Source organism: Mesorhizobium sp. YM1C-6-2 (genome assembly GCF_003666685.1).
Lineage (GTDB): Bacteria > Pseudomonadota > Alphaproteobacteria > Rhizobiales > Rhizobiaceae > Mesorhizobium_K.
Genome location: NZ_RCIZ01000006.1, coordinates 1 through 227,244, shown reverse-complemented (window position 1 = coordinate 227,244; position 227,244 = coordinate 1). Strand labels below are relative to the sequence as shown.

208 protein-coding genes, 1 tRNA gene, 1 pseudogene and 2 riboswitches (1 of these 212 only partly in view) are annotated in these 227,244 nt (G+C 65.7%); of the genes and pseudogenes, 111 read left to right on the top strand and 99 right to left on the bottom strand.

Features of this window, described 5'->3' with window-relative positions; translation table 11 throughout:
• Positions 1-439, bottom strand: the 5' end (the start) of a protein-coding gene (locus tag D8676_RS17030) for a ChuX/HutX family heme-like substrate-binding protein (protein ID WP_121582280.1). Its footprint begins 617 nt before the window's first position; the window shows 439 of its 1,056 coding nt (coding positions 1-439); its start codon is at positions 437-439; the stop codon falls past the left edge of the window.
• A gap of 26 nt (positions 440-465) precedes the next feature.
• The gene (gene hemP / locus D8676_RS17025; RefSeq protein ID WP_121582279.1) at positions 466-675 is read right to left on the bottom strand and encodes a hemin uptake protein HemP; all 210 of its coding nucleotides are present in this window, start codon (positions 673-675) and stop codon (positions 466-468) included.
• 203 nt (positions 676-878) lie between these two features.
• Here hemP and D8676_RS17020 point away from each other — a divergent pair, with 203 nt between their 5' ends.
• From D8676_RS17020 to D8676_RS17005, 4 genes are all read left to right on the top strand, one after another.
• On the top strand, positions 879-2,999 hold the full coding sequence (locus tag D8676_RS17020) for a TonB-dependent hemoglobin/transferrin/lactoferrin family receptor (protein ID WP_245426858.1): 2,121 nt from the start codon (positions 879-881) through the stop codon (positions 2,997-2,999).
• A gap of 7 nt (positions 3,000-3,006) precedes the next feature.
• The gene (locus tag D8676_RS17015) at positions 3,007-3,453 is read left to right on the top strand and encodes a hypothetical protein (protein ID WP_121582278.1); all 447 of its coding nucleotides are present in this window, start codon (positions 3,007-3,009) and stop codon (positions 3,451-3,453) included.
• Positions 3,454-3,456: 3 nt separating this feature from the next.
• Positions 3,457-4,818: a cell envelope integrity protein TolA gene (gene tolA / locus D8676_RS17010; protein ID WP_121582277.1), complete on the top strand. Its 1,362-nt coding sequence runs from the start codon at positions 3,457-3,459 to the stop codon at positions 4,816-4,818.
• Between the two features lie 139 nt (positions 4,819-4,957).
• Positions 4,958-5,272 carry an antibiotic biosynthesis monooxygenase gene (locus D8676_RS17005; RefSeq protein ID WP_121582276.1) on the top strand — a complete coding sequence of 105 codons (315 nt, stop codon included), beginning with the start codon at positions 4,958-4,960 and terminating at the stop codon, positions 5,270-5,272.
• Positions 5,273-5,276: 4 nt separating this feature from the next.
• On the opposite strand, the gene putA is transcribed toward D8676_RS17005, so the two are convergent.
• A complete protein-coding gene (putA, locus tag D8676_RS17000) occupies positions 5,277-8,903 on the bottom strand; it encodes a bifunctional proline dehydrogenase/L-glutamate gamma-semialdehyde dehydrogenase PutA (RefSeq protein WP_121582275.1) in 3,627 nt (1,208 codons plus the stop codon).
• A gap of 136 nt (positions 8,904-9,039) precedes the next feature.
• Between putA and D8676_RS16995 the strand changes: the two genes are divergently transcribed.
• A complete protein-coding gene (locus D8676_RS16995) occupies positions 9,040-9,489 on the top strand; it encodes an Lrp/AsnC ligand binding domain-containing protein (protein WP_121582274.1) in 450 nt (149 codons plus the stop codon).
• Between the two features lie 36 nt (positions 9,490-9,525).
• Here D8676_RS16995 and D8676_RS16990 read toward each other — a convergent pair whose 3' ends face one another.
• The 3 genes from D8676_RS16990 to D8676_RS16980 form a co-directional block, all read right to left on the bottom strand.
• On the bottom strand, positions 9,526-9,843 hold the full coding sequence (locus tag D8676_RS16990; RefSeq protein ID WP_121582273.1) for a GYD domain-containing protein: 318 nt from the start codon (positions 9,841-9,843) through the stop codon (positions 9,526-9,528).
• Positions 9,844-9,924: 81 nt separating this feature from the next.
• Positions 9,925-11,133 (bottom strand): cytochrome c peroxidase, encoded by a 1,209-nt coding sequence (locus D8676_RS16985; protein ID WP_121582272.1) that lies wholly within the window; start codon positions 11,131-11,133, stop codon positions 9,925-9,927.
• A gap of 5 nt (positions 11,134-11,138) precedes the next feature.
• Positions 11,139-11,579, bottom strand: a complete 441-nt coding sequence (locus D8676_RS16980; RefSeq protein ID WP_245426856.1) for a FixH family protein — start codon at positions 11,577-11,579, stop codon at positions 11,139-11,141.
• A gap of 121 nt (positions 11,580-11,700) precedes the next feature.
• On the opposite strand from D8676_RS16980, the gene D8676_RS16975 reads away from it, so the two are divergent.
• Complete coding sequence (locus D8676_RS16975; protein WP_121582270.1) at positions 11,701-12,627, top strand: sugar kinase; 927 nt, start codon at positions 11,701-11,703, stop codon at positions 12,625-12,627.
• On the opposite strand, the gene D8676_RS16970 is transcribed toward D8676_RS16975, so the two are convergent.
• The 3 genes from D8676_RS16970 to D8676_RS16960 all read right to left on the bottom strand — a co-directional run bounded on the left by D8676_RS16970 (position 12,624) and on the right by D8676_RS16960 (position 16,276).
• Entirely contained in the window at positions 12,624-13,643 is a 1,020-nt protein-coding gene (locus D8676_RS16970; protein WP_121582269.1) for an aldose epimerase family protein, read from the bottom strand. The two genes, D8676_RS16975 and D8676_RS16970, sit on opposite strands and share 4 nt — an antisense overlap.
• Before the next feature lie 69 nt (positions 13,644-13,712).
• The gene (locus D8676_RS16965; protein ID WP_121582268.1) at positions 13,713-15,170 is read right to left on the bottom strand and encodes an NAD-dependent succinate-semialdehyde dehydrogenase; all 1,458 of its coding nucleotides are present in this window, start codon (positions 15,168-15,170) and stop codon (positions 13,713-13,715) included.
• A 155-nt stretch (positions 15,171-15,325) separates the two neighbouring features.
• Positions 15,326-16,276, bottom strand: coding sequence for an AEC family transporter (locus D8676_RS16960; RefSeq protein ID WP_121582267.1), 951 nt, complete (start codon positions 16,274-16,276; stop codon positions 15,326-15,328).
• 171 nt (positions 16,277-16,447) lie between these two features.
• Between D8676_RS16960 and D8676_RS16955 the strand changes: the two genes are divergently transcribed.
• From D8676_RS16955 to D8676_RS16930, 6 genes are all read left to right on the top strand, one after another.
• Entirely contained in the window at positions 16,448-16,996 is a 549-nt protein-coding gene (locus D8676_RS16955) for a histidine phosphatase family protein (RefSeq protein ID WP_121582266.1), read from the top strand.
• 161 nt (positions 16,997-17,157) lie between these two features.
• On the top strand, positions 17,158-17,439 hold the full coding sequence (locus tag D8676_RS16950; protein ID WP_121582265.1) for an acyl carrier protein: 282 nt from the start codon (positions 17,158-17,160) through the stop codon (positions 17,437-17,439).
• 30 nt (positions 17,440-17,469) lie between these two features.
• On the top strand, positions 17,470-18,657 hold the full coding sequence (locus D8676_RS16945) for a beta-ketoacyl-ACP synthase (protein WP_121582264.1): 1,188 nt from the start codon (positions 17,470-17,472) through the stop codon (positions 18,655-18,657).
• 30 nt (positions 18,658-18,687) lie between these two features.
• The gene (locus tag D8676_RS16940) at positions 18,688-19,959 is read left to right on the top strand and encodes a beta-ketoacyl-ACP synthase (RefSeq protein ID WP_121582263.1); all 1,272 of its coding nucleotides are present in this window, start codon (positions 18,688-18,690) and stop codon (positions 19,957-19,959) included.
• A 100-nt stretch (positions 19,960-20,059) separates the two neighbouring features.
• Positions 20,060-21,088 (top strand): zinc-binding dehydrogenase, encoded by a 1,029-nt coding sequence (locus D8676_RS16935; protein WP_121582262.1) that lies wholly within the window; start codon positions 20,060-20,062, stop codon positions 21,086-21,088.
• Between the two features lie 13 nt (positions 21,089-21,101).
• Positions 21,102-22,106 carry a lipid A biosynthesis lauroyl acyltransferase gene (locus tag D8676_RS16930; protein ID WP_281034287.1) on the top strand — a complete coding sequence of 335 codons (1,005 nt, stop codon included), beginning with the start codon at positions 21,102-21,104 and terminating at the stop codon, positions 22,104-22,106.
• Between the two features lie 39 nt (positions 22,107-22,145).
• On the opposite strand, the gene D8676_RS16925 is transcribed toward D8676_RS16930, so the two are convergent.
• Positions 22,146-22,592 carry a L,D-transpeptidase gene (locus D8676_RS16925; RefSeq protein ID WP_121582260.1) on the bottom strand — a complete coding sequence of 149 codons (447 nt, stop codon included), beginning with the start codon at positions 22,590-22,592 and terminating at the stop codon, positions 22,146-22,148.
• Positions 22,593-22,774: 182 nt separating this feature from the next.
• Between D8676_RS16925 and D8676_RS16920 the strand changes: the two genes are divergently transcribed.
• From D8676_RS16920 to D8676_RS16900, 5 genes are all read left to right on the top strand, one after another.
• On the top strand, positions 22,775-24,049 hold the full coding sequence (locus D8676_RS16920; protein WP_121582259.1) for an acetylornithine deacetylase/succinyl-diaminopimelate desuccinylase family protein: 1,275 nt from the start codon (positions 22,775-22,777) through the stop codon (positions 24,047-24,049).
• 145 nt (positions 24,050-24,194) lie between these two features.
• Positions 24,195-25,676, top strand: a complete 1,482-nt coding sequence (locus tag D8676_RS16915; protein ID WP_121582258.1) for an ABC transporter substrate-binding protein — start codon at positions 24,195-24,197, stop codon at positions 25,674-25,676.
• A gap of 643 nt (positions 25,677-26,319) precedes the next feature.
• On the top strand, positions 26,320-27,267 hold the full coding sequence (locus tag D8676_RS16910) for an ABC transporter permease (RefSeq protein WP_121582257.1): 948 nt from the start codon (positions 26,320-26,322) through the stop codon (positions 27,265-27,267).
• A complete protein-coding gene (locus D8676_RS16905; RefSeq protein ID WP_121582256.1) occupies positions 27,264-28,127 on the top strand; it encodes an ABC transporter permease in 864 nt (287 codons plus the stop codon). The genes D8676_RS16910 and D8676_RS16905 overlap by 4 nt, the downstream gene beginning before the upstream one ends.
• Entirely contained in the window at positions 28,124-29,842 is a 1,719-nt protein-coding gene (locus D8676_RS16900) for a dipeptide ABC transporter ATP-binding protein (RefSeq protein WP_121582255.1), read from the top strand. The genes D8676_RS16905 and D8676_RS16900 overlap by 4 nt, the downstream gene beginning before the upstream one ends.
• A 136-nt stretch (positions 29,843-29,978) precedes the next feature.
• Here the strand turns inward: D8676_RS16900 and D8676_RS16895 are convergent, their stop codons facing one another.
• The 4 genes from D8676_RS16895 to serS form a co-directional block, all read right to left on the bottom strand.
• Positions 29,979-31,460, bottom strand: a complete 1,482-nt coding sequence (locus tag D8676_RS16895) for a LysM peptidoglycan-binding domain-containing M23 family metallopeptidase (protein WP_121582254.1) — start codon at positions 31,458-31,460, stop codon at positions 29,979-29,981.
• Between the two features lie 118 nt (positions 31,461-31,578).
• On the bottom strand, positions 31,579-32,232 hold the full coding sequence (locus D8676_RS16890; RefSeq protein WP_121582253.1) for a protein-L-isoaspartate(D-aspartate) O-methyltransferase: 654 nt from the start codon (positions 32,230-32,232) through the stop codon (positions 31,579-31,581).
• The gene (gene surE / locus D8676_RS16885; RefSeq protein ID WP_121582252.1) at positions 32,229-32,987 is read right to left on the bottom strand and encodes a 5'/3'-nucleotidase SurE; all 759 of its coding nucleotides are present in this window, start codon (positions 32,985-32,987) and stop codon (positions 32,229-32,231) included. Before surE ends, D8676_RS16890 begins: the two co-directional genes overlap by 4 nt.
• Position 32,988: 1 nt before the next feature.
• Positions 32,989-34,296: a serine--tRNA ligase gene (gene serS, locus D8676_RS16880; RefSeq protein WP_121582403.1), complete on the bottom strand. Its 1,308-nt coding sequence runs from the start codon at positions 34,294-34,296 to the stop codon at positions 32,989-32,991.
• A gap of 1,111 nt (positions 34,297-35,407) precedes the next feature.
• Here serS and D8676_RS16875 point away from each other — a divergent pair.
• Positions 35,408-36,859 (top strand): NCS1 family nucleobase:cation symporter-1, encoded by a 1,452-nt coding sequence (locus D8676_RS16875; protein WP_121582251.1) that lies wholly within the window; start codon positions 35,408-35,410, stop codon positions 36,857-36,859.
• A 113-nt stretch (positions 36,860-36,972) separates the two neighbouring features.
• Complete coding sequence (gene xth / locus D8676_RS16870; protein ID WP_121582250.1) at positions 36,973-37,764, top strand: exodeoxyribonuclease III; 792 nt, start codon at positions 36,973-36,975, stop codon at positions 37,762-37,764.
• Positions 37,765-37,780: 16 nt separating this feature from the next.
• Here the strand turns inward: xth and D8676_RS16865 are convergent, their stop codons facing one another.
• Positions 37,781-38,212, bottom strand: coding sequence for a TerB family tellurite resistance protein (locus tag D8676_RS16865; protein ID WP_121582402.1), 432 nt, complete (start codon positions 38,210-38,212; stop codon positions 37,781-37,783).
• A 139-nt stretch (positions 38,213-38,351) separates the two neighbouring features.
• On the opposite strand from D8676_RS16865, the gene D8676_RS16860 reads away from it, so the two are divergent.
• The 4 genes from D8676_RS16860 to D8676_RS16845 all read left to right on the top strand — a co-directional run bounded on the left by D8676_RS16860 (position 38,352) and on the right by D8676_RS16845 (position 40,978).
• Positions 38,352-39,137, top strand: coding sequence for a TSUP family transporter (locus tag D8676_RS16860; protein WP_121582249.1), 786 nt, complete (start codon positions 38,352-38,354; stop codon positions 39,135-39,137).
• A gap of 153 nt (positions 39,138-39,290) precedes the next feature.
• On the top strand, positions 39,291-40,109 hold the full coding sequence (locus D8676_RS16855) for an AraC family transcriptional regulator (protein WP_121582248.1): 819 nt from the start codon (positions 39,291-39,293) through the stop codon (positions 40,107-40,109).
• Between the two features lie 65 nt (positions 40,110-40,174).
• On the top strand, positions 40,175-40,570 hold the full coding sequence (locus D8676_RS16850; protein ID WP_121582247.1) for a VOC family protein: 396 nt from the start codon (positions 40,175-40,177) through the stop codon (positions 40,568-40,570).
• A 75-nt stretch (positions 40,571-40,645) separates the two neighbouring features.
• Complete coding sequence (locus D8676_RS16845) at positions 40,646-40,978, top strand: cupin domain-containing protein (RefSeq protein ID WP_245426855.1); 333 nt, start codon at positions 40,646-40,648, stop codon at positions 40,976-40,978.
• Here D8676_RS16845 and D8676_RS16840 read toward each other — a convergent pair.
• Genes D8676_RS16840 through D8676_RS16830 form a run of 3 tightly spaced genes read right to left on the bottom strand, consistent with a single transcriptional unit; the run spans position 40,975 to position 43,773 of the window.
• A complete protein-coding gene (locus tag D8676_RS16840; protein ID WP_121582246.1) occupies positions 40,975-41,649 on the bottom strand; it encodes a DUF2161 family putative PD-(D/E)XK-type phosphodiesterase in 675 nt (224 codons plus the stop codon). The genes D8676_RS16845 and D8676_RS16840 overlap by 4 nt on opposite strands.
• 44 nt (positions 41,650-41,693) lie before the next feature.
• On the bottom strand, positions 41,694-43,163 hold the full coding sequence (locus D8676_RS16835; RefSeq protein WP_121582245.1) for a cobyric acid synthase: 1,470 nt from the start codon (positions 43,161-43,163) through the stop codon (positions 41,694-41,696).
• A gap of 1 nt (position 43,164) precedes the next feature.
• Positions 43,165-43,773, bottom strand: coding sequence for a dimethylsulfonioproprionate lyase family protein (locus tag D8676_RS16830; RefSeq protein ID WP_121582244.1), 609 nt, complete (start codon positions 43,771-43,773; stop codon positions 43,165-43,167).
• A 111-nt stretch (positions 43,774-43,884) separates the two neighbouring features.
• On the opposite strand from D8676_RS16830, the gene D8676_RS16825 reads away from it, so the two are divergent.
• The 5 genes from D8676_RS16825 to D8676_RS16805 all read left to right on the top strand — a co-directional run bounded on the left by D8676_RS16825 (position 43,885) and on the right by D8676_RS16805 (position 48,791).
• The gene (locus tag D8676_RS16825; protein WP_121582243.1) at positions 43,885-45,051 is read left to right on the top strand and encodes an isobutyryl-CoA dehydrogenase; all 1,167 of its coding nucleotides are present in this window, start codon (positions 43,885-43,887) and stop codon (positions 45,049-45,051) included.
• A gap of 155 nt (positions 45,052-45,206) precedes the next feature.
• A complete protein-coding gene (gene mmsB / locus D8676_RS16820; protein WP_121582242.1) occupies positions 45,207-46,091 on the top strand; it encodes a 3-hydroxyisobutyrate dehydrogenase in 885 nt (294 codons plus the stop codon).
• Between the two features lie 424 nt (positions 46,092-46,515).
• Entirely contained in the window at positions 46,516-46,944 is a 429-nt protein-coding gene (locus tag D8676_RS16815; protein WP_121582241.1) for a hypothetical protein, read from the top strand.
• 145 nt (positions 46,945-47,089) lie between these two features.
• Positions 47,090-47,788: an outer membrane protein gene (locus tag D8676_RS16810; RefSeq protein WP_245426854.1), complete on the top strand. Its 699-nt coding sequence runs from the start codon at positions 47,090-47,092 to the stop codon at positions 47,786-47,788.
• A 298-nt stretch (positions 47,789-48,086) separates the two neighbouring features.
• Positions 48,087-48,791 (top strand): outer membrane protein, encoded by a 705-nt coding sequence (locus D8676_RS16805; RefSeq protein WP_183097125.1) that lies wholly within the window; start codon positions 48,087-48,089, stop codon positions 48,789-48,791.
• Positions 48,792-48,878: 87 nt separating this feature from the next.
• Here D8676_RS16805 and D8676_RS16800 read toward each other — a convergent pair whose 3' ends face one another.
• Genes D8676_RS16800 through D8676_RS16790 form a run of 3 tightly spaced genes read right to left on the bottom strand, consistent with a single transcriptional unit; the run spans position 48,879 to position 51,657 of the window.
• Positions 48,879-50,258 carry an aspartate aminotransferase family protein gene (locus tag D8676_RS16800; RefSeq protein WP_121582238.1) on the bottom strand — a complete coding sequence of 460 codons (1,380 nt, stop codon included), beginning with the start codon at positions 50,256-50,258 and terminating at the stop codon, positions 48,879-48,881.
• A 49-nt stretch (positions 50,259-50,307) separates the two neighbouring features.
• On the bottom strand, positions 50,308-50,469 hold the full coding sequence (locus D8676_RS16795; RefSeq protein ID WP_245426852.1) for a capsid protein: 162 nt from the start codon (positions 50,467-50,469) through the stop codon (positions 50,308-50,310).
• Between the two features lie 21 nt (positions 50,470-50,490).
• On the bottom strand, positions 50,491-51,657 hold the full coding sequence (locus tag D8676_RS16790) for an MFS transporter (RefSeq protein WP_245426850.1): 1,167 nt from the start codon (positions 51,655-51,657) through the stop codon (positions 50,491-50,493).
• Between the two features lie 273 nt (positions 51,658-51,930).
• On the opposite strand from D8676_RS16790, the gene D8676_RS16785 reads away from it, so the two are divergent.
• The 6 genes from D8676_RS16785 to D8676_RS16760 all read left to right on the top strand — a co-directional run bounded on the left by D8676_RS16785 (position 51,931) and on the right by D8676_RS16760 (position 59,567).
• A complete protein-coding gene (locus tag D8676_RS16785) occupies positions 51,931-52,131 on the top strand; it encodes a hypothetical protein (RefSeq protein WP_121582236.1) in 201 nt (66 codons plus the stop codon).
• Positions 52,132-52,264: 133 nt separating this feature from the next.
• The gene (locus D8676_RS16780) at positions 52,265-53,842 is read left to right on the top strand and encodes a trimethylamine methyltransferase family protein (RefSeq protein ID WP_121582235.1); all 1,578 of its coding nucleotides are present in this window, start codon (positions 52,265-52,267) and stop codon (positions 53,840-53,842) included.
• A gap of 84 nt (positions 53,843-53,926) precedes the next feature.
• Positions 53,927-56,509 (top strand): FAD-dependent oxidoreductase, encoded by a 2,583-nt coding sequence (locus D8676_RS16775; protein WP_121582234.1) that lies wholly within the window; start codon positions 53,927-53,929, stop codon positions 56,507-56,509.
• A 32-nt stretch (positions 56,510-56,541) separates the two neighbouring features.
• Complete coding sequence (locus D8676_RS16770; protein ID WP_121582233.1) at positions 56,542-57,291, top strand: NYN domain-containing protein; 750 nt, start codon at positions 56,542-56,544, stop codon at positions 57,289-57,291.
• 98 nt (positions 57,292-57,389) lie between these two features.
• The gene (locus tag D8676_RS16765; protein ID WP_121582232.1) at positions 57,390-58,169 is read left to right on the top strand and encodes an SDR family oxidoreductase; all 780 of its coding nucleotides are present in this window, start codon (positions 57,390-57,392) and stop codon (positions 58,167-58,169) included.
• A gap of 21 nt (positions 58,170-58,190) precedes the next feature.
• Positions 58,191-59,567: a Xaa-Pro peptidase family protein gene (locus tag D8676_RS16760; protein ID WP_121582231.1), complete on the top strand. Its 1,377-nt coding sequence runs from the start codon at positions 58,191-58,193 to the stop codon at positions 59,565-59,567.
• A gap of 213 nt (positions 59,568-59,780) precedes the next feature.
• On the opposite strand, the gene D8676_RS16755 is transcribed toward D8676_RS16760, so the two are convergent.
• A complete protein-coding gene (locus tag D8676_RS16755; protein WP_210210732.1) occupies positions 59,781-60,566 on the bottom strand; it encodes a PhnD/SsuA/transferrin family substrate-binding protein in 786 nt (261 codons plus the stop codon).
• Between the two features lie 84 nt (positions 60,567-60,650).
• A complete protein-coding gene (locus tag D8676_RS16750) occupies positions 60,651-61,664 on the bottom strand; it encodes a fatty acid desaturase (RefSeq protein WP_121582399.1) in 1,014 nt (337 codons plus the stop codon).
• A gap of 219 nt (positions 61,665-61,883) precedes the next feature.
• Here D8676_RS16750 and D8676_RS16745 point away from each other — a divergent pair, with 219 nt between their 5' ends.
• Together D8676_RS16745 and bmt are read left to right on the top strand one after the other, a co-directional pair.
• Positions 61,884-62,735: a helix-turn-helix transcriptional regulator gene (locus tag D8676_RS16745; protein WP_121582229.1), complete on the top strand. Its 852-nt coding sequence runs from the start codon at positions 61,884-61,886 to the stop codon at positions 62,733-62,735.
• A gap of 79 nt (positions 62,736-62,814) precedes the next feature.
• Positions 62,815-63,834, top strand: coding sequence for a betaine--homocysteine S-methyltransferase (gene bmt, locus D8676_RS16740; RefSeq protein ID WP_121582228.1), 1,020 nt, complete (start codon positions 62,815-62,817; stop codon positions 63,832-63,834).
• 15 nt (positions 63,835-63,849) lie between these two features.
• Here the strand turns inward: bmt and D8676_RS16735 are convergent, their stop codons facing one another.
• The 5 genes from D8676_RS16735 to D8676_RS16715 all read right to left on the bottom strand — a co-directional run bounded on the left by D8676_RS16735 (position 63,850) and on the right by D8676_RS16715 (position 68,079).
• Positions 63,850-64,254, bottom strand: coding sequence for a DoxX family protein (locus tag D8676_RS16735; RefSeq protein WP_121582227.1), 405 nt, complete (start codon positions 64,252-64,254; stop codon positions 63,850-63,852).
• Between the two features lie 76 nt (positions 64,255-64,330).
• Positions 64,331-64,786, bottom strand: coding sequence for a hypothetical protein (locus tag D8676_RS16730; protein WP_121582226.1), 456 nt, complete (start codon positions 64,784-64,786; stop codon positions 64,331-64,333).
• Positions 64,787-64,980: 194 nt separating this feature from the next.
• Positions 64,981-67,047, bottom strand: coding sequence for a VWA domain-containing protein (locus tag D8676_RS16725; protein WP_121582225.1), 2,067 nt, complete (start codon positions 67,045-67,047; stop codon positions 64,981-64,983).
• Between the two features lie 2 nt (positions 67,048-67,049).
• Positions 67,050-67,613 (bottom strand): RNA polymerase sigma factor, encoded by a 564-nt coding sequence (locus D8676_RS16720; RefSeq protein ID WP_121582224.1) that lies wholly within the window; start codon positions 67,611-67,613, stop codon positions 67,050-67,052.
• Positions 67,614-67,734: 121 nt separating this feature from the next.
• On the bottom strand, positions 67,735-68,079 hold the full coding sequence (locus tag D8676_RS16715) for a RidA family protein (protein ID WP_121582223.1): 345 nt from the start codon (positions 68,077-68,079) through the stop codon (positions 67,735-67,737).
• Between the two features lie 202 nt (positions 68,080-68,281).
• Between D8676_RS16715 and aztA the strand changes: the two genes are divergently transcribed.
• From aztA to D8676_RS16685, 6 genes are all read left to right on the top strand, one after another.
• A complete protein-coding gene (gene aztA, locus D8676_RS16710) occupies positions 68,282-69,133 on the top strand; it encodes a zinc ABC transporter ATP-binding protein AztA (protein ID WP_121582222.1) in 852 nt (283 codons plus the stop codon).
• Positions 69,134-69,135: 2 nt separating this feature from the next.
• Positions 69,136-70,002, top strand: coding sequence for a zinc ABC transporter permease AztB (gene aztB / locus D8676_RS16705; RefSeq protein WP_121582221.1), 867 nt, complete (start codon positions 69,136-69,138; stop codon positions 70,000-70,002).
• A 21-nt stretch (positions 70,003-70,023) separates the two neighbouring features.
• The gene (gene aztC, locus D8676_RS16700; RefSeq protein WP_121582220.1) at positions 70,024-71,013 is read left to right on the top strand and encodes a zinc ABC transporter substrate-binding protein AztC; all 990 of its coding nucleotides are present in this window, start codon (positions 70,024-70,026) and stop codon (positions 71,011-71,013) included.
• A 31-nt stretch (positions 71,014-71,044) separates the two neighbouring features.
• The gene (locus D8676_RS16695) at positions 71,045-71,467 is read left to right on the top strand and encodes a YeeE/YedE family protein (protein WP_121582219.1); all 423 of its coding nucleotides are present in this window, start codon (positions 71,045-71,047) and stop codon (positions 71,465-71,467) included.
• A gap of 3 nt (positions 71,468-71,470) precedes the next feature.
• Positions 71,471-71,908 (top strand): DUF6691 family protein, encoded by a 438-nt coding sequence (locus D8676_RS16690; RefSeq protein WP_121582218.1) that lies wholly within the window; start codon positions 71,471-71,473, stop codon positions 71,906-71,908.
• Positions 71,909-71,980: 72 nt separating this feature from the next.
• Positions 71,981-72,319 (top strand): TIGR01244 family sulfur transferase, encoded by a 339-nt coding sequence (locus D8676_RS16685; protein WP_121582217.1) that lies wholly within the window; start codon positions 71,981-71,983, stop codon positions 72,317-72,319.
• Positions 72,320-72,328: 9 nt separating this feature from the next.
• Here the strand turns inward: D8676_RS16685 and D8676_RS16680 are convergent, their stop codons facing one another.
• Positions 72,329-72,997 carry a 4Fe-4S dicluster domain-containing protein gene (locus D8676_RS16680; RefSeq protein ID WP_121582216.1) on the bottom strand — a complete coding sequence of 223 codons (669 nt, stop codon included), beginning with the start codon at positions 72,995-72,997 and terminating at the stop codon, positions 72,329-72,331.
• 39 nt (positions 72,998-73,036) lie between these two features.
• Between D8676_RS16680 and D8676_RS16675 the strand changes: the two genes are divergently transcribed.
• Positions 73,037-73,396 (top strand): ADP-ribosylation/crystallin J1, encoded by a 360-nt coding sequence (locus D8676_RS16675; protein ID WP_121582215.1) that lies wholly within the window; start codon positions 73,037-73,039, stop codon positions 73,394-73,396.
• A 40-nt stretch (positions 73,397-73,436) separates the two neighbouring features.
• Here D8676_RS16675 and D8676_RS16670 read toward each other — a convergent pair whose 3' ends face one another.
• Positions 73,437-73,937 carry a cytochrome b/b6 domain-containing protein gene (locus D8676_RS16670; RefSeq protein ID WP_121582214.1) on the bottom strand — a complete coding sequence of 167 codons (501 nt, stop codon included), beginning with the start codon at positions 73,935-73,937 and terminating at the stop codon, positions 73,437-73,439.
• A gap of 195 nt (positions 73,938-74,132) precedes the next feature.
• On the opposite strand from D8676_RS16670, the gene D8676_RS16665 reads away from it, so the two are divergent.
• Positions 74,133-74,408 (top strand): hypothetical protein, encoded by a 276-nt coding sequence (locus D8676_RS16665; RefSeq protein WP_121582213.1) that lies wholly within the window; start codon positions 74,133-74,135, stop codon positions 74,406-74,408.
• Positions 74,409-74,553: 145 nt separating this feature from the next.
• Here the strand turns inward: D8676_RS16665 and D8676_RS16660 are convergent, their stop codons facing one another.
• Complete coding sequence (locus tag D8676_RS16660; RefSeq protein WP_121582212.1) at positions 74,554-76,131, bottom strand: trimethylamine methyltransferase family protein; 1,578 nt, start codon at positions 76,129-76,131, stop codon at positions 74,554-74,556.
• A 235-nt stretch (positions 76,132-76,366) separates the two neighbouring features.
• Complete coding sequence (locus tag D8676_RS16655) at positions 76,367-76,756, bottom strand: DoxX family protein (protein ID WP_210210731.1); 390 nt, start codon at positions 76,754-76,756, stop codon at positions 76,367-76,369.
• Positions 76,757-77,043: 287 nt separating this feature from the next.
• Here D8676_RS16655 and D8676_RS16650 point away from each other — a divergent pair, with 287 nt between their 5' ends.
• Complete coding sequence (locus D8676_RS16650) at positions 77,044-77,742, top strand: B12-binding domain-containing protein (protein WP_121582211.1); 699 nt, start codon at positions 77,044-77,046, stop codon at positions 77,740-77,742.
• Positions 77,743-77,827: 85 nt separating this feature from the next.
• Here the strand turns inward: D8676_RS16650 and D8676_RS16645 are convergent, their stop codons facing one another.
• Positions 77,828-77,956, bottom strand: coding sequence for an EncA/B family entericidin (locus D8676_RS16645; RefSeq protein ID WP_121582210.1), 129 nt, complete (start codon positions 77,954-77,956; stop codon positions 77,828-77,830).
• A gap of 118 nt (positions 77,957-78,074) precedes the next feature.
• Here D8676_RS16645 and D8676_RS16640 point away from each other — a divergent pair, with 118 nt between their 5' ends.
• The 9 genes from D8676_RS16640 to D8676_RS16600 all read left to right on the top strand — a co-directional run bounded on the left by D8676_RS16640 (position 78,075) and on the right by D8676_RS16600 (position 86,231).
• Complete coding sequence (locus D8676_RS16640) at positions 78,075-78,743, top strand: DUF1638 domain-containing protein (RefSeq protein WP_121582209.1); 669 nt, start codon at positions 78,075-78,077, stop codon at positions 78,741-78,743.
• Between the two features lie 52 nt (positions 78,744-78,795).
• Positions 78,796-79,371 carry a DUF4893 domain-containing protein gene (locus D8676_RS16635; RefSeq protein ID WP_121582208.1) on the top strand — a complete coding sequence of 192 codons (576 nt, stop codon included), beginning with the start codon at positions 78,796-78,798 and terminating at the stop codon, positions 79,369-79,371.
• A gap of 130 nt (positions 79,372-79,501) precedes the next feature.
• Positions 79,502-80,161 (top strand): exopolysaccharide biosynthesis protein, encoded by a 660-nt coding sequence (locus D8676_RS16630; protein WP_121582207.1) that lies wholly within the window; start codon positions 79,502-79,504, stop codon positions 80,159-80,161.
• A gap of 5 nt (positions 80,162-80,166) precedes the next feature.
• Positions 80,167-80,934, top strand: coding sequence for a formyl transferase (locus tag D8676_RS16625; protein WP_121582206.1), 768 nt, complete (start codon positions 80,167-80,169; stop codon positions 80,932-80,934).
• Between the two features lie 132 nt (positions 80,935-81,066).
• Positions 81,067-81,369, top strand: coding sequence for a virulence factor (locus D8676_RS16620; protein ID WP_121582205.1), 303 nt, complete (start codon positions 81,067-81,069; stop codon positions 81,367-81,369).
• A complete protein-coding gene (locus tag D8676_RS16615) occupies positions 81,362-82,015 on the top strand; it encodes a methylenetetrahydrofolate reductase C-terminal domain-containing protein (RefSeq protein WP_245426848.1) in 654 nt (217 codons plus the stop codon). Before D8676_RS16620 ends, D8676_RS16615 begins: the two co-directional genes overlap by 8 nt.
• On the top strand, positions 82,012-83,112 hold the full coding sequence (locus D8676_RS16610; RefSeq protein ID WP_121582204.1) for a methylenetetrahydrofolate reductase: 1,101 nt from the start codon (positions 82,012-82,014) through the stop codon (positions 83,110-83,112). The genes D8676_RS16615 and D8676_RS16610 overlap by 4 nt, the downstream gene beginning before the upstream one ends.
• A gap of 68 nt (positions 83,113-83,180) precedes the next feature.
• Entirely contained in the window at positions 83,181-84,155 is a 975-nt protein-coding gene (locus D8676_RS16605) for a methyltetrahydrofolate cobalamin methyltransferase (protein WP_121582203.1), read from the top strand.
• A 51-nt stretch (positions 84,156-84,206) separates the two neighbouring features.
• Positions 84,207-86,231, top strand: a complete 2,025-nt coding sequence (locus D8676_RS16600; protein WP_121582396.1) for an ASKHA domain-containing protein — start codon at positions 84,207-84,209, stop codon at positions 86,229-86,231.
• A gap of 13 nt (positions 86,232-86,244) precedes the next feature.
• Here the strand turns inward: D8676_RS16600 and D8676_RS16595 are convergent, their stop codons facing one another.
• The gene (locus D8676_RS16595) at positions 86,245-86,703 is read right to left on the bottom strand and encodes a hypothetical protein (RefSeq protein WP_121582202.1); all 459 of its coding nucleotides are present in this window, start codon (positions 86,701-86,703) and stop codon (positions 86,245-86,247) included.
• A 72-nt stretch (positions 86,704-86,775) separates the two neighbouring features.
• Positions 86,776-87,678 carry a LysR substrate-binding domain-containing protein gene (locus D8676_RS16590; protein WP_121582201.1) on the bottom strand — a complete coding sequence of 301 codons (903 nt, stop codon included), beginning with the start codon at positions 87,676-87,678 and terminating at the stop codon, positions 86,776-86,778.
• Positions 87,679-87,904: 226 nt separating this feature from the next.
• On the opposite strand from D8676_RS16590, the gene D8676_RS16585 reads away from it, so the two are divergent.
• The 3 genes from D8676_RS16585 (at position 87,905) to D8676_RS16575 (ending at position 89,833) form a co-directional block, all read left to right on the top strand.
• Entirely contained in the window at positions 87,905-88,090 is a 186-nt protein-coding gene (locus tag D8676_RS16585) for a hypothetical protein (RefSeq protein WP_121582200.1), read from the top strand.
• A 351-nt stretch (positions 88,091-88,441) separates the two neighbouring features.
• Complete coding sequence (locus D8676_RS16580; protein ID WP_121582199.1) at positions 88,442-88,582, top strand: hypothetical protein; 141 nt, start codon at positions 88,442-88,444, stop codon at positions 88,580-88,582.
• Positions 88,583-88,840: 258 nt separating this feature from the next.
• Positions 88,841-89,833 carry a GlxA family transcriptional regulator gene (locus tag D8676_RS16575; RefSeq protein ID WP_348629020.1) on the top strand — a complete coding sequence of 331 codons (993 nt, stop codon included), beginning with the start codon at positions 88,841-88,843 and terminating at the stop codon, positions 89,831-89,833.
• Between the two features lie 50 nt (positions 89,834-89,883).
• Here the strand turns inward: D8676_RS16575 and D8676_RS16570 are convergent, their stop codons facing one another.
• The 5 genes from D8676_RS16570 to D8676_RS16550 all read right to left on the bottom strand — a co-directional run bounded on the left by D8676_RS16570 (position 89,884) and on the right by D8676_RS16550 (position 97,398).
• The gene (locus D8676_RS16570) at positions 89,884-90,732 is read right to left on the bottom strand and encodes a DUF1194 domain-containing protein (protein WP_121582197.1); all 849 of its coding nucleotides are present in this window, start codon (positions 90,730-90,732) and stop codon (positions 89,884-89,886) included.
• Positions 90,733-90,841: 109 nt separating this feature from the next.
• The gene (locus D8676_RS16565; RefSeq protein ID WP_121582196.1) at positions 90,842-91,678 is read right to left on the bottom strand and encodes a DUF1194 domain-containing protein; all 837 of its coding nucleotides are present in this window, start codon (positions 91,676-91,678) and stop codon (positions 90,842-90,844) included.
• Between the two features lie 91 nt (positions 91,679-91,769).
• Complete coding sequence (locus D8676_RS16560) at positions 91,770-94,331, bottom strand: FAD-dependent oxidoreductase (protein ID WP_121582195.1); 2,562 nt, start codon at positions 94,329-94,331, stop codon at positions 91,770-91,772.
• A gap of 205 nt (positions 94,332-94,536) precedes the next feature.
• The gene (locus D8676_RS16555) at positions 94,537-94,800 is read right to left on the bottom strand and encodes a hypothetical protein (protein WP_121582194.1); all 264 of its coding nucleotides are present in this window, start codon (positions 94,798-94,800) and stop codon (positions 94,537-94,539) included.
• A gap of 126 nt (positions 94,801-94,926) precedes the next feature.
• Positions 94,927-97,398, bottom strand: coding sequence for a mechanosensitive ion channel family protein (locus tag D8676_RS16550; protein ID WP_121582193.1), 2,472 nt, complete (start codon positions 97,396-97,398; stop codon positions 94,927-94,929).
• A gap of 187 nt (positions 97,399-97,585) precedes the next feature.
• On the opposite strand from D8676_RS16550, the gene D8676_RS16545 reads away from it, so the two are divergent.
• From D8676_RS16545 to D8676_RS16525, 5 genes are all read left to right on the top strand, one after another.
• Entirely contained in the window at positions 97,586-98,845 is a 1,260-nt protein-coding gene (locus D8676_RS16545) for a sarcosine oxidase subunit beta family protein (protein ID WP_121582395.1), read from the top strand.
• 11 nt (positions 98,846-98,856) lie between these two features.
• Positions 98,857-99,153, top strand: coding sequence for a sarcosine oxidase subunit delta (locus D8676_RS16540; RefSeq protein WP_121582192.1), 297 nt, complete (start codon positions 98,857-98,859; stop codon positions 99,151-99,153).
• Entirely contained in the window at positions 99,150-102,125 is a 2,976-nt protein-coding gene (locus D8676_RS16535; protein WP_121582191.1) for a sarcosine oxidase subunit alpha family protein, read from the top strand. The genes D8676_RS16540 and D8676_RS16535 overlap by 4 nt, the downstream gene beginning before the upstream one ends.
• Positions 102,118-102,705: a sarcosine oxidase subunit gamma gene (locus D8676_RS16530; RefSeq protein ID WP_121582190.1), complete on the top strand. Its 588-nt coding sequence runs from the start codon at positions 102,118-102,120 to the stop codon at positions 102,703-102,705. Before D8676_RS16535 ends, D8676_RS16530 begins: the two co-directional genes overlap by 8 nt.
• A 94-nt stretch (positions 102,706-102,799) precedes the next feature.
• Positions 102,800-103,327 (top strand): DUF3280 domain-containing protein, encoded by a 528-nt coding sequence (locus tag D8676_RS16525; protein ID WP_183097124.1) that lies wholly within the window; start codon positions 102,800-102,802, stop codon positions 103,325-103,327.
• 16 nt (positions 103,328-103,343) lie between these two features.
• On the opposite strand, the gene D8676_RS16520 is transcribed toward D8676_RS16525, so the two are convergent.
• Positions 103,344-104,051: a nitroreductase gene (locus D8676_RS16520; protein ID WP_121582394.1), complete on the bottom strand. Its 708-nt coding sequence runs from the start codon at positions 104,049-104,051 to the stop codon at positions 103,344-103,346.
• Between the two features lie 185 nt (positions 104,052-104,236).
• Here D8676_RS16520 and D8676_RS16515 point away from each other — a divergent pair, with 185 nt between their 5' ends.
• From D8676_RS16515 to D8676_RS16500, 4 genes are read left to right on the top strand one after another with little or no spacing between them, the layout of a single operon-like run.
• The gene (locus D8676_RS16515) at positions 104,237-104,830 is read left to right on the top strand and encodes an XRE family transcriptional regulator (RefSeq protein ID WP_121582188.1); all 594 of its coding nucleotides are present in this window, start codon (positions 104,237-104,239) and stop codon (positions 104,828-104,830) included.
• A 22-nt stretch (positions 104,831-104,852) separates the two neighbouring features.
• Positions 104,853-107,303: an FAD-dependent oxidoreductase gene (locus tag D8676_RS16510; protein ID WP_121582187.1), complete on the top strand. Its 2,451-nt coding sequence runs from the start codon at positions 104,853-104,855 to the stop codon at positions 107,301-107,303.
• Position 107,304: 1 nt separating this feature from the next.
• Positions 107,305-108,486 (top strand): pyridoxal phosphate-dependent aminotransferase, encoded by a 1,182-nt coding sequence (locus tag D8676_RS16505; protein WP_121582186.1) that lies wholly within the window; start codon positions 107,305-107,307, stop codon positions 108,484-108,486.
• A 41-nt stretch (positions 108,487-108,527) separates the two neighbouring features.
• Positions 108,528-110,978, top strand: coding sequence for an FAD-dependent oxidoreductase (locus D8676_RS16500; RefSeq protein ID WP_121582185.1), 2,451 nt, complete (start codon positions 108,528-108,530; stop codon positions 110,976-110,978).
• A 5-nt stretch (positions 110,979-110,983) separates the two neighbouring features.
• Here D8676_RS16500 and D8676_RS16495 read toward each other — a convergent pair whose 3' ends face one another.
• The 7 genes from D8676_RS16495 to D8676_RS16465 are packed head-to-tail and all read right to left on the bottom strand — an operon-like array spanning position 110,984 to position 117,577.
• Positions 110,984-111,568 (bottom strand): NAD(P)H-dependent oxidoreductase, encoded by a 585-nt coding sequence (locus D8676_RS16495; protein ID WP_121582184.1) that lies wholly within the window; start codon positions 111,566-111,568, stop codon positions 110,984-110,986.
• A gap of 13 nt (positions 111,569-111,581) precedes the next feature.
• The gene (locus D8676_RS16490; protein ID WP_121582183.1) at positions 111,582-112,163 is read right to left on the bottom strand and encodes an NAD(P)H-dependent oxidoreductase; all 582 of its coding nucleotides are present in this window, start codon (positions 112,161-112,163) and stop codon (positions 111,582-111,584) included.
• 10 nt (positions 112,164-112,173) lie between these two features.
• Complete coding sequence (locus tag D8676_RS16485) at positions 112,174-113,577, bottom strand: FAD-binding oxidoreductase (RefSeq protein ID WP_121582182.1); 1,404 nt, start codon at positions 113,575-113,577, stop codon at positions 112,174-112,176.
• A complete protein-coding gene (locus D8676_RS16480; RefSeq protein ID WP_121582181.1) occupies positions 113,577-114,884 on the bottom strand; it encodes a cytosine deaminase in 1,308 nt (435 codons plus the stop codon). Before D8676_RS16480 ends, D8676_RS16485 begins: the two co-directional genes overlap by 1 nt.
• A gap of 3 nt (positions 114,885-114,887) precedes the next feature.
• Positions 114,888-115,745 carry an ABC transporter permease gene (locus D8676_RS16475; protein ID WP_121582180.1) on the bottom strand — a complete coding sequence of 286 codons (858 nt, stop codon included), beginning with the start codon at positions 115,743-115,745 and terminating at the stop codon, positions 114,888-114,890.
• Entirely contained in the window at positions 115,732-116,541 is an 810-nt protein-coding gene (locus D8676_RS16470) for an ABC transporter ATP-binding protein (protein ID WP_245426870.1), read from the bottom strand. The genes D8676_RS16475 and D8676_RS16470 overlap by 14 nt, the downstream gene beginning before the upstream one ends.
• A 34-nt stretch (positions 116,542-116,575) precedes the next feature.
• Entirely contained in the window at positions 116,576-117,577 is a 1,002-nt protein-coding gene (locus D8676_RS16465; RefSeq protein ID WP_121582178.1) for an ABC transporter substrate-binding protein, read from the bottom strand.
• A 238-nt stretch (positions 117,578-117,815) separates the two neighbouring features.
• Between D8676_RS16465 and D8676_RS16460 the strand changes: the two genes are divergently transcribed.
• Together D8676_RS16460 and D8676_RS16455 are read left to right on the top strand one after the other, a co-directional pair.
• Positions 117,816-118,199: a RidA family protein gene (locus D8676_RS16460; RefSeq protein ID WP_121582177.1), complete on the top strand. Its 384-nt coding sequence runs from the start codon at positions 117,816-117,818 to the stop codon at positions 118,197-118,199.
• A 54-nt stretch (positions 118,200-118,253) separates the two neighbouring features.
• Positions 118,254-119,051 (top strand): creatininase family protein, encoded by a 798-nt coding sequence (locus D8676_RS16455; protein ID WP_121582176.1) that lies wholly within the window; start codon positions 118,254-118,256, stop codon positions 119,049-119,051.
• A 1-nt stretch (position 119,052) separates the two neighbouring features.
• Here D8676_RS16455 and D8676_RS16450 read toward each other — a convergent pair whose 3' ends face one another.
• Together D8676_RS16450 and cobD are read right to left on the bottom strand one after the other, a co-directional pair.
• Complete coding sequence (locus tag D8676_RS16450; protein ID WP_121582175.1) at positions 119,053-119,562, bottom strand: tyrosine phosphatase family protein; 510 nt, start codon at positions 119,560-119,562, stop codon at positions 119,053-119,055.
• Positions 119,559-120,629 (bottom strand): threonine-phosphate decarboxylase CobD, encoded by a 1,071-nt coding sequence (gene cobD / locus D8676_RS16445; RefSeq protein ID WP_121582393.1) that lies wholly within the window; start codon positions 120,627-120,629, stop codon positions 119,559-119,561. Before cobD ends, D8676_RS16450 begins: the two co-directional genes overlap by 4 nt.
• On the opposite strand from cobD, the gene cbiB reads away from it, so the two are divergent.
• Together cbiB and D8676_RS27355 are read left to right on the top strand one after the other, a co-directional pair.
• On the top strand, positions 120,628-121,593 hold the full coding sequence (gene cbiB / locus D8676_RS16440; RefSeq protein WP_121582174.1) for an adenosylcobinamide-phosphate synthase CbiB: 966 nt from the start codon (positions 120,628-120,630) through the stop codon (positions 121,591-121,593). The genes cobD and cbiB overlap by 2 nt on opposite strands.
• A 246-nt stretch (positions 121,594-121,839) precedes the next feature.
• Positions 121,840-121,983 carry a hypothetical protein gene (locus D8676_RS27355; protein WP_183097123.1) on the top strand — a complete coding sequence of 48 codons (144 nt, stop codon included), beginning with the start codon at positions 121,840-121,842 and terminating at the stop codon, positions 121,981-121,983.
• 3 nt (positions 121,984-121,986) lie between these two features.
• Here the strand turns inward: D8676_RS27355 and cobO are convergent, their stop codons facing one another.
• Genes cobO through D8676_RS16420 form a run of 4 tightly spaced genes read right to left on the bottom strand, consistent with a single transcriptional unit; the run spans position 121,987 to position 124,086 of the window.
• On the bottom strand, positions 121,987-122,604 hold the full coding sequence (gene cobO, locus D8676_RS16435) for a cob(I)yrinic acid a,c-diamide adenosyltransferase (RefSeq protein ID WP_121582173.1): 618 nt from the start codon (positions 122,602-122,604) through the stop codon (positions 121,987-121,989).
• Entirely contained in the window at positions 122,604-123,125 is a 522-nt protein-coding gene (gene cobU / locus D8676_RS16430) for a bifunctional adenosylcobinamide kinase/adenosylcobinamide-phosphate guanylyltransferase (RefSeq protein WP_121582172.1), read from the bottom strand. Before cobU ends, cobO begins: the two co-directional genes overlap by 1 nt.
• Positions 123,118-123,891 carry a CbtA family protein gene (locus tag D8676_RS16425; RefSeq protein WP_121582171.1) on the bottom strand — a complete coding sequence of 258 codons (774 nt, stop codon included), beginning with the start codon at positions 123,889-123,891 and terminating at the stop codon, positions 123,118-123,120. Before D8676_RS16425 ends, cobU begins: the two co-directional genes overlap by 8 nt.
• 15 nt (positions 123,892-123,906) lie before the next feature.
• Positions 123,907-124,086: a CbtB-domain containing protein gene (locus D8676_RS16420; RefSeq protein WP_121582170.1), complete on the bottom strand. Its 180-nt coding sequence runs from the start codon at positions 124,084-124,086 to the stop codon at positions 123,907-123,909.
• 34 nt (positions 124,087-124,120) lie between these two features.
• Positions 124,121-124,310: riboswitch (cobalamin riboswitch) on the bottom strand.
• A 101-nt stretch (positions 124,311-124,411) separates the two neighbouring features.
• Between D8676_RS16420 and D8676_RS16415 the strand changes: the two genes are divergently transcribed.
• The gene (locus D8676_RS16415; protein ID WP_121582169.1) at positions 124,412-125,575 is read left to right on the top strand and encodes an aromatic ring-hydroxylating dioxygenase subunit alpha; all 1,164 of its coding nucleotides are present in this window, start codon (positions 124,412-124,414) and stop codon (positions 125,573-125,575) included.
• Positions 125,576-125,578: 3 nt separating this feature from the next.
• On the opposite strand, the gene D8676_RS16410 is transcribed toward D8676_RS16415, so the two are convergent.
• Positions 125,579-126,778: an MFS transporter gene (locus D8676_RS16410; protein ID WP_121582168.1), complete on the bottom strand. Its 1,200-nt coding sequence runs from the start codon at positions 126,776-126,778 to the stop codon at positions 125,579-125,581.
• 210 nt (positions 126,779-126,988) lie between these two features.
• Between D8676_RS16410 and D8676_RS16405 the strand changes: the two genes are divergently transcribed.
• The 4 genes from D8676_RS16405 to D8676_RS16390 all read left to right on the top strand — a co-directional run bounded on the left by D8676_RS16405 (position 126,989) and on the right by D8676_RS16390 (position 130,931).
• Positions 126,989-127,969, top strand: coding sequence for a DUF1624 domain-containing protein (locus D8676_RS16405; RefSeq protein WP_245426846.1), 981 nt, complete (start codon positions 126,989-126,991; stop codon positions 127,967-127,969).
• On the top strand, positions 127,966-128,502 hold the full coding sequence (locus D8676_RS16400) for an isoprenylcysteine carboxylmethyltransferase family protein (RefSeq protein ID WP_121582167.1): 537 nt from the start codon (positions 127,966-127,968) through the stop codon (positions 128,500-128,502). Before D8676_RS16405 ends, D8676_RS16400 begins: the two co-directional genes overlap by 4 nt.
• 249 nt (positions 128,503-128,751) lie before the next feature.
• Positions 128,752-129,183, top strand: a complete 432-nt coding sequence (locus D8676_RS16395) for a TadE/TadG family type IV pilus assembly protein (RefSeq protein ID WP_121582166.1) — start codon at positions 128,752-128,754, stop codon at positions 129,181-129,183.
• A gap of 2 nt (positions 129,184-129,185) precedes the next feature.
• Positions 129,186-130,931, top strand: a complete 1,746-nt coding sequence (locus D8676_RS16390) for a pilus assembly protein TadG-related protein (protein ID WP_245426844.1) — start codon at positions 129,186-129,188, stop codon at positions 130,929-130,931.
• A gap of 57 nt (positions 130,932-130,988) precedes the next feature.
• On the opposite strand, the gene D8676_RS16385 is transcribed toward D8676_RS16390, so the two are convergent.
• Both D8676_RS16385 and mgtE read right to left on the bottom strand, forming a co-directional pair.
• The gene (locus tag D8676_RS16385) at positions 130,989-131,375 is read right to left on the bottom strand and encodes a MerR family DNA-binding transcriptional regulator (protein WP_121582165.1); all 387 of its coding nucleotides are present in this window, start codon (positions 131,373-131,375) and stop codon (positions 130,989-130,991) included.
• A gap of 84 nt (positions 131,376-131,459) precedes the next feature.
• Positions 131,460-132,875, bottom strand: a complete 1,416-nt coding sequence (gene mgtE, locus D8676_RS16380) for a magnesium transporter (protein WP_121582164.1) — start codon at positions 132,873-132,875, stop codon at positions 131,460-131,462.
• A gap of 319 nt (positions 132,876-133,194) precedes the next feature.
• Between mgtE and D8676_RS16375 the strand changes: the two genes are divergently transcribed.
• The 4 genes from D8676_RS16375 to D8676_RS16360 all read left to right on the top strand — a co-directional run bounded on the left by D8676_RS16375 (position 133,195) and on the right by D8676_RS16360 (position 136,184).
• Positions 133,195-133,279: transfer RNA gene (locus D8676_RS16375), tRNA-Leu, on the top strand.
• A 144-nt stretch (positions 133,280-133,423) separates the two neighbouring features.
• A complete protein-coding gene (locus tag D8676_RS16370) occupies positions 133,424-134,146 on the top strand; it encodes a PepSY domain-containing protein (RefSeq protein ID WP_147448207.1) in 723 nt (240 codons plus the stop codon).
• A gap of 56 nt (positions 134,147-134,202) precedes the next feature.
• Positions 134,203-134,874: a response regulator transcription factor gene (locus D8676_RS16365; protein WP_121582162.1), complete on the top strand. Its 672-nt coding sequence runs from the start codon at positions 134,203-134,205 to the stop codon at positions 134,872-134,874.
• The gene (locus tag D8676_RS16360) at positions 134,871-136,184 is read left to right on the top strand and encodes a HAMP domain-containing sensor histidine kinase (RefSeq protein WP_121582161.1); all 1,314 of its coding nucleotides are present in this window, start codon (positions 134,871-134,873) and stop codon (positions 136,182-136,184) included. The genes D8676_RS16365 and D8676_RS16360 overlap by 4 nt, the downstream gene beginning before the upstream one ends.
• A 60-nt stretch (positions 136,185-136,244) precedes the next feature.
• On the opposite strand, the gene D8676_RS16355 is transcribed toward D8676_RS16360, so the two are convergent.
• Positions 136,245-137,123 (bottom strand): bile acid:sodium symporter family protein, encoded by an 879-nt coding sequence (locus D8676_RS16355; RefSeq protein ID WP_121582160.1) that lies wholly within the window; start codon positions 137,121-137,123, stop codon positions 136,245-136,247.
• A gap of 149 nt (positions 137,124-137,272) precedes the next feature.
• Between D8676_RS16355 and lipB the strand changes: the two genes are divergently transcribed.
• Together lipB and ggt are read left to right on the top strand one after the other, a co-directional pair.
• Positions 137,273-138,013: a lipoyl(octanoyl) transferase LipB gene (lipB, locus tag D8676_RS16350; RefSeq protein ID WP_121582390.1), complete on the top strand. Its 741-nt coding sequence runs from the start codon at positions 137,273-137,275 to the stop codon at positions 138,011-138,013.
• On the top strand, positions 138,013-139,782 hold the full coding sequence (gene ggt, locus D8676_RS16345; RefSeq protein ID WP_121582159.1) for a gamma-glutamyltransferase: 1,770 nt from the start codon (positions 138,013-138,015) through the stop codon (positions 139,780-139,782). The genes lipB and ggt overlap by 1 nt, the downstream gene beginning before the upstream one ends.
• A 611-nt stretch (positions 139,783-140,393) precedes the next feature.
• On the opposite strand, the gene D8676_RS16340 is transcribed toward ggt, so the two are convergent.
• From D8676_RS16340 to D8676_RS16225, 24 genes are all read right to left on the bottom strand, one after another.
• Complete coding sequence (locus D8676_RS16340; RefSeq protein ID WP_121582158.1) at positions 140,394-141,074, bottom strand: ABC transporter ATP-binding protein; 681 nt, start codon at positions 141,072-141,074, stop codon at positions 140,394-140,396.
• Entirely contained in the window at positions 141,071-142,375 is a 1,305-nt protein-coding gene (locus D8676_RS16335; RefSeq protein WP_121582157.1) for a lipoprotein-releasing ABC transporter permease subunit, read from the bottom strand. Before D8676_RS16335 ends, D8676_RS16340 begins: the two co-directional genes overlap by 4 nt.
• Entirely contained in the window at positions 142,372-143,712 is a 1,341-nt protein-coding gene (gene proS, locus D8676_RS16330; RefSeq protein ID WP_121582156.1) for a proline--tRNA ligase, read from the bottom strand. Before proS ends, D8676_RS16335 begins: the two co-directional genes overlap by 4 nt.
• Before the next feature lie 407 nt (positions 143,713-144,119).
• Entirely contained in the window at positions 144,120-144,434 is a 315-nt protein-coding gene (locus tag D8676_RS16325; protein WP_121582155.1) for a DUF1467 family protein, read from the bottom strand.
• Positions 144,431-144,835 carry a methylmalonyl-CoA epimerase gene (mce, locus tag D8676_RS16320; protein ID WP_121582154.1) on the bottom strand — a complete coding sequence of 135 codons (405 nt, stop codon included), beginning with the start codon at positions 144,833-144,835 and terminating at the stop codon, positions 144,431-144,433. The genes D8676_RS16325 and mce overlap by 4 nt, the downstream gene beginning before the upstream one ends.
• Positions 144,836-144,981: 146 nt before the next feature.
• Positions 144,982-146,652 (bottom strand): ribonuclease J, encoded by a 1,671-nt coding sequence (locus D8676_RS16315; RefSeq protein ID WP_121582153.1) that lies wholly within the window; start codon positions 146,650-146,652, stop codon positions 144,982-144,984.
• A gap of 13 nt (positions 146,653-146,665) precedes the next feature.
• Positions 146,666-147,445: a biotin--[acetyl-CoA-carboxylase] ligase gene (locus D8676_RS16310; RefSeq protein WP_121582152.1), complete on the bottom strand. Its 780-nt coding sequence runs from the start codon at positions 147,443-147,445 to the stop codon at positions 146,666-146,668.
• Between the two features lie 3 nt (positions 147,446-147,448).
• A complete protein-coding gene (nuoN, locus tag D8676_RS16305; RefSeq protein ID WP_121582151.1) occupies positions 147,449-148,894 on the bottom strand; it encodes an NADH-quinone oxidoreductase subunit NuoN in 1,446 nt (481 codons plus the stop codon).
• Between the two features lie 12 nt (positions 148,895-148,906).
• The gene (locus D8676_RS16300; RefSeq protein ID WP_121582150.1) at positions 148,907-150,412 is read right to left on the bottom strand and encodes an NADH-quinone oxidoreductase subunit M; all 1,506 of its coding nucleotides are present in this window, start codon (positions 150,410-150,412) and stop codon (positions 148,907-148,909) included.
• Positions 150,412-152,424: an NADH-quinone oxidoreductase subunit L gene (gene nuoL / locus D8676_RS16295; protein WP_121582149.1), complete on the bottom strand. Its 2,013-nt coding sequence runs from the start codon at positions 152,422-152,424 to the stop codon at positions 150,412-150,414. The genes D8676_RS16300 and nuoL overlap by 1 nt, the downstream gene beginning before the upstream one ends.
• Positions 152,425-152,434: 10 nt before the next feature.
• Positions 152,435-152,743, bottom strand: a complete 309-nt coding sequence (gene nuoK / locus D8676_RS16290; protein WP_121582148.1) for an NADH-quinone oxidoreductase subunit NuoK — start codon at positions 152,741-152,743, stop codon at positions 152,435-152,437.
• A gap of 2 nt (positions 152,744-152,745) precedes the next feature.
• The gene (locus tag D8676_RS16285; RefSeq protein ID WP_121582147.1) at positions 152,746-153,366 is read right to left on the bottom strand and encodes an NADH-quinone oxidoreductase subunit J; all 621 of its coding nucleotides are present in this window, start codon (positions 153,364-153,366) and stop codon (positions 152,746-152,748) included.
• 330 nt (positions 153,367-153,696) lie between these two features.
• Positions 153,697-154,188 carry an NADH-quinone oxidoreductase subunit NuoI gene (nuoI, locus tag D8676_RS16280; protein ID WP_121582146.1) on the bottom strand — a complete coding sequence of 164 codons (492 nt, stop codon included), beginning with the start codon at positions 154,186-154,188 and terminating at the stop codon, positions 153,697-153,699.
• A gap of 2 nt (positions 154,189-154,190) precedes the next feature.
• A complete protein-coding gene (locus D8676_RS16275) occupies positions 154,191-154,382 on the bottom strand; it encodes a hypothetical protein (RefSeq protein WP_121582145.1) in 192 nt (63 codons plus the stop codon).
• Positions 154,382-155,425 (bottom strand): NADH-quinone oxidoreductase subunit NuoH, encoded by a 1,044-nt coding sequence (nuoH, locus tag D8676_RS16270; RefSeq protein ID WP_121582144.1) that lies wholly within the window; start codon positions 155,423-155,425, stop codon positions 154,382-154,384. Before nuoH ends, D8676_RS16275 begins: the two co-directional genes overlap by 1 nt.
• A gap of 2 nt (positions 155,426-155,427) precedes the next feature.
• On the bottom strand, positions 155,428-157,509 hold the full coding sequence (gene nuoG, locus D8676_RS16265) for an NADH-quinone oxidoreductase subunit NuoG (protein WP_121582143.1): 2,082 nt from the start codon (positions 157,507-157,509) through the stop codon (positions 155,428-155,430).
• 16 nt (positions 157,510-157,525) lie between these two features.
• Positions 157,526-157,987 (bottom strand): DUF3291 domain-containing protein, encoded by a 462-nt coding sequence (locus D8676_RS16260; protein ID WP_121582142.1) that lies wholly within the window; start codon positions 157,985-157,987, stop codon positions 157,526-157,528.
• A complete protein-coding gene (locus D8676_RS16255) occupies positions 157,984-158,358 on the bottom strand; it encodes a hypothetical protein (protein ID WP_121582141.1) in 375 nt (124 codons plus the stop codon). The genes D8676_RS16260 and D8676_RS16255 overlap by 4 nt, the downstream gene beginning before the upstream one ends.
• Positions 158,359-158,369: 11 nt before the next feature.
• Complete coding sequence (gene nuoF / locus D8676_RS16250) at positions 158,370-159,674, bottom strand: NADH-quinone oxidoreductase subunit NuoF (protein ID WP_121582140.1); 1,305 nt, start codon at positions 159,672-159,674, stop codon at positions 158,370-158,372.
• Positions 159,675-159,684: 10 nt separating this feature from the next.
• Positions 159,685-160,953, bottom strand: coding sequence for an NADH-quinone oxidoreductase subunit E (locus tag D8676_RS16245; RefSeq protein WP_121582139.1), 1,269 nt, complete (start codon positions 160,951-160,953; stop codon positions 159,685-159,687).
• Positions 160,953-162,143 carry an NADH-quinone oxidoreductase subunit D gene (locus tag D8676_RS16240; protein ID WP_121582138.1) on the bottom strand — a complete coding sequence of 397 codons (1,191 nt, stop codon included), beginning with the start codon at positions 162,141-162,143 and terminating at the stop codon, positions 160,953-160,955. The genes D8676_RS16245 and D8676_RS16240 overlap by 1 nt, the downstream gene beginning before the upstream one ends.
• 8 nt (positions 162,144-162,151) lie before the next feature.
• A complete protein-coding gene (locus D8676_RS16235; protein ID WP_121582137.1) occupies positions 162,152-162,757 on the bottom strand; it encodes an NADH-quinone oxidoreductase subunit C in 606 nt (201 codons plus the stop codon).
• A 5-nt stretch (positions 162,758-162,762) separates the two neighbouring features.
• Entirely contained in the window at positions 162,763-163,338 is a 576-nt protein-coding gene (locus tag D8676_RS16230) for an NADH-quinone oxidoreductase subunit B (protein ID WP_121582136.1), read from the bottom strand.
• Complete coding sequence (locus D8676_RS16225) at positions 163,329-163,694, bottom strand: NADH-quinone oxidoreductase subunit A (protein WP_121582135.1); 366 nt, start codon at positions 163,692-163,694, stop codon at positions 163,329-163,331. Before D8676_RS16225 ends, D8676_RS16230 begins: the two co-directional genes overlap by 10 nt.
• 328 nt (positions 163,695-164,022) lie before the next feature.
• On the opposite strand from D8676_RS16225, the gene D8676_RS16220 reads away from it, so the two are divergent.
• The 8 genes from D8676_RS16220 to D8676_RS16185 all read left to right on the top strand — a co-directional run bounded on the left by D8676_RS16220 (position 164,023) and on the right by D8676_RS16185 (position 174,036).
• Entirely contained in the window at positions 164,023-165,246 is a 1,224-nt protein-coding gene (locus D8676_RS16220) for a winged helix-turn-helix domain-containing protein (protein ID WP_121582134.1), read from the top strand.
• 28 nt (positions 165,247-165,274) lie between these two features.
• Positions 165,275-165,474, top strand: a riboswitch (cobalamin riboswitch).
• 35 nt (positions 165,475-165,509) lie between these two features.
• Entirely contained in the window at positions 165,510-165,932 is a 423-nt protein-coding gene (locus D8676_RS16215) for a DUF1636 family protein (RefSeq protein WP_121582133.1), read from the top strand.
• Positions 165,929-166,963, top strand: a complete 1,035-nt coding sequence (gene cobW / locus D8676_RS16210; protein ID WP_121582132.1) for a cobalamin biosynthesis protein CobW — start codon at positions 165,929-165,931, stop codon at positions 166,961-166,963. Before D8676_RS16215 ends, cobW begins: the two co-directional genes overlap by 4 nt.
• Before the next feature lie 15 nt (positions 166,964-166,978).
• On the top strand, positions 166,979-170,437 hold the full coding sequence (cobN, locus tag D8676_RS16205) for a cobaltochelatase subunit CobN (RefSeq protein ID WP_121582131.1): 3,459 nt from the start codon (positions 166,979-166,981) through the stop codon (positions 170,435-170,437).
• The gene (gene cobG, locus D8676_RS16200; RefSeq protein WP_121582130.1) at positions 170,434-171,900 is read left to right on the top strand and encodes a precorrin-3B synthase; all 1,467 of its coding nucleotides are present in this window, start codon (positions 170,434-170,436) and stop codon (positions 171,898-171,900) included. Before cobN ends, cobG begins: the two co-directional genes overlap by 4 nt.
• A complete protein-coding gene (locus D8676_RS16195) occupies positions 171,897-172,529 on the top strand; it encodes a precorrin-8X methylmutase (protein WP_121582129.1) in 633 nt (210 codons plus the stop codon). Before cobG ends, D8676_RS16195 begins: the two co-directional genes overlap by 4 nt.
• On the top strand, positions 172,526-173,266 hold the full coding sequence (locus D8676_RS16190; RefSeq protein ID WP_121582128.1) for a precorrin-2 C(20)-methyltransferase: 741 nt from the start codon (positions 172,526-172,528) through the stop codon (positions 173,264-173,266). The genes D8676_RS16195 and D8676_RS16190 overlap by 4 nt, the downstream gene beginning before the upstream one ends.
• On the top strand, positions 173,263-174,036 hold the full coding sequence (locus tag D8676_RS16185; protein ID WP_121582127.1) for a precorrin-3B C(17)-methyltransferase: 774 nt from the start codon (positions 173,263-173,265) through the stop codon (positions 174,034-174,036). The genes D8676_RS16190 and D8676_RS16185 overlap by 4 nt, the downstream gene beginning before the upstream one ends.
• Here D8676_RS16185 and D8676_RS16180 read toward each other — a convergent pair.
• Complete coding sequence (locus D8676_RS16180) at positions 173,997-174,758, bottom strand: cobalt-precorrin-6A reductase (protein ID WP_121582126.1); 762 nt, start codon at positions 174,756-174,758, stop codon at positions 173,997-173,999. The two genes, D8676_RS16185 and D8676_RS16180, sit on opposite strands and share 40 nt — an antisense overlap.
• 353 nt (positions 174,759-175,111) lie before the next feature.
• Between D8676_RS16180 and cbiE the strand changes: the two genes are divergently transcribed.
• The 3 genes from cbiE to cobM are packed head-to-tail and all read left to right on the top strand — an operon-like array spanning position 175,112 to position 177,482.
• On the top strand, positions 175,112-176,341 hold the full coding sequence (cbiE, locus tag D8676_RS16175; protein WP_121582125.1) for a precorrin-6y C5,15-methyltransferase (decarboxylating) subunit CbiE: 1,230 nt from the start codon (positions 175,112-175,114) through the stop codon (positions 176,339-176,341).
• Entirely contained in the window at positions 176,338-176,721 is a 384-nt protein-coding gene (locus D8676_RS16170) for a cobalamin biosynthesis protein (protein ID WP_121582124.1), read from the top strand. Before cbiE ends, D8676_RS16170 begins: the two co-directional genes overlap by 4 nt.
• Entirely contained in the window at positions 176,718-177,482 is a 765-nt protein-coding gene (gene cobM, locus D8676_RS16165; RefSeq protein ID WP_121582123.1) for a precorrin-4 C(11)-methyltransferase, read from the top strand. Before D8676_RS16170 ends, cobM begins: the two co-directional genes overlap by 4 nt.
• Positions 177,483-177,724: 242 nt before the next feature.
• Here cobM and D8676_RS16160 read toward each other — a convergent pair whose 3' ends face one another.
• Positions 177,725-178,822, bottom strand: a complete 1,098-nt coding sequence (locus D8676_RS16160) for a cobalt-precorrin-5B (C(1))-methyltransferase (protein WP_245426843.1) — start codon at positions 178,820-178,822, stop codon at positions 177,725-177,727.
• A gap of 47 nt (positions 178,823-178,869) precedes the next feature.
• On the opposite strand from D8676_RS16160, the gene cobA reads away from it, so the two are divergent.
• The 4 genes from cobA to cobT are packed head-to-tail and all read left to right on the top strand — an operon-like array spanning position 178,870 to position 182,803.
• Positions 178,870-179,664 carry a uroporphyrinogen-III C-methyltransferase gene (gene cobA / locus D8676_RS16155; protein WP_121582121.1) on the top strand — a complete coding sequence of 265 codons (795 nt, stop codon included), beginning with the start codon at positions 178,870-178,872 and terminating at the stop codon, positions 179,662-179,664.
• Positions 179,661-180,995 carry a cobyrinate a,c-diamide synthase gene (locus D8676_RS16150; protein ID WP_121582120.1) on the top strand — a complete coding sequence of 445 codons (1,335 nt, stop codon included), beginning with the start codon at positions 179,661-179,663 and terminating at the stop codon, positions 180,993-180,995. Before cobA ends, D8676_RS16150 begins: the two co-directional genes overlap by 4 nt.
• A complete protein-coding gene (gene cobS, locus D8676_RS16145; protein ID WP_121582119.1) occupies positions 180,992-181,747 on the top strand; it encodes an adenosylcobinamide-GDP ribazoletransferase in 756 nt (251 codons plus the stop codon). The genes D8676_RS16150 and cobS overlap by 4 nt, the downstream gene beginning before the upstream one ends.
• Before the next feature lie 45 nt (positions 181,748-181,792).
• Positions 181,793-182,803 carry a nicotinate-nucleotide--dimethylbenzimidazole phosphoribosyltransferase gene (gene cobT, locus D8676_RS16140; protein WP_121582118.1) on the top strand — a complete coding sequence of 337 codons (1,011 nt, stop codon included), beginning with the start codon at positions 181,793-181,795 and terminating at the stop codon, positions 182,801-182,803.
• Between the two features lie 44 nt (positions 182,804-182,847).
• On the opposite strand, the gene guaD is transcribed toward cobT, so the two are convergent.
• Positions 182,848-184,212 carry a guanine deaminase gene (gene guaD, locus D8676_RS16135; protein WP_121582117.1) on the bottom strand — a complete coding sequence of 455 codons (1,365 nt, stop codon included), beginning with the start codon at positions 184,210-184,212 and terminating at the stop codon, positions 182,848-182,850.
• A 185-nt stretch (positions 184,213-184,397) separates the two neighbouring features.
• On the opposite strand from guaD, the gene D8676_RS16130 reads away from it, so the two are divergent.
• Positions 184,398-185,750, top strand: coding sequence for a solute carrier family 23 protein (locus D8676_RS16130; RefSeq protein ID WP_121582116.1), 1,353 nt, complete (start codon positions 184,398-184,400; stop codon positions 185,748-185,750).
• Between the two features lie 72 nt (positions 185,751-185,822).
• Here the strand turns inward: D8676_RS16130 and D8676_RS16125 are convergent, their stop codons facing one another.
• Entirely contained in the window at positions 185,823-188,252 is a 2,430-nt protein-coding gene (locus D8676_RS16125; protein ID WP_121582115.1) for an arylsulfatase, read from the bottom strand.
• A gap of 128 nt (positions 188,253-188,380) precedes the next feature.
• On the opposite strand from D8676_RS16125, the gene D8676_RS16120 reads away from it, so the two are divergent.
• From D8676_RS16120 to D8676_RS16100, 5 genes are all read left to right on the top strand, one after another.
• Positions 188,381-189,391: an AraC family transcriptional regulator gene (locus tag D8676_RS16120; protein WP_121582114.1), complete on the top strand. Its 1,011-nt coding sequence runs from the start codon at positions 188,381-188,383 to the stop codon at positions 189,389-189,391.
• A 150-nt stretch (positions 189,392-189,541) separates the two neighbouring features.
• Complete coding sequence (locus D8676_RS16115) at positions 189,542-190,510, top strand: tripartite tricarboxylate transporter substrate-binding protein (RefSeq protein ID WP_121582113.1); 969 nt, start codon at positions 189,542-189,544, stop codon at positions 190,508-190,510.
• Between the two features lie 105 nt (positions 190,511-190,615).
• Positions 190,616-191,152 carry a tripartite tricarboxylate transporter TctB family protein gene (locus D8676_RS16110; RefSeq protein ID WP_121582112.1) on the top strand — a complete coding sequence of 179 codons (537 nt, stop codon included), beginning with the start codon at positions 190,616-190,618 and terminating at the stop codon, positions 191,150-191,152.
• Positions 191,153-191,155: 3 nt separating this feature from the next.
• Complete coding sequence (locus tag D8676_RS16105; RefSeq protein ID WP_121582111.1) at positions 191,156-192,679, top strand: tripartite tricarboxylate transporter permease; 1,524 nt, start codon at positions 191,156-191,158, stop codon at positions 192,677-192,679.
• Complete coding sequence (locus D8676_RS16100) at positions 192,672-193,868, top strand: CoA transferase (protein WP_121582110.1); 1,197 nt, start codon at positions 192,672-192,674, stop codon at positions 193,866-193,868. Before D8676_RS16105 ends, D8676_RS16100 begins: the two co-directional genes overlap by 8 nt.
• Positions 193,869-193,969: 101 nt before the next feature.
• On the opposite strand, the gene D8676_RS16095 is transcribed toward D8676_RS16100, so the two are convergent.
• From D8676_RS16095 to D8676_RS16080, 4 genes and pseudogenes are all read right to left on the bottom strand, one after another.
• Complete coding sequence (locus D8676_RS16095; RefSeq protein ID WP_121582109.1) at positions 193,970-194,776, bottom strand: FecR domain-containing protein; 807 nt, start codon at positions 194,774-194,776, stop codon at positions 193,970-193,972.
• 337 nt (positions 194,777-195,113) lie between these two features.
• Positions 195,114-195,749 (bottom strand): annotated as a pseudogene (locus D8676_RS16090) (FecR domain-containing protein); the annotation flags it as partial.
• A gap of 164 nt (positions 195,750-195,913) precedes the next feature.
• Positions 195,914-196,750, bottom strand: coding sequence for an alpha/beta hydrolase (locus D8676_RS16085; protein WP_121582107.1), 837 nt, complete (start codon positions 196,748-196,750; stop codon positions 195,914-195,916).
• Between the two features lie 98 nt (positions 196,751-196,848).
• The gene (locus tag D8676_RS16080) at positions 196,849-199,125 is read right to left on the bottom strand and encodes a DNA/RNA non-specific endonuclease (RefSeq protein WP_121582106.1); all 2,277 of its coding nucleotides are present in this window, start codon (positions 199,123-199,125) and stop codon (positions 196,849-196,851) included.
• Between the two features lie 308 nt (positions 199,126-199,433).
• On the opposite strand from D8676_RS16080, the gene D8676_RS16075 reads away from it, so the two are divergent.
• Genes D8676_RS16075 through D8676_RS16060 form a run of 4 tightly spaced genes read left to right on the top strand, consistent with a single transcriptional unit; the run spans position 199,434 to position 208,148 of the window.
• Positions 199,434-201,095 (top strand): serine protease, encoded by a 1,662-nt coding sequence (locus D8676_RS16075; RefSeq protein WP_121582105.1) that lies wholly within the window; start codon positions 199,434-199,436, stop codon positions 201,093-201,095.
• Between the two features lie 19 nt (positions 201,096-201,114).
• Positions 201,115-202,191 carry a MoxR family ATPase gene (locus D8676_RS16070; protein ID WP_183097122.1) on the top strand — a complete coding sequence of 359 codons (1,077 nt, stop codon included), beginning with the start codon at positions 201,115-201,117 and terminating at the stop codon, positions 202,189-202,191.
• 3 nt (positions 202,192-202,194) lie between these two features.
• Positions 202,195-204,924 carry a hypothetical protein gene (locus D8676_RS16065; protein WP_121582103.1) on the top strand — a complete coding sequence of 910 codons (2,730 nt, stop codon included), beginning with the start codon at positions 202,195-202,197 and terminating at the stop codon, positions 204,922-204,924.
• The gene (locus tag D8676_RS16060; protein ID WP_121582102.1) at positions 204,921-208,148 is read left to right on the top strand and encodes a WD40 repeat domain-containing protein; all 3,228 of its coding nucleotides are present in this window, start codon (positions 204,921-204,923) and stop codon (positions 208,146-208,148) included. The genes D8676_RS16065 and D8676_RS16060 overlap by 4 nt, the downstream gene beginning before the upstream one ends.
• Before the next feature lie 24 nt (positions 208,149-208,172).
• Here D8676_RS16060 and D8676_RS16055 read toward each other — a convergent pair whose 3' ends face one another.
• Complete coding sequence (locus tag D8676_RS16055; RefSeq protein WP_121582101.1) at positions 208,173-209,717, bottom strand: hypothetical protein; 1,545 nt, start codon at positions 209,715-209,717, stop codon at positions 208,173-208,175.
• A 400-nt stretch (positions 209,718-210,117) separates the two neighbouring features.
• Between D8676_RS16055 and D8676_RS16050 the strand changes: the two genes are divergently transcribed.
• The 3 genes from D8676_RS16050 (at position 210,118) to D8676_RS16040 (ending at position 216,451) form a co-directional block, all read left to right on the top strand.
• Positions 210,118-212,901: a S8 family serine peptidase gene (locus D8676_RS16050; RefSeq protein ID WP_121582100.1), complete on the top strand. Its 2,784-nt coding sequence runs from the start codon at positions 210,118-210,120 to the stop codon at positions 212,899-212,901.
• Positions 212,902-213,132: 231 nt separating this feature from the next.
• Positions 213,133-214,452, top strand: a complete 1,320-nt coding sequence (locus D8676_RS16045; RefSeq protein ID WP_121582099.1) for a hypothetical protein — start codon at positions 213,133-213,135, stop codon at positions 214,450-214,452.
• Positions 214,453-214,471: 19 nt separating this feature from the next.
• Positions 214,472-216,451 carry a cell wall hydrolase gene (locus D8676_RS16040; RefSeq protein WP_121582098.1) on the top strand — a complete coding sequence of 660 codons (1,980 nt, stop codon included), beginning with the start codon at positions 214,472-214,474 and terminating at the stop codon, positions 216,449-216,451.
• A gap of 24 nt (positions 216,452-216,475) precedes the next feature.
• Here the strand turns inward: D8676_RS16040 and D8676_RS16035 are convergent, their stop codons facing one another.
• The 8 genes from D8676_RS16035 to D8676_RS16000 form a co-directional block, all read right to left on the bottom strand.
• A complete protein-coding gene (locus tag D8676_RS16035; protein WP_121582097.1) occupies positions 216,476-217,483 on the bottom strand; it encodes an acyltransferase family protein in 1,008 nt (335 codons plus the stop codon).
• Between the two features lie 292 nt (positions 217,484-217,775).
• On the bottom strand, positions 217,776-218,378 hold the full coding sequence (locus D8676_RS16030) for a HupE/UreJ family protein (RefSeq protein ID WP_121582096.1): 603 nt from the start codon (positions 218,376-218,378) through the stop codon (positions 217,776-217,778).
• On the bottom strand, positions 218,375-218,983 hold the full coding sequence (locus D8676_RS16025) for a HupE/UreJ family protein (RefSeq protein ID WP_121582095.1): 609 nt from the start codon (positions 218,981-218,983) through the stop codon (positions 218,375-218,377). Before D8676_RS16025 ends, D8676_RS16030 begins: the two co-directional genes overlap by 4 nt.
• 17 nt (positions 218,984-219,000) lie before the next feature.
• Positions 219,001-220,044 (bottom strand): HupE/UreJ family protein, encoded by a 1,044-nt coding sequence (locus tag D8676_RS16020; RefSeq protein ID WP_245426841.1) that lies wholly within the window; start codon positions 220,042-220,044, stop codon positions 219,001-219,003.
• Positions 220,028-220,918 (bottom strand): peptidyl-prolyl cis-trans isomerase, encoded by an 891-nt coding sequence (locus D8676_RS16015; protein WP_147448206.1) that lies wholly within the window; start codon positions 220,916-220,918, stop codon positions 220,028-220,030. The genes D8676_RS16020 and D8676_RS16015 overlap by 17 nt, the downstream gene beginning before the upstream one ends.
• 32 nt (positions 220,919-220,950) lie before the next feature.
• Positions 220,951-223,173, bottom strand: a complete 2,223-nt coding sequence (locus D8676_RS16010; RefSeq protein ID WP_121582388.1) for a DUF3604 domain-containing protein — start codon at positions 223,171-223,173, stop codon at positions 220,951-220,953.
• 172 nt (positions 223,174-223,345) lie between these two features.
• A complete protein-coding gene (locus D8676_RS16005) occupies positions 223,346-224,335 on the bottom strand; it encodes an AraC family transcriptional regulator (RefSeq protein WP_121582093.1) in 990 nt (329 codons plus the stop codon).
• Between the two features lie 148 nt (positions 224,336-224,483).
• Positions 224,484-224,732, bottom strand: coding sequence for a hypothetical protein (locus tag D8676_RS16000; protein WP_245426839.1), 249 nt, complete (start codon positions 224,730-224,732; stop codon positions 224,484-224,486).
• A gap of 157 nt (positions 224,733-224,889) precedes the next feature.
• Here D8676_RS16000 and D8676_RS15995 point away from each other — a divergent pair, with 157 nt between their 5' ends.
• Positions 224,890-226,614, top strand: coding sequence for a hypothetical protein (locus D8676_RS15995; protein ID WP_121582091.1), 1,725 nt, complete (start codon positions 224,890-224,892; stop codon positions 226,612-226,614).
• Positions 226,615-226,750: 136 nt separating this feature from the next.
• Positions 226,751-227,244 (top strand): DUF1254 domain-containing protein (locus tag D8676_RS15990; RefSeq protein ID WP_147448205.1); only part of this gene is annotated, 494 nt, incomplete at its 3' end.

Below are 227,244 nucleotides of genomic sequence, written 5' to 3'. Positions count from 1 at the left end.
AAGAAGGGCGCAGATGCACCTTGTGCACCGCGTCTCCGGCGTCGTCGAAGAACTGCAGCGAGCGGCGTATCTCGTCGCCGTCACGCTTCTCGACCGCGAAGCCGTGCGCCCAGGCCTTCGGGAAAACGCGCAGATCGATCTGCTTGCCGAGCACGACGGAGGCGTGCGCACCGGGCTGGACGTTTTCGTAGACGCCGATCTTCTCGTGGACCGCGCTTTCGTTGCGCGTCAGCGCCATCACCTCGCCGACGGCCTCGAGGCCGAGGAGCAGATCGTTGGCGCGCGGCTCGATGCGCTGCACGCCCTCCCCGCAATGGGCCGCGACCAGATCGGCCTCCGACACGCCAAGCTGCGCCGCAAGGTCGCGCTCCCGCATCTTGGGGTTTTCGGCTCGCGCCAACCGGATCTGGTGGGGCGCTGGCTTGACGTGCTGGTCCATGTGAATTGCCTGTCTGCTTGGGTTACTTATTTGTTGAGGATGAGCTTGCCCTGGCGGGTGATCTTCAGCCGGTAGAGCGCCCCGCCGTGATTGATGCCGATCTCGTAGAGGCCGTTGAAAAGCGCCTCGCTGGAAACGGTGCGCGAAGGCACCCTCAGCGGGGTGTATTCCACCTGCTCGTCGCCGGCTTGGCGACGTGGCCGGAACCTGAAGTCGTTCTGATTGTGGGTGTTCATCGTCCGCTCCTTTCCGCTGTCGGCTGGGCCGCTCTCCCGGCCGGGCTGAAAATGCGATTTGTTTTCTTGACTCGAATAATCAGGTTTACTAGTCAGTGCAATACCGGACCAAATGAGTCAACATTAAAGCGTTCGGGGGACATCGAAAATGCAAGCGAGCGAAATGCCAGCCAGCATCGACATTCAGGCATTGGAGTTGGGACATGGGGCTGGTCGGTCGCAATATGGCCGTTCTGCTGGGCGGAGCCGCGATGACGGTTTTGCTGGCGACGCAGGCGGGTTGGGCACAGGACGCGGAACAGACGGATCAGACGGTCGTCGTTGACGGCGAATCGGCCGCGGCGGCCGGTCAGGAGCAGGCAACCCAGCAGGCAGCGCCGCCCATGGCCGGCGCCACGCAGCTCGACAGAATCACCATCGTCAGCCGCACCGGCGAAACCGCGATCGAGCAGATGGCTTCGGTCAGCCACGTCGACCAGGAGCAGCTCGAACGGCGTATGTCTACAACCGTAGGCGACACCTTCTTCGGCGTCCCCGGAGTTTCGGTTCAGACCGGCAGCCAGCGTCTCAAGTCGAGCATCAACATTCGTGGATTGCAGGATGCCGGTCGAGTTACCGTGCTGGTCGATGGCGCAAGGCAGGACTTGCAGATTACGGGCCATCAGGCCCAAAGCATGCTGTTCGTCGACCCTGACCTCATGCAGCAGGTCGATGTCATACGAGGCCCGGTAGCAAATACCTATGGTTCAGGCGCAATCGGTGGCGTCGTGGTCTTCGAAACGAAGGACGCCGGAGATTTTCTGCGGGACGACGAGACGTGGGCGGCCTCGAACACACTCCGCTACGAAACCAACGGGTCAGGTTGGACGAACAGCACGACCGGCGCCTATCGCTTTAGCGAGGCGGCGGACATCATCGCCAACATCGTCTGGCGCGACTACGGCGAGTACAAGGACGGTAACGGCAACAGAGTGCCAGACACCGACTTTGAAGCGCTCGGCGGGCTGGCCAAGGCGACTTTCCGTCCCAACGATAACAGCGAACTGAAGCTTGGCTGGGTCGGCGCGGATGACAGCTGGAGCAGCCAGGGGACAGCGCCGTACTTTATTGGCTATGACTATCAGACCAAGCAGAACACCTTCACCGGCCGTTACAATGTGACGGACGACGACCAGAAGTGGCTCGACCTGCATATCAACACGTCATTCAATCAGATCGACTACAGCAAGACCCGTCACAGCAACGGGCTTGAAACGACGTATGACCTGGAGACCTACGGACTCGACCTCTGGAACACCTCACGGTTCGACACAGGTGCCGCAAGCCATGAAGTCACTTACGGCGGCGACTACCTCCTCGATGATGCGCTTAACACGACGTCTACCGGCGGCGTCGATTTCTACAATCCCTCCGGCAAGCGGCAGGTATGGGGAGCGTACATCCAGGACAAGGTCATCTATGAATGGCTGGAAGTCATCGGAGGCCTTCGCTATGACAGCTACCGCCTGACCGGGCAGGATCTGGAAAATACCGGTGATCGATTGTCGCCGAGAATTACGGTCGGTGTATCCCCGTTCACGAATGAGTCGCTTAGCGGCCTGCAGTTCTACGGAACTTACGCGGAGGGCTACCGGTCGCCGACCATATCCGAGGCCCTGATCAGCGGCATTCACCCGGCTCCCGCTACGTTCGAATTCCTCCCGAACCCGAATCTTAAGCCGGAGACGGCAAAGACATGGGAATTCGGAATCAACTACAAGGCGGACGGCCTCATCAACGGCGATGACTCTTTGAGAGTGAAGGCCGCCTATTTCCACAACGACGTCGACGACTACATCGACTTTACCGAGGTGACCTGTCCGAACCCGTTTGGTTGCCAGCAGACCGTCAACTTCGCGAACGCAAAGCTGGAGGGTTTTGAACTCGAGAGTATCTACGACGCAGGCTGGGGCTTCGTGGGTCTTTCGGCCTCGACCATCACCGGATACCAGGTATCCTACGAAGGTGTTCGATCCGACCTGTCCACCATTCCTTCCGCGCAAGTTACCGCCCAGCTTGGCTTGCGCTTCCTGGAAAACCGACTGCTGGTCGGTTCGGAGGTACAGTACAATGCGGCGCCCAAGGGCAACGTTTACGCAACAGACTACACGCTGGTGAATGCTTTCGCGCAGTACAACGTAAACGACAATCTCAAAGTCGACTTCAGAGCAGACAACATCTTCGACGTGGCTTACGTCAACCCACTGTCCGACACCACGAGCGGTCCTCTGTATGAACCCGGAGTGACGTTGAAGCTCGGTGCCACCATGCGCTTCGGAGGCTAAACAGAGAATGCATCTGGCGAAATACTGCATTCTGGCCGCGGCGTTCATCGCCGCGGCCTCGCCCGTTTCGGCGCAGGAGGCCGAGGCCCCTGCCCCCGGCTCTACCCCGGCCCTCGTGCTGGAGCTCAACGGGGCGCAACCGTCCGACAAGGGCTGCCGGCTGACCTTCGTGGTGACCAACAATCTGGGCGCGGAACTGACCAAGGCGGCATTCGAGATCGCGCTGTTCAATGAGGCAGGCGTCGTCGACCGGCTCACCGTGCTCGACTTCAATGAACTCCCTGAGGGCAAGACGAAAGTAGCCCGCTTCGACCTTGCCGGCACGGATTGCGCCAAGATCAGCCGCGTGCTGGTCAACCATGCCGCCGAATGCACTGGTGCGGGCATCGATCCGAAAGCCTGCCTCGGCCAGCTCAAGCCGCAGACCAGGTCGGCCATAGTCTTCGGTATGTGAGCCATGGCGACCGGTCTCGAACCAGCCTTCGCTTCTGGCCGGCCGCTCTGGCCGATGGCCGGCATGGCGTTGGCCGACCTCGAGCCGGACGATCCCGAACTGGCCATCCCGCATGGCGCGCTGCAAAATGGCGTGCGCGAAGCGCCCGAGCGCCGTTTCGCGGCAAACCACAACGACCTGATCACCCACCGGCCGGCCGAACCGCTCGGCCCGAAGCCGTCGAAGACGCCGGACCTAAAGCGCAAATGGAAGCTGGCGCTGCTGGCGTCCTGCATTTTCCACGTCGCGGCGGCGCTGGTCTTCATCCAGGTCAACGACGACGCGGTGCAGGTGGAAGGCGCCGACTTTGCCGGCATCGCCTCGCTAGGAAACGCGTCAGCGGACCAGAGCGAGGCTGGCGAAAATTCGATCGACGTCACCATGGTGACCATGCTCGACGCGGTGCCGGTCGACACTGTCGAGGCGGAAGCAGTGCCGGTCGACGAGGTTGTCGAAGAAACCGTGACCGCCGAAGCAGTCACCGCGGACGTCGAGACGGTGAAGCCGGTCGAGGAGACGCCTGTCGAACCGGTAAACGAGGCGAAGGCCGAGCAGGCTCGGCCGACGGAACGCGTGGACGCCATGCCGGCCGAATCGCAGACAGCGGCGCAGGCGGAGCGTGTGGAGGCCGAGCCCGTCGAAAACATGCCGGCCCCGGCGGTCGCCGAAACCGTGCCGGAAGTGCTCGCCACCGACCGGGCTGAGCTGGTCGACGACGACAATTTTGTCCAGAAGCCGGCCAAGGCGCAGGCTGCGGAAACGGTCGAGGCTGCCGAAGCCGAGCAGGTCGAAAGCGCGAGGGTCGAGCCCGTCGAAAAGAAGGCCGAACCCGCCAGGGAGGAAAAGAAACCGGCTGCCGAGAAGAAGACGGCCAAGCCGAAAAAAGCGGAAGGGCGCAAGGTCGCCGAGAAGGCCGAGGAAAAGACGAAGAAATCCGGCAATCGCGGAAACAACCAGACCGACGCCCGGCTCGGGCAGGCGGACGGCAGGGAAACCGGCGACAACCAGCAAGCCAGCCGCGGCGGCTCGAAGAACGGCAAGGTCGGCAATGCCGCCGTGTCGAACTATCCGGGCAAGGTCCGCTCGAAGCTGGCGCGAGCCGCGCGATCCGTTCGCGCGAAGGGGCGCGGCGAGGTGATCGTCGCCTTCGCAGTCGGCTCGAACGGCAACGTCCGCTCGGCGCGGGTCGCCCGCAGTTCCGGCGTGGCTTCGGTCGATCAGGCGGCGCTGCAGGCGATCAGCAAGGCGTCCCCATTCCCGCCCATACCGGACAATGCCGGTCGGTCCACATGGGAGTTCTCCATTCCGCTCGCGTTCAAGCGTTGAGCGGCCAACGCCCGGTCATGCCGGCCGGGCCGGGGCGTCTGGTCATGTGCTACCCTTCGGGAAGGAACGGAGCACGGCCACAGATCGGTAGAGCCGGACAAGGCCGGCTTTCGAGCAAGAAAAGAGTGAAAGGAATACCATGTTCATCGCAATGAACCGCTTCAAGGTGAAGAAGGGCTCGGAGGAAGCCTTCGAGAACGTCTGGAAAGGCCGCGATTCGAAACTACACGAAATGGCAGGCTTCAAGGAGTTCCAACTGCTGCGCGGCCCCGAGAACGAGGCCGAGGGCTACACGCTGTTTGCCTCGCACACGGTGTGGGCGACGAAGGACGATTTCACCGCCTGGACCAAGTCGGAGAATTTCCGCGCCGCGCACCGCAATGCCGGCTCCAACGACGTCCACTATCTCGGCCACCCGCAGTTCGAGGGCTTTTCCGTCGTCGAAGGGGCGTAACGCGTCAACCGGCGCCGGCGAGCAGGCTCGCATTGCCGCCGGCGGCGGTCGTGTCCACGCAAACCGAGCGCTCATGCGCGTAGGCCGCCGGGTATATGACCTCGGTGACAACAGGCACGATCGCGCCCTTCCGTTCGGCCAGGGCCTGGCGGATGCTTCTCGCAGCATCGCCTTCGCCTGAGAAAGCGACGACGTCGACATCGAGCGACCGCAGTTCGTCGGGCTCCAGCCTTCCGTCGATCGCCGAGATCGGCAAGCCCTTCCCGGTCAGCGATTGCAGGGCGACGGATGCGCCCTGCGCCACCGCAAGCACCGCGTTGCCGGCCGCCAGCGCCTGGATCGCCTGCGCGAGCAGCGCCTCGCCGTCGGGACCGAGGCAAAGAACCCGGCCGCGCGGCGCAAGCGCCAGCGTATTCGCCTCGCCGGTGGGGCCGGGCAGGTCGACCGGCCCGAAATCGACAGCAGCTGCCGCAGTGATCGCCGCCGCGCCCTTGCCGCGCAGATGCTTGCGCAGGACCGCGATACGGTCGGAGCGCGTCGACCAGCCGCCGAGACCCGGATCGGGCAGATTATCCTTCAGCGCAGCCGCCTCCACCGTCGCCGCCGACGAAGCAGACGCCTGCTCGCCCGTCGACGTCGAAGCCGACTTGCGAAAACGCCTGAGATAATGCGGCCCCCCGGCCTTCGGCCCGGTGCCCGACAGGCCCTCGCCGCCGAAGGGCTGCGAGCCGACCACCGCGCCGATCTGGTTGCGGTTGACGTAGATGTTGCCGACATGGACGCCGTCCACGATGTGCTGGACGCGCGCCTCGATGCGGGTGTGCAGGCCGAAGGTCAGGCCGTAGCCCTTGCGGTTGATCGCGGCGATGACGCCGTCGATGTCGTCGGCCTCGAAGGTCGCGACATGCAGCACCGGCCCGAAAATCTCGCGCTCCATCTCCTCGATGCCGGAGACCCGGAAGATGTGCGGCGCGACGAAGCGCCCGCCATCGGGCGTATCGAGCTTCGCGACCAGCCGGCCCTTGGCCTCCATCCCCACGCAATAATCGCCGATCGCCTTCTGTGCGTCCTCGTCGATCAGCGGCCCGACATCGGTCGCGATCTGCCAGGGATCGCCGACGACGAGCGCCTCGAGCGCACCCTTCAGCATCTCCAGCACCTTCTTCTCCACGTCCTTCTGGACATAGAGGACGCGCAGCGCCGAGCAGCGCTGGCCCGCACTCTGGAAGGCCGATGCGAGGATGTCGCGAATGGCCTGCTCGGGCAGCGCGGTGGAATCGACGATCATCGCGTTGAGGCCGCCGGTCTCGGCGATCAGCATGGCGTCCGGCGCAGCGGTCTTGGCAAGCTGGCGCTCGATCGCCTTGGCGACGTCGGTCGAGCCGGTGAAGCAGACTCCTGCGATGCGGGGATCGGCCGTCAGCGGCGCGCCGACCGACAGGCCGTCGCCGGGCAGGAGCTGGATCACGTCCTCCGGCACGCCGGCCTGGCGCAGCAGCGCGATCGCCTTGGCCGCGATCAGCGGCGTCTGCTCGGCGGGTTTTGCGATCACCGAATTGCCGGTGACGAGCGCGGCTGCGATCTGGCCGGTGAAGATCGCCAGCGGGAAATTCCAGGGCGAGATGCAGACGATCGCGCCGCTCGCCTCGGTGCCGGCCTCGGCATTCGCCGCCTCCGACGCATAGTAACGCAGGAAGTCGACCGCCTCGCGGACTTCCGAGATCCCGTCGGCAAGCGTCTTGCCGGCCTCGCGGGTGGCGAGCGCGAAGAACTCGGCGGCGTTCGCTTCATAGAGGTCGGCGGCGCGGCGCAGGATGTTGGCTCGTTCGGCGACCGGGCGCCTCGCCCAGGTGGGCTGCGCCTCGACCGCGATCCGCACGGCGGTGGAGACCTGCTTGGCGCCGGCCTCGGTGACCGCGCCGACGACGTCCTTCACCTTGGCGGGGTTGAGCACTGCCCGTTTCGAGCCGTAGCCCGCGGCGCGCGTGATCGGCGCGGCCGCCCAGCATTCCTTGCCGGAAAAACCCGACCGCGCCGCATCGATCCCGGCCAGTGTGACGGGATCGGTCGTGTCGAATCCCCTGGAGTTCCTGCGGTCGACTCCGAAGATGGCGACAGGCGCGGCGATCGCCGGATTGGCGGCCGACCCCTGCCCTGCGACCACCTCGAACGGGTCGCGCGCGATGGTCTCCGGCGGCACGTCCTCGTCCGTCAACTGATGCACGAATGACGAGTTCGCGCCGTTTTCGAGCAGGCGGCGCACGAGGTAGGCAAGCAGGTCGGAATGCGCGCCGACCGGCGCGTAGATGCGGCAGCGCGTGCCCTCGACCTTGCGCACCGCCTCATGCAGTTCCTCGCCCATGCCGTGAAGGCGCTGGAACTCGAAGGCGCCCCGGTCGGGCGACATGGCGAGCACGGCCGCGACCGTATGCGCATTGTGGGTCGCGAACTGCGGATAGATGCGGTCGGTCATCGACAGCAGCTTTCGCGCGCAGGCGATGTAGGAAACGTCGGTGTTCACCTTGCGCGTGAACACCGGATATCCGGTAAGCCCGAGCATCTGGGCGCGCTTGATCTCGGTGTCCCAATAGGCGCCCTTGACCAGCCGCACCATGATCCGGCGGTCGAGCTTCTTGGCCAGCGCATGGAGCCAGTCGATGACGAAGGCGCAGCGCGGGCCGTAGGCCTGGACGACGACGCCGAAACCGTTCCAGCCGGCGAGCGCCGGCTCGGCAAGCACCCGCTCGATGACATCGAGCGAAAGGTCCAGGCGGTCGGCCTCCTCGGCGTCGATGTTGAGGCCCATGCGCGCATCGCGGGCGGCGAGCGCCAGCGCAAGCAGCCGCTCGGCCATGACGGGCAGCATCGTCTCGCGCTGCGACTGCTCGTAACGCGGATGCAGCGCCGACAGTTTTACGGAGATGCCCGGATTGAAGCGGATGTCGTCGCTCGCCGAATGTTTCGCAAGCGCGGCGATGGCGTTCTCGTAGGCCCTGAAGTAGCGCAGGGCGTCGACCTCGGTCCGCGCCGCCTCGCCGAGCATGTCATAGGAATAGAGGTAGCCCTTGGCCGTCATCGGCCTGCCGCGCTTCACCGCCTCGGCGATGGTGCGGCCAAGCACGAACTGCTCGCCCATCTCGCGCATCGCCGCCGCGACGGCGGTGCGGATGACCGGCTCGCCGAGCCGGCGCACCATTGCACGCAAGGTTCGTTCGATGCCGCCTTCGCCCTCGTCGAGCACGCGCCCGGTCAGCATCAGCGCCCAGGTCGAGGCGTTGACGAAGATCGAGGCCGAGCTGCCCGAATGCGCGGACCAGTCCTGCGGCGCGATCTTGTCGCGGATGAGCTCGTCCATCGTTTCGGTGTCGGGCACGCGCAGCAGCGCCTCGGCCAGGCACATCAGCGCCACGCCCTCCTTGGTCGAGAGCCCGTAGGCCGAGAGGAACACCTCCATCAGGCGGGGATCGGACGAGCCACGCACCGCGCGCACCAGCCCGGCGGCATGCTTCGAGATGGCCTCCCTTTCGGCGCTATCGAGGTTCGCCGTCGAGACCAGCCGCTCGAGCGCCGCGTCCTCGTCCGGCAGATAGTTGGATCGGATTTCTTTTCTCAGCGCAGCAAGCGTAGGCATGGTTCCCACCGGCAGTTTCCTTAAAGGCAACCTAGCACAGGCGGGTAATCTCAAGCGGACTGAAAAACTCGACCATGCAATCCGTTCGGTCTATGATGTCGGCAAGCTTCACCTCTCTTTGTCGAAAATCTTTCACATGGCAGATCAATTGGACCGGATAGACCGCAACATCCTGGCGGCCCTCGCGCGCGAGGGCCGCTTGTCGATGTCCGAACTCGCGGCGAAGGTCGGCCTGTCGAAGACGCCCGTGCAAGCCAGGGTCAAGCGGCTGGAGACGGATGGTTTCATCCGCGGCTATGCCGCGGTCATCGACCGCGAGCGCATGGGCGAAGGGCATGTCGCCTTCGTGCAGGTGAAGCTCTCCGACACCCGTTCGGCGGCGCTCGACGCGTTCAACCGCGCTGTTCAGGGTGTCGCCGAGATCGAGCAGTGCCACATGATGGCGGCGAGCTTCGACTATCTGCTCAAGGTGCGCACCAGGGACATCGCCGCCTATCGGCGCGTGCTCGGCGAGCGCATCTCCGCCCTGCCACACGTGGCGCAGACATCAACCTTCGTGGCGATGGAGACGGTCAAGGACCGGTAGCTTAGGGCGCGGGCTCATCAGCGCGTCGTCCCAGGCCTAGGACGGTGGGCGGAAGTCGACTTTCCTTTGCACGGCTTGGTCCACATCCTCCGGAGCCATGAGGATTGTGACCCGAGACTTCACCATGCCGCTGGCCTGAGCGACAATGGCGGTCGCAGCCATCTCAATGTTTCCAGGCAGATCGAGAATAATAACGAAGTCATCGCTGCCAAAGGCGTAATAGAACACTTCGAGTTTGCCACCCATCTCCTCGGCAAGTTTTTCGACCATCACTCGCCGTTTCGAACCGCCCTCCTTCAGCAAGCCCTTGAGACCCTGGTCCGTGTAAGAACCCTGGACGAGATATTTCGGCATGGCGTCTCCTCCCTTTCGAAGTTCTTGTCGACAGGAGATAGGCTACAGCTAGCCACTGGATCGCGAAATAGAGTTCGCGCCCTAGTTTGAGAGCGTCTTCACGAACGCGATCAATTGCTGGCGCTCGCGCTCGGAGAGATTAAGCGGGTGAAGTTCGCTTTGGCCCGAAGGCGCCGCCGGCGCGCGCGAATAATGGTCGACCACCTCCTCCAACGTGGCGAACTGGCCGGCATGCATATAGGGCGGACGCGTCGCCGCCCCCCGCAGCGAGGGCGGCTTGTATGCCCGGGTCAGCCTGGGATCGTCCTTCACCATGAAGCGCAGTTCGCCGCAGGCTTCCGGCCCGGCATCGCTGAATTTTCCTAGGCAGTTGAACGGGTCGGCGGCGACCTCTTTCGCGCCCGTCTCCCGCCCGAGGTCCTCAGGCAGTCCCGCCACTACCGGAACGCCGGTGTTGTGGAAGGAATCGTCGGTCAGCCGCGGCCCGGTGTGGCAGGTCGAACAGTTCGCCTTGCCGATGAAGAGCTTGAGCCCGGCGATTTCCTCGTCCGTCAGCGCCGCGTCCTCCGAAGGCTCGGTACCAGCCGCAATCGCCCCGGCAAAACGGTCGAAGCGGGTCTCCTGCGGCGCGATGGAACGCTCGAAAGCCGCGATCCCCTTGCCGAGATTGGAAAAGACGCGGTTCACGTCGTCCTGTTGCTCAGGGGTCATCGTGGCCCAGGCTGCCTTTTCCGCATCCGTCCCGAACGGCCCGGCCTGCTCCGGCACCGACGACAGATCCGGCAACGGGCCGAAGATGCGTTGATAGCGCTCGTTGAAATTTTCGGCGACGAAATGGGCGTAGAAAGCACGCGTGCCGCCGTGCTCCCGCTGCTCCTCCAGCGGCGTCAGCGCCTGCGCCCACAGGCTGTCGCGCCGCCCGTCCCAGAAGAACCACGGCCCCCACGCCACGCCGGCGAGCGGCATGGTGCGGCGGTCGGTCGTGCCGACCCCTTTCCCGCGCGGAAGATCGTCCTGGAACTGTTTGTCGATCAGGTGGCACGTGCCGCAGGCGACGACGCCGTCGATGCTCATGCGCTGGTCGAAGAAGAGCGTCGCTCCGAGCGCGGCGGCGGCCGGGTCGTCGGCGTATTTGTTGGTCGGGTCCGGCGGCAGCGGCGGCAGGGAGGCCAGCGACAGCAAGGCGATCGTCGCCTTCTCCTCGTCCGTAAAAGTCTCGCCGCTGCAGCCGGAGAGAGCCGCCGCCGAAACCAGAACGGCCATCGCAAGCCATACGGTTCGGCCGTCCATCGTCGTCAGAGCACCAGGTTGAACGTCACGCTGTCGGAACCCGGGGCTGCGGAAATGTCGAAGCGCAATTCCCAGCGCCCGCTCATCGAAAACTTCACGCCCTCGATCCGGTAGCGTCCGTTACCGAGATATTCGGTCATTCGAGGGCTGGTGGGCAGGCCGTGATTGTGTTCCGGCATGCCACCATCGATGGCGACACGGGCATCGTCGACAGGCTGGCCGTCGGCCGTCTTGACCGTCAGCACCCAGGAATGCAGCACGCCCTGCTTCACATCGGCGACTTCGGGCTCGATCGCAGCAACGTAGAGGCCGCCGGACGTCGTCTGCGAGCGCGCCAGATCGAGTTCCGGTTTCGCCGAACGTGCATCCAGTGTCGCCACATGGGCGCCGTAGGCGACCAGCACCAGTACTGCGACCGCGAGCGCGTAAAGCCAGCCTGATTTCAATGCGGTCTCCATCCCAGGAACAACGTTCGAGCCTCCGGGCATCATCCCGCTTCATGTTTGACGCAAGCATGGCTTCGCGCCTTTCGAAAAGCTATAGCGTCTGCGAATTCGGAGGGAAGTGATGGCAGGAAACGGAATCGTCTCGATCGGCGAATGCATGCTCGAACTGTCCGGCAGGGGCGGCGAGGACTGGCGCATGGGTTTTGCCGGCGACACGCTGAATACGCTGTGGGCGCTGCGCGCCCTGGCCGGGCCGGAGCGCGCGACGAACTACGTCTCCGCCTTCGGCGACGATCCCTTTTCGCGCGACCAGATCGCTTTCCTTCAGGCGAACGGGATCGGTATCGGCCAGAGCCCGGTCATTTCAGGCGCCCGCCCCGGCCTCTATGCCATCACGCTGACCGGCGCCGAGCGGTCCTTCACCTACTGGCGCAACGATTCGGCAGCGAAACAACTGGCGTCCGACCCGCAAAGATTGGCGAAAAGCCTTAAAAACCAAGCTCTTGCCTATTTTTCCGGAATCACTTTGGCAATTCTCGACCCGGCTTCCCGCCGCGTCCTCCTCGAAGCCGTGGGCAAGGCGCGCCAGGCCGGAAGCCTCATCGCCTTCGACGCCAATTACCGTCCCCGCCTGTGGAAATCCCTGGACGAAGCGCGCGCGGCAATCGACGAGGCGCTGTCGGTGACGGATATCGCGCTGCCGACATTCCCCGACGAGCAGAGCCTTCACGGCGACGCGTCTCCCGAGGCGACGGCTGACCGGCTCGCCGCGGCCGGCGTGCGCGAAATCGTGGTCAAGAACGGCGAGCTTCCGGCCCATGTGTGCCACGAGGACAAGGCCGAGTCGGTGCCTGCCGTGCATGTCCCCTCGCCGGTCGACACCACCGGCGCCGGCGATTCGTTCAACGGCACCTATCTCGCCGCGCGGCTGGCCGGCCTCTCCCCGGTCGAAGCCACCGGGAAGGCCCATGCGGTCGCTGCCGCGGTGGTGCAGGTGCGCGGCGCGCTGGCTCCTTACGAGACGCTTCGCGCGGCGTTCGCTGCCTAGGTTCTGCTGAAGCGGTATTCCGTGACCTGCCGGTAGACTTCGCCCGGCCACAGCACTGCTTGCGGGAAATACGGCCGGTTCGGCGAATCCGGCCAGACCTGCGGCTCCAGGCAGAAGCCCGCATAGGGCTTGTAGGTGCGCCCGCCATGCCCCGGAACGGGCGGCGCGACCTTGGCGCCGGCATAGAACTGCACCCCCGGCTCCGTAGTCCACACTTCCATCTCGACGCCGGACGATGAGCCTTGCGCCCATGCCGCCTGCTTCAGCGGCCCGCGCGCGGCGGCAAGGCAGAAATTATGGTCGTAGGGAACCTGCTCGCCTTCCTGTTCGAGGCGAATCGTACGCGCCCGCTGGAAATCGAACGCAGTCCCGCCGACCGGCTTCACGACGCCCGTCGGGATCAGTTCCTCGTCGACCGGCAGATAGGCCGCCGCGGTCAGCATCAGGCGATGGTCCAGTATGTCGCCGCTGCCGCCATCGTCGAGGTTGAAATAGGAATGATGGGCGAGGTTGCAGAGCGTCGGCTCGTCGGAGGTCGCCGACAGTTCGACCGACAGCGTGCCCGGTATCTTCATCCGGTAGGTGCAGGTCACGTCGAGTGCGCCGGGAAAGCCCATCGCGCCAGCCGGGTCATGCAGCGCCAGCGTCAGGAAATCGTCGCCGTGAAGCAGCACTTCCCACACCTGCTTGCCGAAGCTCTTCGAGCCGCCGTGCAGCGTGTGCTTGCCGAGGAAATTCTGGTCCAGCTGGTGTTGGGTGCCTGCGAGCGTAAAACGCCCGTTGGCGATGCGGTTGGCGTAGCGCCCGGCGATCGCGCCCATATAGGGCGAATGCGCGGGATAGTCCTCGAAGCGGTCGAAGCCCAGCACCAGCGGCGCCTCGTGCCCGTCCAGCCTGAGGTCCTGCAACACCGCGCCCCAGTTGACGACATGCGCCGTTAGCCCGCCGCCGGTTATCGAGAACCGATGGATCGAAGTCCCCTCCTGGGTCTTCCCGAAGACTTCACCGTCAGCCATTAGGCTCCTCCCCGTCAGCGCTGCAGACAGGCAAGCAAGGCCGGGTTTTCACCCGGCCTGCAAGAGAAATCAGAGGCCGAGGCCCCCGAGGCAGACATATTTCGTATCCAAATAGTCCTCGATGCCCTGGTGCCCGCCCTCGCGGCCGAGGCCGGACTCCTTGACGCCGCCGAACGGCGCCTCGACCGTGGTGATGATGCCCTCGTTGACGCCGACCATGCCGTATTTCAGGCCTTCCATGACACGGAAGGCGCGGCCGAGATTGCCGGTGTAGAAATAGGCGGCGAGGCCGAACTCGGTGTCGTTGGCGAGGCGGATGGCCTCCTCCTCGGCCTCGAACCTGAAGACCGGCGCGACAGGGCCGAAGATCTCTTCCTTCATGAACTTCATCTCGGGCTTGGCGTCGGCAATCACCGTCGGCTCGTAGAAGGAGCCGCCGAGCGGATGGCGCTTGCCGCCGGCGACGACCCGGCCGCCCTTGGCTTTGGCGTCGTCGACGAATTCCTCGACCTTCTCGACAGCCTTGACGTCGATCAGCGGCCCCTGCTGCGTGCCGTCCTCGAGGCCGGAGCCGACCTTCAGCTTCTTGCTTGCCGCCGCCAGCTTGTCGACGAACTCCTCATAGACGCCCGCCTGCACGAAGAAGCGGTTGGTGCACACGCAGGTCTGGCCCGAATTGCGGTACTTGGCCGCGATCGCGCCCTCCACCGCGCGGTCGATATCGGCGTCGTCGAAGACCAGGAACGGCGCGTTGCCGCCAAGCTCCATCGACACCTTCTTCACCGTCGCCGCGCATTTCTGGATGAGGATCTTGCCGACTTCGGTGGAGCCGGTGAAGGTCAGCTTCTTCACCAGCGGATTGGCGCAGATCTCGTCGCCGATCTCGGCGGCCGAGCCGGTGACGATGTTGACGACGCCCTTGGGGAAGCCGGCCTCCTCCGCGAGCACGCCCCAGGCCAGCGCCGAATACGGCGTCTGCGAGGCGGGCTTGACCACCGCCGTGCAGCCGGCCGCGAATGCCGGGCCGAGCTTGCGCGCCAGCATCGAGGACGGGAAGTTCCACGGCGTGATCGCGCCGACGACGCCGACCGGCTGCTTGGTGGTGATGATGCGGCGGTCGGCCCAGGGCGACGGCACCACGTCGCCGTAGGTGCGGCGGCCCTCTTCCGCGAACCACAGGATATAGGCGGCCGAAATGGCGATCTCGCCCTTGGCCTCGGTCAGCGACTTGCCCTGCTCGGTCGTCAGGATTTCGGCGAGCGGCTGCTGGTTGTCCATGATCGCGTCATGCATCTTGCGCAGGAGCTTGTGGCGCTCGAGCACGGAGGTCTTCTTCCACGAATGGAACGCCTCTTCCGCCGCTTCAATGGCGCGGCGGGTTTCGTTCTTGCCCGATTTCGGCACGGTGCCGATCTTCAGGCCTGTCGCCGGGTTGGTCACGTCGATCGTGGCGCCGCTGTCGGCCTGCACCCACTCGCCGCCGATCAGATTGGCTTCGCGCATGAAATGGCTGATTTTCTGGAGCATGGTCTTGCCTCCTTCGTGGCGTCGAACCGCCTATCCTGGAATTGTTGCGGGCGCCGAAAGGTCGGACGCCTCTCGTGGGGCATGCTCTACTCCAGCCGGCGGCAGGCGATCAATCTTTACTGGACGAAAGGTCTTGGTCCAGAGACAGCCCGGCGCTAGCCGAACACCACCTGCGCAACCGTCATCCAGAAGGCGATGGTCACCGCGGCGCAGGTCGTGGCGATGGACATCTGGCTGGACGCCAGCGCCTGCCCTGTCCCGAACTGCATGGCGAGCAGGTAGGAGTTGACGCCCGAAGGCAGAGCCGCCGCCATCACGGCGACCTTGGCGGTCATCGGCGGCAGGCCGAGCAGCAGGGCGACGCCCAGCGCCACCGCCGGCATCAGGAAAAGCTTCAGCAGCGACAGCACGGTCGCCGGCAGGACATTGCCCACAATGCTGAATTTCCTGAGACTGAGCCCCATTGCGAAGAGCGCCAGCGGTCCGGCGATGTCCGCCAGGGAATCGATCAGCCGTCCGACGAAGGAGGACAGTTCGAACCCGGTGAAACGCCAGACCACGCCGGCCAGGATGCCGATCATCAACGGGTTTGGCAGCACGCGCCTGGCAAACGCCCTCAGGATCTCGCCGGCGCTGATCGTCCCGGTCTTGCGGTGCCCGAACACGTCGAACAGGATGATCGACGTCATCGTCATGACCGGCAGGTGGATGGCGATGAGCAACGACAGGACCTCGAAGCCTTCCCGGCCAAGCGCGCCGAGCATGAACGGGATTCCGAGAAGTACGAGGTTGGAATAGGCGGAAGAGAACCCTCCGATGACGCCCATTTGCGGGTCGCGCCCGAAAATCCGGGTCATCGCCAGATGCCCGCCCAGCCAGGCTGCCGCGGCGGCGGAAAAATACGCGGTCCAGAGCGCCCACGGCGCCGAACCGTGAAAATCCGCGCCAACCATAGTTCGGAAAAGAAGCAGCGGCATAGCGACACCGACCGCGAACTCGGTCAGCGCATCGCCGACTGTGGTTTTCAGATAGCCGGTCAGCCCGGCGATATAGCCGAGCGCGACGAGTCCGAAGACGAAGAGGATGGTTTCGACGACCGGCGACACGGCCTGCGAATAGGCGACTGCGCAGTCCCGCGCAACCGCGGGCCCGGGAAATCGAGTGGCTGGCGGCGAAACGGGACGGATGGGCTCGCTGCGCGGCCAGGCAACGCGTGCTTGCCTTTATACCTGCTTTCGCGTCCCTATATCCGTCGCTTGCGTGAGGAAAATTGCCGGATGTTTCGTACCATTGCAGTCGCTTTGCTGTTTCTCTTTGCCGTCGAAGCAAGGGCGACCGAAGCCGGCTGGGCCCTGTTGCGCGATGGAGAGCACGTCGTGCTCCTGCGGCACGCAATGGCGCCAGGAGCCGCCGATCCGGCCAGTTTCGACGTCGAGAAATGCTCGACCCAGCGCAACCTTTCCGAACGCGGCAAGCAGCAGGCGCGCAAGATCGGCGCCTTGTTCGCCGCCCGCGCAGCACCCACCGAGCGCGTGCTGACAAGCCGCTATTGCCGGACCAGGGAAACGGCGCGCCTTGCCTTCGGCAGCGCCGAGGATTTCGCGCCGCTCGACCCTCCGGCGGCTGACGAGAATGCCCGCAAGGAGCAGCTCGATGCCGTCCTGCGCGAGGTTCGCGACTATTCCGGGTCGGGCAATCTCGTCCTCGTCACCCATCTCGAAACCATCGAGGCCCTGACTGGCCAGCCGGCTCGCGAGGGCGAGGCCGTGATCGTGGGCGCAGGCGACGACAAGCTGCGCGTGCTTGGCCGGATAATCTTCAACTGAATGCCCGTCTCCGTGAACGAACTTCCACTCCAGAAAAGTTATAACGCCCTGAACTGCCCGTCGCGGGCCTTTTCACGGCGTAAAAAAGCGACTAGACAGCCGATCGACGCTTCGCGCCCGGCACCCCCCGCCCGGGCCAATCGGTATTTGAAGGAAGAACCGTGACGACCACTTTCGAGAAAGTCGCCAAAATCATCGCGGACACGAGCGAGATCGATATCAACACGATCACCCCGGAAAGCCACACGATCGACGACCTCGGCATCGACAGCCTCGACTTCCTGGACATCGTCTTCGCGATCGACAAGGAATTCGGCATCAAGGTGCCGCTCGAGAAGTGGACGCAGGAAGTCAACGACGGCAAAGTGTCGACCGACGAATATTTCCTGATGAAGAACCTCTGCGCCAAGATCGACGGGCTCGTCGCCGCGAAGGCCGCTTGATGGCGCTGGCCGTTTAAGCGAAACGGCGCGATGAGCCCCAACGACGTCCTCATCACCGGTATCGGCCTGGTTTCCGCCCTCGGCGAGGGCGTCGACGCCCATTGGCAGAAGCTCACTGCCGACAGGCCGCAACCCGTCACCGACGCCGAGCGCTTTGCGCCCTACGTCGTCCATCCCCTGCCCGCCATCGACTGGGGTCTGCAGATCGCCAAGCGCGGCGACCAGCGGCAGATGGAGACCTGGCAGCGGCTTGGCACCTATGCGGCCGGGCTGGCGCTGGACGACGCCGCCATCAAGGACGAGGCGCTGTGCGCCACCATGGACATGGTTGTCGCTGCCGGCGGCGGCGAACGCGACGAAGCGGTCGACTCAGGCATTCTGGAGGCGTCGGCGGCGCGCAACGACCGCGGCGTGCTGCTCAACGAGAAGCTGACCACCGACCTGCGTCCCACCCTCTTCCTGGCGCAACTCTCCAACCTCCTCGCCGGCAACATTTCCATCGTCCACAAGGTGACTGGCTCCTCGCGCACCTTCATGGGAGAGGAAGGCGCCGGGGTCGCAGCCGTCGAAACGGCGGCCGCGCGCATCCGCTCAGGCCAGTCCTCGCACATGCTGGTCGGCGGCGCTTTCCAGACTGAACACCACGACATGCTGCTCGGCTACGAGTTGGCCGGCTATCTGCATCGCAGCCCGTGGGCGCCTGTGTGGCAGCGCCAGGGCGCCGAAGGCGGCGGGTTGATCAGCGGCTCGGGTGCCGCCTTCCTCGTCCTGGAATCGCGCGAGCACGCCGAGAAGCGCGGCCGCAAGGCATACGCCCAGCTCGGCACCGTCTTCTCGGACAGGATTCGGCGCCAGAAGGACGATCTCGCTTCCGGGATCGCCGCACTCGCAGCTAGGGCGGGCGTAGCGGACAAGCCGATGCTCGCCATATCCGGAGCGTCCGGCGCGCATGCCGCGACCGCCGCGGAAAAACAGGCGTTCGACGCGACGTCCGGTGTGTCCTTGCGCGGGTTCTCGAGCATCGTGGGGCATCTGAAGGAAGCCCAGTTCCCGTTCGCGGTGGCGCTTGCCGCACTCGCCGTGCACAATCGCGCCGCCTATCCGGTCTTTGACGCCGAGGTCGAAAAGCCTTTCGACGGCGAGACCGGCTCGGTGCTTGCAACGGCTGTCGGCTATCACCAGTTTGAGGGCATGGCGCGCGTCGTCGCCGCCGATTGAACCGTCCGGCCACTGGGATCGGGGTCAGGAATGACGATTATGAAAGATCACCTCGGAAGGCCGGTCGTTGCCGTGACCGGCATTGGCGTCATCACCTCGCTCGGCGTCGGCAAGAAGGACAATTGGGACGCGCTGACGTCGGGGCGGTCGGGCATCCATCCGATCACCCGCTTCCCGACGGATCATCTCAACACGCGGATTTGCGGCACCGTCGACTTCCTGGAAACGAGCAGCAAGGGTGCGAGCCCGCTGACCTACGACATGGCCGAGACCGCCGCCCGCGAGGCGATCGGCGAGTCCGGTCTTTCCTCTGATGATTTCGGCGGACCGCTTTTCCTGGCGTCGCCGCCGGTCGAACTCGACTGGGCCGATCGTTTCAGCCTCTACGCGGCCGGAAAGAACGGAAGCGCAGCCGACCGTGTCCTGGAGATCGCCCGCGACCTGAAGACGCTCGATATCTTCGAGACCGCGCAATTCGGCTCGATCGCCGACAGGCTCGCCGATACGCTCGGCACGCGCGGCCTGCCGATCACGCTTTCCACCGCCTGCGCCTCCGGCGCGACCGCCATCCAGCTCGGCGTGGAAGCGATCCGGCGCGGTGAATGCGACCGCGCCCTGTCGATCGGCGCGGACGGCTCGGTCACGGCCGAGGCGCTGATCCGCTTCTCGCTCCTGTCCGCTCTGTCGACCCAGAACGACGTTCCCGAAAAGGCCTCGAAGCCGTTTTCCCGCGACCGCGACGGTTTCGTCATTGCCGAGGGCGCCGCTGCGCTCGTGCTGGAATCGCTGGAAAGCGCCATTGCGCGCGGCGCAACGGTGCTCGGCATCCTGCGCGGATGCGGCGAGCGGGCCGACGATTTCCACCGCACGCGCTCCAAGCCCGATGGTTCGCCCGCGATCGCCGCCGTCCGCGCGGCGCTCTCGGACGCCGGCCTTTCCGAGAACGAGATCGGCTACGTCAACGCGCACGGCACCTCGACGCCCGAAAACGACAAGATGGAGCATCTGTCGCTGTCCACCGTCTTCGGCGAGCGCATACGGAAAATCCCGGTTTCATCCAACAAGTCGATGATTGGCCATACGCTGTCGGCGGCGGGCGCGGTGGAGGCCGCCTTCTCGCTGATGACCATGCGCGAGGGCGTTCTGCCGCCGACCATCAACTACGACAATCCCGACCCCGCGATCGAGCTCGACGTGGTGCCGAACGTCAAGCGCTCGGCCGACGTGTCGACGGTTCTCTCCAATTCCTTCGGCTTTGGCGGGCAGAACACCTGCCTTGTCTTGGCGCGGGAACCCGTCTAAGCGAGCCGCAAGGTTCGCCTGGAGCATGATCTCGAAAAGTCGGAACCGGCTTTCGGAAAAGATCATGCTCAAAGAAGAATAGAGGGGTTCCACCCGCAATATGCGTGCATTGCAGCTCATCGAGGATCGCAAGCTCGAAACCGTCGAGGTCGCGCCCCCGCCCGCGCCGGGCCTCGGCGAGGTGACGCTCCGCATCAAGGCCGTTGCGCTCAACCACATCGACGTCTGGGGATGGCGCGGCATGGCCTTCGCCAAGCGCAAGCTGCCGCTGACGATCGGCGCCGAGGCGTCGGGCGAGGTTGAGGCTGTCGGTCCGGGCGTGTCCAACCTCCTGCCGGGCCAGCTTGTCGCCATCTACGGCGCGCGCACCTGCGGGCTTTGCCGGCATTGCCGCGAAGGCCGCGACAATCTCTGCGAGCATGTCTCGGGCGTCCACGGCTTCCATCTCGACGGCTTCGCCCAGGAAAAGATCAATCTCCCCGCGCGGCTCCTGGTCCCCGCCCCGCCCGGCGTCGATGCGATCGGCGCTGCGGTCACGCCCGTCACCTACGGCACCGTCGAGCACATGCTGTTCGACAATGCCAGGCTCGAGCCCGGCGAGACGATTCTCGTCCATGCCGGCGGTTCGGGCATCGGCACGGCGGCGATCCAGCTCGCCAAGAAGATGGGCTGCACCGTCATCACCACCGTCGGCTCCGCCGACAAGATGGCGAAGGCCGAGGCGCTCGGCGCGGACCACGTCATCAACTACCGCGAGGACCGCTTCGAAGGCGTCGTGCGCAAGCTGACGAAGAAGAAGGGCGTCGACGTCGTGTTCGAGCATGTCGGCGCCGATACCTGGGCCGGCTCAATGCTGTCGTTGAAGCGCGGCGGCCGGCTGGTCACCTGCGGCTCGACGTCTGGCGTCTCGACGCAAATGAACCTGATGCAGCTCTTCCAGCAGCAGTTGAAGATCTTCGGTTCCTTCGGCTGCCGCATGGAAAACATGGCGAACGCCATGCAGAAGATGGCCGCCGGCCTTGTCTCGCCGGTGATCGATACCGAAGTGGATTTCGCCGGCATCGGCGAGGCGCTGAAGCGCATGGAAAGCCGCGACGTGTTCGGCAAGATCGTCCTGCGCGTCGGCTGAGGAAGGTCATTCGTTGAAGCGAAGGACCTCCGCCCTCTTAAGCAAGCGCGCGATGCGGCTCGCCCGTGCGGCCAACCACTGGCTGATCGCCCGTTTTGCCGTGAGCGCCATGTGGCTGCTCCGCAAGCTGCCACCGGACACCGCCCTCAACGTCGCTGCGGCGGCGGCAAGAAGGATCGGCCCCTGGTTCGGCCGGCACCGCACCGCCCTCGACAATCTCCGCAGGGCCTTCCCTGATAAATCGGAACAGGAGATCGAGGCGCTGGCGCTGGAGATGTGGGACAACATGGCCCGCCTGGCGGCCGAATACATATTTCTCGACCAGCTCTTCGACTTCGATCCGGCCGACCGGTCGGCCGGTCGCATCGAGGTCGTCGGCGAGGAGCTTTTCGTCCGGCTAGCCGGCGAACAGAAGCCGCATATCCTCTTCACCGCTCATCTCGGCAATTTCGAGCTGCTGCCGATCGCGGCGGCCGTGCACGGCCTGAAGGTGACGGCGCTCTTCCGCCCGCCGAACAATCCCTACATCGCCGACTATGTGCTCTCGACGCGCCGTTCGACGATGGGCGGGCTGATGCAAACGCACGCCGGCGCCGCCTTCGCGCTCGCCGGCATCCTGGAAGAGGGCGGCAATGTCGGCGCCCTCGTCGACCAGAAGTTCGCCGGCGGCGTCTCCACGACCTTTTTCGGGCGGCCGTGCGAAACCAATCCGGTGGTGCCGATGCTGGCGCGCCGCTTCGATTGCGACGTCTTTCCGGCTCGCTGCACGCGCCTGCCGGGCAACCGCTATCGGCTGGAGATCCAGGAGGCGGTTGAGCTCGTGCGCGATGCCAACGGCGACGTGGATATCGAAGCCTCCGCCCAGCTTTTCAACGACGTGGTCGAAGGCTGGGTGCGCGAACACCCCGGTCAGTGGATGTGGTTCCACAAGCGCTGGTCGCTGAGCAACCGGAGGCGCGCCAACCGCTGGAAAGCGAAGTCGGGCTCCGAACGGACCAAGGCCGGCAGCGCAGGCTGAACGGCCCTGCCCCACCTAGAATGTCGGATACGGGTCCGCTCAGTTGACGACGGTGATCCGCGTGTTGGCGCGGCCGGCCTGCTGGACCAGAGAATAGAATTGCGCCGCGTTTGCCGTCTGCAGCCTGATGCAGCCATGCGAGGCCGGACGTCCCAGGCTCTTCACATAGTTGGTGCCGTGGATCGCGTAGCCGCCGAGGTAGAACACCGAATAGGGCATCGGCGACATGTGGTATTTGCGCGAATACCACATGCGGTGCAGCCGCTTCGGGCTCCACGTGCCGCGCGGCGTCCAGTAGCCCGGGCGGGCGGTGGACACTTTCCATTTGTGGATCACGCGGCCGTTCCTGGAGACCGTCATCGTCTGGCTGGAAATGTCGACGCGCGCGACGAGGCTGGCGCTCCAGCCCTGCGTCGTCGCGCCGAACAGCATCGCCGCCAGCGCCACTGCCGTGAGAATCGCGTTTTTCCGAGTCGCGTGTTTCATCTGACCCCTCCTGCCCGGTTATGAACGTATTTGACCGTCTGAACGGGATAACGATTGCTCTACACCCGAACCCTGAGGTTTTCGCCAATCCGGTCGGTCAAATTCGAATAATTTCGCCTGACAGTTGCATTGCCGCAACGTTAGCCTTGCCAAGCCATCGGCAAGCCTGCTCAATTCGGCGCATGGACGAGCGCCTTTCCAGGACAATCGAGGAGCGGACCGACGAGTTGGCCGCGCTTGCGACCGATCTGATCCGCTTTCCGACCGTCAACCCGCCTGGCGACGCCTACCGCCCCTGCGCCGAATTCATTGCCGACCGGCTGCGGAAGCGCAGCTTCGGCGTCGAGTTCATCCGCGCCGAAGGCACGCCGGGCGACAGCGACCGCTATCCGCGCATCAATGTCGTCGCCCGCTTCGACGGCAGGACGCGCGGCTCGACCGTGCATTTCAATTCGCACATAGACGTGGTCGAAGCCGGCGAAGGCTGGACCGTCGATCCCTTCGCCGGAACCGTCAAGGACGGCAGGGTCTATGGCCGCGGCGCCTGCGACATGAAGGGCGGGCTTGCCGCCTCGATCATCGCGGCCGAGGCTTTCATGGACGTCAATCCGGATTTTCCGGGCGCGATCGAGATCTCCGGCACGGTCGACGAGGAATCCGGCGGTTTCGGCGGCGTCGCCTACCTCGCCCGGAAGGGCTATTTCTCAAAACCGAAGGTCGACCACGTCATCATTCCGGAGCCGCTCAACAAGGACCGCATCTGTCTCGGCCACCGCGGCGTCTGGTGGGCCGAGATCGAGACCAAGGGCGAGATGGCGCATGGCTCGATGCCGTTCCTCGGCGACTGCGCGGTCCGCCACATGGGCGCGGTCATCCGCGCCTTCGAGGAGGAGCTTTTCCCGGCGCTCGACCAGAAGCGCACGCGCATGCCGGTCGTGCCGGAAGGGGCCCGCCGCTCGACTATGAACATCAACGCCATCCATGGCGGGCAGACCGATGACTATTCGGGCCTGCCCTCGCCCAACGTGCCCGACTCCTGCCGGATGGTGATCGACCGCCGTTTCCTCCTGGAGGAAACCCTCGCCGAGGTGAAGGACGAGATCGTCACCGTGCTCGACCGGCTGAAGGAAAGCCGCAAGAAATTCGACTACACCATCCGCGACGTCATGGAGGTGCTGCCGCTGATGACGGAGCGCGACGCCCCCGTCGCCGCGGCAGTGGCCGAAGGCATTCGCGAGGTCTTCGGCCGCGAGCCGGAATATGTCATCTCGCCCGGCACATACGACCAGAAGCACGTCACCCGCATCGGCCATCTGCACGACTGCATCGCCTACGGCCCGGGCATACTCGACCTCGCCCACCGCCCGGACGAGTGGGTCGGCATCACCGACATGGTGGAGTCGGCCAAGGTCATGGCGGTCGGCCTTGACAGGCTGTTGCGCGGCAGAGGCCGATAGGCAGTGAGATTGCGATGCACAATCGGCCTAACCACCTGAAAAAGAAAAACATTCTGGATTGCTCCTCGCACGTGCGAAATAGCCGTTTACTGGCCTTGCAAATCGCGCTTCTATCCGCGCCACCTTACGTAACGGGAGAGCCGCCATGAACCCCTGGAAATCAGCCGCAGCAGCAGCCGTCCTGGCGCTCGCCTCGAGCACGGCGGCGATGGCCGCGCGGGCCGATCTCGTGCTCGGCATGCCGCTGGAGCCGCCGCATCTCGATCCGACGGCGGGCGCGGCGGCGGCGATCGACGAAGTGCTCTACGCCAACGTGTTCGAAGGGCTGACCCGTATCGGCTCGCGCGGCGAGGTCCTGCCTGCCCTCGCCGAGAGCTGGACGGTATCCGACGACGGCAAGGTCTATACGTTCAAGCTGCGGACATCGGTCAAATTCCACGACGGCACCGATTTCAACGCCGACGATGTGAAATTCTCGCTCGATCGCGCCCGCGCCGACGATTCCACCAATGCGCAAAAGGCTCTTTTCGCTGCGATCGATACGGTCGAGGCCGTCGACCCGGCCACCGTCAAGGTGACACTCAAGACCCCGCAGGGCGCCTTCCTCTACAATATGGGCTGGGGAGACGCCGTGATCGTGGCCCCGGAATCGGCCGGGACCAATAAGGAGAAGCCGGTCGGCACCGGTCCCTTCAGGTTCGACAACTGGGCCAAGGGCTCGTCGATCACCATCGTCAGGGCCGACAGCTACTGGGGCGAACCGGTCGCGCTCGACAAGGCGGAGTTCCGTATCATTCCTGACGCCGCGGCGGCGGTGCCTGCGCTGCTCTCGGGCGACGTGCAGGCGCTTCCCAACTTCCAGCTCGGCGATGCGCTTCCGCAGGTCGAATCCGACCCGCGCTTCAAGGTCGTCATCGGCTCGACCGAAGGCGAGACGATCCTCGCCATCAACAACAAGAAGCCGCCCTTCGACAATCTCAAGGTCCGCCAGGCCATCGCCCATGTCATCGACCGCAAGGCGATCATCGACGGCGCCTCCGGCGGCCTCGGCACGCCGATCGGCTCGCATTTCTCGCCGGCGAACGATGCCTATGTCGATCTCACCGGCACCTATCCCTACGATCCGGCAAAGGCCAAGGAGTTGCTCAAGGAAGCCGGGCTCGAAAACGGCTTCAAGACGACGCTGAAGCTGCCGCCGGTCGGCTATGCCCGCGACGGCGGCCAGATCATCGCGTCGGAACTGCGCAACATCGGCATCGAGGCGGAGATCATCCCGGTCGAATGGGCGGACTGGCTGAAGCAGGTCTTCACCGAGAAGGACTACGACCTCTCGATCGTGTCTCACACCGAGCCGAACGACATCGATATCTATTCGCGCAAGGATTATTACTTCAATTACGACAATCCGGCCTTCGACAAGGTGATCGAGGAGTTGAACCTCACCTCGGACGAGGCCAGGCGCAAGGAGCTCTACGGCCAGGCGCAGAAGATCCTCGCCGATGACGCTGTGGTGGGCTTCCTGTTCGAACTGCCCAAGATCGGCATCTGGGACGCCAAGGTCGAGGGGCTCTGGGAAAATTCGCCGATCCAGGCGAACGACCTGACCAAGGTGAAATGGGTGGACTGACGCAAGAGGAGCGGGATTTGATGAGCGCTCCGAAAGCGGGTCTTTTCGGAGCGTGGATTGAATTCCGCACCGGGCAGAGTTTTATCGCCCTGAAATCAATCGCTTACACGATTTCTTCGCCTTCCCGCCCGGCCAGTTTATTCACAACCCTTTCGCCTCCCGCATACTCCCCGTCAGCAGCTTGCTTGTGGGAACGGGTGGCCACGACCTCCATCCAGGCAAGTGTGGCGCTGGATCGCGTCCCGTGTTGGTCACATGGGCGGCTCCGGTCCCGATGCTGGCCTGCGCGCCCGCTCCTCCAGCCTATCGGAAGGGGATGGACCGGGCACGGCAGCGGGAGAAAACGCCGGCGGCGCATGGCTGCGCGTCAACTAGATTACTTAGAAGACGTCGCAGCCATGCGCCGCCTCCCGCAATGGCCAGACGTTTCGGCGGGCGTGGCGACGACCACGCACGCCGCAAGCCCAAGCGGGCGTCGCGACCTGTGTCGCGCCCCCGCGGAGGGCCAGCCGCCGGAACCCGGCGGCGGTGCGGCCCGCGAGCGAAAAGAAATCGGTGTGGCGGCGATGAAGCATGCCCAAAACACCCTTTCCCGATACCGCCTCCGTTTCATCCCCTCTCCCGGATGTCGAGGCGACACTCCATGATCTCCTTCCTTCTGCGTCGCCTGGGTTCCGGCCTGCTGACCCTGGCGGTGGCCTCGGTGGTGGTCTTTGCCGTTCTCGAAATCCTGCCGGGTGACCCGGCGCGGCTGATGCTAGGTCTCAATGCCACCGAGGACGCGGTGCAGGCTTTGCGGGTCGAGATGGGCCTCGACCAGGGATTTCTCGTCCGCTATTTCCATTGGATCGGCGGGCTGCTCAGCCTCGATTTCGGCCGCTCCTACACCTATTCGGTTCCCGTCCTCGACCTGATCACGGAGCGCGCCGCGGTCTCGCTGCCGCTCGCCTTGATTTCGCTGGCGCTGTCGACTGCGATCGCCATTCCGGTCGGCGTCTTCGCCGCGGCGCGCCGGGGCCGCACGGCCGACACCTTCGCCATGGCGGCCTCGCAATTCGGCGTCGCCGTCCCGAACTTCTGGTTCGCTCTGCTCCTCGTCTATGTTTTCGCCGTCTGGCTGAGGCTGGTTCCCGCGGGCGGATTTCCCGGATGGCACGCTGGCCTCTGGCCGGCGCTGAAGGCCCTGATCCTTCCCGCGGTGGCGCTCGCCCTGCCCCAGGCCGCGATCCTGGCACGCGTCACCCGCTCCGCGCTGGTCGAGGTGCTCGGTGAAGACTTCATCCGAACCGCCCGCGCGAAGGGCCTCCCGCAAAAGACCGTGCTCTGGCGCCACGCATTGCGCAACGCCATGCTGCCGGTGCTCACCATCCTCGGGCTGCAATTCGCCTTCCTGCTCGCCGGCACGATCATCATAGAGAACGTCTTCTACCTGCCGGGGCTTGGTCGCCTCATCTTCCAGGCAATCAACCAGCGCGACCTGATCGTGGTGGAAAGCGTCGTCATGCTGCTGGTCGCGACCATCATCGTGATCAACCTGCTGGTCGATCTCTCCTACGCGATAGTCGACCCCCGGCTCCGGGTGCGCGCATGAACGACCGCCCCGCCCCGCCGCCTGAAAAAGGCTTTTTTGCAAAGGCCTTCGCCAACCGTTCCTTCGTCGCCGGCTTCATCATCACCGCGCTGGTGGCGGCAATGGCGCTGCTGTCCTTCTTCTGGACGCCCTACGACGTGACGAAGCTGATCATCGCCGACCGCATGCAGCCGCCTTCGGCGACGCACATCTTCGGCACCGACCAGTTTGGCCGCGACATGCTGTCGATGATCATGGTGGGCGCTCGCAACTCGATCGCGGTGGCGCTCGTCGCGGTCGGCATCGGCATGGGCATCGGCGTCCCGCTCGGCTGCTGGGCAGCGGCGCGCGGTGGCTTTGTCGACGACGCGCTGATGCGCTTCAACGACATCGTCTTCGCCTTTCCCGCCCTGCTCTCGGCAATCATGATCACCGCGATCTTCGGCCCCGGCGCGGTCAACGCGATCATCGCCATCGGCATCTTCAACATCCCGGTCTTCGCACGCGTGGCACGCGCCGGAGCGCTGGCGATCTGGCCGCGCGAGTACATTCTGGCGGCGCGTGCCGCCGGCAAGGGTGGAGCGCTGATCACGGTCGAGCACATACTGCCCAACATCGCCAACCTGTTACTTGTCCAAGGCACGATCCAATTTGCGCTAGGCATCCTCGCCGAGGCGGGGTTGTCCTATGTCGGTCTCGGCGCGCAGCCGCCGATGCCAAGCTGGGGGCGCATGCTGTTCGACGCGCAGACGCGCATGGTCGTCGCGCCCTACCTCGCCATCGTGCCGGGAATGGCGATCGTCATCACCGTGCTCGGCCTCAACCTGATCGGCGACGGCATCAGCGATACGCTCGACCCCAAACTCAGGCGCCGGCGATGAGCCTGCTCGAGATCGAAAACCTGTCGCTCGACATAGGCGGCACGCCGATCCTCAAAGACGTCGACCTGTCGCTTGGGGCAGGCGAAGTCATGGGTCTGGTCGGCGAGTCCGGCTCCGGCAAGTCGATCACCGCGCTTTCGGTCATGCGGCTGCTTCCCGAAGATGCGCGCGTCTCGGGCCGCATCAGCTTCGGCGGCATCGACATTTTGGCCGCATCCGAGGACCGGATGAACGCGCTGCGCGGCGACGACATCGGCATGGTCTTCCAGGAACCGATGACCGCGCTCAATCCACTGAAGACGATCGGCGAGCAGGTCGCGGAGGGCATTCGCTGGCACACCCGCGCCAACAGGGCCGATGCTGATGCACAGGCGCGGAGGATGCTCGACCGGGTCGGGCTTCCAGCCCAAAAATTCCCCCTCACCCGCTATCCGCACGAACTGTCGGGCGGCCAGCGCCAGCGCGTGGTCATCGCGATCGCTTGTGCGCTGAAGCCCAAGCTCCTGATCGCGGACGAGCCGACCACGGCGGTCGACGTCGTCCTGCAGGCGCAGATTCTCGAGCTTCTGCGCGATCTCGTCAACGAGAACCGCATGGGGCTGCTGCTCATCTCGCACGACCTCGCCGTCGTGACCGAGATGGCCGACCGCATCACCATCCTGCGGGGTGGCGAAGTGATGGAGGCGGGCGAGACCGCGACGACGCTGTCGGCCCAGTTGCATCCCTATACACGGCAGCTGGCGCAGGCATCCATGCATGTGCCGGAACGCCGCAAGCGCCATCCATTCTCCCCTCTTGAGGGGAGAATGTCGCCGAAGGAGACAGAAGGGGGCGTCTCAGGAGGCACCGCCTCCACCCTCCCCGCAGCCATCTCGCCATCGGAGGCCCACAGACCGCCCCTCCTCACCGTCCAGAACATCGCCAAGGATTACCCCGGCAGGCGGACGTCACTGCTCCGGAAGCCGGCGCCGGTCCGCGCCGTCGACAACGTCTCCTTCTCGCTGGGCGAAGGCCATTCCGTGGCGCTGGTCGGACGCTCGGGCTGCGGCAAGTCCACCCTCGCCCGCATGATCCTGGCACTCGAGGAACCGACCTCCGGCACGATCGCATTTCGCGGCGAGACGATCACTGGCCGCGACCAGACCTCGCTGCGATCCGCACGGCGGGACATGCAGGTCGTGTTCCAGGACCCTTACGGCTCCTTCAATCCGCGCAGGACGGTGGAGTGGCTGGTGGCCGAACCCCTGCATCTGCTGGACGGCAAGCCAGGCAGGGCGGAGCGTCGCGAGCTCGTTTCGCAGGCGTTGCACGAGGTCGGGCTTAAGCCGTCGGACATGCAGAAATACCCGCACGAGTTCTCCGGCGGGCAGAGGCAGCGCATCTCCATTGCCCGCGCCATCATAACGCGCCCGAAGCTGGTCGTGGCCGACGAGCCCGTCTCGGCCCTCGACGTCTCGATCCGCGCGCAGGTCCTCGACCTCTTCGCGGGGCTGAACGACCGTCTGGGAGTCGCCTATCTCTTCATTACCCACGACCTGACCGTGGCGAAGGCGATCACCGACGAGGTCATGGTCATGGATGAGGGAAGGATCGTCGAGACCGGGCGAACGGCCGAAGTGCTGACACATCCGCGATCGGAGGCCGCGCGGGCGCTCGTCGAGGCGGCGCCGGATCTTCATCGGGCGATCGCGAAAAGGATGCAGGAACAGGGCTAAGTGATTCGAAAGATTCGAAAATCGTGCGCCGAGCACGAAACCGGGCATGCCCGTGAACTGAAAGTGCCCGCCCTATCGGGCGGGCAGAGCGGGCGGACCAGACTGGAGGTCAGGCGGTCCGCATGCTTTTCTGGTTTTATTCCAGGTAGCTCGACGGATCGACCGGCGACGAATTCTTGCGGACCTCGAAGTGCAGCTTCGGCGAGTCGGTCTGGCCGCTCATGCCGGAGACCGCGATCTCCTGCCCGCGCTTCACCTTTTCGCCGCGCTGGACCTTGAGTGCGCTGGCATGGCCGTAGACCGTGACCAGCCCGTCCTCGTGGCGCACCAGCACGGTGTTGCCGAATTCCTTGAGCCCATCGCCGGCATAGATGACGACGCCGTTCTCGGCGGCCTTGACCGGCGTGCCTTCCGGCACCGAGATGTCGATGCCGTCGTTCGACTTGCCGCTGCCCTTGCCGTATTGCGAGATCACGCGGCCACGCACCGGCCAGCGCATGCGGCCGATGCCGGTGGCGTCCGGCGCCGTCTCGTCGGCCTGCTGGATGACCTTCTCCGTCTTCTTGGGCGGCGTATAGGCTGCAACCTTCTCGCCCTGAGCGGCAGGCTTCGCGGCGGGCGCTGCTTCGACCGGCTTGGTCGCGTTCGTCACCACTGCATCGGTCGCCGCCGGGGCAGCCGAAGCGACCTTGGTCGAGCCGCCCGCACCCGGGATCTTCAGCGTCTGCCCAACGCGGATCAGCCCGTCGGAGAGGCCGTTGGCCTCCTTGATGGCGGTGACGCTGGCGCCGGTGTTCCTGGCGATGCGGGAAAGCGTGTCGCCCTCCTGCACCTTGTAGGTGCCGGCGGCCGTCGGCTTGGCATTGGTGTTGTCGGCCGCCGCCGTGGTGGTCGTGCCGGATTTGCTCTTCGGAGTATTCGGCAGAACAGCCAGATTCTGCTGATCCTGACCCTGATCAGGCTGATGCTCGCCGCGCGAGGATTTCGCCTTCGCCGTGTTCGGATTGTTGTCGGGAGCGGAGACGCCGGCCTTGTCCGAATAGACGTAGGTCGGAATGACGATCTTCGAGCCGGTCTTGAGCCCGTCGGATTCGGTCAGCCCGTTCGACTTCATGATGACGTCGGCGGGGACGCCGAAGCGGCGCGACAGGTTGTAGACCGTCTCGCCCGACTTCACCGTGACCTGGGTGCCGCCGGCACGCGACCAGCCCTTGATGTCGCCCTGCTCGGCGAAGGGCGGCTGCGGATTGACCGTGCCGGTCGTGGTGGTGTCCACCGGCGCCATGGGCGGAGCGGATGCTGTCTGGACCGGCTGAGCGGCGGGAGCGGTCGAGACCGGGTCCAGCGAACCGCGGGTGACCGAACCGGTATAGGTGCCGCCGGCCGGGGCGGACGCGACCTGCTGCGTGTCGCCCGGATAGGGCTGGACGCCGCCGCCGGTCTGCGCGCTTGGCCGGATGATCTCGCGCTGGTTTGGAGTGGATGCGGTCATGAAGTCGTCGACGCCACCGAAGCGCGCGACTTGGGAACTGCATCCGGCGGAAACGCCCGCCAAGAGGAGGACGGCTGCCCCTTGCGACAGCTTCATACCGTTACGCTTCAAAACACTGACCAGCATGGTAACGACCCGCGCATACCCGAGACTCAACTGTCCGAATTAAAGCGCGTTAATCTTACCGGTCGGTTAAACTCCTCCAATTTGAAGCGGATTTAATTCAGACTTTTGAAAAACCGCCTCAGATGACGGCGGCGACGCTCTTCATGATTGGCTGTAGACGGACCGTGCCGATGTCCTCGCGCTCGAAGCGGCTGCCGATCTTGGTAAGCTTGGTGAGCGTCTGCAGCCCCTCTTCCGGGCCGATCGGCGCGATCATGACGCCGTTGGACGCGAGCTGCTCGGCGAAGTTGCGCGGCAGGCTCTCGAAGGCTGCCCAGACCACGATGCGGTCGAAGGGCCCTTCAGCGGCAAGTCCCTGCGACCCGTCGGCGTGGCGCGCCGAGACGTTGGTGAGCCCCAGCGCCTCGAAACGCTGGCGCGCCTGCTCGGTCAGCGTCTTGTAGCGCTCGATGGTGACGACGCGGGCGGCAAGCCGCGCCATGACGGCGGCGGTGAAGCCCGAGCCGGTGCCGACCTCCAGAACGCGGTGGCCCGGCTCGATGGCGAGCGAGGCGATGATCTCGGCTTGCAGGTCCGGCCCTTCGATCGCCTCGCCGCATTCGATCGGGATCATGCCTTCCGTCCAGGCGACGCTCCGCCAGCGGTCCGGCAGGAAGGCGTGACGCGGCGCGGCCTCGAACGCGGAGATCAGCTCCTTGGCAACGATACCCTTGCCGCGCAGCCGCAGCAGGAAGGATGCGAATGCCTCGCGTTCGTCGACCGCGTCGTTCATGCGAGCGCCTTCGTGATCTGGTCGCGCAGCTCATTCGCCGTCAGGTCGAACTTCAGCGGCGTCACCGAGACGAAGTTGCTCTTCACCGCATGGATGTCGGTGCCCTCGCGAAGATCGCTCATGTCGCGGCCAAAGCGCAGCCAGTAATAAGGGAAGCCGCGTCCGTCGGCCCGCTCCTCGATGTCGATGTTGTAGGCGACCTTGCCCTGGTTGGTGACGCGCACGCCCTCGACCTCATCCGGCCGGCAGCTCGGGAAGTTGAGGTTAAGGAAGGTTCCGGTCGGCAGGTCGACGGCGAGCAGCTTCTTGAGCAGCGCGGGCGCCAGCGCCTCCGTGGTCTCGTAGGGCACGAAACGCTGCCCGTCCTCGACATTGTAGGCCTGGCTGAGCGCCACCGACTGGATGCCGAGCAGCGCGCCTTCCATGGCGCCGGCGACGGTGCCCGAATAGGTGATGTCGTCAGCGATGTTGGAGCCGGAATTGATACCTGAAAGCACGAGGTCCGGCAGGCCGGGCAGCAGGCGGCGCACGCCCATGATGACACAATCGGTCGGCGTGCCCCGTACCGCGAAATGCTTTTCGCCGAGCTTGCGCAGCCTCAGCGGCTCGGAAAGCGACAGCGAATGCGCATAGCCGGACTGGTCGGTCTCCGGCGCGACAACCCATACGTCGTCCGAGATGGTGCGCGCGACGCGCTCGAGAGCGGCAAGGCCTTCGGCATGGATGCCGTCGTCATTGGTGAGAAGGATGCGCATGCTAAGCCCTTGCCTCGATCTTGGTCAGCCCGCCCATGTAGGGCCGGAGCACTTCAGGAATGGTTACGCTGCCGTCGGCCTCCTGGTAGTTCTCCATTACGGCGATCAGCGCGCGGCCGACGGCGGTGCCCGAGCCGTTCAGCGTATGCACGAAGGCGGTACCCTTGCCCTCCTTCGGACGGTAGCGAGCATCCATACGCCGTGCCTGGAAATCGCCGCAGACCGAGCAGGACGAAATCTCGCGATAGGCGTTCTGGCCGGGAAGCCAGACCTCTATGTCATAGGTCTTCTGGGCGCCAAAACCCATGTCGCCGGTGCAGAGCGCGACCGTGCGGAACGGCAGGCCAAGCTTCTTCAGCACGGTCTCGGCACATTCAGTCATGCGCTCGTGCTCGTCGCGCGAACTGTCCTGATCGGTGATCGAGACGAGCTCGACCTTGTAGAACTGGTGCTGGCGCAGCATGCCGCGTGTGTCGCGCCCGGCCGAGCCCGCCTCAGAACGGAAGCACGGGGTGAGCGCCGTAAAGCGCAGCGGCAGTTTTTCGTAGGCGGTGATTTCTTCGCGCACCAGGTTGGTCAGCGGCACTTCGGCCGTGGGGATGAGGCCAAGCCGGCTTTCGCCATGCGGCGTGAAGAACAGATCCTCCTCGAACTTCGGCAGGTTGCCAGTGCCGAAGAGAGCTTCATCACGCACCAGCAGAGGAGGCTGCACTTCCGTGTAACCGTGTTCGGTGGTGTGCAGGTCGAGCATGAACTGGCCGACCGCGCGTTCGAGCCGCGCGAGCTGGCCCTTGAGCACGGTGAAGCGGCTGCCCGAAAGCTTCGCGGCACGCTCGAAATCCATCATGCCGAGCGTCTCGCCGATCTCGAAATGCTCGCGTGTCCAGTTGGATTTCGGCCTGGGATCGCCGACCTTGCGAACCTCGACATTGTCGTGCTCGTCGGTGCCGACCGGCACGTCGGCTAGCGGTACGTTGGGGAGGACGGCCAGCGCATCCTCCAACTCCTGGTCAAGCCGGCGCTCCTCGGCCTCGGCCCCGGCGAGGAACGCCTTGATCTCGGTGACCTCGCCCTTCAGCTCCTCGGCCTTCGCCATGTCGCCGGCGCGCATCGCATTGCCTATCTCCTTCGAGGCGGCGTTGCGGCGCTCCTGGCGCTCCTGCAGCCGGCCGAGATGGGCACGGCGCGCCTCGTCCCTGGCGATCAGCTCGTCGACGGTCGATTGCGCCCTCTCGGCGGACCACTGCCGCTTCACCAGCGCCTCGGCGAGGGCCTGCGGGTTTTCGCGAATCCATTTGATGTCGAGCATGTCCAAACCGTCCTTGAAGGCGCTCAGGGCCTAAACCGAGTGGGGAAAGGATGCAAGGTGGAGCACCTGCGCCCGAATCTCCTTTCGCTCACGGGCCGTACCGCCGCCTGTCGGCGGTTGGCCCGCGGGGGCGCGCCATAAGGCGCGACGCACAGTCGTGCTTGCGGTCTTTGGCCGAACGCCATGTTTCATCGTCGTCTGAGTCTCCTTCGCTCGCGGGCGGTATTCCGGGGCTGCGCCAGCGCACACCTCCCCCTTGAGGGGAGGTCGGCGAGCGAAGCGAGCCGGGTGGGGTCGGTGGAGGCAGCGCTCGACGTTCTTTTCCGCGTTGCGAACTTCATTTGGCGACCCCACCCGTCCAACCGCCTGTGGCGGTTGTCCACCCTCCCCTCGAGGGGGAGGGGAATCCGCGCGTTTCATCATCGCCACGCCCTGCTTTCGCAGTCTGGCCTTTGTCAAAGAACGCTCCTCGCCACGGGAGGAGAAGTCGGGAAGCGGGGCACGGGGCCTAGCCTCTCAAACATTATACGTGGCCGGTTTCCCGCGCCCCGCCGGCGTTCTTGCCCTACCTGGAGGGGACGCAGAATCGTTTCACCGCGCGACCTCGGTCAGGGCCCGGTCCTCGGGGCTCATCACCCAGCCGCGCCACCTCCGCGCGACCGAACCGGTACCGCTGCCCTCCCCTGATCCCCGGTCCGGACCAGGGTTCCCGCGAGGGCGGTGCGAGGAGTATCAATCAGATTGAAGGGGTGTGAATGAACAGGCCCTGAAATTTCTTCGAGATCACGCAAAATCAATGGCTTGGCGGAAAAGTCTTTTCACACTTCCGCGCGAGGTGGGCACAATAGAGGCAGCCGGGTTTGCAAGCGGCCCCAGCGGCATGGTTTCAAGATTCCATTGAAAGACCTGTTCGATTTTCTCGGAAGCAACGAGGAGACGCCGACGACATCGACTCAACCGGCTGATTTCGTTCAAATTCTCGAAAACCCGGCCGGAACGGGCATCGCCCGCGCCTGACCTCCAGCCACGCCGGTTTCGTTGACAGACTCACGAGCCGATCTCACGCTGCGTAAGCCGGCAAAGGAGGCCGGGAAGCCAAGGGGACAGCATCATGACGATATCGAATGCATCGCCTCAACTTTACAACGAAGATCTTGCACCGGCCAAAGAACGCAACTGGGGTCCGTTCTCGATCTTCAACGTATGGACTTCGGACGTCCACAGCCTCTGGGGCTACTATCTCGCCGCCAGCCTGTTCCTGTTCTGCGGCAGCTTCGTCAACTTCCTGATCGCCATCGGCATCGGTTCGCTGATCATCTACTTCCTGATGAACATGGTGGGCATCGCCGGCGTCCGTACCGGCGTCCCCTTCCCCGTGCTGGCGCGCGCCTCCTTCGGCATATGGGGCGCGAACCTGCCGGCCATGGTGCGCGCCATCGTCGCCTGCTTCTGGTACGGCGCGCAGACGGCGGCGGCGGCGGGCGCGATCGTCGCGCTCTTGATCCGCCACGAAAGCATGCTGCAGTTCCACCAGACCAGCCATTTCCTCGGACATTCGACGCTGGAGGTCATCTGCTTCGTCGTCATCTGGGCGCTGCAGCTGCTGATCATCCAGCGCGGCATGGAGACGGTGCGCCGCTTCCAGGACTGGGCCGGACCGGCGGTCTGGGTGATGATGCTGATCCTCGCCATCTATCTCGTGATCAAGGCAGGCGGCGTGTCGCTGACCGGCGACATCCCGATGGACGTGCTGCTGGAGAAGACAAGGGATGCCGGCGTTCCCGGCGTGCCCGGCTCGTTCGAGGCGCTTGCCGCGGTCGCCGCGATCTGGGTGACCTATTTCGCGGCGCTCTACCTGAACTTCTGCGACTTCTCGCGCTATTCGCCGGACGAGCGGTCGCTGAGGATCGGCAACATCTGGGGCCTGCCGGTGAACCTGATCCTGTTCTCGCTGGTCGCCGGCATAACCACGATCGCGGCCTTCGAGGTCTATGGCGAACTGCTGGTGCATCCCGACCAGATCTCGGCAAAGTTCGACAGCTGGTTCCTGGCGCTGCTGGCGGCCGTGACCTTCGCGGTGGCGACGCTCGGCATCAACGTGGTGGCGAACTTCGTGTCGCCGGCCTTCGACTTCGCCAACGTGTTCCCGAAGCACATCACCTTCAAGCGGGGCGGCGTCATCGCCGCACTGATCGCGCTGCTGCTCTATCCCTTCGCGCCCTGGGAAAGCGGAGCCGCGCACTTCGTCAACGTCATCGGCGCGACCATGGGGCCGATCTTCGGAGTCATGATGGTCGACTACTACCTGATCCGGAAGGGCTGGCTCAACGTCGAGGATCTCTATCGCGAAAACGGCGAGTACAGGTTCCAGAACGGCTGGCACGTGAACGCGCTGATCGCGGCCGGCATCGGCATCCTGTTCTCGTCGATCCTGCCGAATTTCACCAACCTGCTACCGGCATGGTGGGGCGTCTACGGCTGGTTCTTTGGCGTAGCGATCGCCGGGGCGATCTATTACGGCCTGCGCGCCCGGGACGTCGGAGCAGTGCCGAAGACGGCCTGAGCATCTCGAGGCGGGCGGCAGCCTATCGCCGCCCGCTTTCGCCTGTCAGCATGGCGTGGCGGCCGTGCTTTTTTCGGGTGCTGCCGGCGGGTCTGCATGCTAACCATCCCCGCATGAAAATCGTGACCTGGAACATCAACGGCGTGCGCGCACGCATAGGCAATCTCCTGCATTGGCTGCAGGAGGCCAATCCGGACATCGTCTGCCTGCAGGAGATCAAGACGCTGGACGAGGGCTTTCCGCGCATGGAGGTCGAGGCGCTCGGCTACAATGTCGAGACGCTCGGCCAGAAGGGCTTCAACGGTGTCGCCATCCTGTCGAAACTGCCCTTCGACGAGGTGAACCGGGGCCTGCCCGGCGACGACGCGGATGACCATGCGCGCTTCATCGAAGGCGTGTTCTCGACCGACAAGGGCGCGCTGCGCGTCGTTTCGCTCTATCTGCCGAACGGCAACCCGATCACCGAGGACAGAAAATTCGGCTACAAGCTCGCCTGGATGGAAAGGCTGGAGCGCTGGGCGCGCGAGCGGCTGGAGCTGGAGGAGCCGCTGGTGCTGGCCGGCGATTACAACGTGATTCCCGAGCCGGTCGACGCGCGCTTTCCGGAGAACTGGGTGAACGACGCGCTGTTCCAGCCGGTGACCAGGCAGGCCTTCCGGCGGCTGGAGAACATCGGCTTCACCGAAGCCGTGCGGGCGACCACGGACGCGGCCGTCTACACCTTCTGGGACTACCAGGCGGGCGCCTGGCAGAAGGACAACGGCATCCGCATCGACCATCTGCTCTTGTCGCCCGAGGCGGCGAACCTGCTGGCCGCGACCTCGATCGACAAGCATGTGCGCGCCTGGGAAAAGCCGTCCGACCACGTGCCGGTAGCGGTGGAGCTGAAGCTGGCGGCCGCCTGAAACGCGCCGGGCCGCGTCAGTCCCTGGGCTTCACCACGTCGACGGGGCTGATGCCCAGGAGGTCGAGCGTGCGGCGCAGGAGCCGTACCTCGTTCTCGGCCAACTGGCTGTCGGCCTTGGCGATCTCGGCCATGTGGCGGGCAAGCAGCTTGCGCCGTTCGACGTCCAGCTCGCGGAACATACCGATTGCCTGCGCGCCGTTGGTCTCGTAGCCGAAATCGTTGAGATATTCGACGACGCCGTCGATCGATTCCGCGCCGATGCCGAAGGATTCCGAGCAGATGCGGCGGAACACCGCCATCTCGGTCTCGGACACCTGCCCGTCGGCCAGGATCATGCGGAAGAGGAGCAGCAGCTCGGCCGACAATATGGGATCGTCGGCGACCTTGCGCACGCCCGGATCGCCGTCGAATATCTCCCTGATCTGGGCAAGCAGTCCCCTGGCCATCGACACCCCCGATTTGTGACCCGTGTCCGTCATGGGCCATAAGCTAGCGCGAAATGCTGCTTGCGCAAATGGCCCGCGTGTGTTGGATGCCGGGAGCCCTTGCGGGCGCGCCATCGCCCTTCCTTGCCGCTAGCAGCCCGTGTCAGACGTCGCAACCCACCTCCTCATCCTGCTGGCGCTCGCCGCCTTCCTGGCGGGGTTCATCGATTCTATCGCCGGCGGCGGCGGGTTGATCGCGGTGCCGGCGCTGCTGCTCGCCGGGTTCTCGCCGGTCGAGGCGCTTGGCACCAACAAGCTGCAGGGCCTGTTCGGATCGGCATCGGCAACCATCCATTATGCCGGGAAAGGCCATGTCGATGTCCGCCGGCAACTGCCATGGGCCGTGCTTTCCTTCGCCGGGGCGGTGGTCGGGGCGCTCTGCGCGACGATCATCCCGGGGGAACTGCTCAGCCTCGCCTTGCCCTTCGTGCTGATTTTCATCGCGCTCTACTTCGCGCTGAAGCCGAAGATGGACGATGTCGACCGCGCTGAGCGCATGACCCCGGTTCTGTTCGGGCTGACGGTGGTGCCGCTGGTCGGCTTCTACGACGGCGTGTTCGGACCCGGCGCCGGCTCGTTCTTCATGCTCGCCTTCGTGGCACTGGCCGGCTACGGCGTGCTGAAGGCGACCGCGCACACCAAGCTTTTGAACTTCGCCTCCAATCTCGGCGGCTTCGCCGCCTTCGCGGCGGTCGGCGTCGTCTCGTGGAAGGTCGGGCTGGTCATGGGCGTGGCGCAGTTCCTCGGCGCCCGCCTCGGCTCCGGCCTGGCGATGAAGAACGGCGCAAAACTGATCAAGCCGCTGCTGGTGCTGACCTGCATCGCGCTGGCCGTCCGGCTGCTGATCGATCCGGCGCATCCGCTCAGGATCATGCTTGGCGTTTAAGCAATAGCTAATTAATATAGGCTTCGAATCATGAGCTGAGCCCCTGGGTTCAGGGTAAGCTCAGGCGACGGGAGACGCCCGGCCCCCCGGCCGGGCGTTTTCTTTGCCCCGGAAGGCTGCGGCTGCTACCCTTAAGGGCAGGAGCAGGTTCGGATGGCCGATGCCCAAGACAGCAGACCAGGCATGCCCACCGCCTTCGAGATGGCCGGGCGCACGCCGTCGGCGGCACTTGCCAGGCTGGTCAGCCGGATCGTCGGGTATCGCGAGACCGAGCGCGGCCACTTCCGGCAGGTCGAGGCGGCCTCGCTCGACGTACCGCTGATCATCAGCTTCGGCGATCCCTTCGCCATAGCGCTCGGCCGCGCACCGGGCGGCAACGACCGCTACGGCAGCTTCGCGGCGGGACTTTTCGCCGGACCGGTGACGATCGATTCCTTCGGCGCGTCGAGCTGCATCCAGATCAATTTCACGCCGCTCGGCGCGCGCCGCTTCTTCCGCATGCCGATGACCGAACTGACCGACCGCATGGTCCCGCTGGACGATGTGCTGGGCGCGGAAGGGACCGCGCTGCGCGAGGCGCTGGGCAATGCGCCCGACTGGGAGGGGCGCTTCGACATCGCCGAGGCGTTCATCCTGCAAAGGCTTGCCGGGGGGAATGCGCCCTCGCCCGAGATCGCCTGGGCCTTCGACAGGATCGCGGCGACCGGCGGCCGGGCGCGCGTCGCGTCGATCGCACAGGGGATCGGCTGGAGCCGGAAACACCTGGCCCGCCGCTTTGCCGACGAGGTCGGGCTCGGGCCGAAATCGGTGTCGCGCATCGTGCGGCTGAACCGGGCGATCGTCGCCGCGAGAGGCGGCAGCCGCTGGGCAGGCATCGCCGCCGACTGCGGCTATGCCGACCAGGCGCACATGGTGCGCGAGTTCCGGGAACTGGCGGGGACCTCGCCCGCCGGCTGGGCCGCGGCCGGGTAACATTTCTTCAATACCGCCGCGCCCGGACCTGCCAGAACAGGGCGGACAACCTCCCGGAGGATCCCATGGGCCAGAGCATATATCCCACTTTCCGCTATCGCGACGCAGCGAGCATGATCGAGTGGCTGGAGAAAGCGTTCGGCTTCACGGTCAACGCCAGACACATGGACGGGGGCACGGTCGGCCATGCCGAGCTCAGCTTCGGTGGCTCGATCATCATGCTCGGCGAAGCGCGCGACGACGCCTATGGCCGGATGGTGGGCGGACCGGGCCAGCCGGGCGGCAAGTCGACTTATGTCGCGGCTGACGATGTCGACGCAGTCTACGCGACGGCCAAGGCGGCGGGCGCAAAAATCCTCGAGGAACCGGTCGACCGCGATTATGGCAGCCGCGAATTCATCTGCGCCGACCCGCAGGGCAACGTCTGGAGCTTCGGCACCTACTGCCCGGAAGCGAAATAGGAGGCCGTGTTGGAGAAACGACGCAGACCGATCGTCCGCTTGCCCGGCGAGGGCCGCGAATACAGGATGCCGACGATGCGCGCAGTCTTCCACGCCGACGGCGAGGAGACGGATGACGCCTATTCGGTGTCGGAATGGCGGCTGGAGCCCGGCAGCGACGGGCCGGGCGCGCATTCGCACGAGGCGAACGACGAGATATTCCGCATCGTCGAGGGCACCACGTCGGTGCTGGTCGGCGAAGAATGGATCGACGCCCCGGCCGGCAGCGTCATCGTCGTTCCTGCCGGCGTGACGCACGATTTCGCCAACCGGACCGATGCGCCGGCGGCACTCTTCAACGTGTTCATCCCCGGCGGCTTCGAGAAGAACATGCCCGAAATCGTGAAGTGGTTCGAGGAGAACGGCTAGGCCGTGGGAGACGGCAGGGCGTCCTGCGGCCAGCGCAGCAGTGCCTCCCGGCCGGCGTCGGTGAGCACATAGACGCCGCGCTCGGCGCGATCGAACCAGCCATAGACATTGTCGAGCAGGATCTTGCCCGCCCGAGGCGTGAACTCCTTGAGGTCGCGCGGACGCTTCGGCCCCTCGGCGATGGCCGCCGCGCAGGCCAGCGCGTCCTGGCGGTAGGCCGTCATCAGCGGCGACCGCGTGCTGCCGCCGACGGCGGGATCGCCGCGCCGGCGCCGGTGCTCGTTGACGAGCCGGGACCGCAGCCTCGGATCGCGGCGCGGCGCAGGCGCGACCGGACTGAGGAGCAGCTCGACCTCGCCGCGCGAGGTCACCCCGAGAAGGCCGAAACCCAGCCGCCGGCAGAGAGCCCGGAACCGGCTGTCATGTTCGCGGCCCTTTCCGCGCGCGGACATGGCTGCGGCCAGCCAGACCTCGTCGCAGGCGCCGGCGCGATCGACCGCCTGCAGCACCAGTTCCAGATTGAACTGCATCTTGAGTTCGCAAATGACCACGACCGGCGGCTCGCCCTCGCGAAGGCCGACCACGTCGCAATTGCCGATCTCGCCCTTGACGACGAAATCCAGGCTTTCGAGGAATTTCTTTACCGGCGCGTAGAGTGATATTTCGGCCATGCCCGAGGCATAGACGATTCGACGCCGTCAGGCATACCGCGCGTCTAGCGCGCCGCCGCGAAGATTGCGTCGCAGTCGAGATGTTTTTCGAGATGGGCGGCAAGCTCGTCAAGTGCGCGCTCGACCTCGGCGCGATAGTCGATGCCGCCGCCCTTGACGCCGAGGCTTTCGAGGAATTTCTGACGAAAGGCATCGGCGCCGAAAAGCCCGTGCAGGTAGGTGCCAAACACCTTGCCATCGGCAGAGGTCGCGCCGTCCTCGACCCCGTCGACGATCGCCGTCGGGCGCAGGCAATCCGGGCCGGTGGTGCGGCCGAGATGGATCTCGTAGCCGGACAAAGGAAGGTCGAAGGCGACCGAGCGGGCGGCGACGTTGCGCACCGTCTTTTCCGGCTCCATCACGGTCTCGACGTCGAGCAGGCCGAGCCCCTCGGCTTGGGTGATACTGCCCTCGACGCCGTCAGGGTCGCTCACCGCGCGGCCGAGCATCTGGTAGCCGCCGCAGATGCCGACGACATAGCCGCCGCGCCGGCGGTGGGCGGCGAGGTCGCGGTCCCAGCCATTGCGGCGGAAATCGGCGAGGTCGGCGATGGTGGATTTCGAGCCGGGGATGACGACGAGGCCGGCGTCTTCCGGCAGCGGCCGGCCGGGCGGGACGAAGACGACCTCGACCTGCGGCTCGGCTCTCAGCGGATCGAGATCGTCGAAATTGGCGATGCGCGACAGCATCGGCACGGAAACCTTCAACGCACGGGTGCTGCCGGACGCCAGGCGTTCCAGCACGACCGAATCCTCCGACGGCAGCAGCGCCGCCGCATGCAGCCAGGGCACGACGCCGAACGAGCGCCAGCCGGTGAACCTTTCGATGGCGAGAAGGCCGTCGTCGAAGAGAGAAATGTCGCCGCGGAACTTGTTGATGAGATAGCCGACGATCATCCTCCGGTCCTCTTCCGGCAGGATGAGATGGGTGCCGGCGATCGACGCGATGACGCCGCCGCGATCGATGTCGCCGACGAGGATGACAGGGACGTCCGCGCGGGTGGCGAAGCCCATATTGGCGATGTCGCGCGGGCGCAGGTTGATCTCGGCAGGCGAGCCGGCGCCCTCGACGATGACGAGGTCGGCGCCCTCCCCGACCTTTTTCCAGGAGTCGAGCACGGCGTCCATCAGCCGGGCCTTGAGGGTCTGATAGTCACGCGCGCCGGCCTGCCCGAAGACCTTGCCCTGCACGACGACCTGGCTGCCGATATCGCTTTGCGGCTTGAGCAGGACGGGGTTCATGTGGATCGAGGGCGCGACCCCGCAGGCGATGGCCTGCAGCCATTGCGCGCGGCCGATCTCGCCGCCACCAGCCTCGCCGGGCAGATCGGCGACCGCGGCGTTGTTCGACATGTTCTGCGGCTTGAACGGCCGCACCTCCATGCCGCGCTTTTTCGCGGCGCGGCAAAGGCCGGCGACCAGCACCGTCTTGCCGACGTCCGAGCCGGTGCCCTGGAGCATGATGGCACGCGCCATGTCAGGCCTGTCCCGTCGTGCCGGTGACGGTGGAACGGGCAGCGAGCGGGCCGCCACGCCAGAGATAGAAGGCGAGCAGCGGCTCGTCGCCGGTGCGCATCGCATGGCTGACATTGGAATCGTGGTGGATGACCTCGCCCGCGGCGCGACGGCGCCAGGGCTGATCGCCCATGCGCCATTCCGTGCCGGCGGTGAGCGGGATGTAGAGTTCCTCCGCCATGTGGTGATGATCGGGATATTCGATGCCGGGGCCAAGCACCAGGAAGCCGCCGGCGACCCCATCGTTGGCGAAATGACCGCGCGTGCCGAAGACTTCCAGCCAGCCGTAGTTGTCGATGAATTTCTGGCCGAAATCGGCCGATGTGTAGGTCTGGCCCCAACGGAACCTGCCGGCGTGGTCGCGCAGTTGGGCGACGAGCGCCCGACCCTCCTCGCCGGCGATCTCAGCCGCGCGGTCGAGATGGACAAGGCACGGCAGGCCACGCGGCACAAGCTCTCGTGCCGGCATCGACCAGTCGATGCTGGCCACAAAGCTTTGCGCGGCCTGTTCGTCGAAGCCGGCGAGGAAGCTCTGCACGCCCGAAAGCAGCTCGTCGAAAACCGTCCGCACCTGTCCTCGCGTTTCCTTGACCGCACATCGGACGGAGGTCCGATTTGCGTGGGCGCATCATTGGTCTAGATTGTCTCCTGCGCATAGCCAAAAACGTCACCGGAGGACGTGATGGACGCCAGGACCGACGCTGACCGAGGTCAGTTCGAACTCGACGAGGACCAGCGCGCCATACAGGCGATGGCGGACGCCTTCGCCGCAGATCGTGTCGCGCCGAACGCACTAGATTGGGACCGCGAGCGGCATTTTCCTGACGATGTGATCCGCGAGACCGGACCGCTCGGCTTCGGCGGAATCTATGTGCGCGACGACGTCGGCGGCGCCGGCCTCGGCCGGCTCGACGCCGTGCTGGTGTTCGAGGCGCTGGCACGAGCCTGCCCGGCCTTCTCGGCCTTCATTTCGATCCACAACATGACGGCATGGATGATCGACCGCTACGGCAGCGAGGCGCAGCGGCAGAAATTCGTGCCGAAGCTGACGTCGATGGAGTGGCTGGGCTCCTACTGCCTGACCGAACCGGGATCGGGATCGGACGCGGCCGCGCTGAAGACGAAGGCCGCTCGCGAGGGCGGCGACTATGTCCTGAACGGCGCGAAGCAGTTCATCTCGGGCGCAGGCGACAGCGACCTCTACATCGTCATGGCGCGCACCGGCCAGGAGGGACCGAAAGGCATCTCGACCTTCATCGTGCCGAAGGATGCGCCCGGCCTTTCGTTCGGCGCGCTCGAGAACAAGATGGGCTGGCACATGCAGTCGACGCGGCAGGTGATCTTCACCGACTGCCGGGTGCCGGCCGAAAACCTGCTGTCGGCCGAGGGTGAAGGGTTCCGCCTCGCCATGGCCGGGCTTGACGGCGGCAGGCTGAACATCGCCGCCTGCTCGCTCGGCGGCGGACAGGCGGCGCTCGACAAGGCGCTCGCCTACACGGCCGAGCGCAAGGCGTTCGGACAGAAGCTCAACGAGTTCCAGGCGCTGCAGTTCAGGCTGGCGGACATGGAGACCGAATTGCAGGCGGCGCGCCTGTTCCTCTACGCCGCCGCCTCGAAGCTCGACGCGAAGGCGGGCGATGCGGGCAAATGGTCGGCCATGGCAAAGCGCTTCGTCACCGACGCCGGCTTCAGGATAGCGAACGAGGCGCTGCAGCTCCACGGCGGCTACGGCTACCTGCACGACTACGGGATCGAAAAGCTGGTGCGCGATCTGCGCGTGCACCAGATCCTGGAAGGCACCAACGAGATCATGCGGGTGATCGTGGCGAGGCATCTTTTAAGGCAGTAGGGGAGTAAGGGAGTAGGGGAATAAGGGAATAAGGGGCTCGTCCTCGACGCAGCGTGTTCTAGTTAAACCACCACCCCCTGCCCTGCTGCCTTACTCACTTACTCACTTACTCACTTACTCCCTTATTCCCCTATTCCCTTCTTCCGGAGGAACACATGGCAACCATCGCATTCATCGGCCTCGGCAACATGGGCAACCCGATGGCCGCGAACCTCGTCAAGGCGGGGCACAGGGTGCAGGGGTTCGACCTGATGCCGGAGAACGTCTCGATCGCCCGCGACAACGGCGTGATCGCCGAGGCAGACGCACCGGGCGCGGTGGATGGGGCGGAGGTGGTGATCACCATGCTGCCGGCCGGCAAGCATGTGCTCGACGTCTATGAGGAGATCGCGCCGACGGCCGCCAAGGGTACGCTGCTCATCGACTGCTCGACCGTCGACGTGGAATCGGCGCGCAAGGCCCATGCCATCGCCGCGAAGCACGGCATGCCGTCGATCGACGCGCCGGTGTCGGGCGGCACTGCCGGCGCCTCCGCCGGCACGCTGACCTTCATGGCCGGCGGCTCGGACGAGGCTTTCGCGCTGGCCGAGCCGGTGCTGCAGCCGATGGCCGGCAAGGTCGTGCATTGCGGCGCTGCCGGCGCCGGGCAGGCGGCGAAGATCTGCAACAACATGATCCTCGGCGTCTCGATGATCGCCGTCGGCGAGGCCTTCGTGCTGGCCGAACGGCTCGGGCTTTCCCACCAGGCGCTGTTCGACGTCGCATCGATCTCGTCAGGCCAGTGCTGGTCGCTGACCACCTATTGCCCGGTGCCCGGGCCGGTGCCGACCTCTCCCGCCAACCGCGACTACAGGCCGGGTTTCGCCGCCGCGCTGATGCTGAAGGACCTGATGCTGGCGCAGGAAGCGGCGAAGGGTTCGGGCGCCGTCACCCCGCTCGGCAAGGCCGCCGCCGATCTCTACGACGCGTTCAACGAAAACGGCCACGGCAGCGAGGATTTCTCGGCGATCATCCGCTACCTCAGAGATCGCGCCAGATGAAAAAAGAACAGCGGAACCTCCGGCTCCGGTTAACCGAGAAAAAGATGCAAATTTAGGTTTGCTTAAGCTCTCGATAACCACGCGGTAACAATGTCCCGATACAACGGATGGCAAGGCGGTCGTCGCATCCGCCCGGCGCTCCGGATCAGGTCTCGCGTACCGGAGCCGTAACCTTCGCAGCGTAGCGTAAGCGAAGGACCATGCGTTGAATGGCAAAGACCGCGCACTGCAGGCGCGGTTTTTTGCTTTCCGGCAACCCTTGCTATCGACACCCGCTCCGGGCCCCGCCTGCGCCGCAGCGGCGGTCTTCCCGCATCGTCGCGGCCCCGACCATTGCCTTCCGGCCGGGCCCGTCCGATAGGTAAATATTAACCCTGCCCCCGCTAACGGCCGGCACGTGAATTCGCATACGCATTGAAGTTTCATGACCTGGAAATACCGAGGCGCCCTCAACGAGAACGGCGTCAATTTTCATATCTGGACTGCCGTGGAAGAGAGTGGGCTGGTTTTCGCAGTAACGCGCACTTCCGTCATCAAGCCGCAAAATCCGGTCGTCTATCGCTCGATCGAGGAGATCGCGCAGCGAAACGGGTTCAAGCTCGGCTCGACGTCCGGGGCCGAGCCGCCCATAGAGCTTCCGCCGCCGCCGCGGCCCGACCGTCCATTCGGCATTTTCCGCCGGCCCGGAGGCTGGGTCGAGGTGCGCCACGACGGCGCCACCGCGCCCATGCCTGCCGATATCTACATGCGGGACGGCATCTGGCCCGAATACGACCGGCTGCCGAGCGAAGCCCAGTACCTGGCAGGCAAGCGCCCCTCGGCATCGCCGGAAGCCGACAGCGCCGCCGAATAGCCGTTCGGCGCTCCGCGAACCCAGGTGTTGTGGAATCGCAACGCCCGGCGAAGAAATCGTTTCCCTGCTAAAATAGCGATTTCTAATTCAGCAGGTGCTGCTACTTTGATGGTGGGGGGCGGCCGGACAAGATGCGGAGCCCATCGTGCGAAAGATACTTTTAGCCACTACATTTCTTTGCGGCATGAGCGGCTACGCGCTCGCCGCCGATGCCGTCGTCGAAGAAGTCGTCGTCGACGTGGCGCCTGTCTTCATCTGGACCGGCGGTTATGTCGGTCTCCATGGCGGCTGGGCCTGGGGCCAAGAAAACGACAATCTGAGCGTATTCGAGGAGCCGCCGCCGACGGAGGAGCAGCCGGTTGCCGACGAATTCGACGTTGACGGTTTCATCGGCGGCATCCATGCCGGCTACAACTGGCAGTCCGGCTCGTTCGTATACGGCCTCGAGGGCGACATCGACTACGCCGACATTAACGGCGACGCCGATTTCGGAGGGGGCACCGGCAACCTGTCGCTGGATAGCGACTGGCAGGGTTCGCTGCGGCTTCGCGCCGGTTACGCCATGGACACCTGGCTGCTCTACGCCACGGGCGGCGTCGCCTTCGGCCATGCCGAGCTGGAAGCCAGCAATCTCGGCGTCAGGGAGTCGGACGAGAACACCCATGTCGGCTGGACGATCGGCGGCGGCGTGGAAAAGGCGTTTACGCCGAACTGGATCGGCCGGTTCGAGGTCCGCTACACCGACTTCGGCAGCGAAGACTACGATCTCGGCACTCTGGGCGACAGCGTCGAGGCGGACTGGCACCAAACGGCCGTCTTGCTCGGCGTGAGCTACAAGTTCTGATCACCGGGGACACGTACTGGGGGCGATCAGACTGGACCCCGGCCTCGCGCCGGGGTCCTTTGCTTTTGGCGGCAGCCGTCCAAGAACTTGGTGGCTGGCAGCGGCGATAGCATTCCCGGATCGATTTGGACGACGCGATAGACTTAGTGCTGCGGTCGACAGATCAAGCTCCTGAACCCCGTGTATTCCCGCGAGACTTCCCCTCACCCATTCTGCAACTCGCGCGTCAACGGGCAGGATCGTTGCCGCAGCGACCGGCTCATGTTATCCCCGATAACAGGGTCGGAGGGGGATATTAGTGAAAACTCAAATACTTACTGCCGCTCTTTTGCTTGGAGCTTGCGGGGTCGCCATCGCTGCCGATGCTGTCGTCGAGCCGGCCACAATGGATGTCGCGCCTGTGTTCAGCTGGACGGGCGGCTATGTGGGATTGCAAGCAGGCTACGGATGGTCCGACGGCGTCACGCGGTTTCCGGAAGATGCTACCGCAGCGGTGCATCATGATGGCCGTGGTATCGTGGGCGGCGCGTATGCAGGCTACCTGCATCACTTCGCCAGCGATGCCGTACTCGGGGTTGAAGTGGATGCGATGGCCTCTTCGATTTCGGAGTCAAACGGCAGAATTGTCAACGTTTCGATCAATCCGGGTACCCAGGCAGTCTCCAGGCTCGACTATTCGGCATCATTGCGCGCCAGACTCGGATATGCTTTCGGGCGCTTCCTGCCTTACGCGACAGCAGGTGTAGCCTACGCTCGATACACGCCGGGGTTTGACTCTCCCGAAGGTAAATTCGAGGACGAGATGAGCAAGTCCGGGTGGACCGCCGGGGTAGGCGTCGAGCACGCATTTACCGACAGGATAGTCGCCCGCGTCGAATACCGATATTCCGACTTCGGTGAGGAGCACTATCCGACCTACGATACCCCCACGGCTTATGTACCCGAGCGAAATATAAGTTTGCGAACAAACGATATCCGCATCGGGGTCGCGTATAAGTTCTGATCGCCAAGCATATACGCAGAGCCCGGCCGTAGAGCCGGGCCTTGCTTTCAGGCAGCAACCGGGACTGCCGGAACAATCGCAGGCAGACTACCTTCCTTTGAGGTCGGCGAGCGCCAGGTCGAGCGCCTTGACGATCTTGTCGCAGGCGATGTCGATCGTCTCGCGCGTCCAGATCAGCGGCGGCGACAGGATCATCGTGTCGCCGGTGGCGCGCAGCATCAGCCCGTTGGCGATGCCGTGGTCGCGCACGACGACGGCAGCGCTTCCGGCGGGCAGGTAGCGCTCCCGCGTCGCCTTGTCCCTGACGATCTCGATCGCCCCCATCAGGCCGATGGTGCGCGTCTCGCCGACCAGCGGATGACCCGAGACGCGCTCTTTCAGCGCCTGCTCGAAATAGGGTCCGGTGTCGGTGCGCACGCGCTCGACCAGCCCCTCCCGCTCGATGATCTCGATGTTCTTCAGTCCCACCGCGCAGGCGACCGGATGGCCGGAATAGGTATAGCCGTGGAAGAACTCGCCACCCTTCTCGACCAGCGTCGAGGCGACGCGGTCACCGACGAGCAGCGCCGACAGCGGCAGGTAGCCTGAGGTCAGCGCCTTGGCCGATGTGATCATGTCCGGCTCGATGCCGTAGGTCTGCGCCGCGAACCACTCGCCGGTGCGGCCATAGCCGGTGATGACCTCGTCGAGCATCAAGAGCACGTCGTGCTTGCGGCAGATGCGCTCGATCTCGGTCCAGTAGTTCTTCGGTGGAATCTTGACGCCCCCTGCCCCCATGACCGGCTCGCCGATGAAGGCGGCGACATTTTCCGGGCCGGCCTCGAGGATCGCATCCTCCACGGCTTTTGCCGCGCGCAGGCCGAAGGCCTCGTCGCTTTCGCCCGGCATGGCATGCTCGAACGCATAGGGCGGCATGACGTGCACGATGTTGGGGACGGCGCCGCCAAGCTGGCCGTGCATGTGCTCCATGCCGCCGAGCGAGACGCCGGCGACGGTCGAGCCGTGATAGGCGTCCTTGCGCGAGATGATGCGGTTCTTCTCGGGCTTGCCTTCGAGCGCCCAGTAATGGCGGACGAGGCGCAGCGCGGTGTCGTTGGACTCGGAGCCCGACGAGCCGAAGAAGACCTGGTTGACGTTCTTGGGCGCAATCTCCGCCAGCTTCTGCGCAAGCAGCGCGGAGGTCGGCGTCGTGCATTTGAAGAAGGAGTTGTAGTAGGGCAGCTCCAGCATCTGGTCGTAGGCGACCTTGGCGAGCTCCTCGCGGCCATAGCCGACGGCGACGCACCAAAGACCAGCCATGCCGTCGAGGATCTGGTTGCCGTCGCTGTCGTATATGAACGGCCCCTCGGCGCGCACGATCATGCGGGTGCCGATGCCGCGGAGTTCCTTGTGGTCGGTGAAGGGGTGGAGATGGTGCTGGGCGTCGATCGCCTGCAGCTGCTTCAGCGAATAGTTCTGATAGGTCATGGGCTTATCCCTCGAAGTTGAATCAAGCCGGCAGCAGCCGGCGGCGGATTCAGACCGAGGCGTGGGGCGAGTAGCCGATGCGGGCGCAAAGGCGCAGCATCTCGGCATGCAGGGTCCGCCGCGAGGGACTAGCTGCAGCATCGAGGTTTGATTGAAGGCGCTTCTGGCGACCCATGCCCCAGTCATAGACGAGATGGCGGCGGAGCTTCAAGCGCCGGACATCATCGTGGCGTCAGGCGGTGCGCCATCGCGCGACGCTGAGCAGTGCAAGTGCGAGGCATATGACGCCGAGCGTCAGCGGCAGGCCGGACGGGCCGAAAACACCCATCGCCATGCCGGCGACGGGCGGCACGGCTATGCCGCCGACGCCCCACATCATCGCGAAGGCGGCGTTGCCGGCGACGAGCATCTGGCCGGTGAAGCTTTCGCCGAGTTCGATGATGGCCATGGTGTAGATGCCGTAGGAAACCGCGCCCCAGACGAAGACGAACGGCCAGACCAGCGGCGTCTCGATGAGGATGGGGATAGCCGCACAGCCGAGCACCGTGGCGGTGACGCAGCCAAGCCGCACAACGCGCGCCGACCAGCGCTCCGCAAGCAGGCCGAGCGGCACCTGCAGCGCGATGTTGCCGGCGATCATCACCGCAAGCAGCGCGGACATGGTCGTTTCGGAAATACCGTGGCTGGTGCCATAGACCGGTAGCAGCGCAAGTATGCCCTGCTCGAAGCCGGCAGCGGCGACGACGGCGAAAAGCAGCAGCCAGGCAAGCGAAACGAAGCCGAAGACCGAAACGTGGCGGCTCCCCTCCCCGTTCATGTCCGGCAGTCGGTGGAGCACGAGCGCCAAGCATAGGCCGCAGATGCAGAAGGCCGCGATGCCGACCAGGAAAGGCGGCCAGCCTTCGGAGCCGACGAAGAGCAGGCAGAGCGGCCCCGCGGCGAAGCCGGCCGAGATCACCGTCGTGTAGATGCCCATGATGCGGCCGCGGCGCGACGGCGGCGCCAGAGCGATCATCCAGATCTCGGAAATGACATAGAGCGGGTTGGTCGAGACGCCGATCAGGAAGCGCAGCAGGAACCAGGCGTAGAGGTCCTGCGTCCAGCCGATCAGCGCAAGGATCACAGCCGAAAGCGCCGCACAGGTCAGCGCGGTCCTGCCAGCGCCGAACCGCCGGGTGAGCGAGGGAATGATCGGCGAGGACAGGATGAAGCCGATCGGCGTCATCGCTGCGGAGAGCCCGATCATGCCGGGGGAAACGCCCTGGCGCTGCAGGATGAAGGAGAGCAGCGGATAGGAAAGCCCCTGCGCGATGGCAAAGACCGAGACGGTGGCGATCACCCCGGCGATTGCCGCCCAGGGCGTCGCTTCCGAAATCGTCTGTTCCTGCGTCTGGCTCACTGCCGATACCGCATCAATTGCGAAGCCCGGCACTGTCATCAGGGCCGGACAGGAAAGCAATCAGCGGAGCGTCAGGACCAAACGAAATCGCGGCCTGAGCCGATCCGCCGATCGGTCTGCCGAAGATGTGTCAGCAATGATGACCGATATTGCCCGCCTATGACCGGATGAAATATGACCACTTTGTAACGCGGCCAAAAACACCGCAACATCGGTCAGATACACGAAGATCCTAGATGCTCTTGGGCAGCGGGGGCTGACGGGAGTGAGGCGATGGAACAGCGTTGGCCAGTCGACAGATATGACGTGCCGTCGGGAGATCTCGAATTCTGGGCCCTTCGGCACGGCAAGGTGCCCTATGCGGCAAACCAGAATGACCGCGGCTACGTGCCGGTCCGCCGCTGCAGGCAGATGATGATGCGCACCGGCGTCGCCGTGCTGGTGGCGGTCGCGGTGGGCATCGTGCTGGCCTGACCGCTTCCGGTCCTTGGACGTCCCTGCCCTTCGGGCATGTCGCTTCCCTCGCGCTAGTGGTCGCCGCCTCCGCAATGGCCGGGCCGCCGGCAGTCCATGATGCCAATATAAAATCAGCATCACGAGGACTGCCATGACCGCTGCGCTCCACCCAGCCGAACCCGCGCTCGCCACAGACCGGGCGCGCCGCGGCGGGCGCGCCGGCAAACGGGCCGGCGGCGCGGCCAGCTTCGAGCAGCCACCGTTCCGGCAACTGAAGAACCCCTTCGCGCCGACCCGGCTGATCTCCGATGACGAGCTGGAATCGATCCACCTGGCGTCTCTTCGCGTGCTGAGGGAGATCGGTGTCGACGTGCTGCACGACGAAGCGCGCCGCATCATGAAGGAACACGGCGCCGACGTGCGCGAAGGATCGGAGCGAGTGCGTTTCGACGCCGACTTGATCCTCGGGCTGATCGCCCATGCGCCGTCGGAATTCACCATCCACGCCCGCAACCCGGCGCACAATGTTCGCATCGGCGGCGACAACGTCGTCATGGTGCAGGTGGCCTCAGCGCCAAACTGCTCGGACATCGACGGCGGGCGCCGGTCGGGCAACCAGGCCGACTACCGCAACTTCCTGCGTCTGGCGCAGATGCACAACATCATCAACATGACCGGTGGCTATCCGGTCGAGCCGGTCGACATCCATCCGTCGATCCGCCATCTCGAATGCATCCGCGACCTGTCGGTCCTGACCGACAAGGTGTTCCACATCTATTCGCTTGGCCGGGAGCGCAATCTCGACGGCATCGAGATCGCCCGCATCGCCCGCGGCATCAGCCGGGAACAACTTCTCGAAGAGCCTTCGGTCTACACGATCATCAACACCAATTCGCCGCTGAAGCTCGACGTCCCGATGATGGAAGGCATCATCCAGATGTCGTCGCAGGGTCAGGTGGTGATCGTGACGCCGTTCACGCTGTCGGGCGCGATGGCGCCGGTGACGATCGCGGGCGCGCTGGTCCAGCAGAACGCCGAGGCGCTGGCCGGCATCGCCTTCACGCAGATGGTGAGGAAGGGCGCGCCGGTCGGCTATGGCGGCTTCACCTCGAATGTCGACATGAAGTCGGGCGCGCCGGCCTTCGGCACGCCTGAATACATGAAGGCGCAACTCGTCGGCGGCCAGCTTGCCCGGCGCTACAGCATCCCCTACCGCTCGTCCAACACCTGCGCGGCGAACACCGTCGATGCACAGGCGGCCTATGAGAGCGTGTTCTCGCTGTGGGGCGCCATCCAGGGCGGCGCCAACGTCATCCTCCACGCCGCCGGCTGGTTGGAGGGCGGCCTGCGCTGCTCCTACGAGAAGACGATCCTCGACATCGACCTGCTGCAGATGGTGGCGGAGTTCATGACGCCGCTCGACCTCTCAGAGGATGCGCTCGCCGTCGACGCCATCCGCGACGTCGGGCCGGGCGGGCATTTCTTCGGCACGCCGCACACGCAGTCTCGCTACAAGACCGCCTTCTACGCGCCGATCATTTCCGACTGGCGCAATTTCGAGACCTGGGCGGAAGCCGGCTCGCCGACGGCGCTGGAGCGCGCCAACCGGGTCTGGAAGGACCGGCTGGCCAGCTACGAGCAGCCGGCGATGGACCCTGCCATCCGCGAAGAACTCGACGCCTTCGTCGAGAAGCGCAAGGCCGAAGGCGGCGCGCCTACCGATTTTTGATTTGCTGAGCAGCTGGCTCTTAATCAGCAGGTCCAGCCTTCTGCTCAACACTGAATCACTTTCTGACCAAAGAGACCCATCCACATGAAATCCCACGTCAAAGCGGTTGTCATCGGCGGCGGTGTCGTCGGCTGCTCGGTGCTCTATCATCTCGCCCGCGCCGGCTGGACCGACGTCATGCTGATCGAGCGGTCGGAGCTGACCTCCGGCTCGTCCTGGCATGCGGCCGGCGGCTTCCACACGCTGAACGGCGACCCCAACGTCGCCAAGCTGCAGGCCTATACGGTGCAGCTCTACAAGGAGCTGGAGGAGCTGTCCGGCCAGTCCTGCTCGCTGCACCTGACCGGCGGCGTGATGATGGCCGATACGCCCGAGCGCATGGACTTTTTGCGGCTGGCGCACGCCAAGGGCCGCTATCTGGGCATGGACACCGAGCTGATCACGCCATCGGAAGCCAAGGCGATGTTCCCACTGATGGACGAGACGAATTTCGTCGGCGCCATGTGGGACCCGGTCGAGGGCCATCTCGATCCCTCAGGCACGACGCATGCCTACGCCAAGGCCGCACGGAAGCTGGGGGCCGAGATCGTGCTCCGCAACCGCGTGATGGAGCTGACGCAGGAGGTCGACGGCACCTGGAACGTCGTCACCGAACAGGGCACGGTGAAGGCCGAACATGTGGTGAACTGCGGCGGGCTGTGGGCGCGCGAGGTCGGCCGCATGGTCGGCGTAGAGCTGCCGCTGCTTGCCATGGAGCACATGTACCTGCTGACCGAGCCGATGCCGGAGGTCGAGGAATTCAACAAGTCGACCGGCCGCGAGATGGTCGGCGTGCTCGACTTCAAGGGCGAGATCTATACGCGCCAGGAGCGCAACGGCGTGCTGCTCGGCACCTATGAGAAGGCGTGCAAGCCGTGGTCGCCCGTCAACACGCCGTGGGATTTCGGCCACGAGCTGCTGCAGCCCGACATCGACCGCATCGCGCCGTCGCTGGAGATCGGCTTCAAGCATTTCCCGGGGATCGAGAAGGCCGGCATCAAGCAGATCATCAACGGCCCCTTCACCTTCGCACCTGACGGCAACCCGCTGGTCGGCCCGGTGCAGGGGCTGACGAACTTCTGGTGCGCCTGCGCCGTCATGGCCGGGTTCAGCCAGGGCGGCGGCGTCGGGCTGGCGCTGTCGAACTGGATGGTGAACGGCGATCCGGGTTTCGACGTCTGGGGCATGGACGTCGCGCGCTGGGGCGAATGGGCGAGCCTGCGCTACACCAACGCCAAGGTGCGCGAAAACTATTCGCGGCGTTTTTCCATCCGCTTCCCGAACGAGGAGCTGCCGGCGGCCCGCCCTGCGCAGACGACGCCGCTCTACGACACAATGGTCGCACAGAACGCCGTCATGGGCGATTCGTGGGGGCTGGAGACGCCGCTGTGGTTCGCGCCAGAGGCTACCGAGCCCAAGGACAAGGTGTCGTTCCACCGCTCCAACGATTTCGAGCACGTCGGCAACGAAGTCAGAGCGACGCGCGAGAGCGTCGGCGTCACCGAGATCGCCAATTTCGCGAAATATGAAGTCAGCGGAGCGGGTTCGGAGGATTTCCTGAATCGGTTGATGACCAACCGCATGCCCAAGGTCGGCCGCATCGTGCTGACCCCGATGCTCAACGAGTTCGGCAAGCTGATCGGCGATTTCACCATCGCGCATGCCGGCGAAGAGCGCTTCATGATCTGGGGCTCGTCGGCGGCGCAGAAATACCACATGCGCTGGTTCGAGAAGCATCTGCCGAAGGACGGCTCAGTGCGCATCCATCGCTTCGACCAGACGCTGGTCGGGCTCTCGATCGCGGGACCGAAGGCGCAGGCGCTGCTGCAGAAGCTGGTCGATGAGGACGTGTCGACCAAAGCGTTCAGGTTCATGGACTTCCGCGAAATGGCGGTCGGCGGCGCGCCGGCGATCGTCAACCGCATCACCTACACAGGCGACCTCGGCTACGAGATCTGGATGGAGCCGGCCTACCAGCGGCTGGTGTACAAGGGGATCAAGGAGGCGGGCGAGGAGTTCGGCATCGTCGATTTCGGCATGCGCGCACTGCTTTCGATGCGGCTGGAGAAGAACTTCCCGACCTGGTTCCGCGAGCTCAGGCCGATCTACGGGCCGTTCGAAGGCGCGATGGACCGCTTCATCCGTCTCGAGAAGAACGACTTCATCGGCCGCGAGGCGGCGGCGCAGGAGAAGGCGGCCCTGGCCAATGGCGGCGGCAAGCTGCGCCGCGTCTCGCTGATCGTCGATGCGGCGGATGCGGACGTGATGGGCGACGAGCCGATCTGGGCGAAGGTCTCGCAGGACTACGGCACGGTCGAGAAGCCGCATGGCTACGGCGCGCCGCGCTTCGACGGGACGGGCAAGGAAGCCCGCGGCTCGACAGCGGCGACCGGCGCGTCTGCCGTGCGCGGTATCACCGACGGGGAGTGGCGCGTCGTCGGCTGGGTGACCTCGGGCGGCTATGCGCATTACGTCAAGAAATCGATGGCGCAGGGCTACGTGCCGGCATCGCTCGCCGAGGACGAAAGCGAAGGCCTGTTCGAGATCGAGATCCTTGGGCACCGCCGCCCTGCCCGCATCAACGTCGCGCCGCCCTTCGATCCGGCCGGTGAGAAGATGCGGTCGTAGCGCCGGCATCATCAGCATGGTAGCGTCGCGCAATGCCTAACGAACCCCGCTCCCCCCGCCTTGCCGTGCTGATCGACGCCGACAACACCTCGGCGAAGATCGCCTACGGACTTTTCGAGGAAATCGCCAAGATCGGTGAGGCGAGCGTGCGCCGCATCTATGGCGATTTTTCCGGAACCCGGTCGAAATCCTGGGCGGAAGTGCTCGCCAGGCATGCCATCGTGCCCCAGCAGCAGTTCGCCTACACGGCGGGCAAGAACGCCTCCGACATCACGCTGGTAATCGACGCCATGGACCTGCTCCACAGCGGCCGCTTCGACGGCTTCTGCCTGGTCTCCTCGGACAGCGACTTCACCCGGCTGGCCTCGCGCATCCGGGAACAGGGGCTCGACGTGTTCGGCTTCGGCGAACAGAAGACGCCGGAGAGTTTTCGACAGGCCTGCCGCCGGTTCATCTACACGGAGAACCTGTTGCCGGCCCCGACAGGTGGCGACGCGGAACCCCAGAAGCGGACGCTGCAACCGCCGAGCGGGGCGACCCCGATCATCAAGCGCATCCTCTCGGAGATGGAGACCGACGACGGCTGGGTTCCGCTCGGCGCGGTGGGCACGCAACTTGCCAACCTCGCGTCGGACTTCGATCCGCGCAACTACGGCGCCAAAAAGCTGATCGAACTGGTGACCAAGACGGGCGCGTTCGAGGTCGAGCAGAAGGAAGGCAGGGGCGTGCGCATCCGCGTCAAGCCGGCCGCCGCCAAAAGCCGGAAGACCGACAAATCGTGACGGCCGCCGACCGGCTCCAGGTGCGAGAGGATGACGGCGCTTAACCCGATGAGTCTTCGCGGGGACGTTGCGGCGGACACCGTCAGGAGGAATTGCATATGGCAGATTCGATGATCAAGATCCCGGATATCGCGGGCAAGGCGGTGCTGATCACCGGCGCCTCGACCGGGATCGGCGCAGCGCTGGCGCGCGCCTTCGCCGCGCAGGGCGCCAAGGTGGCGGCGCACTACAACGCCAGCAAGGCTGCCGTAGAGGAACTGGCGGGCGAGATCAGAAGCGCCGGCGGCACGGTGCATCTGGTGCAGGGTGATTTCTCCAAGTCGGAAGACGTGCGGCGTGCGGTGGACGACGCGGCCGCGGCCCTCGGCGGTCTCGACGGGCTGATCAACAATGCCGGCGGCCTGCTGAAGCGCGTGCGCTGGGAGGACGCCAGCGACGCCGACTACGACGCGATCATGGACCTCAACGCGCGCTCGGTGTTCGGCGCTTCGAAGGCGGCCATCCCACATCTGAAGAAGAACGGCGGCTTCATCATCAACACCACCTCGATCGCCGCGCGCAACGGCGGCGGCCCGGGCGCGGGTTTCTACGCCTCGTCGAAGGCGTTCGTGTCGAACGCGACCCGCGGCATGGCCAAGGAACTGATCGGCTCGGGCATAAGGGTGAATGCCGTGGCGCCAGGCGTCATCACCACGCCCTTCCACGAGCGCTATTCGACGCCTGAAATGCTCGACGCGATGCTGAAGACGGTGCCGCAGGCGCGGCTGGGCGTCGCGGAGGATTGCCTCGGCGCCTACCTCTTCCTCGCCTCGGCGGCACTGTCCGGCTACGTGATCGGCCAGGTGATCGAGGTGAACGGCGGCCAGTTGATGCCCTGAGGGCGAAAGGCAAGAAACCGCATGGAAGGCCTGCCGTCACAAGCAAGGGGCACGAATTTCGGCCGCCACCGCAAGATCATGCCCTTCGAGCCGGGCGCGGAGATCGACATCGAAGCCCTGCGAAGGCAGGCGCGGGAGAAGGCGGCGGCGCTGAACAGCCATGTGCTCGGCTATGGCGAGACGGCGGAACGCGAATGGGCGGCGGCAGGCGTCGACGCGCCGGACCTGCCGGCGATGCGAAAATACCGGCTGGAGCGCATCCGGGCCGAGCTGAAGCGCCGCGACTATGCCGGCGCGCTGCTCTACGACCCCGTCAACATCCGCTACGCGACCGACTCGACCAACATGCAGCTCTGGGTCGCGCACAATCCGACCCGTCACTGCTTCGTGGCCACAGAGGGGCCGGTCGTGCTCTTCGACTATTTCTCCTGCGAGCATCTGTCGGATCATTCCGGCGTCGTCGACGACGTCAGGCCGGCGGTGTCGTGGATGTATCTCTACGGCGGCGAACTGTCGGACAGGCGCGTCGAGCGCTGGGCGGCTGGGATCGCCGACCTCGTGCGCGAGCATGGCGGCGGCAATGGCCGCATCGCGGTCGACCATCTCGACCCCGAGGGCGTGACGGAACTCGCCCGGCTCGGCGTCACCGTCGGCAATGGCGAGGCAGTGATGGAGAGCGCCCGGCTGATCAAATCGCCGGACGAGATCCTGGCGATGCGCCGCGCCATCGTCGCCTGCGAGGCCGCGATGGGCGAGATGGAAGCGGCGCTGAAGCCCGGCATCAGCGAGAACGAGCTGTGGGCGGAACTGCACCGCGCCAACATCGCGCGCGGCGGGGAGTGGATCGAGACGCGGCTCTTGGCTTCAGGCCCGCGCACCAATCCGTGGTTCCAGGAATGCTCGTCGCGAAGGATCGAGGCTGGCGATCTCGTTGCCTTCGATACCGATCTGATCGGCCCCTACGGCTTCTGCGCCGACCTGTCGCGCACCTGGCTCTGCGGCGACGGCAAGGCGTCGAACGAACAGCGCGACCTCTTCCGCCTCGCCGCCGACCAGATCGCGCACAACACGGAACTGCTGCGGCCGGGCCTGGGCTTTCGCGAGCTGGTCGAGCGTTCGGCGGTGCCGCCGCCCGACTGTTTCCCGGCGCGCTACGGCGTACTCTACCACGGCGTCGGGCTGGCCGACGAATATCCGACCCTGCCGCATGCCGCCGACTGGACGGAGGACACGCCGGACGGCGAACTCGAACCCGGCATGGTTCTGTGCGTCGAAAGCTATATCGGCCGGCTCGGCGGACGCGAGGGCGTCAAGATCGAGGAGCAGGTGCTGATTACAGAAACGGGCAACGAGCAGCTTTCCCGTTATCCGCTCGATGCCCGCCTGATTGGAAACTGACTGCCCACGCCCGGGCTTCAGTGCTTGTTGCGCGTGTGCAGGTGCTCATTGTTGAGCAGGACATAAGCGACGACGGTTGCGGCGGCGAGCGTGCCGAAGACGCCGAGGATCGACAAGACAATCTGTTCGGGCATGACAAACCTCCATGCCCCTCTCCATTGGCGCGATAACGCCTGGTGCTCCCCTATGGTTGCAGTGATCGCGAGGACGTGATCAACCGAGGGCAGATCGAAGCCTTGCAACCATCTCGGGCGGCGTATGGCGGGAGGTGATGTAGGGCAGGCCCTTCCGGCGGGCGGTCCATCCCACCACCTCGACATCCGCCACGCGGGGCTCGTGAAGTTTTGCCAGGTGCCAGCTGCGGCAGTCGACGGCGCAGACATCCGCCCTGCCCTCGGCGACCGCGACGATGGAGGCACGGTGGGCCGCCGTCTCGATGCGCTCCGAGAAGATGGTAAGGTTTTGCCCAGCGGCGGCGAGGTCGCGGGTCAGCGCGATGATGCCCGACATGGAATCCGTGCTGTTGTAGGCGAAGCGTTTGTCGCGGATGAGGTCGAAAGGCAAAACGGCGCGGCCGTCGGCGGGCGCGCCGACCGGCGCCGCCGCGCCGCGCCGCATCAGGATCGGACTGGAGTAGAATTCCCCCTGCCCGCCCTCGATGCCATCATAGCTCGGCTGGCCGATGACGGTGACGTGTTTGCCGAGCCCCTCCTCCATCGGCCCCCAGCAGGTCTGGGCGAAGAGCAGCGCCGGGTGCTTCCACAGCGTCGGGAAGTCGAGTTCGTCGGGCGGCAGCGTCGCCGGGTCGGGAGCGATCACCTTGCCCTCACCGTCGCGGATGCCGCCGGGAGTCGCAGGCAACTCAGTATTGCGGCGCACGAGATGTTCCGGCGCATCGACGCCGGCCCCGGCGAGACACCCGCGCAGGCCTCGCCACTCGGCGTCAGTGGCGGCGCGAGCCTCGGGCCAGTCATACATGGGAAGGGCTGCGATGGTCATGCTGGCGATGAGATGTCTGCAAAACTGCCGGGGATGCAAGGCGCATTCGGTATCAACCCCACCGGCCAGCCTACGGCTGAGGCATTATTCCTTCGGCGGCTCGGCCGGAACCGGCGCGGTGCCGAGGCCCGACAGGGTGCGCGCCCTGACGCGCGGGCGGAAGGCCCGGCCGGGCTCCGGGGCACGGCGCAGCGCCGGGTGCGCCACCGGCTCCTTGGCCTTGAAGGCATATTCCCTGAGCAGCGCGAAATAGCCGGGAAAGACGTAGCCGTTGTTCATCGCGATCCACTGCTCGCGCCTGTCGCGGAAGAGGCCGGGCAGCTTGTACCAGGCGACGTTGGGGCTCTTGTGGTGGACGAGATGCAGGTTGTTGTTGAGGAAGAGGAAGGCGAGCGGCGAACGCTCGATGATGATGGTGCGGCCGTCCGGCCGTTCCGACCACTGATGCTCGGCGAAGGTGCGCACCGAGATCAGCGACTGGCCGAGCCAGACAGGCACCAGGATATAGAGCCAGAGCGGGATGCCGAATCCGAACTGGATGATCGGCAGCGCGACGGCGAGGCCGATCGCATGCAGCAGCCATGCCTTGCGCACCGCCTTGTCGCCGGCGGCGATCAGCTTTGCGTCGGTGAGCAGGAAGCCGGCGGTGCCGAGCAGCGGGCCGATGACGAAGCGCCCGACCATGGTGTTGTTGACCGACAACAGCCATTTCAGGCCCCGCGGAAGCTCGTGGTAGTGCCACAGCGCCTTGTAGTAGCTCTCGGGATCGTCGAACGGGTCGGTCAGCCGCTCGTCGGCATGGTGGCGCAGATGCAGCGCCTTGAAGCGGCGGAACGGATACACCAAGCCGACGGGAAGGCCGACCATGACTTCGTTCACCCAGCCTCTGCGGGTGGGATGGCCGTGTGCGGCCTCGTGCATCAGCGACGACTGCATGGCCAGCAGCACGCCCAGCACGATCAATGCGATTACGGGATAGGAAGGCCAGAGAAAGACCGCTGCCCCCACCCAGGCAGCGTAACAAGCTATGACGAGAAAGACCGTCGGCCATTCGATGGCCTGAGTTTTCCTGCGTTTGCCCCTTTTGTTTTCCGGCATGCCCTCGACCACTGCCCCCAGAAGTCGGAATCTCGCGATTCCTGACAGCATTGTGTCAGGAGTGATGACCGGTTCACAATGAGACAATGCGCACAAGATGTAGATTTTGCGCATCAAAATCATCAATTGTTGTGTTATGTAAACTTCTTGGGGATTCTCGTTCCGGAATGACCCGTATTTACCCTGGGGAACGGAAATCGAATCCGGTTTGGAGCTAAGATGGACAAGCGCAATCTCTCAAGCGTCTTTCGCGATCGCCTGAAACTGCTTCTCCAGCGCTCCGACCAGAACCAGTCGGCATTCGCGGCCGCGGTGGGGATCGACCGCTCGGCGCTGTCGCAACTGCTGTCGGGAGCCTCGACCCGCCTGCCCCGCGCCGAAACGCTGCTCAACATAGCCGCCGAGCACAAGGTCTCGCTCGACTGGCTGCTGGGCTTGAGCCAGGACGAGGGCCTGACCGGCGAGATCCGCCGGAGCGTGGAGATCGAGGAAGGCGACGGCGCGTTCGGACGCACCCTGCTCGCGCGCTGGCACGCAGAGGCGGTCGGCACCAAGATACGCTACGTACCGGCCGGCATTCCCGACCTGCTGAGGACCCAGGCGCTGGTCGACTACGAGGCGGACATATCGAACCGCAGCCGCGAGCAGCAGGCGGACGAGACGCAGTACCGCATCGACTACAACCGGCGGCCGGAGACCGACATGGAGGTCTGCATGCCGCGCCACACGCTCGACGTCTTCGCGCGGGGGCTCGGCGTCTGGAGCGGCTTTCCCGAGCACGAGCGCCGGGCGCAGCTCAGCCACATGGCGAACCTGCTCGACGACCTCTACCCGACCTTCCGCCTGTTCCTCTATGACGGCCGGCTGCGCTACTCGGTGCCCTACACGATCTTCGGGCCGTATCGGGCGGCGATCTATGCCGGCGACATGTATCTGGTGCTCAACGCGACGGAGACGATCCGCACCCTGACCAAGCATTTCGACAACCTGATCCGCGCCGCCGACGTCAACGCGCACGAAGCGGCGGCTCATGCCCGGGCACTGGCGGATATGGATTTCGATGCGGCCTGATATCAGCTATTTTATTGACCCGACATAAAGACTTCTTTATATCCTTATCTGAATTCATCCCTTTGAAAGCCGTGTCACGATGACCAACCCGATCGACGCCCTGCTCGCCGAAAAAGGCGTTCTCCTCGCCGACGGCGCCACCGGCACCAACCTGTTCAACATGGGGCTGGCCTCCGGCGAGGCGCCGGAACTGTGGAACGAGACGGCTCCGGAGAAGATCACCGCCCTGCACCAGAATTTCGTCGACGCCGGCGCCGACATCATCCTCACCAACTCCTTCGGCGGCACCCGCCAGCGGTTGAAGCTGCACAATGCGCAGGACCGCGTGCACGAACTGAACAAGCGCGCCGCCGAGATCGCGCGCGAGGTCGCCGACAAGGCCGGCCGCAAGGTGATCGTCGCCGGCTCCGTCGGGCCGACCGGCGAGCTGCTGGAGCCGCTGGGCGCCATGACCTATGACGAGGCGGTGGACGCTTTCGCCGAGCAGATCGCGGGCCTCAAGGAAGGCGGCGCGGAAGTGGCGTGGATCGAGACGATGTCGGCGCCCGGCGAGGCCAAGGCCGCCGCCGAGGCGGCGATCCGCGTCGGCCTGCCCTATACCTACACCTTCTCCTTCGACACCGCCGGCCGCTCGATGATGGGCCTGGCGCCGAAGGACGTGCACGGCGTCGCGGACGGTCTGTCGGAGGATGCGGTGGCGGTGGGCGCCAATTGCGGCGTCGGCGCGTCGGACATCCTCTCCTCGCTGCTCGACATGAGCGCGGCCAAGCCGGACGCGACGATCATCGTCAAAGGCAATTGCGGCATCCCCGAATTCCGCGGCACGGAAATCCACTATTCCGGCACGCCAGAGCTGATGTCGGACTATGTGCGGCTGGCGGTCGACGCCGGCGCGAAGATCGTCGGCGGCTGCTGCGGCACGTCGTTCGGACACCTTGCGGCGATGCGCAAGGCACTCGACAGCCATGTGAAGGCGGAACGGCCGACCGTCGAGACGATCGTCGAACGCATCGGTCCGCTGCGCAACAAGACCGCCGACAAGAGCGGCGCCGGGGCCGAGGGCGGCGAAGGCCGCCGCGAGCGCCGCCGCAGGGCCTGAAGCCGCGGCGGCGGATCAGGCCGCTGCGTTGGCCTTGCCGTCCTTGATCGCGGCGTCGACGCTGACCGGTCCCGGCCCGGCGAAGAAAAGATAGAAGAAGATGAAGCAGAACAGGATGGCCGACACGCCGCCGTTCTGCGCCGGGAAGAAATCCTGCGGCGCGTGCCGGAGGAAATAGGCGAACGCCATCAGGCCCGACAGCACGAAGGCCGCACAGCGGCTCTTGAAACCGATAAGCAGGAAGAAGCCGAGGATCAGCTCGAGCACGCCGGCGATCCACGACAGCGAATAGAGGGGCGGGCCGTCGGCGATCGGAAAGCCTAGGACCTTCTGCACGCCGTAGCTGAAGGCAACCAGCGCCGACACGATGCGCAGCAGGCTGAGCGCATAGGGTTGCCACATGTCGAGCTTGCCGGTCATCGGGTGCCTTTCGGTCTGAATGTTGCACCGCAATATCCAGCGCCGCCGCAGCCTGTCATCATACGTTTCCGTGATTTTACGCAGCGTCAGGGGAACCACACGTTTCGCTCAGCACGCGATGATAGTTCTCTTCCCGTTCCTCCAGCCACTCATAGCCGCGCGGCCAGCTTGCCGGATCGGTGACCGGCAGCGGGAAATTGCTGAGGTAGCAGCAGCCCTCGTAGCCGCGCAGGCTGGCGTCCAGCGCCTCGCCGAGCCGGGGCTCGTAGGAAGCCAGCCGATTCACGGTTGTAGCCCAGCCCTCCCCGCGCTCGCCCCTGACGAAGAGGCCGACGCTGCGGTTGGTCAGATAGAGCGAGAGCACGAGATCGTCGGCCACCCGGCGCCAGCGCGACCAGAGACTGCCGTGCACGATTTCAACCGGCTTGCGGAAGGCGATGTAGCCTTCCCAGAAGCGCTTGATCTCGGGAGATGACAGCGAGCGCAGACCCCTATGCGAAATGTCCCATTCGTCGAGTTGGCGATCCGGCATGCGGGGGGCCTTTAATCCGGTGATGTGCTCCGAGCTACATACAAAATCACCGTCGGAAGCGCACGCCACGGCGGAACCACTCCTGACAGCCACCAGCGCCTTCGTTTTGCCTGATAGGAAAGGGCCGGCGGAGAAGCTCTCCGCCGGCCGCCTCGCCCGCTCATCCGGCACGCCCCGCTCGAGACAAGGGCGGGCTATCTGTCTTCCCGGTCGAGCGCCGATGCCAGGCGCAACAGCGACAGGAACTCCGCGCGGTAGCCGTAGGGATCGGCCCCCCGCGCGGCGGTGGCGATCTCCATGATCCTGTCGTAACCGAAGGAAGCTGTCTGGTCGGTGCCGCGCAGCTTCTGGCCGAAGGCTGCGACAGCAACGGAAAACCGCTGGTCGGCGCCCGCAGCATTGAAGGACGCGACCTCGTTCGCTTTCGTCACCGGCGTCTCGATCAGCTTCGAGACGTCCTCCGTCGGCAGCTTGTAGCGGATTTTCACGAATGCATATTCGTCGGCATTGGCGACGCCGCCGTTTTGGCTGGACGCCTCGCCGTAGCGCAGCGGGTCCATCATCTCTGCCGGGCTGCCCTTCGGCGTGATCTCGTAGATCGCCGTCACCGAATGGCCCGAGCCGATCTCGCCGGCGTCGACGCGGTCGTTGTTGAAATCCTCGCGGTTGAGAGCGCGCGTCTCATAGCCGATCAGACGGTATTCGGAGACGGCCGCCGGGTTGAACTCGACCTGGATCTTCACGTCCTTGGCGATCGGGAAGAGCGTCGAGGCGGAATCCTCGACCAGCACCTTTTCCGCCTCGGCCAGCGTGTCGATATAGGCGGCGGTGCCATTGCCGTTCTGCGCGATCGTCTGCATCATCCGGTCGTTGAGATTGCCGCGGCCGAAACCGAACACCGACAGGAAGACGCCGGACTTGCGCTTCTCCTCGATGATGCGCTTGAGATCCTCGTCGTCCGACTGGCCGACGTTGAAATCTCCGTCGGTGGCGAGCATGACGCGGTTGACGCCGCCCTGCACGAAAGAGTCCTGCGCCAGGCGGTAGGCCTCGCGAATGCCGGCCTCGCCCGCCGTCGAGCCGCCCGGCCGCAAATTGTCGATCGCGGAGAGTATCTTCGCCCGCTCGGATACCTTCGTCGGCTCCAGCACCGTGCCGGCGTCGCCGGCATAGGTGACGATGGAGACCGTGTCCTCCGGGTTCAGCTTCGTCACCAGCAGGCGGAAAGCCGACTGGAGAAGCGGCAGCTTGTCGGGCTCGTTCATCGAGCCGGAGACGTCGATCAGGAAGACGAGGTTGGCGCGCGGCTGCTCGGCCGGCTGCACGTCAAACCCCTTGATGGCGACATGCATCAGCCTGGTGTGCTGGTTCCACGGCGTCGGCATGACCGTGACGGTCGAGTTGAACGGCGTGGACGCGCTATCCGGCCCCTTCCAGTCGTAGGGGAAGTAGTTGACCATCTCCTCGACCCGCACCGTGTCGGGCTGGGGCAAAACGCCTTCCTTCAGCGAGCGCCGCACGAAGGAATAGGAGGCGGTGTCGACATCGATCGAGAAGGTGGAAACGGGATCGGTCGCGGTTGCGTGCACCGGGTTTGTCTTGAACTCGGCGAAGCGATCGCGGTTTTCCTCCATCGGCGGCAGGATGTCGGTCGGCGGCGCAGCGCCCGCCGACTGCTCGCGCATCGACTTGGAGGTCGCGGAAACGCTCGGCGCCACACCGACGCGGCCGCCTTGGAGTGCCGGCGCCGGCGCAGCAAGGCCGCTGGCATCGCTGGACAGTTCATCGGCCTGCGGCATCGCGTAGTTCGCCGGCGCTTCCGGCTTCGGAGCCGCTTCCGGCACGACCTGCAACCGGTTCAGCACGTCCCGGCTCTCTGAGGCGGCGAAGGCTTCCTTCTCCTTCGCCGGCTCGGCCGCGGTCGTCTCCTGCCGCACCACAGGGGCCTCGGCAACCTCGCCCGCATCGAAACGGAACGGCGATTCCTCCATCAGATAGAACGCCGCGTAGCCGGCGATCGGCAGCGCCACCAATCCGGCGATCGCCGGCGTCGCAAGCAGCTTCTTTTGCATCATAGCTCTCCAGATCCTGGTTATGCGATCCGTGAGACGCAGGCGGCTTTCCGATCCTTGGGGGGCCGTTGCAGAATTCTTCTCGTCGAACGCCTGCATGGCGGCGGCAAGCGCGCGCGCCCTGGCCTCGGCGTCCGGGGCCGGCGCCCGGAGGCGCGCGAGCCGCTTGAGTTCGTTGTCGTCGACCATGGTCAACCTTCCCCGGCCGAAAGCATCAGCGCCTTCAGCCGCTTCTTCGCTTCATGGATGTGCCACGAGACGGTCGCCTCCGCGCAGGCCATCGCGTCCGCCGCGGCGGCGTGGCTCAAGCCCTCGCCATAGACCAGCAGCACCGCATCGCGCTGCTTGCCCGGCAGTTCGCGCACCGCTGCCCAGAGCCTCTCGGCCCTGTCGTCGGCATCGGGCGTACCCTGCCCTTCGACCAGCGCATGCCGGCCGAAGGCTTCGGCCTTCGCCGTTTCCCGCGCCTGTCTGCGCGAAAGGTCGCGTGCGGCGTTGAGCGTGACGGCGTAGAGCCAGGTGGTGAAGGCACCGCCGCCGCGATAGGTGCCGATCGCCCGGCCGAGCCGGATGCAGACCTCCTGCGCTATGTCCTCGGCATCGGCCTTGCGGCCCGACCAGCGCCAGGCGACGCGATAGACGAAATCGTAGTGTCTCTCGACAAGCTTGCCGAAAGCCGCCCTGTCCCCCTGCTGCGCGCCTGCGATCAGATCGAGATCGGAAGGCTCGATGTCGTCCAGCATCATCGCCGTCATTTGTCAGCTTGGACGAGAGCTTTGAGGCATTCCTTGGGGCATGGAGAAGATTTTTTTGCCTGCCAGAATCGAAAACGGCCGCACGAGGCGGCCGTCCGGAAGTCGTGGATGGCGCGAAGGATCAGTCCAGCGCCGCAACCACGATGATCTCGACCTTGTATTTCGGCGCCGCGAGCTTGGCTTCACCGGTCGCGCGGGCGGGCGTGTTGGCGGGATCGACCCAGGCGTCCCAGACCGCATTCATCTCGCCGAAATTGGCCATGTCGTCGAGCCAGATGATGGTCTGCAGGAGCTTCGACTTGCTTGAGCCTGCCTTGGCGAGCAGCGCGTCGATCTTCGCCAGGGTGTCCTTGGTCTGCTCGGCGACGGTCGCGCCTTCGCCGACCTGGCCGGCCAGGTAGACGGTGTTGTTGTGGATGACGATGTCGCTCATGCGCGGACCGGCGTCGATGCGGCGAATGCTCATTGATGGCTTCCTTCCTGTTTTTGCTGGTTCTCCATAGATTGCACGGCAGGAAAGGCAAGTGCGAGCGGCCGAAATCCCCTGCGGCCGCGCAAATCCGCTATCCCCAGCCGATACCCGCCGAGAGAGAAATTTCCGCGTCGGCGCAATTGACTAATGTAATAACATCACATACCCAAAGCGCCATGTGGAGCAACCGGATCCCATGGCCGAAGCCAGCCTGACATTTCGCGACCTGACGCTCGGCTACAACAGCCACCCTGCGGTGCATCACCTGAACGGCACCGTGAAGACCGGTTCGCTGACGGCGATCGTGGGCGCCAACGGATCGGGCAAATCGACCCTGATGAAGGGCATCGTCGGCGTGCTGAAGCCAATGGAGGGCGTGAGCCTGACGGCGCCGGGCGCCAGGATCGCCTACCTGCCACAGCAATCGGAACTCGACCGCAGCTTTCCGGCGCGGGTGGTGGACCTCGTCTCGATGGGCCTGTGGCCGAAGCGCGGGCTGCTCGGCCGCCATACCGCCGAGGACAGGGAGACGGTAAAGCGCGCGCTGATGGCGGTCGGCATGGACGGTTTCGAGGCGCGTCCGATCGACACGCTGTCGGGCGGCCAGTTGCAGCGGGCGCTGTTTGCCCGCGTGCTGGTGCAGGACGCCGAAATCATACTGCTCGACGAGCCGTTCAACGCCGTCGATGCGCGCACCGTCACCGACCTCGTCGCGCTGATCAAGCGATGGCACGGCGAGAAGCGCACCGTGATGGTGGTCGCGCATGACCTCGATCTCGTACGCCAGCATTTCCCGCAGACGCTGCTGCTCGCCCGCCGGCCGATCGCGTGGGGGCCGACGGTCGAGGCGTTGAAGCCGGAGAATCTGCTGAGGGCGCGCCGCTTCGACGAGGCCTGGCACGACGATGCGCCGTGGTGCGAGCCGGAGCCGCATGAGCATGGCGGTGACGATCACGCGCATCTGCATGCGCACGGGCATCACCATCATCACGAGCACGGCGAAGCGCACGACAGCCACGACCACGAAACAGGACCGCGGGCGGCGTGATCATGTACGACTTCCTCGTCGCCCCCTTCGTCGAGTTCGGTTTCATGCAGCGCGCGCTTGCCGGCTCGCTGCTGCTCTGCCTCTCCTCCTGCCCGGTCGGCGTTTTCCTGATGCTGCGGCGCATGAGCCTGACCGGCGACGCGATGGCGCATGCCATCCTGCCGGGTGCGGCGACCGGCTTCCTGCTCTACGGGCTGGAGATCGTGCCGATGACGATCGGCGGCCTGGTTGCCGGCGTCATCGTCGCGATGGGGGCCGGCGCGGTGTCGCGCTTCACCGTGCAGAAGGAGGACGCCTCGCTCGCCGCCTTCTACCTGATCTCGCTGGCGCTCGGCGTGATGATCGTGTCGCTGCGGGGATCGAGCGTCGACTTGATGCATGTGCTGTTCGGCACGGTGCTGGCGCTGAACGACGAGGCGCTGAAGCTGATCGCCACCATCGCCGGCGTGACGCTCTTGACGCTCGCGGTCTTCTGGCGCGCTTTGGTCGCCGAATGCCTCGACCCGCTGTTCCTGCGCTCGGTGAGCCGGCTCGGCACACCAGTGCATTTCATCTTCCTGGGGCTGGTCGTACTCAATCTCGTCGGCGGCTTCCAGGCGCTGGGCACGCTGCTTTCCGTCGGCCTGATGATGCTGCCGGCGGCAGCAGCCCGTTTCTGGACGAGCCGCGTCGAGCCGATGTGCCTGTTGGCGCTGGCGATCGGTTTCGCCGCCTGCGTGGCCGGACTCTTGATGTCGTACCACGCCTCACTGCCTTCTGGACCGGCGATCGTGCTTTCGGCGGGCGTAGCCTATCTCGCCTCGATCCTTGCCGGCCCGCGCGGCGTGCTCCGCTCGCGCGTGCGCCACCACCGTCACCGCACCGCCTGATCCCAAGCAATGGAGAAGACCATGCCGAGAACTATCTCCCTCGCCGCCGCCCTGAGCGTTATAACATTCGCATCGACTGCCCTCCCCGCTGCAGCCGAACCGATCAAGGTGGTCGCAAGCTTCTCGATCATCGGCGACTTCGCCAAAAATGTCGGCGGCGATCGCATCGCGCTGACCACCATCGTCGGCGCCAATGGCGACGCGCATGTCTACGAACCCAAGCCAGCCGACGCGGCGGTCGTGGCCAATGCCGACGTGGTGCTGGTCAACGGCCTGCATTTCGAAGGTTTTCTCCAGCGCCTGGTCGAGGCGAGCGCGACCAAGGCGACCGTCGTGGAATTGACCAGGGGCCTCGAAACGCTGTCCTCCACCGAGGAAGCGCACGATCACGAGGCTCATGCGGCCGAGACTGATGGGGACGATGCTCATGACCACGAAGCCGAAGAAACCCACGAGGCCGGACACGCGCATGACCACGGCGCGGTCGATCCGCATGCCTTCCAGTCGATAGCCAACGCCAAGATCTACGTGGCCAACATCGCCGAGGCCTTCTGCGCTGCGGACGCCGAGGGCTGCGACGCCTACAGGGCGAACGCCGAGGCCTACACCGGCCGGCTCGACGGGCTGGAAGCCGAGGTGAAGGACGCGGTGGCGGCGATCCCGGTCGACAAGCGCACCATCATCACCTCGCACGACGCCTTCGGCTATTTCGAGCACGCATACGGGCTGACCTTCCTGGCGCCGGAGGGCGTCTCGACCGAAGCGGAGGCATCCGCTGCCGACGTCGCCAAGCTGATCACGCAGATCCGGGGCGACAAGGCGTCCGCCATCTTCGTCGAGAACGTCACCAACCAGCGGCTGATCGAGCAGATCGCCAACGAGACGGGGCTGAAGATCGGCGGCACGCTCTATTCCGATGCGCTGTCCGATGCGGACGGCCCCGCGGCTACCTATATCGACATGATGCGGAACAATATCGGCGCGATAAAAGGTGCTATCCTCGGCAGTTGAGGCACCCTCGCCCGCCAGGGAAACATTCGAAATGACAGAGTTCACCCCCTTCCAGTCGCTGATCGGCGGCGTGTTGATCGGCCTCTCGGCCGTGCTCCTGATGGCGCTGCACGGGCGCGTCGCCGGCATGACCGGCATACTGACCGGTATCATCCCGCCGGCGGCCTCCGACTGGTCCTGGCGGGCAGCGTTCCTGGCGGGCGCGGTCATTGCTCCGGCCCTCTATCTCGCGGCCGGCGGCGTCATTCCCTTCGAAGTGCCGGTGTCGACGGGCGCGCTGATCCTGGGCGGACTGCTGGTCGGCATCGGCGTGCATTTCGGCAATGGCTGTCCGAGCGGGCACGGCATATGCGGGCTGGCGCGGCTCTCGCGCCGCTCGCTGGCCGCCGTCCTCACCTTCATGCTGGCGGCCTTCATCACCGTCTTCGTCGTCCGCCACGTGATCGGAGGCTGAACCATGAAACGCATCGTCTCCGCTCTACTTATCGGCATCGTCTTCGGCCTCGGCATCACCGTCTCCGGCATGATCAATCCGGCCAAGGTGCTGAACTTCTTCGACCTCGCCGGCAACTGGGACCCGAGCCTCGCCTTCGTCATGGGCGGCGGGCTGGTGACGGCGCTGATCGGCTACAGGCTGGTCTTCGGCCGGCTGAAGACGCCGGTCTTCGCGCCGGCATTCCCGCCAAGTCCGGCCGGCGGCATCGATGCCCGCCTCGTCGGCGGCGCGGCCGTCTTCGGCATCGGCTGGGGCATAGCCGGCTTCTGTCCCGGCGGCGCCATTCCCGCGCTTGGGCTGTTGAACGCGCAGACCTTCATCTTCGTCGCGGCCGTGATCGCCGGCATCGTCGCCGGCCGCGCCATCAAGAGCAGGTTGCCGGCGCCTGCCCCGGCATGACGGTTGCCCAACCCCGCGTCCGGTGGCATGAGAGTGCCTGAGCCGGCGTGGCAGCAAGATTAGAGGTGCAGCATGGAATACCGCCAGATCAGCGACAATTATTCGGTAAGCGGCCAGATCCTGCCGGAGGACATCGCGGTGGTGAAGGCGGCGGGCTTCAGGAGCGTCATCTGCAACCGGCCGGACGACGAACAGCCGGGCCAGCCTTCGGCCGACAGCGTCAAGCAGGCGGCCGAGGCGGCCGGCCTCGAATTCCGCTACATCCCGGTCATCAGCGGCCAGATCACCGAGCAGAACGTCGCCGACCAGGCGGCGGCGCTGGACGACCTGGACGGCCCGGTCTTCGCCTATTGCCGTTCCGGCGCCCGCTGCACCAACCTATATGCGCTGATCCAGGAAATGGGCGAGTAGCGCTGTCTTTCAGCGCATGAACGCCGCCATGTGGAAGGCCTGCGCTTCGGCAGGATAACGATAGGCCGCGCCATAGGGACAGGCGTTGCGATCGAGGCAGCCAGTCGTGCGGCAGAGCTCGCCGGACGGACCGCGTACATGGTCGAGGCAGGCCTGATAGGCGAAACCGGCCTCTGAATACGCGCCAACCGGACAGGCTTTCAGGCAAGGTTTTCCGACACATAGGTCGCAGAGATGAATCACCTCGCGAGGCGCCTGAATCGGAATCTCAACGTCGAACAGCAGTGCCCCACGGTAGGCGTGCCAGAGCCCGTATTCGGGATGCATGAGGATGCCGAGCGGCGACGGTTTCAGCCCCTCCGCGCGCATTGCCCATTGCTGGAACGGCAGCCAGGGCTTGTCCGAAGGATAGACCGCGCGTGCGCCGAATTCGGCGGCAACCCCGTCGATCACGGTGCGCGACCAGGTGTCGAGCGGGTCAGCGAGATTTTCAGGCTGCGATCGCCGCCAGCGCGAAAAATGCGGCCAGGGCGCATCGCCCGCCTGCCCGACGAGCAGGATCGATCTTGCCGGCACGCCGGACGGACCTGATGGCGCGGCCTCGCCAGCCGCGAAACGGAAGCCGCCGCGCGGGATAAGGCCGTACCGGGCGAGCATGCTGACAATGCCGTCGATCATGCGATAGTAGCCACTCCCCTTCTATCGGGCGGTGCGAAGATGACGAACGATACGACAACTCTTTGGCGGCCGGTCGGGCCAGCCGAACTCGATCTCGTACGGCAGTCGGGCATGAAAGCCTTCCCGCCGCGCCTGCCCGATCAGCCGATTTTCTACCCGGTACTCAACGAAGATTATGCAATCCAGATCGCACGGGACTGGAACGTACCGGCGAGCGGCGCAGGATACGTATTGCGTTTCGACGTCCGGAGAGACTTTCTGGACCGATATCAGGTGCAGCAAGCCGGCGGCCGCCAACATCTGGAATACTGGATACCGGCCGAGGAGCTGCCTGCGTTCAATGACGCTATCGTCGGGCCGATCGTCGTGACCGGCTCCTTCGGCAAGCCGGACGCCTAGGCATCAGCTCGCATCGAGCCTTGCCGGCAGCCGCTCCCCGCTATGCCATCGGCTTCAGCATCCGCCGAAGCACGTCGGTCTTGACCACGAAATGCTGCCAAAGCGCTCCGACGGCATGAAGGGCCACCACCACGATGAGGACCGGCTTGCCGATCTCGTGCAGTTCGCCGATCTCGCCCATGCCGAGATACCAGGCAAGCGCGCCGGTCAGCGGCATCAGGAAGATCGCCGCATAGAGGACGATATGCGCGAGCTTGGCAATGTATTGCAGGACGATGCTTTCGTCGGCCGGGAGGTCAGGCGCGCCGTACCGAATGCGCAGCGCCACGCGCAGGATCGCCAGGACAAGAACCGCGAGGCCGACATAGACATGAATGTTGGCATTGAGCAGCGCATCGGCCTGCGGCTCGGTCCCCTGTCTGTAGGCCCTGAAGGCCGGAACGATGTCCTCGCCGAAGACGAGCTGGAAGATGACGAGCGCGGCGATGACCCAGTGCAGGACGATCTGGGCTCGCGTGTAGCCGGCAGGATGAGAATGCATCGACCGAAATCCCTGTAGGGTTGGATTGACTGCAATCTTCGGCAGAAGCGCGGCGGCGCGCTTTGATCCAGCGCAAATCCAGCTTCAGTCCCCCCCCCCCGACACTTCGCATCTGGAAAAGAAGCGGCAGCGCCTGCTTTCGCCTTGCCAGCCCGGCGGAATTCTGGAACATCGCGGCCCAACGCGAGACCGAGCATGCCCCTTCGCCTGACGCCGGCCCTGTGCATCCTGCTCCTGGCCGGCTGCACCTCGTCCGAACCGCAGAACGTCTCTTACGCCCCTGTCGTCCAGCAGCCGGCGACCGTGGTCGGTGCGCCCACGGTACCGGCGGCCTATGATCAGATGGGGCAGACGCCGCAGGGTGTTGCCGGGCCAGCCGTCCTGCAGCCCGGCTGCAGCACCGTCGACAACGTGACCCTGTGCGACGCGCCGTCCGACCCGAGCGTCGACGAAACGCACTACACCAACTGAACAATTAACTTGCAGCCGCAAGACGGCTGAGTAGGAAGGCCGCGTCCCCGCGACGTCACTTTTCATCCGGCTCGCGAAAGGCGCTTCGCCAGACTTCCTTGTGGATGATGTCGGCCACTTTAGCCCGGCCTGCATCGGGCTCCTTTCAAGTGAAGGCGTCGGGCATCGACTCCTTCTTCTTCGCGATGAAGTCCTTGAGCCCGTCGTCGATGCCCGGATCGAGCGGCGGCGCCTCGTAGGTCTCCAGCCAGCGGCGGGCGAGTTCGTTGGCCCGCTGCGGCGCGGTCTTCTCGCCTTCCGCCTGCCACTGCTCGAAGGAATTGTTGTCGGCGATCGACGACCGGTAGAAGGCGGTCTGGAAGTTCGCCTGCGTGTGGTCGCAGCCCAGGAAGTGGCTGCCCGGACCGACCTGACGGATGGCGTCCATCGCCTGGCCATTCTCCGAGAGATCGACGCCGGCGGCGAATTTCTGCTGCATGCCGAGCTGGTCGATGTCCATCATGAATTTTTCGTAGCAGGAGGCGAGACCGCCCTCGAGCCAGCCGGCCGCATGCAGCACGAAATTGGTGCCGGCGAGGATGGTCGAGTTCAGCGTGTTGGCGCTCTCATAGGCCGCCTGCGCGTCCGGGACCTTCGAGGCGCAGAGCGAGCCGCCGGTGCGGAACGGCAGGCCGAGGCGGCGAGCGAGCTGGGCAGCGCCGTAGGACACCAGGGAAGGCTCGGGCGTGCCGAAGGTCGGCGCGCCCGACTGCATCGAGATCGAGGAGGCGAAGGTACCGAACAGTACCGGCGCGCCGGGCCGCACGAGCTGCGTCAGCGCAGCCCCCGCCAGCACTTCGGCCAGCACCTGCGTCAGCGTGCCCGCGACCGTCACCGGGCTCATCGCGCCGGCGAGGATGAAGGGCGTGACGATGCAGGCCTGGTTGTGGCGGGCATAGACCTTCAGCGCACCGAGCATGGTGTCGTCGAACACCATCGGCGAGTTGGCGTTGATGAGCGAGGTCAGCACCGTGTTGTTCTCGACATAGTCGTCGCCGAACACGATCTTGGCCATCGCCACCGTGTCCTCCGCGCGCTCCGGCGCGGTGACCGAACCCATGAAGGGTTTGTCGGAATATTTGATGTGGCTGTAGATCATGTCGAGGTGACGCTTGTTGACCGGCACGTCGACAGGCTCGCAGACCGTGCCGCCCGAATGGTGGATCGACGGCGCCATGTAGGCGAGCTTCACGAAATTGCGGAAATCCTCGATCGTGGCGTAGCGGCGCTTGCCGTCGAGATCGCGCACGAAGGGCGGTCCGTAGACCGGCGCGAAGACGGTCGCGTCGCCGCCGACCTGGACCGAGCGTTCGGGATTGCGGGCGTGCTGCGTATAGGTCGAAGGAGCAGTCTTCAGCAGCGAGCGCGGCAGGCCCTTGGGGAAATGCACACGGTCGCCCTTCACGTCGGCGCCGGCGTTCTTCCAAATCTCGAGCGCCTCGGGATCGTCGCGGAAGATGATGCCGGTTTCCTCGAGCACGGTGTCGGCGTTCTTCTCGATGAGGGCCAGCCCCTCTTCGTCGAGTACCTCGTAGACCTTGATCGCCCGCTTGATATAGGTGAGCTGCGTGCCCGGCCCGCCGCCGGAGCGCGCGGCGCGGCGTGCTGCGGCACCACCGCCGCGATCCGCCCTGCCGCGTCGTCCTCCCGGCGCTTCCTGTTCGGCTGCGAGGTTCTCGGTCATCGAAGTTCTTCCCTGGATGGACTTAGGGCGCGCGCGGACTTGTCGCCGGCGTTGCCCAACGGCCGGATCGTAGCCATCGACCTCTATGGAAACGGCTTGCAAGCGCCAAGCGCTATCCAAAACCCGACAAGCGACAAGACGTCAATGGCGGGCCAAGAAAACAATCCGGAACGCGGTGGAAAGAGGGCGGCCGCCGGAACCGCGCCGGCCGCCCTACAAGCTGGTCCCTTACCGACTAATCCCTGCCGGTGGCCGCGTCGACGCTCCACGGACCCGGGCCCGCCGCTGCTATGTAGAGGAAGATGAAGCAGAAAAGCACCGCGGGCTCGCCGCCGTTGAGCACGGGGAAGAAGCCCTGGCCCGCATGCCCCATGAAATAGGCGACCGCCATTTCACCCGCGAGGATGAAAGCGACGGGGCGCGAAAACAGGCCGACGATCAGGAGCAGTCCGCCGACCACCTCCAGGATAGCGGCCGTGTAGAGCATCCCGTTCAGCGGATACGGAAACGGCGCGGGCCAGCCGAACAGCTTCATCGTGCCGTGCGTGAGGAATGTCGCGGCCGCAAGAATGCGCAATATGCTCAATATGTGCGGCGCCCAGCCGCGCAGAAAGGTCATTTGCATGTGCATGAGCTCCTCGTTTACCCCTGGGAAACCATAAGGTCGCGGGGTTGGACGTGGCAAGTGGACACGTCGAAGGCGCCCGGATCGTCCACACACTCCTCGGCCGCCGGGCCGCACGGACCCTCCGGCAACCGCCCTCCACGACTGGCTACGAAGTTCCAGTCGCTTTCGTTTTGCAGCGCGTCGCAAATCAGCTATGGCTGCGAAAGCCTTGCGGGCTAGGTATTGCGGCATTGTCCCCGTGTCGCGCCAAGCAAGCTGACTGCTGGCACCAGGAGCCGAATAAAATGTCCGACGACGAAATCATCCTTTCCGAGCTTTCCGACGACGAGCTCGTGCAGCAGATGCATGACGACCTCTATGACGGGCTGAAGGAGGAGATCGAGGAAGGCACCAACATCCTTCTGGAGCGCGGCTGGCTGCCCTACACGGTGCTGACCGAGGCGCTGGTCGAGGGCATGCGCATCGTCGGCGAGGATTTCCGCGACGGCATCCTGTTCGTCCCTGAAGTGCTCCTATCGGCCAATGCGATGAAGGCCGGCATGGCGATCCTCAGGCCGCTGCTCGCCGCCACCGGCGCGCCCAAGCAGGGCAAGCTGGTGATCGGCACCGTCAAGGGCGACATCCATGACATCGGCAAGAACCTCGTCGGCATGATGATGGAGGGCGCCGGCTTCGACGTCATCGACCTCGGCATCAACAATCCGGTCGAGAAATACCTGGCGGCGATCGAAGAGCACCAGCCCGACATCGTCGGCATGTCGGCGCTGCTGACCACCACCATGCCCTACATGAAGGTCGTCATCGACACGATGAAGGAAAAGGGCATCCGCGACGACTATGTCGTGCTGGTCGGCGGCGCGCCGCTCAACGAGGAGTTCGGCAAGGCGGTCGGCGCCGACGCCTACTGCCGCGACGCGGCCGTCGCCGTCGAGACCGCCAAGGACTTCATGAAGCGCAAGCACAATCTGCGCGCTTCGGCCTGAGGCTCCGCGCCCAAGGTTCGTCCGAATGCAAAACGGGCCGCGAAACCGCGACCCGTGCTTTCGACGAAGAGACGCCTGCGGCGTGTCAGTTCTCGATGGCGTTGGCCGTGGACTGAACGTCGCGCTTCACGCCGCGGACGGTGTTTGCGCAGGATGCTACGGCCAGGGCGCAGACCAGGATGGTGGCGATGGACGCCAGACGCGACAGTTTCATGGACGATGTCTCCCTCGATGACTAGATAAGCGCAGAGCAACGAAAAGGACGATAGTCGGTTCCACCTGATTCAGGCAAGTTTGCCGAATTGATCGCCGGCTCATCGACAGGCAGGCCAATGACGGACGAAGCGGGAGCGGTGGTCGCTCCGGATGTGATCGCGAAGGGAGGCATTGTCGCAGCCTCCGTTCCGCTCGCGGACCGCGTACGGATCATCGCCTGCGGCGCCATCGCCCGCGAAGTGATTGCCATCTGCCGCTCCAATGGGCTGAAGCATATCGATCTCGTCTGCCTGCCGGCGATCTGGCACGTCTATCCCGAGAAGATCGCGCCGGCGATGCGCGAGGCGATCGCGGACGCGCGGCGCGAAGGTTATTCGCGCATCTTCATCGGCTATGCCGAGTGCGGCACGCAGGGGCAACTGGACCGTATCTGCGCCGAGGAAGGCATCGAGCGGATCGGCGGGCCGCACTGCTATTCCTTCTTCACCGGCAACGAAACCTTCGCGGAAAACACCGACAACGAGTTCACCGCCTTCTATCTCACCGACCTGCTCGCCAGGCAGTTCGAGGCCTTCGTGATCGAGCCGCTGAAACTCGAAGAGCATCCGGAACTGAAAGAGATGGTGTTCGGCAACTACACCAAGATCGTCTATCTGGCGCAGACCGAGGATGCGGAGCTGCAGAGGAAGGCGAAGTGGGCGGCCGACTATCTCGGCCTCGACTACGAATACCGCTTCACCGGCTATGGCGATCTGACGCAGGCGGTCGTCGGCGCGGGCCGCTGACCCAAAAGCGCCGGATTCCCCTGCCCTTTCCGTCCGGAAACGGAGACCTCTGATGAAACCCTCCAGCTTCGCGCTCGCCGCGCTTCTCACCCTGTCCGCCTCGTCGGCGCTCGCGGACGGCGTCGTGCAGAAGCTGATGACGGCGGCCGACAAGGCGCGGCTCGAGGCCTACGAGGACACCCGCACTGAAGCGCTCACTGAGGCGAAGGACGGGGACCAGGCCCAACTCGCGGAGCTTGAGGCGCTTCTAGCGAAGCCGCTGCTGTCCCTGCCCGACTTCGATCTCGGCGGCGACTGGCGCTGCCGCACGACCAAGCTGGGCGGGCTTTCGCCGCTGGTGGTATACGGCTGGTTCAAATGCCGGGTGAGCGACGACGGATCCGGGTGGAAGCTGGAAAAACTGACCGGCTCGCAACGCACGACCGGCCGCTTCTACGACGACAGCCAGACGCGGACCATCTATCTCGGTTCCTTCTCCATCGCGGCAGACAAGCCGCAACCCTACGGCAGCGGGCCCGATACCGACCAGGTCGGCTATGCGTTCCGCACCGGCCCGGCCGAATGGCGCATCGAATTCCCCGCCCCGAAATACGAATCCAAGCTTGACATACTCGAGTTCAGACGCTGAAGCCGGTTGAATTCGGGGACGCCAGCCCGCACATTGGTCCGGTCCGCTCCTGTCATCACGGGTTAACCCTGCGGAGGCAGAATGGAGGAGACGCAGGGTGGACCATGCGGCGTGAGGTGCGTGCAAGGGTATGAGAGCGGAAACGACGGATTTCGAGAACGGGCCGATCGACGGCGCGCCAAGGCGCCGCCGGCCGCGCCGGTTGTCGGATCTCTTCGCCCAGCTCGCCAGGGACGCGCACGGCCCCGTCTCGCTCGGCCATATCCGCGATGCGCTCGGCAACCGCAGCTTCGCGCCGCTGCTGGTGCTCTTCGCCGCCTTCAACCTGCTGCCGCTGCCGCCCGGCGCCTCCGCCGTGCTCGGCGTGCCGCTGATCATCGTCTCGGCACAGATGGTGTATGGCGCCAAGCAGACCTGGCTGCCCGACGCCCTGGCGAACCGTTCGCTCAACGCCGACACGTTCCGTTCCGCGATGGAGTGGATCATTCCACGCCTGGTCCGGATCGAGCGCGTCATCCGCCCGCGCTACTGGCCGTTCTGGCGCCGGCAGGGCGACCGCATCATCGGCGGCATCACGCTGGTGCTGGCGATCGTGGTGACGCTGCCGATCCCGCTCGGTAACTGGCTGCCGGCCTTCGCCACCGCGCTGCTCGGGCTGGCGCTGTCGGAGCGCGACGGGCTTCTGCTTGCGGTCGGCGGCGCAATCTGCATCGCCTCCTTCTGCGTGATCGCCGCCGTCATAGGCGCGGCGGGCGTCGCCACCAATGCCGCGCTCGGCTGGCTGATGTGACCCACATGCAGCCTTCGCGAATTGCCATCGTCACGGCGGGCGGTCCGCATGTCTGGATCATCGTCAATGCGATAAGGGATCGCCTTGGCGAAGCGACCGTGATCCTCGAGGACCCGGAATCGAAGAAGCGGCTGCTGTTGCGCCGCGCCCGCAAGCTCGGCTGGATCGAAGTCGCCGGCCAGTTGGGGACGATGGTTTTCACGCGGCTGAGAAAGCTGTTTCTGTCGTCGCGCGACCAGCGCAGCATCGCGGGCGACGGAGCCGAGACCGAACTCGGCGCCGACATACCGGTCGTGCGCGTCGCCTCCGCCGACTCGCCGGAACTTGCCGATACGGTCCGGGGGATGCAGGCCGAGGTCGTCCTGCTGGCGGGATGCCGCCTGCTGTCGAAGGAGACGCTGGCGGCGATCTCCTGCCCCGTGCTCAACTACCATGCAGGGATAACGCCCAAATACCGGGGCATGAATGGCGGCTACTGGTCGCTGGCGACCGGCGACGCCGGCAATTTCGGCACCACGGTGCACTTGGTCGACGCCGGTGTCGACACCGGCGACGTCCTTCACCAGGTGCGCGGCAAGCCTGAGCGCGGCGACAACCTCACCAACTACGCCCTGCGGCTGGCGGTGATGTCGCGGGAAATCTGCATCAAGGGCGTGGAAGACGCGCTCGATGGCCGGCTCAAACCAGTGACGCCGGACCTGCCCTCGAAGCAATGGTACCACCCGACGGTCTGGTTCTATCTGTGGACCGGCCTGACCAAGGGCGTGTGGTAGGCTAGGACGCCGCAGACTTTCCTATATGCGTCACCCTCGCGCGTCGCTTTTGAATGCGCGCGCGTCGTCCCATGAGAAGCGGGCCATTTCCGCTTCCGGCAATGCTGAAATCCTTGAAAGAGCGAGACTACTATGGCCGATCTGATCATCGTCTACTGGCGCGACATTCCGGCCCAGGTGATCGTCAAGAAGGGGCGGCAGAACGCCAAGCGCGAACTGCCGCTGCGCTTCACCGAGGCGATCGACATGGCGGCGATGCGCTCCGGCGCGGCCGAGACCGACGCCTACCTGGCGGAATGGCGCAAGGCTGATCCGGTGACGGTCAGCGATGATCTCGAAGCGGAAGTCGCGAAGGCGGCGGACGAACTCGACAGACAGTATGATCGGGAACGGCTGGTCGCCCTCGCCAAGGCAGGCGGCAAGGAAAATGGATAGCACCCAGCCGATCTCGACAACGGCGAAAGGCCCGGCGAGCGCCGCGGGCGAGATAATTCCACCGAGCGCCGCGGCAGGCGTGACGCAGGCGACCATCGTCAAGAAGACGGCGCCGAAGTCCGACTACAAGCCGGCCGACGTGTCGCCGCAGCGGCGCGTGCAGCGCTCCTATTCGGTCAGGCTCTGGTCGATCCGCCACTCCCGGGCGCTCGAATGGTTTTATGCACGCTTCGCCGACATGTTCCTGATGCTTCATCCGCTTTGGAAGGGCATCGGCTACGGCCGCGTCGAGGCGCCGGTGAAGTTTGTCGAGAAGCGGGTGAAGGGCTTGATGTTCGACTGCCGCATGTGCGGCCAGTGCATCCTGTCCTCGACCGGCATGTCCTGCCCGATGAACTGCCCCAAGCAGTTGCGCAACGGACCCTGCGGCGGTGTGCGCGCCAACGGCAATTGCGAGGTCGAGCCCGACATGCCCTGCGTGTGGGTGAAGGCCTGGGAAGGCTCGCGCAACATGGTCAAGGGCGATGCGATCCTCGCCGTGCAGAAGCCGGTCGACCAGTCGCTCCGCGAAACCTCCGCCTGGCTGCGGGTGACGGCGCAGGCGGCCGCCACGCGCGAAGCGGCGAAGACGGGGGCTTCGGCATGAGCGAGCAGCGTCCCATCCACCCTGACGAAAACCCTGAAGGCATCCATCTGCCGCTGGAACCCCTGCCCGGCCACACCTCGCGCGGCCGGCTGGAGCGGGTGCTGAGACGCGGCGAGTTCGCCGTCACCACCGAGCTCAATCCGCCCGACAGCGCCGATCCGGAAGACGTCTACAACCGTGCGAAGGTGTTCGATGGCTGGGTCGACGCGATCAACGCCGTCGATGCGTCGGGCGCCAACTGCCACATGTCCTCGGTCGGCATCTGCGCGCTGCTGACGCGCATGGGCTATGCGCCGGTCATGCAGATCGCCTGCCGCGACAAGAACCGCATCGCCATCCAGGGCGACGTGCTGGGCGGCGCCGCCATGGGCGTCGCGAACATCCTTTGCCTCACCGGCGACGGCGTGCAGGCGGGCGACCAGCCGGGCGCCAAGCCGGTGTTCGACCTCGATTCCATGTCGCTGCTCGAGACCATCCGCATCATGCGCGACAACGGAAAATTCCTGTCCGGCCGCAAGCTGACCACGCCGCCGCAGCTTTTCCTCGGCGCGGCGATCAACCCGTTCGCCCCGCCCTACGATTTCCGGCCGATCCACCTCGGCAAGAAGATCGCCGCCGGCGCGCAGTTCGTGCAGAGCCAGTATTGCTTCGACGTGCCGATGTTCAGGACCTTCATGCAGAAGGCCAGCGATCTCGGCTTCACCGAAAAGGTCTTCATCCTGGTCGGGGTCGGACCGCTGGCCTCGGCAAAGACGGCGAAATGGATCCGTTCCAACGTTCCCGGCATTCACATCCCGGATTCCGTCATCAAGCGGCTGGAGGGCGCCCAGGACCAGAAGAAGGAAGGCAAGCAGCTCTGCATCGACATCATCAACGAGGTGAAGGAAATCCCCGGCGTGTCGGGCGTCCATGTGATGGCCTACCGCCAGGAGGAATATGTCGCCGAGATCGTCGATGAATCGGGCGTACTGAAGGGCCGCAGGCCCTGGAAGCGCGAGGCCCGGGCGGACGATGCGCTCGTCGCCCAGCGTCTCGACCACCTGCTCAATGACAACATAACCGAAACCCAGGTCGATATGGTGAAGTCCGCGCATTGACATCGCCTGTCGCTTGATCGCAAACAGATAACGATATAAAGAAGTCTTTATATCATACGGAGAGATTTATGACCCGCACGATCGTCGCTTCGGCGACCCGCGAAATCGTCATCGGCTTCGACCAGCCCTTCTGCGTCATCGGCGAGCGCATCAACCCGACCGGCCGCAAGAAACTGGCGGCCGAGATGCAGGCCGGCAACTTCGAGACGGTGATCAAGGATGCGCTGGAACAGGCCGCCTGCGGCGCAACCATGCTCGACGTGAACGCCGGCGTGACGGCGGTCGACCCCAATGCTACCGAACCCGGCCTGCTGGTGCAGACGCTGGAGATCGTCCAGAACCTCGTCGACCTGCCGCTGTCGATCGACAGTTCGGTGACGGCGGCGATCGAGGCGGGCCTCAAGGTCGCCAAGGGCCGCCCTCTGGTGAACTCGGTCACCGGCGAGGAGGAGAAGCTCGAGGCCATCCTGCCGTTGGTGAAGAAGTACAACGTGCCGGTGGTGGCGATCTCCAACGACGAGACCGGCATCTCCATGGACCCGGACGTCCGTTTCGCTGTGGCGAAGAAGATTGTCGAACGCTGCGCCGATTTCGGCATTCCGTCGCATGACGTGGTGGTCGACCCGTTGGTCATGCCGATCGGCGCGCTGGGCGATGCGGGCCGCCAGGTCTTCGCGCTGCTGCGGCGCCTGCGCGAGGAGCTGAAGGTCAATACGACCTGCGGCCTCTCCAACATCTCGTTCGGCCTGCCGCACCGCCACGGCATCAACGCCGCCTTCATCCCGATGGTGATCGGCGCCGGCATGACCAGCGCCATCATGAACCCGGTCCGTCCGCAGGAGATGGAGGCGGTGCGCGGCGCCAACGTGCTCGCCGGCACCGACCGCGACTGCATGACCTGGATCAAGACCTACAAGGACTACAAGCCGGGCGAGCACGCCGCGCCCGCCCCCGTGCCGGTGGTTTCGCCGGGCGCGGAAGGAGCGGCGGCTGGCGGCGGACGCCGCCGCGGCGGCCGCGATGCGCGAAGGGCAGCGGGGTAATCCTCGATCGTGAATTCACCCGCCAACATCACAGATCCCCTTGTCCTGTTCATGCCGTCCGGCAAGCGCGGGCGGTTTCCGGTCGGAACGCCGGTGCTCGACGCCGCGCGCCAGCTCGGCGTCTATGTCGAGAGCGTGTGCGGCGGACGCGCCACTTGCGGACGCTGCCAGATCGAGGTGCAGGAAGGTAATTTCGCCAAGCACAAGATCGTCTCGTCCAACGACCACATCTCGCCGAAGGGGCCGAAGGAAGAGCGCTACGAGCGCGTGAGGGGCCTGCCCGAAGGCCGTCGCCTCTCCTGCTCGGCGACGATCCAGGGCGACCTCGTCGTCGACGTGCCGCAGGACACGGTGATCAACGCGCAGATCGTGCGCAAGGCGGCGACGGATCGCGTCATCGAGCGCAACGCGGCGGTGCAGATGTGCTATGTCGAGGTCGACGAGCCCGACATGCACAAGCCGCTCGGCGACCTCGACCGCCTGAAGGTCGTGCTTGCCAGGGACTGGGGCTGGAAGGACCTGCTGGTCGCGCCGCATCTCGTGCCCGAGGTGCAGAAGATCCTGCGCAAGGAGAACTGGGCCGTCACCGCCGCGATCCACCGCGACATGGAATCGTCGCGTCCCTTCATCATCGCGCTCTATCCCGGCCTGAAGAACGAAGCCTACGGCATCGCCTGCGACATCGGCTCGACGACGATCGCCATGCATCTCGTCTCGCTGCTGTCCGGCCGCATCGTGGCGTCGGCCGGCGTGCCCAACCCGCAAATCCGGTTCGGCGAAGACGTGATGAGCCGCGTCTCCTACGTCATGATGAACCCGGACGGCCAGCAGGCGATGACCAAGGCGGTCCGCGACGCGGTGAACGACCTGATCGGCAAGGTCTGTGCCGAAAGCGGCGTCGACCGTCACGACATTTTCGACTGCGTTTTCGTCGCCAATCCGATCATGCATCACCTGTTCCTGGGCATCGATCCGACCGAGCTCGGCCAGGCGCCTTTCGCGCTCGCCGTCTCGGGCTCGATGCAGTTCTGGGCGCATGAGATCGGCATAGAGGTCAGCCCCGGCGCGCGGCTCTACACCCTGCCCTGCATCGCCGGCCATGTCGGCGCCGACGCCGCCGGCGCAACCCTGTCCGAAGGCCCCTACCGGCAGGACCGCATGATGCTCCTGGTCGACGTCGGCACCAATGCCGAGATCGTGCTCGGCAATCGCACGCGGGTGGTGGCTGCATCCTCACCCACCGGGCCGGCCTTCGAGGGCGCGGAAATCTCGTCCGGCCAGCGCGCCGCGCCCGGCGCCATCGAGCGCGTGCGCATCGATCCCGACACGCTGGAACCCAAATACCGCGTCATCGGCGTCGACAAATGGTCCGACGAGGAAGGTTTCGAGGAGGCCGCCAAGGCCACCGGCGTGACCGGCATATGCGGCTCGGCGATCATCGAGGTGATCGCCGAGATGTATCTTTCCGGCGTCATTTCCGAGGATGGCGTGGTCGACGGCGAACTGGCCGCGCGAAGCCCGCGCATCATCAGCAACGGGCGCACCTTCTCCTATCTGCTGCGCGACGGCGAGCCGCGCATCTCGGTGACGCAGAACGACGTACGCGCCGTCCAGCTCGCCAAGGCGGCGCTGTACGCAGGCATCAAGCTGTTGATGGACAAGCAGGGCGTCACCGAAGTGGACACGATCCGCTTCGCCGGGGCGTTCGGTTCCTTCATCGATCCGAAATACGCCATGGTGCTCGGCCTCATCCCCGACTGCGACCTCGCCGAGGTGAAGGCGGTCGGCAACGCCTCCGGCACCGGCGCGCTGATGGCGCTCCTGAACCGCGAGCACCGGCGCGAGATCGAGCAGGAAGTGTCGAAGATCGAGAAGATCGAGACCGCGCTGGAGCCCGACTTCCAGCAGCTCTTCATCAACGCGATGGCGCTGCCCAACAAGGTCGACCCGTTCCCCAAGCTCGCTGCGGAGGTGAAACTGCCGCCGAGAAAGGTGCTTGCCGAGGGCGATGGCGGCGACGGCGGGCCGCGCCGGCGTTCGCGCGAGGGTCGGCCTTCAAGACGCGCGCGGGACTGAGGAGCGGAGAGCCTTAGACCGGCTTTCCCTCTTCGTCGACCAGGCCGTAGCGGCGGTAGATACCCATCTCGTCGCCGGCGACGACCGCAAAGATCTTCGGGCCGCCTTCGCGCCGCTGCAGCATGTAGACCACGTCGAACTCGATCGGCAGCGCCTCGCCGTTCTTCTTCTTGTAGTCGGCGTGGAAATAGGGCCTGACCATGTCGTGCGCGGCGTCGATGGGCGTCACCTCCACCTTGATAAGCCGCATGCCCTGCAGCCCGACCGCCCGGTAGAAGCCGGCGCCCTGCCGCAGAACCTCGGCATATCTGTCGTCGTTCGCGCCACCCATTACCGCGCCGCCGGCGCCCGCCGACACGAAATATTCGGCATAGCTCGCGCGGACGGCATCCGCGTCGGCCCCGTCCGTCAGCGAACGGTTGAAGACGGCGACATAGTTCGAGAAGAACGCTTCGTAGTCGGGCTGTCGCATCGTGAAGCTCCCTGTATGGCCCAAACGGCCGGGCGACGCAGGGAGTTCCGCCCCGACCAAAAAGCGATGAGCCTAGAACCAGCGGCCGGTTTCGCTGTAGACCTCAAAGGTCGCGCGGATATGATCGGCCGCCGCCTTGACCGGCGCGCTGGCCTCATGCGTGACGAACATGGCGAGGCTGTAGGTCCCCATGTCCGGCAGGCCGTCCTTTGCGGTCAGTTCCACCATGTCGCAGCCGAGGAACGACTTCGGCAGCGGCGCGACAGCGAGATCGGCCATGATCGCCGCGCGCTGGCCGGCCGTGTGCGCGCTCATATAGGCGACGCGGTAGTTGCGGCCTTCGCGGCCGAGCGCATCAAGCGCCCCGGCACGCCAGGCGCAGCCCTCCTCCCAGAGCGAAACCGGCAGCGGCTCCCTGAGATGCGCGCAGCCGCCCTTGGCGCCGGCCCACACCATCGGCTCGGTGAGCAGCACCTCCGCGTCGTTCATGGGGTTCCTGGAAGACTTGGTGACCAGCGTGATGTCGAGTTCGCGGTCGTCCATGCGGCGGCGCAGGTTGGCGCTCTGGTCGATGACGACGTCGACCGCGATCGAGGGGTGCGACTGCGCAAAGCGCTTCAGCACATGGGGCAGCACGCGCTCGCCGTAGTCGTCCGGCGAACCGATGCGCACGACGCCGGAGATGTCGGGGATGATGAATTTGGAGACCGCCTCGCGGTTCACGGCGAGCATCCGCCTGGCATAGCCGAGCAGCATCTCGCCGTCGGTGGTGAGCGTCACCGAGCGCGCATCGCGCGAGAAGACGGAGCGGCCGAGAATGTCCTCCAGCTTCTTGATCTGCATGGAGACGGCCGATGGCGTGCGGAAGACGGCGGTGGCAGCGGTGGTGAAGCTGCCGGTTTCGGCGATGGCCACGAAGGTCCTGAGGACATCGAGATCGAGCAGCGGCAGCGGATGATTGAGCGGGGCGTTCATGCCGTCCTGTCCTTCAATTTCTCTGATCTAAAGCATCATTCCATTTCGTTTGATTGAACATCAGATCTACCCCATAGTCAACAGCATCGAAGGCTTCCGCCGATCTGGCCAGACCAGCAACACGGCCGAAACAGGAAGCCGGCGGTGCGGAATGAAGTTGAAACGCGCAGTCCTTAACCAAGGTCGCCCGGACCAGCGAAGGTCCGGTAACGAGAGAGGAAATGTCATGTCCATTCTTTCAACCATCGGACGTTTCGCGGCTGAGTTCAGCGCCGCCCGCGCCCGCCACCAGACCGAGCGCACCATCCGCTCGCTGCCTGTCGAACTGCAGAAGGACATCGGTTGGCCGGATGCATTCGACAACGACAACGGCTACCGCCGTGGCGTCGGCTCCTGGGCAGGATCGAAGTGACCGTGAACAGCGAGCAATGGCCTGCCGCATGCGTCCCCTACATCCGGCAGGCCCCCGCTCCCCTTATGCAACGCAAGCGACCTGCCGAAGCTATGCAACGCTCGCATGACGCATATGAACAAGATGCATGCCCGGCCTTCCCTACGGTTAACCTGCTGTAGATGCTGGCAAATCCGAAGATAGAAATCGCGACGCCCGATCGGCGCTGTCGTTTTTACGTCCTGCCGCTTCGCTTTTGCCGCTTATAAATTCGCCGGGCGCGCCTATATCCGCCTCGTCCAACGAGATGCCCCACTCCTTAGCAGATCAAGCGAAGGCACCCCGTGTAACCCTGATGCATGGAGACGTGTCATGAAGTTCCTTACTCGCCTGTTCGCCGGCAAGAGCCGTGAAATCAACCTGACCACCGCGCTCGAGCGCCAGCGCCTCGGCCGCACGATGCCCGGCCAGACCGGTGCGATGGCCGGCGCCCGTTTCGGCGCGCTCGTCTGAAAGCCATTCCCTAGCGCAGGCTTGAGCGCCGCCTCCAGGACGCTCGTCTGCATCTCGACCGCCGCCAGGGCCTGACCGCCCCGCGGCGGTTTTCTTTTGCGCCTTTCCAGCACTGGCCGATTTGCGACCATGTCGCAAATTTAACGGCGACGCCAAGCCTGCACCCCTTGACAACCAAGGGGTTCTGGTGGCGGTTTGCTGATCGCGACAATCCTGTTCGCGTCATCGTTCATACGTGGGAGGACACCGTTGAACGCCATGAAGCTTCCGGCCAAGAGGTCGTTCGTCTTCTTCCTGGTACCCGATTTCACCATGATCGCGTTCGCGACCGCGCTGGACCCGCTGCGCTCGGCCAACCGGATGCTCGGCTACGAAGCCTACAAGTGGCGGCTGGCGAGCATCGACGGGCGGCCGGTCAAGGCCTCGAACGGCGTCGAATGCGCGGTCAACAGTTCACTCGACGACGAGCGGCGCAAGATGACGGGCGCCGACCGTCCAGACATGGTGATCGTCTGCAGCGGGCTCAACGTCGAGACCTACAACAACCGCACCACCTTTGCCTGGCTGCGCGAGGAATATAACCGCGGCGTGGCGGTGGGCGGGCTGTGCACCGGCGCGCATGTGCTGGCCGCCGCCGGCCTGCTCTCCAACAAGCGTTGCGCCATCCATTGGGAGAACCTGCCGGGCTTCTCCGAAGCCTTCCCCAAGGCCAACGTCTTCGCCGACCTCTTCGAGATCGACCAGAACGTCTATACCTGCGCCGGCGGCACCGCCGCGCTCGACATGATGCTGAAGCTGATCGGCGACGATTTCGAGGAAAACCTCGTCAACCGCGTCTGCGAGCAGGTGCTGACCGACCGCGTCCGCAGCCCGACCGACCGCCAGCGCCTGCCGCTGCGCGCCCGCCTCGGCGTCCAGAACGCCAAGGTGCTGTCGATCATCGAGCTGATGGAGGCCAATCTCGCCGAGCCGCTGTCGCTGATCGAGGTGGCGGACCATGTCGGCCTGTCGCGTCGCCAGATCGAGCGGCTGTTCCGTACCGAAATGGGCCGCTCGCCGGCGCGCTACTACTTGGAAATCCGGCTCGACCGCGCGCGCCACCTGCTCGTGCAGTCGTCGATGCCGGTGGTGGAGGTGGCGGTCGCCTGCGGCTTCGTCTCGGCGTCGCACTTCTCGAAATGCTATCGCGAGCTTTATGCACGCTCGCCGCAGCAGGAACGGCTGGACAGGAAGCAGCTGCTGGCGGCCTGAAGCCGTTGGCATCGGACCGAAAACCGCTTCATGCTTTTCGGTCCGATGCTCTATCGCTGGTCCCACATCCAGCTGCGGTCGCGCCACATCTTCTCGCCAACGAAACAGTCGGCTTTCGGCGTTGCCTGGGCCTTCACGACCGGCAGACCTTCCGCAGCCGTCTCGGCCTGCCAGGCCGGCGACAGCGGCCCGGCCAGTTCAAGCACCAATTTGCGCCTGATCGCCTCGGGGAACTGGGACCAGTCGCTGACCGGGATCATGAAGGCGCCGGGGCCGCCGATCACGCAATCGGTGTAATACAGGTCGAGGTTCTCGACGTCGTAGGCGCTGGAAAAGCCCCCGCTGGTCATCAGCGGCAGGCCGTTGATGGTGATGCCCTGCTTCACCACCTCGTCGCGCGCGATCTCGACAGGCTGGCCCTGGTTGTTGGGTCCGTCACCGGAAATGTCGATGACGCGTTTCAGGCCGCGGAACTGGCTTTCGGCGAAGAGGTCGGCGCCAAACCCGAGCGCGGCCGCGATCGAGGTCCGGCGGGCGCTGTTCGCCGGCCGGGCCGAAAGCCTTGCCGCGACGCTCTCGGCATCCGCGCTGTTGGCTATGATCGTCCACGGCACGATGACGTGGTGGGAGGTCGTGCCGGCCCATTCGAAATAGGTGACGGCGATCCTGCCATACGCTCCGCCGGCGATCGCCTGCAGCACGCGGTCATGGGTCAGGGCGGCGGCATAGCCGTTCCGCTGGATATTGAGCTCCGTCGGCGACATGGAAAGCGAGACATCGACCGCCAGCACGAGCTCGACGTCCACGGGTTCGGCTGCGAAGGCGGAGGGCGCAAGGCCGATCGCCAGCGCCGCGGCGGCGCCCGCAACACGTTGCCAACCTCGTAGCGGCCAGAACATGCATCAAGGTTATGCAAAAAAGGGCGGATGAAAATGCGGCGCCCGGATCATCCCTTCACAATTTCGCGACTGCCGGGGACCGATTTGCGCATCCCGATCCCGCCTCTGCTCAGGGATCGTATATCCGTTGCCGCTTGCGATCCTGCTGCCAGAGTTTCTCGCCGATCGAGCAATCGTAAACGGGTTCGGCCCGCGCAAGCACCAGTATAGGTTCGCTGGAATCCGTCCGGTTCGGCGGTTGCGGCAGCGGCCGGCCCGCCAGTTCGAGCAGGAGCTTGCGGCGAAGCGCTTCCGGAAATTGGGACCAGTTGACCACCGGCATGACGAAGGAGCCGGGGCCGCCAATGACGCACTCGCTGTAATATGCATCGAGATCCGCCACGTCGTAGGGCATGAGGTCGGCGCTGGCCGTCATCACCGGCAAGCCGTTGATGATGATCCGCTGCGCGACGACAGCATCCCGCGCGACGTCGACTGCCAGACCCTCATTGTTGGGGCCGTCCCCGGAGATGTCGATCACCCTCCGCAAGCCGCGGAATTCGCTTTCGGCCAGAAGGTCCGCGGCGAAATTCAGCGCCCCCGAGATCGAGGTGCGGCGCGATTGGCGAGGCTTGGGCGCTGACAGCTGCGCCGCCACGCGTTCCGCATCCGCCCGATTGGCGATGACGGTCCAGGGAATGACGACATATTGCGCCGTCTGCCCCGCCCATTCGAAATAGGTGACGGCGATCCTGCCGTGGGCGCCGTCGGCGATGGCGTTGAGGACCTGCGGGTCCGTCAAAGCCTTCGCATAGCCTTGCCGCTGAAGATGAAGCTCGCCGGGCGACATCGAAAGCGAAATATCGGCGGCGAGCACCAGTTCGACGTCTACCGGTTCGGCTGCGGAAGCAGGCACGGCGAGGAGTGCGGCGACGGCCGCAAGCAGCATGCGGGCAAGGCGTGGCATGACGAGATTGTGCGTCAGTCCGACTGCAACCAGCGCTCACAATCGCGTGATTTCCCCAGCGGCAGCCTTTCCCGCTGCCGCTGCGCCTCGATCAGCTCCGCGGCTTGAGGTTCTCCGGATCGTAGAGCGGTTCGTAGCCGACGCCGACGACCTTCACCGGGTAGCGGTCGCCGAAATACTCGATCTCGAACGCATTGCCCTTAACCGCCTTCTCATGCGGCAGGTAGGCCAGCATGATCGTCTTGCCGATGGTCGGTCCATAGGCCATCGAGGTCGTGAAGGAACGGCGGCCGAGCGAATCCACCAGCGTCTCGCCGGTGGCCGGGTCGAGGATCGGGCTGATGCCTACCGGATAGCGCTTCACGCCGGCGGAATCGGTGTTCTCCTCGAGCGTCAGCGTGCAGAGCTTGGCCGGCTGGTGCGGTCTCGCGCGATGTTCGAGATGCCTCGCCTTGCCGCGGAAATCGGCCTCCTTGACCTTCGGGCGCTGGAGGTCGGATTCCAGCAGATTGTATTCGGTCAGAAGGTCGGCGTTCTGCAGCCGCAGGCTCTTCTCCATGCGGCGGGAGTTGGCGTAGGTCTCGACGCCGAAGGCCATCACGCCGGTCGAGCGCAGCGCGTCCCAGACGGCGAGCCCGTCCTCGTAGCGCATGTGCAGCTCCCAGCCCTGCTCGCCGACATAGGAGAGGCGGAAGGCGGTCACGTCCTTGCCGGCGATGCGGATCGGCTTGATCGCCGCGAAGGCGAAGTTTTCAAGCGACAGGCCGTCCGGATCCTCGACCACCTTCTGTAGCGTCGCGCGCGCGTTCGGCCCCCAGATGCCGACGGTGACGTATTTGTCGGTGACGTCGGTGACGGTGACGTCGAAACCCTTGTCCTCGGCGACGCGCTTCACATAGTGGAAGTCGCGCGGGCCGGCGTCGGCGCCGTCAACGACGCGGCAGCGGTCGGCCATGCGGATGACGGTGAGGTCGGCGCGCACCATGCCCTCGTCGTCGAGGAAATGCGTGTAGATGCCCTTGCCGATATTGGCGTCGCCGCCGATGCGGGCCGCGCAGAGCCACTCCATCAGCGCGACATGGTCCGGCCCCTCCACGTCGAACATGTAGAAATGGCTGAGGTTGACGATGCCGCAATCCTCGCTCATGGCGAGATGCTCGGCGTTCGACACGCGCCAGAAATGCCTGGCGTCCCACTCGTTCTCGCGTACCGGCACGCGGTTGCCGTAGCGTTCGAGCAGATGCTCGTTGGCGGCATAACCATGGGCGCGCTCCCAGCCGCCAAGCTCCATGAAATAGCCGCCGAGTTCCTTCTCGCGCTCATAGAAAGGCGAACGGCGGATGTTGCGGCCGGTCGCATAGGGCTCGCGCGGATGGACGGCGGGATTGTAGACCTTCTGCGCCGCTTCTCCGCAGCGACCCTCGACGAACTTCTCCTCGAGCTGGTGCGGGTAGAAGCGCGAATAGTCGATCTTGGCGTGGTCGATCGCCGTACGCCCGTCGGTCATCCAGTCGGCGACGAGCTTGCCAAAGCCCGGCGCATCCTTGACCCAAATGGCGACGGCGTACCAAAGCCCCCTCACCTTCTGGCTCTCGCCGATCGACGGACCGCCGTCGGCGGTCACCTGCAGCAGGCCGTTGAAGGAGCGGCGCTCGTCATAGCCGAGCTCGGCGAGGATCGGCGTCAGTTCGATCGCGCGTTCCAGCGGCTCGATGATCTGCTCCATGTCGAGGTCGCGCTGCGACGGCGACAGGCGCGCCTGGTGCTTTTCGAGCAGGTCGCGCGGATGGCAGAGGCGCGGGTTCTTCTCCTCGTAGTAGCCCCACTCGATCATGCCGCCTTCCGACGTGGTCGGATCGCCGGTGTCGCGCATATAGGCCGAGTTGCCCTGGTCGCGCAGCAGCGGATAGCCGATCTCCTTGCCGGTGCCGGCAAACTCCGTATACGGGCCGAAGAAGGTAAGCGGGTGGTCGATCGGCATGACCGGAAGGTCCTCGCCCGCCATCTCCGCGATCAGCCGGCCCCAGAGCCCGGCGCAGACCACGACATAGTCGGCCATGATGGTGCCACGGTCGGTGACGACGCCCTTTATGCGGCCGTTCTCGATGACCAGCGATTTTGCCGGCGTGTTGGCGAAGGCCTTCAGCCTGCCGGACTTCTCCGCCTGATCCACCAGCTTGCCGGCGACGGTCTGCGAGCGGGGGATGACGAGGCCGGCATCCGGATCCCACAGGCCGCCCTGCACGACGCTCTCCTCGATCAGAGGGAATTTCTGCTTGATCTCGGCAGGCTCGATGAGGCGTGCGCGGGTGCCGAAGGCCTTTGCCGACGCCACCTTGCGCTTGATCTCGTCCATGCGCGCATCGTCGCCGACGCGGGCGACCTCGAGGCCGCCGATGCGCTCATAGTGACCCAGTCTGTCATAGAAATCGAGCGAGTAGAGCGACGTCCAGCAGGACAGGAAGTCGTGGCTCGTCATGTAGCAGAAGTCGGATGCGTGCGCCGTCGAGCCGATGTCGGTGGGGATGCCCGACTTGTCGATGCCGACGATATCGTCCCATCCGCGCTCGATCAGGTGATGCACGACGGAGGCGCCGACGATGCCGCCCAGCCCGATGACGACGACCTTCGCCTTTGACGGAAACTCTGCCATTTGCCCACGACTCCGAAGCGATTTTGCGGACGGACTATAAGGCGGGTCCGCGGCAGGGTTGAAGCCTGTTTGCGACATCGCAGAAAGGCAGCGCGACGGCGGGCGGCGCCAGACCTGAAAAGCAGCCGGACCGTCAAACCGGCCTGACCGGCAAAGCAAAAGGCCGGGCGACTGCCCGGCCACGCGCCTCCGCCGTCGGCGGAGCTTACTTGATGCGGGCGACGCCGCCCGAAATCTCGACCGTCTCGCCGCCGGTCAGCGCCTCGATGTCGCCGTTCGGCATGGTGACGAAGCAGCCGCTGGCGCAGAAGTCGACCGTCTCGCCGGCGCCGATCGAGAGCTCGGCCTTGCTGCCGCCCTCGGTGACAACCAGCGTACGAGGCTCGTTATCGAGGTTGACCGCGCTCGCGGCCTCGGCCGACGCGCTTGCGGCAAGCAGGGCAAGCATGACGACAAGGTTCTTCAACATTTCGGTTCCGGTGGCTCCCACCGCCTCTGTTGCAGGGCCTTCGCCCTTTTGCCTCGACCTTATATGAGAACCAATCTGAACGGCAACTGAATGCCACGTTCATGCCACAATTGGCTTCCCCGGCGGTTATTCCGGGTCGGGCTTGCGCTGGCGGCCGCCTTTGCGGGCAGGCTTGCGTTCGGCCAGGGCGGCTGCCTCCCGCGCCTTTTCCTCGATGAGGGCGGCCTCGTCCTTCTCGTCGTCGGTCGGCCAGCGCTCCCCGGCCTTCGGGACTTCGGCGCGTACTGCCGACGGAATCTCTATGCCCTCGGCGTCGAAGACATCGAGGATAGTGAAGCGCAAGTCGTTGTGAACGATGTTGCCGTTCGTCACATCCGCCAGGAAGACCCTGATCTCGAACTCGAGCGCCGTCGGGCCGAAATTGGCGAACAGCACGAACGGCTCGGGATTTCTAAGGACGAGCGGGTGGTTCCTGGCGATGTCGAGCATGAGCGCATGCGCGCGCTTGACGTCCATGCCGTAGGCGACGCCCACCTTGATGTCGATGCGTCCGAGCTTGTTGCGGTGCGTCCAGTTGCCGACCGCGCTGTTGATGAGCTGCGAATTCGGCAGGATCACGGTCTGGCGCTGGAAGGTCTCGATCTCGGTGGCGCGCACGCTGATTTTCTTGACGGTACCCGAGACGTCGCCGGCAACGATCCAGTCGCCCGCCTTGAACGGCCGCTCGGCGAGCAGGATCAGTCCCGAGACGAAATTCGAGACCACGTTCTGCAATCCGAAACCGATGCCGAGCGACAGACCGCCGGCGATCAGCGCGAAGCTCGACAGGTCGATGCCGGCCGAGGAGATGGCGATGAGCGCGGCCAGCGCAAGCCCGGCATAGCCGACGACGGTGCGAATCGAGTTGCGCACGCCGGCGTCGACCCGACCGCGCGCCATGACCGAGCCGTCGAGCCAGCCCTGGAACCAACGGGTGAGGAAATAGCCGATGGCGAAGACGACGATGCCCGTCAGGATGCCGGCCGGCGAGAAGCGGAAGGAGCCGACGCTGAAGCCTTCGCTCAGCCTGTACGCCCAGGTCTGGATGTCGCCGAGCTGGAAGCCCCAGAGCAGCAGGATCAGCGGCAGAAAGACGAGCACGATCATCAGGTTGATGGCGAGGCTGACGACCAGCCCGAGCTGGTCGAGCGTCGTCACCTCGGTGCTCGACTTCGACGCCAGCCAGCGCCCGACCGACGTCTCCGCAAAGCCACCTTCCGCGCCGATCGCCCGCGACGACAGGAAGCCGATATAGGCGGTGATGAGGATGGTGCCGGTGACGACCACCTGTATGGAGACGAAGGTCGCAAGGCCGATATAACCGAGCAGCGCCGCGGCGATGATGAACAGGCCGAGCCCGACGGCCGTGTAGCGGAGCCAAGCGCGCCAGGGACGCCACACCCCGTCTTCGTAGTGCAAGAGGCCGATCAGGATGAAAAGTACGCCGACGATGACCGTGGCGAGGAAGCTCCGCGCAATCGTCAGCGAGAGCGGCGAACCCATTGCGTCGTTGACGACGGTCAAGAAGTAGTTGACCCCCAGCACGACCGCCATTGCCGTCACCAGCAGGACGAGAAGTCTTGCCGTACCCGATCCGATCGAAATCAGCCGCCAGTTCGGCAGCTTCGGCGCCAGCACGGCGTTGGCCAGCCGGTTGACGCAGAAAATGATGCCGATGACGATGAACAGGGCGTTCAGGAAAACCCCGATATCGCCTCTGAGCACGTTGAAATAATTCAGGAAGAAAACGGTGGCGAGCAGGAACACGCCGAGCGCGGCAGTCGGCAGCAATGTCGACCAGAAGGCGACGGAAAGCCGGCTGAGATAAGACGGATCCTCCGCTGCCGGGTCCGCTTCGAAAACCCTGCCGAAGACGCGGCGGCCGCCGAACATCAGCACCGCCGCCGCAATCAGGGCGAAGAAAGCGGCGCCGAGCACGGACTGGAACTTGAACTGGAATACGAACTTCAGCCAGGACGAAACCGTCCGGTAGAAACCCGTGAACTCCGCCTGCACGTCGTCGAAAAGCTGGCCGTCGAAGGCGTCCGTCAGCGCGTAGCGCTTGGTCAGCACGCTGCGGAACAACTCGCTGCGCATCAGCCCGATCTTGTTGATCAGATTGCTGACGCGGATGGACAGAGATTCCGCCAGCCCGAGCACCGCATTGATCTCGGCCTTTTCGGCGGCCAGCGCCTGCCGTTCGGCCGAGACAATGTCGAGTTCCGACTGTCCATCCGGCGGCACCGGGCCCAGTTGCTCGAGCCTCGCGTTGATCTCCGACAGACGCGGCCGGAAGGCGACCGCGCTGGACAGCAACTCGCTGGCAAGCTCCTCGAGCTTGAGCCTGATTTCGACAAGCTTGCCGTCCTGGTCTGCGTTCGCGGTGATCTGCTTCTCCAAGGCGTCGGCCTCGGCGGAGTATTTCTGGATGGCGGTGCGCTGCCCCTCGACCAGCGCATTGTCCGTATTGCCCACGGCCTGGGCGAACGCGCCCGATGTGAAAAGCGCGACAGCGAGGAACGATAAGACTAAAGCGCGCCAAAGGCGGACGAACGGCATGATACCTCTGCGACTCCGGCAATCCGATCCGGGCAGCCCCCGCGGCCCTTGATAAAGACCCGGCTTTGAGCCGGCAAGCCGCCTTGATCCCACGGGGTCGGCCATGCGAAAGGCCATGGCGCAATCCTGGCTTTGGCGCGAAAGGCTGCCCTATAGTCTGCGCGTCGCCCGAAACGGATGTTGGCTGATGCGGGAATATTCTGCCTATACGCTGCTCAAGAACGCGCTGGCCGGCAACCGTGACTGGAAACCGGCCTGGCGCAAGCCCGACCCCAAGGCCAGCTACGACGTCGTGATCATCGGTGGCGGCGGGCACGGACTGTCGACGGCCTACTACCTCGCCAAGGAGCACGGCATCACCAACGTGGCGGTGCTGGAGAAGGGTTATCTCGGCTCCGGCAATGTCGGCCGCAACACCACCGCGGTGCGCTCCAACTACCTGCTGCCGGAAAACCATCGTTTCTACGAGCATTCGATGGATTTGTGGGAGAACCTCTCCCACGACCTCAACTACAACGTCATGTTCTCGCAGCGTGGCTGCCTGAACCTCGCGCACACGCCCGGCCAGCTCGACGAATATGTCCGCCGCGGCAACGCGCTACGCCATTCCGGCATCGATTCCGAACTGATGACGGTCGAGCAGATAAAACGCCTGGTGCCGGCGCTCGACGTCTCGGCCTCGGCCCGCTTCCCCGTCATCGGCGGCGTCATGCAGTGGAGTGCCGGAACGGCGCGCCATGACGCGGTCGCCTGGGGTTATGCACGCGGCGCCGACCGGCGCGGCGTCGACGTCATCGAGAATTGCGAGGTGACCGGTTTCCTGCGCGACGGCGACCGGGTGACCGGAGTCACGACCACCCGCGGCGAGATCAGGGCCAAGAAGGTGGCGATCGCGGTGGCCGGCAGCACTGGCCGCGTGATGAAGCTCGTCGGCATCGACGAGATGCCGATCGAGAGCCAGGTGCTGCAGGCCTTCGTCTCGGAATCGCTGAAACCGATCCTCGACACGGTGCTGACCTTCGGCATGGGCCATTTCTATGTGGGACAGTCCGACAAGGGCGGCCTGATCTATGGCGGCGCGCTCGACGGCTACAACAGCTACGCGCAGCGCGGCAGTCTGCCGCTCGTCGAGGAAGTGCATTCGGAGATGCTGGCGCTGTTCCCGGGCCTCGCCAGCGTGCGCGTGCTGCGCTCCTGGGGCGGGCTGTGCGACATGTCGATGGACGGTTCGCCCATCATCACGACAGGCCCCCTGCCCGGCATGTATCTCAACTGCGGCTGGTGCTACGGCGGCTTCAAGGCGACGCCGGCGTCAGGCTGGTGCTTCGCATGGACGATCGCCAAGGACGAGCCGCACCCGCTCAATGCCCCTTTCACGCTCGACCGGTTCCATCGCGGCGCCATCATCGACGACAAGGGCCAGGGCGCGACGCCCAATCTGCATTAGGGACAACACAGATGATCATCACCTGCCCCTATTGCGGCCCGCGCGACTCCTCCGAATTCGTCTATCGCGAAGAGGGCGGGCGCATTCGTCCCGACCAGGCCTCGACCGACCAGGCGGCGTGGAACGCCTATGTCTACGACCGGGTGAACACGGCCGGCGAGCACGACGAGATCTGGCAGCATTCCGGCGGCTGCCGCGCGCATCTCAGGATCGTGCGCAACACGGTGACGCACAGGATCGTCAGCGTCGCCTTCGCCAGGGATCACGGCAGGCCGCATGAGCGGCGCAAGGCGGAGACGCCCGCATGAGCCCGCGCCGCGCCACCAGCGGCGGGCTGATCGACCGCTCGCGCTCCGTCCGCTTCACCTTCGACGGCCAGGATTTCACCGGCCATCCCGGCGACACGCTGGCCTCCGCATTGCTCGCCAACGGCGTCTCGCTGTTCGGACGCTCTTTCAAATATCACCGCCCGCGCGGCGTGCTCGCCGCCGGCGTCGACGAGCCCAACGCGCTGGTGACGGTGCTGCGCGGCGAAGCGCGCGAACCGAACATCCAGGCGACCATGCTGGAGATCCGGGACGGCCTGAAGGTCGTCAGCCAGAACCGCTTCCCGACCCTGGGGTTCGACGTTGGTGCTGCCAATCAGCTCGGCGGAAAACTGATCGGCGCGGGCTTCTACTACAAGACCTTCATGGGCCCGGTGATCGGACCGCTGAAGGGCACCCGCTTCTGGATGTTCTGCGAGCATTTCATCCGCCGCGCCGCCGGCCTCGGCCACGCGGGCACGGCGCCGGACCCGTCGCGCTACGAGCGTATGAACGCCTTCTGCGACGTGCTGGTGGTCGGCTCGGGTCCGGCCGGCCTGATGGCGGCGAAAGCGGCGGCGGAGAGCGGCGCTCGCGTGATGCTTGCCGAGCAGGATGCGCGGCTCGGCGGTTCTGCAAACTGGTCGGGCGAGACGATCGACGCGCAGCCGGCGAACGACTGGGCGGCCGGCATGGTGCGCGAGCTTGCGGCGCTGCCGAACGTCACCCTGCTGCCGCGCACGACTGTGTGGGGCTATTACGACGGCAACACGATCGCTGCGCTGGAGCGCGTGACCGACCACAAGGCGTCGCCACGCGCCGGCGAGCCGCGCCAACGGCACTGGACGATCCGCTCCGGCAAGGTTGTGCTCACGACCGGCGCCTTCGAGCGGCCGCTGGTGTTTCCCGGCAACGACCGGCCCGGCGTCATGCTGGCGAGCGCGGCGGAACGCTATGCCGTCGAATATGGCGTGCTGCCGGGCGACAAGGTCGCCGTCTTCACCAACAATGACGGCGCCTACAAGTCGGCGCTCTCGCTGCGCGAGGCCGGCTGCCGCATCGTCGCGATCATCGACGTGCGCGAGGAGCTTTCGGAAGCTGTGCGGGCGCTGGCCGTTCGCACGGGCGCGGAAATCCTCAGCGGACGCGCCGTTACCGGTACCGAGGGCGGCAAGTCGCTTTCCGGCATCAAGATGCAGGCCTTCAACGCGAAAGCCGGCGCGGTGAGCGGCGATCCGCGCACCATCGAGGCCGACTGCCTGCTGATGTCCGGCGGCTGGTCGCCGGTGATCAATCTCGCCAGCCAGGCCGGCGCGAAGGCCGAATGGAGCGAGCGGCTGCAGGCCTTCCTGCCGCCGAAGGAAGCCGACGGCTGGGTCGGCGCCGGCGGCTTCAACGGCGCCTTTTCGCTCGAGGCGGCGCTCGCCGAAGGCCTTGCGGCGGGCGGCGAGCCGGACGGCGATACGCCTGCCGTGATCAGCTACGAACTGGATATGGCGCCGGCGCCGGTTTTCGAGATCGCAGCGGGTGGAAAGGCTTTTGTCGACTTCCAGCACGATGTGACTGCCGACGACGTCAGGCTCGCCCATCGCGAGGGCTTCCAGTCGGTCGAGCATCTGAAGCGCTACACGACTCTCGGCATGGCGACCGACCAGGGCAAGACCTCCAACGTGCCGGGGCTCGCCATCATGGCCAATGCGCTCGGCAAGCAGATCCCGGAGGTCGGCACGACGCGCTTCCGTCCGCCCTTCGCGCCGGTGACGATCGGCGCGCTGGCGGCCGAGCGCTACGGCGAGATCAGGCCGGAGCGGCTGACGCCCATGCATGACTGGCACATCGCCAACGGCGCGACGACCTATTCGGCCGGGCTGTGGCACCGCCCGATGATCTACGGCCTGCCAGGCGAGACGGTCGAGCAAGCCTATGTGCGCGAGGCGCAGACAACGCGCGAGGCAGCAGGCATCGCCGACGTCTCGACGCTCGGCAAGATCATGGTCCAGGGCCCGGATGCGGCCGGCTTCCTCGACCGGGTCTACACCAACATGTTCTCGACGCTGCCCGTCGGCAAGGCGCGCTACGGGCTGATGCTGCGCGAGGACGGGCTGGTGCTCGACGACGGCACGACGTGGCGGCTGGGCGAGCAGGATTTCCTGATGACCACGACGACGGCCAATGCCGGCAAGGTCATGCAGCACCTCGAATATCTGCTCGACGCGGTCTGGCCGGAACTGAAGGTGCAGCTCACCTCCGTCACCGACCAATGGGCCGGCGCCTCGATCGCCGGACCGGTGTCGCGCGAAATCCTGGCGGCCTGCGTGACGGGCACGAAAGTCGACAACGAGACGCTGCCCTTCATGGGCATCGTCTATGGCGAGATATCGGGCGCGCCGGTGATGATCTGCCGCCTCTCCTTCTCCGGCGAGCTCGCCTACGAGGTGTATTCGGGCGCCGGCCACGGCACGCATGTCTGGGAAGCGCTGATTGCCGCCGGCAAGCCCTTCGGCCTGGTGCCCTACGGGCTCGAGGCGCTGGGCACGATGCGTATCGAGAAAGGTCATGTCACCGGCGCCGAGATCGACGGGCGCGTGACAGCACGCGACCTGCATCTCGACTGGATGCTGTCGAAGAAGAAGCCCTTTGTCGGCTCGATGATGATGGACCGTGAGGGGCTGACTGCACCCGACCGGCTGCAGCTCGTCGGCATCATGTCGCTCGACAACCGGCCGCTCAATGGCGGCGCGCATATCGTCGAGGAGCTCGACCGCGACAACCCGCACGGCTCGATCGGCCATATGACGGCGGCGTGCTATTCGCCGGTGCTCGGGCGGCATATCGGGCTGGCGCTGGTGAAGGGCGGCAAGTCTCTCCATGGCCAACGCGCGTTCATCTCCGACCCGCTGCGCAAGCGCTTCGGCCCGGTCGAGATCGTCAGCCACCATTTCTACGATCCTGAAGGGAGGCGCATGCATGGTTGACCAGCTTTCGCCGCTCGCCCCCGTGCTGCGACCGGGCAGGCACGCGCTGGCCGACCACAGCGTCGGCGTGACGCTCACCGAGACCCAGCCGGGCTCGATCGTCCAGCTCGCCGCCTGGCGCGGCGAGGAAGGCGCGCTGATTGCGGCGATCAGGGAAGTCGCCGGGCTGGCCCTGCCGGACGGCGCCGGCGGCGGCGTTTCCACAGAAGCGAAAGCGGGCTTCGGCTTCGCGCCCGGAAAATTCCTCGTCGTCGATCAGGACGAAGGGCTGGCGGCGGCATTCGCGAAAGCCGTCGCTCCCGAAACGGGCACGGTCACCGACCTTTCGCATGGCCGCACCGCGATCAGGATCGCCGGACCGAAGGCGGAATGGGTGCTGGCGAAGTTCTTTGCCACCGACTTTTCGCTGCCGGCCTTTCCGCTCGGTTCAGGCATCTCAACCGTGCACCACGACATCTTCGCGCAAATCCAGCGCAGCGGCGCCGACGAGTTCGATGTCTACGTCTTCCGTTCCTTCGCACGGTCGTTCTGGAAATCGCTTTGCCACGCGAGCGAAGAGGTCGGCTACGAAGTGCTGTAGCTCCCAGCGCCCAAGTTCTTCGCTTCATTGATGCGAAGGTTGGATGGCGCTAGATTGGCGGTCCTTTTCCGAAAGCCGATGGGAGGACAAGACCATGGCGAGGAAATCAGGACTTCCAATATCGCTGCTGACCGGCATCGCCATGCTGGCCGCCATCGGACCCGCCTCTGCCCAACCGACCAGGGAGGTCGTCGTCTTCGATTTCGAGATGATGGATACCAGCGCCGGCGCGGGCATCATCCCGGCGGACGAGCTCGACGCCAGATATCTCGCCGAGGCGACCGAGGTCGCCAAGAATTATCTTCGGACGCAGGGGACGTACACGATCGTGGATGCGGGATCGGCGTCGGCCGACATCGCGAAAGCCGGCGGCGTGCTGGACTGCAATGGCTGCGAGGCCAGGATCGCGTCCAAGCTCGGCGGCGGACTGGCTATGACGGGAATCGTGAACCGGATCAGCCGGACCGAATACGAGATGCTGATCAAGATCGTCGATGCCGGCACCGGCGCACCGGTTGCGGGAGGCTACACGGGACTTCGGATGGGAGCGAACTACTCCTGGCCCCGCGGCGCCAAGTGGCTGATGGAACGGCGCGTCATGGACGGCCTGGCCGACAAATAATCCGGCGGCTACATACTCAGCGCAGGAAGGTGGCGAACTCCTCGACGGAGACCCGCTCCGTGCGCAGATTGTTCTCGGGCTTGGAAGTGTCCTCGTAGCCGAGCGCCATGCCGCAGATGACTATCTCCTCGTCAGGGATCCCGAGCACTAGCCTGATCTGCTGGTGATACGGGGCGAAGGCCGCCTGCGGGCAGGTGTGCAGGCCCCTCGCCCGCGCCGCGATCATTATGTTCTGCAGAAACATGCCGTAGTCGACCCACGACCCCTGGTTCAGCCTGCGGTCGATGGTGAAGATCATGCCGACCGGCGCGTCGAAGAACACGAAGTTGCGGTCGTGCTGGGCGCGCATCTGGTCGACGTCGCGCTTGCCGATGCCGAGATGGCCGTAGAGCGCAAAGCCGACGGCGCGACGGCGCGCGTAATAGGGCTCGAAGAACTTGTCCGGGTAATATTTGTACTCGCCCCTCGCCTTCTCGGCGCGCAGGCCCGAACCGAGGATGGCGCGCGAGACGCGCTCCTTGGCTTCGCCTGTCGTCACATAGACCCGCCACGGCTGCATGTTGGTGCCGGACGGGGCCCAGGAGGCGACATCAAGGATTTCGCGGATTGTCGGTTCCGGCACCGGATCGAGCCGGAATGCGCGGATGGAGCGCCGCGTCGTGATCGCCTCGTCGACGATCGCGACCTCGTCATGCAGCGGCGTATTTTCGTCCCGTGCCAGCATGTCGTCCCGCCCCGGTTGCGGCGCCAAATCGCCGACGGTCGGCCAATTCGAGGGATGGCATTGTCCCGGACGGCCCGGCAAGTAAATCTTCCCCAACGCCGTGAAAGGATACTTGATTTTTTCACGGCACTCGGGTTTCGTGAAATTCATACGACTTTTTTCACGGACGCTTCGCGAGAACGGCCATGTCGCCAGGAAGTGCATTGCTCCACGAGGAACCGCTGTCCGCCGCGCAATTGCTGGCGCGCGACATCCGTGCGCTGAGGAAGGCGCGCGGCCTGACGCTCGCGGAGATCGGCCAGCGCCTGAAGCGATCCATCGGCTGGCTGAGCCAGGTGGAGCGAGGCCTGTCGGCGCCTTCGCTGGCGGACCTCAGGGCCTTTGCCGAACTCTTCGGCGTCCCCCTCAGCCTGTTCTTCGGACATGAGGCGCAAACCGACGCCGAACGCGGCGTGGTGGTGCGCTCGGGCCGTCGGCGGTCGCTTGGTACAAGCGAATCCGGGCTGGTGGAGGAGCTTCTGTCGCCCGATCTTGGCGGTAGCTTCGAGATGCTGCGTTCGGTCTTCGCGCCGGGCGCCGCACTTGACGAGCCGGCGCTCCGCAAGACGGAGGAAGCCGGATACGTGGTGTCCGGACGCTTCGACATCGAGATCGACGGGGTCTGGCACCGGCTCGGCGAAGGCGACAGCTTCCGCTTCGCGGAAAAGCCGTTCCGGTGGAAGAACCCGGGCAAGCAGCCAGCGGTGGTGATCTGGATCGTGTCGCCGCCGGTCTATTGAGCGGAAATCGGGAGGACAGGAAGTGGCGGAAATCCCTTCGACCGCGCGCGTGGTCATCATCGGCGGCGGAGCAGTCGGCGTGTCGTCGCTCTACCACCTCGCCAAGGCGGGCTGGACGGACTGCGTGCTCCTGGAAAAGAACGAGCTGACGTCCGGCTCGACCTGGCATGCGGCCGGCAACGTGCCGACCTTTTCGTCCTCATGGTCGCTGATGAACATGCAGCGCTATTCGACCGAGCTTTACCGCGGATTGGCGGACGCGGTCGACTATCCGATGAACTACCACGTCACCGGTTCGCTGAGGCTGGCGCACACCGACGAGCGCATGCAGGAATTCCAGCGCGCCAAGGGCATGGGGCGCTACCAGGGCATGGCCATCGACGTCGTCGGCCTCGACGAGATCAAGCGGCGCTACCCCTTCATCGAGACGCATGAACTGAAGGGCGCGCTCTACGACCCTAATGACGGCGACATCGATCCGGCGCAGCTGACGCAGGCGCTCGCCAAGGGCGCGCGCGACATGGGCGCCAAGATCGTACGCTTCTGTCCGGTGACCGGCGCCCGGCGCGAGAACGGCGAGTGGGTGATCTCGACGCCGAAAGGCGAAATCCGCTGCGAATATGTCGTCAACGCCGGCGGCTATCGCGCGGCCGAGATCGGCGCGCTTTTCGGGCGCAAGGTGCCGATGATGGTGATGAGCCATCAGTACATACTGTTCGAGGAAATCCCCGAGCTCGCCGCCTGGTCGAAAGAAGTCGGCCACAAGCTGCCGCTGCTGCGCGACGTCGACACGTCCTACTACCTCAGGCAGGAAAAGAGCGGCATGAATCTCGGCCCTTACGAGCGCAACTGCCGCGCGCACTGGGCGACGCCGGACGATCCGATGCCGGAGGATTTTTCGTTCCAGCTCTATCCGGACGACCTGGAGCGGCTGGAATGGTACCTGAACGACGCCATCGCGCGCGTGCCAATCCTCGGCACGGCGGGTCTCTCCAAGGTGATCAACGGCCCCATCCCCTACGCGCCGGACGGCAACCCGCTGATCGGTCCGATGCCCGGCGTGCCCAACGCCTTCGACGCCTGTGTCTTCACCTTCGGCATCGCGCAGGCCGGCGGCGCCGGCAAGGTGCTGGCGGAGTGGGTGACCGAAGGTCAGACCGAATGGGACATGTGGTCCTGCGACCCGCGCCGCTTCACCGATTTCGCCGCCGAGCCCGACTATGCCGTCGCCAAGGGCATGGAGATCTACGGCAACGAATATGCCATCAGTTTCCCGCATCACGCCTGGCCGGCTGCACGCGACCGCAAGCTGTCGCCGATCCATGGCCGGATCGCGGCGCTGGGCGCACAGTTCAATGCCTATAACGGCTGGGAACGCGCGACTTGGTTCGCGCAGCCGGGCGACGACACGTCGGAGGAATCGACGCTAACTTTCAGGCGCGACGGCCCCTGGGAAAAGCGTGTCCGCGAGGAGTGCCTCGCGGTGCGCGACGCCGCCGGCATCCTCGACCTGCCCGGCTTCTCCCGCTTCAGGCTTCAGGGCGACGGGGCACGCGCATGGCTGTCGACGATGATCACCGGCATCGTGCCCAAGCCCGGAAGGATCGGGCTCGGCTATTTCGCCGACGACAAGGGCCGCATCGTCACCGAGATGTCGATCATGGCGCTCGACGAGGACTTCTTCTTCCTCATCACGGCGTCGGTCGCCGAGCTGCACGACTTCGAGTGGCTCCAGAAACATCTGCCGCAACCGACTCAAATGACTCTGCAAAACGCCACCGACGCCTTCGCCTGCCAGATCCTGTCGGGGCCGAAGTCGCGGCAGATACTCGCGGAACTCTGTGACGCCGACCTTTCCTTGCCGTGGTTGTCGCACCAGTCGGTGCAGATCGCCGGACGCTGGTGCCAGCTGGTGCGCGTCTCCTTCGCTGGCGAACTCGGCTGGGAAATCCACACCAAGGTCGAGGACACCGAGACGATCTTCGATGCCGTCTGGGCGGCCGGGCAGAAACACGGGCTGAAGCCGTTCGGCATGTTCGCGCTGGATTCGCTCAGGCTCGAAAAGGGCTACCGCGCCTGGAAGCAGGACCTCTCGACCGACTACACGGTCCTGCAAGGCGGCGTCGACCGTTTCGTGAGATGGGACAAGCCCGAATTCCTGGGCAAGGCGGCGCTGCAGAACGAGAAGCAGCAGGGTGTGAAGAAGCGTTTCGTCACGCTGGTCGTCGACAGCCCGGATTTCGATGCGCCCTACATGTCGACGCTCTGGCACGACGGCAAGGTCGTCGGCGAGACGACGTCAGGAGGCTTCGGCTACAGGGTGGACAAGTCCATCGCACTCGGCATGCTGCGCTCCGACCTTGCCGCACCGGGCACCGGGATCGAGGTGGAGATATTCGGCGAGCGCTATCCTGCGACCGTCCAGAAGGACGAGCCGCTGTGGGATCCAACGAACGAGAGACTGAGGGCGTAACATGCCTGCACCATCGAAACGCCTCAGCGGCATCCTCCCCTCCGGCAAGGACGGCTGGGAGGTGCATTTCGCCGCCATGAACCGCAAGGAGGCCGGCGAGCCGATCATCATGCTGTCGGTCGGCGACCACGACTTCGACACGCCGAGCGAGACGATCGAGGCCTGCGTGACGGCGGTGAGATCGGGCTACCATCACTACACGCAACTGCCCGGCATCCCGCGCTTGCGCGAGGCGATGGCCAGGGCGTCGACGCGCTGCACCGGCGTCGAGACCAATGCCGACCAGATCATCGCCACGCCGGGCGGCCAGCTCGCGCTCTACGCAGCCGTGCAGGGCACGCTCGACCGCGGCGACCATGCGGTGGTGGTGGCGCCCTATTACGCGACCTATCCCGGCACGTTCCGCGCCGCGGAAGCAGAGTTCACGGTGGTGGAGGCGGAAGCGGCGGACGGGTTCCAGCCGCGCGCTTCGGCAATCGAGGCAGCGTTGAAGCCGAACACCAGGGCGATCCTGCTCAACACGCCCAACAACCCGACCGGCGCCATCTATTCGCGCGAGAGCCTCGAAGAAATTGCGAAGCTCTGCGTGAAGCACGATCTCTGGCTGCTGTCGGACGAAGTCTACTGGACGCTCGCCGGCGACCATCATGTTTCGCCGCGCTCGCTGCCCGGCATGGCCGAGCGCACGCTGGTGATCAATTCGATGTCGAAGAGCCACGGCATGACCGGCTGGCGCATCGGCTGGCTGACCGGGCCGGAGAGCATGATCTCCCTGCTGATCAGCCTCAACCTTGTGACCACCTACGGCCTCACCGATTTCGTCTCGCGGGCGGCAGCCGAAGCGCTGGAGAACGACTACGGGGTCGAGCTGATCGCCGACATCTACAACGGCCGCCGCAAGGTGTTCCTGGACGCGGTCCGCGGGCTGAACGACATCACGGTGCGCGGCTCCGAGGGCGGCATGTACGTCATGCTCGACGTCCGCGCCATCGAGCCGGACGACGAGAAATTCGCCTGGGCGCTGCTCGACGCGGAGAAGGTCGGCGTGATGCCGGGATCGAGTTTTGGCGACGCGGCGGCGGGGCATATCCGCATCAGCCTCTGCCAGCCCGACGACGTGCTGCTCGACGCCGCGACGCGCCTCCGCCGCTTCGCTTCCTCCTATCGCAGCAAGGCTGCCTGAACCGGCAAGATACCGCCGCCCTCTCCCGGAGCATCCGCCCAATGGCTGAACTTCCCGCAAAAGCCCGCGCGGTCATCATCGGCGGCGGCGTTTCCGGCTGCTCGGTGGCCTACCACCTGACCAAGCTCGGCTGGACCGACGTGGTGTTGCTGGAGCGCAAACAGCTCACCTCGGGCACCACCTGGCATGCGGCGGGGCTGATCGGCCAGCTCCGCGGCTCGCAGAACATGACGCGGCTCGCGAAATATTCGGCCGACCTCTACGTCAAGCTGGAGGCGGAGACGGACGTGGCGACCGGCATGCGGCAGGTTGGCTCGATCACGGTAGCGCTGACCGAGGAGCGCAAGCACGAAATCTACCGCCAGGCGACGGTGGCGCGCGCGTTCGACGTCGACGTCAGGGAAATCTCGCCGGCCGAAGTGAAGGAGATGTATCCGCATCTCAACATCGATGGCGTGGTGGGCGCGGTGCACCTGCCGCTCGACGGCCAGTGCGACCCGGCCAACATCGCCATGGCGCTGGCCAAGGGTGCAAGGCAGCGCGGCGCCAGGATCGTCGAGGGCGTGAAGGTCACCGCGGTCCACCAGAAGGATGGACGCGTGACGGGCGTATCCTGGGCGCAGGGCGAGGAACAGGGCACGATCGAGGCCGACATCGTCATCAACTGCGCCGGCATGTGGGCACGCGACCTCGGCGCGATGTCCGGCGTCAACGTGCCGCTGCACGCCTGCGAGCATTTTTATCTGATCACCGAGCCGATTCCCGGCCTGACGCGGCTGCCGGTGCTGAGGGTTCCGGACGAGTGCGCCTATTACAAGGAGGACGCCGGTAAGATGATGCTCGGCGCCTTCGAGCCGGTGGCAAAGCCATGGCCTCCATCAGGAGAACGCATCCGCGAGGATTTCTGCTTCGACCAGTTGCCCGAGGATTTCGCGCATTTCGAGCCGATCCTCGAGATGGGGGTCAACCGCATGCCGATGCTGGGCGAAGCCGGCATCCACACCTTCTTCAACGGTCCCGAGAGCTTTACCCCCGACGACCGCTATTATCTCGGCGAAGCGCCCGAACTGCGCGGCTACTGGGTCGCAGCCGGCTACAACTCGATCGGCATCGTGTCGTCGGGCGGCGCCGGCATGGCGCTGGCGCAGTGGATCAACGATGGCGAAGCCCCGTTCGACCTCTGGGAGGTCGATATCCGCCGCACGCAGCCATTCCAGAAGAACCGCAGCTATCTCAAGGCGCGCGTTACCGAGACACTCGGCCTGCTCTATGCCGATCATTTTCCTTACCGGCAGATGGCGTCGGCGCGCGGTGTGCGCCGTTCGCCGCTGCATGAGCATCTGAAGGCGCGCGGCGCGGTGTTCGGCGAGGTGGCCGGCTGGGAACGCGCCAACTGGTTCGCCAGGCCGGACCAGGAGCACGGCTATCAATATTCCTGGTGGCGGCAGAACTGGTTCGACAACCAGCGCGAGGAGCATCTGGCGGTCCGCAGCAATGTCGGCCTGTTCGACATGACGTCCTTCGGCAAGATCAGGGTCGAGGGCCGCGACGCGCTCGCCTTCCTGCAAAGGCTCTGCGCCAACGAGCTCGATGTGCCGGCGGGCCGCATCGTCTACACGCAGATGCTGAACGCGAAGGGCGGCATCGAAAGCGACCTGACGGTGAGCAGGCTTTCGGAGACCGCCTTCCTGCTCGTCGTGCCGGGCGCGACGCTGCAGCGCGACCTGGCATGGCTGCGGAAGCACCTCGGCGACGAGTTTGTCGTCATCACCGATGCCACCGCTGCCGAAAGCGTGCTCTGCCTGATGGGGCCGAACTCGAGAGATTTGATTCAAAAGGTGAGCCCAAACGATTTTTCTAACGAAAACAATCCGTTCGGGACGTTTCAGGAGATCGAGATCGGCATGGGCCTCGCCCGCGCGCACCGCGTCACCTATGTCGGCGAACTCGGCTGGGAGCTCTACGTCTCGGCCGAGCAGGCGGCGCATGTGTTCGAGGCGATCGAGCAGGCCGGCGTGGAATTCGGGCTGAAACTCTGCGGCCTGCACACGCTGGATTCCTGCCGCATCGAGAAGGCGTTCCGCCATTTCGGCCACGACATCACCGACGAGGACCACGTGCTGGAGGCCGGGCTTGGCTTCGCGGTGAAGACCGGCAAGGGCGATTTCCTGGGGCGCGATGCGGTGCTCAGGAAGCGGGATGCCGGCCTGTCACGCAGGCTGTTGCAGTTCCGGCTGAAGGACGCCGAGCGGCTGCTCTTCCACAACGAAGCGGTGGTGCGCGACGGCAAGATTCTGGGCACCGTGACATCGGGCAATTACGGGCATTTCCTCGGCGGCGCGATCGGCATGGGCTATGTGCCCTGCGCGGGCGAGAGCGAGGCGGACGTGCTGGCGTCGGCTTACGAGATCGAGATCGCCGGCGAGCGTTTTCCGGCCGAAGCGAGCCTGAAGCCGATGTACGATCCGAGGGCCGAGCGGGTGAGGATGTAGCCGGCCTAAAAACCCGCCAGCTTCTTCTTCACCTTCTCCAGGAACCAGGCGCGGCTCGCCGGCGTGGAACGGTCCATGTCGTAATGCGCGACGTAGAGCGTGCGGGCGGTCGGCGCGCAAAGCGCACGCACGCCGCGCAGGATCGTCTTGCGGCCAGGCTGGCCGATGAGCACGGAAATCCACCATGGCGCACCGCACGTCGTGATGACACCGATGCGGCTTATGTGCTGAACGAGCGAGACGATGCGGCCGCCATCGGGCGGCAAGCTGAATGCAACGTCGGTCGCCCACGCACGGTCGAGCCAGCCCTTCAACATGGCCGGCAAGCCGTACCACCAAGTCGGATATACGAACAAAACTGCCTGCGCCCATCTGATGTTTTCGATATGGGGCGCGAGCGCCGGATCGGTCGGTGCACGATCCATGTTGCGGCGCTCGTCGGCACCGAGTACCGGATTGAATCCTTCTGCGTAGAGGTCAACCAGCCTGACCTCGTGGCCGCTATCGGATAGCGCGGCGATAGCCGTATCGCGCACCGCTGCAGCAAAGCTTTCGGGCACCGGATGGCAGTAGACGACGAGATATCTCATCGGGAGCTCCGCATCAGAAAGCCTCCATCCTGGCGGCCACCTTCGCCATGAATTTTTCACGCGATTCCTGCGTCGATAGGTTCATCGAATAGTGTGCGAGAAAGGAGACAGGCGAGCCGGGTTTCACCGTCAGGCGCAGCACCCGGTTGACCAGCCTTTTCGGCGGATTGCCCATCAGCGCCGCGCGAAACCAGGAACCGCCATAGCTGGTGACGGCCACCACCTTGCGGATGTTATGCAGGTTCGGCGTCGCCTTTCCGTCGATCATGCGAAACGAGACGCCGGGCAGGAAGACGCGGTCGAAGAAACCTTTCAGGATGGCCGGAAAGCCGTAGTTCCAGACAGGGAAGCAGAGCACCAGCCCTTCCGCCGCCAGCAGCCGCCGGACATAGGGATCGACGGGGTCGGTGGGTCCGCGCTCGTCATGATAGGCGAGCCGTTCTGCGCGGGTGAGCCTGGGGTCGAAGTCTTCGGCATAGAGGTCGAGGTCGTCGACCGAATGGCCACCCGCAGTGAGGCGCTCGACGATCAGCCGGTGCAGCGCGGCATTGAAACTTTCCTCGACAGGATGGGCGTGGAGGACGAGGATTTTCATGCCGCTGCCGTCATGAAGCTTTTTCCAACCCCTTGAACAGGAAGGTCTTGCCGGAACGGTAGTCGTAGTCAGGGTTCTCCCACGCGATCATCTTGCCCGGATTGAGCAGTCCCTGCGGGTCTGCCTCGCGCTTGAAGGCGAGTTGGACCTCGTCGGTCTGCTTCATGCCGCCCTCCTCCAGCGTATAGCGGTGGGGATTGAAGATCGGGCAGCCATTTTCCTCGAAGGTGCGGACGATCTCGTCAAGCCGCTCCTCGGTCGTGAAGCGCACGAGGTTGAGGCCGAAGCAGGTGATGTTGCCGTCGAAGCGCACGAATTCGAGATGGGAAAAAACCTCGCCGGGGAAGAGCCCGTCGATCTTCTCGACAAGTGCCATGTGATCGGGGAACGGATAGAGCGACTGCAGATAGGTGATCGCGGGGTCGACACGCAGAGCCCGCAGCGTCGTGTGGTTCCAGGCGAGCTCGTAGTTCGGCGGCAGGCCCTTTTTCTCGTCCTCGGAAGCGGCTGCGGCATTGTAGACGACCTCGCCGCCGGCCCGACGCGTGAAGGCGAGGAAGGCGTCGAGCGAGTGCGGCGCGACCATGACGAGGCAGATGCTCTGCCCCTCGTGGAAGAATTTCTGGTGCCGCTTGAAATAGAGCTGCGGCACCGGCGCGGCGATCGGTGTGACAAGCTTGGTCAAGAGCCCGTCCTGGCAGGCGAGCGCGTTGCCGTAGCGGGCGGCGCCCATGAAATCGTCGAAGCCGACGATGACGTCGACCCAGTCGTAGGAGGCGGTCAGCGGCATCTCGACCTCGGTGATGATGCCGTTGGTGCCGTAGGCGTGAGTGACCTTGTGCAGGTCCTCGCCGGTGAGTTCCAGCGCGCGCGGCTCGGCCTCCATGGTAACGACGCGCAGGCGAAGTACATTGCCGAAATCGCGCAAGCCCCCGAAATTGATCGAGCCGACGCCGCCCGAGCCCCCGGCGACGAAGCCACCGATCGAGGCGGTGGCGTAGGTGGAAGGATGCAGGCGCAATTCCTGACCCGAATGGGCGCGCGTGGCGCGGTCGATGTCGGCGATGATCGCTCCGGGGCCAGCGACGACGCGGCCGGTCGAGATCGAGGTGACGGCGTTCATGTCGGCGAGGCTGAGGATGACGCCGCCCGACAGCGGCATGGCCTGGCCGTAATTGCCGGTGCCGGTGCCGCGCGGGGTGACGGGCACATTGTGGCGGTGGCAGGCCGCCAGCACGCGCATGACCTCGGCTTCGCTCTTCGGCGAAACGACGATGTCGGCCGCCACATGGTCGAGCTGTCGTTTCAGCACCGGGCTGTACCAGTAGAAGTCGCGGCTCTTCTGCTGGACGATCTTCGGATTGTCCTCGATCTTCAGCCCTTCGAGATCGCGCTTCAGCGCTGAAACATCCATCACGCACCCATGAGATCGTCGAGTTCGGAATAATCGGGCAGGCCGCGTTCGAGCGCGCGCCCGTCGCGCACCACGATGCGATCCGATTCGGGGCGCGAGAGCAATTCCGTGAAGCTGCGGCCCTTGAAGATGATGAAATCGGCCGGCCCGCCCGTTGCCAAGATCCCTGCCCCGTCGATGCCCATGATCTCGGCAGGCGCGGCAGCTACGGCTCTCGGCCAATCGCCGACCGGATGGTCCAGATGCAGGATGCGCGTCGCCATGCGGTAGACCTCCAGCATGTCGAGATCGCCATAGGCGTAGAAGGGATCGCGGGTGTTGTCGGAGGCGACCGCGACCGGGATACCCCGCGCCTTCATCTCATGGAGAAGCGTGACGCCGCGCCAGCGCGGCGTGGTGCCGTCCTTGCGGCGGTCCTGAAGATAGAGGTTGCACATGGGTAGGGAGACGACCGAGAGGCCGGCCTTGGCGACCTTGTCCAAGGTATCGAGCACCTCGCGGTCCGGCTGGCGCGACAGCGAGCAGCAATGGCCGACGAGGATCTTGCCCTGGAAGTCGTTCCAGAGTGCAGCCTCGGCGATCTTCCTGAGCGAGACGGCGGAGACGTCATCCGTCTCGTCCGCGTGGAAATCGAGGTCGAGACCGTGCTCGATGGCGAGCGAGAAGACGAAATCGAGCAGTTCCTCGAGGTCGGGAACCATGTAGGTGACGGCGCCGAGCACGCCGCCAGCGGCAGCGACACGTTTTGCGAGGGCCGCGAACCAGGCCTTGTCGCGGGCGGCCTCGATGCCCGTCAGGCAAGAGGCCTGCAGTTCGATGCGGCCACGCCAGCGTTCCCTGATCTCCTCGAAGACCGGCCACGAGATTTCCTCCTGCGGGGCGACGCTGTCGAGATGGGTGCGGATCGCCTTGGTGCCGTGGGCATAGGCGGAGCGCAGCGCAAAATCCATGCGGCGGGAGACGTCGGCCGCGCTCCAGCGCGACATGCGGTCGATCTCGTTGGCGACCAGCGCGCCCATAAATGAGCCGTCCGGATTGGGGCTGCGCGGCCAGATGTGGCCCTTGTCGATATGCGTGTGGCAGTCGACGAAGCACGGGAAGACGATGCGGCCGGCAAGGTCGAAGGCGGGGAGCGCGGCGGGATCGTAAGGTGCGATGGAGGCGATCTTGCCGTCAGCGACGGCGAGGTCGGCCAGGATAAAACCTTCGGCGTCGGCCGGAGCGGCAAGGCCCGGCGTGAGCGAGGCGTGCAGGCGTACGCGGGAAAGCGTGTAGGGGCTGGAGGCTGGAAGTTGAAAAGCAGCCACTGGTCACCGCTCCTGTCTGAGCGCGCTTTCGTGCCAGCGGCGCAGGACGAGATGCGAGACCAACGTCAGCGCCAGGAAGATGACGATGCCCGTGAAGGAGATGAGGATGAGCGCGGCGAAGAGGCGCGGCGCGTTGAGCCGGTAGCCTGCCTCGATGATGCGCGAGGCGAGCCCTGAGGACTGACCCGACGTGCCGGCGACGAATTCGGCGACCACGGCGCCGATGAGCGAAAGACCGCCCGCGATCTTCAGACCACCGAGGAAATAGGGCATGGCGGCGGGCAGCCTGAGGTGCCAGAGCTCCTGCCAGCGCGTCGCGCCATTGAGCCTGAAGAGGTCGATGAGGTTGCGATCGACGGAGTTCAAGCCCAGCGTCGTGTTGGAGAGGATCGGGAAGAAGGCGACGATCCAGGCGCAGAGCAGAAGCTTGGCGGTCTGGTTGTCGACATAGATGTTGATCAGAGGGAAGACCGCGACGATCGGCGTGACCTGCAGGATCACGGCGAACGGAAAGAACGACATCTCCACCCATTTCGACTGGGCAAAGAGCACGGCCAGCCCGACGCCGCCGGCGACCGCGAGCAGGAGGCTGAGGAAGGTGATGCGCAGCGTGACCAGCAGCGAGCCGAACAGGAGGCCGGCATCGGTGTAGAGCGTCGCAACCACTTCGCCCGGCCGAGGCAGGATGTAGCGCGGGATCTCGTTCCAGACGCAGATGCGGTCCCAGAGCCACACGGCGAGCACCATGATGGCGAGCGGCAGCACCCATTTGCCGATGCGCTCCAGCCTTGCCGCGCGGACCCGACGCGCTTCCTCGGGATCGAGGGGTACCGTGCCGGCCTGGGGCTCAATGGCCGTCATGAGCGCCTCCGCCAAGAGTGATGGCTTCACCGAGCACCTGAGACGTCTCGCGGCAGAGCGTGGCATAGTCCGGCGAGGTGCGGAACGCCTCGTCACGCGGATAGGGCGCATCGACCGATATCTCACGGAAGACGCGGCCGGGACGCGCCGCCATGACGACGATGCGGTTCGACAGGAAGACGCTCTCGAACACAGAGTGGGTGACGAAGACGACGGTGAAGCGCTCGTCCTGCCAGAGCTCCAGAAGGTCGTTGTTGAGCTTGAAGCGGGTGATCTCGTCGAGCGCGGCGAACGGCTCGTCCATCAGCAGCAGCCGCGGTTTGGTAACCAGACCGCGAGCGATCGAGACACGCATCTTCATGCCGCCGGAAAGCTCGCGCGGCATGGCGTCCTCGAAGCCGGAGAGGTGCACGCGGTCGATCATCTCACGGATCGCCGGCGTGGCCTTCTCGCGAGAGACGCCGCGAAGCCTGAGCGGCAGCCAGACATTGTCGAAGACCGAGGCCCAGGGCAGCAACGTCGGCTCCTGGAAGACGAAGCCGATGTCGGAACGCCCCTGCCCGCCGTGCCAGTCGAGCATGCCGGTGGTCGGCGTCGACAGGCCGGCGATGATCCTCAGCGCCGTCGACTTGCCGCAGCCGGACGGACCGAGCAGGCTGACGAAATCGCCCTGCCCGATTGTCAGGTCGACATTGCGCAGCGCGGTGACGCCGTTGGAGAAGCTTTTGCCGACGTCGCGCAGGGTGAGCAGGGACTTTTGGTCCCCGCCCGACGCTTCGCTGGCCACGGCCCGCATTTCCTGCAGCATGCGGCTAGGCTCCAACCCGGGCTTACTTCTTCAGATCGAGGCCGACGCCCTTGTTGACGAAATCCAGCGTGTAGGACTTCTTGATGTCGATGCCTGCCGGCAGCACCTTGGCCTTCACCATCTTGTCGTAGAAGCTCTGCATGCGCGCGTCGGTCATCGCGCCGATGCCGAGTTTTTCGGTGTCGCCGGAATCAACGATGCCGAACTTCTTGAGCTGTGAAATCGTGAAGGCGATCTGCTCGTCGGTGATGTCGGGATTGTCCTTCTTGATCGCCTCGTTGGCGGCCTTGTTGTCGCCGTAGAGGTAGTTGTACCAGCCCTTGGCCGAGCCATCGACGAAGCACTGGACGACCTCCGGACGGTTGTCGATCGTATCCTGCATGGCCTCGATGGTCGTCGAATAGGTGTCATAGCCATAGTCGGCAAGCAGGAACTGGTTCGGCATGAAGCCGCCTTCCTTCTCCACCGCATAGGGCTCCGAGGTCACGTAACCCTGCTGGATCGACTTCTTGTTGGCGATGAAGGGTGCAGGGTTGAAGGTGTAGGGCACGCGTTTCGAGACGTCGAAACCGTATTCCGTCGCCATCCAGAGCAGGAAGCTCTGCGCGCCTTCGTCACCGACGATGTACTGATCGGCGTTGGGCAGATCCTCCCATTTGTCGAGCCCCTCGCCCGGATGGGACATCATGACCTGCGGCTCCTTCTGGAAAGAGGCGGCGACGACGCGCAGCGGGATGTTCTGGGCGACGGCGTCGAAGGCCTGCTGCATGTTGCCGCCCATGTAGAAGTCGATCTTGCCGGCAAGGAGCAGCGGACGGCCGGCGACCTGCGGGCCGCCCTGCTGGATCGTCACCTCGAGGCCGCAGGCGGCATAGGTGCCGTCGACGACGGCCTGGTAGTAGCCGCCATGCTCGGCCTGGGCGAGCCAGTTGGTGCCGAAGGTCACCGGCACCGCCAGAGCGCCAGTTGCGGAGGCAGCAGCGATGGCGAAAGCCGCCGCCGAAATCGTGAGAATCCTGGTCATGACGTCACCCCTCTTTTGCTCCCGCGCACAGGCGTGGAATCCGAAGCTTGTTCATTTGAAGCAAGACACATGCCGCCGGCAGCCTGTCGGCTGTCCGGCCTGGGCGGCCTGCGTCCTCCCGATCGGAAGGCATCGTGCCTATTTTTCCGGCGTTAGTCCATGTCGGCAAGAACGAAGCCACAGCCTTGATGTAGAGAGCAGAGCCGCCCTAACATTTGCCGTCAGAGGAGACACAAAGATGCTGAGATTCCTGTCGCCGAAGTCGATAAGGCCGCCCTTCGCAAGATACAGCCATGCCGTCGAAGTGCCGGCCGGCAAGCGGCTGATCGTCTGCTCCGGCCAGCTCGGCGTCCGGCCGGACGATTCGATCCCAGAGGACGCCGGCGCGCAGGCGGAACTCTGCTTCTCCAACATCGCGGCTGTGCTCGCCGAGGCAGGGCTCGCATTGAAGGACATCGTGCGCATCAACGCCTTCGTGACCGACCGCGCGCACATGAAACCCTACATGGCTGTGCGCGACCGGCTTGTGGCCGACCCGCCGCCGGCCTCCACGCTGATGATCGTCTCGGGTTTCTCGCGGCCCGAGTTCAAGGTCGAGATCGAGGTGATCGCAGCGGGGTGAGTTGCGGCCCCGGGAGCGGCGCTCTACAAACCCGCCAGTATCGAGGAGGACAGAGTGGCGCAGAGAAAAGTCTGGTGGGGCGATTTCCCGACGACCGCCTATGCGGAGATCGACCCGGAAAGCACGATCGCAGTGCTGCCGGTCGCCGCCATCGAGCAGCACGGGCCGCATTTGCCCGTCTCGACTGACACGACGATCATGAACGGCATGCTGGAGACGGTGATCGCGCGGCTGCCCGACGATCTCGACATCCGCATCCTGCCGGTGCAGTCGGTCGGCAAGTCCAACGAGCATGTGCATGCGCCGGGCACGCTGACGCTGACGCCGCTCGCCGCCATCCAGTCCTGGGCCGATCTCGGCGCCTCGGTGGCGCGGGCGGGCGTGAGGAAGATCGTCTTCGTCAACTCGCATGGCGGCAACGAGGAGATCATAGGCATCGTCGCGCGCGAGCTGCGCGTGGCGTTCAGGATGCTGGCGGTGAAGACGAGCTGGTCGCGCTTCGGCCGACCTGCCGGGCTCTACAGCGATATCGAGGACCGCTACGGCATCCATGGCGGCGACTTCGAGACGTCGGTGATGCTGCATTTCCGGCCCGACCTGGTCGACATGACGAAGGCCGAAGATTTTTACTCCAGCGTGCAGCGGGCGGAGCAGGAGTTCGAACTGCTGAAGCCGACCGGCCAGCACGCCTTCGCCTGGATCGCGCCCGACCTCAACCCGCATGGAGTTGTCGGCGAGGCGTCGAAGGCGACTGCCGAAAAGGGCCGGCTGACGGCGGAGCATCAGGCGGACGGGTTCATCACCCTGCTGAAGGATGTCCAGAAGGCGAAGCTGGCGGACTGGCTGAAATAGTTCAACGCCCGATGTCGAGGGCGAAAGGGACGCCCTCGAAGGCATCCGCGCCACGGCCGATGGACTGGATTGCCGCGACCATGCGGCCCTGACGGCCGAGCATCGCATCGGCGAGCGCGATCAGGAGCGGATTGGGCGTAGCGCTCGGCGACGCCAGGCGAAGCGCCTGCGCAAGTTCCCCTTCGTCGCGCGAGGGCTGCAGCGCGGCGGCGATGATGTAGGCGGAAGCCGTCGAGCGGCTGATGCCGGCATAGCAGTTGACGACCAGCGGCTTCGCACGGTTCCAGCTTTCGGCGAAATCGAGTAGTGTGCGCATATGCGCCTCGCCGGGCAGCGTCATGCCCTCCTGCGGCTCGGCGATGTCGTGCAGCGACAGGAAGAGGTGGTTCGCCTCCAAAATCGCGGCGGGCCGCGTCATCGCAGTGCCGGGCGCGAGCAGCGACAGCAGGCGGTCGGCACTGGTGGACGTAACGGTCGCCTCGACCTTCGACAAAGGGCAGACCCAGATCATCGCGATGCGGCGGCGCGAACGCCGCCTCCCCTGTTGCTTGCGTCGGCGCTCCAGGCCGACAGCGCGGCCTCGAGGCGGCGCCATTCCTCCTTGCTGCCCGGCAGGCCGAAGCGGAGTTCGTTCGGCCGATCGGAAAAGTTGCGCACGAGGATGCCACGGCTGCCGAGTTCCGCGAAGAGGCTTGCGGCGTGCTCCGTGGTCACATGCCGGAAGAGGCTGACGCCGCCGTCGATCGCCACGCCATGCCGGGCAAGGAGCCCGTCGAGCCGCGCGGCCTCCGCCGAGAGGCGACTGCGCATATCCTCCTGCCAGGCATGGTCGCCAAGCGCGCGGATGCCGTATTCCAGCGCCGGGCCGGAGACCGACCAGGGGCCGAACTCGGCATTGAGGCGTTGCGCGATGTCTTCCGAAGCGATGGCGAAGCCAAGGCGGACGCCGGCAAGACCAAAGAATTTTCCCAGAGAGCGCAGGACGATGATACCGCCCTGCCCGACGTCGGCGCAGAGCGATTCCGCCCGTAGGCCGACATCCATGAAAGCTTCGTCGACTACCAGCAGGCCGCCGCGCCGGCGCAGGGCCTCGGTCAGCGTCAGCAGGTCGGCGCGGGAGACGATGCGGCCGTCCGGATTGTTGGGATTGACGACCACGGCAAGGTCGGCGCCGGCAAGCGCGGAGAATTCGCTGACTTCGACGACCGAGTGCCCGGCAAGCGCGGCGGTGCGGGCATGCTCGGCATAGGTCGGGCCGAGGATCGCGGCGCGGCCTGGCTTTTTCAGCGAAAACACGCGCGGCAGAAGAATCTGCGTGCCGGGCGCGAGCGCCACATGGCGCGGCGACGGCGCGCCGTAGGCTTGCGCTGCGACGGCTGCAAGTTCGTGCGCGCGGGCAGGCTCCGGCAGGCGCGTCAGCGCGGTGGCAGGCAGATCGAAAAGCGGATAGGAGTGCGGGTTGATCCCGGTGGAGAGGTCGACCCACGGCTCCGGCGCATGCGCAAACAGCGAGCGCGCGCGGCCAAGGCTGCCGCCGTGATCGGCCACCGCCGCAATTCCCTTCGCCGGAACGTCCATGTCCGTCCTGATCGCCTTCCTGTCGCTCGCCATCGAGGCGAAGCTCGGTTATCCGGACCGCCTGTTTGCCGCGATCGGCCATCCGGTCACCTGGATCGGCCGCCTGATATCCTGTCTCGACGGGACGCTCAACCGCGCGACCGACAGCGACCGCATGCGTCGTCTTTGCGGGGTCGCGGCGCTGGTGGCGATCGTCGGCGTACCGGCGGTCGTCGCCTATGTCTTGGAGCGGTTGCTCCTGCTCAACGCCTTGGGCTTTTTCGTCGTGGTGGCGCTCGGCACAACGCTGCTCGCGCAAAAGAGCCTCGCCGAACATGTCGAGGCGGTGGCGACGGCGCTCGACACGGGCGGACTGAAGGCGGGACGCGAGGCCGTGTCGAGGATCGTCGGGCGCGACCCCGAGCAGCTCGACCGGGCCGCAGTATCGCGCGCGGCGATCGAAAGCCTGGCTGAGAATTTTTCGGACGGCGTGGTGGCGCCGGCCTTCTGGATGGCGGCCGGGGGACTCGCCGGCGGCGCTGCCTACAAGGCGGCCAACACCGCCGATTCCATGATCGGCCACCGGACCCCGAAACACGAGGCGTTCGGCTGGGCGGCAGCGCGCTTCGACGACCTGGTCAACCTGCCGGCGTCCAGGCTGACGGCGCTCTTGATCGTCGCGGCGGCGGCGATCCTGCCGGGAATGGACGCCGGCGCGGCATGGCGCGCGGTCTGGCGCGACGCGAAAAAGCACCGCTCACCCAATGCCGGCTGGCCGGAAGCGGCGATGGCCGGCGCGCTCGGCATCGCACTGGCAGGTCCCCGCAGTTACGGCGGCGTGATGGGCGACTACGCCTATATGGGCGAAGGCGGGCGGCGCGAGGTGACGGCGGCCGACATCAGGCGGGCGCTTAGACTGTTCTGGATGGCTGACGTGCTGCTGATGGCGGCGCTGGGCGCCCTAGGCATCATGCTTGTCATTTGATCTACGCGGGATGCATCCATGGCGCAGGCGCCCCTATAGTCGCCACGCCTGCTTTCGCAGCCTGGCCCGCTCTAATTGACCGACTGCGTCAAGCACCGGTGGTATCGCTCGTGAGTCCTGCCTGATGGTCGACCTGCTCCCATGGCAAGCGGGGAGCTGCCTCCGCACCATTATGCCACACCTCCGTTCCGACAGATTAAGTGGTATTTCTTTTACCACTTAATCTGTCGGAACGGGGAAGTGGTCATGAACGACAAGAGGCAGCCCGTTATCCTTTCATCCGATCAGGCCAGTGGCAGGGATTCGCAGGGCAGCAGTCTGGTGCCCATGCTGGTTGCAGGACTGGTCCTGATCGCGATCGGCGCGGTGGTCGTGATGATGTTCGTTTAGTCCTTAGAACTCGATGCCCTTCTGCGCCTTCACGCCGGCGGAGAAGTGGTGTTTGACCGCGCCCATCTCGGTGACGAGGTCGGCGGCTTCGATCAAGGCGGGCTTGGCGTTGCGGCCGGTGACAACGACGTGGAGGTCGGGGCGGCGGGATGTCAGCGCGGCGACCACGGCGTCGAGGTCGAGATAGTCGTAGCGCAGCGCGATGTTGAGTTCGTCGAGCACGACGAGGCTGATCGTGGGATCGGCGATCAGTTCCAGCGCCTTCGCCCAGGCGGCCTCGGCCGCTGCGATGTCGCGTTTCAGATCCTGCGTCTCCCAGGTGAACCCCTCGCCCATCGTGCGCCAGACGATCCTGTCGCCGAAGATCGCGAAGGCGTCCTTCTCGCCGGTGTGCCAGGCGCCCTTCACGAACTGCACGACGCCGACGCGGCGGCCGTAGCCGAGCATGCGCAGCGCCAGGCCGAAGGCGGCGGTGGTCTTGCCCTTGCCGGGGCCGGTGTTGACGATCAGCAGGCCTTTTTCCTGGATCGTCTTGCCGGCGACTTCGGCGTCCTGCACGGCCTTGCGCTTGGCCATCTTGGCGCGGTGTCGTTCTTCTTCCTTGTCGTCGATCGGCTTCATCACTTCACCTGCATGGGCAGACCGGCGACCATGAAGAGCACCCGGTCGGCAATCGAGGCCACGCGCTGGTTCAACCGTCCCTGCGCGTCGCGAAAGCGCCGGCCGAGCGGATTGTCCGGCACGATGCCGAGCCCCACCTCGTTGGAGACGACGAACCACGGCCCGCGCGGCGCAGAGAGCGTCTTTTCCAGTTCGGCCGAGACCGCATCGATATCGTGATCGGCAAGCATTTGGTTGGAGAGCCAGAGCGTCAGGCAGTCGACCAGCACCGGCCTGCCCTCCGGCACGCTGCCAAGAGTCTGCGCGAGGTCGAGCGGGGCATCGACCGTCTGCCAGCCTTCGCCGCGGCGGGAGCGGTGGAGCGCGATGCGCTCCGCCATCTCGCCGTCATAGGCCTGGGCCGTGGCGATGTAGGTCCACGGCGCCGGCAGCGCCGTGGCGAGCTTCTCGGCGTGCGTGCTCTTGCCCGAGCGGGCGCCGCCGAGAAGAAGAGTGAGGCTCTGCCCGGAAGCGTCAGGCAAAGCTCTTGCCGAGATTTTCCGACTGGCCGAGGAAGCGCTGGCGCACCAGCCCGACGATGCCGCCGAGCGCAACCCAGAAGATCAGGTTCGTCACCGTGACGGCGACGACGAACTGATGATGCAGGCCGTCGGGAACCGGCGATTCGTGGGTCTCGGGCTGCGGCGCACCGATGATGTGCGGCAGAACGATGAGCGCAACGCCGAGGATCGAGAGCGGTGCGCTGCCGCGGAACGCGATCAGCGCCAGGCCCGCCGCGGTGGCAGCCACCGTGCCGACCCACCATACCTGCCGGGCGAAGAGGTCAGCCGCAGGCATGGCCGGCAGTTCGGGCGGCAGGCCGAGGCCGGGCGCCAGCGTGAAGATGGCAAAGCCGGCGAAACCCCAGAACGTGCCCTGACGCCAGTTCGAGATGCCGCCGGCGAGTTCGGAGGCGGCGACCAGCAACAGCGCGAAGCCGATGCCGCTGACTACATTGATGGCGAGCGTGTAGGCGAAACGCTCAAAACCGTCTTCCGGCCCCCAGGCTTCGTCGCCATGGTGGTCCGATTCGGCGGGCGCGGCGGCGGATTCGGCAGGCGTTGGCTCGGCGGGTGTAGCCTCGGTGGGCGCGGCGCCATGGTCGTGGGCCGGCTCGCCGGCGTTCTCGAAGGTTTCGGCCTGCAGAATCAGCGGCACGGTGGCGAAGGTCTGCAGAGCGGCGAGGATCAGGCCGGCCAATAGGCCCGCGGCCGCCGCGGTGAACACGGCGTTGCGAAACAGGTTCATGATGTCAGCCTTTCCTCAGTGGCAGGGAAAAGCCATGGAGTGCCGGTAGTCGTGACCGGCATTGTGGACGACTTCCATATGCGAGAAGCCGAGGAAGCCGACGACGAAGAGACCGAGCAGGGCGACGAGGCCGAGCTGAGCCGCGCGCGAACCGGACGAGACGGTCGCACCGAGCGAGATAGTGGCAGCGTTCATTCCAAAGTCCTTTCACCCTCCACCCGAGGGCATCGAGAAAAATCTTGTCGCCGGCAGGTCTCCTGGCTCGCGGATTTGGCGCCCTCCCCACCTTCCCGAGGCATTGCCTCAGTGGCTTAAAGGAAGAACTACCGCTTACAGTTGCGGGGGCAGCCGCGGCTTTGGGTCGAAACCCGCACCGCATTCCCTCTGGTCCTTTCGGAACCGTCGACGCGCGAACTATAGGCGAGAAAGCCGGGTCGGGCAAACCAATAAACCGACGCAAGCGGCCGCGAATTGACAAACCGCGCGCCCGGGTATCCGCTGGCGAGAAAGGAGCGCAGCGATGCAGCCCAAAGCCGCCGGACACGATCCCTACCATGGCCTGCGCCGGCTGGAGGAGACGCTGACTTCCAGCGCCTATCTCGATCCGGCGGACTATCAACGAGACCTCGATGCGATCTGGTACCGGCGCTGGATCATGGTCTGCCGCGCCGCCGACATCGCCGAGCCGCTCGCATACCGCGTCTTCACGATCGGCACCCAGGAAGTGCTGGTGGTGCGCGACGAGACCGGCGTGCTCAGGGCCTTCCACAACACCTGCCGCCACAGGGGCTCGCAGCTCTGCCAGGCGACAAGCGGCAGGCTGAAGGCGAGGCTTCTCACCTGCCCCTACCATTCATGGTCCTATTCGCTGCGCGGCGACCTCGTACGGGTGCCGTCGAAATCGCTGCCCGAGGGCTTCCTGAAGTCCGACTATCCGCTCTATTCGGTGGCGCTGTCGGAGTGGCGTGGTTTTGTCTTTGTCAATCTCGATGAGCGCGCGAAGGGAAGCGTCGAGGAAACCTTCGATGAGGCGTCGGTGAGCCTCGCCAACTGGCCGTTGGAAGAACTCGTCAGCGGACATGTTTTCTCGAAGGTGATGAATTGCAACTGGAAGATTTTCTGGGAGAACTTCAACGAATGCCTGCACTGCCCCGGTGTGCACAAGCACCTGTCGCATCTGGTGCCGATCTATGGGCGGGGGCTGATGGCGCGCCATGACGATCCCGACTGGGCGAAGCACGCGGACAACGACGCGCCGGAATTTTCCGGACGGTTGCGCGAGGGCGCCGAGACGTGGTCGGAGGATGGGCGCGCGCACGGGGTCCAATTCCAGAGGCTGACCGAGGCGGAGCGCAAGGCCGGCCAGACCTACGCCATGCACCTGCCCTCGATGTTCATCGTCGGCCATGTCGACTATGTGCGCACGGTGAGCCTGCTGCCGCTCGGGGCCGAGCAGACCAGGCTGACGGCCGAATGGCTGTTCCCGCCGCAGGAGATCCCGCCCGCCGGCCTCGACAACATCGTGGCCTTCGGCAGACAGGTGCTGGAGGAGGACGCGGCAGTGTGCGAGCTCAACCAGCGCGGCCTGCATTCGCGGCGGCACTCGTCGGGCGTGCTGATGCCGGAGGAATACGACCTTCACCGCTTCCACCGCTGGGTCCGCGCCCAGCACGAGGCGCTTTAGGCGTTACATCGACTTCGGCAGGTAGCGCCAGACGAGCCAGCCGCAGAAGGCGGTGAAGACGCCGAGCGTGCCGAACACCGCGCCGAGTCCGAAGAAGGCGAGCACCACCGAATAGACGAGCGGCGGCAGCAGCTCCGAAAGATCGAGATAGGTGCGGTAGACGGCCGACATCTGCGGCCGTTCGTAGGCATGAACGGCGCGCAGGAAGGCGGTGGAGCCCAGCGCGTCGAGCGCTATGGCGAACAGCGCCGTGCCGAGCAGGAAGAAGCCGGCGACGAGAGGAAAGCGCTCGCCGCAAAAGGCTGCGACAAACAGCGTGGCGGTCATGGCGAAGAAGGCGAACGTCATGATGTTGCGCGCGCCGTAACGCCTGCCCACCCTGCCCCAGTAGACGGCGAAGAAAAGCATCGCGTTGCCAGCCGAGACGAGCAGGCCGCCGGCGAGACTTCCCTCGCCGGTGACGACCATGAGCAGCGGCGCATAGACGAAGAAGGTGGTCCAGAAGCAGGAGCGGCCGAAGGCGATGACCCAGGCAAGCCTCAGCCGGGGCTGGGCGACGAAGCGGCCGATATTGGCGAGCGGATTGGAGGCGCGCGTCTTGCCAGGCCGGATCAGCGCATTGTCGGACAGGCGATAGCGCCAGAACATGACCAGCAGCACGCTTGCGAAGCCGATGACCACGAGATTCGGCGCGACGATGCCGTAGCGGGAATAAAGGAAGACGCCGAGCGTCGGCCCGGCGGTCCAGCCCAGCATCGACCAGGCCATCCGCAGCGATTCGGCCTGCATGACCTCCGTCTTGCGGATGTGGTCCATGATGTAGAGGTTGAGGGTGATGGCCAGCGCCGACGATCCCATCACCCGCGCCAGCATGCCGAGAACCTGTCCGGCGAGCGTGTCGACGATGAACAGCAGCGCGCCGACCGCTAGCAGGACCACGCCGGCGGTGTACACCCAGCGGCGGGAGAACCGCTGGATGAGCATCGGCATGAAGAGCGTGACCGACAGGCCGAGCAGCGCGACGACCGTATAGAGGATCGAGACGCCCTGCTTGCTGTGCAGGATCTCGTAGGCCTGGATCGGGATGACGGAGGAGATCGACGCGCGGGCGAAGGATTCGAGGCCGTAAAGGGTCGCGAAGGTGCGCGCACCGGCTGGCCGGACGGCGAAGAACCAGATGGGATGCCGGACCTGGGTCGTCATGGGACCAGAAGAGAAATGGCGCGCCGCCGAGAGTTCCAGCCGGCTGCGCGCGCAGATAGCAGGAAAGCGACCTGCCGGTGCCGCAAAACCGGGGTGGCTATCGTTTGCCCGCGTCTGGACTAAGCTCCGCCGCACCGCGGACGGCCGTCGCCGCTTTGCCGCCGCTTGCGCAGGCATGCTAACGGTCATGCCAACAGAGTGGAATCGGACGTGACAAACGAGCCGCAACCCAAGGGGCGCATCGACGCCATCGACATCGCCCGCGGGACGGCGCTCCTCGCCATGGCGATCTATCACTTCACCTGGGATCTCGAATTCTTCGGCTATGTGCCGCCGGGAATGACTGCCATCGGCGGCTGGAAGCTTTTTGCCCGCTGCATCGCCTCGAGCTTCCTCTTCCTGGTCGGCGTCGGCCTCTTCCTCGGCCACGCCAGAGGCATCCGCTGGCGCGGCTTCTGGCGGCGGCTGGCCATGGTCGCGGGCGCCGCGCTGGCGATTTCGATCGTCACCTACATCGCCGTGCCGGACGGCTTCATCTTCTTCGGCATATTGCACCAGATCACGCTCGCGAGCCTGCTCGGGCTTCTCTTCTTGCGCCTGCCGGCGGCGGTCACGCTGATCGTCGCCGCTGCCGTGATCGCCGCGCCGCATTACCTGCGCTCGCCTTTCTTCGACGATCCCTGGTGGTGGTGGACGGGGCTGTCCGAAAACCGCCCGCGCTCCAACGACTACGTGCCGGTGTTCCCCTGGTTCGCGGCGGTGCTGGCAGGCATCGCGGCGGCGAAGATCGCGCAGCAGACCGGCCTGTTCGCCAGGCTGGCGAGGCTGCGGACGCCGGCATGGACCTGGCCGCTCTCCTTCGGCGGCCGCCACAGCCTTGCCGTCTACCTCATCCACCAGCCGGTGCTGATCGCCTGCATCTGGCTGTTCTCGCAGATCTTTCCGGCAGCCGAGGTGCCGCGCGAAGTGCGCTTCCTGCAGGCCTGCGAGGCGAGTTGCAGGGAGCAGCGCGACACGACGTTCTGCACCCGCTATTGTGGCTGCATGCTCGGTACGCTGGAGCGTGAAGGCGTCATCGAGAGCGTCTATGGCGGCGAGCGGAGCGAGACGCTGCGCGGCAAGGTGGAGGAGATCGCCGGCCGCTGCACCGTCGAGACGGAGGATGCGATGTTCGAGGAGGGAGGCCAATGAGCGACGCCAGGAAGAAGCATGCGAAGCAGGCGGCCCCTGCCCCCGCCACTCCCCAGCCCGCGCCTGCCGGGACAAAGGCCGGCGTAGTTCCGTGGCCACCGCTGATCTATCTGGCGGCGATCGCGGTGAGCGTGATCCTGCACGCCGTCTACCCCCTGCCCTGGCTCGGCCCGCCGATGTCGGACATTCTGGTAGCGGTCGGCTGGCTGGCGCTGCTGGCGATGGCGGCGCTGTACTTCACCGCCTTCCGGGCCATGACGCGGGCGAAGACGCCGATCAACCCCAACACGCCGCCCGAACATCTGGTCACCGAGGGCCCGTTCGGCGTCACGCGCAACCCGATCTATCTGGCCAACACGCTGCTTCTGATCGGCGTGGGGCTGGTCTTCGGCATCACCTGGTTCCTGCCGCTGGCGCTTCTCGCTGCCTTCGCCACCAAGAAGATGGCGATCGACAAGGAAGAGCGCTGGCTGGCGGAAAAGTTCGGCAAGCGCTACCGCGACTATGCCAAGCGCGTCAGACGCTGGATCTGATTCCGAGAGGAAAATCGGCCTTTCCGCGCAAGCTTCGCGCCACACAGGCGCGCCGACAGGAAATTTCCGGGATTCGGACAGCTTGGTGGCCAGTGCAAAATTTCCAGAAAAATCTTGGCTGCATTTCGATTTGCATGATTACAGGCCATATATACCGTAATCTCAGCGTATCTTTGCTTAAAATGCCAACAACTACTTTTACCTGACGTAGCTTTTCAGGGTGTATCTTCTCATACGTGGGAAGGCATCATGAAATACCGAAATACGCATAAATTCTTCAAGAGCATAACCGGTACATCGGCGGTCGAGTTTGCGATTGTAGCGCCGCTCTTCATTTTCCTCACCTTGGGAATGATCGCCTACGGCATCTATTTCGGTGCCGCGCATTCGGTTCAGCAGATCGCCGCCGATGCGGCGCGAACGGCAATCGCCGGGCTGAACGAAACCGAGCGCCAGACGCTCGCCCAGAACTTCATAGACACCAATGGCGGCGGCTATGTCTTCATCGAGGCTGACAAGCTCGAAGTCGAAGTCGCCGACAATCCCAACGATGCGCAGCAGTTCGTGGTTTCGGTCGAGTACGACGCCGGCAACCTGCCAATCTGGCGCTTTCTCGAGCGCCTGCCGCTTCCCGGCAAGACGATCTCACGTTCATCCACCATCAGGATTGGGGGTATCTAAAAATGTTCATGGGCAAGGGGTGGTCATCGCTGGCGACACGATGGCTCGGCAACGCATCCGGCAACGTGGCGATCCTGGGGGCTGTGCTGCTGCCGGTCGGCATCGCCGCGGCCGCACTGGCGGTCGACGAGGGTTCTCTCTATCTCGAGCGCCGCGAGGCGCAGTCGATCACCGATCTCGCCGCCATCGTCGCCGCGGCCAATATCGACCGCGCGGAACTGGCCGTGCTGACCACCTTCCGGGAAAACCGGCATCCGGATGTGGCGTTGATCGAGACCGGCCCCGGACTGCCGCTATACGCCGAGACCTCGGCGTCGGACGTCCGCATCCAGAAGGGACGCTACAAAGCAGACCCCGGCCTGGCGCCCGAGGTTCGATTCGTTATCGGCGGCGAGCCCGCCAATGCGGTGAAGGTGACCTTTCGCGAGAAGGGAACCCGTTATTTCGCGAGCCGGTTGATAGCCGCGCCGACCATCTCGACCACCGCGATCGCGAGCTTTCCGGCCGAAGCCGCCTTCTCCGTCGGATCGAGGCTGGTGGGCGTCAACGACGGCATTCTGAATGTGCTTCTCGGCAAGCTCCTGGGCGCCAACATCGCGCTCAGCGTCATGGATTACAATGCGCTGATCGACACGGATGTCAGCGCGCTCGCCTTCCTCGACGTGCTCGCCACCAAACTAGATATCACCGCCGGGACCTATGACGACGTGCTGGCCGCGGACGCGACGATTGGAGAGATCGCCAGCGCGCTTGCCGCCGTGAGCGGGCACAATCGGCAGGCCCAGCTCGCGCTGACTGCCATTGCCAACGCGATCCCTGCGTCGACCACGATAGACTTGCCGCTATCGCATCTCTTCGATCTCGGCAGGGTCGGCCATCTGGGCCTCGGCCAGGGCAATGCGGGGTTCGATGCCGCAATAGGGCTGATGGAAGTGCTGGGCGCGAGCGCGGCAATCGCCAACGGGACCAACCAGATAAGCCTCGACACCGGATTGACCATCCCCGGCCTGCTCGGCGTCACCGCCGATCTCGCGATCGGCGAACCGCCCCAGCATTCTCCCTGGTTCGCGATCGGCGAGGCCGGCACGATCGTCCGCACCGCGCAGACCAGGCTGCGCATGGTCGCGTCGGTCGGAGGCCCGGGAGGGCTGCTCGGCGCTTCGATCCGGCTGCCGATCTATGTCGAACTCGCCTATGCGGAAGCCAAGCTGAAGAGCGTTTCCTGTCCGTCCGGCCGGGTCGAGAGCGCGCGCGTGTCCGTCGCCGCCCAGCCGGGGGTAGCGGAGGTCTGGATCGGCGAAATAGATCCGGCCGGGCTCAAGCAGTTCGCCACCAAGCCCGTGGTGCAGCCGGCGAAGATCGTGCAGATGCCCATCGTGAAAATCACGGGAAGCGCCCACGTCAACATGGGCAATCTCTACCCGACGACGCTGAACTTCACCAAAAGCGAGATCGACGCCCGCGCCGTCAAATCCGTGTCCTCACGCAACCTGACAGAATCCCTGACCGCCTCGCTGCTCGACGATCTCGACCTGAAGGTCAAGCTGGACCTCGGCCTTCTCAGCCTCGGCCTGGTGATACCGTCGGAAGGCGTCCTGACGAGCACCGTGAGCAGCATCCTCGGCGGCGTCACCGCCCCTGTGGACGCCCTGCTCTACAATCTTCTCTCAGCGCTCGGCGTGCGGGTCGGAGAGGCCGACATCCGCGTCAACGGCGTCTCGTGCGGACGGTCCGTGCTCGTGAACTGATCGCCGGTCAGCCCCTCTCCGACATGCCGCGCCGGGCAAAACCTGGCGCGGCGGCATTCATGTGTTGACGCCAAGCTCGACCAACCGCTCGACGCAGGCCTCCTCGGCATTGTCGAGCTCAGCGAGTGTCTCCTCGAGGTCCCGGCGCTTCTGGCGGAGATCCTCGCGCTTCTCCTCGATGCGCTTGATCATCAGCTTGAGCTGGCCGACCTCACCGGGCGGCGTCCTGTACATCTGGATGATCTCGCGGATCTCGTTGATCGAGAAGCCGAGGCGTTTCCCCCTGAGTATCTGCCGGATGAGATGGCGGTCGGACGGACGGAACAGGCGGGTCCGGCCGCGTCGCACCGGCTGGATCAGCCCTTCATCCTCGTAGAAGCGCAGCGTGCGGGTCGAGATGTCGAACTCGCGGGTCAGTTCGGTGATCGAGTAATATTCCCGCATGGGGGCTCCCTGCGGCCGATTCCGCATGGCGCGGAGTCTGACGGCATTTACGTAAAAGTCAATTTCAGCCTTTTCCGGGTGCGCTCAGGCGACCCCGAACCACCATGCGGCGAGCCCCAGGAAGGTGAAGAAACCGACCACGTCGGTGACCGAGGTGACGAAGACCGCCGAGGCGACGGCGGGGTCAGCGCCGACACGGTCGAGCAGCAGCGGGATGAGGATGCCGGCAACCGCGGCGACGAACATGTTGACGATCATCGCGGTCGCTATGATGCCGCCGATCTCCATGCTCTGGAACCACAGCCCCGCCACGCTGCCGATGAGCAGCGCAAAGACGATGCCGTTGATGAAGCCGACTCCCATCTCGCGGCGGATGACGCGGCCGGCATTGTAGATGTCGATGTCCCTGGTCGCGAGCGCCCGGACGGTGACGGTCATGGTCTGCGAGCCGGCATTGCCGCCCATCCCGGCCACGATCGGCATCAGGATCGCCAGCGCGACGACATGTTCGATGGTGGCGTCGAAGAGGCTGATCACCGAAGCGGCGACGAAGGCGGTGACCAGGTTCACGGCGAGCCACGGCACCCGCGAGCGCGAGGTGGCGACGATGGTGTCGGACAGCTCTTCGTCGCCGACGCCGCCCATGCGCAGGAGGTCTTCCTCGGCCTCCTGCTGGATCACGTCGACGACGTCGTCGATGGTGAGCACACCGACCAGCCGGTCGTTCTCGTCGACGACCGCGGCCGAGAGAAGGTCGTACTGCTCGAATTCGCGCGCCGCCTCTTCCTGGTCCATGGCGGCCGGGATCGCGTGGCGCGTCTCGTGCATGATGTCCTCGACCTTGACCGCGCGCTTGGTGCGCAGAATCTGATCGAGGTCGATGGCGCCGAGCAGCTTGAAGGTCGGGTCGATGACGAAGACCTGGGTGAAGTGGTCGGGCAGGTCCTTGTCTTCGCGCATGTAGTCGATCGTCTGACCGACGGTCCAGAAGGGCGGCACCGCGACGAACTCGGTCTGCATGCGCCGGCCGGCGGTCTCTTCCGGATAGTCGAGCGAGCGGCGCAGCCTGATGCGCTCGGTGAAGGGCAGTTGCGCCAGGATCTCGTCCTGGTCCTGCTGGTCGAGGTCCTCCAGGATGTAGACCGCGTCGTCCGAATCGAGTTCCTGGACGGCTTGCGCGATCTGCTCGTTGGGCAGATTGTCGACAATGTCGAGGCGGATCGCCTCGTCGACCTCGGTGAGCGCGGAGAAGTCGAAATCCTTGCCGAGCAGTTCGACCAGCGCCAGACGCTGCTCGGGCAGCAGGGCCTCCAGGAGGTGGCCGAGCTCGGACTGGTGCAGCCCGCCGACTTCCTTCTTGAGCGTGATCGTGTCGCGGTCGGCGATGGCGGCGCCGACATGGGCGAGGAACGAGGCACGGATGACGCCGTCCTCGCCGTAGATGTCGGCGTGGGTTTCGGGCGAACCGGCGCCAGGCGTCGCTTCGTGCTGGTTTTCCAACGGCGCCTCCCTTGGGACAGGCCTGGCGGCCGGGTGGACGATGCCGGTCAGGTCTAGAGCAAGTTCCGCCAAGATTGAAGCGTTTGGCCGGACGGAATTCGGGGACAAGGTCGAGGACTTCGCCGCGACGGCACGAAGAGGCCCGAGACCGAAGGATTCGATCCGGAATTCAGCCGTTCCGGAAGGGTTTTCGCCGCCGCGAAGGCGGTGTCATTTCGCCTCTCGCTGCGGCAGGGAATAAAGTGGGCTTTGCACTTGTTTCGCATATAGCGATTTGCTACATGCCGCGGGCCGGTTCCGACCGGCCCTTTCGTGACGTGCGGTCGTGGCGGAATTGGTAGACGCGCAGCGTTGAGGTCGCTGTGGGGCAACCCGTGGAAGTTCGAGTCTTCTCGACCGCACCAACGACGCTTTTCCCGTCATAACGGTTGAAAGCACTGCACCCTTATCGGGGTGCGGGCGTTTTCCCTTTGTGGCCGCGCACCAAAACCGCCGAAGCAGTCGCGCCTTGACGCTTCCCTTGCTTATGCCCGCGACGGCGCCGAGCCGTGAAGACCACCCAGGGCCTGCGTGAGATGGCGGCCCTGGAACATTACACAAAGATAATCCAGCCGAGATTTTTCTGTCAGGGCACCCTTCTACCTTTCTCTCATTGGCAGGCCAGACGCCGCCACATGCAAGGAGAAACAAGTATGAAAAGATCCGCCTCCATTATCCTGATCGCCGGCATGGTTTCGACCAGCGCATTGACCGGAACGGCCCTGGCCGCCGGCAGCGACGATCTTACCGAAATTGCCCTGTTCCAGAAGGCTCAGCACGATATCGCTGCCGGCATCAAGGCGGCCGAAACCGCATCGGGCGGCAAGGCCATCAAAGCCGAATTCGACGAAAAGAACGGTACCGGCGTCTGGGAGGTCAAGACTGTCGCCGGCACCAAACGCGCCGAGGTCAAGATCAATGCCACTACCGGGGCGGTGATCTCGACCAAGGACAAGGGCGATGTCTCCGACGATGACGACGCCGTGACGCCCGAGATGCTGGGCAGCACGCTGGTCGACCTGGTGACCAAGGCCGAGGCGGCGGGCGGTGGAAAGGTGATGGCGATCGAGGGCGACCGCGAGGACGGCAAGTTTCGCGGCATAGAGGTCGAGATCGTCAAGGCCGATGGCTCAGTTCATGACTTCATGTTGAACCCGGCGGATGGCAAGCTTGACCCTGTCCGGAAGGGTCACGACGATGATAGCCATGAGGACGGTGAAAGTAACGGCTGAACCTAAATGACATCGTGCCGGCCCCGTGGAGGGGCCGGCCTGACGAAAGGGGCGAGATGCGCCTTCTGGTGATCGAAGACGACCCCGCGACCGGCGACTACATCCTGCAAGGGCTGCGGGAGGAAGGCCATGTCGCCGACCTCTGTCGGAATGGCCGCGACGGTCTCATCACCGCGCAGACCAACGACTTCGATGTGCTGGTTGTCGACCGGATGTTGCCCGATCTGGACGGGCTGTCGCTGGTGCGTACGCTGCGGGCGGCGAAGAATCTGACGCCGGCGATCTTCCTGACCACGCTTGGCGGCGTCGACGACCGCATCGAGGGATTGAACGCGGGTGGCGACGACTACCTCGTCAAACCCTTCGCTTTTGGCGAATTGTCGGCCCGCATCAACGCCCTGGCGCGCCGGCCGCAGATGCGGGACATGGAGCCGACCTTGACCGCAGGCGATCTGCGCATGGACTTGATCCGCCGAACCGTCACCCGCGGCGATGTCGAGATCGACCTGCTGCCGCGCGAATTTGCCCTGCTGGAATGCCTACTGCGTCACAAGGGCCGGGTGCAGACCCGCACCATGCTGCTGGAAGCCGTGTGGGATCTGAATTTCGACCCGCAGACGAATGTTGTCGAAAGCCATATCTCGCGGCTGCGCGCCAAGGTGGACAAACCCTTCCCCACTGAGCTGATAAGGACCGTACGCGGCGCCGGCTACAGGATCGATGCATGAACCGCCTGCTCGAGGTTCTGCGCACCACGCCGATGCGCCTGACGCTACGGCTGGTGGCGCTGTTTCTGGTTGTCAGCCTGGTCACCTTTGGCGTGACGTGGTGGCTGGCCAACAACGCGCTGATGGATGCAGCCGAGACGGCGCTGGAGCTGCAAATCGACGCGCTGTCCGCCTCCGATCGGCCCGAGGACATTGCAAGCGCCGTCAGAACCGCCGCAGCACGGGCCGATGCCGATCACGTCATACTGCGGTATGACGGCCCCCAGGGATCGGTGGGCAATTACCTTGGTCCCCTCCCTAAGGACAAGCTGGCTGAAGTCAGGCTCAAAGATGAAACGGGAGACGTCGAGGGCAGCTACATCCTTCTGCGCAAGAAGGTCGCGGGGGGCGAACTCAGTGCCGGTCAGGATGCCGACGCCTTCCACGATCTACGCGAAATCTTCCTGCAGGTTCTGACATTCACCTTGCTGCCCACCGCGCTATTGGTGCTGGGCGGCGGGATCATCTTCGCGTTCCGATCAGCACAGCGCCTGAGGGCCATCGAGGACACGCTGGAACGCCTTGCCACCGGCGACCTGGCTGCGCGCCTGCCCACACTGCCGGGCGCACCCGACGATCTGACGCGTGTCGGACTGGGGATCGATCGGCTGGCGGCGGCGCAGGAGGCTTCCGTCTCCGCCCTGCGCCAAGTCTCCGCCGACATCGCGCATGACCTGAAAACACCGATCCAGAGGCTGGCGGTCCTGCTGGACCAGGCACGTGCCCAAGCCCCCGGCCTGACGCTGCTGGACCGCGCGGCGGCAGAGGTCGACGGTATCGTCGCGACCTTTCAGGCGCTTTTGCAGATCGCACAGATCGAAGGTGGCAGCCCGCGCGCGCGGTTTACCGCCGTTGACCTGGGATCACTGGCCCAGACCATGACCGAGCTCTACGAACCGGCGGCGTTGGAAACCGGCCACGACCTGACCCTGACCCTGCACGCACCTGGCACGATAAGGGGCGAACGCACCTTGCTTGGCCAGGTTATCGCCAACCTGATCGAGAACGCGCTGCGCCACAGTCCGCCCGGTCCCGTCGTCCTGACCGTCGATGGTACCGCAATCACCGTGGCCGACCGAGGCCCTGGCATCCCGGCGGCCGAACAGCAGACTGTCCTGCGCCGCCTCTATCGCCTCGACCGCAGCCGTTCGACTCCCGGCAGCGGATTGGGACTGGCGCTGGTCGACGCCATCGTCAAGCTGCATGGGGGCACGCTGAAGCTGTCCGACAACGCGCCTGGGTTGCGCGTCACGGTCGAGTTTCAGCCATAGCAGCGACCCTCTCCGGATTGGGGATCGACAGCATTTGCGCCATTGCCGGGATTCGGGGGATTACCCCGAGGATGGCAGGACTGTCCGCCGGTTGAGCAGCCAGACGAACGCGCCACCGACGATATAGGCGATCACGCCGTAGGCGGCCGGCGGTATCGCCATCTCCGGATTGCCGAGCATGTGTTCGCTCATCGCCAGCGCGATGACGAGCGCGGCGTTGTGGATGCCGATCGACATCGACAGCGCGATCGCCTGACGCCGCTCGATGCCGAGCAGCAGCGGCACGCAATAGCCGACCAGCAGGCTGGCGACGCTGAACACCAGCATCACCGTGCCGACAGTCGGCCCCCACACGACCAGCAACTGCCATTGGCCGATGAGCGCGGCCAGCACGACCGCGACCAGGAAGAGGGTCGCCAGCGCCTTGACCGGACGGTCGAGACGCTGGGCCAGCACTGGAAAGCGGCTGCGGATCAGGACTCCGACCAGGGCCGGGATGATCGCGACGACGAAGATCTGCATGACCTGGCGAACATCCAGCCTGACCTTGCTCGCCTCGCCGTAGAACGCCTCCATCGAGAAATTGACGATCACGGGCAGACTGAGCAGCGCGATGACGGACGTCGCCGCGGCGAGGATCAGGCTGAGCGCGAGATCGCCGCGCGCCAGATGGGTGAAGATGGCGGCGGAGGTTCCGCCCGGGCTCGCCGCGAGCAGCATCATGCCGACGCTTATCGCCGGCGGCAGATCGGCCACATAGACCAGCGCCAGGCAGAACAGCGGCAGAATCACGATCTGGCAGACCAGGCCCACCAGGATCGGCCACGGCCTGGACAGGCACCGGGTGAAATCCTCGATGCGAAGCGACAGCCCAAGCCCAAGCATGATGATGACGAGGGCGACGGGCAGGCCGATGCTGAGCACGACACTCTGTTGCATGAGCAGACACTCGATAGGTCAGGCGGCCATACTGACCGAAAACAATCTCCGAAGCCTTACCGACCGAGGGCCGCGGCAGCCACGATGGCGTAACGCTCTGGACCTTGGCCGCGCTTGTCGCCATATGATGCGGCAGCACCGGAGGCATGATGCCTGAACGCAGCCAGATCGTCGTTTCCTTCCAGCCTGCCCCGGGTTCGGCGCCGGTCGAATGGCGGCTCGAACCGGGGCTGACGCAATATGGTGATGCGCTGGCCTTCATGGAGGCGCGTGCCGCGGCCATCCGGGAAGGCAGCGCGCCGGAGACGGTGTGGCTGGTCGAGCACCCTCCCCTCTACACCGCCGGCACCAGCGCAAGGAGCGAGGATCTGGTGGAGCCGGACCGGTTCCCGGTCTTTTCGGCCGGCCGCGGCGGCGAATACACCTATCACGGGCCTGGCCAGCGGGTGGCCTATGTGATGCTCGACCTGAAGCGCCGGCGCGAGGACGTGCGCGCCTTCGTGGCGGCGCTGGAGGAATGGATCATCCGCACGCTCGACCGCTTCAACGTCAGGGGCGAGCGGCGCGAGGACCGCGTCGGCGTCTGGGTCGTCAGGCCGGACCGGCCGGCAATGCCCGACGGCTCGCCGGCCGAGGACAAGATCGCGGCGATCGGCATCAGGCTGCGGCGCTGGGTGAGTTTTCATGGTATAGCGATCAACGTCGAGCCGGACCTCCAGCATTTTTCGGGCATAGTGCCCTGCGGCGTCCAAGATCATGGCGTGACAAGCCTCGTCGACCTCGGCCTGCCGGTCACCATGGCCGACCTGGACCTGGCGCTGAAGGCGGCCTTCGCGGAGGTGTTCGGCGCGGCCGAAGAGAACAGGGACGAGACCAGAAAGGCGGGTTGATGGGAGCCTTGCGGAAGTTCGCTTTCCTGGCGCTTTTCGGAGCGCTCGCGCTTCCGGCTTTCGCACAGCAGGCCGCCGATACGGTGGCTCCGGAATCCCCCTCGGCGGTCGCCGAGAAGCAGCCCGTCCATGCGGCGCGCCAGATGGTGGTGGCTGCCAATCCGATCGCCACGCAGGCAGGGCTCGACGTGCTGCGCGCCGGCGGCAGCGCCGCCGACGCCGTGGTGGCCGTGCAGATGGTGCTCGGGCTGGTCGAGCCGCAATCGTCGGGTATCGGCGGCGGCGCGTTCCTGGTCTGGTACGACGCGGAAAGCGGGACGCTGACGACCTTCGACGGGCGCGAGACGGCGCCTGCCGCCGCGACGCCCGAGCTTTTCCTCGGCGCCAACGGCAAGCCGCTCGACTTCTTCGACGCGGTGATCGGCGGCCGCTCGGTCGGCGTGCCCGGCGTGCCGCGCCTGCTCGAAACGGTGCACAAGAAATACGGCAAGCTGGACTGGGCACAACTGCTGCAGCCGGCGATCGAGCTTGCCGAGAGCGGCTTCACCATCTCGCCGCGTCTCAACACGATGATCACCGAGGACATCGGCCGGCTCGACACGCAGCCGGAGACGAGGGCGTATTTCTTCGACGCGCTCGGTTCCCCCCGCGCGGCAGGCGCGATGCTGCGCAACCCCGAATATGCCGAGAGCCTGCGCGCGCTTGCCGAAGGCGGCGCCGACGCTTTCTACAAGGGATCGCTGGCGGGCCGGATCGTCGCGGCGGTCAACGGCCACCCGACCAATCCCGGCAAGCTCGATCTCAAGGATCTGGCGGCCTACGAGGTGAAGGAACGGCCGGCCGTCTGCGCACCCTATCGGGGCCTGTCGGTGTGCGGCATGGGACCGCCCTCCTCCGGAGCGCTGACGATCGGGCAGATCCTCGGCATGGTCGAGCCGTTCGACCTCGCTACGCTTGGGCGGGACGATCCGGAAAGCTGGCGCATCATCGGCGACGCCAGCCGCCTCGCTTTCGCCGACCGCGAACGCTACATCGCCGACAGCGATTTCGTGAACGTCCCCAAGGGTTTGCTGAACGCGGACTATCTCAAGGCGCGTTCAGCGCTGATCCGCCGGCCGACCGCCCTGCCGGACGCCGAGGTCAAGCCCGGCGAACCCCCATGGGACAAGGCTGGACTGGATGGGGCCGAGCTGCGGCTCGACGGCAAGGCGTTCGACATGCCGGCGACCAGCCATTTCAGCATCGTCGACGCCAAGGGCAATGTCGCTGCAATGACCACTTCGGTGGAAAACGCCTTCGGCTCGCGCCAGATGGCCGGCGGCTTCATCCTGAACAACCAGCTCACCGATTTCTCCTTCGCGCCGGAGAAGGATGGCGCGGCCGTGGCCAATCGCGTCGAACCCGGCAAGCGGCCGCGGTCCTCGATGGCGCCGACCATCGTGCTGGAGGACGGCAAGCCGCTCTATGCGCTGGGCTCGCCCGGCGGGTCGAGCATCATCCCTTATGTGGCGACCACGCTGATAGGGCTGATCGACTGGAAGCTCAACATGCAGGCGGCGATCTCAATGCCGCATATGCTGAACCGCTTCGGCACCTATGAGCTGGAGGTCGGCACCAAGGCCGAGGAGTTCGCCGACGATCTCAAGGCGCTGGGCTTCGAGACGAAGATCGGCGACCTGAATTCAGGGCTGCACGGCATCGCGATAACGCCGGGCGGGCTCACCGGCGGGGCCGATCCGCGCCGCGAGGGCGTCGCCCTCGGCGACTGACAGTGAGGTCCGCCGAACCCGCGGGCCCACGACATACCGGCTGTATCGCTGTTTCAGGAGCGCCTGGCCCGGGACGAGACGGGACAGGCGCTCACCATCCGATTTCGGCGGAGCCAAGCCTCCCGGACAAGAAAGGCCGGACGCTCCGGACGACCGAATTCGGATGAAGGGAAAATCACGTGAAAGCGGAGAAGAACCTCAGAGCGCGCCGATCCACATCGCCGTGGCGACGAGGAAGGTGCTCATGCAAACCAGCGAAACGACGTCCTGGAATATATCGGCCATAACTGCCTCCTGTTTTCGAAGTGTTTGTACTTTGTTCTATTTTTGTTCGAAGTGCAAGCATGGCGGCGAAGCCTCCTGACACGCATGGCCGGGAGGGTTAAGCGAAGGTTACGGGTGGTCTGGAGAGGTTAACGCGCCGAGGGCCAGATGGGGCTACGCGAGGGACAAGAGGTCGGGGAGGAAGCCCGTTCCGCCGTCATCCTCGGGCTTGTCCCGAGGATCTGCCAAGCCCGCAGATCCTGAGTGTAACGTCCCCAGGGCATCGATGCCGATCGTAACGGTTCGCCCGCAGTAGATCCTCGGGACAGGCCGAGGATGCAGCAGAGTCAGAGCGGTACGACCTTGCCTTCCGACAAGGTGACGCGGCGGTCCATGCGACCGGCGAGCTCGTGGTTGTGAGTAGCGATCAGCGCCGCCAGCCCGGACTGCTTCACGAGGGCGGCCAGCGCGTCGAACACGTAGGAAGCCGTGTGCGGGTCGAGGTTGCCGGTCGGCTCGTCGGCAAGCAGGACGAGCGGCGCGTTGGCGACGGCGCGGGCGATCGCCACGCGCTGCTGCTCGCCGCCGGAGAGTTCCGCCGGGCGGTGGTGCGCGCGCTTGCCGATCTGCATGTAGTCGAGGAGCTGCTCGGCGCGCTTGGCTGCTTCCTCGCGCGGCAAACCCTTGATGATCTGCGGCATCATGATGTTCTCGAGCGCCGAGAACTCGGGCAGCAGATGATGGAACTGGTAGACGAAGCCGATGTCGTTGCGGCGGATCGCGGTTCGCTCGTCGTCCGAGAGCCGCCCGCAGGCGCGGCCGGCAAGGATGACGTCGCCGGCGTCCGGCCGTTCGAGCAACCCGGCAGTATGGAGCAGCGTCGACTTGCCGGCGCCCGAAGGCGCGACCAGCGCCACCATCTCGCCGGGCACCAGCGAAAAATCCGCCCCGTTCAGGATGGTCAGCTTGCGCGGCCCCTGCACGTAGTGGCGTTCGACGCTCTTCAACTCGATGACTGGCGCGCTCACTCGTACCTCAGCGCTTCGACAGGATCGAGGTTGGCCGCGCGCCAGGCCGGGAACAGCGTGGCGAGGAAGGAGAGGATGATCGCCATCAAGACGACGGAGATGGTCTCGCTGACATCCATCTTGGCCGGCAGTTGGCTCAGGAAATAGAGCTCAGGATTGAAAAGCACCGTGCCCGAGAGCCAGGAGAAGAACTCGCGGATGCGCTCGACGTTGAGGCAGAGCAGCACGCCGAGGACGACGCCGGCGATGGTGCCGGTGACGCCGATCGCGGCACCCGTCATCAGGAAGATGCGCATGATTGCGCCACGCGTCGCGCCCATGGTGCGCAGGATGGCGATGTCGTGCCCCTTGTCCTTCACCAGCATGATCAGGCCGGAGATGATGTTGAGCGCCGCGACGAGCACGATCAGCGTCAGGATCATGAACATCACGTTGCGCTCGACCTGCAGCGCGGAGAAGAAGGTCTCGTTGCGCTGGCGCCAGTCGGAGATGAAGACCTGCCGCGCGGCGGCGATCTCGACGAGCTGGCGCAGCGAATCGACATCGTCGGGATTGTCGACGAAGACCTCGATCGTCTGCGCGCGGCCCTCCATGTTGAAATAGAGCTGCGCTTCCCCGAAAGGCATGAAGATGACGGAGGAATCGAACTCCGACATGCCGACCTCGAAGATGGCGACGACCGGATAGGCCTTCACGCGCGGCGTGGTTCCCATCGGCGTGATGTCGCCGTCCGGCGAGACCAGCGTGATCATGTCGCCGAGCACGAGGCCGAGATTGTTGGCCATGCGCTGGCCGATGGCGACGCCCTCGGACTGGTCGAAGCCGACCAGCGAGCCATGCTTGATGTTGCTGGAGACGACGGTCAGCTTGCCGAGGTTCTCGCCGCTGATGCCGCGCACCAGTGCGCCGGCCCCTGCCCCGACCGTCCCCGAAGCCAGCACCTGCCCGTCGATGAGCGGAATGGCGTATTTGACCCCGGCGACGCCGTTGATGCGCTGGGCGACCGCCTCGTAATCCTCGAGCGGCATGTCGATCGGCTGCACGACGAGGTGGCCGTTGATGCCGAGGATGCGGACGAGAAGTTCGGCGCGAAAACCGTTCATCACCGCCATGACGACGATGAGGGTGGCGACGCCGAGCATGATGCCGAGGAAGGAGATCGAGGCGATGACGGAGATGACCGTCTCCTTGCGCCGGGAGCGCAAATATCGCCATGCGACGAGCCGTTCGAAGGCCGAGAAGGGCCCCGCGCCTGCTGGCCGGGGCGGCGCTGCTGCAGTTGCGGCGGCGCGTGCGTTCATGCCCCGGATCCGACCTTGGGCGCGAGCGATGCCAGAAGGGCTTCCACCTTCTTGGTGTCGCGCTCGCCGGTGGAGCGGCGCTTGACCTCGACCTCGCCGGCAGCGACGCCGCGCGGGCCGACGATCACCTGCCACGGCACGCCGATCAGGTCGGCGGTGGCGAACTTGCCGCCGGCGCGCTGGTCGGTGTCGTCGTAGAGCACGTCGAGGCCCGCAGCCTGATGCGCCGCATAAAGCTGCTCGCACAGCCGGTCGCAATCGGCGTCGCCGGCCTTCATGTTGATGATGACGACGTCGAACGGCGCGACGCTTTCGGGCCAGATGATGCCGGCTTCGTCGTGGCTGGCCTCGATGATCGCCGCGATGAGGCGGGTCGGGCCGATGCCGTAGGAGCCGCCCGAGACGAAATGCTCCTTGCCGTCGGGTCCCTGCACCTTGGCGTTCATCGGCTTCGAATATTTCTCGCCGAAGTGGAAGATGTGGCCGACCTCGATGCCGCGCGCCGACAGGCGGTCGCCTTCGGGGATCTTCTCCCAGGCCGCCTCGTCGTGCATTTCGTCGGTCGCGGCGTAGGGCGTGGTCCAGGCCTTCACGATGCCGCCGATCTCGGCGTCGTCGCGGTAGTTCACGCCTTCGCCGGGCACTTCGAGCGAGAGATAGTCGCGCGCGCAGTAGACCTGGCTCTCGCCGGTCTCCGCCAGGATGATGAACTCATGGCTGAGATCGCCGCCGATCGGGCCGGTGTCGGCGCGCATCGGGATCGCCTGCAGGCCCATGCGGGTGAAGGTCCTGAGGTAGGAGACGAACATCCGGTTGTAGGCGGCCTTGGCGCCCTCATAGTCGAGGTCGAAGGAATAGGCGTCCTTCATCAGGAACTCGCGCCCGCGCATCACGCCGAAGCGGGGACGCACCTCGTCGCGGAATTTCCACTGGATGTGGTAGAGGTTGAGCGGCAGATCCTTGTAGGATTTGATGTAGGAGCGGAAGATCTCCGTCACCATCTCCTCGTTGGTCGGGCCGTAGAGCAGGTCGCGGTCCTGACGGTCCTTGATACGCAGCATTTCCTTGCCGTAGTCGTCGTAGCGGCCGCTCTCGCGCCAGAGCTCGGCCGACTGGATGGTCGGCATGAGGATTTCGAGCGCGCCGGCGCGGTTCTGCTCCTCGCGGATGATCTGGCAGACCTTGTCGAGCACGCGCTTGCCGAGCGGCAGCATCGTGAACGATCCCTGCCCCTGCTGCCGGATCATTCCGGCGCGGAGCATCAGGCGGTGCGAGACGATTTCGGCTTCGCGCGGATTCTCTTTTAGGATGGGCAGGAAATAGCGCGACAGCCGCATTGTGCTTCCGTGAAAAGGCTATGAAGATTGTGCCGGAATCGGCAGGCCATGCGAAACGCATGTACGCGCTTCATAGCCATTTCATGACGGAATGGAAACCCGCAGGCATGGTCGCGTCGTGGACGGATTTTTTGCCGTGTCCGTTTCCCGGGCACGGGCTGCCGGTCGATTGTGCAATGCAGCACATCTGCAACGCTTCAAACGCAAAATTCTGCGTGACAATTTGTCCGGGCTTGGTCTAGTGTGCCCCGCATAACCGAGAGGGCGAAACAAAATTCGCTCTCCCTACGCGGTCAAAGTCTTGGGAGGATGCGATCTAGGCGCGGTAACTCGCTGCCGCCGGACACCGGAAACGGATCGGACGCGTTTAATTGCAAGGCCTTGTGCCTTGCATTTTTTTTGTGCAATCAGCAGTTTACCGGCAAACCCTGCCAAGTCGACGACGTAACTTCATTTTTGAAGTCCGGGATGATCATCGGAATATCGTCGATGCCGAAGCCGAACCCCCTGGTCACCAGATAGAACGCTCCGAGAATGAGCGCCGAGATGATGGTGGTGCGCACGAAAGCGCGCAGCACATGCGGGCCTTTCGGGGCGCTCGATACGGTGCCCAGCGTGACCTCGCCATCCTCGTCCTGCGTCCTCAGCCCGAAAGGCAAGGCAGCGAACAGCACCAGCCACCAGAGGACGAAATAGAGGGCGGCGACGGAAATCCAGGTCATGCCTGTTCGAGCTCCACAAGGGTGCCGGCGAAATCCTTCGGATGAAGGAAGAGGACCGGCTTGCCGTGGGCGCCGATCTTCGGGTTGCCGTCGCCGAGCACGCGCGCTCCCGACGCCTTGAGACGGTCGCGCGCGGAGACGATGTCGTCCACCTCGTAGCAGAGATGATGCATGCCGCCCGACGGATTCTTCTCCAGGAAGGATGCGATCGGCGACCCCTCCCCCAGCGGCTCGAGCAGCTCGATCTTGGAGTTGCCGGTGTCGACGAAGACGACCGTCACGCCATGCTCCGGCAACGCCTGCGGCGCGCTGACCTTCGCGCCGAGCGTGTCGCGGTAGATGGCGCTTGCCGCGGCAAGGTCCGGCACCGCGATGGCGACATGGTTGAGGCGTCCGAGCATTTCGGGCTCTCCGTGGACAGGTGAGTAAGGGAATAGGGGAATAGGGGAGTAAGGGAGTAGGGAAAAGCGGAAAAAGGATGAAAATGCGCGGCAAGCCGCCGCGTATTCCTACTTCCCAGTTCCCTTACTCACCTGACCCTTGATTCTCACCGCGTCACGAAGACCGTCACCAGCGGCTTCTTGCCCCAGATCTCGTTGGCGGAGCTGCGCACGGCGCGGCGCACGGCCTCCTGCACGAGGTCGAGGTCTTTTCGGCGCTGGCGGGGGATGCTGTCGATGGCGCCGATCGCCGCATCGAGCATCAGCCCTTCCACGTCCTCGCCCTGCGCGTCGACCTTGGCCACGCCGATCGCGACGATGTCGGGGTCGCCGGCCATCTCGTAGCGGTCGTCGAGCACGACGTTCACCGCCACATGGCCGGCGAAGGAAAGCTTGCGCCGCTCGCGTATGCCCGTAGCCTCGTCGTCGCCGACCAGCTTGCCGTCCTTGTAGATGCGGCCGACCGGCACCTTGTCGACGATCTCGGCGGCGCCCGGCGCCAGCCGGATCATGTCGCCATTGCGCACCTGCGCCACTTCGGAGATGCCCGACTGGGCCATCAGCGCGCCCTGCGCGACCAGATGCGCGGCCTCGCCATGCACCGGGATGCCGATGCGCGGACGCGTCCACTCGTACATCTTGCGCAGCTCGTTGCGGCGCGGATGGCCCGAGACGTGGACCAGCGCGTCGCCGTCCTCGATGATCTTGATGCCCTGGTCGATGAGCTGGTTCTTGATCTCGAGGATCGCCTTCTCGTTGCCGGGAATGGTGCGCGAGGAGAAGACGACGATATCGCCGGGCGACAGCGCCACGGTCTTCATCTCGTCGCGCGCCAGCTTGGCGAGCGCGGCCCGCGCCTCGCCCTGGCTGCCGGTGCAGATGACGACGAGGTTGTCGCGCGGGATGAAGCCGTAATCCTCCTCGGCGATGAAGGCGGGGATGCCTTCCATGTAGCCGAGTTCGGAGGCGACGTTGATCATGCGCTTCAGCGAGCGTCCGAGCACCAGCACCTGGCGGCCGGTGTCGCGCGCAGCCTCGGCGATGGAACGCACGCGCCCGACATTGGACGAGAAGGTGGTGACGGCGACGCGGCCGGGCGCCTTCTCGATGACCCCGCGGATGCCGACGCCGACTTCCTGCTCGGAGGGGGATTCGCCCTCGCGCATGGCGTTGGTGGAATCGCAGATCAGCGCCAGCACGCCGGCGTCGCCAAGCGCGCGGAAACGCGCCTCGTCGGTCATCGGGCCGATCTCGGGCGCCGGATCGAGCTTCCAGTCGCCGGTATGGACGACGGTGCCGAGCGGCGTGGTGATGGCGAGCGACATCGGCTCGGGTATCGAATGCGTCACAGGGATCGCCTCGATCTTGAACGGCCCGATCTCGAACGTGTCGCCGGCGCGGTAGATCGTCACCGGGATCTTCGGGGCATTGCTCTCGCCCTGCCGTTTGGCTTCGAGCAGGCCGGCGCCGAACGGCGTCATCCAGACAGGCGCCTTGAGCTTCGGCCAGAGCTCGTGCAGCGCTCCGTAGTGGTCTTCATGCGCGTGGGTGATGACGATGCCGCGCAAATTCTGGAGCTGCTCCTCAATGAAGCGCGTATCCGGCAGAACGAGGTCAACACCAGGCAGGGACGCATCCGGAAAGGTCACGCCGACATCGATGACGATCCATTCGCGCGCGCTCGGCGGGCCGAAGCCGTAAAGCGCGAAATTCATGCCGATCTCGCCGACCCCGCCGAGCGGCACGAAGACGAGTTCCGGTCCCGAGTAGCTTACCATGTCCGTCCTGCCTTCATGCGGCGCCGGCCGAGGCGACCGCGCCGAAATGCACGTCGCCGGCGGCGATCTTGACCATGTCGTCGCCCGTCCGGATGACGAAACGGCAATCCTCGTCGATGGTTTCGAACACGCCGCGCACGACATTGCCGTCGACGCGAACGGCCACTTCCGAACCAAGCCCGGCGGCGCGGTTCAGCCAGCGCTGTCGGATGGCATCCAGGCCCCTGCCCCCGTTCCACAGCGTCAGATTGTCGACCCAGGCGTCGGACAGCGCAAGGAACACGGTTTCGGCGTCGCAGGACGCACCGAGTGCGGCCAGTGACGTCGCCGGATACGGCGTGCCTTCCGGATGGCCGGCCACGTTCACGCCGATGCCGATGGCCAGCGCATACCGCTTTTCACCCAGCATCACGGATTCGAGCAGGATGCCGGTGAGCTTGGCCCCGTTTGCAAGCACGTCGTTGGGCCATTTGAGTTCGAAACGGACGTGCGGCGAGACCGCCGCCAGCGCATCGCCGATGGCGAGACCGGCGACGAAGCCTAGCGTCGCCGCATGTGTCAGGTCGAAGTCCGGGACCAGCAGCAGCGTTGCCGCCAGATTGCCTTCGGTCCACTGCCATCCGCGCCCGCGCCGGCCGCGGCCGGTCTCCTGGCGCGTGGTGACCAGCCAGAGCCTGCCGGGATCGCCCGCCGCCCCTCGCTCCAGCGCGATCGCATTGGTCGAGCCGACACTGTCATACGCTTCGAGCCGGTAACCTGCCGCGATTGCCGTCGGAGCGAGCGAGAAGCCCATCGCCTAGAAGAACGTCCTTGCCGCCGCCTCGGCATAGCTCGAGACCGAGCCGCCGATCCACGGCAGCACATAGAGCAGTATGAACGCGCCCGAGAGGCCGAGCACGAAGCGGAGCGCGCCCGACATCGGCAGGAAGCCGCCGCTGACGGGCTCGTCGAACCACATGATCTTGATGATGCGCAGGTAGTAGTACGCGCCGACCACCGAGGCGAGCACGCCGATGACGGCGAGCGCGTAGAGCCCGGCATTGATCGCGGCGAGGAAGACGTACCACTTCGCCCAGAAGCCGGCGAGCGGCGGGATGCCGGCCAGCGAGAACATCAGGATGGTGAGGATCGTCGCCATGACGGGGTTGGTGGCGGAGAGACCGGCGAGATCGCCGATCTCCTCGACATTGCCCTCCTTGCGGCGCATGGCCAGGATGAAGGCGAAGGTGCCGAGTGTCATGACGAGATAGATCAGCATGTAGATGGCGACGCCGCGCACGCCTTCCTGGCTGTTGGCGGCAAGCCCTACCAGCGCGAAGCCGACATGGCCGATCGAGGAATAGGCCATCAGGCGCTTGATGTTGCGCTGGCCGATCGCAGCGAAGGAGCCGAGCACCATCGAGGCGATCGACACGAAGACGACGATCTGCTGCCAGTCGACGGCAAGCGGCTCGAAGGCGCTCATGACGACGCGCACGGTGAGCGCCATCGCCGCCATCTTGGGCGCGGCGGCGAAGAAGGCGGTGACCGGCGTCGGCGCGCCTTCATAGACGTCCGGCGTCCACATGTGGAACGGCACGGCGGAGATCTTGAAGGAAAGGCCGGCGAGCACGAAGACGAGGCCGAAGACCAGGCCGAGCTGACGCTCTCCGCCGGTCAGCGCCGCCGCGATCTGGTCGAAGCCGGTGTTGCCGGTGTAGCCGTAGACGAGGCTGACGCCGTAAAGCAGCATGCCGGACGACAGCGCGCCGAGCACGAAATACTTCAGTCCGGCCTCGGTCGAGCGGATGTTGTCGCGGTTGATCGCGGCGACCACGTAGAGCGCCAGCGACTGCAGCTCGAGGCCGAGATAGAGCGCGATCATGTCGTTGGCCGAGATCATCAGCAGCATGCCGAGCGTCGCCAGCAGCACGAGCACCGGATATTCGAACTTGTCGAACTTCTGCTCGCGGGCGAAGCCGGTCGACATGACCAGCGTCAGGGCCGAGCCGGTCAGCGTCAGCACCTTCATGAAGCGCGCGAACGGGTCGGAAACGAAGGCGCCGCCGAAAGCCTTGCCGTCCGGGATGGCAAGGAGCATCCAGCCGCCGGCGACGATCAGTAGGATGATGGCAAGCGCATTGACGACGCCATAGGCCCGCTCGCCGGAATAGACGCCGATCATGAGCAGCACCATGGCGCCGACCGCGATGATCAGTTCCGGCGCCAGCAGGCAGAGGCTAGAGATGAATTCCGGCGTCATGGATACCGCCTATCAGTTCGCGGCCGCGGCATGCGAGCCGTCGATCGATATGGTGACTGTGTTGACGAGCGCCTCGACCGAGGTCGCGGTCGCATCGAGGATCGGCGCCGGGTAGACGCCGAAGAAGATGACGAGCGCGATAAGCGGATAGAGGATGGCCTTCTCGCGCCCGGAAAGGTCGAGCAGACCTTCGAGGCTCTCCTTGGTCAGCGCTCCGAAGACCACCTTGCGGTAAAGCCAGAGCGCATAGGCGGCCGACAGGATGACGCCGGTGGCGGCGAAGACCGCGACCCAGGTGTTGACCCGGAATACGCCGAGCAGCGTCAGGAATTCGCCGACGAAGCCGCTGGTGCCGGGCAGACCGACATTGGCCATGGTGAAGATCAGGAAGGCCACCGCGTATTTCGGCATGTTGTTGACGAGGCCGCCATAGGCGGCGATCTCGCGGGTGTGCATGCGGTCGTAGACGACGCCGACGCAGAGGAAGAGCGCGCCCGAGACCAGGCCGTGCGACAGCATCTGGAAGATGGCGCCCTGGATGCCTTCCTGGTTCATGGCGAAGATGCCCATCGTCACGTAGCCCATATGGGCGACGGAGGAGTAGGCGATCAGCTTCTTCATGTCCTCCTGCATCAGCGCGACCAGCGAGGTGTAGATGATCGCGACGACGGACAGCGTGAAGACCAGCGGCTGCAGGTCGGCCGAGGCCAGCGGGAACATCGGCAGCGAGAAACGCAGGAAACCGTAGCCGCCCATCTTCAGGAGGATACCGGCCAGGATGACGGAGCCCGCGGTGGGCGCCTCGACGTGCGCGTCGGGCAGCCAGGTGTGCACCGGCCACATCGGCATCTTCACCGCGAAGGAGGCGAAGAAGGCGAGCCATAGCCAGATCTGCATGTTCGCCGGGAAGTCGTGCGTCAGCAGCGTCGGTATGTCGGTGGTGCCGGCCTGGAAGAACATCGCCATGATGGCGAGCAGCATCAGCACCGAGCCGGCGAGCGTGTAGAGGAAGAACTTGAACGAGGCGTAGACGCGCCGCTTGCCGCCCCACACGCCGATGATGATGAACATCGGGATCAGGCCGCCTTCGAAGAAGACGTAGAAGAGCACGATGTCGAGCGCGCAGAAGACGCCGATCATCAGGGTCTCGAGCAGCAGGAAGGCGATCATGTAGGCCTTCACGCGCGTCTGGATCGCCTCCCAGCTCGCCAGGATGGACAGCGGCATCAGGAAGGTCGTCAGGATGACGAACAGCATAGAGATGCCGTCGACGCCCATATGGTAGGAGATGCCGGAGTCCAGCCAGTCGACCTTCTCGACCATCTGGAAGCCGGGCACGCCGTTGTCGAAGTCCGCCCAGATCAGCAGCGAGATGACGAAGGTGAAGATCGTCGTCCACAGCGCGATGGCGCGGATGTTGCGGCGCGCGTTGGGGCTGTCATCCCGGATGAACAGGATGAGCAGCGCGCCGACGAGCGGCAGGAAGGTGACCGTGGAGAGAATTGGCCAGTCGGTCATCAATGGCTCCCGAACATCATCCAGGTGACCAAGGCGGCGACGCCGATCAGCATGGCGAATGCGTAATGATAGAGGTAGCCCGTCTGCAGCTTGACGACGCGGTTGGTGACGTCGACCACGCGGGCCGACACGCCGTCAGGCCCAAGGCCGTCGATGATGGTGCCGTCGCCGGTCTTCCACAGGAAGCGGCCGAGGCGCTTGGCGGGCCTGACGAACAGGAAGTCGTAAAGCTCGTCGAAATACCACTTGTTGAGCAGGAAGGCGTAGAGCCCGCGATGCTGGGCGGCGAGCCGCTTCGGCGTTTCCGGCGAGCGAATGTAGAACTGCCAGGCGACCAGGAAGCCGATGATCATCGCAGCGAAAGGCGCGAACTTCACCCACAGCGGCACGTCGTGGAAGGCGTGCAGGATGTGGTTGTCGGGCAGCGTGAACAGAGCAGCCTGCCAGAACGCCTCGTAGTTCCCGCCGATGAAGTAGTCCTTGAACGCAAAGCCTGCGAACAGCGCGCCTGCGGCCAGGATGAACAGCGGCACCATCATCACCGGCGGCGATTCGTGCACGTGGTGCATCACCTCGTGGCTGGCCCGCGGCTCGCCATGGAAGGTCATGAAAATCAGCCGCCAGGAATAGAAGCTGGTGAAGACGGCGGCGATGACCAGCGCCCAGAATGCGTAGAAGGCGACCGGGCTGTGCGAGGCGAAGGCGCCTTCGATGATGGCGTCCTTGGAGAAGAAACCTGCCGTGCCGATGACCGTCAGCGGGATGCCGACGCCGGTCAGCGCCAGCGTGCCGATGACCATCATCCAGTAGGTCTTCGGAATGAGCTTCCGCAGGCCGCCCATCTTGCGCATGTCCTGCTCGTCGGAGACGGCATGGATGACCGAACCGGAGCCGAGGAAGAGCAGCGCCTTGAAGAAGGCGTGCGTGAAGAGGTGGAAGATCGCAGCCGAATAGAAGCCGAGGCCGAGCGCGACGAACATGTAGCCGAGCTGCGAGCAGGTCGAATAGGCGATGACGCGCTTGATGTCGTTCTGCACCAGGCCGACGGTCGCCGCGAAGAAGGCGGTGAGCGCGCCGATGCAGGTGACCACGATCAGCGCGGTATGGCTGAGCTCGAAGAGCGGCGAGAGGCGGGCGAGCATGAAGACGCCGGCCGTGACCATGGTCGCGGCATGGATGAGCGCCGAAACGGGCGTCGGGCCTTCCATGGCGTCCGGCAACCAGGTGTGCAGCGGCACCTGCGCCGACTTGCCCATGGCACCCATGAAGAGCAGCAGGCAGACGACAGTCAGCGCGCCGGCCTTGTCGAGATGGTAGCCGAGGAAGGTGAGCACCGTCTCGCCATGCTGGGCAGCTTCGCCGGCGGCGCCCTCAGCGCCGTGAGCGCCGGCCGGGATGAAGGAAGCCGCATTGGCGAAGATGGTGCCGAAGTTCACCGAGCCGAACAGCACGAACACGCCGAACAGGCCGAGCAGGAAGCCGAAGTCGCCGACACGGTTGACGACGAAGGCCTTGATCGCGGCGGCGTTGGCCGACGGCTTCTTGTACCAGAAGCCGATCAGCAGATAGGAGGCGAGGCCGACGCCTTCCCAGCCGAAGAACATCTGGACGAGATTGTCGGACGTCACCAGCATCAGCATGGCGAAGGTGAAGAGCGACAGATAGGCGAAGAAGCGCGGCCGATCCGGGTCGTGGTGCATGTAGCCGATCGAGTAGATGTGCACCAGGCACGAGACCGTGTTGACGACGACCAGCATGACCACCGTCAGGGTGTCGATCCTGAGCGCCCAGTCGGCCTGCAGGCCGCCGGCCTCGATGAAGCGCAGCACCGGCACGGTGAAGACTTCGCTCGACCCGATCCCGACGCTGGCGAAGGCCACCCAGGACAGCACGGCGGCGACCACCATGAAGCCGGAGGTGATGTATTCGGATGCCTTGGCGCCGAGCGAGCGGCCGAACAAGCCGACGATCAGGAAGCCGAGAAGCGGAAGGAAGACGATAGCCTGGTACATGACGGTCCCGTCAGCCCTTCATCATGTTGACGTCTTCGACCGCGATCGAGCCGCGGTTGCGGAAGAAGACGACGAGGATGGCAAGCCCGATCGCCGCTTCGGCGGCAGCGACGGTGAGTACAAAAAGCGCGAAGACCTGGCCGACCAGATCGCCCAGCGCGGCCGAGAAGGCTACGAAGTTGATGTTGACCGAGAGCAGGATGAGCTCGATCGACATCAGGATGATGATGACGTTCTTGCGGTTCAGGAAGATGCCGAACACGCCGAGCGTGAACAGGATCGCCGAGACCGTGAGGAAATGTGCAATGCCGACCGTCATCGTCAGATACCCTTGCCCGTCTCGACCTTCTTGATCTCGATCGCGGTCGCCGGCGTGCGGGCCACCTGCGCGGAGATGTCCTGTCGCTTGACGCCGGCCTTGTGGCGGAGCGTCAGCACGATCGCCCCGATCATGGCGACGAGCAGCACCATGCCGGCGATCTGGAAGAAGTGGACGTAGTCCGTGTAGAGGATGTCGCCGAGCGCCGCCGTGTTGTGGCGCGTCGCGATGTGGGGTGTCGGCTGCGCGACCGTGCCGGCAAGTTGCGGCGCGAAGGCGTAGCCGCCCAGCACGATGATCAACTCGGCGGCGAGAATCAGTCCAACCACGGCGCCGATCGGCGCATATTGCAGCGCGCCGCTCTTGAACTCCGCGAAGTCGACGTCGAGCATCATGACGACGAAGAGGAAGAGCACCGCGACCGCGCCGACATAGACGACCAGCAGGATCATCGCCAGGAACTCGGCGCCGGTGAGCAGGAAGAGGCCCGCCGCGTTGACGAAGGTCAGGATCAGATAGAGGACCGAATGCACGGGATTGCGCGCGGAGATGACCATGAAGGCCGCCCCGACCGCGATGAAGGCGAAGAGGTAGAAAAATACCGCTTCTATTCCGTTGAGCATGGGTAGTCCCCGGTTAACGTTCCGGCTTCGCGTCCGCCTTGGTTATACGCGTCGGGCGCAAAGCCGCCTGTGCCTCGCAGCGGCGGCGATCGGAAATCGCCTCCACTGCTCCTTCTGTTTGTTCGGGCATCGGATTCGTCCGAAAACCGCTTCCGCACTTTTCGGCCGATGCCTTAGACGAGCCTGACAGGCGCGTCCATCTCTGTCCTTCTTTCTCCTCCCCTCCGGGAGAAGTTGGCCCTAGGGCCGAATGAGGAGCAGCGCTCCTCGCCTTCCAATGTCCGTCCCCGAAGCCGTCTGCGGTCCCTCCCCGCGACGATGGGGATGCGATCAGCGATACGGCGCGTCCAGCTCCATGTTGCGGGCGATCTCCCGCTCCCAGCGGTCGCCGTTGGCCAGGAGCTTGTCCTTGTCATAGTAAAGCTCCTCGCGGGTCTCGGTGGCGAACTCGAAATTCGGCCCCTCGACGATGGCGTCGACCGGGCAGGCCTCCTGGCAGAAGCCGCAATAGATGCACTTCACCATGTCGATGTCGTAACGCACGGTGCGGCGCGTGCCGTCGTTGCGGCGCGGGCCGGCCTCGATGGTGATCGCCTGCGCCGGGCAGATCGCCTCGCAGAGCTTGCAGGCGATGCAGCGTTCCTCGCCGTTCGGATAGCGGCGCAGGGCATGCTCGCCGCGGAAGCGCGGCGACAGCGGTCCCTTCTCGTGCGGATAGTTCACCGTCTCCTTCGGCGCGAAGAACTGGCGCATCGACAGGAAGAAGGCGCCGACGAAATCCTTGAGCAGCAGCGACTTGGCGGCCTGGGCTAGCGCTGACATGGCTATTCTCCAGCAATGAACGGGCCGGCGAACCAGCCCACGATCGGCAGCAGCACGAACTGGCTGAGGCCGGTTATGTTCAGAACGCGCTTCGTGTCGTCGAGTTCGACGCGCGAGGCGAGCAGACGCAGCAGCGCGAAATCGGCTGCCGCGATCAGAACCCCCACCAGTGCGCCGATCATGCTCGCGCTCATCAGGCAAGCCCCGTGAACTTGAGGACGGCGGCGGTGGCGACGACCATGAACAGCGACAGCGGCAGGAACACCTTCCAGCCGAGGCGCATGAGCTGGTCGTAACGGTAGCGCGGCACGAACGCCTTCACCATGGCGAACATGAAGAAGACGAAGCAGAGCTTGAGCACGAACCAGATGACGCCGGGCACCCAGGTGAAGGGCGCGAAGTCGAAGGGCGGCAGCCAGCCGCCGAGGAACAGGATCGTGGTCAGCGCGCACATCAGCACGATGGCGACGTATTCGCCGAGGAAGAAGAGCAGGAACGGCGTCGACGAATATTCGACCATGTGGCCGGCGACGAGCTCCGACTCGGCCTCAACGAGGTCGAAGGGCGGGCGGTTCGTCTCGGCGAGCGCCGAGATGAAGAACACGACGAACATCGGGAACAGCGCCAGCCAGTTCCAGTCGAGCAGCGTGTTCGGCAGGCCTAGCAGCGTACCGATGCCGTCGCGCTGCGACAGCACGATGTCGGTCATGTTCAGCGAGCCGACGGTGAGCAGCACGCAGACGATGACGAAGCCGATCGACACCTCGTAGGAGACCATCTGCGCGGCGGAGCGCAGCGCGCCGAGGAACGGGTATTTCGAGTTCGACGCCCAGCCGCCCATGATCACGCCGTAGACCTCGAGCGAGGAGATCGCGAAGACGTAGAGGATGCCGACATTGATCGAGGCGATGGCCCAGCCTTCGCTGACAGGGATGACCGCCCAGGCGGAGATGGCGAGAACCGCCGAGACGACCGGCGCGAGCAGGAAGACGCCCTTGTTGGCGCCGGACGGGATGACCGGCTCCTTGAAGACGAATTTCAAGAGGTCGGCGAAGGCCTGCAGCGTGCCCCACGGACCGACCACGTTCGGGCCGCGGCGAAGCTGCACGGCCGCCCAGATCTTGCGGTCGGCGTAGAGCAGGTAGGCGACGCCGACCAGGAGGATGACGATCAGCACCACCGACTTCAGGAGGATGATGAGGACCGGCAGAACGTAAGTGAAGAAGACGTCTTCCATCGCTATTCCGCCGCCTGCTTGAAGCCGTTCTTCGCGAGCGACGAACATTCGGCCATGACGGCCGACGCGCGCGCGATCGGGTTGGTGAGATAAAAGTCCTTCACCGGCGAGGTGAATGCGGCCTTGTTGAGCTTGCCGCCCAGACGGGCCACCCTGGCGAAGTCGGCGACGTCGCCCGCCGCGATCTCGTCGACCAGCGCAAAATGCGGGTGTTCGCCGTGGAGCTGCCTGCGCAGCGCCGCCAGCGAATCGAAGGGCAGCTTCTTGCCGAGAACGTCGGAGAGCGCGCGCAGGATCGCCCAGTCCTCCTTGGCCTCGCCGGGCGCGAAACCGGCGCGGCTGGTCTGCTGCACGCGGCCCTCGGTGTTGACGTAGGTGCCCGACTTTTCGGTGTAGGCGGCGCCCGGCAGGATGACGTTGGCGCGATGCGCGCCGGCGTCGCCATGTGTCCCGATATAGACGACGAAAGCGTCCCCGGTGGCCGCCATGTCGATCTCGTCGGCGCCGAGCAGGAAGAGCACCTCGCTGTCGCCGAGCATGCCGGCGACGTCCTTGCCGCCCTTGCCCGGCACGAAGCCGACGTCGAGGCCGCCGACGCGGGCAGCCGCCGTGTGGAGAACCGCAAAGCCGTTCCAGTCGTCGCGGACGGCGTTGACCGCCTGCGCAAGCTTCGCCGCCTGACCGAGGACGGCCGCGCCGTCAGAACGGGCGAGCGCGCCCTGCCCCACGATGATCAACGGATGCGTCGCCGCCTTCAGCGTCTCGAAGAAGCTGCCCGAACCGTCTGCAAGCCCCTTCAGAGTGTCGGGACCGGCGCCGAGCTGTTCGTAGTCGTAGCGGGTGTCACCGATCTCGCCGATGACGCCGACCGGAAGGTTGCCCTGCTTCCAGCGCTTCCGGATGCGGGCATTGAGCACCGAGGCCTCGAAGCGCGGGTTGGAGCCGATGATGAGCACGGCGTCGGCCTGCTCGATGCCTTCGATCGTGCTGTTGAAGATGTAGCTCGCACGGCCGAGTGCAGGGTCGAGCGCCGCGCCGTCCTGGCGGCAGTCGATATTCTCCGAACCGAGCGACTGCATCAGTTGCTTCAGCGCATACATCTCCTCGACGGTGGCCAGATCGCCGGCGATCGCGCCGATCTTCTCAGGCGCCGCCTTGGCGACGGCATGCTTGATCGCATCGAAGGCTTCCGCCCAGCTCGCCGGCGTCAGCTTGCCGCCCTTGCGCACATAGGGCCGGTCCAGCCGCTGCGACCGCAACCCGTCCCAGATGAAGCGGGTCTTGTCGGAGATCCACTCCTCGTTCACCTGGTCGTTGACCCGCGGCATGATGCGCATCACTTCGCGGCCGCGGGAATCGACGCGGATCGCCGAGCCGACCGCGTCCATCACGTCGATCGATTCGGTCTTGGTCAGCTCCCAGGGCCGCGCCGTGAAGGCGAAAGGCCTGGAGGTCAGCGCGCCGACCGGGCACAGGTCAATGACGTTGCCCTGCAGCTCCGAGGTCATCGCCTGCTCGAGATAGGTGGTGATCTCGGCGTCCTCGCCGCGGCCGATCAGGCCGAGCTCCGAGATGCCGGCGACCTCGGTGGTGAAGCGGACGCAGCGCGTGCAGTGGATACAGCGCGTCATGATCGTCTTGACCAGCGGGCCGATATATTTGTCCTCGACGGCGCGCTTGTTCTCCTTGTAGCGCGAGGAGTCGACACCGAAGGCCATCGCCTGGTCCTGCAGGTCGCACTCGCCGCCCTGGTCGCAGATCGGGCAGTCGAGCGGATGGTTGATCAGCAGGAACTCCATCACGCCTTCGCGGGCCTTCTTGACCATCGGCGTGTTGGTGAACATTTCCGGCAACTCGCCGTTCGGGCCGGGACGCAGGTCGCGCACGCCCATGGCGCAGGAGGCCTGCGGCTTCGGCGGCCCGCCCTTCACCTCGACCAGGCACATGCGGCAGTTGCCGGCAATCGACAGCCGTTCGTGGAAGCAGAAACGCGGCACTTCTGCACCCGCCTCCTCCGCCGCCTGCAGCAGCGTGTAGTGGTCGGGTACCTCGATCTCTTTCCCGTCGACCTTCAGCTTAGCCATTCTACATTCTTTCCAATCAGGCGCACCGCGCCTGCTGCCAAAGCTTCACATGGGGCAGATGCGACCAGCCGAAGGCGAAATCGCTGTCGCCCCTGGCGCGCAAATGCTCGAGCCGTCCCATTCCTTCGTCGACGGTCGGCTGATACCCTTCGTCGACCCACCACATGACCAGATGCTGGTCCTTCATCGCGCCGAACCACTCGCCGCGGCGGCGATAGATCTGCTTATGAACCGTATTCCACACGAAGCGCTCGAGGCTCTCGGCATCGCGCCAGACGCTCATGTTGACGATGATCATGGGATCGGCGTCGGCACGGATCTCGACGGCGTTGCCGTCATCGTCCTGCAGCCGCCAGACGAAACCGTCGCTGCGTTCCGCCAAGCCGTTGATGCGGTCGAGATTGTCGGCGAAATCCGCGATCCGGGGATCCTCGAACGGATATTTCAGGCGCGCGACGTTGAGCTGGGCGAGGTTCATGGCTTTCGCTTGCCCCCTGCCCGCTTGCCGGCGAGGCTGATCACCTGCGCGGTCGAGCGCGCATCCTCGATCAGCTCCGTCGCCGCCGACTTCGCCCTGACGGCGGGCGAACGCTCCGCCCTGAAGGAAACGGCGCCGCCGCCGAACTGGTCGTGGAGCGGCGAGAACAGGCGCTGCGAGGTCTCGGCGAACGCAGAGACGGCGCCCAGCCAGAGGCCGAAGCCATGGCTCGCCATGCCGATGCCGACCGCGGAGGCCGCGGCCATGCCGGCGAACGGATGCACGAAGAGATTGGCAGCGCCTGCCAACCCGCCGGGCAGTGTCGCCGTCATCTCCTCGAGAGCCGTCTCAGGGCGCTTCGCTTCGACCATCGTCGCGTCCGCTACTCCGCCGCAACCAGCACCGGCTCCGCCCGGTGCGCGTTACGGGAAAACTCGTCGATGCGGCGCTCCACCTCGCCGCGGAAATGCCTCATCAGGCCCTGGATCGGCCAGGCCGCCGCGTCGCCCAGCGCGCAGATCGTGTGGCCCTCGACCTGCTTGGTGACGTCGAGCAGCATGTCGATCTCGCGCTTCTGCGCCTCGCCGCGCACCAGCCGCTCCATGACGCGCCACATCCAGCCCGTGCCCTCGCGGCAGGGCGTGCACTGGCCGCAGCTCTCGTGCTTGTAGAAATAGCTGAGACGCGCGATCGCCTTCACGATGTCGGTCGACTTGTCCATGACGATGACGGCCGCCGTGCCGAGGCCGGACTTGAGATCGCGAAGCGCGTCGAAATCCATCGGCGTGTCGATGATCTGCTCGGCCGGCACCAGCGGCACCGATGACCCGCCCGGAATGACGGCGAGCAGATTGTCCCAGCCGCCGCGGATGCCGCCGCAATGCGTGTCGATCAACTCGCGGAACGGAATCGACATCGCCTCTTCGACCGTGCACGGGTTGTTCACGTGGCCGGAGATGCAGAAGAGCTTGGTGCCGGCGTTGTTCGGCCTGCCGAAGGAGGAGAACCACGACGCGCCGCGGCGCAGGATGGTCGGCGCGACCGCGATCGATTCGACGTTGTTGACGGTGGTCGGGCAGCCATAGAGGCCGACATTGGCCGGGAAAGGCGGCTTCAGCCGCGGCTGGCCCTTCTTGCCTTCCAGGCTTTCGAGCAGCGCCGTCTCCTCGCCGCAGATATAGGCGCCGGCGCCGTGGTGGACGTAGACGTCGAAGTCGTAGCCGTTAATGTTGTCCTTGCCGATCAGCCGGGCTTCATAGGCCTCGTCGATGGCGCGCTGCAGCGCCTCGCGCTCCCGCTGGAACTCGCCGCGCACATAGATATAGGCGGCGACCGCGCCCATCGCGAAGCCGGCGATCAGGCAGCCTTCGACCAGCGTGTGCGGGTCGTGGCGCAGGATGTCGCGGTCCTTGCAGGTGCCGGGTTCGGACTCGTCGGCGTTGACGACGAGATAGGACGGACGGCCGTCGCTCTGCTTGGGCATGAACGACCATTTCAGGCCGGTCGGGAAACCGGCGCCGCCGCGCCCGCGCAGGCCCGACGCCTTCATCTCGTTGACGATCCACTCGCGGCCCTTGTCGATCAGGCCCCTGGTGTTGTCCCAGTGGCCGCGCGACATCGCGCCGGCGAGCGACTTGTCGAACATCCCGTAGATGTTGTTGAAGATGCGATCCTTGTCCTGAAGCATTTTTTCGCCCTCAGACCGGCTTCTTGCCGAAAACGCGGATGTATTCCTCGACGCCGCCGCGCGCCAGCGCATCGGCCTGCCTGACCCAGTCGTCGCGGTCGATGCGGCCCTTGAAGTTCAGGTAGCCGTCGACCCAGGCGCGCTCTGCGTCTTTCCAGGATGCGATCTGGGCGAAGGTGTAGATGCCGAGCGAATTGAGGATCTCCTCGTTCTTCGGCCCGACGCCGGAGATCATCTTGAGATCATCGACGGCGGCAGGCTTCTCGATACCGGCCGGGCGATTCGGATCGTCGAGCGACGGCTTCGGCGTCTTGGCCGGCTTCTTGCCGGCAGCGCCGATCGGCTCGCCGCGCAGCAGCTCCGGCGAGGCGAGCCCCACCTGCTGGGAATGCGCGGTATTCGAGGTGCGCGGCCGCGCCTCGCCCTCGACCGCCGGCTCGGTCTTGTTGGCGGCGACGGGATCATGGGCGGGCGATTCTGCGCTTTGCGCCTTCTCCGCCTTGGGGCTGGTCTTTTCGGGCGACGGCGTCTTCAGCGTGCCGTTCGTCTCGGGCGCATAGGTCTGCGGCTTTGCTGCCTTGGAGGGCGGAACCTCGGCGCCGTCGGCTTTCGCGTCGCCGGTGCTTTCTCCCCTCGCCTCGGCGTCGCGGGTCGACTTGAGCACAGCGCTCTCGTCCGTCAGCGACGTCAGTCCCGATTGCGGCGCCGACACGGTGCGTCCGTTCTGCGGACCGGTCGGCACCTGCGGGCCCTTCCCGTTCGCGAACTGGTCGATGATCTCTTCCAGCCTCTCCGGCGTCAGATCCTCGTAGGTGTCCTTGAAGATCGTCACCATCGGCGCGTTGACGCAGGCGCCGGCGCACTCCACCTCTTCCCACGAGAGCATGCCGCGGTCGTTGGTGTGGAACTGCTCGGGATGGATCCGCTTGCGGCAGACATCCATCAGCGCTTCCGCGCCGCGCAGCATGCAGGGCGTCGTGCCGCATACCTGGACGTGGGCACGGCGGCCGACCGGCTTGAGCTGGAACTGCGTATAGAAGGTCGCGACCTCGAGCGCGCGGATGTAGGGCATGCCGAGCATGTCGGCGATGTGCTCGATGGCAGCCTTGGTGACCCAGCCCTCCTGCTCCTGCGCGCGCATCATCAGCGGGATGATGGCGGACTGCTGGCGTCCCTCGGGATATTTCTGGATGGTCTGCTGAGCCCATTCGCGGTTGGCGCGATTGAAGGCGAAGCTCTCAGGCTGCTCGGAGGCGTCTGCTAGGCGGCGGACTGACATTAGCGATCGACCTCACCAAACACGATGTCGAGGGAGCCGAGCACGGCGGCGACGTCGGCCAGCATGTGGCCGCGGCACAGGAAATCCATCGCCTGCAGATGCGCGAAGCCCGGCGCGCGCAGCTTGCAGCGGTACGGCTTGTTAGTGCCGTCCGACACGAGGTAGACGCCGAACTCGCCCTTCGGCGCCTCGACGGCCGCATAAACCTCGCCGGCCGGCACGTGATAGCCTTCCGTGTAGAGCTTGAAGTGGTGGATGAGCGCTTCCATCGAGCGCTTCATGGCGTCACGCTTCGGCGGCACGACCTTGCCGTCGAGGTTGGACACCGGCCCGCCACGATCCTTGCCGAGCAGCCGGTCGAGGCACTGGCGCATGATACTGGCCGACTGGCGCATCTCCTCCATGCGGATGAGGTAGCGGTCGAAGCAGTCGCCGTTCTTGCCGATCGGAATGTCGAATTCCATCTCGGAGTAGCATTCGTAGGGCTGCGACTTCCTGAGGTCCCAGGCCGCGCCCGAGCCGCGCACCATGACGCCGGAGAAGCCCCAGGCCCAGGCGTCTTCGAGGCTGACGACGCCGATATCGACGTTACGCTGCTTGAAGATGCGGTTCGGCGTCAGCAGGTTGTCGAGGTCGTCCAGCGTTTTCAGGAACGGATCGATCCAGCGGCCGATGTCCTCGAGCACCTCGTCGGGAATGTCCTGATGGACGCCACCCGGGCGGAAATAGGCGGCGTGCATGCGCGAACCGCTGATGCGCTCGTAGAACACCATCAGCTTCTCGCGGTCGACGAAGCCCCAGAGCGGCGGCGTCAGCGCGCCGACGTCCATCGCCTGCGTCGTCACGTTGAGGATGTGGCTCATGATGCGGCCGATCTCGCAGCAGAGCACGCGGATCAGCTGGCCGCGCTTCGGGATCTCAATGCCGAGAAGCCGCTCGGTCGCCAGCGCGAAGGCGTGCTCCTGGTTCATCGGAGCGCAATAGTCGAGGCGGTCGAAGTAAGGGATCGCCTGCATGTAGGTCTTGGCTTCGATCAGCTTCTCGGTGCCGCGGTGAAGCAGCCCGATATGCGGGTCGACGCGGTCGACAACCTCGCCATCGAGCTCAAGCACGAGGCGAAGCACGCCGTGAGCCGCGGGATGCTGCGGCCCGAAGTTGATGTTGAAATTGCGAACCGCCGTCTCGGCCATGTCGCGCCTCAGTTCGTCTTGGCCTTTTCATCTCCGGGCAGCACGTATTCCGTGCCCTCCCAGGGAGACAAAAAGTCGAAATTGCGGAATTCCTGCTTGAGCTCTACCGGCTCGTAGACGACGCGCTTGGCCTCGTCGTCGTAGCGCACCTCGACGAAACCCGTGAGCGGGAAGTCCTTCCTCAGCGGATGCCCGTCGAAGCCGTAGTCGGTGAGCAGGCGGCGCAGATCCGGATGGCCGGAGAACAGCACGCCATAGAGATCATAGGTCTCGCGCTCGAACCAGTCGGCGCCGGGATAGACGCCGGTCACCGAAGGCACCGGCGTGTCCTCGTCGGTCATCACCCTGACGCGGATGCGCAAGTTCTTGCGCGGCGACAGGAGGTGATAGAGCACGTCGAAACGCTTGGCGCGCGAGGGGTAGTCGGCGCCGGAAATGTCGATCATCGAAACGAACTGGCAGGCCGGATCGTCGCGCAGGAAGGTGGCGACGGCCACGATATCGTCAGGCGCCACCGTGACGGTCAGCTCGCCATAGGCGATCTCGGACCTGGCGATCCTGTCGCCGAACTTGCCGGCCAGGTGGGTCGAAAGGCCCTGAAGCGCTTCGCTCATTCAGGTCACCTCTCGATCGTACCGGTGCGGCGAATCTTCTTCTGCAGAAGAAGGATGCCGTAAAGCAGGGCCTCGGCGGTCGGCGGGCAGCCGGGCACGTAGATGTCGACCGGCACGACCCGGTCGCAGCCGCGCACCACCGCGTAGGAATAATGGTAGTAGCCGCCGCCATTGGCGCAGGAGCCCATCGAGATGACGTAGCGCGGCTCCGGCATCTGGTCGTAGACCTTGCGCAGCGCGGGCGCCATCTTGTTGGTCAGCGTGCCGGCCACGATCATGATGTCGGACTGCCGCGGCGACGCGCGCGGCGCGACGCCGAAGCGCTCGCTGTCGTAGCGCGGCATCGAGGTGTGGATCATCTCGACCGCGCAGCAGGCGAGGCCGAAGGTCATGAACATGAGTGAGCCCGAGCGCGCCCAGGTGATCAACGCCTCTGACGAGGTGACGAGGAATCCCTTGTCGGAAAGCTCTTCGTTGATGGCGCCGAAGAACGGATCGTCATGGCCGACCGGCTTGCCGGTCGATGGATCGATGATGCCCTTCGGCTTCGGGGCGACGAGCGTGTTAGGGGTCAGTCCCATTCCAGCGCTCCTTTTTTCCATTCATATATGAAGCCGATGGTCAGCACCGCAAGGAAGACCATCATCGACCAGAAGCCGAACATGCCGATCTCGCCGAAGGACACCGCCCACGGGAAGAGGAAGGCCACTTCGAGGTCGAAGATGATGAACAGGATCGACACGAGGTAGAAGCGCACGTCGAACTTCATGCGCGCGTCGTCGAAGGAGTTGAACCCGCACTCGTAGGCCGACAGCTTTTCGGGGTCGGGATTGCGGTAGGCGACGATGAAGGGCGCCACGATCAGGGCGATGCCCACGATCAGGGCCACGCCTATAAAAATGACGACGGGCAGGTAGGTGCCCAGGAGTTCGCTCATTGCAGCAGATCCGCGCGGATACGATCCAATTTGGTTTACAGCACGGGACCCGGATGAGGAAGCGCGACAGACCGTACGCCGAACCGGTTAGGGCTCATGCTGCAACGCGGCGAGGGTTAGCGCAGCAGTCCCGGTGAAGCAAGACAAACCTTGAGCTGTTCCGGCCACTTCAGACGTTTGGCATGCCCATGAATTCCTTACCATTTTACTCCACTTTACTCTCCTGACACTGTTTCGCGGAAAAGCCTGCTACGATTGTCCGCAAAGCCACGATTCCCGCCCCGGATGACGCCACAATTCTTGCCCTTCCGCTACGATAGCTGACGCCATGAGAGAGAAGCTTTCCCTTCCGATGGCGCGCCGCGTCGCGCTTGCAGCCCAGGGATTTGCGGAACCGCGTCCTTCTGGCCCTGTCGATCGCCGTCATCTGAACCGAGTGCTTGGCCGCCTCGGCCTGCTGCAGATCGATTCGGTGAGCGCGGTGGTGCGCGCGCACTACATGCCGCTTTTCTCGCGGCTTGGCCCCTATCCGATGTCGCTCATCGACGACGCAGCGAAGCCTGGCGCCAAGCGAAGGCTGTTCGAATACTGGGCGCATGAGGCGTCTTTCCTGCCGCTGGAGACATGGCCGCTGATGCAGTGGCGGATGCGGCGCGCGGCCGGGAACGACGAAAGCGAAATTTATGGCGGCCTCGCGCGCTGGGCGCGCCGGAACGGTCCGCTGATCGAAACGATCTACGGCGAGGTCGCATCAAGGGGGCCGCTCGCCGCCTCCCACATAGAGGGCGCCAAGGGCAAGGGTGGCTGGTGGGGCTGGAGCGACGAGAAGCACGCCTTCGAGTGGCTGTTCTGGGCCGGCCGCATCACCACCCACTCCCGCCGCGGCTTCGAACGACTCTACGACCTGCCGGAGCGGGTGATCCCGCCGGGCATCTACAACGCCCCTGCCCCGAAGCCGGAGGACGCCCACCGCGAGTTGCTGCGCATGTCGGCGCGGGCGCTGGGCGTCGCCACCTATGGCGACCTGCGCGACTATTATCGCCTGTCGCCCGGCGACGTGAAGGGCAGGCTCGAGGAACTGGTCGAGGAAGGCGAGCTGCTGCCGGTGACTGTCGAGGGGTGGAAGCAGCAGGCCTATCTTCACAAGGACGCGCGCATGCCGCGCAAGGTCCATGCTCGCGCGCTGCTGGCGCCTTTCGACCCGCTGGTCTTCGAACGCTCGCGCGCCGAACGGCTGTTCGACTTCCGCTACCGCATCGAGATCTACACGCCGGCGGAAAAGCGCCAATACGGCTACTACGTGCTGCCCTTCCTGCTCGGCGACACGGTCGTCGCCCGCGCCGACGTGAAGGCCGACCGGCCAGCCGGCGTGCTGAGGGTGCTCGCCACCTTTGCCGAGCCCGGCGCGCCGCCAGACACCGCCGCCGAACTGCTGGACGAATTCAGGTTGATGCAATCCTGGCTGGGGCTCGAGCGCCTGGAGGTCGTGCCGAAGGGCGATCTCGGCCCGGCGCTGGCGAAGCTGGCGCGGGCTGAACGGACGACGTCGTAGCCGCACGTTGACTCCGAACCGGAGCCAAGCCTAAATCCCAGCCGACGGTCTCCTTCCCGCAACGGAGGGAGCTAAGAGGGAATGCGGTGCGGGCTTTTCGCCCAACGCCGCGGCTGTCCCCGCAACTGTAAGCGACGAGCCTGAGCCGAAAGCCACTGGATTATCCGGGAAGGCGGCAAGGGCGGCGACCCGCAAGCCAGGAGACCTGCCGTCACGAAACTGATCCGACCGTCCGGCGGGTGTCCCGGGCAAGGAGCCGTGCGTTGAAGGCCGACGACATTTCCCCTGAAGGGGCAGCAGCCATTGCAGCCGTCGATCTTTCGGCGGTGACGATCGTCGTCTGCGCGACCTGCCGCGACGAGACGGGTTCCGATGCCCATCCACGCGCCGGCGCGCTCCTCGCAGCCGACGCCCATGCCGCGGCCGACGGCGAAGTACGCGTCGCCACCGTCGAGTGCCTCGGCAACTGCAAGCGCCGCCTCTCCGCCGCGATCCTCCGTGAAAACTGCTGGAGCTACGTCTTCGGCGACCTCTCGACCGACAGCGGCCCGGACCTCGTTGCCGGAGCAAAACTCTTCGCCACGTCGACCGACGGGCTGATTCCCTGGCGCGGCCGTCCCGATTCGCTCAAGCGCGGCCTCGTCGCGCGCATCCCTCCCCTCGACATGCTGAAGGATATCGCATGACCGCCTCGCTTTCCCGCGTTCCCTGCACCGTCGTCACCGGCTTCCTCGGCGCCGGCAAGACCACGCTGATCCGCAATCTGCTGGAAAATGCCGGAGGCAAGCGGCTGGCGCTGATCGTCAACGAGTTCGGCGATGTCGGCGTCGACGGCGAGATCCTGCGCAGCTGCGGCATCGAGTCCTGCCCGGAGGAGAATATTGTCGAGCTGGCGAACGGCTGCATCTGCTGCACGGTGGCCGACGATTTCGTGCCCGCTCTCGACCAGATCCTGGCTCGCACGCCGAAGGTGGACCACATCATCATCGAGACCTCGGGACTGGCGCTGCCGAAGCCCCTCGTCCAGGCCTTCCAGTGGCCGACGGTGAAGGGCCGCGTGACGGTCGACGGCGTGGTCGCGGTGGTCGACGGCGCAGCACTCGCCGACGGCAAGGTCGCATCCGACCTCGACGCGCTCGCCGCCCAGCGCGCGGCGGACGATACGCTCGACCATGACGATCCGGTCGAGGAGGTTTTCGACGACCAGGTTGCCTGCGCCGACCTCATCATCCTGTCCAAGAACGATTTGATCGACGCCGATGGCGCAGCCCGCGCCAACGCCGCGCTCGACCATGCCAGGCCCGGCGTCAAGGTCGTGCCATCGGCCAACGGCAAGGTCGATGCGTCGCTGTTGCTCGGCCTCGGGCTCGCCGTCGAGGACGACATCGAGAACCGCAAAAGCCACCACGACGGCATGGGCGATCACGAGCACGACGATTTCGATTCCTTCGTGGTCGAGATCCCGGCCATCGCCAATCCTGACGAGCTGGCGAAGCGTGTTACCGCCGCCGCCGAGGAAGAGAACGTGCTGCGCGTAAAAGGGTTCGTCGAGGTCGGCGGAAAGCCGATGCGGCTGCTGGTCCAGGCAGTTGGGCCGCGCGTCAACCACTATTACGACCGCGCCTGGACCGCGGAGGACGACCGTCGTTCGCGGCTGGTGGTGATCGGGCTCAAGGGGCTCAACCAGCAGGCTATCGAGAAGATACTGGTCGGCTGACGGGGAAGCTGCGCCGTGCACCTGCTCACCACATCGTCCGCTTCGCTCGACGACCTCGTCGAGCCGGTCGATCTCAGGCAGGCGCCGGCGGACATCGTGGCGCTGTCCTTCACCGACAGCGACCTCGCGGGCATAGCTGCGGCATGGAAGGCGGACGCCGGCGCCCTGCCCTCGATGCGGCTGGCAGCGCTGCGCGACCTCCGGCACCCGATGTCGGTCGACCTCTGGATCGACAGCGTTGGGGCAAAGGCCAAGGTCGTGCTGGTGCGCATCCTCGGCGGCTACGACTGGTGGCGCTATGGCTGCGATCAGCTTGCGGCCGCGGCGCACGCACATGGCGTGAAGCTGGCACTGCTGCCCGGCGAATGCCGCGAACAGGACGAGCGGCTGATCGAATGCTCGACGCTGCCGCGCAACGAACTCGACGCGCTGCTGTCCTATTTCCGCGAGGGCGGCCCTGAGAACATGACGGCGCTGGTGCGTCGGCTGGCGGGGTTGGCGGGACATGAGGCGGTTGCGGCGGAAGCGGTAGAGGTGCCGAAGGCCGGGTTCTATCGTCCGGGAATGGGCTGGGCGGTTTCCCTCCCCCTTGAGGGGAGGGTGCCGAGCGAAGCGAGGCGGGTGGGGTCGCCTGCACAGCGCTCGACATCGACAGCAACGTCGAGCGCGTCCTCGGCTACCCCACCCGGCCAGCCTGTGGCTGGCCACCCTCCCCTCAAGAGGGACGGAAAAACGGCGCCCGTCATCCCCATTCTCTTCTATCGATCGATGCTGCTTGCCTCGGATGTCGCGCCGATCGATGCGCTGGCGGACGTGCTCCGCGCCAGGGGCATGCATCCCGTGCCGATATTCGTCGCGAGCCTGAAGGATGCGGCCTCGGCCGCGTTCGTCGAGCAGGCTTTACGCGACCTGAATCCGGCGCTCATCGTCACCGCGACCGCTTTCGCGGCCGGAGCAGAACCGGGCGCGGAGACGCTGTTCGACCGCGCCGGCGTGCCGGTCATGCAGGTGATCGTCGCAACGACCCGTCGCGAAGTCTGGGAGAAAAGCCCGCGCGGCCTGGCGCCGGCCGACCTTGCCATGCATGTCGTCATGCCGGAGCTCGACGGACGCATCCTCGCCGGCGCGCTCTCCTTCAAGGGCGAGAGCGAGATCGATCCGGAACTCGGTTTTCGCGCGTTCGCCAACCGGCCGGAGCCCGACCGCGTCGAGCAGGTCGCGGCGCGCATCGAGGCGATGGTGCGGCTGCAGACGACGCCGCGCGCAGAACGGCGCGTGGCGATCCTGATGCCGGACTATCCGGGGGCAGCCGGCCGCACCGGCTACGCCGTCGGGCTCGATGTCCCTTCCTCCGTGCTCGCCATGCTGCACGACCTGAAGAGCGAGGGCTATGCCTTTGAAGGGATTCCGGATTCGCCGCGTGCGTTGCTGGACCTGGTGGAGGGCGAAGGCGAAGGGTTGAGCCTGGAAGACTATCTCGCTCTGTCGTCGGATTTGCCGCTTGAAGCGAGGCGGGCGCTGGAGGAGGCATGGGGCGATGCCGGGCGCGAGCGCTTCCGCTTCCGCGCCGCGACCTTCGGCAACGTCACCGTGGCGCTGGCGCCGGACCGCGGCCGCTCCGAGGATCGCCGCGCCGACTACCACGACCCGACGTTGCCGCCGCGCCACGACCTTGTCGCCTTCGGCCTCTGGCTGCGCAAAACGCTCGGCGTGCATGCCGTCGTCCATGTCGGCGCGCATGGCACGCTGGAATGGCTGCCCGGCAAGGCGGTCGCGCTCGGCAGGTATTGTTTCCCGGAGATCGTGACGGGTCCCCTGCCCGTCGTCTATCCCTTCATCGTGTCGAACCCCGGAGAGGCAGCGCAGGCCAAGCGCCGCATCGCCGCGGTCACGCTCGGCCACCTGCCGCCGCCGCTGGTGAGCGCCGAATTGGACGAAGAGAAGCAGAAACTGGAGCGGCTGGTCGACGAATATGCGCAGGCCGACGGGCTCGACCGTCGCCGTCGTGACCGGCTGGCGCAGCTGATCGTCGAGACCGCGGCGAAGACCGGCCTCGCTTCGGAAGCCGGCGTCGCCGACACCGACCAGCCCGACGAGGCGCTGCGCCGCATCGACGCCTGGCTCTGCGACCTCAAGGATTTCGCCATCAAGGACGGGCTGCACGTCTATGGCCGCGCCGAAGCCGGCGACGAGCCGGTTCGGCAGGAGAGTGCGGCGGCAGAACGCAGTGCGCTGATCGCCGCACTCGACGGCCGCCATGTGACGGCAGGTCCCGCCGGTGCGCCTGCACGGGGCCGCAAGGACGTGCTGCCGACCGGCCGCAACCTGTTCACATCAGACCCCCGCACCATGCCGACGCCGACGGCGTTCGACATCGGCGAGGCGGCTTCTGCCGAGGTACTGCGCCGCTACATGCAGGACCACGGCGACTGGCCGCGTGCGCTTGTGGTCGACCTCTGGGGCTCGGCGTCGCTGCGCACCGGCGGCGAGGAAATCGCGCAGGGGCTGGCGCTGATGGGCTGCCGGCCGCAATGGGACGCCGCGACCGGCCGCGTGACAGGCATAGAGGTGCTGCCGCCAGCGACGCTCGGCCGCCCGCGCGTCGACGTGACATGGCGCATCTCGGGCCTCTTCCGCGACATGTTCCCGACCCAGATCGCGCTGATCGACGCGGCCACCAGGGCCGTCGCCGCGCGCTACGAGGATTCTTCCGAAAACCCGCTGGCCGAAGCCGCGCGACGGGACGGCGCAGCGCCGGCGCGCATCTTCGGCTCATCGCCTGGCACCTACGGGGCGGGCCCGGAAGAGCTTCTGTCCGGCGGCGGCTGGGAGGCGAGAGAAGAACTCGGCCGCGCCTATCTCGACGCCGCCTCGCATGCCTATGGCGGCGCCGAGGGCAACGGCCAGCATCTGCCGGGCGCCTTCGCCGACCGGGTCGCGGACGCCGACCTGCTGGTCCACACAGGCGACGACCCCGGCCGCGACATCCTCGAAGGCTCGGCCGACGTCGCCTTCGTCGGCGGTTTTTCGGCGGCGGTGGCGATGCTCGGCGGCAAGGCCGACGTGATCGTGCTCGACACCACCGACCCGGCAAAGCCGAAGCCGCGCTCGGTGACCGAGGCGGTGACGCGCGTGGTGCGCGCCCGTGCCACCAATCCACGTTTCATCGAGGGGCAGATGCGGCACGGGCCGCGCGGCGCTTCCGAATTCGCCGAGACGGTAGACCGGCTGATCGGCTTTGCCGAGACGACCAACGCCATTCCCGGCGCACTGATCGAGGCCGTGCACGACGCCTATCTCGGCGATAATACGGTGCGCGCCTTCATCCTGCGCGAGAATCCCAAGGCGGCGGCCTTCATCGCCGAGCGTTTTGCCTCGGCGCGGCGGCGTGGCCTGTGGAACCCGCTGCGCAACTCCGTCGACAACGACCTCGAGGCGCTGCTCGCAGAGGCGCGCGGAAAGGCGGCGGCATGAGCGCGCTGGCCGCAAAGCAACCCCTGGCCGGCGGCTTCACGCGGCGCGGCGCCTGCCCTGCCCTTTCCGCGCCGATGCAGACCGGCGACGGGCTGCTGGTCAGGCTGAACCCGGTCGCAGGCGGACTGTCGCCCGCTCAGCTCGCGGGGCTGTGCGATGCAGCCGGGATGTTCGGCAACGGCGTCATCGAGGTTACCGCGCGCGGCAGCATGCAGGTGCGCGGCCTGACATCGGCATCCGCCGCGCCGTTCGCCGAAGCCATCGACCGGCTGGGCATCGCCGTGCGCACCGGCGTTCCGGTGCAGGCGGGCGTGCTGGCTGGACTCGATCCCGACGAGATCGTCGACCCGACCGCGCTAGCGGACATGATCCGTGCAGCTATTGCCCGGGACGGGCTGGAAGCGCGGCTTGGGCCGAAAGTGTCGGTGGTCGTCGACGGCGGCGCACGGACGGCGCTGGACGAGGTCGCCGCGGACGTGCGGCTGACGGCGGTCAGGGTTGGCGGTTCGCCTGCATGGCAGGTCGCGATTGCCGGCGATGCGCGGGCGGCAAGGACGCTGGGCGTAGTCCATGGCGACACGGCAGCCTGCGAAGCGACGCTGGCGCTGCTAGCCGGGGTTGCGGACATGGGCCGCGAGGCGCGGGCAAGGGATTTGAGCGGCAAGAGCTTGCCTGCTCTACCGTCATCCTCGGGCTTGTCCCGAGGATTTGCCGACCTTGGTGGTTCAGGCAAGACGGAGGCTGCGGCAGCATCGATGTCGGTTGTGACTGATCGGCTGGTGGCAGATCCTCGGGACAAGCCCTGGGATGACGGCGTTGAACAGTCATCGCTTATCGGGATCGCCAACCTCCGCGACGACCGCGTCGCCCTCGGCGTCGCCCTGCCCTTCGGACACACGACCGCCAATGCACTGAAAACATTTGCGGAAGCGGCGCGGGCGCTCGGCGTTGGCGATATCCGCCCCGCGCCCAAGCGCACGCTGGTGGCGATTTGCGGGACGGTTGCTCAGGCGGAGACGTTGCGGAAACAGGCGGAAACGCTGGATTTCGTGACCGCGCCTGACGATCCCCGGCAGGCGATCTCGGCTTGCCCCGGCGCGCCGGACTGCGCCTCGGGCCACATCCCCGCGCGCCAGATCGCCGCCGAAATCACTTGGGAATACAGCAGCTTGCTCGACGGCTCGATACATCTCCACGTGTCCGGCTGCGCCAAGGGCTGCGCTCACCCGGCGGTTTCGGCGCTGACGGTTGTGGGAAGCGAGACCGGAACCGGGTTCATCCTCGACGGGACCGCGCGCGATCAACCGGCGGCTTTCGCGGAAAACGACGGCGCGGGGCGTGCCCTAGCAAACGTCGCGAAGCGCGTTTCGGCAGAACGCCGGACGGGCGAGACGACGGCGCAAACCATTCAAAGACTTGGGCTTTCCGCGCTGGCGGAAGCTTTTCGGCAAGGCGGAAAATGACTGGTTACGACTACATTCACGACGGCAATGCGATCTACGAAAAGTCCTTCGCGATCATTCGTTCGGAGGCCGACCTCTCCCAATTTTCAGAGGAAGAGGCCGACGTCGCGGTGCGCATGATCCATGCCTGCGGCGTGGTCGAGGCAGCGCAACATTTTGTTTTTTCGAAGAATTTCGTCGCGGCTGCGCGGGGCGCATTGCTTGTCGGCGCGCCTGTTCTCTGCGACGCCGAGATGGTTTCGCGAGGGGTGACGGTGGCACGCCTGCCGGCGAAGAACGAGGTTGTGTGCACGCTGCGCGACCCGCAAACCGCTGAAATCGCTAAGAAAATCGGCAATACGCGTTCGGCCGCCGCGCTCGAACTCTGGCGTGACAGGCTGGGGGGAGCGCTGGTCGCGATTGGAAACGCACCGACCGCCCTCTTCTATCTGCTTGAAATGCTTGAGAAAGGCGCGCCGAAGCCGGCAGCGATCATCGGCATGCCGGTGGGCTTCGTCGGCGCCGCCGAATCCAAGGAAGCGCTCGCCGAAAGCAAGCTCGGCATACCCTATGCCATCGTACGCGGACGCATGGGCGGCAGCGCCATGACTGCCGCCGCTGTCAACGCTCTCGCGAGGCCAGGCCTTTGAATATCCATGCGAAATCAGGCCGGCTGATCGGCGTCGGCACCGGTCCGGGCGATCCCGACCTCCTGACCGTCAAGGCCGTGCGCGCGCTGGAGGAGGCCGATGTGGTGGCGTATTTCGCCAAGCGCGGCAGCAACGGCAATGCGCGCGGCATCGTCGGGCCGTACTACCGCGAAACGTGGATGGAATTGCCGCTGGTCTATCCGGTGACGACTGAAATCCACAAGGATTCCAAGGACTACCGGCAGGCGATCTCCGACTTCTACGCGGAATCTGTTCACAAGGTCGAAAAACACCTCGAAAAGGGCCGGATCGTCGCGGTTCTGTCGGAAGGCGACCCGCTTTTCTACGGATCCTACATGCATCTGCATGTGAGGCTCGCCGACCGCTGGCCGACCGAGGTGATTCCGGGCGTGACGGCGATGTCGGGATGCTGGTCGCAGACCGGCACGCCGATCGTGCAGGGCGACGACATATTGACCGTGCTGCCGGGCACGCTTTCCGAATTCGAGCTGGCGAGACGGCTGGCCGATACCGACGCGGCCGTCATCATGAAGGTCGGGCGCAACCTGCCGAAGATCAGGAGAGCGCTTGAAACGACCGGCCTGCTCGAGCGGGCGATCTATGTCGAACGGGGAACGATGGCGAACACGAATTCTGTGCGACTGGCTGAGAAGGCGGATGACGAGGCGCCCTATTTCTCGATCGTGCTGGTGCCGGGCTGGGCCGACAAGCCATGAGCGGGGCAGGCCACATCGCCGTGATCGGCCTCGGGCCGGGCGGCGCGCACCAGGTGACGCCGGAGGCGAGCGCAGCCGTTGCCGGCGCAAAATGGTTCTATGGCTATGGCCCTTATGTCGACCGGCTGGACCTTCGTCCGGACCAGGTGAAGGTCGCGTCGGACAATCGCGAGGAAATCTCGCGCGCTGAGGCCGCGCTTGCCAAGGCGGCCGAAGGCGAGCACGTCGCGGTGGTGTCGGGCGGCGACCCCGGCGTCTTCGCCATGGCGGCGGCGCTCTGCGAGGCGATCGAGGCCGGGCCAGCGGAATGGCGCGCGCTCGACGTGACGATCGTGCCTGGCGTCACCGCGATGCTGGCGGTGGCGGCGCGGATCGGCGCGCCGCTCGGGCACGATTTCTGCGCCATCTCGCTGTCGGACAATCTGAAGCCATGGGAGACAATCGAGAAACGGCTCGATGCGGCGGCAAGCGCCGGCTTCGTGATCGCGCTCTACAACCCGATCAGCAAGGCCAGGCCCTGGCAGCTCGGCAAGTCTTTCGAGCTTCTGGCGAAAATCCTGCCGGCGACGACCCCGGTCATCTTCGGCCGCGCGGCGGGTCGACCCGACGAGAGGATTGTCGTGACGCCGCTTGGACAGGCCGACGCCGGACAGGCAGACATGGCGACCTGCGTCATCATCGGCTCGGCAGAGACGCGCACGATCGAGCGCGGCGACAAGCCGGCGCTGGTCTATTCGCCGCGTTTTTCGGCTCCTGGGGCCAGCAGATGATCGGCGAGATGCAGGACTTCCTCGACGCTCGTGCCGCAGGGAAGATGAGGCAGCGGCGGACGCCGGATGAGAAAGACCTCGATGCCGAGCTCTCGCGCGGCCGCGATCTTGCCGTAGGTCGCCGGCCCGCCGCTGTTTTTCGACACGATGGCGTCGATGCCATGCGTTTCGAGCAGCGCGCGGTCGTTGGCCTCGGAAAACGGCCCGCGCGCGAGGATGTAGGTGGCATCAGGCACGCTGAGCCGCGGCTCGACGGGGTCGACGCTGCGGATGAGATAGGAGTGGTGGCGCGCATCTTCGAAAGGCGCCAGTTCCTGCCGGCCGAGCGCGAGAAAGACTTTTCTTGGGCGGTCGCCCAGCAGCTCTGCGGCTTCGGCAGCATCTTCGACGAGCGTCCAGCGGTCGCCGGACACGCGTTCCCACGCCAGACGATGAAGAGCGATCGCCGAAACTCCGGCGAGACGCGCGGCTTCAGCCGCGTTGACGGAGATCTGCGCGGCATAGGGATGCGTGGCGTCGACCAGAAGATCGATGCGATGGTCCCTGAGATAGGCGGCCAGACCTTTGGCTCCACCGAAGCCGCCAACCCGTACGGGCACGCCCTGCGCGACCGGATTTTCGGTGCGGCCGGCGAGCGACAGCGTGACCTCGCCGCGCAGGGCGAGCTTTCCGGCGAGCTGGCGGGCTTCGGCGGTGCCGCCGAGGACGAGGATGCGTTTCATGGGGCGCGGCCTGTCATTGCCCCTCACCCTTACTCTCACACCTTTTCGTTCGACAAGCTTGGGACGGGGAGAGGAGACGTTTCCTGGGATAGCCTGACCGACGCCGACTTCAGCGCGTCATCCTCGGGCTTGTCCCGAGGATCTGCCATAAGACGACCAGTTGCAAAAAATGTCCGGTCCATCCCGTTCAAAACCCGCCAACGCCGGCAGATCCTCGGGACAAGCCCGAGGATGACGGTCGGATTGGCGCAAACACCCCCTCTCCGTCTCGGGCTTAGCCCGAGCCACCTCTCCCCCACTCCGTGGGGGCGAGGAACCCGAGTTCTGGGACGACTCGCCACGAGGAGCGCGGCATGACCGCCTCCGAAAAATGGCTTTCCGTCGTCGGGATCGGCGAGGATGGCACGGCGGGGCTGGGCGACGAAGCGAAGCGGCTGGTCAGCGAGGCCGAGATCGTGTTCGGCGGCCGGCGGCACCTGGAGTTGGCGAAAGGCCTGATCCGGGGCGACGCACGCGCCTGGCCGAGCCCGTTCGACGTGGCGATGCGCGAGGTCGTTGCGCTGCGCGGGAAAAAGGTCTGCGCACTGGCCTCGGGCGATCCTTTTCTCCACGGCGTCGGTGTGACGCTGGCGCGGCATGTGGCGGCGGGCGAGATGATCGTGGTGCCCTCACCTTCGGCTTTTTCGCTGGCGGCGGCGCGACTGGGCTGGGCACTGCAGGACGTCGAGACGGTGTCGCTGCACGGGCATGCGATCGACCTCATCCGCCCCCTGCTGCAGCCGAGACGGCGCGTGCTCGCGCTGACCTCCGATGGCGACGGGCCGAGGGCGGTGGCGCTGCTGCTGGTGCAGCTCGGCTTAGGTAGTTCGAAGGTGACCGTGCTGGAGGCGCTGGGCGGGCCGGGCGAACGCATGAGCGCGACGACGGCAGAAAACTTCGACCTGGAAGACGTCAACGCGCTCAACGTGCTGGCGCTGGAGGTTGAATCAAGTCCTGAGGCGCGCGTGCTGCCGCTGACGGCGGGACGAGCGGACGAACTGTTCGAGCATGACGGGCAGATCACCAAGCGCGCGGTGCGCGCGGTGACGCTTGCGGCGCTGGCGCCCCGGCGCGGCGAATTGTTATGGGACATCGGCGCGGGCTCCGGCTCGATCGCGATCGAATGGATGCTCGCCGACCCGGCGATGCGCGCGGTGGCGATCGAGGCCGACGCCGAGCGCGCGGCGCGGATAAGACGCAATGCCTCCGCCTTCGGCGTGCCTGGGCTGACGGTTGTCGAGGGGACGGCGCCGGCAGCGCTCGCCGGCTTGCCGACGCCGGATACGATCTTCATCGGCGGCGGCGGCACCGACGCCGGCGTGCTGGATGCGGCGGTCGCTGCCCTGCCCCCCGGCGGCCGGCTGGTGGCGAACGCGGTGACCTTGGAGATGGAAGCGCTGCTGCTGGCGAGGCATGCCGCGCTGGGCGGCGAGCTGGTGCGGATCGCGATCTCTCGCGAGACGGCCATCGGGTCGATGAGCGGCTGGCGGCCGGCCATGCCGGTGACGCAGTGGAGCTGGATCAAGCCCGGGGTAAAGCCGTGATCGTGGCGGGGATCGGCAGCCGCAGGGGCGTCAGCGCCGCCGAGGTGGTGGCGGCGGTGGAGGCCGCGCTTGAGGCGCATGGGCTGGAGCGGAATGCGCTGTCGCTGCTGGCGACGGCCCGGATGAAAAAGGACGAGGCCGGTATCATCGCGGCAGGCGGGACGATCGGCCTGCCGCTGGTGCTGGTGGACGACGACGTGCTGGCGGAAATGTCGTCCCGGACGATCACCCGGTCCGGCGCATCACTGGCCGTTGCCGGCACGCCTTCCGTATCCGAAGCTGCCGCGCTGGCGGCGGCGGGCGAAGGCGCGCGGCTGGCGGGGCCGAGGACAGCCGTCGGACGCGTAACCTGCGCAATCGCCATCGGAGGCGGAGAATGACGGTGCATTTCATCGGCGCCGGACCGGGCGCGGCGGACCTCATCACCGTGCGTGGGCGCGACCTGATCGCCGCCTGCCCGGTCTGCCTCTATGCCGGCTCGATCGTGTCGCCGGAACTGCTGCAATATTGTCCGGCCGACGCGAAGCTGGTCGACACCGCGCCGATGTCGCTCGACGAGATCGAGGCGGAGTATGCGGCAGCGCATGCGGCGGGCAAGGACGTGGCACGGCTGCATTCGGGCGACCTTTCGGTGTGGAGCGCGGTGGCCGAGCAGATCAGGCGGCTGGAGCGCCTGGGGATCCCCTACACGCTGACTCCAGGTGTGCCCTCCTTCGCGGCGGCGGCGGCGGCGCTGGGGCGCGAACTGACCATCCCGGAAGTCGCGCAGTCGCTGGTGCTGACGCGGGTGTCGGGTCGGGCCTCGAAGATGCCGGCGGGAGAGACGCTGGCGGGCTTCGGCAAGACCGGCGCGACACTGGCGATCCACCTGGCGATCCATGCGATATCCGAGATCGTTGCGGAGCTTTCGCCGCTCTACGGCGCCGACTGCCCGGTGGCGGTGGTTTTCCGGGCGTCATGGCCGGAAGAACGCGTGGTGCGCGGCACGCTGGCCGACATCGAAACGAAGCTGGCCGCCGACCCGATCGAGCGCAGCGCGATCATCTTCATCGGGCGGGGCTTGGGAGCCGAGGATTTTCGCGAGAGCTCGCTCTACGATGCCTATTATCAAAGGCGCTTTCGCGGACGGGAGGGCGCGTGATGGGTCTTCCTGCCGTCCCAAACATCCCCCCTCCGTCTCAGCCCTGCGGGCCGATCCACCTCTCCCCCTGCCCGGGGGAGAGGATAGCCAATCGCGAAGCGTCGGCGCCGCCCCTCACCTGCCTGCCGGCATCCTCTCCCCGCAAGAGCGGGGAGAGGAGAGAAGCGGTGGCGAACCCCTCTCCCCGTTCTTACGGGGAGAGGGTAACGGTGAGGGGCGGTGCCGACCTCGCGGGGTTGCGCTCAGGCGCGCGAAAATTCCTTCCGCCCCATCATCTCGCCTTCGCGGTTGAAGACCAACAATTCGAGCTCGATGCCGGTGCCCTTGAGCACGGCGGCGGCGGTCGACCAGGCCGTGGACGCGATGGCGTCTCCAAGCGGAATGCCCTCGGCAGAGGCGAGCGAGAAGGCCTCGGCCACCGTGTTGGCCGCGCGGATGCGCGATGCGAGATCGGCCGACGCGCCGGATTTTTCGGCGACCGTCGCCAGCGCGTCGAGGTCCGCCGCGCCGCGCGAGGAATGCAGGTCGAGCATGCCTTGCGCGAGTTTCGTCATCTTGGCGACGCCGCCGGCCACGGTGACGCGCGGCACGGGATGGTCGCGAACGTATTTCAGCATACCACCGGCGAAATCGCCCATGTCGATGAGCTGCACCTCGTGCAGGGAATGCAGCTTCTGCGCGGCGATCTCGGAGGCGTTGCCGGTGGCGCCGGAGACATGGGCAAAACCCATGGCGCGGGCGACGTCGATGCCGCGATGGATGGAATGGATCCAGGACGAGCAGGAATAGGGAATGACGATGCCGGTCGTTCCGAGGATGGAGATACCGCCGAGAATGCCCAGGCGCGGGTTGAGCGTGCGCTCGGCCATTTTTTCCCCGCCCGGTACGGAGATCTCGACCTCGATGTCGGCGGCCTCGCCGGCCGCTTCCAGTACGGAGGTCGCGATCATCTTGCGGGGAACCGGGTTGATCGCCGGCTCGCCGGCCGGGATCGGCAGGCCGGGGCGGGTGACGAGGCCGACGCCTTCGCCGCGCTTGTAGGTGACGCCCGAATTGGGCTTGCCGCGGCGCACGGTTGCCGTGACCACGGCGCCGTGGGTGACGTCGGGGTCGTCGCCGGCATCCTTGACGATGGCGGCGGTTGCCTGCCCTTCGCCGAGATCGTGGCGGGCGAGCGCGAAGGCGACGCGGCGGCCCGACGGCAGCGCAATCTCGACCGGGTCGGGGAACGCACCCGACACCAGCGCAGCGGTCGCAGCCTTGGCAGCGGCGGCCGCACAGGCGCCAGTGGTCCAGCCGCGCCGAAGCGGCGGATCGTGGGGACGGTTCTCCTCGGTCATGCCACGATCTATAGGGCGGACGGAATGGCGCGTCATGAGGGAAACGCATGAGCAGGACTTTCCTCGAACAGGCGATGGCGCGGCTGGCGCATGCGGGACCGGAACTGGAGCCCGGCCATGTCTGGCTCGTCGGCGCCGGACCCGGCGACCCGGGGCTGCTGACGCTGGATGCGCTGGCGGCGCTGGCGCAGGCCGATGCGCTGGTGCATGACGCGCTGGTGTCGGAGAAGGCGGTCGCGGTTGCGGAACAGGCCGAAAAATTCTTCGTCGGCAAACGCGGCGGTAGGCTGTCGATTCCGCAGGGCGAGATCAATGCGCTGCTGGTGCGGCTGGCGAAGGAAGGGCGCAAGGTGGTCAGGCTGAAGGGCGGGCATCCGCTGGTCTTCGCGCGCGGCGGCGAGGAGGCGCTGGCGCTGGCGGCGGAGAAGATACCGTTCCGCGTGCTGCCCGGCGTCACCTCGGCCTTCGGCGGGCTGGCCTCGGCGGGCATCCCGGCGACGATGCGCGGCGTCAACGGCGCGGTGATCCTGGCGACCGGCTTTGCCGCGCAGAGTGACGACCGTCCGGATTGGGCCGCCCTCGCCCGCACCGGCCAGCCGATCGTCATCTATATGGGCCTGACGCATATGGCCGATACGGTCACGGCGCTGATGGAGGGCGGGCTGGCGGCGGACACGCCGGCGGCCTTCGTGGAGAACGCGACGCTGCCTGGGGAACGCGTGGTGGTCGCCACGCTCGGCACGCTGGTCGGGGCGGCGGAACGGGAGAGGATCGTCTCCCCTGCCCTGATCGTCGTCGGGCACATCGTCCCGCTGCGCGAGAAAATGAGGGGCGAAGGATGACGGCCAAGGTTACGACAGCCAGGGCGATCATCATCGGCGCGCCGCGTTCGGGCTCCGGAAAAACGTCGGTCACGATCGGGCTGCTGCGCGCGCTGGCAAGGCGCGGCGTGAAAGTGCGCGGCGCGAAGTCGGGGCCGGACTACATCGATCCGGGCTTCCACGCGGCTGCAACCGGTAGGGACGGCGTCAACCTGGACAGCTGGGCGATGCCGCCGGGACTGATCGCCGCGCTGATGGCGGAAGCTGCTAACAGGGCCGACGCCGTGGTGATCGAAAGCGCCATGGGCCTGTTCGACGGCATCCCGGCGGAAGCCGGACGGACGGGCTCGGCGGCGGATCTGGCCGGGCGCTTCGGCCTGCCGGTGCTGCTGGTGCTCGACGTGTCGGGGCAATCGCAAACATCAGCCGCGATCGCCAAGGGATTTGCCAGCTACGACCCTGATGTGAGGATCGCCGGCGTCGTGCTCAACCGGCTGGGCAGCGAAAGGCACAAAAGGCTGGCGGGCGATGCGATCGAGGCGCTGGGCATTCCGGTGGTGGGCGCGGTGATGCGCGACCCCACACTCACCTTGCCCGAGCGGCATCTCGGGCTTGTACAGGCCGGCGAGCACGCCGACATCGAGACGCATATCGAGCGGCTGGCGGATGTGATGGAGCGCTCGGTCGACATCGACCACGTGCTGGAACTGATGACGCCGCTGGCGGCGACATCAGGCGATTTCTCCGGCGCGCTGCCCCCGCCGGGACAAAGGATCGCGCTGGCGCAGGATGCGGCCTTCAGCTTCCTCTATCCGCATGTGGCAAGGCATTGGCGCAAGTCAGGCGCGGAGATCGTGCCGTTCTCGCCGCTGGCGGACGAGCCACCGCGCGAGGACTGCGATGTCTGCTGGCTGCCCGGCGGCTATCCGGAGCTGCATGCCGGACGGATCGCGGCGGCGGAAAAATTCCGGGCGGGGATGGCCGAATTCGCACGGGAAAAGCCGGTGCATGGCGAGTGCGGCGGGTTCATGGTGCTCGGCGAAGGCCTGGTCGACGCGGAGGGCGAGCGGCATGCAATGCTCGGCCTGCTGTCCCACGCGACGAGTTTTGCGAAGCGGAAGATGAACCTCGGCTACCGGCAGGCAAGGCTGAAAGCGGGCTCGGCGCTCGGGCCGGCGGGCGCGGCCGTGCGCGGGCACGAGTTCCACTACGCCCAGGTGATCGAGCCGGGCGCGGACGAGCCGCTTGCCGAGATCGCCGATGGCCAGGGCAATGCGCTTGGCATGTCGGGCGGGCGGCGCGGTCATGTGACGGGTACGTTCTTCCACGCGATTGCGAGGGCCGACGCATGACCCCGCGCCGCATTGCCGAGGACATCGCGTTCTGCCTCGTCTTCTTCACGCGGCTGCCGCTGCCGGCTTTCGACTTCGGCGGCCGGACGCTGGCGCAGGCGATGTGGGCAGCTCCCCTGGTCGGGGTGGCGGTGGGGGTGATCGCGGCCCTGGCCTACGTCCTCGCCTTGTCGCTCGGCGTACCGGTCCAGGTGGCGGCGGCGCTGGCGCTGGCGGCAACCATGCTGACGACCGGCTGCCTGCACGAGGACGGGCTGTCCGACGTGGCGGACGGGTTCGGCGGCGGCAAGACGCGCGAGCGGAAGCTGGAGATCATGCGCGATAGCCGCATCGGTGCCTACGGCGCGTCGGCGCTCCTGACGTCGGCGCTGATCCGCTGGAGCGCGATCGCGGCGCTCGCCAACCCGCTCTATGCTTGCTCGGCGCTGATCGCCGCGCACGCGGCCTCGCGGGCGCTGCTGCCAGCCTTCATGCATCTCGCCCCGCCGGCGCGCCAAGACGGGCTAGGCGCAGGCGCGGGCACGGTCCAGGCCGACACCGCCTATGTCGCTCTGGCGATCGGCGCGGTGGCGCTGCTGGCGCTCGGCGTCTCCGGGCTGGTCGCGGCGGCGATCGTGCTGGCGCTGGTCTTCTACGGTTTTCGCGCGCTCTGCCTCAGGCAGATCGGCGGGCAGACGGGCGATACGCTCGGCGCATTGCAGCAGGCCGGCGAGATCGCGGTGCTCGTTGTCGCAGCGGCCATCCTCACCTGAATCAGATTCTGAACCTTTTGACTCTCTCACGGAACCATCTCTCCCATGCCCTTCAAATCCCTAGATGAATTGCGCGAGGCCTGCACCGCCCTCTGGCCCGGTGATGAGACGGCCGCCCACGCCGCCCTCGCCCGCCAGGACACGCTGACCAAGCCGCAGGGAAGCCTCGGCCGGCTCGAAGAAATTGCGGCATGGCTGGCGCGCTGGCAGGGCCGCGCCATGCCAAAGCTGGACAAGGTGCAGGCCGTGGTGTTCGCCGGTTCGCACGGCGTGACCGCGCAGGGCGTGTCGGCCTTCCCGGCCGAGGTGACGCACCAGATGGTGGCGAATTTCTCCGCCGGCGGGGCAGCCATCAACCAGCTCGCGCGCGCGGCCGGCGCCGAACTCTCGGTGGTGCCGCTGGAGGTCGAGCGTCCGACCGGCGACTTCACGCAAGAAGCCGCGATGGACGAGGCGGACTTTTTGGCAGCCGTGACGGCGGGCTACAAAGCGGTCGCCGACGACGCCGACCTCGCCTGCTTCGGCGAGATGGGCATCGGCAACACGACAACGGCGGCGGCGATCGCCGCAGCGCTGTTCGGCGGCGAGCCGTCACGATGGGTCGGGCGCGGCACCGGTGTCGATGACGCCGGGCTGAAGCGCAAGGCGGCGGCGATCGATAAGGGTCTGGCGCTGCACAAGGGTGTCCTCGGCGACCCGCTCAGGATTGCCGCGGCGCTCGGCGGGCGCGAGCTTGCCGCGATCATGGGCGCGACGCTGGCCGCGCGGCACAAACGCGTGCCGGTGCTGCTCGACGGCTTCGTCTGCACGGCGGCGGCAGCTCCCTTGCAGAAGCTCGAACCGACGGGGCTCGCGCACGCGTTGGCCGGGCATGTCTCGGCGGAAGCAGGCCATCGCGGGCTGCTGGAGGCGATGGGGCTTTCCCCTCTCCTCGACCTCGGCATGCGGCTCGGCGAAGGCTCCGGCGCATGCCTGGCGGTCAACGTCGTGCGCTCTGCGCTCGCCTGCCACGCCGGCATGGCAAGCTTTGCCGAGGCAGGCGTTTCGGAGAAATAGGCAGCGCCTGAGAAACGCCCCTTCCGTTCCGCCGCGAGCAGAGCCTATCCGGCGTTCGGGCCGACGGCCCTGCCCCGAACCCAGACTTTCGCGATGTCGTCCCTGGTGGCGTTGAGGACGATCTTCGCGGCGGTTTCCTCGATCGTGTCGAGCCCTTCCCAGACCTTGAGGGGGCTGGCCGGACGGCAGGTGTCGACCAGCACCGCGTCGAAATGGAAGCCCGGCGCGAACTTGCCGACCGGCAGGCCGAGCGCCTCGCCACCGCCGGCAGTCGCAAGCCACAGCGCTTCGGCCACCGTCACCGCAGGACCGCCCGCCCCGCGCTCGCCGGCGGGCAGATCCGCCTCGACGCCGCTCGCGCGGGCGCGGGCGGCCGAAAGGGCGTGACGGCAGCCGTCGAGGACCGAAGGGCTGTGGCCGCCCGATATGTCGGTGCCGAGGCCGGTCCGCACGCCCATGTCGAGAGCCCGCCGCAGCGGGAACACAGCGTTGGCGAAATAGAAGTTGGAGAGCGGGCAATGCGCGACCGCGGCGCCCTTCTCCCGGATCAGGGAAAGGTCGCCGTCCGTCACGAAATTGGAATGTGCCAGAACCGTGTGCTCGCGCAGCAGGCCGAAGTCGCGCAGCACCTCGCTGTCGGTCCGGCCGTGGCGGGCCATGACGAAATCGCGCTCCCAATCGCTTTCCGAACAATGCGTCTGCACCAGGCAGCCGGTCTCGGCCGCGAGCTTGCCGAGCCCGGCGAGAAGCTCGTCGGTGCAACTCGGAATGAAGCGGGGCGTGATGATGGGCCTGACCAGCGCATCACCATCGCCGGCCAGCCCGCGGACCCGGTCGATGAACGCGCGCGTGTCGGCAAGCGCGACGGCAGCGTCGGCGTCGCGGTAATAGCCGGGGCACTGATCGGGATCGTCCATCGCGACCTTGCCGACGAAGGCGCGCTGTCCCTCATCGAGGCATATTTCGGCGAGCGCCAGGGACGCTTCCACATGGGTGGTGGCGAAGTAGACGGCAGTCGTGGTGCCGTGCGCAAGAAGGCTGCCGACGAGGTCGCGATAGACACGGCGGGCGAAGTCGACGTCGGCGTAGCGGGCCTCCAACGGGAATGTGTATTTCTGCAGCCAGACCTCCAGAGGCTCGTCGAGCGCCTTGCCGATCTGCGGCCATTGCGGGGCGTGGATGTGGAGGTCGACCAGCCCCGGCATCAGGACGCTGCCCTCGGCGAGCTCGACCAGCCGGCCGTCCGCCCGCGCCCCGGCCACCAGCGCATCGAATTCGGGCGTGCCGGCGCACTCGACGGCGGCGATGACGCCGTCTGCATCGACGGCGACCGCGGCCCTGGCCATCGCCTCGATGCGGCCGCTCTCCGGCGCGTGGAACAGCGCTCCCGAGATCACCTTGTCCTGCATGGGGTCCTCCAGTTTCCTGGCTGCAGCAGGCCGCGCGGAGGCTCGCAACAAAACAGGGGGCAAAACGGAACTGTTTCAGATTTTCCGAGAGAATCGGCCATTTCGACTTTAGTCTATCACCCGTCGCGCATCGGGCTCGCGCTCATAAGCCGCGACCACGGCCATTCTCAAGGGGGAACCTATAAATGGACTCAAGACCGTATGAGGGCAGGCTCGTCGCCGGGCCGGACGACGACATCCCGATCGGGCGCGCGGCGTTCCTGGGCCTTCAGCACGTGCTGGCGATGGACGTCTACATCGTGCCGTTCATCATCGCGTCGGTGCTCGCCTTCAGCGTTCCCGATTCGGCGGCCTTCATCCAGTCCGGCTTCCTTGCGGCGGGCATCGCCACGCTCATCCAGTCGCAGTGGATCATGCGCCTGCCCGTCGTCCAGGGACCGTCATATGTCCCGATCGGGGCGGTGCTGGCCATCGCATTCGGCGCCGACGGCGGCTTAGCCGGCCTCTCGACGGTCATCGGCGCGCTGATCCCCGGCGCGATCATCGTCGCGCTGCTCGGCGTGACGGGCGTGTTCCACAAGATCGTCGCGCGCCTGGTGCCGCCGCTCGTGGGCGGAACGATCATCGTCGTGGTGGGCATCGCGCTGATGCCGGTCGCGCTGCGTGAAAGCGTATTCGCCGTGCATGGCACCGGCACGATACACCAGAACATCGCGCTTGCGGCGATCTCCGCGCTGCTGCTGGTCGGCGCCATCGTCATCGGCATCAGCATGGGCGCGAAGGGCAACTGGCTGCGCCTCTCCTCCGTCATCATCGCGCTGGCCGGCGGCTGCATCGCCGCTTCGTTCATGGGCCGGTTCAGCTTCCAGCCGGTGGTCGATGCGGGCTGGTTCACCATGCCGCGCATCGCCTTCGTCAATTTCGACGTCAGCTTCTCGCTGCCGGCCATACTGACGATGATCGTCGTCTATCTCGTCGTGCTGGCGGAAACCACGGGCACCTGGTTCGCGGTCGGCGCCGTCATCGACAAGCCGCTGTCCAACGAACAGCTCGACCGCGGCGCGACCGGCGAAGGCCTGGGCTGCCTGGCCAGCGCGGTCCTATGCAGCACGCCGGTCACCGGCTACTCGTCCAACGCGGGCGTCATCGCGGTGACCGGCGTCGCCAGCCGCCTCGCCTTCGCCGCGGCAGGCGTGTTCCTCGTCCTCTTCGGATTGATCGGCAAGCTTGCGGCGGCGATAGCCGTCATCCCGGCTCCGGTCATCGGCGGCGTGTTCGGCGTGCTTTGCGCGGTCATCGCGATCAACGGCTTCCGCGTCGTGCGCATGGCGGCGCTCACCGAGCGCAACATGTTCGTGGTCGGCCTGCCGATCCTCATGGCGCTCTTCGCCACGCTGGTGCCGAAGGAATTCGTCGACACCCTGCCCGATCTCGCGCGCTATTTGCTCGGCTCCTCCATTGCCTTCGGAGCGGTCTGGGCGATCGTGCTGAACCTCGTTCTCCCCGAGGACAAGACCGAGACCGAGAAGAAGGCCTGAGGCAGCAAACGCCATGGGAGAAGCCGGAAAAACGCCCCGGCTTCTCCCGTCCCTGCCAGGAATGCTGCCGGCCTAGGGCCGCAGCTTGAATGTCAGTCTGTCGATCTTGCCGGTGAACCTGAACGGCGTGTCGTATCTCTGTTCGACCAAAGTCACGCCGGTGCGGGTATCGAGGCCGACATCGAAGGACTCGTCCTCCGGGAAGGTGATAGGCGTCGTGTGATCCAGGGTATTGGTGGCAACCAGCTTTCCGTCGACCGACAGCTCCCCGGTGCCGCCTTTGCCGAGACCGGGTCCGGACGGCTTGAAGTCGAACATCACGGTGTGCTTTCCGGGCTCGAGCTCGGGACCTTCCCAGAGCGTCCGCTTGAGATCGAGCAAATTGTAGGCGAAGACGACCTTGCCACGGCCGACGCCGAACTCGCCCTTGCTCAGGAAGAGCGCGTAGCCGCCGAAGCGTCCGCCCTCCGTGACGATCACGCCCTCCGCGCCATCCTGGGGAATCTCGACCTCCGCGGTGATCGTGTAGGCCTTGTTGAGGATGCTCGGTCCGGCGCTCGCAGGCACGCCGCTCAATTCGCCTGAATAGGTGAACTCGGTCCGCCCTGCTGTCAGGCTCGGACGCTGCGTGTTCCAGCGGGCGAGAGTCGAATTGTCGAGCGGAAGCACGTTGTACTTCGCCGCCTCCGCATAGAACATGTCCTGCAGCTCCTTGAGCTTGTCGGGCATCTTCGCGGCGAGGTCTTTCGACTGGGTCGGGTCCTCGGCGACGTTGTAGAGCTCCCAGTTGTAGCCGGTGATCACGTCGGGCGGCGTGTCGGTGCTCAGCTTCCACGGCAGCGTCACCGGCGTGGTCGCGGCCACCCAGCCATCATGATAGAGCGCACGGTTGCCGAGCATCTCGAAATACTGGGTCTTGTGCGTCGAGGGAGCGTTCGCGTTGGCCTTGCCCCAGGTGTAGGCCATGCTCACGCCTTCGATCGGCTCCTGCTTTATGCCGTTGACGATTTCGGGCGCCGGGATGCCGGTTGCCTCCAGAATGGTGGGCGCGATGTCGATGACGTGGTGGAACTGATGCCGGATGCCGCCGACGTCGGTGATATGGCCCGGCCACGACATCGCCACGCCTTGCGCGGTTCCGCCAAAGTGCGACGGCACCTGCTTCACCCATTTGAACGGCGTGTCCATCGCCCACGCCCAACCGGCGGCGAAATGCGGAAAGGTCCGCTCGGAATCCCAGAACGGATACCAGAGGAACTGGTCCTTCACCGGAACCGATACGCCGTTGAAGGTGGTGAATTCGTTCGGCGTGCCGTTGAGCATGCCCTCGGCGCTGGCACCGTTGTCGCCGCCGATATAGATGATCAGCGTGTTGTCGAGCTCGCCGAGATCCTCGACCGCCTGGATGACGCGGCCGATCTCGTGGTCGGCATAGGCAAGATAGGCGCCGTAGACGTCCGCCTGCCTGACAAACAGCTTTTTCTCCTCGAGGCTGAGCGAATCCCATTCGGGGAGCTCCTTCGGCCAGTCGGTGAGCACGGCGTCGTCGGGCATGATGCCGAGCCGCTTCTGGTTGGCGAATATCGTCTCGCGAACCTTGTTCCAGCCCTCGTCGAAGAGGTGCATGTCGCTGATCTTGTCGACCCACTCCTTGGTGGGGTGGTGCGGCGCATGCGTCGCGCCGGGAACGTAGTAGACGAAGAAAGGCTTGTCGGGCGCGAGTTCCTTCAACTGCTTCATGTACTGGATGGCGTCGTCCGCCATCGCCGTTTCCATGTTCCAGCCGGGATTGCCCTGGAAGGGATAGATGGCGGTCGTGTTGCGGAACAGGTTCGGCTGCCACTGGCTCGCGTCGCCGCCGACGAAGCCGTAGAAGTATTCGAAGCCCATGCCGTTCGGCCACTGATGGAACGGCCCGGCCTGGCTCGACTGGAAGGACGGCGTGTTGTGGTCCTTGCCGAACCACGCGGTGGCGTAGCCGTTGTCCCTGAGGATCGTGCCGATGGTACCCTTGTCGAGCGGGATGATCGAATCGTAGCCGGGATATCCGGTCGAGGTTTCGCCGACGACGCCGAAGCCGACCGAATGGTGATTGCGTCCCGTGATCAGCGCGGCCCGCGTCGGCGAGCAAAGCGATGTCGAGTGGAAGTTTGTGTAGCGCAGGCCGGCATTGGCGATCCGGTCCATGTTCGGCGTGGGGACGACGCCGCCAAAAGTGCTGGGCGCGCCAAAGCCCTGATCGTCGGCCATGATGAGGAGAACATTCGGCGCCTGTTCGGGCGGGACGACGCGGGGCGGCCACCAAGGCGTCGATTCGGACGCCTTCTGCTTGATCGCGCCGCCGAAGGCCGGATCTGGCGCGGGAAGCTGATCGCCGGGAATGGTCGTGGTCGCCTCGGGGGAACCGAGAGTGCCGGTGACCTGCTGCGAGATGGCAGGACCGGCGGAGGCGCCGAGTATGACTGCGCCGCTGAGCAGCGTGGCACGGACGGAGTTGTGCATGGCGAAGCTCCCTCAAAGAACGCCGATAGTGTGCAGCTTAGCGGCCGACCTGCCTCCCGGCTTTGCATTTGACGCCAAAATGAACTGGCGGCATTGATAGGGTCTGGGGAGTGTCCGAGTTCAGGGCAATGACGATCGTTATCCCCATGATCCGAGGATTCGCGCTCCTGCCAACGCTGCGTTGGTTGGCCGATCGGGGCGTCGCGGCCGATGCGGCGCTTGCCTCGGTCAACCTTCCCGCTGACCTGCTGGCCGATCCGTTCCGGCCCGTGCCGCTGGTGCATGTCGCCGCCCTTCTGCGGAATGCGGCGCGCGATTTCGGGCCTGATCTCCCCTGCCGCATCGTTTCAAGCGCCGGCAATCTGGAGCTGGCGATGCTGGGGAAGGTCGGCCTCGGCGCGCGTAACGCGGGAGAACTGATGGCGCGGGTAGTGGCTGCGCTTCCGTATTACTGCTCCCACGAGCAGGTTACCGTGCGAAAGGAACAAGGAACCTACGTCGTCAACGAATTCTTCGCCCACCGCTTCGATCCCGAGACCCGGCACACCCTCCTTCAATATGCCTCGGCGATGGTCGACCGTATCCTCGGCATGGCCGGCGACCCGCCGCCGCGCTTCCTCAGGCTCGAAATTCCGCCCCATCCGGTCTTCGGTGTCGACCATCTCCGCAAGTGGTACGGCGACTGCGTATTCGAGACGAAGGCGCGCGGCTTCACGGCGGTGATCGACGAGCGGATCGTGCACCGTCCCTTCGGCAACGTCGCGCGGGACCGCCTCAGCCCGCACGGACTTTCGAATGCAATGCCGCTGCGTGGCGACGGGACGCTGGCCGGTTCGGTGAGGGCGCTCCTCGTCACGATGCTCGACGCAGATGAGCCGCCGACCATGAGGCGGGTGGTCGCCGCCGCCGGAACAAGCGCACGCACCTTCCAGCGCCAGCTCGATGCCGAGGGAACCAATTTCTCGGACCTGCTGGCCGAAGTTCGTCGCAGCGAAACGCTTCGACGCCTGGGCCAGCGCGGCAGCCGCATCGCCGCGATTGCAGCCGATCTGGGCTACGCCGACCAGGCTTCCTTCACGCGGGCTTTCCGCCGCTGGACCGGCAGTCCTCCGAGCCAGTTTCGCTCAAAGCTCGCCTGAAAGGCGCTTTGGCTGGAGCACCCAGCCTCGCGGCAAGCAACGCGCCTTTCGAGGTGACTCCTTCCAAAATCCCTGCAATGTTTGGAACGGCCCGCAGACGGCCCCGTTGATGGCAGGCACCCTGAAGGGTGCGGATTTGGAGGAAATCTGATGCTCAACAGACGAGAATTCCTGGCGACGACGGCGGCAGCCGGGCTCGCGGCGGCCTTCCCCTTTGCCGCGCTGGCGCAGGACGCTCCGCAGATCCAGCTTTTCGTGCCGGCGGCACCCGGCGGCGGCTGGGACCAGACGGCACGCACCATGGACCAGGTGCTGCGCGCGGAGAAGCTGATCTCGGGCGCGCAGGTGACCAACGTTCCCGGCGCCGGCGGCACCGTCGGCCTGCCGCAATTCATCAACCAGTGGAAGGGCCGGCCGAACGCGCTGATGGTGGGCGGCATGGTGATGGTCGGCGCGATCATCGCCAACAAGGCCGCCAACAACCTTTCCGAAGTGACGCCGATCGCACGGCTGACCGGCGAGTTCGAGGCGCTGGTCGTGCCCGCCGCCTCGCCGTTCCAGACCGCCGGGGATTTCGTCGCCGCGCTGAAGGCCGACCCGACCAAGGTTCCGGTCGCCGGCGGCTCGGCCGGAGGCTCCGACCACATATTGTTCGGCCTGATTGCCAAGACGGTCGGCGTGCCGGCGACAAACCTCTCCTACGTGCCGTTCGCCGGTGGCGGCGAGGCCCTTGCCGCGCTGCTCGGCAACCAGGTGGCGGCCGGCATCTCGGGTTATGGCGAGTTCGCCGAGCAGGTGAAGGCAGGCGCGCTGCGGCTCCTCGCCATCTCCTCGGACGTGCGCCAGGAAGGCATCGACGCGCCGACGATGAAGGAAGCCGGCATCGACGTCGAACTGTTCAACTGGCGCGCCGTGTTCGCGCCGCCGGGCGTCACCGACGAGGACAAGGCCGCGATGATCGCGCTGGTCGGCAAGATGGCGGAAAGCGAAGCCTGGAAGACCGAGCTGAAGAACCGAAACTGGACGCCGATCCTGCTTACCGGCGACGACTTCGGCAAATTCCTGGCGGAGGACACCCAGCGGATCGAGGCGATCCTCAAGGATCTCGGCCTCGCCTAGCCGGCCGGGCGACGTCACCCGGGCGGCCGGACCAAGGCCGCCCTCGCCGGCCATCCGGCGAAGAAAAGCCGGCGACGACAGGCCGGCAGCCTCGGAGGGGACGAGATGACCAGCGACGACGATTACGCGCCTCCGCAGCAGCGCTTGGCGATGCCGGAACTGATGATCGGGCTCGGCCTGCTCGCCTGCGCGGCGGTGACGCTCTGGCAGACCTTGGCGATCCCCGTGTCGCCCATGTATTCCAAAGTCGGGCCGACGGTCTTCCCCTACATGACCACGGCCGGCCTGGCCGTGCTCGCCCTGTTGCTGATCGTCGCGGCGGCGCGCGGCGGCTGGCAGCCGGAGGAAGAAAAGGAGACGCCGACCGACTGGAAGGCGATGGGTTTCGTGGTGGCGGGGCTGGTCGCCAATGCGGCGCTGATCCAGCCGCTCGGCTTCACCGCGGCCTCGGTGGTGATGTTCGTGCTGGTCTGCTTCGGCTTCGGCAGCCGGCACCCGCTGCGCGACGCGCTGATCGCGCTGGTGCTGGCGCTCGCCGCCTATTTCGGCTTCGCCCGCGCACTCGGGGTCAACATCGGGGCGGGCTACATCGAAAACACGCTGAACGTCGTCGTCGATGCAGTGCTCGGCCTGAGGAACTGACAGATGGACACGCTCGCCTCCCTCGCCAACGGTTTCGCGGTCGCCTTCACGCCGACCAACCTGCTGTGGTGCCTGGTCGGCACGACGCTCGGCACCGCGATCGGCGTGCTGCCGGGGCTCGGGCCGGCGCTGACCATCGCGCTGCTCCTGCCGATCACCTACCAGGTCGCCCCTGAAGCCTCGTTCATCCTCTTCGCCGGCATCTATTACGGCGCCATGTATGGTGGCTCGACGACCTCGATCCTGCTCAACACGCCGGGCGAGAGCGCAACCATCGTGACGGCGCTCGAGGGCAACCGCATGGCACGCTCGGGGCGCGGCGGGGCCGCGCTTGCGACGGCTGCGATCGGCTCCTTCGTCGCCGGTACCATCGGCACGCTCGGCGTCACCTTCCTGGCGCCGGTGGTGGTCAGCTTCGCGCTGGCCTTCGGCCCGGCGGAGTATTTTTCGCTGATGGTGCTGTCCTTCGTCATGGTGTCGGCGGTGCTCGGCTCCTCCTCGGTGCGCGGCCTCTCCTCGCTCTTCCTGGGTTTCTTCCTCGGCATGATCGGCGTCGACATCCAGACCGGCCAGCCGCGCTTCACTTTCGGGCTGACGGAACTGCTCGACGGGGTTAGCGTCGTCATCGTGGCGGTCGGCCTCTTCGCAGTCGGCGAGACGCTCTACGTCGCCTCGCGCCGTTACGCCGGGAGGGACGAGATCGTGCCGCTGAAGGGCTCGCTCTACATGACGGCGCAGGAATGGGCGCGCTCGTGGAAGGCGTGGCTCCGCGGCGCCCTCATCGGCTTCCCGATCGGCGCGCTGCCGGCCGGCGGCGCGGAAATCCCGACCTTCCTGTCCTATGCGGCGGAGAAGAAGCTGTCGAAGCACAAGGAGGAATTCGGCACGACCGGCGCCATCGAGGGCGTCGCCGGGCCGGAGGCGGCGAACAACGCGTCGGCCGCCGGCGTGCTGGTGCCGATGCTCACCCTCGGCCTGCCGACCTCGGCGACGGCGGCGATCATGCTTTCGGCCTTCCAGAGCTACGGCATCCAGCCTGGGCCGCTGCTCCTGACCACCCAGGCGAACCTGGTGTGGGGCCTGATCGCCTCGCTGTTCATCGCCAACGTGCTGCTCGTCGTGCTCAACCTGCCGCTGATCGGGCTGTGGGTGCGGCTGTTGAAGATACCGGCGCCGCAGCTCTATGCCGGCATCCTCGTCTTCGCCACCGTCGGCAGCTACGGCATCTCGCAGTCGCCCATCGATCTCGTGCTGCTCTACATCCTGGGCGGCATCGGCTTCCTGATGCGGCGCTTCGATTTCCCGACCGCACCGGTCATCATCGGCATGATCCTCGGGCCGCTGGCCGAGGCGCAGTTCCGCCGCGCCATGACCATCGCCAACGGCGACTGGACGGTGTTCTTCACGCATCCGCTGTCGCTGACCCTGTTGCTGCTCGCCCTGGCCGCGCTGGTCGCGCCGCGCATATGGAAGGTCATCGAGCAGCGCCGGCTGCGCGGACAGGAGCCGATACCCGGCGATGCCTGACGAGACGCCCGCAGCAAACGGCCTGCTTGCCGGCATCCGCGTGCTCGACCTGACCAACGTGCTTGCGGGACCTTACTGCGCCTACCAGCTCGCGCTGCTCGGCGCCGACGTCATCAAGGTCGAGCAGCCGGCGGGCGGCGACCTCGCGCGCCAGCTCGGCGCCTCGCCCGAGCTGAACCGGGCCGGCATGGGCGCCTCCTTCCTGGCGCAGAATGCGGGAAAACGCTCGGTAACGCTGGACCTGAAGGACAATGCCGACTGCGAGCGCTTCCTCGATCTGGTCGCGACGGCCGACGCGCTGGTCGAGAATTTCCGCCCCGGCGTGATGGCGCGGCTGGGTCTCGGCTACGAGCAGCTCAAGGCGGTGCGGCCGGGGCTCGTCTATTGCGCGATCTCCGGCTTCGGCCAGACCGGGCCGATGCGCGACAATCCTGCCTACGACCAGATCATCCAGGGCCTGTCAGGCGTGATGAGCATCACCGGCACGGGTGACGTCGCGCCGCTGCGCGTCGGCTATCCGGTCTGCGACACGATCGGTGGGCTGGCCGGCGCCTTCGCCATCGTGTCGGCGCTGCTGAGGCAGAAGACGTCGGGCGAAGGCGCGTTCCTCGACGTGTCGATGCTCGAATCCACGCTGTCGGCGATGGGCTGGCCGGTGTCGAATTTCCTGACGGCAGGCGTCGAGCCGAAGCCGATGGGCAACGAGAACATGACCGCCGCGCCCTCCGGCGCCTTTCGCACCGGCGACGGGCTGCTCAACATCGCGGCGAACAAGCAGGAGCAGTTCGAGACGCTCTGCCGGCTGATCGGCCGGCCGGAACTCGCCGAAGACCCGCGCTTCGCCGAACGCGAGGCGCGCAAGAGGAACCGGGCAGAGCTCAAGGCCGCGATCGAGGAAGCGCTGGCGGTGCGGCCGGCCTCGGTGTGGGAGGAGACGTTGAACCGCGCCGGCGTGCCGGCTGGTAGGGTGCTGACGGTTCCCGAGGTGCTGAAGGAACCGCAGGTCGCGGAGCGCGCCATGACGAAGCGCTTCGCCGGCGTGTTGCCGGAGGACAAGACGCTGACCGTGGTCCGCGGCGGCTTCCTGGTCGACGGGCAGGCCCCCCTGCCCGGCTCGCCGCCGCCGAAACTCGGCGAGCATTCGCAGGAGGTGCTGGACAGCGTGGCCAGCAGAAAGAAGCCGACCTGAGCACTGCATGGGATGTGCGCCGGCAGATCAGATAGCCTGCCATCCGGCGACAGGAAGCCGGCACGCCTTTCGACGCGCCGGCTTTCCGAACCAATCAAGCGTCAGTCGCGACTAGCCCGCTGGCTGCCGCCTTCGCAGCCCTCGCCGGGATCCGGTCCGCTTGGACTGCTCTGGGACCGCTGCGCATTGCGCGCGCCCTGGTTTCCCGACTCCTTGCTCGGCGAAGATTTGGAAAGACCGCAGCTTGCACTCCCGCCGCCATAGAAGCTGCGGGAGAGCTGCTGGCGACCCGACAGGAAAGGAAATGCCGCGTCGGTTCCGACCGTCTGGAAGATGGCGGGATCGACGCGGGCAGGATCGCTGACGCCGCCGCCAGGCGTGGCTACGACGACATCGCAGCGGCGCTTCAGTTCGCGGCAGCCGTTGGAGCCGCAGAACGTCGCCGATCCGGACAGGAGCACGACAGCGGTAACGCCGCCGGGGCCGACGAAGACGTCGAACCGCGTGCCGCGGATGCCGATCGTGCCGGCCGGTGTCACGATCTGGTAGGCATCCGATCTCGACTTGCCGCTGATCCAGCGGAACGAGCCACGGGCCGCGCTGAGCGTCAGCTTGTTGAAGGTCTTGGAACCGTCATAGACGAAGCGGTCGATGACGACGGAGGAGTTGCCGCCTACGGCGAATTTGGTGCCGTCGCGGAAGGTGAACTCGCCCAGTCCGCTCCTGGACGTTCGGATGCGCTCGTCGCGATAGACGGGCGAGCGCACGGAGAGCGGACCTGAACCGCCGGAAACGGCGGTCCTGATCAGCGTCGCCTGGCCGACCTGTTCCTGCGCCGCGGCGGGAAATGCCGTAGGAATTATGATGAACGCAATGGCTGCAGATGCCCTTCTCAGCAGTGACCTCATGGAGCCCTCCCTGGTCAGATTGGTATGCTGAATTTTTGTCAGGCGTCCTCGTAACCTCATTATTTCAGGCGCCTTACGTTACGTTACCCTGGTCTTTCTAACAAGATGGGCCGGTCGGGGCTACCGCCCGCCGGCCCGATCAGAGGGAGCACAAACCGGCGCGTCGTTCGACGCGCCGGCTTGTTTTCGAGAGTTGCTAGTTGCAGTAGCCGCAACCGCCACCACCGTCATCACTGCTTCTGCCGCGTGGCGAGGGATTGTTTCCGCCGCCGCGCTCCTTGCCCTGCGTGGACGACGCGTTGGAAAGTCCGCAGCTGCCGCCGAAGGCGCTGCGGAAGCCGCTGGAGAGGCGCTGCCGGCCGGACAGGAAGGGGAATGCAGCGTCGGTTCCGACCGTGGCGAAGATGTCCTGGTTGACGCGCGACGCACCACTGACGCCGCCGCCCGGCGTGGCGACGACGACGTCGCAGCGGCGGCGCAAATCCTGGCAGCCGTTGGAGCCGCAGAAACGCGCAGCGCCGCTCAGCAGGACGACCGACGTGAGGCCATCGGGGCCGACGAAGATGTCGAGCCTGGTGCCGCGGATGCCGATGGTGCCGGCCGGCGTCACGATCTCGTAGGCTTCCGACTTCGATTTGCCGCTGATCCAGCGGAACGAGCCGCGGGCCGCATTAAGCGTCAGCTTGTCGAAGGACTTGGACCCATCGTAGACGAAACGGTCGACGACGACCGAGGAATTGCCACCCACGGCGAATTTGGTGCCGTCGCGAAACAGGAACTCACCGAGACCGTTCTGGGACGTGCGGATGCGCTCGTCGCGGTGGACAGGCGAGCGGACGGCAAGCGGACCAGTGTCGCCCGCGACCGAGGTCCTGATCAGCGTCGCCTGCCCGACCTGTTCCTGCGAAGCGGCGGGAAACGCCGAGGAAACGATTGCGGTCGCTGCGGCTGCTGTTCTCAGCAGTGACTTCATGGAAACCCTCCTAGGTCCTGACTCGATGGCCGGGAACCTATTTGGAGAGCTGTAACGCGTTTATGTCTGGCGGTTTAAGTTCCGTTACCTGACGGATTCAAACCGGACCGGCTGGAGACCCGACGAGAGCCCGCCCGCCATCCGGCAGACGGGCTTCGGCTTGCTCAACCCTTGATGAAGGCGAGCAGGTCGGCGTTGAGGATGTCGGCATGCGTGGTCAGCATGCCGTGCGGAAAGCCCGGATAGGTCTTGAGCGTGCCGTTCTTCAGCAGCTTCGACGACAGCGGCGCCGAATTCGCATAGGGCACGATCTGGTCGTCGTCGCCATGCATGACGAGCGTCGGCACCGAGATCGCCTTCAAATCCTCGGTCTGGTCGGTTTCCGAAAAGGCCTTGATGCCGTCGTAATGGGCCTTCGCGCCGCCCATCATGCCCTGACGCCACCAGTTCCGGATGACGCCCTGGTCGACCTTCGCGCCGGGCCGGTTGTAGCCATAGAACGGGCCGCTCGGCAGATCGAGGAAGAATTGCGCGCGGTTGTCGGCCAACGCCTTGCGCAGACCGTCGAACACGTCGATCGGCAGGCCGCCTGGATTCCTGTCGGTCTTGACCATGAGCGGCGGCACCGCGCTCACCAGCACCGCCTTGGCGACGCGGCCCTGCGGCTCGCCGTGTTTGGCGACATAACGGGCGACCTGCCCGCCGCCGGTGGAATGGCCGATATGGACCGAGTTCCTGAGGTCGAGATGCTCGACGACGGCCGAGGCGTCGGCCGCGTAGTGGTCCATGTCGTGACCGCTGTCGCCCTGCGACGAGCGGCCGTGACCGCGTCGGTCATGCGCGACGACGCGAAAACCCTTGTGCAGGAAGAACAGCATCTGGTTGTCCCAGTCGTCCGCCGACAAGGGCCAGCCGTGATGGAAGTGGATGGGCTGGGCATCCTTCGGACCCCAGTCCTTGTAGTAGATCTCAGTGCCGTCCTTCGTTGTGATGAAACCCATAAGTCATATCCTTTCGATCAGATCGACGCGGCGAGTATGCCATGTCGAGGCCTTCGATCCAGCACCCCTCGGACAGCCGGCTGTTGGAGACGGACTACCTATTTCGCCCCGATCCTGGTCTTGCGCCTGACGCCCTGGCGCATCACCACCTCGTCGCCGCGCAGAGAGGCGAACTGGTCGGCCTGGTTCAGCGCGCGATCGAAACGCACGCCGGCGATCCTCTCGATCTCGGATAGCGGCACCAGAGCCGGGATGAACTCCAACGGCACCTGGAACTCGAAATCGACATCGGCGAGATCCTGCTCGAGCACGAAACCGTAGGCGGCGAGCCCTTCGTCGACGCGCGAGACGATGACCTTCCAGTAGCGCTCGGGGATCCTGGCGCGCAGCTTCGCCCCCTCGCCGCCGGCGCCGACGAAGACCGTGTCGTCCGGATTGAGGACCGGGCCGGCAAAGACGCAGAGCCGCTCGTTCGCGGCTTCCGACAGGACGTGGTTCTCCAGGTCGCCCCAATTGTCGGTGCCGTCGGCCGAGCGGTTGAAGCCGCCGACCTGCGGCGAGCAATTGGTGACGTGGTAGCTGTCGCCATTGGCGCGCTTCAGCTCGTCATAGCTGCGGCCCCAGGCGACGTCGTCGCGGCGCACGATATGGCCCTTGTCGAAAGCCTTGCGGTCCTTGGTGAAGAATACATCGGGCAGTTGCAGCTTCTCGTCGAGGCGCGGATCGATGAACCAGCGCTCCTGGTCGTTCGCACCGAGGCCCGAAAGGCCGCGGCGCGTATAATCCCTGCCCGGCTCCGGCTTCTTCAGCTCCGGCGCCTTGGTGACGTTGCAGGCAGTGAAGAGCGCCAGCCGCCGCTCGCCGTGCATGGACAGCGAGAAGTTCTGGTAGTGCAGGATGGTGTCGCCGTCGCGTGTCTTCGCCAGCACCTTGGCGCTGGCCGCCTTGGGCATCGGAACACTGAGCTTCGCAAGCTTCTGCGCGGGATCGTTGAGGAAGCCGGGATCGTAGCCCTTGCGCGTCGAGTAGTCGGTGTCGTGATCCGGCTCGCGCATCGCTTCGGTGATGGCCTCGCCGGCGGCGGCCTGCACGGTGACCGGCGTCGCCGAACCCAGCGAAATGGTGATGCGCAGGGGCACGTCGATGACGACGCTGCCGCCCTGGGCCGAGATGGACAGGCCAGCCGATACGGGGGCGGCTGCAGGAGACGCCGAGCCTGTCGACGGCGCGGCGCCATTGTCCCCGCTTGCTGGCCCCTCGGCGCTATCGGCGCGCAGCCACCAGCCCGACCATTCGGTCTGGCCGCCGGGGGGCTTGCCGGCAAAGGTGACGTCGGCGGCGATGACGCGATCGTCGCGCGAAAGCGCGGCGGCAGGCACCGCGTAGTTGCGCTCGTGGAAGCGGCCGCCGAAATGCAGGCCGAGCACCTCGCCCGTGGCGAGGTCAAACATCGCCGATCCCGAATTGCCGCCGAGCGTCGACACGTCATGGGTGGCCGCCGGCACCAGCTTGCCGAAGCTCGACGTGTCGACGCCGCCCTGCAACTGGCCGGGCTGCAGCTTCTTGACGCCGTAGCGCCCGTCGAAGACGGCGTCCTGGACGTCAACCGGGTTGCGCGGGTCGAAGGCCGGATAGCCGACGATGAAGATGTCCCGGCCCGCCAGCTCGCGGGCGTCATCAAGACCGAGCGTCAGCGATTTGCCGGCGGGCAATCCGTCGACGGCGAGCAGCGCCATGTCCCAATAGGGATGGATCATCACCACCTTGCGCACGACAAGCACAGTGCCAGCAGGCCGGCCATGCTCGCGCTTCAGGTCGATGCCGGCGGCAGCGCCCGTCCGGAACGACAGCCGCCTGTCGCCCAGCCCCTCGGCAAAGATCTCGGCGACGTGCCGGTTGGTCATGACGAGGCCGGGCCCGACGACGAAACCGGTACCGCCATAGGGGATGCGCGTGTTGCCGGGAAGCTCGATGCGGCCGACCAACGGGATGGCCGCCTCGATGCGCGTCCTGGTCGCCGCATCACCGGAAAGCTGTGTCCACAAGGGATGGGTGACGGTGAAAGCGCCGTCGACGATGTCGATTGCCGGCCTGATATCCTCGAAGATTATCGCTTCGAGCAGCTCGTGGTCCTGCGGCGGAATGGGTTTGCCGCGCGCCGCCGACTCTAGGGCGGCCGTCACCGGCTTCGCACCTGCCTTGGGCCGCGCCGGTGCTGCACCCGTCCTGGGTCGGGCGGGCGCCGGACCCTCCGCGCCTTCCTCGCGCGGCCGGCGGCCTGCCCCGAGCTTGTGCATGACCCCCTCGATTCCGCCCTCGCGGCGGGAGATCATGTCGAGGTATTTCTTCAGCCGTTCGGAATTTTCCTGCACCATTGCCGCCTCCTCGCGGAATGCCGCTTGCGGTTTCGCCGGATGCCATCTGGCGTCGGCCAAGAACCGCGGTCCAACCTGTTAATGAAATCATCAAGTATTACGAATTTCGACTGCCGCCGGCATCATAATATCTCCGGGTTGCAGTTTTTTGAAGCCGCGACATCGGACGGAATCAATCGATATGTTTATGTCGTGGCGTCCATTCCCGAATATTGAGGAGGAGAGACCTTGCCCTTTTCCGTTCCAATATTGCAGGCGGACCGGACTGCCGCCATAATGCTTGCCGGTTGAACTGCCCGGGTGAAGCCATGGCTCTTGAAGGCGCCGTCGATCCCAGATCGCTGATCAAGGATGCCGACGAACCGCTCGTGCAGCAGACCGACCGCAACAACTGGGTGTGTGCGATCGAGGACGGCTGCGGCAAATTCGGCACCGGGATACTCGTCGGCGCCGATCTCGTGCTGACCAATTACCATGTGCTGGAGCTTCTCTACGCCAAGCCGGAGAATTCCGGGCTTGCGCGCTGCCGCTTCAACTACAAGCAGAACCTGCTGTTCGGCGAGCTGTCCGAAGGGCGCTCGGTCGGGCTCGCCGCGAACTGGAGCGAGAACCTGCCGAAGAGCCGCTACAGCGACAAGGACCAGACCGGCGAGGAGACCGGGTTCGAGGCCGACTTCCTCGACTACGCGATCGTCCGCCTCGCCGAACCGGTGGGCGACCAGGGCGTCGACGACCCCGCCGACGCCGAAGCGCCGCAGCGCAGCTGGCTCACGATCCCCGATGCGCTCGGCCTGCCGGAGCTGAATTCGCCGATCTGGATCTGGCAGCATCCGGCCGGCCCCGACAACAAGACCGCGCAGCCGCTGAAGCGCAGCCGCGGCAAGGTGCTGAAGCTGCTCGACACCGACATGCGGCTGCGCCACGACGCCACCACCTTCGGCGGCTCGTCGGGCGGCGCCTGCTTCGACCTGGAATACAATTTCATCGCGCTGCACCAGGCCGGCCAGAAGGCGGAGCCGGGCAAGCCGGCGGCGTGGAACCAGGCGATCCCGGTCGTCGCCATAGCCCGCCACATGCGGCTCAACAATTTCGGCCATCTGGTCGGCAAGGCGCCGCCCCCCCGCCGCAAGGCGGTGCGCAGGCCGACTGCCGAACTGCGCGGCATCACGGTTGCCGAGGCGGAAGTCCAGCGCAGGCTGCGGGCGGCCAGGATGCTGATGGACCGGGACGATCCGGAGAATTTGATCAACTGGTATCGCGACCAGGAGAACCCGGGCATCGTCCACCTGATCGCCTGCCGCCATGTCGACAGCCACCAGAACTTCCTCGACCGGCTGGCGCATCTGTCGCTGGAGAAGCTCGGCGGCGACGCGCGGCGCAAACGCGAGGCGGCCCTGCTCGGCGCGGCGGGCGCCGCCGGCGAGCAGCCCTGGGCGAAGGCCAGCCTGCGCTGGCCCGGCAAATCCTTCCCGGCGAGCGCCGCACTCGGCATGATCATGGCCGACCTGAAGGAACATTTGCAGTCGCGCCGGCGCGTCATACTGGAGGCCGCCGTGTTCATTGAGGACTGCGATCCGGAACGCGACCGCGGGCTGATGCTGGCGCTCGCCAAGAAGCTGGTCGAAGCGAAGATCAAGCCCGACCGCATGCAGATCTTCGTGGTCTACAGCGACAAGACGGAGCCTGGAAAGCCGGACCGGTACAAGGCGCGGCGCGACATCCTGTGCAAGACCTGGACGACGGAGGAGAGGCCGCCCGGCTGCGGCGTCTGCATCGCGCTCGTCGACATCAACAGCTTCGATCTAGGCAGCTGGTGCGACGCCATGCAGACGGCGCTGAAGGTCGACCAGGACACCATACAGACCGGCGTGGACGCGGCATTGCCCGGCGGCATGCGCGTGCCGATGTTGCAGGCGGAGGGCGCGCTGATGCCGATCGTGCGGCCCTATGTCGAGAGAATGGGACGGTAGCGAAAAAAGGGGACGGCCGATGTGGTTCAACAGCTTCCCGCAGGACGGCGGCGACATCGTCGAGATCGAGGAGAACGGTCGCCCGGTGCCGTCCAAGGGACGCAACTACATCCTGACCAAGGAGCTCATCGCCGCAATCGACGTGGCGATCGGGCTCGGCCGCCCGCTGCTGGTGTCGGGAGAGCCCGGCTGCGGCAAGACCGAGCTCGGCTATGCGATCGCCCGGCGCATGGGCATCCCGCGCGTGCATTTCTTCTCGACCAAGTCGAACTCGGAGGCGCGCGACCTGTTCTACAGCTACGACGCGATCGGCCGCTTCCGCGAGGCGCAGACCGCGGGAATCGCTCGGGCGCCTGAGGAAGCGCAGTCGGACGCCGCCGACTACATCGAGTTCCAGGCGCTCGGCAAGGCGATCCTCGATGCGCACGAGGTCAACGAGGTCGGGCACCTGCTCAACCCGCGCGGCGCCTACAAGCATCCGGGCAGGCCGAGCCGTTCGGTGATCATCCTCGACGAGATCGACAAGGCCTCGCGCGACTTCCCCAACGATCTCCTGCGCGAGATCGAGGACCTCGCCTTCCGCGTGCCGGAACTGTCGCGGCGCGGCAGCGGCCACGCCGACCCGGGGACGCCGGGCGGCATTTCGGCCGACAGGCGGCCGATCGTGGTGGTGACCTCCAACGAGGAGCGGCAGTTGCCCGACGCCTTCCTCAGGCGCTGCGTCTTCCACGAGATCGCCTTCCCCGACGACGCGACGCTGATGCAGATCGTGGCGAGCGGGCTGCGCAAGCGCCTGCCCTCGAAGAATCCGGACGACCCCAGCGACCCCAGCGGCTACGACCTGCCGGCCGCCGACGGCGAGATCCTGCTCGGCCTGCTCGCGGAGTTCCGCGACATGCGCCTCGACAAGCGGCCGGGCATCTCCGAGGCGATCGACGCGGCGACGCTGCTCGCCTATCCGCGCAGCCTGCCCTCGCCGCCGCTCGCCGAGCGCCTGCCGCTGGTCGCGCCGGCGCTCGCCAAGCTGCGCAACGACCGCAACCTGCTCACCGGCCTGATCGACGGCGCGGTCACCCGGCTGGCGGCAACGGGCTGAACGATGGACGCCACAGCGGCTCATGGCGGCAGCTACCGCTTCGTGCCGACCGCGGAAGGCCTGATGGAGCTCTTCCGGCGCTACGAGGACGAGCGGTCGCTGGGTGGCATGGCCGAAGCGCTGCAGCACGTGTCGCCAAGCCAGCGGGTGGATACCGTCGTCACCATTCTCGGGCTGAACGCCTCGGGCGGATGGCGTCACTCGGAGGGCGAAAGCGCCAAGGATCTGTGGCTGCGCTACCTGACGCCGGTGCTGGCCGAGACGCGCGAGAGCGCCGCGGCGCTCTCGCTGGCGCTCGACGCAGGCCTGCCGGGCACGTTCGACCCGCCGATCGATCCGCCCCCCGTGCAGGAGCCGTTCCGGTTCGGACTGTTCAAGCCGCCTCCGCCGAAGCCGGAACCTCCACCTGTTCCAGCATGGCGGCTGCAGCTCGCCGAAAAGCTGGAGCGGCTGCGCTTCGCGCTCGAAGGCTGGCGCGCGCGGCTGCTGGCGCTGGCAGCGGTGGTGCTGATCGCGCTGGGCATGGCCTGGCCGCTCGGGCTCGGCGCGGCATGGGACCGATGGTGGAATCCGATCGCGTCCGACTGCACGGATCCGGGCTGCGTCAATCTCCGCCCCGACATCGGGGGCGAAAGCCAGGTGCGCCAGCGCACCGACTTCTCTCCCGACACGAACCCCGACGACCCGACCGGCGACGACTACCGCGCCGCGCTTGCCGTCACCGTCGCCGCGGTCGACCAGCACAACGGCTCGATCACCCCGCGCGCGCTGGCGCAGATCTATGCCGGCGAGTCGGACTTCATCGCCGACGCCGAGACCTTCCTGACCGCCATGCTGGAGCGCTGGCCGGAAGACCCCGACACGCCGCTTCGCCGCAACGCCGCCGGCACACAGGGCCTGACGCAATATGCCTCGGCCTTCGCGACGCTGGAAACCGGCCGGCCGGTGGCGCCTCGGTCGCTGGAGCGCAACACCTCGGAGGACGAGTTCCTGCGTGGGCGACTGGGCCTGTTCAACTCCGATGGCGCCGCCGAGGCGGCGCGCGCGCCTGTCGCGCAGACCTGGCCGACATGGCTGCCCTGGCTTGCCTTCCTGCCGCTGCTGCCGGCGCTGGCGATCGCCGCGGCAACCTACCGACCCGCAGTCCGGGCAAGCCTGACCAATCCGGAGTCCGGCGCGCGCGGAGCGCCGATCGAGCTGCCGCTCGACGGGCTGGTGGTGTCGGCCCCTGCCCCCGAGCGCAGGCTCGCCCGCCAGATCGCCTGGCGCGAACCCGTCGCCGGGCGGCGGATACACGGCGAAAGGAGCATCCGCGCTACGCTGGCGCGCGGCGGCTTCCTGACGCCGGTGATGCGGCGGCGGCGGCGGCTCGCCGAATATGTCTTCCTGGTGCCGAGGCGGCGGCTCGACGACCACGAGCGCGACCGGGTGAGCCGCTTCATCGACGCGCTGGCGCGCGGCGGCCTGTCGGTGCAGGCCTACGACTACGACCCCGATCCGCGCAGCCTGATGCCACGCCGGACCGACGAGACCTTTACGCCGTCCTTCGACCTCAGGGGCCTGCGCGAACGCCATCCCGAGGCGCGGCTGGTACTGGTCACCGACGGCACCGAGCTGGTCGACTATTTCACGCTGAAGCCGCTGGCCTTCGTGGCGGAGGAACTGGCGAAATGGCCGGCGCGCATGCTGCTGACGCCGGTGCCGATGGCCGAATGGGGCGAGCGCGAGATGAACATCGCCGACGCGCTTGGCGGCCTCGTCGGGCGCGCCACCCCCGACGGCTTCCGCGACCTCGCCACTGCCTTCGGCGACCAGCCGAAGCCGCTGCCGCGCCCGGTCGCGGCGTCGCGCCTGCCCGGCGGCGAGAAGGGCATGATCCAGCGCGTCGTCTCCTGGCTGGTCGAGACCGAGCGCAGGCTCGGCATGGCCGACAGCGTGGCCGCCCGCCCGCCCGCCGTGCGCTTCGACGATCCGTTCCTGCGCTCCGATGCGCCGCCACCCGACGCGGATGTAAGGGCGCTGCTGCTCGAACTACACCGCTGGCTCGGACCGCGCGGCTTCCATTGGCTCGCCGCCTGCGCCGTCTATCCGCAACTGCGCTTCGGCGTGACCGTCTATCTCGGCCTCAAGATCACGGCGCATTACGGCGTCGAGGTACCGCTGTTCAGCGAAAAACTGCTTGCGCAACTGACGCTGCTGCCCTGGTTCCGTTCCGGCTACATGCCGCCCTGGCTGCGCAAGGCGCTGCTCGACGCCCTGCCCGAGGAGGAGCGCGGCGACATTCGCGCCGCCGTCGACGCCATGCTGAACGGCAGGCCGGTGCTGCCGGATGGCGTCGCGCTGCCGCCGGAGGCGCGGCTGCCCGTCTGGCGGCCGGAGACGGAGGGGCTGGACGTGCCGCCCGATGCGGTGATGGCCGACCTGATGATGCGCGACGAGAATGCGCCCCAGGTCAAGGGCGACGCCTTCGAGCGCATCTTCGGACCGCATATGCGGCGCGCGCTGACCGTGCGGGGGCTCGTCATAGCCGGCGTGCTCGCCTGGTGCCTTGCCGCGTGGTGGCTGTGGCCGCGGCCGGCCGACACGCCGCATGCCCAGGGCGCCTGGCTGCCGCTGCTCCTCTATCTGGCTGTGACCGCCGTGGTCGCCGTCGCCTATCTCCTGCTGCGCCGGCGCAGTCGCCTGAGACTGCCTGACGAGACGGCGTTCGCATTTGCGGAGGCGGCGCGATGACCGAGCCGCTCAGCGAAGCCCGGCGCGAGCAGGAACAGCCGGAGGCGAGAACGGCCAGCGAGACGCCTGAGGCCTCGCCCAGCCAGCCGGCGGAAGCGGCCGATGAACCAGTTAGGGAGACCGCCTCCGAGGCGACGCTGGAGGCTACATCTCAACGACCGGAAGACAAGGCGACGACGGGCAACACTACGCCCGAGGCCGCCGTCAGGCCCAGGCAACAACCAGCGAGGCAAGCGGCAGGGCGGGCAGGCGCGGCGCGGACGCCCTGGCTGCCGCCGGCTCTGGCCACGCTGCTGCCCCGGCTGGCGCTGCCCGCCGCCCTGCTGGCGATCCCCATCGTGGCCGCCCTGGTGCTGCAGATCTGGCTCGGACGGACGCACGTCGCCTATGACGAAAGCTTGCGTCTCACCGACGGCAGCATGGATGAGGTGACAGTGCTGCACTGGTCGCCCGTTGACGGCGCGCTCTATGCCGGGACGCGCTCAGGCAGCGCGAAACGGATATCCACCGACGGCACGGTGGATGAAATCCTGTCGCCGGGCGATATCGGCTTGACGGACACCGACGGGGCAAACCCTGTCCAGACCTTCGATTTCCTGCAGGACGAGGCGCCGATCGCCGTCTATCAGGACCGCCGCAATCCCGGCGCGAACGGATTGCTCGTCGCCTATGGCGCGACCCGACTCGTCCCCGGCCGGTTGAGTGCCGAAGGCGGTCTGTTCGCGGCGGTCGAAGCGAACAATGGCTCTGCGGTGGTCGGCCAAACGGTCGGCGTCAACAGCCAAGCGGCCGAAAATGGCGGAGGTGCAGGGCTACGCGTATCCGACCTTGTGGCAGCCACCAGAAGCACGTCCCTCAACATTGATCTCACCACAGCGAACCAGGCCGCACCCCAGCAGCAACAGCAACGGCAGCAGGCGCAGCAGCAACAGATCCAGCAGCCCACCGACGAACAGACGAAAGGAGAAAACGCTCCGCTGGAGCCGCCACCCGCCTATCCTGCTACATCTGGCGCGCCGCCACGCTACGGCCTCTCGCTGTTTCGCGATCTCAAGCAGACGACCGGAACGCTGGTCGGCGAGATATATGGCGTCGAGGACGTCCGCGCGCTGGCCGCCCTGCCCGGCACCGATACGGTGATAGCAGGCGACGGCGGCGGCAACGTGTTTGCCATCGACGCGTCGCAGCAGATCTCCGGCGCCAGTCCCGAAACCTATATCCGCAACATCGGCCGGCACAGGGCGGCGATCGCCGAGATCGTCGTCGCGGCGCAGCCGCGCGACGGCGGCGTTCTGTTCGCCACCCGCGCCGAGGACCGGACGATCAAAGTCTGGCGATATTCCGTGAGCCAGGCAAACCAGCTCATCTCGCTCGGCGACTATTCGACCGTCGACGTGACGACGCCCGGCTCGACATGGGTCCGCGAGCGGGCGGCAAACGATGGCGGCACCTGGGCCAGCCTGTTTTCGATGAGCAGCGACGGGAGCCGCATCCTTGGCCAGGATGCGAACGGCATCAGGCTGCTCGCCCTCGACCCGTCGGGAGCCTTTGCCTGGCGCAGCGCCGTCGCTTATGGCGGCTCGGCCGCCCTGCTGCCAGACGGCAAGAGCTTCGTTGCCTTCAACGCGGAAAGGCAGGTGGTCGAACTGGTGACGGTCGGTTCCAGTGAAGCAGTAAGCGCGCCGCCCAACCTCGCCGTCGCCGCCAGCTTCACAAGCCTTCCGCTGCCTATCGTCAGTTTCGCCTTCGATCGCGCCGGCCGAAGGTTCGTCGCCGTTTCGGGCGACGGAACCATCTCGATCCAGGACGTCGCGACACCGGACCAGGCGATCACCCTCAGCCAGTATCGGGACACCGGCATCGAAGCCGCTATCAGCCCGGACGGCTCGCTGGTGGCGGTGGCGGAGACGAGCGGCCAGATCGTCATCCACTCGGCCGAGGACGGCGGCGAACTCACGCTTCTCGACGGGCCGCAGAACCTCGGCCGGCTAGCCTTCGACGGGAGCGGCAAGCGGTTGCGCGCCTCGACCACCGACACGCTTCGCATCCACACCTATTCGCTGCGCAACGCGCGCAGCACGACCTACGATTCCGGCTCTCGCGCCGATGCGGGCCGCGAAGGGTTCCTCCCCAACGGGGACCGTTTTCTCAGGCGCGACGGCGAAGCCGGCTACCGCATCATCGACATCGACAGCGGCGCCGAGGTCGGCGCCCTGGAAGCGGCGGCGAATGCGACCGGCTGGGTGAGCAGCCTCGACGGCAGCCGCATCGCCACGCTGGGCGGCCGCGGCAACATCTCGCTGTTCCGCGAAGAGGAATCGCCGACCGCGAACGGCCCCATGCCGGCGATGGCCGACAACGCACTGCGCCTGTCGGCGGACGGGCGCGCGCTGGTGGTCGGCGGCCGCGGCGGCGAACTCTATCTGGCGCGTCTCGACGGGGACGCCGGCGAGGCCGGATACCGTCTGCGGCGCCTGGCCCTGCCGGCCCCTGCCCTCCAGTATGAAATCTCGCCGGACGGCGCCTCGATCGTCACGGCAGCAGCCGACGGCACGGTGTCGATAAACGACCTGACCACCCTATCGGCCAGCCTCTCGGGCGGGCAGGCGGATCAGCCGGAACCCGTCACGACCACAGGCCCGACGGTCGCCGAAACGGTCGAGATATCCGGCCACGGCGCGCCGCTCACCGCGATGGCGCTGTCGCCGGACGGCGAGAGGCTTGCAACGGCCAGCATCGACGGCCGGCTGCGCGTCACCAGCATCGCCTGGACAAAATTCATGCATGGCTTTCCGTTCGCGGCGCTCCCGTCCGGACCGGAAAGAACGAAGCTTGAGCCGCAGCCGCTGGACGATTCCCCCTATGCGTTGATGGTCGAACAGGGCGCCAGGGGCGGGATCAGCAATCCAACGTTCCGCCATCTCATCGTTTACAACGCGCGGACATCGCTCGGCGAGGCTCTCGATGCGCGCGACCGCGCTGCCGATGCGGGATTCCCGGATGGACGGATCTATCGCCGGCAAGGCTTCTTCCGCGGCGTCTTCGAATTCGACACTGAGGAGGCCCGCAACGTGGCGTTGCCGCGCGTCCAGGCGGCTTTCCCCGGCGCCTACGCCCGCGACCTCAGGACGTGGTGCACCTATCCAGTGTTGCAGCGGAATTTCTTCGATTGCGAAAATCCCGACGCGGTCGGAGCGGAGCCGCCCCCGGCCATGGCCAACTGAGAGCGGCAGGCGTTCCCGAAGCGCTCAGGCCTGCGGAGCCCCCGGCGCAGCCAGGGTGCCGATGGCAAGCCGGGTTCCCGCCCCGCCGAGCAGGGCGAGGATCACGTCCTGCACCGTCCCCCACGCCGTATTGGGCACCCAGAGCACGAGAACGCCGACGGCGGCGATGCCGGCGAGCGTCACCAGACTGGTGATCCAGTTCCAGCGCCTGAGCGATCGCTGCAGCGCAGCAGCCGAAGCGCCGACGGCTGGCTGGAACGTCTCCATTTCCCATTCGTATCGCAGTCCGCTGTCGTCGGGCAGGATTTTGGGGATTGCCGGACCGGCCACGGCGGCTTCAGCGGTTTCCAGCGCCGGCGAGAGCCTGTCGAAATCCGCCCACAGCGCCACGGCGGCATCGAGTTTCGCCTGGGCGCCCTGCGGTGCGGCGGCCAGCACCTTCGCCTGACGCGCCATATCTTCAAGCGCCGTCCGTGCCGATGCGGCCGGCTTGCTAGCCGCCAGTTTCTCGGCAATCGCTGCCTGCAACTCCTCCAGCGCGGCGTCGCCGATGGCGCCGGCCTGGCCGGCGAGCTTGGCCGTGGCGGCTTCGAGCTCGGCGGCGCGCCTGGCGACCTCTGTCGTGCCGGCCGGCGGCGTGCCTGTCATCTCCCCGAAGGCGCGTTCGCGCAGGTCGGCGGCATCCCTCCAATCCTTCTGGATCGCCTGCGACTTCCGGCAGCGGGCGACACCCGCAGACAGGCGCAGCGCCACCGCATTGTAGGCCGCGGCCGCATCGTGGAGGCGCTGGAAGCCGGCGAGTTCCGCAGCGAGCGCCCTGCCCGCTGCGTCGATGTCCTCGGCCTTCCAGTCGACCGCATCGAGCGTGGCGGTTAGCCGTCTCGCCGGCGGCCGGAAGATGTTTTCCGTTTCGCCCTGCGGAGCGGCCGCCGCATTGAGCAACCGCTCGCACCGGTGCAGGATCTCGAACCGCTGCTGGCGATCGGCCAGCAACGCCGCGATGTCCTTGCCGGCGATGATGTCGGCGTCGGCGGCCCTTAAGTCGCGCACCAGTTCGCGCGCCCGCGCCTGCACGGAGGGCTGGGCGCTTGCTCCGGCGAGCTTCCTGGCGTTCTCGCGCAGGCTCGCCGCCTCGATGCGCCGGCCGGTCACCGGCCGCGCCGCGGTGCGCCAGTCGGTGACGAGCGCGCCGAGCGCCACGCCGATGGCGATCACCAGGCCGGCGAGCCAGGGCGATGCGCGCACATGGATCGGGATGGTGCGCGTCGACTGACCGCCGCCCACCCCGGGCAACATCACGTCGATCATGTAGCGCCCAGCGCCGAGATCGGGCGGCAGCGCCAGCGAGATGGCGCAGGACTGGCCGGGCTGGATCACGCCGCTGCAGCCATTGTCGCGCAGTTTGACTGGCCGGCGCGTTGCGGCCTGGGTGGAAACGTCGCCCTCCACGCTGAGCAGCGGGCCGATGACGGGGGCAGCGAGCTGGATGGGCCCAGTCGTCGCGTTGCGTCCATCCATGCCGATAATGAAGGGCTCGGCGTCGATCCCGAGATTAAGACCGACGCGCACGGGCTTCGGTTCCGCAAGAAACGTGTCGGGAACCGGCGACTGCGCAAAACTTGCGGGGGCCGAAACCAGAGCGGCGAGGAACAATAACGGAAGAGCGCCCGCACCGCATAAGCAAAGGCGCAGATTCCAAAGCATTCTCAAAGACATATCCCCTCCCGTAATCGGCATCGAACGAACCTTTCGGGCCGCGCGTGTTTTTCGATTTCGATCAGACGGCGTCTATGTTAGAAATGCTGAAGCAGCGGAACACAAGCAGACTTGTCTTGTCAAATATTGCGGCGCGCATTGTAGCAAAGCGGTTCCAGCCTAGTTAGCCTTTTCTTGCAGCGGCGAGCAGAAGGTTAAGAATCGAGACATATCCGGGCGGAAATTGCGGCTGAGTGCGCTTGAGGAGGCGGCAATGAGCGGCAATTCCAGCGCACGTGCGATCGTGGAACAGGCGACGGTGAAGGCGAGGCCGAACGCGGCACAGGACGCGCGCCTCTGCCTTTTCGACAGCAAGCCGGACGCGCTCGCGGATACGCTGCGCGCCGACCTCTCCGGGCTGAAGTTCTCCATCGAGATACGGTCTCCGGAAGAGCTGATGCTGACGCTGCACGGCCGCCGCTTTACCGGCGAGACCGAGGCGTTCGCGGCGGCTGAAGCTTTCGTGCAGGCCTATGAACTTAACGCCGCCGAGCCCGAAATCTTCTTCACCGCCATGCCGGTCGATCAGGTCGACACCGACAATCTCGAAGGCATGGAGCAGTTTCCCTTCTGCTGGGCCGACCCGGAACCGGCGCTCGGCAAGCTGTGGGCGCTGGAGGCGATGCGCGTGCCGCAGGCCTGGGCCTTCGCCGAGGAGCGCGGGCGTCCCAGCCGCGGCGCCGGCATCGTGGTTGCGCAGCCGGACACCGGGATAACCAAGCATGCGGAACTGAAGGGCGTCACGCTGGTCGCGCCGCGCAACCTCTTGAACGGCAGGCCCAACGACCCGACCGATCCGCTGCCGAAGATCGGCAATGCCGGCCACGGCACATCGACCGCGAGCGTGCTGCTCAGCCCGCAGACGCTGGATATTTCCGGCAGCGCGCCGGAGGCCAAGCACATGCCGATCCGCGCCATCGAGAGCGTGGCACGGCTGTCGCAGATCAAGGTGGCGCAGGCGATCGACCACGCGGTCAACAACGGCGCGCACGTCATCACCATGTCGCTGGGCGGCCTCGCCTCGCTGTCGCTCTGGCTGGCGCTGTCGCGCGCGGTGGATGCGGGCGTCATCGTGCTCGCCGCGGCCGGCAACTGCATCGGGCTGGTCGTATGGCCGGCGCGTTACGACAAATGCATCGGGGTCGCCGGCACCGACAGCAAGGACGAGCGCTGGACCGGAAGCTGCAAGGGACCGGAGATCGACTTCTCCGCGCCCGGACAGAACGTCTATCGCGCCACCGCTCCGGGCAATGACGTCGAGCCCGGCCAGGGGACGAGCTATGCCGTGGCGCTCGCCGCCGGCGTCGCCGCCTGCTGGCTGGCCTTCCACGGCCGCGCCAACGTGGTGAGCGCCGCCAAGCAGCGCGGCGAGACCGTGCAGGACATGTTCCGCCGCATGGTCGCCGCGACCGCCCGCGTGCCGGACGGTTGGGACAGCTTCAACATGGGCGCCGGCATCATCGACGCGGAGGCGCTGCTGAAGGCCGATTTCGACCGCGGTCTCGGCACCGAGAGCCCGACCGATCCGGTGCTGAAGGAAACGCCGGCGAATTCGGTGAGGAGCCTGGCGCTGGCGAAGGCCGGCGAGACGGCGCTCGGGGCGGAGATAGACTGGCAGCGCCGCAGCGCCGAGATCAGCCTGGCGCTGCTGCGCGATGGCGCCCTGCCCGAGCCGCCGAAGGAATTGCCGGGCGTGCGGCCGAAGCCGGACCCCGTGGGCGGCGCGGTGTTCGAGGCGGGCGGCGCAGCGCTGGAATCGGTAGCAGGGGCACCGCCGCCCTCCCCGGCGATCAGGCGAAGCCGCGCCGACATGCCGGCCTATCGGAAGCTCAGCCGCCAGAAGGAGATCATCGCCCGCCGCGCGGCCGTCGAAGCCGGCGGGTCGCTGGAATCGGGCGGTGCTGCCGCCGACGAGCCGCTGTCGAAGGACGCGGCTTCGGCGACGCTCGACCGCGTCACGGCGCTGGCCGAGAAGATGCCGGCGCGCGAGATGGGCGACAAGGGCGCATTCGCGGCTGCGCTGAACATGCTGACCGGCTATGGCGGCGAAGCACTGCAGAAGCTGGTCGGCGACGACGTGACCGCGACGGTGACGCCCAACGACCGCGTGGTGCTGGAAGCGATCATCATCGCGGACGGCTCCCGGCCGAGCTTCCTGATCGAAAACGACCGGCCGCCGCTGTCGCATCCCTTCATGGGCAGTTGGTCGGACGAGGTCGCCAAGGCGGCCGACGCGCTGGAGCCCGTCTGCAGGGCCGTCGGACGCATCCAGCCGCGCTTCGGCCACGCCGGCAACTTCATCGGCACCGGCAGCCTGGTCGACGCCGGCAAGGGCATCATCCTCACCAACTATCACGTGATGGATGACGCGCGGGCCAAGTTCGGCGTGCTGATGGAGGAGAAGAAGTCGCGGATAAAGATCCACGGCTGGCTGGAGATCGACTTTGTCGGCGAGGCCTCGCGCTTCGACGTCAACCGCTTCAGGGTGGTCGAAGCGCGCCTGCCGAAGAATGCCGGCCGCGGCTTCGGCAAGATCGACGCGGTGGCGATGGTGATCGAGCCGGTCGACGGCGCCAAGATGCCTACAAAGCCGCTGCGCTTCGACGCCAAGCCTGCCGCCTTCATGCAGGCGCAGTCGACGACGATCTGCACTGTAGGCTTTCCGGGCGCGCCGCGGCGCGAGCAGGGACCGAAGGACGAGATCGACTGGAATTTCGTCATCAGGACACTGTTCGGCGACCTGTTCGGGGTCAAGCGGCTGGCGCCTGGCCGGCTGCTCGAAACTTTTGGCGCGGTGGAATTCGATCCGCTCGGCATCGTCTTCGGCCACGAGGCCACAACCTTCGGCGGCGCCTCCGGCTCGGCGATGATCGGCTGGGAGAGCGAGGGGTTGCCGGGCTTCGGCCTGCACTTCAGCGGGCTCACCGGAGAATCCAACTACGCCATCGCGATGGCCAAGATCGCGAAGGAGATGGAGGCGATCGGCGTGCCGGTCTGATCGCGGCCGGCACGGACAGTTTGGAGCGGCGGAAGAGTGCGGCTCGTCGGGTTGTACAAGCGCGTCGGAGTTTGCGCGATTCCGGCAGCGATTTTCTTTTACATATATTGTATAATTACTTAAGCAGTACAAAATACATCCAGAAAACAAGTTGCCGCCACCGACCCGAGGAAGTATTGATTCAAACAATCAATACGCAGCCGTTGTGTCCTTGGCGGGGTCGAAGTTCTGATGGTGCGTTGGTCGATCGCGTACAGGGTTGCGGCGCTGGCGAGTGTCCTGTTCGCATCGATCGTTGCAGCCGGATGCAACCTGCAGGGCGACTACCGCTTCGCGAACGAAGGCGTCGGCACCAACCTCTATTCGACCGACGTCAGGCGCCAGAACCAGATCCAGCAGATGTACTACGGCTATCTTTGCGGCCAGGCCAACCTGCCGCTGGCCGGCACGTCGCCGGAGGGCCTGCCGATCTGCAACTTCGCGGCTTTCTCGACGCTGCACTGGAACGCGCTGGTGCAGGCCGGCATGAACGACATCGACACGCGCTGCGACGCCTACCTGGCGTGGTACGACAGCCGCAAGCGCTCGCAGCAGCCGGTGATCAGCCAGATCAACACGACTGCCCGGCTGGTCAACGCGATCCTGCTCGCCTATGCGCCGACATCGGCGGCGATCGGCGTTGTCGCGGAGGCGTTCGGCTTCGCCCAGGCCACCGTCATCAACTATCACTCCCGCCTGCTCTTCGAGATCGACACCTCGACGCTGCAGGCGCTCGTGCTCGGCAACCAGCGCTCGTTCCGTGAGGGGGTCGCCGAGCTGAAGTTCCAGACCAAGCCGGCGGTCGAGCACGCGCTGCGCTCCTATCTGCGCATCTGCATGCCGTTCTCGATCGAGACCGAGGTCAACAACGTGCTGACCGTGGTCAAGCGCAGCGGCGACATACCCCCGCCGCTGATAAACACCGACTCGGTCGCGGCGGCGGTCGACGCCACCAAGCCGCGCAGCGCCGAGCAGCGCGTCACCGTCGTCAGGGTCACGCCGCCGCCGCCGATCGTCGAGACGCCGGAGGTGAAGAAGATCTTCGCCATCGGCGGCTACGACGAGAACGACCTGCTGACCTTACAGCGCGCGCTCTGCGTGCCCAACGGCGAGTTGGGAACGGTCGGGCCGCGGACCATGACCGCCTATGCGATCTTCGAGACCTATGTCGCCGGCCAGCCGTCGGTCAGGAAGGACGGCATGGTGTCGAGCCGCAACGAATATGCGCGCGCCATCAAGCACGGGAACTGCGACCGGGGCCGGTTCAGGAACATCTTCGAGGCCGAGCAGCTGGCGAGCGCCAACGAGGTGGCGGTGCTTGCCGACGAGATGAAGTTCCTCGGCATTGCCGGCTTCGTCGCGCCGCCGGCCGGCGCCAGCCTCGACGCCATGCGCGCCAACATCGCCGCGGCGAATGCCCATTTCCAGATCGGCAGCCCGGACGGCGCGGCAGCCGACGAGGCGACGCCGGAACTTTTCGCCAGGATGAAGCTGCCGATCCGGGAGCGCTGAACGCAGGAGGAGTGCCGAGATGCTCCAGAGCATTCGAGTGACGCCGGGCGAGCGCATGCTGCTGCGCGAGAAGCCCGATCCGGCCTCCCCTCATCTGCTGCGCTTCTTCGGCGACGAGGCGGTGGATGTCGCCGAGCCGCAGCCGGCGATCCCGGCTGGCGCGGCCGGCACGGCGGCCGACTGGGCCTTCGCCAGCTTCCAGGGGCAGAGCGGCTGGGTCGAGCGCCGCTTCGTCGGCGAAGCGCAGGCGCCTGTCCAGGCTCCGCTCGACCAGGCCGATTTCGTCAAGGAATGCATCCGCGCCGAGATCGATTCCAATGCCGGGGGCGACGAGGCAGGTTTGCCCGTCGACGCCGACTATCTGGTCGCCTGGGCGCTGATCGCCTCCGGCATCGCCAACCTGCCGCCCGACCCGGCCAATGACGGCGCCGATGGACCCTTCGCGCTGACCGATTCCGACTGGAAGGACTATCTGGCCAACGTGCCGCCAGAGGGCGAGGCCGCGAACCGCAAGACGCCGCTGATGCATGTCTATCCGGCCGCCTACCTGTCGCGCAGAAGGATGCAGGAGCTGAGCGAGAAACTGACCGACCCGGCGCTCCAGGACGGACCCTATGTCCCGACCTATCTGAACGTCCTCCATGCGCAGATGATTGGCGTCGATGCCGCCGTCGAGGTCCAGAAGCTGCTGACGGCCAAAGAAGGCGCGACGACGATGGACAAGGTGCTCGCCAAGGCGGTGCCGGACCAGGCCGCGCGCGACGCGCTGATGAAGCGGCACCAGAAATTCCTGGCGGACGGGGCGCAGCCGCAAACCGTCGAAGGGTTCCGCGCCAAGACGAGCCGTCTCCTCAACGACCGCTTCACCCGCGCCTTCAGGCTGATCAAGAAGCGCGCGCCCGAGACGATCCCGCCGAAAGCGGACATCGGCGTCATGGGGTCCTGGCTGGAAGCCGCCGAAAAGGAGCTCAAGGAATGGGAGGCCGGCGGCTTCACCCACAATTCGGAGGAAGGCAAGAAGCGGGTGCTGCAATATTTCAAGGCGACCGACCTGGAGACCGACAAGGTGCTGTCCTGGTGCGGCGCCTTCGTCGCGCACTGCCTGAAGACGGCGGGGGACCCGGCGGCCACGAGCATCATCAAGGGCGCGTCCTGGGCGGCGAACTGGAAGGGCTGGGGCGACACAAAACTGTTCCTGCGCACCGGCGACGCGGCGGCGGACGGCATACCCAAAGGCGCGATCGTGCTGCTCGAGCCGCTGGTGCCTAAGGCCTCCGGCCATGTCGGCTTCTTCCACAGCCTGAAGAAGGACAACAAGATCGTGCTGCTCGGCGGCAACCAGTCGCGCAAGGTGTGCCTGAGGGCCTTTCCACGCGGCAAGTTGGTCGCGATCCGCTGGCTGGCGGCTGCGCTCAAGACGGATGCCCCTACGGACGATAAGCCGGTGACCAGCGGCTCGACCACGGGAGGCGGCTCGAGTGCCGGGAGTTCGACTGCGGGAAGCAGCGCTGTCGGGGGGGCCGCGACCGCCGCTAGCTCGACCGGCGGAACGCCGGTAGCCGAGGCCACCAACAACGACGTGCTGACCCTGGCGCGGACACTCTACGGCGAGGCGCGCGGCGAATTCGACGCCGACGGACGCGGCGACGTGCCGGTCGAGGCGGTCGCCAATGTCATCCTCAACCGCAGGGCAAAAAAGTTCAGGGGCAAGGCCACGGTCGCGGGCGTCTGCCGGGATCCGCTGCAGTTCTCCTGCTGGAACGGCAACGACGCGAACCGCTCCAAGATCATGAAGCTCGCCAAGGGCGCGAACGCCGTTTTCGACCGCTGCATGAACGTGGCAACGCGCGCCGTGAAGGGCGACATCCCGGATCATACCCGCGGCGCCCTGCACTACCACGCGACCAGCATCGCCAAGCCGCGTTGGGTGGTGAAGTCGCCGAACGCCAAGGTCACGCTGAAGATCGGCCGGCACATCTTCTACACCGGGATCAGGTAGCGGCAGCGAGAAGCACGCAGCCGGTCACCGGTATTTCTGCCAGCCTGCCGCCAGGTCGTTCATGCCGGTCGATGCGGCCGGCGGGCTGAAGATGCGCCGCAGTGGCGCATCGAACAAGGCCGACGCCGCCGAGATGAGGACGGCGAAGACGACGAGGACAGGCAAGAGCAGCGGCTGCGGGATGAGGTCGAGCACCCCGGCGCTGACGAGCAGCATCACCGCCAGACCATGCAGCAGGTAGATCGACAGCGAGCGCTCGCCGAGCCATTCCAGCACGGCCGATTTGCGGGGGATGACCGCCGAAAAGCCGATCAGGGCTGCCAGGCCAAGCCCTATCAGCAGAAATCGCGCCAGGCCGTGAAAGGCGCTGGAAGGCGGGGCGCTGCCATAGTCGCGGCTCCCGGTCAGCGCCGAGCCGTCGAGGCCGTGCTGCCACCAGAGCGTCACCACCAGCATCGTCGCAGCGAAGAGGCAGGAGAAGACCAGGCGGTGCCTCTTGGCCGTCTCGACCAGCGGCAGGCCGTAGAGATGGCCGAGCACGAAGAAAGGCAGGAAGTAGATGGTGCGCGACGCGCTCAGGGCATAACCGACCGTGTCGTCATAGCCGACGAGGACGGCACCGCCGAGCGCGATGAGAAGCCCGGCCGGCGAGGCCAGCAGCGGAAGCAGAATGCGCCAGCCGATCATCGAGGCGATGAACCAGAGGATCCAGTAGGGCGTGAAGATGGAATAGCTGTACCAGCCGGTCATCCAGCCCACCGCGAGGTAGATCGCCTGGAAGACGACGAGGGGGAAGAAGAGCGTCCAGACGATCTTCCGGTAGTCGCGGCCCTTCAGGGTATCGCGAGCGAAGATGCCTGCCAGGAATACGAAAAGCGGCATGTGGAAACTGTAGATGTCGATATAGACCATCTGCAGCAGCATCGAGTTCGCCGAGGGCTTCTCGATCAGGTGGCCGAAGACGACCAGTAGGATACCTGCACCTTTCAGAGCGTCGATGTGACCGTGGCGGCCCTCATTGGCTGTATTCATTCTCACTCATTGCATGCACGTCTGGCTCCCGCCGAGGACCAGTTAGGACAGCGAGCGCAGGATTCCATTCCTCCGCCAGGCTTCAACCGTCGGTCCAGGGATAAAGGCAACGCCTGTGGCAGCGGCGTCGGAAGGTCGCAACCGGATCGCCTCAGGCAAGCAATCCCCGGGCTTTGCGGACGGCGGACCGGACCGGAAACACCCGATCGCGGCACGATATCGATCAAGAACAATGAACGGAGGGGGTCAAAAGTGATCCCGCTGACTGTTCACCCCTGCCCGCTTCGCATGGTCATGACGCGCCGGAAGCCATGATCCATCCGAAGGACAGCAGGCCTGTCGCCGCGGCCCAGCTGCCGAGGACCCGCAGCACCACGCGGAAGGCGAAGGCAGTGTAGGAGACGACCAGCGCCGAGATCAAAAGGGTCACCGCCAGGACGACGGCGACCGTGCCGATCAGGGCAACCCAATCGGCGCCGGCGGCCCGCAGTTCCAGGCCGCTCTGAAAACCCAGCAAGCCGCCGAACACGGCCGCCGCGACCGCTGCAACGGCCGGCGAGGTCTTCAGCCCGAGCGCGATGCATCCACCAAGGAGGACGAGGCTGCCGGCGTTGACGACGGCGAACGAGGCGTCGACACGGGAATACAGCGCGACGGCACCTGCCAGCAGCCAGGCGAGCGGCGCTATGATCACCAGCAGCCGACCGGCCCCTGCCCCCTGCGATCCGACGAACAGGCTCAACGCGGCCAGGCCGACGAGATCCATCGGGGTGAGCATGAGATGCAGCGCACCGTCATAGAAAGGCCCGAGCCCCGAATTGACGAGATGCGCATAGGACGGCGTCGGCGCGCAAAGCGCCGCGGCCAGGAGAACGCCGACGGCGCTTCGTCTCATGCAAAGGCGCCGATCAGAAAATAGGTGCCGCCGAGCAGGACGCCGCCGCCGAGCGCGCGCAGAACGGTTCTGCCCATCGGCAGCCCGTCCACCGCCCCTATCCCGATCCCGAATGCGTGCAGCAGGCCGGTGGCGATGACGAAGCCCATGCTGTAGAGCACTGCATCGGCGCCGGGCGAAAGCTCCGTTCCGTGCGCGTGGCCGTGAAACAGCGCGAAGATCATCACCAGCGGGATCGCGACAGCGAGGCTGAGCCGCATGTTGGTGACGATGAAAAGGCCAAGCACGATCGAGGAGGCCGCGATGCCGATCTCGACCCAGGGCAGAGGAATGCCGAGCAGTCCGAGCATGCCGCCCGCAGCCATGGCGATCGGGAAGGCAATCGGAAGAATCCACAGCGCCGGAGGCCCGAGCAGCGCTCCCCACAGCCCGACTGCGATCATGGCGAGGATATGGTCCCATCCGCTGACCGGATGGCTCAATCCGGAAAAGAAGCCGCTGATCGCCTCGCCCTCGACATGGGCGAAGGCGGTCTCGGGGAACTGGACGATCGCCGCGCAGATGCCCGCTGCGAGCAGAAGCCGGTGGATGTGAAGCTTCGTCATCGATCCCTCTTTCGGCACTAGAACAGGATGAGCGCGCGTTCGATCGTCCAGAACGCTCCGAGCGATCCCACCAGATATCCAGGCGCGTAGTAGGTCCATCGGGGCGGGTCGAATTGCAGGATCCGTATGGCGCGATGAAGCAGCAGTATGACCACCACGAAGGCCAGTTGGCCGATCTCGACCCCGATGTTGAACGCCAGCAGCGCCAAGGGAATATCGCTGGTCGGCAATCCCACCGTGGTCAGTCCGCTTGCGAAACCGAAACCGTGCAGAAGGCCGAAGGCGAAAGCCACGATCCAGGGATGGCGCAGCGTGAAACTGGTCTGTCCCCGCCACAGCCGGACCACTTCCACCCCGAGGAACAGGATCGAAAGCGCGATTGCCGCATTGAGCGGGGCGGCCGGCACCGACGCATAGCCGAGCGTGGCGATCGCAAGCGTGATGCTGTGGGCGACGGTGAAGGCGGTGATGGTCTTGATCAGCGAGCGGGTCGAGCGGACGATGATCATCAGGCCGGCGACGAAGAGCAGATGGTCGAAGCCCATCAGGATGTGCTCGATGCCAAGCGTGGTATAGGTCCTGGCGACCTGCCAAATGCTCTGACGGTCGGAAAGCTCGATCCACGGCCGCGCCGGCCGGACGATCTCAGTGACCTGCCGACCGTCGAGCCAGGATACCCGAACGAGAACGTCGGTGATCGTCGCCTGCAGGCCCACGAAATCGATGCGCTGGCCCGCAAGGTCGCCTTCGGGCAGCTCGATCCGGCGCCTTTCGACGGTGGAATCGTTCAGCCGCTGGATGATCGGATCGGCCGTGTTCCTGGCTGCCTCCGGCAGTCGCAGCATGACGGGCAACGGCATGCCCGAATTGACCGGCGTGCGCCACAGCACGTCGTATCGTGCCGGCGCTACCTCTCGTATCTGCAGGTAGGCGGGCCTGGACTCATGCGCTTCGGCGGCAGGCGGCATGCCGGCGGCGACCAGGCAAAGAAGCACGAAGGCCTGCAGCGCGATACGATGCAGCATGCGGAAACGCACCGCCTGATCAGCTTGCTTCGTCACCGCCCTGCTCTCGTACCGGTGCCGACGGCGTCGCTTCCGGCCCATCGAATTTGGGAAGCACGACCTCGTATTTCTCGCGCATCACCCGGTAGGCCTCCTCGCGGAACTCGGCGCGGCGCGCATCCAGATATGCCGCCTTCACCTGGTCCTCGACTTCCTCAAAGACCGGGACGGACGACGGCGTCTTGCTCTCGACAAAGACCGCATGCCAGCCATAGCCAGACTCCAGAGGGCCGGTCCAATGTCCGGGCTGGAGCGCAAACACGTCCCGCGCGAAAGCCGGGCCGAAAACGGCAAGGAGCTCGGCTTCCGTGCGCTCCGCATACGCATTCTGGAACATGAAGCGGTCGCCGTTTCCGGGTCCGGCGGCGACCGCGACTTCTCGCGCGGCTGCGGCGCGTGCATCCTTTCCGTGCGTGTCGAAGGAATAGTAGACGTGCCGAAAGCTGATCCGGGGCGGCTGCGCGAAGTCGTCGCGACGGGACTCGAACCATCCCCGCAATTCCTCCGCCGTCGGCTCCTGAAGCGCCGACAGGTCCTCCGCCAGAAAGTCCATCTTCTGCGCCAGCCGCCGCTTGACGATGACGTCGTCCTGGTCGAGCCCCATCGCGATCGCCTCGCGATAGAGCACTTCCTCGCGTATCTTCGCCTCGACCATACCGCGGATGGCAGCCGCCGAGGGCGGCGGCATGCCCTGCACCTGCCATGACAGGAGCATCTGGTCGATATCGCCCTCGGTGACGACGATCTCGTTGCGCGGCCCTTCCGCCGCCTTCTGGCCGCCGATGTAGAAGAGTACCGCTCCGATCAGGACAAAGTGCACCAGCGGCTCGCGGACGAGCCGCACCAGCGTCTCCCTGACAGAAGAGCTCAAGACACGCTCCTCATATGCCACCGAACGATAGGTCAGCGCTTGATGTCGTTGAGATCGAGCAGCGTTTCCGGCACCGGCACGACTTCGTAATTGGCGTAGCCAAACTCGTTGCTTCGTGCCAGCAGCGTCCGGTCTCCGACCTGATAGGCTGACCAGCTCAGCTGTTCGTTGCCGAAGCTCTCGACGATCTTGCCACCCGTGACTTCATAATGCGCGGGAACGCCGAGATAGGCGTCCTGCGCAACATTGCCGAAATGCTGCGGCAACGGATGACTGGGATCGATATTAAGCATCACCCGCTGGCCTGTCGCATCCCATACGGTCCGGAACACGTCGCCGGTCACCAGGTTCTTCAGCCACACGGTCTTGCCGACCGTCAGGGCGGTCAGAGCCTGCTGCTCGAGCGCCTTGCCGCTGCTGCCGATATCGGCAATGCGAACGCCAGCCGCGGCGCGTTCCTTGCCTTCGCCGGGTGCGTACCAGATCGGCGAGGTCCATGCGCGCTCCTGGACCGTTGCCGGCACGACCTGCGACACCTTCACGCCGACTTCCTTGGCCTGGATCGTCGTCCAGCGCGGCGTCGGGATCTCCAGCACGCGCGCATAATAGAAGGCATGCACCGAAGGATCGAAGTCCAGATCGGTCCAGACGGTGCTGAGCTCGACGGAGCCGACCGAATTCTCGTAGGTCGCGTTTTCGATGTCGACCGTCGAGGCGATGGCCGGCACCTTTCCCGTGACCGGGTCAGGCTTTCTGTCGCCGGACCAGGCCACGTCATAGATCTTCTCGAAGGACTGTCCGCTTGCCGACCAGCCCTTGACGACCTGGACGCGGTCGAGGTTGCCCGAGGTCGGGTCCTTGACCGCCCAGACCAGGAAGGACGGAGCCTTGTCGCCCGCCGCGGACGGCAGGTCGGAGCCCATCGGCACGCCCTTCTGATAGGCGCCCTTGACCCAGTTCTCGCCCTTCAGGTCGGCGTCGGTGAAATCCTGCCCGCCGAAAAAGCGAACCTTGATGCGTGTCCCGCTGGTGCCGTAGGTCTCCTTGCGCTTCATCGCCTCGAAAAGCGACTCGCGCGTGTTCTCCTCGGCCCAGAGAGCGCTCAGGCCAGCCGGGTTTTCGTATTTCGGATCGAGGCCGGCGAACATCTTGCCCTCAAGGCGCCCCTTCATGTCGCCGTCGCCCGCGCCATGGCCACCGTAGAAATTGTCCTGGCGGTAGGGCGCGGCCGCATTGTGCGAATCCGATCCGCTGACGAAGCCCGGCTTGTACGGGTTGAAGCCCTGCGTGTCCTCGAGCGCGAGCCCGTTGCGCAGCGCATCGCGCACAAAGCTGCCCCGGATGCCGTCGAAGCGGCCGGAGGGATCGCCGAGCAGGTACGACATGATCTCGTAATTGGCGAATTCGTCGTTCGGCGAAAGTAGCGGATGCGTCTCGGACGCACCCTTGATCTGCTTGATCTCGATCAGCGGCTCGTTGCGCATGCGTGACTCGGCCCATGCGGCGTCGATCGGACGCCCCTTGCTGTCGACCTCGGTCGGATACATCAAGCCATCGGACAGGTTGGCATTGTGCGAGATGGCGAGCAGTTCCATGCCCGAGTCCCGCTGCTTGTCCATCCATGCCCAAAGATCTTCGGGCGCCTCAGAATCGAAGGACGAGAAGGGGAACTCCGGCAGACGCGCCGCATCCTTGAAGTAGATGTTGCGATGCATGTTGCGGTTGTTGGGCGTCGACGTCCATTCATAGGCGTTGAAGGCGGTGAACTTGCCGGGCTCGTTCGCCGCGTTCGCCATCTCGTTGTTGCGTTTCCAGACTGAGGACATGAGCTCCGGGGAAACCAGCTCCTTGATGGGCTTGTTCTCCGTCATCGTCCCCCCGAGCTTCAGGTAGACGCGCTGGATGTCGGCCGGCGTCCTGACCTGCAGCTCCTTGCCGAGCTCGCTCTTGGCAAGCTCCGTGCTCGGGTCGTTCGCCTGCTGGATCACGCCGACATATTCGGAATGATCAGTGACTCCCATCCAGTCGAGCGGCTGCTCGATCTGCATCTCGAAGCCCAGCGCGTGCTTCAGCGGCTTTCCCTTCGCGTAATCGTAGGCGTCCGCCGGCGTCGCCTTCGTATTGCCGAAGATATAGGCGTCAAACGACCAGCTCGTATGGATGTGCTGCTCGCCGAAGAAGACGTCCCTGTCGGGGTTGGGGTCGGCGGCCGCGACGCCGGCTGAAAGCACCGCCAAGGCGCTCGCGCGCACCATCAGCTTCGATATGTGGCTCCGCAAATGGGTCATGCCCCGCTCCTGTTTGACCTGCTACGCCAAAAGTCCAGCAACTTCCCCTGGGGAAAATGCACCAAGATACTAACTACGTCTACTCCGCTGATCTTGCCATTTCGCGCCAAATCCCCGGAATCGAAGACTAGATTGCCGGCTATTTACTTAATTGCTGTCGCGGGTTAGCCGAAAAGCGGGACGGCGCCGCGCCTGTCCAGCGCCGGAAGGCGCGCGTGAAGTGGGCAGGATCGCTGTAGCCGATCAGATAGGCGATGTCGGTCATCGTATGCCTGCCCTGCGCGATCAGCCGAAGCGCCTCGCCGCGACGGGTCTCGTCAAGCAGATCCTCGAACTCGATGCCGCAATATTTCAGGCGCCGCTGAAGGGTACGCACCGACATCCCCATCCGTTTCGCCATAACTCTCAGCCTGAGATGCCGGTGGTCCGAGAGCCGCTCAACCAGCAGGCCCGCCACGTCGACCGCCGACCGCAGCGCTTCCGTCACCTTCGAAGCCTCGTCGGGTTGGACCTGGAGCGGCATGTCGAGCAATGCGCGGTCAAATTCGATCATGTCGTGCTCGCATCCCATCTCGATGTTGGGACCCAGGCATTCCTCGAGCACGTCGTCGCCCCGCGACCGCGAGGCGGTGAGATGCACCCGTATCGCGGCGGGTTCGCCGGCCATCAGCGGGATCTTGCGCAGGACCGCAAGGCTTCCATGGATGAACTGTGCGGGATCCATCTCGTGGCGGCCCGAGAAGCGGTAGACGATCCGGACCCTCCGGCCTTCCGTGATGAGGCGGACATTCGACCCCTGGTGGAGCATGGAGACATTGGTCGCGGCAAATTCGCAGGCATGCGCCACGTCAGCCGACCGCAGGACCGACTTGCCCCACATGCAGAGCGATCGCAGCTCGGTCATGTGGCCGACATGCGCCCCCCCGAAAGCATCCTGCGTCGCCGCCACCATTTCGTTGGCGATCTGAAAGCACAGCGCGCGTGGCAGATAGACGTCCGGATCCTGAAAGATATTCGGGGAGATCCCTAGGCGTCGGAAAAATTCGACCGAGGATATGCCTCGCTTCGCGAGATAGGGCGCGACCTGCAGGAAGCTTCTGATCTTGATCGATGGCGCAGTGTTCAACATTCGAAACAACTTGGCATCAAATGACAAGACGTAGGACGCGGACTATTGCAAGCTGCGCTGATCTTGGAGACGGAGGAAAACGAAAGGATGAAGATGCGTTCCATGGTTTTCGCAGTGCATCGGACAACATGCTCCATGGCCGCACCAGCTACTCCAGTCGCATTCCCGCCGAGGGGTCCGAGCGGATTGCCGCCTCGACTTCACAGACGAGGCGATCGATCAGCTCCTGCCACTCGGCTCGCCTGACGCCACGCAATGCGTCAGGCATGGTTTCCACCGCGGAGAGCGCGTATTCCGCCTCCGCAAGCTCCTCGCAGATATCGCGGAAGTTCTCATCGGTTTCGAGGAGCCTCCTGATGGACAGCTCGAAATTGGGAAAGCGGCCAGTCGCCGCCACGAAAGCTTCGCGTTTGCTTGTTCGTTCGTTGTTCATTTCGCAACCTGACGGTCGCAGACTAGTCAGGCGCTATTGAAGGTGCCACGACCGACATGTAATTTACGTGGGCGATCCTGTTGTTATTGATGACCGAATAGCGTTTCGACGGGAGAAATCCGTGGGCCGGGCGGAACCAGCGGAAGACGAAGGGGGCAGCGTCTCGGCCGCGGATTGCCGGGCCCAGCTCGAACGCATCCTGGACAGCAACGACTTTGACGCCACGGAGCGCGCGCACCGCTTCCTCCGCTACGTCGTCGACGAGACGCTGTCGGGACGCGGCGATCGCATAAAGGCCTACTCCATAGCCGTCGAGGTGTTCGGCCGCGACACGTCGTTCGACCCGCAATCGGACCCGATCGTGCGCGTCGAGGCCGGCCATCTGAGGCGGGCGATCGAGCGTTATTATCTGACCGCAGGGGCAGCGGACCCGGTCCTCATCGCGATTCCCAAGGGCGGTTACGTTCCCTTTTTCTCGCGCCGGCCCCGACACCTACCGCCGGCAGAACCGCCTGCGCCGGCAGTGCCTGCGCAGGTCGAGGCGGCGCCGAGCCAAGGAAAGACGCGTCCATTCCTGGCCGTGACGGCGCTGCTTGTCGCGGTACTCGCGGCAGCCGCGTTCGCCTGGTGGTGGACCACCTCCGCAACAGGCCCCGGTTCGCCGGAGCGTCCCCGCCTGCTGGTGCAGCCGTTCGAGGATCTGACCGGCACGGAGGCATCGGCGACGATCGCGAGGGGGCTGTCGCAGGAGGTCGTCGGCCAGCTCTCCAAGTTCAAGGACATCGTGGTCGTCGAGTCCGTCGATACGCGGCCCGGAGAAACCATCCCCTCGCCGCGTTTCGCGCTCGCCGGCAGCGTCAGCCTGTCGGACGATGCCTTTCGGTTGCGGGTCAAATTCACCAACTGGAACGATGGCTCGGTCCTGTGGGCGAACAGCTACGATGGCGCGATGAAAGTCGGCGAACTCGTTGGCGTTCAATCCGACATCGCGCGCAATGTCGCGACGACTCTCGCCCAGTCCCATGGCGTCATCGCCAATGCGGACGCCTCCAGGCGCATGGACAATCCGCCTGACGACTGGGCAGCGTACTCCTGCACCCTGTCCTTCTATGCCTATCGCGCCGAGTCTGACGTGAATCGGCTGCCGGGCGTGCGCGAATGCCTGGAGGAGGCTGTCGCCCGCTTCCCTAACTACGCCACGGCATGGGGACTTCTGTCTCAGATCTATATCGATGGTATGCGGTTCAGTTATCCGTTTGATCCCCGCACGTCGCCGAAGACGATCGACATGGCTCTCGCGGCCGCCAAGCGGGCCGTGGAACTCGATCCCTTCAACGTTCGGGGCCTGGAGGCCGAGATGACCGCGCTCTACTTCGCCAAGGACATTGAAGGGGCCCTTGCGGTAGGCAAGCAGGCGATGGAGATCAACCCCAACGATACCGATCTCATGAAGGAATATGCGAGCTGGCTGGCCCAATCGGGAAATTGGGCGGAGGGCTGCCGGCTGAGCACGGAAGCCGTCGAAAGAAACCCCGCGCGGATGGCCTATTCCGAAGCGGCCCTTGCCTTGTGCGCCTATTTTACCGGCAACTATCACGAGGCGGCGACACGGATCAAACGGTCGCCCGCCGTGAACAATCCAACCTATCACGCAATGGCGGCGGCGTTCTTTGCCGAAGGCGGCTACATGGAGGACGCCGCCCGCGAACGGGTCTGGCTGGAAGCCAACGCGCCGGGCCTCATAAAGAACGCGCGTCAGGAAGTAGCCATGCGCCTCCTTCGCAAGCAGGACGTCGATTTTTTCCTGGGGTCGCTGAAGAAGGCCGGCCTGGACATCAAAAACTGACGCAGGCAACAGGCCGTCGCGCCGCGTGGATACCCTACATCTCCGCGTAGCCAACAGTTAATTACGTTCCGCACGGTCAATCGATCCGCCACACATCCCGCAGGCAACACGCTGCTGGATCATGGAGGACCGCACAATGAAACTCTCGCGTCGCACCGTTTCCCTTGGAGGAGCCGGCCTGCTGGCGGCTGCCTCGCTCGGCTCGACGGCCGCCCGTGCCGACGGACTGATCACCGACCTGATGGAAGGCTCCGACGAGTTCGGGACCGCCCTCGAAGCCTATATCTACGGCTATCCACTGGTAACGATGGAGATGACCCGCCGCGTCATCACCAATGTCGCCGAGCCCAAGGGAACCAAGGCCCCGATGGGTCAGCTCATCAAGTTGCGTGAATATCCGAACGCCGAGTTCCGGGACGTCACGGCGCCGAATGCGGATACGCTTTACACGACCGCTTTTCTCGACGTCGGCGACGAGCCCTGGATCGTCAGCCTTCCGGACCTGAACGACCGCTATGCGCTGTTCCCCATGCTGGACGGCTGGACGACGGTTTTCGACGTTCCCGGAAAGCGCACCACCGGCACCGGGGCGCAGACATACGCCATCACCGGTCCCGGCTGGGAAGGCAC

What these genes read in the sequence shown, in the direction of transcription:
- nuoK (WP_121582148.1), bottom strand. Translation starts at nt 152,743, where the DNA reads ATGACGGTCGGCATTGCACATTTCCTCACGGTCTCGGCGATCCTGTTC.
- D8676_RS16325 (WP_121582155.1), bottom strand. Translation starts at nt 144,434, where the DNA reads ATGACCTGGATTTCCGTCGCCGCCCTCTATTTCGTCCTCTGGTGGCTG.
- D8676_RS16465 (WP_121582178.1), bottom strand. Translation starts at nt 117,577, where the DNA reads ATGACCAGGATTCTCACGATTTCGGCGGCGGCTTTCGCCATCGCTGCT.
- D8676_RS16595 (WP_121582202.1), bottom strand. Translation starts at nt 86,703, where the DNA reads ATGCGACAGCCCGACTACGAAGCGTTCTTCTCGAACTATGTCGCCGTC.
- D8676_RS16515 (WP_121582188.1), top strand. Translation starts at nt 104,237, where the DNA reads ATGTCGCCAGGAAGTGCATTGCTCCACGAGGAACCGCTGTCCGCCGCG.
- D8676_RS16275 (WP_121582145.1), bottom strand. Translation starts at nt 154,382, where the DNA reads ATGAGCGCGAGCATGATCGGCGCACTGGTGGGGGTTCTGATCGCGGCA.
- D8676_RS16750 (WP_121582399.1), bottom strand. Translation starts at nt 61,664, where the DNA reads ATGCCGGAAAACAAAAGGGGCAAACGCAGGAAAACTCAGGCCATCGAA.
- cobS (WP_121582119.1), top strand. Translation starts at nt 180,992, where the DNA reads ATGACCCCGCGCCGCATTGCCGAGGACATCGCGTTCTGCCTCGTCTTC.
- D8676_RS16995 (WP_121582274.1), top strand. Translation starts at nt 9,040, where the DNA reads ATGGCAGATCAATTGGACCGGATAGACCGCAACATCCTGGCGGCCCTC.
- lipB (WP_121582390.1), top strand. Translation starts at nt 137,273, where the DNA reads ATGCCTGAACGCAGCCAGATCGTCGTTTCCTTCCAGCCTGCCCCGGGT.
- D8676_RS16910 (WP_121582257.1), top strand. Translation starts at nt 26,320, where the DNA reads ATGATCTCCTTCCTTCTGCGTCGCCTGGGTTCCGGCCTGCTGACCCTG.
- D8676_RS16600 (WP_121582396.1), top strand. Translation starts at nt 84,207, where the DNA reads ATGCCGTCCGGCAAGCGCGGGCGGTTTCCGGTCGGAACGCCGGTGCTC.
- D8676_RS16410 (WP_121582168.1), bottom strand. Translation starts at nt 126,778, where the DNA reads ATGACGACCCAGGTCCGGCATCCCATCTGGTTCTTCGCCGTCCGGCCA.
- D8676_RS16925 (WP_121582260.1), bottom strand. Translation starts at nt 22,592, where the DNA reads ATGAAACACGCGACTCGGAAAAACGCGATTCTCACGGCAGTGGCGCTG.
- D8676_RS16725 (WP_121582225.1), bottom strand. Translation starts at nt 67,047, where the DNA reads ATGGTCGACGACAACGAACTCAAGCGGCTCGCGCGCCTCCGGGCGCCG.
- D8676_RS16035 (WP_121582097.1), bottom strand. Translation starts at nt 217,483, where the DNA reads ATGAATACAGCCAATGAGGGCCGCCACGGTCACATCGACGCTCTGAAA.
- D8676_RS16935 (WP_121582262.1), top strand. Translation starts at nt 20,060, where the DNA reads ATGCGTGCATTGCAGCTCATCGAGGATCGCAAGCTCGAAACCGTCGAG.
- nuoF (WP_121582140.1), bottom strand. Translation starts at nt 159,674, where the DNA reads ATGCTTCAGGACAAGGATCGCATCTTCAACAACATCTACGGGATGTTC.
- D8676_RS16845 (WP_245426855.1), top strand. Translation starts at nt 40,646, where the DNA reads ATGCGCGCAGTCTTCCACGCCGACGGCGAGGAGACGGATGACGCCTAT.
- D8676_RS16780 (WP_121582235.1), top strand. Translation starts at nt 52,265, where the DNA reads ATGACCGCTGCGCTCCACCCAGCCGAACCCGCGCTCGCCACAGACCGG.
- aztB (WP_121582221.1), top strand. Translation starts at nt 69,136, where the DNA reads ATGTACGACTTCCTCGTCGCCCCCTTCGTCGAGTTCGGTTTCATGCAG.
- D8676_RS16065 (WP_121582103.1), top strand. Translation starts at nt 202,195, where the DNA reads ATGGACGCCACAGCGGCTCATGGCGGCAGCTACCGCTTCGTGCCGACC.
- D8676_RS16720 (WP_121582224.1), bottom strand. Translation starts at nt 67,613, where the DNA reads ATGACGGCGATGATGCTGGACGACATCGAGCCTTCCGATCTCGATCTG.
- D8676_RS16990 (WP_121582273.1), bottom strand. Translation starts at nt 9,843, where the DNA reads ATGCCGAAATATCTCGTCCAGGGTTCTTACACGGACCAGGGTCTCAAG.
- D8676_RS16255 (WP_121582141.1), bottom strand. Translation starts at nt 158,358, where the DNA reads ATGGTCGAAGCGAAGCGCCCTGAGACGGCTCTCGAGGAGATGACGGCG.
- D8676_RS16180 (WP_121582126.1), bottom strand. Translation starts at nt 174,758, where the DNA reads ATGAAACGCATCCTCGTCCTCGGCGGCACCGCCGAAGCCCGCCAGCTC.
- D8676_RS16580 (WP_121582199.1), top strand. Translation starts at nt 88,442, where the DNA reads ATGAAGTTCCTTACTCGCCTGTTCGCCGGCAAGAGCCGTGAAATCAAC.
- D8676_RS16025 (WP_121582095.1), bottom strand. Translation starts at nt 218,983, where the DNA reads ATGACGAAGCTTCACATCCACCGGCTTCTGCTCGCAGCGGGCATCTGC.
- D8676_RS17020 (WP_245426858.1), top strand. Translation starts at nt 879, where the DNA reads ATGGGGCTGGTCGGTCGCAATATGGCCGTTCTGCTGGGCGGAGCCGCG.
- D8676_RS16260 (WP_121582142.1), bottom strand. Translation starts at nt 157,987, where the DNA reads ATGAACCTCGCCCAGCTCAACGTCGCGCGCCTGAAATATCCGTTCGAG.
- nuoN (WP_121582151.1), bottom strand. Translation starts at nt 148,894, where the DNA reads ATGACGCCGGAATTCATCTCTAGCCTCTGCCTGCTGGCGCCGGAACTG.
- D8676_RS16785 (WP_121582236.1), top strand. Translation starts at nt 51,931, where the DNA reads ATGGAACAGCGTTGGCCAGTCGACAGATATGACGTGCCGTCGGGAGAT.
- D8676_RS16665 (WP_121582213.1), top strand. Translation starts at nt 74,133, where the DNA reads ATGCCCCTTCGCCTGACGCCGGCCCTGTGCATCCTGCTCCTGGCCGGC.
- D8676_RS16070 (WP_183097122.1), top strand. Translation starts at nt 201,115, where the DNA reads ATGTGGTTCAACAGCTTCCCGCAGGACGGCGGCGACATCGTCGAGATC.
- D8676_RS16310 (WP_121582152.1), bottom strand. Translation starts at nt 147,445, where the DNA reads ATGGGCTTCTCGCTCGCTCCGACGGCAATCGCGGCAGGTTACCGGCTC.
- D8676_RS16100 (WP_121582110.1), top strand. Translation starts at nt 192,672, where the DNA reads ATGCCTGACGAGACGCCCGCAGCAAACGGCCTGCTTGCCGGCATCCGC.
- D8676_RS16765 (WP_121582232.1), top strand. Translation starts at nt 57,390, where the DNA reads ATGGCAGATTCGATGATCAAGATCCCGGATATCGCGGGCAAGGCGGTG.
- cobW (WP_121582132.1), top strand. Translation starts at nt 165,929, where the DNA reads ATGACCGCCTCGCTTTCCCGCGTTCCCTGCACCGTCGTCACCGGCTTC.
- D8676_RS16490 (WP_121582183.1), bottom strand. Translation starts at nt 112,163, where the DNA reads ATGAAAATCCTCGTCCTCCACGCCCATCCTGTCGAGGAAAGTTTCAAT.
- D8676_RS16945 (WP_121582264.1), top strand. Translation starts at nt 17,470, where the DNA reads ATGAGCCCCAACGACGTCCTCATCACCGGTATCGGCCTGGTTTCCGCC.
- D8676_RS16650 (WP_121582211.1), top strand. Translation starts at nt 77,044, where the DNA reads ATGTCCGACGACGAAATCATCCTTTCCGAGCTTTCCGACGACGAGCTC.
- proS (WP_121582156.1), bottom strand. Translation starts at nt 143,712, where the DNA reads ATGCGGCTGTCGCGCTATTTCCTGCCCATCCTAAAAGAGAATCCGCGC.
- D8676_RS16865 (WP_121582402.1), bottom strand. Translation starts at nt 38,212, where the DNA reads ATGGCCAGGGGACTGCTTGCCCAGATCAGGGAGATATTCGACGGCGAT.
- D8676_RS16475 (WP_121582180.1), bottom strand. Translation starts at nt 115,745, where the DNA reads ATGACGGCCATTGAGCCCCAGGCCGGCACGGTACCCCTCGATCCCGAG.
- D8676_RS16285 (WP_121582147.1), bottom strand. Translation starts at nt 153,366, where the DNA reads ATGCTCAACGGAATAGAAGCGGTATTTTTCTACCTCTTCGCCTTCATC.
- cobD (WP_121582393.1), bottom strand. Translation starts at nt 120,629, where the DNA reads ATGGACGTTCCGGCGAAGGGAATTGCGGCGGTGGCCGATCACGGCGGC.
- D8676_RS16390 (WP_245426844.1), top strand. Translation starts at nt 129,186, where the DNA reads ATGTTCATGGGCAAGGGGTGGTCATCGCTGGCGACACGATGGCTCGGC.
- D8676_RS16450 (WP_121582175.1), bottom strand. Translation starts at nt 119,562, where the DNA reads ATGATCTGGGTCTGCCCTTTGTCGAAGGTCGAGGCGACCGTTACGTCC.
- D8676_RS16715 (WP_121582223.1), bottom strand. Translation starts at nt 68,079, where the DNA reads ATGAGCATTCGCCGCATCGACGCCGGTCCGCGCATGAGCGACATCGTC.
- D8676_RS16235 (WP_121582137.1), bottom strand. Translation starts at nt 162,757, where the DNA reads ATGAGCGAAGCGCTTCAGGGCCTTTCGACCCACCTGGCCGGCAAGTTC.
- D8676_RS16520 (WP_121582394.1), bottom strand. Translation starts at nt 104,051, where the DNA reads ATGCTGGCACGGGACGAAAATACGCCGCTGCATGACGAGGTCGCGATC.
- D8676_RS16385 (WP_121582165.1), bottom strand. Translation starts at nt 131,375, where the DNA reads ATGCGGGAATATTACTCGATCACCGAACTGACCCGCGAGTTCGACATC.
- cobO (WP_121582173.1), bottom strand. Translation starts at nt 122,604, where the DNA reads ATGAAGCCGATCGACGACAAGGAAGAAGAACGACACCGCGCCAAGATG.
- D8676_RS16605 (WP_121582203.1), top strand. Translation starts at nt 83,181, where the DNA reads ATGACCCGCACGATCGTCGCTTCGGCGACCCGCGAAATCGTCATCGGC.
- D8676_RS16315 (WP_121582153.1), bottom strand. Translation starts at nt 146,652, where the DNA reads ATGGTAAGCTACTCGGGACCGGAACTCGTCTTCGTGCCGCTCGGCGGG.
- D8676_RS16080 (WP_121582106.1), bottom strand. Translation starts at nt 199,125, where the DNA reads ATGGTGCAGGAAAATTCCGAACGGCTGAAGAAATACCTCGACATGATC.
- D8676_RS16555 (WP_121582194.1), bottom strand. Translation starts at nt 94,800, where the DNA reads ATGTTGAAGAACCTTGTCGTCATGCTTGCCCTGCTTGCCGCAAGCGCG.
- D8676_RS16670 (WP_121582214.1), bottom strand. Translation starts at nt 73,937, where the DNA reads ATGCATTCTCATCCTGCCGGCTACACGCGAGCCCAGATCGTCCTGCAC.
- D8676_RS16760 (WP_121582231.1), top strand. Translation starts at nt 58,191, where the DNA reads ATGGAAGGCCTGCCGTCACAAGCAAGGGGCACGAATTTCGGCCGCCAC.
- D8676_RS16360 (WP_121582161.1), top strand. Translation starts at nt 134,871, where the DNA reads ATGAACCGCCTGCTCGAGGTTCTGCGCACCACGCCGATGCGCCTGACG.
- D8676_RS16530 (WP_121582190.1), top strand. Translation starts at nt 102,118, where the DNA reads ATGGTTGACCAGCTTTCGCCGCTCGCCCCCGTGCTGCGACCGGGCAGG.
- D8676_RS16970 (WP_121582269.1), bottom strand. Translation starts at nt 13,643, where the DNA reads ATGGCTGACGGTGAAGTCTTCGGGAAGACCCAGGAGGGGACTTCGATC.
- D8676_RS16920 (WP_121582259.1), top strand. Translation starts at nt 22,775, where the DNA reads ATGGACGAGCGCCTTTCCAGGACAATCGAGGAGCGGACCGACGAGTTG.
- mmsB (WP_121582242.1), top strand. Translation starts at nt 45,207, where the DNA reads ATGGCAACCATCGCATTCATCGGCCTCGGCAACATGGGCAACCCGATG.
- D8676_RS16005 (WP_121582093.1), bottom strand. Translation starts at nt 224,335, where the DNA reads ATGTTGAACACTGCGCCATCGATCAAGATCAGAAGCTTCCTGCAGGTC.
- D8676_RS16500 (WP_121582185.1), top strand. Translation starts at nt 108,528, where the DNA reads ATGGCTGAACTTCCCGCAAAAGCCCGCGCGGTCATCATCGGCGGCGGC.
- hemP (WP_121582279.1), bottom strand. Translation starts at nt 675, where the DNA reads ATGAACACCCACAATCAGAACGACTTCAGGTTCCGGCCACGTCGCCAA.
- D8676_RS16835 (WP_121582245.1), bottom strand. Translation starts at nt 43,163, where the DNA reads ATGGCGCGTGCCATCATGCTCCAGGGCACCGGCTCGGACGTCGGCAAG.
- D8676_RS16620 (WP_121582205.1), top strand. Translation starts at nt 81,067, where the DNA reads ATGGCCGATCTGATCATCGTCTACTGGCGCGACATTCCGGCCCAGGTG.
- D8676_RS16085 (WP_121582107.1), bottom strand. Translation starts at nt 196,750, where the DNA reads ATGGGTTTCATCACAACGAAGGACGGCACTGAGATCTACTACAAGGAC.
- D8676_RS16585 (WP_121582200.1), top strand. Translation starts at nt 87,905, where the DNA reads ATGTCCATTCTTTCAACCATCGGACGTTTCGCGGCTGAGTTCAGCGCC.
- D8676_RS16840 (WP_121582246.1), bottom strand. Translation starts at nt 41,649, where the DNA reads ATGGCCGAAATATCACTCTACGCGCCGGTAAAGAAATTCCTCGAAAGC.
- D8676_RS16695 (WP_121582219.1), top strand. Translation starts at nt 71,045, where the DNA reads ATGACAGAGTTCACCCCCTTCCAGTCGCTGATCGGCGGCGTGTTGATC.
- D8676_RS16635 (WP_121582208.1), top strand. Translation starts at nt 78,796, where the DNA reads ATGAAACCCTCCAGCTTCGCGCTCGCCGCGCTTCTCACCCTGTCCGCC.
- D8676_RS16590 (WP_121582201.1), bottom strand. Translation starts at nt 87,678, where the DNA reads ATGAACGCCCCGCTCAATCATCCGCTGCCGCTGCTCGATCTCGATGTC.
- D8676_RS16150 (WP_121582120.1), top strand. Translation starts at nt 179,661, where the DNA reads ATGACGGCCAAGGTTACGACAGCCAGGGCGATCATCATCGGCGCGCCG.
- D8676_RS17005 (WP_121582276.1), top strand. Translation starts at nt 4,958, where the DNA reads ATGTTCATCGCAATGAACCGCTTCAAGGTGAAGAAGGGCTCGGAGGAA.
- D8676_RS16420 (WP_121582170.1), bottom strand. Translation starts at nt 124,086, where the DNA reads ATGAACGCTGCCACTATCTCGCTCGGTGCGACCGTCTCGTCCGGTTCG.
- D8676_RS16365 (WP_121582162.1), top strand. Translation starts at nt 134,203, where the DNA reads ATGCGCCTTCTGGTGATCGAAGACGACCCCGCGACCGGCGACTACATC.
- D8676_RS16565 (WP_121582196.1), bottom strand. Translation starts at nt 91,678, where the DNA reads ATGCCACGCCTTGCCCGCATGCTGCTTGCGGCCGTCGCCGCACTCCTC.
- D8676_RS16630 (WP_121582207.1), top strand. Translation starts at nt 79,502, where the DNA reads ATGAGAGCGGAAACGACGGATTTCGAGAACGGGCCGATCGACGGCGCG.
- nuoH (WP_121582144.1), bottom strand. Translation starts at nt 155,425, where the DNA reads ATGGAAGACGTCTTCTTCACTTACGTTCTGCCGGTCCTCATCATCCTC.
- D8676_RS16300 (WP_121582150.1), bottom strand. Translation starts at nt 150,412, where the DNA reads ATGACCGACTGGCCAATTCTCTCCACGGTCACCTTCCTGCCGCTCGTC.
- mce (WP_121582154.1), bottom strand. Translation starts at nt 144,835, where the DNA reads ATGCTCGGACGCCTCAACCATGTCGCCATCGCGGTGCCGGACCTTGCC.
- D8676_RS16800 (WP_121582238.1), bottom strand. Translation starts at nt 50,258, where the DNA reads ATGACCTATCAGAACTATTCGCTGAAGCAGCTGCAGGCGATCGACGCC.
- D8676_RS16975 (WP_121582270.1), top strand. Translation starts at nt 11,701, where the DNA reads ATGGCAGGAAACGGAATCGTCTCGATCGGCGAATGCATGCTCGAACTG.
- D8676_RS16095 (WP_121582109.1), bottom strand. Translation starts at nt 194,776, where the DNA reads ATGAGGTCACTGCTGAGAAGGGCATCTGCAGCCATTGCGTTCATCATA.
- nuoI (WP_121582146.1), bottom strand. Translation starts at nt 154,188, where the DNA reads ATGTCAGCGCTAGCCCAGGCCGCCAAGTCGCTGCTGCTCAAGGATTTC.
- D8676_RS16615 (WP_245426848.1), top strand. Translation starts at nt 81,362, where the DNA reads ATGGATAGCACCCAGCCGATCTCGACAACGGCGAAAGGCCCGGCGAGC.
- D8676_RS16675 (WP_121582215.1), top strand. Translation starts at nt 73,037, where the DNA reads ATGACGAACGATACGACAACTCTTTGGCGGCCGGTCGGGCCAGCCGAA.
- D8676_RS16240 (WP_121582138.1), bottom strand. Translation starts at nt 162,143, where the DNA reads ATGGCCGAGACGGCGGTTCGCAATTTCAACATCAACTTCGGGCCGCAG.
- D8676_RS16220 (WP_121582134.1), top strand. Translation starts at nt 164,023, where the DNA reads ATGAGAGAGAAGCTTTCCCTTCCGATGGCGCGCCGCGTCGCGCTTGCA.
- nuoL (WP_121582149.1), bottom strand. Translation starts at nt 152,424, where the DNA reads ATGTACCAGGCTATCGTCTTCCTTCCGCTTCTCGGCTTCCTGATCGTC.
- D8676_RS16050 (WP_121582100.1), top strand. Translation starts at nt 210,118, where the DNA reads ATGAGCGGCAATTCCAGCGCACGTGCGATCGTGGAACAGGCGACGGTG.
- D8676_RS16575 (WP_348629020.1), top strand. Translation starts at nt 88,841, where the DNA reads ATGAAGCTTCCGGCCAAGAGGTCGTTCGTCTTCTTCCTGGTACCCGAT.
- D8676_RS16730 (WP_121582226.1), bottom strand. Translation starts at nt 64,786, where the DNA reads ATGCCGGATCGCCAACTCGACGAATGGGACATTTCGCATAGGGGTCTG.
- D8676_RS16535 (WP_121582191.1), top strand. Translation starts at nt 99,150, where the DNA reads ATGAGCCCGCGCCGCGCCACCAGCGGCGGGCTGATCGACCGCTCGCGC.
- D8676_RS16540 (WP_121582192.1), top strand. Translation starts at nt 98,857, where the DNA reads ATGATCATCACCTGCCCCTATTGCGGCCCGCGCGACTCCTCCGAATTC.
- D8676_RS16905 (WP_121582256.1), top strand. Translation starts at nt 27,264, where the DNA reads ATGAACGACCGCCCCGCCCCGCCGCCTGAAAAAGGCTTTTTTGCAAAG.
- nuoG (WP_121582143.1), bottom strand. Translation starts at nt 157,509, where the DNA reads ATGGCTAAGCTGAAGGTCGACGGGAAAGAGATCGAGGTACCCGACCAC.
- cbiE (WP_121582125.1), top strand. Translation starts at nt 175,112, where the DNA reads ATGACCGCCTCCGAAAAATGGCTTTCCGTCGTCGGGATCGGCGAGGAT.
- surE (WP_121582252.1), bottom strand. Translation starts at nt 32,987, where the DNA reads ATGCGCATCCTTCTCACCAATGACGACGGCATCCATGCCGAAGGCCTT.
- aztC (WP_121582220.1), top strand. Translation starts at nt 70,024, where the DNA reads ATGCCGAGAACTATCTCCCTCGCCGCCGCCCTGAGCGTTATAACATTC.
- D8676_RS16770 (WP_121582233.1), top strand. Translation starts at nt 56,542, where the DNA reads ATGCCTAACGAACCCCGCTCCCCCCGCCTTGCCGTGCTGATCGACGCC.
- D8676_RS16775 (WP_121582234.1), top strand. Translation starts at nt 53,927, where the DNA reads ATGAAATCCCACGTCAAAGCGGTTGTCATCGGCGGCGGTGTCGTCGGC.
- D8676_RS16225 (WP_121582135.1), bottom strand. Translation starts at nt 163,694, where the DNA reads ATGAGCGAACTCCTGGGCACCTACCTGCCCGTCGTCATTTTTATAGGC.
- D8676_RS16815 (WP_121582241.1), top strand. Translation starts at nt 46,516, where the DNA reads ATGACCTGGAAATACCGAGGCGCCCTCAACGAGAACGGCGTCAATTTT.
- D8676_RS16400 (WP_121582167.1), top strand. Translation starts at nt 127,966, where the DNA reads ATGAGCGACGCCAGGAAGAAGCATGCGAAGCAGGCGGCCCCTGCCCCC.
- D8676_RS16570 (WP_121582197.1), bottom strand. Translation starts at nt 90,732, where the DNA reads ATGTTCTGGCCGCTACGAGGTTGGCAACGTGTTGCGGGCGCCGCCGCG.
- D8676_RS16915 (WP_121582258.1), top strand. Translation starts at nt 24,195, where the DNA reads ATGAACCCCTGGAAATCAGCCGCAGCAGCAGCCGTCCTGGCGCTCGCC.
- D8676_RS16505 (WP_121582186.1), top strand. Translation starts at nt 107,305, where the DNA reads ATGCCTGCACCATCGAAACGCCTCAGCGGCATCCTCCCCTCCGGCAAG.
- D8676_RS16625 (WP_121582206.1), top strand. Translation starts at nt 80,167, where the DNA reads ATGCAGCCTTCGCGAATTGCCATCGTCACGGCGGGCGGTCCGCATGTC.
- D8676_RS17015 (WP_121582278.1), top strand. Translation starts at nt 3,007, where the DNA reads ATGCATCTGGCGAAATACTGCATTCTGGCCGCGGCGTTCATCGCCGCG.
- D8676_RS27355 (WP_183097123.1), top strand. Translation starts at nt 121,840, where the DNA reads ATGAACGACAAGAGGCAGCCCGTTATCCTTTCATCCGATCAGGCCAGT.
- cobM (WP_121582123.1), top strand. Translation starts at nt 176,718, where the DNA reads ATGACGGTGCATTTCATCGGCGCCGGACCGGGCGCGGCGGACCTCATC.
- D8676_RS16660 (WP_121582212.1), bottom strand. Translation starts at nt 76,131, where the DNA reads ATGACCGAGAACCTCGCAGCCGAACAGGAAGCGCCGGGAGGACGACGC.
- D8676_RS16185 (WP_121582127.1), top strand. Translation starts at nt 173,263, where the DNA reads ATGAGCGGGGCAGGCCACATCGCCGTGATCGGCCTCGGGCCGGGCGGC.
- D8676_RS16560 (WP_121582195.1), bottom strand. Translation starts at nt 94,331, where the DNA reads ATGGCAGAGTTTCCGTCAAAGGCGAAGGTCGTCGTCATCGGGCTGGGC.
- D8676_RS16900 (WP_121582255.1), top strand. Translation starts at nt 28,124, where the DNA reads ATGAGCCTGCTCGAGATCGAAAACCTGTCGCTCGACATAGGCGGCACG.
- D8676_RS16495 (WP_121582184.1), bottom strand. Translation starts at nt 111,568, where the DNA reads ATGAGATATCTCGTCGTCTACTGCCATCCGGTGCCCGAAAGCTTTGCT.
- tolA (WP_121582277.1), top strand. Translation starts at nt 3,457, where the DNA reads ATGGCGACCGGTCTCGAACCAGCCTTCGCTTCTGGCCGGCCGCTCTGG.
- D8676_RS16075 (WP_121582105.1), top strand. Translation starts at nt 199,434, where the DNA reads ATGGCTCTTGAAGGCGCCGTCGATCCCAGATCGCTGATCAAGGATGCC.
- D8676_RS16415 (WP_121582169.1), top strand. Translation starts at nt 124,412, where the DNA reads ATGCAGCCCAAAGCCGCCGGACACGATCCCTACCATGGCCTGCGCCGG.
- D8676_RS16195 (WP_121582129.1), top strand. Translation starts at nt 171,897, where the DNA reads ATGACTGGTTACGACTACATTCACGACGGCAATGCGATCTACGAAAAG.
- D8676_RS16965 (WP_121582268.1), bottom strand. Translation starts at nt 15,170, where the DNA reads ATGCTCCAGAAAATCAGCCATTTCATGCGCGAAGCCAATCTGATCGGC.
- D8676_RS16160 (WP_245426843.1), bottom strand. Translation starts at nt 178,822, where the DNA reads ATGACCGAGGAGAACCGTCCCCACGATCCGCCGCTTCGGCGCGGCTGG.
- D8676_RS16525 (WP_183097124.1), top strand. Translation starts at nt 102,800, where the DNA reads ATGGCGAGGAAATCAGGACTTCCAATATCGCTGCTGACCGGCATCGCC.
- D8676_RS16425 (WP_121582171.1), bottom strand. Translation starts at nt 123,891, where the DNA reads ATGAACCTGTTTCGCAACGCCGTGTTCACCGCGGCGGCCGCGGGCCTA.
- D8676_RS16010 (WP_121582388.1), bottom strand. Translation starts at nt 223,173, where the DNA reads ATGGTGCGCGCGAGCGCCTTGGCGGTGCTTTCAGCCGGCGTCGCGGCC.
- xth (WP_121582250.1), top strand. Translation starts at nt 36,973, where the DNA reads ATGAAAATCGTGACCTGGAACATCAACGGCGTGCGCGCACGCATAGGC.
- putA (WP_121582275.1), bottom strand. Translation starts at nt 8,903, where the DNA reads ATGCCTACGCTTGCTGCGCTGAGAAAAGAAATCCGATCCAACTATCTG.
- D8676_RS16690 (WP_121582218.1), top strand. Translation starts at nt 71,471, where the DNA reads ATGAAACGCATCGTCTCCGCTCTACTTATCGGCATCGTCTTCGGCCTC.
- D8676_RS16460 (WP_121582177.1), top strand. Translation starts at nt 117,816, where the DNA reads ATGCTGAGATTCCTGTCGCCGAAGTCGATAAGGCCGCCCTTCGCAAGA.
- D8676_RS16485 (WP_121582182.1), bottom strand. Translation starts at nt 113,577, where the DNA reads ATGGATGTTTCAGCGCTGAAGCGCGATCTCGAAGGGCTGAAGATCGAG.
- D8676_RS16040 (WP_121582098.1), top strand. Translation starts at nt 214,472, where the DNA reads ATGCTCCAGAGCATTCGAGTGACGCCGGGCGAGCGCATGCTGCTGCGC.
- D8676_RS16245 (WP_121582139.1), bottom strand. Translation starts at nt 160,953, where the DNA reads ATGTCAGTCCGCCGCCTAGCAGACGCCTCCGAGCAGCCTGAGAGCTTC.
- D8676_RS16895 (WP_121582254.1), bottom strand. Translation starts at nt 31,460, where the DNA reads ATGCTGGTCAGTGTTTTGAAGCGTAACGGTATGAAGCTGTCGCAAGGG.
- D8676_RS16655 (WP_210210731.1), bottom strand. Translation starts at nt 76,756, where the DNA reads ATGCAAATGACCTTTCTGCGCGGCTGGGCGCCGCACATATTGAGCATA.
- D8676_RS16130 (WP_121582116.1), top strand. Translation starts at nt 184,398, where the DNA reads ATGGACTCAAGACCGTATGAGGGCAGGCTCGTCGCCGGGCCGGACGAC.
- D8676_RS16335 (WP_121582157.1), bottom strand. Translation starts at nt 142,375, where the DNA reads ATGAACGCACGCGCCGCCGCAACTGCAGCAGCGCCGCCCCGGCCAGCA.
- D8676_RS16685 (WP_121582217.1), top strand. Translation starts at nt 71,981, where the DNA reads ATGGAATACCGCCAGATCAGCGACAATTATTCGGTAAGCGGCCAGATC.
- D8676_RS16550 (WP_121582193.1), bottom strand. Translation starts at nt 97,398, where the DNA reads ATGCCGTTCGTCCGCCTTTGGCGCGCTTTAGTCTTATCGTTCCTCGCT.
- D8676_RS16825 (WP_121582243.1), top strand. Translation starts at nt 43,885, where the DNA reads ATGGACGCCAGGACCGACGCTGACCGAGGTCAGTTCGAACTCGACGAG.
- cobT (WP_121582118.1), top strand. Translation starts at nt 181,793, where the DNA reads ATGCCCTTCAAATCCCTAGATGAATTGCGCGAGGCCTGCACCGCCCTC.
- D8676_RS16850 (WP_121582247.1), top strand. Translation starts at nt 40,175, where the DNA reads ATGGGCCAGAGCATATATCCCACTTTCCGCTATCGCGACGCAGCGAGC.
- cobA (WP_121582121.1), top strand. Translation starts at nt 178,870, where the DNA reads ATGAGCAGGACTTTCCTCGAACAGGCGATGGCGCGGCTGGCGCATGCG.
- D8676_RS16680 (WP_121582216.1), bottom strand. Translation starts at nt 72,997, where the DNA reads ATGATCGACGGCATTGTCAGCATGCTCGCCCGGTACGGCCTTATCCCG.
- D8676_RS16120 (WP_121582114.1), top strand. Translation starts at nt 188,381, where the DNA reads ATGACGATCGTTATCCCCATGATCCGAGGATTCGCGCTCCTGCCAACG.
- D8676_RS16645 (WP_121582210.1), bottom strand. Translation starts at nt 77,956, where the DNA reads ATGAAACTGTCGCGTCTGGCGTCCATCGCCACCATCCTGGTCTGCGCC.
- D8676_RS16755 (WP_210210732.1), bottom strand. Translation starts at nt 60,566, where the DNA reads ATGACCATCGCAGCCCTTCCCATGTATGACTGGCCCGAGGCTCGCGCC.
- cbiB (WP_121582174.1), top strand. Translation starts at nt 120,628, where the DNA reads ATGTCCGTCCTGATCGCCTTCCTGTCGCTCGCCATCGAGGCGAAGCTC.
- bmt (WP_121582228.1), top strand. Translation starts at nt 62,815, where the DNA reads ATGACCAACCCGATCGACGCCCTGCTCGCCGAAAAAGGCGTTCTCCTC.
- D8676_RS16735 (WP_121582227.1), bottom strand. Translation starts at nt 64,254, where the DNA reads ATGACCGGCAAGCTCGACATGTGGCAACCCTATGCGCTCAGCCTGCTG.
- D8676_RS16855 (WP_121582248.1), top strand. Translation starts at nt 39,291, where the DNA reads ATGGCCGATGCCCAAGACAGCAGACCAGGCATGCCCACCGCCTTCGAG.
- D8676_RS16115 (WP_121582113.1), top strand. Translation starts at nt 189,542, where the DNA reads ATGCTCAACAGACGAGAATTCCTGGCGACGACGGCGGCAGCCGGGCTC.
- ggt (WP_121582159.1), top strand. Translation starts at nt 138,013, where the DNA reads ATGGGAGCCTTGCGGAAGTTCGCTTTCCTGGCGCTTTTCGGAGCGCTC.
- D8676_RS16875 (WP_121582251.1), top strand. Translation starts at nt 35,408, where the DNA reads ATGACGATATCGAATGCATCGCCTCAACTTTACAACGAAGATCTTGCA.
- D8676_RS16045 (WP_121582099.1), top strand. Translation starts at nt 213,133, where the DNA reads ATGGTGCGTTGGTCGATCGCGTACAGGGTTGCGGCGCTGGCGAGTGTC.
- serS (WP_121582403.1), bottom strand. Translation starts at nt 34,296, where the DNA reads ATGCTCGACATCAAATGGATTCGCGAAAACCCGCAGGCCCTCGCCGAG.
- D8676_RS16890 (WP_121582253.1), bottom strand. Translation starts at nt 32,232, where the DNA reads ATGAACGACGCGGTCGACGAACGCGAGGCATTCGCATCCTTCCTGCTG.
- D8676_RS16125 (WP_121582115.1), bottom strand. Translation starts at nt 188,252, where the DNA reads ATGCACAACTCCGTCCGTGCCACGCTGCTCAGCGGCGCAGTCATACTC.
- guaD (WP_121582117.1), bottom strand. Translation starts at nt 184,212, where the DNA reads ATGCAGGACAAGGTGATCTCGGGAGCGCTGTTCCACGCGCCGGAGAGC.
- cobG (WP_121582130.1), top strand. Translation starts at nt 170,434, where the DNA reads ATGAGCGCGCTGGCCGCAAAGCAACCCCTGGCCGGCGGCTTCACGCGG.
- D8676_RS16230 (WP_121582136.1), bottom strand. Translation starts at nt 163,338, where the DNA reads ATGGGACTGACCCCTAACACGCTCGTCGCCCCGAAGCCGAAGGGCATC.
- D8676_RS16640 (WP_121582209.1), top strand. Translation starts at nt 78,075, where the DNA reads ATGACGGACGAAGCGGGAGCGGTGGTCGCTCCGGATGTGATCGCGAAG.
- D8676_RS16955 (WP_121582266.1), top strand. Translation starts at nt 16,448, where the DNA reads ATGTTTCGTACCATTGCAGTCGCTTTGCTGTTTCTCTTTGCCGTCGAA.
- D8676_RS16470 (WP_245426870.1), bottom strand. Translation starts at nt 116,541, where the DNA reads ATGCGGGCCGTGGCCAGCGAAGCGTCGGGCGGGGACCAAAAGTCCCTG.
- D8676_RS16110 (WP_121582112.1), top strand. Translation starts at nt 190,616, where the DNA reads ATGACCAGCGACGACGATTACGCGCCTCCGCAGCAGCGCTTGGCGATG.
- D8676_RS16985 (WP_121582272.1), bottom strand. Translation starts at nt 11,133, where the DNA reads ATGGACGGCCGAACCGTATGGCTTGCGATGGCCGTTCTGGTTTCGGCG.
- D8676_RS16060 (WP_121582102.1), top strand. Translation starts at nt 204,921, where the DNA reads ATGACCGAGCCGCTCAGCGAAGCCCGGCGCGAGCAGGAACAGCCGGAG.
- D8676_RS16745 (WP_121582229.1), top strand. Translation starts at nt 61,884, where the DNA reads ATGGACAAGCGCAATCTCTCAAGCGTCTTTCGCGATCGCCTGAAACTG.
- D8676_RS16395 (WP_121582166.1), top strand. Translation starts at nt 128,752, where the DNA reads ATGAAATACCGAAATACGCATAAATTCTTCAAGAGCATAACCGGTACA.
- D8676_RS16545 (WP_121582395.1), top strand. Translation starts at nt 97,586, where the DNA reads ATGCGGGAATATTCTGCCTATACGCTGCTCAAGAACGCGCTGGCCGGC.
- D8676_RS16105 (WP_121582111.1), top strand. Translation starts at nt 191,156, where the DNA reads ATGGACACGCTCGCCTCCCTCGCCAACGGTTTCGCGGTCGCCTTCACG.
- D8676_RS16940 (WP_121582263.1), top strand. Translation starts at nt 18,688, where the DNA reads ATGACGATTATGAAAGATCACCTCGGAAGGCCGGTCGTTGCCGTGACC.
- D8676_RS16610 (WP_121582204.1), top strand. Translation starts at nt 82,012, where the DNA reads ATGAGCGAGCAGCGTCCCATCCACCCTGACGAAAACCCTGAAGGCATC.
- D8676_RS16355 (WP_121582160.1), bottom strand. Translation starts at nt 137,123, where the DNA reads ATGCAACAGAGTGTCGTGCTCAGCATCGGCCTGCCCGTCGCCCTCGTC.
- D8676_RS16030 (WP_121582096.1), bottom strand. Translation starts at nt 218,378, where the DNA reads ATGAGACGAAGCGCCGTCGGCGTTCTCCTGGCCGCGGCGCTTTGCGCG.
- aztA (WP_121582222.1), top strand. Translation starts at nt 68,282, where the DNA reads ATGGCCGAAGCCAGCCTGACATTTCGCGACCTGACGCTCGGCTACAAC.